The organism is Klebsiella sp. WOUb02 (assembly GCF_050058015.1).
Taxonomy (GTDB): domain Bacteria; phylum Pseudomonadota; class Gammaproteobacteria; order Enterobacterales; family Enterobacteriaceae; genus Klebsiella.
On the sequence record NZ_CP170111.1, the window covers coordinates 115343 to 346028 of the forward strand.

Genomic DNA, 230686 nt, shown 5'->3' on the forward strand with positions numbered 1-230686 from the left:
AGTCAGCCTTTCTTACGCCAGATGGGTGAGATGCTGGCGGATCGCTACCCGCTGCCCGAGTCGGAAACCGTGGGCCAGCTGGAAGCCAATATCAACCAGTGGCTGTGCCGCTTCAAATGGGGTGTGGTCAGCGTTGATGTGGGTGACGACGGGTTACGACTGCGCCATCGCGCGCTGCCGGTGAGTCGCGATGATGCGCACCGAGTGCGCTGGTGCAACTCATTTTGTGCCATACTCGAGGGGCTTTATTCTCGCTGGCTACAGGGGCAGGGAGGGAGTACGCACGTGGTGTTGCAACGTGAACGGCTGTTCTCGGTCTCGGATGTTCAGTTTCTTTACTTCCATCCATAACGGGTGACCTTATGTTTTTGCGTCGCCTCAAAAAGATGTATGCCGAAGAGCGACTCAAAGCCGAAATTATTCAGGAGGCCATGGCAAAAAAGTGGTGAAGCCATCGCAGCGAAAGCAGATGGCACAGGATGCGGTCAGAAGCCGGAGCGTCAGCATACGTTTTGCCTGCCAGTTGTTTGCTGTCAGCGAAAGTTGCTATCGCTATTCATCATCGGGATAGGTATCGGTGAGTCAGAAGCCAAAGCGTTCTGGCTGGCCTTCCTGCTGAGCCTGAAGGAGCGAGGTCTGGAGGGTATCTCCGACTCACACAGCGGCCTGAAGGCGGCGAAACAGCAGATGTTCTGTGCCAGCTGGCAGCGCTGCCGGGTCCACTTTATGCGCAATGTGCTGAGCCGCGTCAGTAGGGCAAACCAGTCGGTGGTCCGCGCCGCCCTGCAACAGGTGTGTAAGCGCCCCACGGGGGACGTAGTGTAAGGGTTATTTTACAGGTGAGAGAATCCAGGGCAGCAGTTCTGTGTATTAGTCGCGACTTGATCTGACACTGAGCCTTGAAAGGTTGAGAGTTACCGGTTTTGATATGGGTGTCGAATCCTTATACAATACACGAGGTAACTCTCATGCTTTATACTAACAATCCCATCATCAAACACAAAGCCGGCCTGCTCAATCTGGCCGAAGAACTCGGTAACGTTTCAAAAGCCTGTAAAATCATGGGCGTGTCACGCGACACCTTTTATCGTTATCAGGAGCTGGCTGAAGAAGGCGGTATTGACGCGCTGATTAATCAAAACCGCAGAGTCCCTAACCTGAAGAACCGCGCCGATGAAGCCACTGAACACGCGGTTGTTGAGTATGCCGTTGAGTTCCCGGCTCATGGTCAGCACCGGACCAGTAATGAACTGCGTAAAAAAGGCGTGTTTATCTCCGGCAGCGGCGTGCGCTCCATCTGGCAACGACACGACCTGGAGAACTTCCGTAAGCGCCTGAAGGCGCTTGAGGCAAAAGTCGCCAGAGAAGGCATCGTGCTGACCGACGCTCAAATCGCAGCGCTGGAGAAGAAGGCGCTCGATGACGAGGCCAGCGGTGAAATCGAGACGGCACATCCGGGGTATCTGGGATCGCAGGATACCTTCTGCGTGGGCAATCTGAAAGGTGTGGGCCGTATCTACCAGCAGACGTTCGTGGATACGTACTCAAAAGTGGCGCACTGCAAGCTGTATACGACTAAAACGCCGATCACTGCCGCTGACCTGCTCAATGATCGCGTCCTGCCGTTCTACGAGTCTCAGGGACTGCCAATGCTGAGAATACAGACCGACAGGGGGACGGAGTACTGTGGCAAAGTGGAGCAGCATGATTATCAGCTTTATCTGGCCATCAACGATATCGACCATACGAAAACGAAGGCGATGTCTCCGCAGACGAACGGTATCTGCGAGCGGTTCCATAAAACTATTTTGCAGGAATTTTATCAGGTTACGTTCCGCAAGAAGCTCTATGCAGACGTGGAAAGCCTGCAAAGGGAGCTGGACAACTGGTTGTGGCATTACAATAATGAGCGAACTCATCAGGGGAAAATGTGCTGCGGGCGTACGCCAGTGGCGACTTTACTTGATGGAAAACGGGTCTGGGCAGAAAAAAATCTGAACCAGATTTAATCTGACAGACACCTGTATAAATAACCGGTAACTGTCAGATCAGGTCTGAGCTAGGGAAGGTGCGATTTAATCGGTGGGGTTCAGCGGGGTTCTTCGCTGAGCTGTATTTTCTCTCTGTAAGACGTCTACGAGCACTTTGTACTGGTGAATATTTGCTCTCCATTATTCAATGAATGGCAAAGAACACCCTCATTTTGCACATTATTTACGCTATTCCCGCCAGTTGCGCTGCGCGAACCAGATTCCCCATCGCAAACAGCATTGACAGCCGGTTGTGATTTTTCCTCAGACCCCGTAATCGGGTCTTTCTGAAACCAAACTGGCATTTCAGTATCCGGAACGGATGTTCAACCTTCGCCCTGATACTGGCTTTCACAAATTCATCATGAAGTGCCTGTTTATTCCGACGTGGATGCTGTTTCATTTCTTTTACAGCAAGCGGGCCTTTCGCAATAAACCAGTATTTTGACAGCCCGCTCAGTGACTCCCGCTTTTCCGCCCCCCTGTATCCGGCATCAGCAAACACCACTTCCACAGGCTCCGTAATCAGATTTTCCGCCTGATTAAGGTCATGCTCATTTGCGGCGGTGGTGACCACTTTTTCAGTCAGGCCTGTCGCGGCATCAACCGCAATATGCGCTTTCATACCGAAGTACCACTGATTTCCCTTACGGGTCTGGTGCATCTCCGGGTCACGTTGCCCGGATTTATTTTTCACAGAGCAGGGAGCGGAGATGATGGTGGCATCGATAATCACGCCCTTACGCATCATCAGTCCTGCCTGCTTCAGTTTAAGGTTAATCAGGGACAGTACCTGTTCACCGGCATTATGTTTCTCCAGAAAATGACGGAAATTCATGATGGTGGTGCGGTCGGGGACGCAGCAGTCGATACCGGCAAACTGACGAAATGGCAGCATGTCATGGAGGGCATCTTCGGCAGCACTGTCACTGAGGTCAAACCAGAGTTGCAGGCAGTGAATGCGCAGCATGAGCAGCAGAGGAAAAGGTCTGCGTCCCCGTCGGGACGAGGGATACCACGGGAGCAGAATATCAGCGATATCGGACCACGGGACGAGAACATCCATACGGTCGAGGAACTGTTTTTTGCGGGAGGAATAGCTGGCAAGAGCGGGCATCGTGAAAAGTCTATGGCAAAGAAAGGGTTATATTCTCATAACTGACGATTAAATCGCACCTTCCCTAGTACACATGACGCAACCGAGTGAAGACAGATTTCTGGCTGAGTTACTGACTGTGCATCATTTCCTGTCAGATCCAACCATTCTGTGGCATATGGAGAAACGGGTATATGCAAGTACCACCATATGGGCCAGTACTTCGCCCTGGTTGCCTGATATTTATCAACGCAAAGCCAGTACGCCCGGTGTGCTCAAGATCATCCGGTTTATGCATGCTCTTTTCCCTAAATAGCTGCGCGGAATAGTGCTACACTTTTTGCCAGCCCTCGCTGGACAAGGGATTGGGGCTGTTCTCCCCGCTAATCAGCACTACGTCGGTCTGGCGATGTTTTGCTCTTGCGTAACTGCCACATGTCAATAAATGGCAAGTGTAGCGGTATTAGACGCAGCTATTTAGACTCAACACATCGGTGGAAACCAGTGAGCAGGGCTACGAGCAGGCTCTGACCAGCATGAATCTTGAAATCCCTTGCTGGCCTGTGATGCCACAGTTTGACTGTGAACTCGGTACAGTTCAGGTCACTATAGGAGGGATGATCCGTTACACAGAAACCATGAGCAATAAAAATTGCAGAACCCCGCTTGCTCTGATGATGAAGAGTTTCAGAAAAGGGATGATCCCCGTAGATAAACTGCCAGAGAGCAAGACATCAAGGCTTACGCAACTTGATATGAATACCGCTGGTGAGGTTTATTCTCATACCACCTGGCCGAGGTATCGCTATGTGTTTGTTCCAGGCGAGGGCGGCATTAAGAAACTGGTGAATGTAGTCAGGTTGAAATCAAAACCCTCGGAGGAATAATGACTTATGCAATTTTCATGGTCGTAACCGCCCTGTGTGCGTTTGGCCTTAATATTCTGACAAGCAAAATCGGGACAGGTGCGAGCCAGAATATTCGGGGTGACGGTACGGAAGGTATGACATTACGGTGTATCATTTCCTTTATTCTACTTCTCGTGGCTTTATTTTTGCCCATTAAACCGGCAGTTATTCATCTGGGGGTGGAATTTGCTGCACTGGTAAATTTCATTGCCTCTGTGGTTCTTTACACCCTTGCGGGTATCAAGGTAAAATGGAGATTAAAAAAACAGCGAAAAGCCGAAAAGGCAGCCCAGAAACGATAACAAATGAAATCACCCAGCATTTTCCTTCGTGAAACGCTCCAGAAACGATTCTGGAACAAGATGCTGTATTTCTCCGTCTTCCAGCTGCACGGCAGCATAATTAAGAAATAAGGTCGATTACCAATGGCAAGGTAAATGAGGCTCAGTCTGTATCAATTCTGAGCGGCGATGTATTGCGTGTTTTTCCTGACCATGTAGTTCTGCCTGAAACTATTGCCCAACAGAAGTCAGTGTTAACACAAGAGTAATAACCATTCCTTCTATACCCAAGTAACTTCAAGATGCAGGATGATAGTACTCCAACAACTTCTCCCTGGCGCGGCCTTGGGTTCAGGCTCCACCAACTTAAAGTATCATTGGTATAACATTCCATCCGGAGGGACAATGAATAATAAACGAACAATGACTACCCGCGAACAGATAAAAGTAAATGGAGAGATTCAAGAGAGAACAGCCACACATATTGTAACGGGCGCACATGGGTACGAAACACTCTGCACAAGTGGTTATAATATCAACAGGGATGAGCAGGGTGAAATAATCCATAATTGCGAGAAGATAGCCGAGAATGAATTACCGGTTACCTGTCCTATGTGTCGTGTCGTCTGGTTTCATACGCATGAATTCAGTGTGACTGACTTTGACACACTATCTGGCAGCGGTAATTTTGTATTAACCGGTCTAAAGGAGATTAATATTTAACGTTTTTTCATTAACCCACACAGAACGTGAACACCTGAGTGCCGGTACATCCGGACTCTGGTTATATATCGTCCAGATGATTGCGCATAAAGCTCACCATGGCTTTTTCACTGGCAAGGTATGCCCTGATATACCGGAAAACCATCTTCGGATCAGACCAGTTTCCCATCTCCGTAATTTTCTCCAGAGTGTATCCATCCTTAAACAGCTCAATAGCCCCCCCTACACGCACACTATGGCCTGTCCACTTAAGGTACCGGCCAGACTGCCGGTTATCACCCACTTTACCTGCCATATCCCACAGGCGTGAAAATGCCTGGTTCAGTGAATTGGAGGACAGAATACCTACATCCTCTCGTGTGACCTGTGAATCATTCTGCAGCTGAGTGAGCAACTCCTGATTGAAGCCAGCCTTCAGGAACATGCTATCTATAGATTTGCCTTTGGATAACTTACTGCTGGTGGCCGGAAAATACCGATTGGTATAGACATTGACGGGTTGAAAGAGGTAACGGTTCCCGAAGGCTTCTGTGTCCGTATACTCCACCGTTTCAATCAGTCGCCTGACGTGTTGGCTGCACTGTGGCGAAAGTTGAAACGTCAGGTTGCTCGACAGGCTTGTTTTGGTTCGCATCACATCCAGAAGGTAACAGGAACTGTCATTTTGCCATTTGAGGTCACCGGCTTTAATCCTCCGGATTTCCACATTACGCAGCAGCGTTTCAAAACCAACCCAGATCATAGCAAGGTCTCGCATATCCCTGACGTCGTCGCTCTTCCGGAGCACCCGACGGAGTATATTGAGATCTGCAACCATAAAAGGAAGCGCCTGGCCGGTAACCACTTTTTTCTCATTTTCACGCGCCCGCCAGACCTGGACAAGCGCCTTAATAAGAACGTTGCGGAAGTCAGGAAATCCGAGACTCCCGTTAACGCTCGCAAGGCATGCAATGAAATGAGAAATGGTCGCCATTTTGACGGAACCATTCAGCCCGTTGATATAACGCTCTACATCCACAGCAGCCACAGGGAAGGGCGTCAGGCCGTTTTTGGCACACCATGATGACCAGACCCGGGTGGTCCTTAGCTGGCTTTTCGCAGTGTTGTAGCGGCGGAAACGTAACAGCTTAAGCGCATCCAGAGCGCTCATGTCATCAGGTCGTGAAAGGGCTATCAGCTTAGTTTTATCTGTCATGGAAGATCTCATGTCATTTAACAGTACTGGTTTTATAACCAGCATGTTAACAGTATTTTTGTTCAAAGCCAGGAACAAACACAAAAAACCAGAATTGCCTGACTTGCCAGTCTGGGGGCATTCATTTATTGTTTCCGAAAATATAGAGATTTTTGAAAATGCACCTGAGCGTCGTTGTTGAAAAGCCCAAATGCTGAAAGCAGCCTCAGAGAAGTTTATCTCCTGAAGTTCAGAAAATGCAGTACAACACAAACCCTTGATAAAGTTTTTGAACGTATCCAGGATAAATTAAGCGAGGAAGGTCGAGCAATAAACGAAATTATCAGTCTGAATGGTGCTTATGACCACCGAAGATCTGAGATTTATATGAAAAAGATATATGACAAAATTCCCACTTCTGTGTGGCGTCTCATGCCTGATGATATTTAAATATTTCTCCAGTGAACCATGTTATTTCCGGTTTGAGTAAGGCGGTTGATGTAGAATATTTTATCTGCATTAAACGAGGAATCAACATGAAACGCAATGCACGAAAGTGGATCCCATTTGGTTTTGATAAAGACACAAATACAATCGTTGATATTGCCAGTGTTGAAAATGGTCTTTCGTGCAACTGTATTTGCCTCATATGTGGCACGTCACTGATAGCCAAACAGGGACAAAGTAAAAAATGGCATTTCACCCACTCCATGGATGTCAAAGGCGTTTGCAGTGAACTGACCTTACAACATCTAAAAAAATACATTCAGATTAAGATACAGGAGAAACAATTTCTGGCCTTTCCACACCTTTTGCACGGTAAGGATAAAGGTGTTGTCACACTGAAAAACATCACGGCTAATGGGATTGTATGCGGGCTGAATGCTGACCGCGAATTCAGATAATAAGAGGCTATCCCAATAGGTGCTTATTCCAGACAATGACACCGCAGACAAAATGCAGCATGGCTTCGTAGTTCCCGACTTTTTTCTCCCACGGCGTCAGTATCCGCCGGAACCGGTTCATCCAGCTATGCGTTCTTTCCACTACCCAACGGTGCGCTTTAAATTCTGTCGTTCTGAGGGCTTCTGACTCCTCTTTCCGTGACTGTATATGAGGTTCATACCGACGAAGCTTCAGATATGCCGCAAGCCATTCGGCTTCATAACCTTTGTCCATACACAGTCTCAACCTTTTACCGGGTCGGCCCGTCTGAAGTGCATCAGGCGTCTCTGCAACTAACCGGATATCGTGAGTATTGGCTCCGCTGACAACGACTGAGAGTGGCAGACCGTTACCATCGGTCATCAGACTGCGTTTTACTCCCTGTTTTCCCCGGTCAGTGGGGTTGCGCCCCGTTTTTTTGAGCCTGAAAGCGGCGATTTTGTCATGCAACCATCCATCGACAACCATGACCAGTCAATGGCATCAGGCTTCTCACAGGCCAGCAATCCGTTCTGCCAGAACCGCTCGAAAACGCCGGCATCCCGCCACTCCTGGAAACGACGATGGGCTGAGCTTGATGAGCAAATACCTGTCACATTCAGCGCATTCCACTGACACCCTGTTCTGAGCACGAAGAAAATGGCGTTCATCGCGGCACGATTATCAACACGCCTGCGATGCGTGCCCAACGGATGGTTGGTCTTGTGTTCCGGGAGCAGTGGAGCCATTTTTTCCCAGAGTTCATCGCTAATCTGCCATTTAATGCCTGCCATGCTTTTCCCTCATCAATTACCGTAACGCAGTATACTGCAATTCCTTTTGGGATGGGCTCTAAGTGCAACGCTCGGTCATGTGGATGGAGGGACGGTTAGCTGCCGATAAGCTATCCTGCTCTTCCGACCAAAGATGAGCGAGTCACTATGAAATATCAGCAGCTAACCGAAGGGTTACGATACCAGATAGCCCTGTTGTGTGAAGACAAATTTAGTCAGGCTGAGATTGGCCGCCGCTTAGGCGTGAGCAAGTCAACGGTCTCGCGGGAACTGCGTCGTAATCGTTCTGTAGATGGCTACCAGCCAGCGGCAGCACAGAAGCTTAGTACCAGTCGTCGTAAAGCGGCCGGCAAACGCAGGATGCGCGAGGATACAGTCTTCTTTGTTGAGGCAGCGCTAAACTGGCTGTGGAGCCCGGAACAGATCAGCGCCGTTGGCCATATCATCGACAGGCCGGTTAGTCACGAGTGGATTTACCAGCACGTGACCTGCGATAAATCAGAGGGCGGTGAGCTGTATAAGCTCCTCCGACAGGGTAAACGCCGCTATCGCAAAGGCTATGGTAAAAAGCGAAGTCCGATTCCTGACGCCGTATCCATCGAGCAGAGACCAGCCGTTGTTAATGCTCGTACCCGACTGGGTGACTGGGAAGCGGATCTTGTACTGGGTAAACAAGGCACCGGAGCCATCGTGACGCTGGTCGAGCGTAAAAGCCGTATTTATCTGACGAAAAAGGTGTTTTCGTCAGATTCAGCCGAAGTGGCCACAGCCATTATCTCGATGTTGAGCGGCTACAAAGATGTCTGCCATACCATCACGTTCGACAATGGCGGGGAGTTTACTCAGCACAAAGAGATCGCAGCGGCCCTGGAAACGGAAACCTGTTTTGCTCACCCCTATGCTTCGTGGGAACGTGGGCTAAATGAGAATACCAATGGGCTGTTGAGGCAGTTTATCCCCAAAGGAACTGACCTGACAGCAGTGACGGATGACGAGCTCCGCAAGTACCAGGGAGCACTGAACAGCAGGCCACGAAAATGCCTCGAATTCCGGCAGCCTTCAGTGGTCTTTGCAGAGTTAAGACAGGCGGCTTAGCGTTGCACTTCGAACTTGAATCCGCCACGCAGTATACTGCAATTCCTTTTGGGATAGACTCTAAGTTTCCCACTGAAATTACCCGCATATTGAATGGTGATTAATTTAATTAAATCCGGTAACCCCCCGGCTTTGCCGGGGGACTCCGAAAGGTTTGACCTTTAAGTCAGTCGCGCGAATCTGAAATCTCCGCCAAGAGATGAGGATTCGTGATGAGAGACTATCAGAGCTTAAGCCATACGAAATGGGACTGTAAATATCACGTGGTTTATATCCCTAAACGCCGGAAGCAGCGGTTATATGGTGCGCTGCGGCATGAGTTGGGAAAAATATTCCACGAGCTTGCGAGCCAGAAGGGCTGTCAGATTCTGGAGGGGCATCTGATGCGCGATCATGTCCACATGTGCATCAGCATACCGCCAAAGTACTCGGTATCGACAGTAGTCGGCTATCTGAAGGGAAAAAGTGCGATAGCGATAGCACGACACTTCGGCAGAGGTAAAAACTTCACCGGTGAAGTTTTCTGGGCTCGAGGTTATTTCGTTTCAACCGTTGGTTTGGATGAAGCCACGGTCAGGGCGTACATACGCAACCAGGAGAGAGAAGACGAACGATACGATCAAATGAAACTGAACGTATAGCAGCCGCCCTGGGCGGCTCATGGTTTGTCGGCGCCTTTGAGGCGCTCACCCTAAAGCCTCCGGCTCTGCCGGAGGATACTTACTGTGACGCCTTGCACACATCACGAATAATAACGCGATAAATCTCACTCGTTAGCGGGGAGGTTATTAAGCTTAAGGGGGTAGAGTATGTATCTATGCTCAACTGCGACATTCGAAACTTAATATCCAGCCAACTATCTGAAAGGTACTCACATGTCTGAAAATCGTGGAGTGGTCTACATAGGTAAAGGTAAAGTTGAAGTCCAGTCGATTGATTATCCAAAAATGCACGATCCACGGGGGAAGAAAATAGAACACGGGGTGATTCTCAAAGTGTTATCCACCAATATCTGCGGTTCCGATCAACATATGGTACGCGGGCGAACTACCGCTCAGGAAGGCCTGGTGCTCGGCCATGAAATCACCGGCGAGGTGATTGAAATCGGGCGTGATGTCGAAAGGTTTACTCTTGGCGATGTGGTGTCGGTGCCGTTCAACGTTGCCTGTGGCCGCTGTCGTTCCTGTAAGGAACAACATACCGGCGTCTGCTTGACGGTCAATCCGGCCCGTGCCGGAGGTGCGTATGGCTACGTAGATATGGGCGATTGGGTCGGCGGCCAGGCGAAGTATGTGCTGGTGCCCTACGCCGATTTCAACTTACTCAAGCTGCCGGACCGTGAGCAGGCTTTGGAGAAAATCAGAGACTTAACCTGTCTTTCCGATATTCTGCCGACCGGCTTTCATGGCGCAGTCACCGCAGGCGTCGGTCCCGGCAGCACCGTCTATGTGGCCGGGGCCGGTCCGGTGGGAATGGCGGCGGCGGCGTCAGCCCGTCTGCTGGGTGCGGCAGTGGTGATTGTCGGTGATATGAATGAGGCGCGCATTAAACATGCGGCGCAACAGGGTTTCGAAGTGGTTGATCTCAGTAAAGATACCCCGTTGCATGAGCAGATTGCCGACATCCTCGGCGAACCCGAAGTGGATTGTGCCATCGATGCTGTCGGTTTTGAGGCGCGTGGGCACGGTCATGAAGGCGCGCAGCATGAAGCTCCGGCCACGGTGCTCAATGCGCTGATGCAGGTGACGCGTGTGGCAGGGAAAATTGGGGTGCCCGGTCTGTACGTCACTGAAGATCCGGGGGCGGTCGATCAGGCGGCGAAAATGGGTAGCCTGAGCATTCGTCTCGGACTGGGCTGGGCCAAATCACACGCCTTCCATACCGGGCAGGCGCCGGTAATGAAATACAATCGTCAACTGATGCAGGCTATTCTGTGGGATCGCATTCCAATTGCCAAAATAGTGGGTGTTGAAGTGATTTCTCTGGAAGATGCACCGTGCGGTTACAGTGAATTTGATTCCGGCGTGCCGAAGAAATTTGTTATTGATCCGCATTTCTCTTTCTCGAAGCCTTAACCAGAGAACCTATTTTTTTGTGATACTGTTATCGGGTCATTGTTAGGGAAGGTGCGATTTAATCATTCATAGTTCTGTTCATGACTACAATGATTGCCGTTCATCCATCGTTTTCACTGATTTTGGTGGTTTTTTGCTCACTTATGATACGATGACAGGGCGAAAAAATGGTTCCCATCGAATTAATCGCACCTTCCCTAACGCGCCGTCCTGAATAGTCGTGGTGACGAGTTTTGCAATTCTGCGAAGTTTCCTATAGCGGACTACTTTTGCATCATGACATGAATATGTTTCCCACACAGGAGAAGGCAGTGACTAAAAAAAGGATCGTCATCGTGGGAGCAGGGATTACTGGTGTATCAATCGCATGGCATCTTGCCCACCTTGAATTTGACGTCACCATTGTTGAGCAAGATATGCCTGCATCAGGTGCGACCGGTAGCGCGTTTGGCTGGCTGACAGGTGTAGTGAATGATGATGCGCCTGATGTGTTTATCCGGCGCGCCGCACTTGCGGATTGGCACAGGCTGGGAGAACACATACCGGAACTTCAAATTAAATGGGGTGGTTCGTTAACATATGGAGCAACATCCGAATCCTGCCTGAAGGACGAACGCCTCCTCCACAAGGCTGAAATTTCCCTTCTTGAGCCTGCGTTGATAAATCCTCCCTCGCAGGCACGCTATGCTGCAAAAGATGGTGCCATTGATGCCACCAACGCGACACGTATATTACTGGACAAAGCCTGTGAGAAGGGCGTCGAACTTAATACCCAAACAACCGTTATAGGTCTTTGCATGACTGAGGGGAAGGTAACAGGCGTGCTGACTTCTCGGGGTAAACTAAATGCAGATTGCGTTGTGCTGGCCTGTGGTACTGGTATTCCCGCCCTGACTGAGCGGATGGTTACTCCTGTGCCGGTTTTGTCATCACCAGCCATATTACTGCGCTTTGCGGTCCACCAGAGCTTGATTAAAACGATCATCTCAGGTGATGACATTGAGGTTCGACATGCCCGCAATGGGGATTTATTAGCCGCAGAGGATTATCCTGCAAATGGCAACGTAAAGGAAACAGCGGTTGCTGCACAAATGGCTCTAAGAAGCAGGTTCACGGGCGCAGAGTCGGCTTCTCTCATCCAGTACTCGGTAGGAGAGCGCCCTGTCATACAGGATGGGTATCCAGTTCTTGGTTTTACTGATGAGAGCAGAACCGTTTACGTCGCCTCTATGCACCCTGCCGTTACTTGCGCAGCGACGATTGGCAGACTGGTTTCTGAAGAATTATGCGACGGTCAGAGCAATACAATCCCGCAATGTTACCGACCATCCCGCTTCATAGATAAACTTATAGTTTAATTAATGGTAAGCGCCCCATAATGAACGTGGCGTAAGGATTATTTTACGGAGGATAGGTTCCAGGGCAGCAGCTCATGTACCCGGTTTGAAGGCCAGTCGTTGATCTTGCTTATCACCTCGCACAACCAACCTTCCGGCTCCACACCGTTCAGTTTGCAGGTGCCAAGCAGGCTGTAGATGATGGCTGCTGCCTCACCCCCGTTGTCAGAGCCGAAGAACAGGTAGTTCTTTCTGCCAACCGCCACCGCGCGCAGCGCGTTTTCTCCGATGTTATTGTCGATTTCCACCTGACCGTTACGGCAGTACTCATTCAGGGCGTGCCACTGTTTCAGTATGTACGCGAACGCCTTCGCCGTCTCCGCGTGAACCGACAGCGTCGTCATTTGCGCCTCTATCCACTCGTGCAGCGATGTCATCAGCGGAACCGACCGTGCTTTTCTTATCTGCAGCCGTTTCCCGGCCGGGCTGCCGCGTATTTCCGCCTCGATGGCATACAACGCACCTATACGGTTCAGCGCTTCATTCGTCATTTCTGTCGGGCGTCGAACATGCTCATCGTGGATTTTCCTTCTGGCATGCGCCATGCACGCTGCTTCTCTGATGTGCCCGGACTCATACAGCGTGTCGTAAGCACCGTACGCATCTGCCTGAAGCACGCCTCTGTACCCTGAGAGATGTCGCTGAGGATGTTCCCCCTGTAAGCGCCCCATAATGAACGTGGCGTAAGGATTATTTTACGGAGGATAGGTTCCAGGGCAGCAGCTCATGTACCCGGTTTGAAGGCCAGTCGTTGATCTTGCTTATCACCTCGCACAACCAACCTTCCGGCTCCACACCGTTCAGTTTGCAGGTGCCAAGCAGGCTGTAGATGATGGCTGCTGCCTCACCCCCGTTGTCAGAGCCGAAGAACAGGTAGTTCTTTCTGCCAACCGCCACCGCGCGCAGCGCGTTTTCTCCGATGTTATTGTCGATTTCCACCTGACCGTTACGGCAGTACTCATTCAGGGCGTGCCACTGTTTCAGTATGTACGCGAACGCCTTCGCCGTCTCCGCGTGAACCGACAGCGTCGTCATTTGCGCCTCTATCCACTCGTGCAGCGATGTCATCAGCGGAACCGACCGTGCTTTTCTTATCTGCAGCCGTTTCCCGGCCGGGCTGCCGCGTATTTCCGCCTCGATGGCATACAACGCACCTATACGGTTCAGCGCTTCATTCGTCATTTCTGTCGGGCGTCGAACATGCTCATCGTGGATTTTCCTTCTGGCATGCGCCATGCACGCTGCTTCTCTGATGTGCCCGGACTCATACAGCGTGTCGTAAGCACCGTACGCATCTGCCTGAAGCACGCCTCTGTACCCTGAGAGATGTCGCTGAGGATGTTCCCCCTTACGGTCCGCTGAGTACGAGAACCAGACTGCCGGCGGTTCTGGCACCCCGGCGTTACGGTCATCCCGGACGTAGACCCACAGCCGACCGGTTCGCGTTTTACCACTCCCGGGCTCCAGCACCCTGACCGGCGTGTCATCAGTGTGCACCTTGCCAGCCTGCATAACGTACTGGTTGAGCGCCTCATGCAGCGGACGAAGCCGGTTGCCCATCATCGCGACCCAGCGGACCATCGTGTTACGGCTCAGCGCCAGTCCATGACGGGCGTAGATTTCTGTCTGCCGGTACAGCGGCGTATGCTCCACATATTTTCCGACCAGGATGCGGGCCAGCAGGCTGCTGCCCACACGACTGCCTTCTACCGGCTTTGCCGGGAGCGGGGCCTGCACGATAACGTCGCACCGGCTGCACGCCAGCTTCGGTCGGACCGTTTCGATGATTTTAAAGGCGGTTTTGATGATCTCCAGTTGCTCAGAGAGAGTTTCTCCCATCACCTTCAGCTCTCCACCACATGACAGGCAGACGCTGGTCGCTGGCAGTAAGGTCTGTGTTTCCCGAGGCAGGTCGGCTGGCAGCGGTTTTCGGGCGGTGTGGCGGGTGGGTTTTTCTGGCGTCGTTTGCGACACGACAACACTATCTGCTGGTATATCCGGTACCGGCTCGTTGCCATTCAGGCAGGTTTTTGCCGCCTCCAGTCGGCTTTCCAGCTCTGACAACCGTTTCTCTGCCTGGCGGATTTTGTTTTCCAGCTTATTACGGCTCTTTTCCGAACTCTGACCGAACAGCATTCGCCGTAGTTTATCCAGCTGTGCTTTCAGGCGGTTGATTTCCTGCTCATAACCCGCCACCTGGCCTGCATACTGGCGCAACCGGGTCTGCTGGTCGTTCAGCATCGCCCGCTGTTTACGCAGCATGGCTTTTAACTGGTCGATATCGTCAGGGAGTTCATTTTTCATACACCCGACATTACAACAGGTTACACCCGCAGGCCAGGACGTTGTGATGACTGTGGATGTTTCCAGTTGAGGCCTTCCAGCAGCATAGCCAGTTGCGCCGGGGTCAGATGGATCTTCCCGTCGCTGACAGCGGGCCAGACGAAGTGTCCACGCTCAAGACGTTTGATGAACAGGCACAGACCATCCTCATCGGACCACAGTAGCTTTACCATATCACCACGGCGCCCCCGGAAGATGAACAGGTGGCCGCTGAATGGGTCCTCGTTGAGGACATTCTGCACGCGGGAGGCCAGGCCGTTGAAGCCGTTTCTCATGTCGGTAACGCCCGTCACCAGCCAGATGCGGGAACCCGCAGGAAGGGATATCATCAGCCACCTCTCTTCAGTTCGCGAACCAGAGCCGACAGCATGGCCGGGGTGAGGTTGCCGGACAGCTTCAGGCGTGCACGGCCGATACTGACCTCACAGCATTGCCCGGCATCCGGTGGCAGGCTTTGCGCTGATGCTGCCGGGAGCTCGGGCAGCGCGGGTCGTGAGTATTCGGTGGTCACAACAGGAACGATATCGTCACTGATAATGGCCGGTGCTGGGGGTGTATCAGATGGCTCATCAACCAGATGACGATAGCGCTGACGCCAGGTGAACAGCAGGTTGTCATTAATCCCGTTCTGGCGGGCAAGCCGTGCCACGCAGGCACCGGGTTGCAGTGATCGCTGAACCAGGTCGAGTTTGAACGGCATGGAGTAGGTAGCCCGCTGGCGTGGGACTGTCGGTTGGGTCATTTGTGATAGAGTCCATTTAAAAATTAAGTGGACTCTATCATCACCGGATTAAAGGTACGTCGACAGACGTCGTTGCCGGGGCGCTTACAATTAATGTGTATTAGTCGCGACTTGATCTGACACTGAGCCTTGAAAGGTTGAGAGTTACCGGTTTTGATATGGGTGTCGAATCCTTATACAAAACGCGAGGTAACTCTCATGCTTTATACTAACAATCCCATCATCAAACACAAAGCCGGCCTGCTCAATCTGGCCGAAGAACTCGGTAACGTTTCAAAAGCCTGTAAAATCATGGGCGTGTCACGCGACACCTTTTATCGTTATCAGGAGCTGGCTGAAGAAGGCGGTATTGACGCGCTGATTAATCAAAACCGCAGAGTCCCTAAGCTGTATACGACTAAAACGCCGATCACTGCCGCTGACCTGCTCAATGATCGCGTCCTGCCGTTCTACGAGTCTCAGGGACTGCCAACGCTGAGAATACAGACCGACAGGGGGACGGAGTACTGTGGCAAAGTGGAGCAGCATGATTATCAGCTTTATCTGGCCATCAACGATATCGACCATACGAAAACGAAGGCGATGTCTCCGCAGACGAACGGTATCTGCGAGCGGTTCCATAAAACCATTTTGCAGGAATTTTATCAGGTTACGTTCCGCAAGAAGCTCTATGCAGACGTGGAAAGCCTGCAAAGGGAGCTGGACAACTGGTTGTGGCATTACAATAATGAGCGAACTCATCAGGGGAAAATGTGCTGCGGGCGTACGCCAGTGGCGACTTTACTTGATGGAAAACGGGTCTGGGCAGAAAAAAATCTGAACCAGATTTAATCTGACAGACACCTGTATAAATAACCGGTAACTGTCAGATCAGGTCTGAGCTAGTACAGCTAAGGTAAGGCTAATACAGCTAAGGGCTCCACTGAACCCCACCGATTAAATCGCACCTTCCTTAGCGGGGGCAACTCCAGTCCGCCCCATTAATTAAATTTTCTTAATTTTTCAACTATATCCTTTTGAGTGAGTATATTTTAAGGAATACTGTAACTATTAATGTCACCATTAGGTCAGTATTGACATGCATTTATTAGTTATGACATTTTTGTTTCTTTTCAGTAACATGCCAATTGCAATTTCCAAAGCAGCAGCATCACCACATCAAGTTGCTATAAGCACTGATTATAGTGTGGACTCACAGAGGTCCAAAATCGAACTACGGCCCTCCAATAATACTATTCATTCGGTAAAACTCCGTATCTTATTAAATCAGTATGATAAGAACCAACAGGAAAAAACGACTAGAACAGCAAGGATTGCTTCCACTCAGGGAGAAACAGTTGTCCATCAGATGCCACATTCTTTTCGTTACATCGGACTGAAAAAAGATCCTACCGCTAAGGCATTAGTTAGAAGAGGGCTTTTGAAAACAACCCTGCGAAGAAATCCAGAATACAGAAACTTTGTTTCAGCTAAGATTTCGTTCTCCCAAGCATCCCGTGTCATTGACGATGTTCCAATAAGACTGGCCTTAAGTGATACCCATAAAAAACGCTACCTACGAGTCAGGCAGTCTGCAATTAATAAGTTGATGGAACAACTAGGTAAACCTTACCGTTGGGGAGGAGCCTCTCCTTACAGTGGCTTCGATTGCAGCGGACTCGTGTACTATGCTTATAAAGATCTGGTTAAAGCCCCTCTTCCCAGAACAGCGAATGAAATGTTTCATCACCGTAATGCGGACTCGATCAAACAGAATGAGCTGGAACAAGGAGACCTAGTATTCTTTCGCATTCACAAAGGTTCAGTCGATCATGTAGGCGTATATATTGGCAACAATCATTTTATCCAGTCACCACGTACAGGTTCTGATATACGAATCAGTAAACTTACCGATGATTACTGGCAAAATCATTATGTCGGAGCCCGACGGGTAGTCACACCACAAACGATTCGCTAAATTGTCCCGCCCCAAAAGCGGTGTTAGCGGATAAGGGCTACTCGAGTCAGTCCCTGCGTGATCATCTTAAAATCAGAGGAATAAAGTCAGTCATTCCGTTGAAATCAAATGAAAAAGCCAGCCGTGATGGTCGCCGAAAGTTGAATGTCAGGTTGTACAAAAAGCGCAATGTTGTCGAACGTTGCTTCGCGAATTCAGATAATAAGTGCAACGCTCGGTCATGTGGATGGAGGGACGGTTAGCTGCCGATAAGCTATCCTGCTCTTCCGACCAAAGATGAGCGAGTCACTATGAAATATCAGCAGCTAACCGAAGGGTTACGATACCAGATAGCCCTGTTGTGTGAAGATAAAGTGAGTCAGGCAGAGATTGCCCGCCGCTTAGACGTCAGCAAATCAACGGTCTCGCGGGAACTGCGTCGTAATCGTTCTGTAGATGGCTACCAGCCAGCGGCAGCACAGAAGCTCAGTACCAGCCGCCGTAAAGGGGCCGGCAAACGCAGGATGCACGAGGATACGGTCTTCTTTGTTGAGGCTGCGCTAAACTGGCTGTGGAGTCCGGAACAGATCAGCGCCGTTGGCCGTATCATCGGCAGGCCGGTTAGTCACGAGTGGATTTACCAGCATGTTCAGGCTGATAAAGCCAGTGGCGGCGAACTATACAAGCTCCTCCGGCAGGGTAAACGCCGCTATCGCAAAGGCTATGGTAAAAAGCGAAGTCCGATACCTGACGCCGTATCCATCGAACAGAGACCGGCCGTTGTTGATGCTCGTACCCGACCGGGTGACCGGGAAGCGGATCTGGTTCCGGGTAAACAAGGCACCGGAGCCATCGTAACGCTGGTCGAGCGTAAAAGCCGTATTTATCTGACGAAAAAGGTGTTTTCGAAAGATTCAGGCGAAGTGGCCACAGCCATTATCTCGATGCTGAGCGGCTACAAAGATGTCTGCCATACCATCACGTTCGACAATGGCAAGGAGTTTACTCAGCACAAAGAGATCGCAGCGGCCCTGGAAACGGAAACCTGCTTCGCTCACCCCTATGCTTCGTGGGAACGTGGGCTAAATGAGAATACCAATGGGCTGTTGAGGCAGTTTATCCCCAAAGGAACTGACCTGACAGCAGTGACGGATGACGAGCTCCGCAAGTACCAGGGAGCACTGAACAGCAGGCCACGAAAATGCCTCGAATTCCGGCAGCCTTCAGTGGTCTTTGCAGAGTTAAGAAAGGCGGCTTAGCGTTGCACTTCGAACTTGAATCCGCCAGGTGCGATTTAATCGGTGGGCCCCGAGATGAGCGGCACTATCCGCCGGGAGAGTGTTTTGTCTGCGAAATCAGGCTGCCAGATCCTTATTTGTATTAGGGAGGTGCGATTTAGAGGCTATCCCAATAGGTGCTTATTCCAGACAATGACACCGCAGACAAAATGCAGCATGGCTTCGTAGTTCCCGACTTTTTTCTCCCACGGCGTCAGTATCCGCCGGAACCGGTTCATCCAGCTATGCGTTCTTTCCACTACCCAACGGTGCGCTTTAAATTCTGTCGTTCTGAGGGCTTCTGACTCCTCTTTCCGTGACTGTATATGAGGTTCATACCGACGAAGCTTCAGATATGCCGCAAGCCATTCGGCTTCATAACCTTTGTCCATACACAGTCTCAACCTTTTACCGGGTCGGCCCGTCTGAAGTGCATCAGGCGTCTCTGCAACTAACCGGATATCGTGAGTATTGGCTCCGCTGACAACGACTGAGAGTGGCAGACCGTTACCATCGGTCATCAGACTGCGTTTTACTCCCTGTTTTCCCCGGTCAGTAGGGTTGCGCCCCGTTTTTTTGAGCCTGAAAGCGGCGATTTTGTCATGCAACCATCCATCGACAACCATGACCAGTCAATGGCATCAGGCTTCTCACAGGCCAGCAATCCGTTCTGCCAGAACCGCTCGAAAACGCCGGCATCCCGCCACTCCTGGAAACGACGATGGGCTGAGCTTGATGAGCAAATACCTGTCACATTCAGCGCATTCCACTGACACCCTGTTCTGAGCACGAAGAAAATGGCGTTCATCGCAGCACGATTATCAACACGCCTGCGATGCGTGCCCAACGGATGGTTGGTCTTGTGTTCCGGCAACAGTGGTGCCATTTTTTCCCAGAGTTCATCGCTAATCTGCCATTTAATGCCTGCCATGCTTTTCCCTCATCAATTACCGTAACGCAGTATACTGCAATTCCTTTTGGGATAGGCTCTTAGCGATTTATTAGGAACCTTGATACAACTTATACAACCAGTTTCTAACTGTTTGATATTCAACATTATACAAACCACTTTTCGCTTGTATGAAGGGCTTGCGGAGCTTTTGTCTGTTGAGAGCAATAAAGTCCTTGCATCCATGCTCAGTAAAACAACAAGTTACGAACACATCAATTTCCTTTAATGCTACACGATGCCACTTATCATTATCTAACTTCCCGGCCTTGTAGTTTTGAGACAATTGAAAAGCTTGTGATTCTTTGGCTTCACGGTGTTGATCGTCAATCCAAGTGATACGGTCATACTCATAATCAGCGTCAACTATTATCTCTAGCTGTTCATAAACGCAATAAAGAGGATCACTAACTTTCTGACTGCTCTGAATTCGCAATCTATGAGAAATATCGAAAAATAAGGGGGGGAATGTTTTGGAGCGCCCCTCCAACTCAGTAACCTCTTGGATTTTCTGCTCTAAGTCCGCCACGAGAGACTGAACAGTAGCCAAGTCAAAGCTACGACTAGGCTGTGTCCCTTAATTACATAACCTCTTGTAAAACAATCGGATGCAACCCAGTTTCACCATCGCCAGATAATTCCTCGCCGTTTTGTCGTAACGTGTGGCAATGCGGCGGTATTCTTTCAGGCGACCAAAGCACCTCTCAACAACATTGCGATTGCGGTAGGCTTCACGATCGAGTGGTGAACGACCATCTGTGGCCATTTTTTCATTGGATTTACGCGGGATGACAACTTTTATCCCTCTTCTTTTCAGTTCGTTACGTAACGCATGTCCGGAGTAGGCTTTATCAGCCAGTACTGCATGACCACGGCGCTTGATACTTCCGTTCTGGCGCTGAACACCGATACCGTCCAGAAGACGTTGTGCAAACTGGCTTTCGTGAGCCTGACCGGGACTCAGTACGATGTTTAACGGCAGACCACTTCCGTCTGTCGCCAGATGAATTTTGGTGCCAAAACCACCGCGAGAGCGACCCAGCCCATTATCTCCGGTGATATCGGGTTGTTTTTTTGCGCACCGGCAGCACATTTCAGCGCCCGGATATTGCTGCCATCCAGTGCAGTGGCCGACCAGTCCACGAGGCCATGTGCATCCAGAGCTGAAAGTAACTTGTTGAAAATAATGTTAATCACACCCGATTTTGACCATCGGTTAAAGCGGTTATAAACGGTCTTCCATGGGCCGTACCGTTCAGGTAAATCACGCCATGGTGCACCTGAACACAGCACCCAGAACATGCCGTTGATGATCATACGATGCTCCGCCCACGGACGCCCGGCCTGTGGAGAGGCAGACGCTGCTGGCAGAAAGGGTTGGATGATAGTCCATGCTTCATCGGGAATGTCGTAGCGAGCCATAGTTTAATATGTTGTGGAAACAGACAGTTACTATAGCTCAGGTGATTACGGGACACAGCCTAGTTTCATGTATTGTTTTGATATTTTCTAGGTAGCTAAGTTTACTTAATCCATCTCCACTCATTCTTTTTCGTCTTGCGATATCGCCTTTAATCTGTAATAACTTACTCTTAGAGATATTCATGATTTTAAGTCTCGCGAATTCAGATAATAAGTGCAACGCTCAGTCATGTGGATGGAGGGACGGTTAGCTGCCGATAAGCTATCCTGCTCTTCCGACCAAAGATGAGCGAGTCACTATGAAATATCAGCAGCTAACCGAAGGGTTACGATACCAGATAGCCCTGTTGTGTGAAGATAAAGTTAGTCAGGCAGAGATTGCCCGCCGCTCAGGCGTGAGCAAATCAACGGTCTCGCGGGAACTGCTTCGTAATCGTTCTGTAGATGGCTACCAGCCAGCGGCAGCACAGAAGCTCAGTACCTGCCGCTGTAAAGAGGCCGGCAAACGCAGGATGCACGAGGATACGGTCTTCTTTGTTGAGGCTGCGCTAAACTGGCTGTGGAGTCCGGAACAGATCAGCGCCGTTGGCCGTATCATCGGCAGACCGGTTAGTCACGAGTGGATTTACCAGCATGTTCAGGCTGATAAAGCCATTGGCGGCGAACTATACAAGCTCCTCCGGCAGGGTAAACGCCGTTATCGCAAAGGCTATGGTAAAAAGCGAAGTCCGATACCTGACGCCGTATCCATCGAGCATAGACCGGCCGTTGTTGATGCTCGTACCCGACCGGGTGACCGGGAAGCGGATCTGGTTCCGGGTAAACAAGGCACCGGAGCCATCGTGACGCTGGTCGAGCGTAAAAGCCGTATTTATCTGACGAAAAAGGTGTTTTCGAAAGATTCAGGCGAAGTGGCCACAGCCATTATCTCGATGCTGAGCGGCTACAAAGATGTCTGCCATACCATCACGTTCGACAATGGCGGGGAGTTTACTCAGCACAAAGAGATCGCAGCGGCCCTGGAAACGGAAACCTGCTTCGCTCACCCCTATGCTTCGTGGGAACGTGGGCTAAATGAGAATACCAATGGGCTGTTGAGGCAGTTTATCCCCAAAGGAACTGACCTGACAGCAGTGACGGATGACGAGCTCCGCAAGTACCAGAGAGCACTGAACAGCAGGCACGAAAATGCCCCGGATTCCGGCAGCCATCAGCGGTCTTTGCAGAGTTAAGACAGGCGGCTTAGCGTTGCACTTCGAACTTGAATCCGCCATGGTGATGGATGAACTGTATTAACTCAGACTTGAGCTGGCAGTTTTCACCGGCAGCACACAATCAAATCTGACAGTCTGCTTTGAGTGAAATGAACACTCGACCCCGTACACAGAATCGTGTACAGGGTCAGTATCAACGATGCTCAGGTGCCCTACGTCTGGCCGCGAGTGAACGCAATAACACGGCCAGCGTGGTGCCATTGTGTAGCAATGCACTGCCCCCTGGCGATAGCCCTCCAAGGGCTGCCGTTAGCATAATGCCGCTGTTTATCCACTCTGTCAGCGCGATGTTGCTATGTACCAGTCGCATCGCCTCTTGCGCCAATTCTCGTGCCAACACGACTCCATGCAAACTATCCTGCAATAACACGGCATCCGCCGACTGTTGTGCCAGACTCTGTGCTCTGATTCATCGCCAACCCGACATCCGCCTGCGTCAGTACAGGCGCGTCGTTCACGCCATCACCGATGAACAGCACCGTACGCCCCTGTTGTTGCAATAAACGGACTTCATCAACCTTGCTTTCCGGTGTCGCTTCCGCCACACACTGGTCAATGCCGAGTCTGTTTGCCAATTGTTGCGTCTTCTCTGCGCGATCACCGCTCATCAGCACAATGTTGCTAATGCCTGCACGACGCAGTTGTGCAATCACCGAGCTTGCTTCCGCACGCACATGATCTTGCAAACCGATCATTCCCACCAAATGATCGTCAAGGCTGATAAACAACAAATGGCAGCCTTTCTGCTCCAGTTGCACAATCTCAGCATCAAACGGTGAAAAATCAATCTGGTAGTGAACCTCGAGGAAGTGACGGCTGCCGATGGTCATACGATACTCATCCAGCTCACACAGTAACCCATGTGCAATCACATAGACGACTTCACCATGATTAATATGCAGTAACGCATGATGGTTTGCCGCCGCCACCACCGCTTTTGCCAGCGGATGATTACTATGCTCTTCCGCCGATGCGGCAATCGCCAATAACCGTTTCGCCCAGGCTCGCTCAGGATCGAAACTGACGACATCCGTCACTTGCATATCACCATGGGTCAGCGTACCCGTCTTATCAAATACCACGGTATCCACGACCGCAAGCTGCTCAATCGCATGTCCGCCTTTAAGTAGTAACCCGCTGCGTGCAGCACGGTACATAATGGATTTGAACGCAATCGGTGTGCTTAGCTTCAGCGCACAGGCGTAGTCAACCAAAAACACCGACGCCAATCGCCGCCAGTCGCGCGTCAGCGCAAACACCGCTATGCCCACCCCAAGCGTGATGGTCACACGGCGCTCAGCCATCGCCTGCGTCACTTTCTGCGTTTCGCTGTGCTGGCTGAGCGATTCGCTGATAAAACGGCGAATATTGGCGATCGAGGAATCGTCACCCACGCGCTCTGCACGCACGGCAATGTTGCCCTCCTGCACCTGGGTCCCCGCACACAGCCACTCACCGCTTTCGCGTCGTACCGGTACGCTCTCACCGGTCATGGAGGCCTGATTGATCAACCCAATGCCGCGCAGCACCTTGCCATCGGCGGGTATTGTATCCCCAGGTCCAAGCAGCATCACATCGCCCTGTTCCAGAGTGGAAGAAAGAAGGGTGACGCGCTCGCCATTACGTTCCACCCAAACCTCATGTTCACGCGGGCGTAACAGACTGGCGAGAAGCGCATCAGAATGACGGCTGGTCTCCTGTTCCATGTATTCGCCCAGCGTAAGCAGCGTTTGCGTCAGCATCGCGGTGCGGTTATCGCCACGCAACAGCGAGAGTCCCACTGCTAGCGCATCCAATACCTCAACGTTCAGCTCACGTCGCCACGCGGCAGCAATGCCTTGCGCCAATGTCTCACTGGTAAGCAGCAGAGTGGGTAGCGTTGCCCAGCGCGTTGATACGCCATGCGCCAGCAGTAACCCGCTAAGGTTAAGCAGGTTATCGCCGCCACAATATTCAGCTTCCACCTCGCGCTCCGTGCGCTGTAGCCAGTCCAATGCCTGTAATTTTGTCAGCAGGCCGGCTTCATCCGTCTGCGTCGGCTGATATTCAACAACAGCCGCTCCGATCGTCGCACGCACACGGACACGGGTTACCCCAACCAAGGCCAGCAGTTGGTGACGCAACCAGCCGGCCGCGTTGGGATAACGCGTCAACAGAGGTAGGCGAACACGCAAGCGTCCAGGAAGGCGGTGTATGACACAGACCGGAGACCGTATCGTGCTGTTATCGCCCATCGTTTGCCCCGCTGCATCATTGGCGGCAAGCATGCATTTCACTGCGAATCCTGTTCCTGCTGACGGTAATAATCCAGTTCTGCTTGCAGATCGGCCAGACGCTCTTTTAACTCTTCCACTTCACCGCGCACCGTACCCCAGGCTTTTTTTGCTGTTGCTGACAGCCCTTGTTGCACCTGACGGTTAGTCAACAGGTAGGTCAGTGCGACGCCCGTGACCACCCCCGTCACAAAGTGGGTAGGCCCGTTTTCCTGACGGTAAGGTGCATTCTGCGCAGTGACGGGATAAGGGGCGTAGGCCACTTGACCATTGGGCAGTCGATAGGCGTAGAAATAGGGGGAAGTTGCTGATGCCATCTCAATTATCCTCTATGACGTTTTGCTGAAACAGGTCACTGGGTTGCGAACGCGGTTGCAGCGAATCCAATACATACAGACTGGCAATGCCAGCGCTGGCCACTGTCAGCCAGGTCAGCAGCGGTCTCCCGGCGCTGGCATTGGCGACGGCCATGACGGCGCCGCTTACCACCCCGGCTCTGGCAGCATCGCGTGCAACGGTGACAGCGCCTTCGTTGAGGGTCAATTCACCGCGGTGATAGCGCCGCCACTGCTCCAGACATGAGGTGGTGGTGCCGACCAGTGCGCCCGCCACCAGCGCACGGCTTATCGGACTCAATGCATCACGGCTGTTGCTCATCCGGCGTCACCTCCGCCGTCGGTTGTGGTGCACGATGGCGTTCAACCGACTCATGGAATCCGGCTTTTCCTGCATTCACCGTGTCACGAAAAATGGTGCTGCTGGTCGCCACCGTCTCTTTCACATTTTCCGCTCCGCTGGTCACTGATTCCTTCACTTTGGCACCACCGGTATTGAGCAAATCGCCTGCGCTGCATAATGTTTGGGTCAGCATTTGGCGTACATTGTCGTTGGTCAGCAACAATGTCACCGCTGCGCCAATCATCGCGCCCTTCCAGAATTCTTTGTCATCGACACCGACCGCGCTAATCAGTTTTTTCAGCATTCCGGCCTGCTCGCCCATGATGTTTTCCACCATCCCTTGCGCCTGGGCGCTCCAGTCCAAGCCATGCGCGGCGTGGTGGTGATGCCCCGTCGGGGGCGGCGTCATGTGCGGTGGAAACCCTGCGGCGGGCGGGAAATACCCAGGAGGAAAATAGCCGGGAGCCGGTTGCGGATACCATATCGGCTGCGGTGGCCAACCCGGTTGGGGGGCAGCCACGTTTTGTCCCTGATCACCCTGCGGTACAAAATAGGGGTAGCAATAAGGCGGGAAGTAAGGCGCCTGATTCACAGGGTTGTTTTCATTACTCATAACGTGCCTCGCTAACATGGTTTACTCAAGAGCATGCTGACTCAATGAGCCAGAGTTAATCAGAGAGCATGGGTTATTCGATAAACAGGGTCTGAAGTTGCATTAATGCTTGATGAGCTGCGTACTCATCGCTGCCGAACAGTGTCGTTAGCAGCGCCGGAGAAAGTCGGCTGGCGCAATATTCCAACACCAGGCTGCCCGTCGCGGCGTTGAAGACGCATTTCTGTAAACAGCTATCGGGATGACACAGCGTCTTCAGCGCAGCCAGCTTGCTCTGACTCAACACGGAAACCCAACGGTGGGTAAAGCTCAGGCGAATACGCCCGGGAATATGGTGCGCCACAGTGACAAAACGACGCAGCGTCATCAAACTTTGCAAATCGTCTACCGGCATGAAAATCTCTTGAACCTCCGATCTATGGGATGCACAATCCAGCCGCATAGCGACCACAACATCAGACTGCGTTTACAGGCAATGCGCAAACAACAGGAAAAATAAATGATAAATAATCAGATTCATTGTAGCGTAGCGGACTATAGATCACTTGGTATTTATAAGGTTATTTGACAGTTATTTGTTTTTTGTCAAGTCACGCCGACAATGGAAATGATAGACATTACCATTTCGATAATATAAATTCGTTTCATTAGCATAAATTGTGTTCATTTTAACCAGTACGAGTAACGCCGACATGTCGCCTTATCTGCATCAGACACCTAATCGCATTCGTATTCGTTCCGAATACATTCAGCGCAACCCAGACGGTGTGGCTGACACCATCGCACAGTTGCGTCAACTCGCAGGGGTTGAGGAGATAACGCATCGGCTTTACGCAGGGTCAGTTACCATTATTTTTGACAGTAAGATCCTGACCGGCAATCAGTTGCTGGCGCACATTGAGCCAGAATGCTGGTTATCCGTCGCCCGCAATAAAACCTATATTGACCAATCCATTCATCGTTATACCCGCTCGCTGGCGAAAGGACTGGCCTTAATGACGCTGAATGTGGCGATTAAAGGGCCGTTGATCAGACAACTGACAACATTCATGCGCTAACACGTCGCCCTACCTATCACACATAATCGGCGGAGAGGTTCGAATCCTGTGACGGGTCCCAAATTTAAAAAGATGTGATTCCATGGCTATGTTTGCAAAGTATGTTGGTCATGCCGTAATGCAATTTGTAGCCATACTTTCACATCAATGACTGTGGTCTCAAACAGCCTCCTCTAAATAGCTGCGCCTAATACCGCTACACTTTTGCCAGCCCATGTTGTCCTCCGGAATGGGCTGATGGTTTCCATAAAATGGCGAACTTCAACAGTTGCCACATTGAACGGCACTGATGATTGCGCGTTATCGTGTCGTGAAGTGCCTGCCATAACCGCTCCACGTGGTTCACCCATGGGGAGTACACTGGCTGGTAAATCACTCTGAACTTTGGATTCGCTTTCAGCCAGCGCTGTTTTTCATGGCTTTTATGGATATTGTAGTTATCCACGATGAGTGTGATGGTTTTTGCCCGTCGATATGTGGCCTTAAGATGTTTCAGCAGGTTTATGAACAGCGCTGAGCTTTTGCTGTTGCCACCAACGTAACTGACCTTTCCCGTGCCGCTGTGTAAGGCTCCGCCAGGATAATATTTCTCATTCCGGCCCGGCGTGACCACACGCTTTTGCTGTCCGCGCAGTTGCCAGTCTGCGCCGATTTTTGGATTAAGATGAATATCCACTTCATCCTCATAAAAGACCGGGTGTGCTCCCCTGCATTCGTCCAGCGCTTTATGGATTGCTGCCATCTTTTCCTCTTTGTGCGGGTCACGGATGCATAGCGTGGGAGCGGCTCTGCGCCACACAAGTCCGGCTGCGGGCAACCAGCGACGGACGGTTCCGGGATGCAGCTGACATCCGGTTATCTCATTGATTTTTATCGCCAGCAACTCTGTACTCCATCGTGAACGCTGGCAGCCAAAATCACCGGGAGAGCGTTTTACCAGCTCTCGTAACAATGCACATATATGCTCAAAGGGCCAGCGGCGGGAACGTCCTGCGGGTAAGGACGTCAGGCCTTCAACACCCGACTGCGTAAACCAGTTAATCCAGCGCCCAACGGATGAGCGGGCACAACAGAGTGTTCTGGCAACGTCGCTGACACGGTCGCCCCGGTGCAGCATTAGCATGGCAGTTAGCCTGCGGGCATAATTTTTGTCGCGCGTTTTATGGATAGTTTTCTGCATCAGACGTCGTTCGCTACGGGGAATGGGGGCTATGATCGGCATCGCTCAGTCCGGTTGGTGATTATGGTTGGTTCGGCGATTGATCAGATCGCACAATCCGGGCTGAGTTCCCTCAAAGTGATCTACTATTCCGCGCAGCTATTTAGCCCAGACTTGATCTGACAGTTTTCTCTGGCAGCACACAATCAAATCTGACAGTCTGCTCTGCGCGATGCGCGGAAGTTCCTTACGATAGTAATTAAACACAGGGATCTTTCAAGCTGGGCGATAAAACGAAGGAGGCTGGCCCGTCACTCGGCGGAACATGGTCGCAAAGGATGAACCGTAGTCATAGCCGAGCAACAGCGCCACTTCATTTATCTGCTTGCCGGTTATTAGCAATGTTATTGCGCTGAAGACACATGCTCTCTGCCGCCATAGGGAAAATGACATGCCAGTTTGCTGCAGGAAATGGCGACGAAATGTGCTGTCGCTCATAAACATCGCCTTGGCCCAACGCTTTGCTGGATCGTGAATATTAGGGGCCAGTAAAAACGTCTGGCACAGCGCCAACAGCGCAGGCTGCTGTGGCAGAGGAATGTTGAACTCGCGCGCGGGCATAGCTGCCAGTTCCAGTAACATTAAGTTAATCAGAGCATGTTCGCGCTCGCTACTATACAGTGGAGGAACATCTACCGCTTCAAGCAGTAACTGACGCAAAAGTGGCGATATGCCAATGACTTCGCAGCGACTTCTGTAACGAACCCGCGCCGCACATTCTGGACTTATATAAAGACTCCTCGTTGTCACGCCAAAATACTTCACCGCGTGCAGGGTTTCTGGAGGGATCCAAACCGCATGTTGTGGCGGCACCACCCATTCTCCGTCACGGGTTGATACATGCATCTGCCCGGTTGCTCCATACAGGAGTTGTGCGCGTCTGTGCTTATGCGGAGCCAGTAAAAAACCACGCGCATAGTCATTGCCAATTGCGACCACGTCACGCCCCATAAAATCGAAATCTTCAATGCTTACGTTGCGCACTTTTTCCTCCATCTGACCGATTGGCAAGGATAATTGAGCGCTGTGCAAATGTGAAGTGGGGTGCAGGCGCGATAAGCTACGGTTTCTATTTCACAGCGGAACATTTTCTTGAACGATATCCTCATTATTACTCTGGCAGGTTTTTTTACTGGTATTAGTACAGTGCTTTTTGGATTTGGCGGCGGTTTTGTTGTTGTGCCCTTTGTCTACCAGATGCTGTTGCGCCAACCGGAACTGGCAGGTGATGCAATGCATATTGCCGTTGCTACCTCGACAGCGGTGATGATATTTAATGCGGGCTGGATCAGCTATCGGAATTGGCAAGCGGACAAGTTTTCACTGCAAACGTTGTTCCCAATGTTGTGGTTTATCGCCATTGGTGCAGTAGCTGGTTCATGCCTTGCTGGAATATTGAGCGAGGCTGTGGTTCGCATTCTGTTTATTCTGTATATGCTAGTGACGATTGGTGACTGCCTGCTGCGTAGAGGTTTCTTCAACAATCGTTCTCTGCGTCCTTTGTCACCTTTAACAGTAACTGGCGGTGGTGTGCTGATCGGCATGGTTGCAGCAATGTTGGGGGTGGGCGGCAGCGTCATGACGGTGCCACTGTTGCGACGACACGGTCACACAATGCGTTATTGCATTAGCGCAGCCAACCCGCTTTCGTTGCCGGTGGCACTGTGTGGTGCCGTGACCTATTCGATTAGTGGCTGGCATAAAATCCCGGAAAGCGGTTTTTTAGGTTTCATTAGTCTCGAAATTTTAAGTTTACTGGTGCTGACTGGTTGGGCCGGGATTGTTTTTAGCCGTAACTATATCCCTGCGGTACCGGATGACTGGCACGCGCGTATATATGTGTTGCTACTGTGTGTGGTACTACTGTCAATGCTGCTTTAAGCAAACCCTGTTTTGCGAATTCTGTTGATATTATAGACCCCATTATCCGCGAATTCAGATAATAAGTGCAACGCTCGGTCATGTGGATGGAGGGACGGTTAGCTGCCGATAAGCTATCCTGCTCTTCCGACCAAAGATGAGCGAGTCACTATGAAATATCAGCAGCTAACCGAAGGGTTACGATACCAGATAGCCCTGTTGTGTGAAGATAAAGTGAGTCAGGCAGAGATTGCCCGCCGCTCAGGCGTGAGCAAATCAACGGTCTCGCGGGAACTGCGTCGTAATCGTTCTGTAGATGGCTACCAGCCAGCCGCGGCACAGAAGCTCAGTACCAGCCGCCGTAAAGCGGCCGGCAAACGCAGGATGCACGAGGATACGGTCTGCTTTGTTGAGGCTGCGCTAAACTGGCTGTGGCGTCCGGAACAGATCAGCGCCGTTGGCCGTATCATCGGCAGGCCGGTTAGCAGGTCATCGGCGCGGTGGCCGAATTCGAGCGCGACCTGCTGATTGAACGTACTCAGGCCGGTCTGATGCGGGCGAGGGCGTCTGGTCGCCATCCCGGCAGACCTTTCTCGCTTTCGCCGGAACAGCGTCAGCAGGTCCTTGACCGTCTCAATGGCGGCGCCACCATTGCTGCCGTGGCCCGTGAATTCAGTACCACACGTCAGACCGTCATGCGTGTCCGCGACAACGGTGCCAGAGGAAAGCATGGAGGATAATTAATCGCATTCCTTTTTTGTACAAAGTGTTACATCATGAGCCACACTTGACAGGTACATTTTTAAAGCGAAAATCGCTGGAGCTGAGTTATGAACAATCTTCTTGCATCGCTGCTGGTTAAGCTGGCACAACGGGATGTCGCGGACAAAGATTTGTACGCAATGGTCGAGTCCCTTGACATTATTGCTGCTGCAATACTTGACTCACTGCCAGAAGAGCAGGGACGGCGGGTTACCGCTCTCATCGATTCTGCGCTACAGAGGCAGGAAGAAAGCAGTCAGCCACACTATAAATCAGACCTTGATTTGCTTGCGGGGCACATTCACCGTGTCACAGATGTTATTGGCAGAAACTAACTGATTTCTCCAGGTCAGACTGGGCTGAAGCAAAGTCCCACGGCAAGGCCGGGGATTTACCGAGCTTAATTACGCTTTTAACTTTGCCTGATTTAAATAACCGCCATCTACTATTTGGAGCTATTTAGCGGTCACGCTCCGGATAGCGTTTACGGTATTCCCCCGGCGGGATGCCATTATGTTTTCGGAAAATCCGCGTGAAGTAGACCGGGTCTTCGTAACCTACCGATAGCGCGATTTTATTTAACGGCAGCGAGGTACTTTGAATTAACCATTTCGCGCGGTTGATACGCTGCGTCTCGCGCCAGGCGTATACCGTTTGCCCCAGTTCATTTTTGAACAGATGCGCCAGCCGCGAAGAGGAGATAAAGACCATCGCCGCCAGGGTTTCAATCTTAATCTCCTGGGCAATGTGTTCATTGAGATAGTCGCATACGGCGTTAATCCGCGGATCGTGAACATGGCGGTTGCTGATGGGCTGCCGCTGGAAACAGGCGAGGATCAGGCGCTCGAGTGCATTCATGGCCAGCGCTTCTGAAAGTGGGGCAGAAGCGGAGTGATGGCGGATGACCTCATAGAAAAGATCGCATAGATGTTGCAACTGATCCGGACCATTAACCGCGGTTTTTCCGATACCTTGGGTGGTTTGATCCCATTTCAGCCAGTCTATCCAGTAAGGTCGTGGTATAAAATAGATCCATAAATGATCCCAGTACTCACTGCGCTCGTCACGCCCGTAGTGGTGAGCAACACCGGGTGGGAACAGCAGCAGATCATTTTCACGAAACAGCAGGGTACCGTTGCCGGCTTTGGCACGCGCCTGACCACGCAGGGTCAGGTTGATGATGTAACCTTTCATCCCCTGAGGGCGATTGATGTAGTAGTCCAGCTTTGAACCGCGAGTAATTGGGGTAAAACCCGCAACGATCCAAGCATTGAAGGTGAAAGTCTTCATCAATGGCGAGAAATTCAGAAGATCATTGATATCCTGTTCCATAGTTCCCCTACCTGAGCGCCGCAGATCATTTAACTTTCGATGATACTAAATTCCCACGCGTTGAGATGCAACGGCTGGCCGCAGCCGACCTGACTGCCGCTGAGCAGCTCTTTGCCTGTCGTTTCGCTGATAAAATCGACCGCCTCGGCGGAGTAGTTGAACAGGAAATTCAAGTAGTTACCATCCCGATTGCGCATCTTTTTGACCACCAGAGGATAGCGGTAGGCCGATGTACGCGAGTTCAGATCAACATCAGCGTTCAGCAAATCAAACAGCTGGCTAATGAGCGTTTTCTGCGGCAGGAAGCCCACGTAAATTGCACGTCCCTGACCGTAATGTGCGTCGGTGGCGGCAGCATAGTCGCCCCATGCCGAATGTTGATAGCGTAGCAGCGTACGCGTGTTGGCGGTTGGGGTCAGTAATTCCATCCACAGCTCAGCCTGATTATCTGTGCTGCAATCAAGGGCCGCGCAGCACGAAGCCACTCTGGTCTCTTCCGGCAGGGTGAACTGGCTGTAGCTGACGCCACAGGCTGAGTGCAAAATCCCCGGCTGCGTGCTGCTGCGCACCTTCACGTTTTCATCGCTAAAGCCTGACTTAAAGCCGATCAAGGCGTTCCCACCTTGTTCAATATAGCGGTTGATCCGCTCCAGTAAGCCATCATCGGCGGCGTAGAGGCCGGGAATAATCAGTGTGCGATAGCGCGAGGTTTCTTCGTTAACATCGTGGATAATGTCGAGGCTGACATTGTGGTCGTACAGCGCATCGTAGAAACGGCGGAAAATATCGTTATAGACATTGCCCTGGGCATCGCCGGGACGGAACTGGTTCAGGCCGTCCATCGCATCATTGCTCACCAGCAGCGCCACATCATTCTCTGCCTGTAGCCCCGCTAACTGTGGCGACAGGCGCACGAAGTCAGCACCAATGGTGGTTGCTTCCTGCAAGGTCGCGTTACGTGAGAAATCGTGGCTTAACAACCCCTTCCAGTAGGTTTCGAACGAATTATGGATCGAGTGCCAGTGCCAGTAGGAAACCATTGCCGCGCCTGATGCTATGTGGCTGAAGGCCTGCAGACGCAACTGGCCAGGGAAAGGGGTCCACTGGGCGAAGCCCTGCGCCTGGGTCTCCAGGACGAAGTAGTTCTGCCCCTGCTTTAGCGAACGGGCGATGGCCCCACCAAATGCGATTTCACGCCCGGTCAGGTGCTTCTGGCTGGGGTGATAGATATCGACACCCGCAATATCCAGCGTTTGTGCCGCAGCAAAGTGATCGACACGCGGCTGCACGCCATAAGAATAGCTGCGCCATTCAAAATCGAAATTATGGGTGACAAACTGCTGCGGCTGCGCATATTCACGTACGATTTTCGCCTGCCAGGCCAGATATTCCGTTACCTGCTGACGCTGATAGCGTGAGAACGCGCAGGCAAGACTGGCATTGATCGTGTTTTCAACCGGCGGAAAATCCTGCCAGCTGTCGATTCGGTTGCTCCAGTAATCCAGCCCAAAATCCTTGTTCAGCTGTGCGAGAGAGGGGTATTTCTCCTGTAGGCTGCGAACGAAGCCCTCCTGCATGTAGCGGCCGATATTGTCATAATGCTTAGTTTCGTTATCCAGCTGCCAGCCGATAATCGCGGGATGATGCTGCACGTGCTTCATCAAGGTACGGATAATTTTTTCGGCATAGCGGCGAAAGGTCGGGTTGACGATATCCATGATCTGCCGCGGGCCATACTTTTGCTGCCCCTCGACGGTGGTGACCAGAATGTCCGGGTGTTTGGTCGCCAGCCAGGCGGGAACGGCGTAGGTTGGCGTGCCGATGATCACCGCGATCCCGGCCTCATGCATCGCATCCAACACCCGGTCGATATGATAGAAGTTATACTCACCTTCTTGCGGTTCAAGGGTGCTCCAGGTGGACTCAGCAATACGTACCACGTTAATGCCCGTTTTGCGCATTAAGGCGATATCTTTCGCCAGCCGGTCTTCCGGCATATATTCATCGTAATAAGCAACGCCATAATAGAGAGCAGACATAAAAATCATCTCCTTAAATTAATGCACGGATACCGGGGGGGGAGTAAAAATACGGTTACTGTCCAGCGTAATAAACGAAATAAGCGTGAAACACAGTGCAATACCGCCGAGAACGATATAGCTGCTGGTAAAACCTATGTTCTGGTACATATGACCAATGCCAGTAGAAAGGAAAATAGAGCTAAAGCTTTTCGAGAACTGGAACCCGATTAAATAAACGGTAGCGGAAAGCAGAGGTGTGAAATTGGCAAAAATATATTTTAATGCCGCAACAAGCAGAACCGAGCTTTCAAAGCCGTGGAGAAGTTTAATCAAGCTAATAGAGACCGGGCCGACAGCCCAGGCGGAGCCAATAATGCGCAGGCTCATGATCAATCCGCAGTAGAGCAGGGCATTTTTCGGACCGATTTTATTGACGAACCACGGGGCGAAGAACATCACCACCGCATCAAGGAAAATCTGACCCGTGGTTAAATAACCGAAAACTTCCGCACCGTGCGCTTTACTCTCAAAGAAGTGGCTGTAATAGATAGCGAATTGCTGATCGTAGGTCTCATAAATCGCACCGACGCCAACCATGTACATGGCGAAGAACCAGAATTTTTTCATTTTCAGCAGCAGGATGGCATCGCTCAAGGTGACTGGCGACGTTTTACCGACCTGCATTTCCCCTTGCTTATCGGTGTTAATCTGCATTTTCCACACAATAATCAGCAAACAAACGCCGGCACAGCTGGCCATCCAGAAAATCATATTCTGGTCGACACCATAGAGCTTACCGGCCGCAAAGGTCCCGATAGCTGCACCAATACCGCCAAACATTCTGGCACGCCCAAACTCAAACCCGGAAGCGCGGCTGACCTTATCAATGTAGGCTTCGCAAATACCGCAGCCTGCACCGTAGGCCATACCAATATATATGCCGCCCGCCAGTGCTCCGACAAAGACGTTAAATTTTAACAGGGGTGCGAAGATGTAAATCCAGTAGGGTGCGAATAAGGTGATAATTATCGCCAACATCCACATCAGATTCTTACGATAAATTAATTTATCGGAAACAAATCCGAATAGTGGCTGAACACAAACGGCAACAATCGCAGTGAATGAATAAACCAGACCCACATCGGTATAGTTAATGCCGATGGTTTCCGTCAGCCACAGTGATAAATAGGGAAAACAACATCCCCAGCCAATAAAGAAGAACAGAAAGAACAGACAGCTTATAGAGTAATTTTTATTTGATTTTATCATGATAACCCTTCCTTCCTTTGTGCAGCAATATTCTCGTTTAGACGCGAGCAAAGTTACCTTCTTGTACAAAGAGACGTCATGAACGTTTCGCTAAGGAATAGTAATAATCTGCTATCGCCTGAGAGGCGTGAGCCGTTTCACATTCTTGATGGTTAGGAATCGGCGATCTGGAAAAACGGTTTAAAAACTCACTGACCATGACTAAATAGCTATATGGACACCTCCCCGATGCAAGCACCGGCAGATCTTTTTCTGACGAAGTAGCCACACACATATATCTGGCTTCGCCTCGCTGTTGAAAGGATCCCTGCGTACGGCCCCGTATAAATGCATCCTCTGTGGCAACCGGCTGCACTTTGTCAGCGCACAGGCCGGCAGGAATGTCACGGAGTTAGTGGCGGAAAGGCTCCACGGGATCGCCAGAAAACAATGGCTTCTGACACAGGCCGCAGGATAGGTGCGCCCGAAAAATGGGTTTCCGATTAAAAACACACCGAAAACAGCATTTTATTGCCATAATTTTCCCGACAACACACCATCACTGCGTTTCTGAATCCAGTGTTCATGGTCAGTGAGTTTTTAAAATTTTTTTCCATTCCTAACCATGAACTTGAATCCGCCAGTTACCGTCTCGTTATTTCCACCACACCTCCGCCTGTACACCGACGGTGAACTGATCGTTCTTCGCGTCGGCAAATTCAAACTGGCTGATGCCGTTATCCTTCACTTTCAGGTAGGTGCCATAGAAACGAATTTCCGGGCGCGATGTCAGTATGCTGGTATCCACCTTGAGGGCATGGTAGAGCGTGGTTTTATAAGCGGACTCATGATATTCCGTGCTGCCGACTTTATTTTTCTGATCGAACCATCCCAATTCCACACCGGTCTGATTGTTGTTATCCCAGATATAAGCCGGACGCACGACGGCGCGGTAGGAATTAAAGTCAGTGTGGGCGCCGGTGTTATAGTCGTAAACATCATTACCGTGCGCATAAACCAGCGCATGGGCCATAATCACATCAGGATGAAGATAGTTTTCACCCTGCGAAATAATACGGTAGGCCTTGCCGTTATTGTGCTCGCCGTAGTATTGGTCGTTATAACTGTAAGTCGGGTTGGAATCGGAAATCAGGCCGTAGCCGCTGGCGATGGAATTATTCGCCCCTTGCAGCGTCAGCTCATTAAATCCGCCGCCGTTGAAGTTCTGGCGCAAAATAAGTCCGGCATGCCAAGCATCTTTCACGCTGTAATAGCTGCCGTCGTCCTCATTTTTATGGTTGCTGTTAGTTTCATTCGGCATGGCATAGCGGCCGAAGACTTCCAGCGTGGCTTTATCCCACAGAGGGATCTCCTTATAACGCGCCTCGACGCTGTTAGTGTTCACCTGCTGGGTATTGCCGGAGGTGGCGTAATCCACCGCGTGGGCATTAATGTCCTCGCGGGTCAGCGATATATTCAGCTTGCCGGGGCCCAGCTGCCAGTTTTCTATCCCAACGCCGGAGCCCGCGTTGGTACGGTGGCTTTTCCAGTCCAGCATCTGGATTTCATACACCGGCAGGTTATGTTTACCCACCCAGAAATTCGCTTCCGGTGCAAACGGCAGGAACCCTTTGGTGGTCAGGTAGATATCGGAGAACTGCAACAGGTTTTCCGAATCTTTGTCAAACCAGCCGCTGGAATACTGCTGGCCGACGTTGCCGTCCAGCATCACCACCGCCTTCGCCACTTTGCCGCCGTAGTCGTACACTTTCTGCGACAGCTGCAAGTCAAACCAAGCGCTGTTTTCCTGCCCGAAGCGGCCCAACGAACCAATGGCGTAGGACTTCGGCGCGCCGCGCGTGCCGGTGGACCAACCGGAGCGGAAGTAACCAGAGTACTCGAAGCCGATGTCATTCTTAACGTATTTGCTGATGTCCGCCAGCGTGACGCCCTGTGCTGGCGTGGTGCCGCTCACGGCAACAGGAACGCTCTCCGCAGCGGCGGCGGTCGGCGCGGCGGCAACGGTTCCGGCCCCGCCAGCAACCGGCTGGAGGTCAAAGACGGCTTTATATTTACGCAATTCCTGTTTCGTCGATTGTAATTCCTGCTGGTTTTCCGCTAACTGCTTCTCCAATAATTCCAGCCGCTGCTCAACAGTGAGTTTCGCCGCCATAGCACTATTGGAAAAAATCGCGGAGGAAATTAGCAATACACTTAATTTGAGTTTGTTATTTTTATTCATCATCATTACCCCTGTAGAGTTGCTCTATTTTGAGATAATAAGAACGCCTGATGCCCTGGGTCGGCACTCTTAGTTCGTTAATCATCAATCAAACCAGCGTTATGCCCGCGCTGGCTATTTTTATAACGCGTATTTGATGTTCCCTTGGTTGTTATATTTTCTGCGCCGTAAAGGGTGGCGAATAAAATAACTTGGCGTACAACTCCAGGCATGGCAAAAAATATTTATTTGCTGATTACCATAGGGTGACGCCAGTGTTTTTTCCGGGTCAAATGCTTCCCAGAACGTATCCGCCCCCGCGTTGATCATTCCTCCTCAATAACTTTTCACCAGTTGCCGCGCCTGCTGCGGCAATCCGCTCTGTACTAGGGCGTCCACCATGTGGTGGTACAGGTAGTGCGTCAGCGGTCGCACCGCGCCCTCATGCGCCATCGTCTGTTGCAACACGGCGGCGCTTTTGAGGCTCAGGCAATACCTGCGCCAGTGCCAGCCACACGTTGGAGGCCCACGACACCTACTGCCGTTCGCCGCTGATAAACAGCCGCTGTCACTCGTCGTAGAAATGTGTCCGGGTGGTGGGACTCATCCGCGTAACCTTATTTCAACGCGTTGCCCCGGCTTTTGATCACTTCCGCATACCAGTGGAAGCTCTTTTTGCGCCGACGTTCCAGCGTGCCGTTTCCCGCGTCGTCACGATCGACGTAAATAAAACCGTAGCGTTTCGACAGTTCAGCCTTCGAGGCGCTGACCAGATCGATCGGTCCCCAACTGGTGTAGCCCAGTACTTCAACGCCGTCTTCCAGCGCTTCCGCCACCTGCACCAGATGGTCGTTCAGGTACTGGATGCGGTAGTCGTCGTTGATGCTGCTGTCGGCTTCCAGTTTGTCCTTCGCCCCCAGCCCGTTTTCCACGATGAACAGTGGCTTCTGGTAGCGGTCGTACAGCACGTTGAGCAGGTAGCGCAGCCCTTCCGGGTCGATCTGCCAGCCCCATTCCGAGCTTTTCAGATGCGGGTTGGGAATGATGTCCAGAATGTTGCCGCGCGCTTTTTCCATCTCCGCTTCATCGGCGCTGGCGCATCCGCTCATGTAGTAGCTGAACGAGACAAAGTCGACGGTTTCTTTCAGCGCCTGACGGTCCTCGTCAGTGATCTCCAGCGTAATACCGCGTTCCTTAAAGAAGCGCGACATGTAGGCCGGGTAGGCGCCGCGCGCCTGCACGTCGCCGAAGAACTGCCATTCGCGGTTCTGCTCCAGACTTTTCATCACGTCGGACGGCTTGCAGGTCAGCGGATAGAGAATGCCGCCCAGCAGCATGTTGCCGATTTTGGCGTCGGGAATGATCTCGTGGCAGGCTTTCACCGCCTTGGCGCTGGCGACCAACTGGTGGTGAATCGCCTGATAGACCTGCTGCCGCGAACTGTCGCGCGACAGTCCCACGCCGGTGAATGGCTCGTGCAGCGACATGTTGATTTCGTTGAAGGTCAGCCAGTATTTCACCTTGCTGCCAAAGCGCTGGAACACCGCACGGGCGTAGCGCTCGAAGAACTCGATGGTTTTGCGGCTGCCCCAGCCGCCGTATTTTTTCACCAGTCCGACCGGCATTTCGTAGTGTGACAATGTCACTAACGGCTGAATGTTGTGCTTTACCAGCTCGTCAAACAGCCGGTCATAGAACGCCAGACCGGCTTCGTTCGGCGTCTCTTCGTCGCCCTGCGGGAAAATGCGCGTCCAGGCGATGGAGGTACGCAGCACCGTGAAGCCCATTTCGGCGAACAGTGCGATATCCTGAGGGTAGCGGTGATAAAAATCGATGGCGACGTCTTTAATATTGCTGTCGCCCGGCGTGCGCTCGACGATCGGCCCGAACACCCCTTGCGGGTTCAGATCCGAGGTGGACAGCCCTTTGCCGTCGGTGGCGTAAGCCCCTTCCACCTGATTGGCGGCAACCGCGCCGCCCCACAAAAAGTCTTTCGGAAATCGATGACTCATTTCTTCTCTTCCTTATCGTCAGTCTCAACGCACCAGCTTCAACAGCGGCGCACTCTCCTGCACCGCACCGTCGGCCACGGGCAGGACGTCAATGTAATCTTCGGTATTGGTAATAATGATCGGCGTCGTAGTCTCATAACCCGCCGCCTCGATTGCCTGTTGGTCGAACTCCACCATCACGTCACCCACTTTGACCTCGTCGCCTACTTTGACGCGCGGCGTGAAGTGCTGGCCGTCCAGCTTGACGGTGTTGATGCCGACGTGGATCAGGATTTCCGCGCCGTCGTCGGCGGCCAGTCCAATGGCGTGGTTAGTCTTGAACAGCGACGCTACGGTGCCGTTGACCGGTGACACCACCCGGCCGGTCAGCGGCTTGATGGCGATACCTTTGCCCATCAGCCCGCTTGCGAAAGTCTCATCGCTTACCTGCTCCAGCGGCAGAATTTCGCCGTGAATAGGAGCGTTAATGGTCTGTTGGCGCAGAATGGCCTGGGCGGGCACGGAAGCAACTTGCGGCGCAGTTTCAGCCGGAGCGGCTTCCTGCTTCACGCCGAACAGCCAGGTCGCCAGCGCGGAGAAGCTGAACGCCACCAAGGTGCCGATAATGCCGCCCCACACCGAGATATCTATGCCGCTGGCGGGAATGATCTGGGTGAAAGTGAAGATGCTGGGCAGTCCGAAGGAGTATTGGGTGGTGCCGAAATAACCGGCGATGCCGCCGCCCAGCGCCCCGCCGACGCAGCCCAGAATAAACGGACGGCGCAGAGGCAAGGTGACACCGTAGATGGCCGGTTCGGTAATGCCGAAGATCCCTGCAGGGAACGCCGAACCGGCGATGCCTTTAAGCTTCATATCCTTAGTTCGCAGGAATACGCCCAGCGCCGCGCCCGCTTGCGCCAGCACCGCCGGGGTCAGGCACGCGATCATACTGTCGTGGCCCAGCGCGCTGAAGTTGTTGATCATCAACGGCACAAAGCCCCAGTGCAGACCGAAAATCACCAGCACCTGCCACACCGCGCCCATAAAGCCGCCGGCGAGGGTCGAACTCGCGCCGTAGATCAGCAGATAGCCATGCGCCAGCTGATGACTCAGCCAGGTAGTGACCGGCCCGATCAGCAGGAACGTCAGAGGCACGGTGATCAGCAGGCAGAAGGCGGGGGTCAGGAAGTTGCGCACATGGGCATGCAGGAACGCCTTCAGCGGTTTTTCCAACCGACAGGAAACCCACGAGGCGAAAATAATCGGAATCACCGAGGATGAGTAATTGATAAAGGTGATCGGAATACCGATAAAGTGCAGCGGCTGATAATTCGCCGCCGACGTGGCGTTAAACGCCTCAATCATCGTCGGATGAACCAGCGCGCCGCCAATCGCCATCGTCACAAAGGCGTTGCCGCCGAATTTTTTCCCGGCGGTATAGCCCAGAATAATCGGGAAGAAATAGAACAGCGAATCGCTGGCGGCAAAAAACAGCTTATAGTTCCCGCTGTCCATCGACATCCAGCCGCAGGCCAGACACAGAGCCAGGAAACCTTTCAGTATCCCGGAGGCGGCCATAATTCCCATCAGCGGCGTGAAGATACCGGAAATAATATCGATGAAGCGCGACAGGATATTTTCCTTGCTCTCGCCTTCCGTCTCTTCCGTATTTCCTGCGGAGCGTTCGCCGATGCCGGAAACATCGAGCAGGTCTTGATACACCTCGCTTACATGGTTCCCAATCACCACCTGAAACTGCCCACCGCTTTCCACTACCATGATCACGCCGGCATTGTTTTTAAGTGCCTCCGCATCTGCTTTTTTATGGTCTTTCAACTTAAAGCGCAGCCGGGTCGCACAGTGGATAACACTGTTCACGTTGCCGCGTCCGCCGACGCCTTCAAGAATTTCATTGGCGAATGTTTTGTATTTCATTGCCTATCCTTCATATTCAGTAACCGCTCAAGCGAATCCATACCATGGATGCCCGACAGTGTTTTAAGTGCAAAAAAAAACCTGAACCCCGCTTTTTTCGCTAAAGAAAATACAGGGTTCAGGTTTTGCCCATATCTGAGAAACTCAAATACGGTAACAATCCGATTGATGGGTGCAGAATGGACGCCTTTGAGCAAGCTGGCAAGCCCCACGTTCATCCTGCATGCCATTTTGTGACGCCACGCAGATTTTTACTTTTAATGCTGAAGCGCGAATTCAGATAATAAGTGCAACGCTCGGTCATGTGGATGGAGGGACGGTTAGCTGCCGATAAGCTATCCTGCTCTTCCGACCAAAGATGGGCGAGTCACGATGAAATATCAGCAGCTAACCGAAGGGTTACGATACCAGATAGCCCTGTTGTGTGAAGATAAAGTGAGTCAGGCAGAGATTGCCCGCCGCTCAGGCGTCAGCAAATCAACGGTCTCGCGGGAACTGCGTCGTAATCGTTCTGTAGATGGCTACCAGCCAGCGGTAGCACAGAAGCTCAGTACCAGCCGCCGTAAAGGGGCCGGCAAACGCAGGATGCACGAGGATACGGTCTTCTTTGTTGAGGCTGCGCTAAACTGGCTGTGGAGTCCGGAACAGATCAGCGCCGTTGGCCGTATCATCGGCATGCCGGTTAGTCACGAGTGGATTTACCAGCATGTTCAGGCTGATAAAGCCAGTGGCGGCGAACTATACAAGCTCCTCCGGCAGGGTAAACGCCGCTATCGCAAAGGCTATGGTAAAAAGCGAAGTCCGATACCTGACGCCGTATCCATCGAGCAGAGACCGGCCGTTGTTGATGCTCGTACCCGACCGGGTGACCGGGAAGCGGATCTGGTTCCGGGTAAACAAGGCACCGGATCCATCGTGACGCTGGTCGAGCGTAAAAGCCGTATTTATCTGACGAAAAAGGTGTTTTCGAAAGATTCAGGCGAAGTGGCCACAGCCATTATCTCGATGCTGAGCGGCTACAAAGATGTCTGCCATACCATCACGTTCGACAATGGCGGGGAGTTTACTCAGCACAAAGAGATCGCAGCGGCCCTGGAAACGGAAACCTGCTTCGCTCACCCCTATGCTTCGTGGGAACGTGGGCTAAATGAGAATACCAATGGGCTGTTGAGGCAGTTTATCCCCAAAGGAACTGACCTGACAGCAGTGACGGATGATGAGCTCCGCAAGTACCAGGGAGCACTGAACAGCAGGCCACGAAAATGCCTCGAATTCCGGCAGCCTTCAGTGGTCTTTGCAGAGTTAAGAAAGGCGGCTTAGCGTTGCACTTCGAACTTGAACCCGCCCTTAAGAAAATATGTATTCAGATCATACATATTTCACACAGAGTATGGCAACTCAGCGTCAGGCAGACGGCGGGGTTTTCAATTTGCAGCCGCCAGGCTGCCCTGTTCATAATAAAGATAGACTGATTTAACCTAACAAAATATTCACGACATCTTTTTATTTCTTCGCGGAGAAAAACGTTAGATAATGCCGTGCAACGTTTAATATATGTTAAATAAGACCTGCGAAATTGGCATAAAGCCGCCACCTTTTATTAGCACTGGCGTCACTGGATACCCGTTTTCACATTTGTTATGCTGAATATAGCATTAGGGAAGGTGCGATTTAATCGGTGGGCCCCGAGATGAGCGGCACTATCCGCCGGGAGAGTGTTATGTCTGCGAACTCAGACTGCCAGATCCTTATTTGTATTAGATTCCCGGGACGCCCTCTACCTTTTAATTGACGAGAACATTATCTGAATTCTCGATGAAGCAGTTTCAATGATTACTGGTATATAACCGATGTCAGCCATCGTCGTATATAACGGAAAGAAATACAATAATGGTTTTAAATTCTAATTAAAGTTTATGTATTGTATTAAATTAATGCACTCAAAAAGACTCCTGCTACTCAGGCTCACGGAGAGTATCATCCATGAAGTTAGCATTACATCATCTTGCCAGGCTGATGGCGCTGGCCGGCATCGTCAGTCCTGACGCATTTGCTACCAATGGCTATCTCTTTCACGGTAACGGCATCAAAATCCAGGGGCAGGCCGGCGTCAGCATTGCCATGCCGCAGGATGCGTTAGCCGCCGCTAACAACCCGGCCGGTACTGTCTGGATCGGCAACCGGTTTGATATCGGCGCAACGTTATTTGCACCTGAACGCGTTGCGGAAATAGAGGGTAATGGCGCGGGTGCTAATGGTCATTATAAAGGCAATGCCAGACGCGTTTTTTTGCTGCCGGAATTCGGGGTAATCAAACAATTAACCGATCGTTTTGGCGTAGGCGTTGCGGTGTATGCTAACGGCGGTATGAACACCGAATACAAAAGTAATCCCTATGCCGCATTTGGCAGTCGTGGCAGCGCCGGTGTTAATTTATCACAGGTGTTTATCACGCCATCGGTGGCCTACAAGTTTACTGAACGAAACGCTTTCGGCATTGCGCTGAACATTGTCTATCAGAGCTTCTCCGCCAAAGGGTTGAGTGCATTCGCCAACCCACAGTTTTCTAGCGACAGTGCCAATATGAGCGAGCGAGGACATGATAATTCGCTAGGCGTTGGCTTACGGCTCGGTTGGCAGGGGCAATTAACCGATGTCCTCACTTTGGGGGCTGTCTGGTCGTCAAAAATAAAGGCTAGAAAGTTTGATCGCTACGCGGGATTATTCGCCAACGGCGGTAGCTTTGATGTTCCGGAGAACTATGGTGTCGGCGTGGCGTATAAGCTGACTCCACGTTTGACCCTGGGTGCTGATATTCAGGAGATCCGGTATGGTCACGTCAGGTCTGTCGGCAACGATTTTGATGCCGCTTCTCTATTTGCCGGAAATCGGTTCGGCTCAGCGAATGGTCCGGGGTTTGGTTGGCGAGATATCACGGTCTATAAATTCGCGGCCAGCTATGCGCTTACGCCAACGCTGACCATTCGTGGCGGTTATAGTCATGCCGATCAACCGATATCGGGCAACCAAACCTTTCTAAACATTCTTGCGCCCGGCGTTATTCAGGATCATGCTAGTATCGGTTTGACTTGGAGTATGCGATCGGATAGCGAACTGAGTATGGCCTATACACATGGCTTCGAAAAAACGGTCAAAGGACGTAACTCAATTTCTCAGACCTTTGGTGGCGGTGAATCCAACATCAAGATGAGTCAGAACATCGTCGGCGTAGCGTACGCTTGGAAGTTTTGATTTTTTGCCCGGGGGTATCCCGCAAGCTGCTCCGGTTATAAAAGGATTCGACACCCATATCAAAACCGGTAACTCTCAACCTTTCAAGGCTCAGTGTCAGATCAAGTCGCGACTAAGAGCCTATCCCAAAAGGAATTGCAGTATACTGCGTTACGGTAATTGATGAGGGAAAAGCATGGCAGGCATTAAATGGCAGATTAGCGATGAACTCTGGGAAAAAATGGCACCACTGCTCCCGTAACACAAGACCAACCATCCGTTGGGCACGCATCGCAGGCGTGTTGATAATCGTGCCGCGATGAACGCCATTTTCTTCGTGCTCAGAACAGGGTGTCAGTGGAATGCGCTGAATGTGACAGGTATTTGCTCATCAAGCTCAGCCCATCGTCGTTTCCAGGAGTGGCGGGATGCCGGCGTTTTCGAGCGGTTCTGGCAGAACGGATTGCTGGCCTGTGAGAAGCCTGATGCCATTGACTGGTCATGGTTGTCGATGGATGGTTGCATGACAAAATCGCCGCTTTCAGGCTCAAAAAAACGGGGCGCAACCCCACTGACCGGGGAAAACAGGGAGTAAAACGCAGTCTGATGACCGATGGTAACGGTCTGCCACTCTCAGTCGTTGTCAGCGGAGCCAATACTCACGATATCCGGTTAGTTGCAGAGACGCCTGATGCACTTCAGACGGGCCGACCCGGTAAAAGGTTGAGACTGTGTATGGACAAAGGTTATGAAGCCGAATGGCTTGCGGCATATCTGAAGCTTCGTCGGTATGAACCTCATATACAGTCACGGAAAGAGGAGTCAGAAGCCCTCAGAACGACAGAATTTAAAGCGCACCGTTGGGTAGTGGAAAGAACGCATAGCTGGATGAACCGGTTCCGGCGGATACTGACGCGGTGGGAGAAAAAAGTCGGGAACTACGAAGCCATGCTGCATTTTGTCTGCGGTGTCATTGTCTGGAATAAGCACCTATTGGGATATCCTCTAAGCCGCCTGTCTTAATTCTGCAAAGACCACTGAAGGCTGCCGGAATCCGAGGCATTTTCGTGGCCTGCTGTTCAGTGCAATAAAGCGGTGGTGGCACTGGCGAACAAAAATGCGCGAATGGCATGGGCGCTGGTGAATCAGGAAACAGCTTATATAGTGAAGTGTTGTGTGAAGATAAAGTGAGTCAGGCAGAGATTGCCCGCCGCTTAGGCGTCAGCAAATCAACGGTCTCGCGGGAACTGCGTCGTAATCGTTCTGTAGATGGCTACCAGCCAGCCGCGGCACAGAAGCTCAGAACCTGCCGCCGTAAAGGGGCCGGCAAACGCAGGATGCACGAGGATACGGTCTTCTTTGTTGAGGCTGCGCTAAACTGGCTGTGGAGTCCCGAACAGATCAGCGCCGTTGGCCGTATCATCGGCAGGCCGGTTAGTCACGTGTTGTGGTCAACTAATATGTATTAGCTCAGACCTGATCTGACAGTTACCGGTTATTTATACAGGTGTCTGTCAGATTAAATCTGGTTCAGATTTTTTTCTGCCCAGACCCGTTTTCCATCAAGTAAAGTCGCCACTGGCGTACGTCCGCAGCACATTTTCCCCTGATGAGTTCGCTCATTATTGTAATGCCACAACCAGTTGTCCAGCTCCCTTTGCAGGCTTTCCACGTCTGCATAGAGCTTCTTGCGGAACGTAACCTGATAAAATTCCTGCAAAATGGTTTTATGGAACCGCTCGCAGATACCGATACCGTTCGTCTGCGGAGACATCGCCTTCGTTTTCGTATGGTCGATATCGTTGATGGCCAGATAAAGCTGATAATCATGCTGCTCCACTTTGCCACAGTACTCCGTCCCCCTGTCGGTCTGTATTCTCAGCATTGGCAGTCCCTGAGACTCGTAGAACGGCAGGACGCGATCATTGAGCAGGTCAGCGGCAGTGATCGGCGTTTTAGTCGTATACAGCTTGCAGTGCGCCACTTTTGAGTACGTATCCACGAACGTCTGCTGGTAGATACGGCCCACACCTTTCAGATTGCCCACGCAGAAGGTATCCTGCGATCCCAGATACCCCGGATGTGCCGTCTCGATTTCACCGCTGGCCTCGTCATCGAGCGCCTTCTTCTCCAGCGCTGCGATTTGAGCGTCGGTCAGCACGATGCCTTCTCTGGCGACTTTTGCCTCAAGCGCCTTCAGGCGCTTACGGAAGTTCTCCAGGTCGTGTCGTTGCCAGATGGAGCGCACGCCGCTGCCGGAGATAAACACGCCTTTTTTACGCAGTTCATTACTGGTCCGGTGCTGACCATGAGCCGGGAACTCAACGGCGTACTCAACAACCGCGTGTTCAGTGGCTTCATCGGCGCGGTTCTTCAGGTTAGGGACTCTGCGGTTTTGATTAATCAGCGCGTCAATACCGCCTTCTTCAGCCAGCTCCTGATAACGATAAAAGGTGTCGCGTGACACACCCATGATTTTACAGGCTTTTGAAACGTTACCGAGTTCTTCGGCCAGATTGAGCAGGCCGGCTTTGTGTTTGATGATGGGATTGTTAGTATAAAGCATGAGAGTTACCTCGCGTTTTGTATAAGGATTCGACACCCATATCAAAACCGGTAACTCTCAGCCTTTCAAGGCTCAGTGTCAGATCAAGTCGCGACTAATACAAATTAGGCTCTGTTCGGTTGTTTTTAAAGCGACTATTGGGTTAAGGGACACAGCCTAGCTGGAAGAACTACGAAAGCGCATCGTTTAAAGCCTATGCCGGGATCGGGGCAGTATTAAGCCTTGGTCTCATTACAGCGACGCTACGTAACTATGAAATCCTGCAGATGACGGTTCCGTATTCCTGGTATCTCTTCTTGACGGCATTCTGGCTACTTTATCCGTCTTTCAGGATCTATTTCAGCGAACACACCGGGCGATTGATAATTTCGTGGGGATTTTACGGGCTGAAGCAGATAACGATTAACCGACCTGTCCCTGCTGGTTACTGGCTCGTGTCGATGGAGAAAACACGATACTGGTTGATTCGTGTGTGTCAGGACGGACGTCGGCTGCCGGTGTGGCTGACGTTTAAGACTTTACCCGAGTTCGTTTAACGACTAACGTCCGACCTCGGGAAACATGATCGGGTGATGATATGAATACTGACTTCGCACATTACAATGAAGAGCAACTACGCAAACTAGATGAGCTGCACAGTTTACTCGGGGACAGCGAGATCGGATCATCTTACCTTGCTTCGCTCCCGGAACCACGAAGCATAGAGGAGTATCATCCCCCACAGGAAATTAAGGTGACTCACTCGGTGCCCGATCTCAACACTCTGGTGGATATCTACCGGCAGCAGCGGGTTGATAAAGGCCAGGCTAAAAATGAACCTTATTCAACCAAAATCACCCGCAAATATCCCGGGTTTATTGTGGTCAACAACAATCATGACCAGGTGACGGCGCTGGTGGGTGAAATCAACCGCCTTCGCGACAACTTTGCTGATGCGGTCAAAGGTATCACTCAATACAAGGACTCCCGGTCAGAAATACTGCATCAGGTTTGCCCGTGGCTGGTGACCCTGCAGGTATCCCGTAACATCCGCATCGTGACTGAGAAAATTCGCACTCTCGGTTTCACCTGGCAAATTCCGGTCGTTCATAAGTTCACCCGCCTGGAAACGGTTATTGATCGCTTACGCAGAGAAATAACGGAATTAAAGCCTGATATCAGGCTGACAATACAGGATGTTAAGCGACTGAAGCAGGAGCGCATTGAGGAAATCATGATGTTGTCATCGCTCAATGAAGAGGTCTGTCATGAAGATGAGCAACTGAGGAAGTTTCGTTTCATCCGGGAAAGTAACTTTCCTGCTGTTAACGTTAATATCCGGTACACCAGTCCTGATGATCCTGATGACGTGTCCGGACCGTACAAACTTAACTTCAGAGCCCCTTTACCTTTAATTTTGTTCAGTGAACCGTGCCGCTTTAACCCGTTAAAAGATTACGAAAAAGGTGAAAGGCAGAAGCGCGGGAATTTTAATGAAAAATATCGTTCGGTGCTGCCCCGCATCGGGCTTGTGGAAGTGATTAAGGAGTCGGCATGAGCCGGATATTAACTGTATTAGTCGCGACTTGATCTGACACTGAGCCTTGAAAGGTTGAGAGTTACCGGTTTTGATATGGGTGTCGAATCCTTATACAAAACGCGAGGTAACTCTCATGCTTTATACTAACAATCCCATCATCAAACACAAAGCCGGCCTGCTCAATCTGGCCGAAGAACTCGGTAACGTTTCAAAAGCCTGTAAAATCATGGGCGTGTCACGCGACACCTTTTATCGCTATCAGGAGCTGGCTGAAGAAGGCGGTATTGACGCGCTGATTAATCAAAACCGCAGAGTCCCTAACCTGAATGAACCGCCCCGGGAATCCTGGAGACTAAACTCTTTGAGAGAGAGGTAAACAGGATGACTAAAAATACGCGCTTTTCCCCTGAGGTCCGTCAGCGGGCCGTTCGTCTGGTTATCGAAGGCCAGAACGACTATGACTCACAATGGGCTGCCATCAGCTCTGTTGCCCCCAAAATCGGCTGTACACCGGAGACGCTTCGCACCTGGCTTCGCCAGCATGAACGTGATGCCGGTGACGGCGGACTCACTGCCACCGAACGCCAGCGTCTTAAGGAGCTGGAACGGGAAAACCGCGAACTTCGCCGCAGTAACGATATCCTGCGACAGGCTTCCGCTTATTTTGCGAAGGCGGAGTTCGACCGCCTCTGGAAAAAATAGCCCCTCTGGTGGATACCCTGCGTAATGAGCATGGGGTCGGACCGGTATGCCAGGAACTGGATATCGCCCCGTCGACGTATTACCGGTATCAGCACCACCGCATGCATCCGGACAGGCGCAGCCCGCGTGAACAGCGTGACCACCTGCTGAAAACGGAGATACAGCGTGTGTATGATGAAAACCGGCTATGTTTGCAAAGTATGTTGGTTATGCCGTAATGCAATTTGTAGCCAGACTTTCACATCAATTACGGTGGTCTCAAACAGCCGCCTCCAGGCCAGATAATTCGGCAGATATGCAGTCCCTACACCATGAAATCGCTTCATCCAGCCTTTTAAACGACTGATATAGCCATTCACATGCTGTATATGGAATAGGCGGATTCAAGTTCGAAGTGCAACGCTAAGCCGCCTTTCTTAACTCTGCAAAGACCACTGAAGGCTGCCGGAATTCGAGGCATTTTCGTGGCCTGCTGTTCAGTGCTCCCTGGTACTTGCGGAGCTCATCATCCGTCACTGCTGTCAGGTCAGTTCCTTTGGGGATAAACTGCCTCAACAGCCCATTGGTATTCTCATTTAGCCGTTGCGGTAGGTCTCACGCTCATCACTGCGTTCATGAGGCTGTGCGTTGATACGCTGAGTAACATCGGCTTCCATGATGCGGTTGAGCATAAATTCGGTGAGTTCACGCAAAAGTCTTCACCACCGGGTTGCATGAATGTCATGCTGTGGTCAGCCATCGGTTTGTTCCTCTTAAGATAATTGTCTTCACAACCATTACTTTACCGGATAAGCCGATGGCTATCACCATCCTGCCGAATTTACACCACGCCTTTGGACTCTACCCGCGTTTTAGTTCATTTCTGCAATAGCCGTTTGGCCTGCAATTCGGCCAAAAGTAAAGATATCAGCCAGTGCATTACCACCGAGACGGTTACCGGCATGGATACCCCCTGCGACTTCCCCGGCAGCATAGAGGTTCTTAATCGGTTGGCCGTGTTCATCCAGAACCCTAGTGGCGGCATCAACCTTCAGACCGCCCATTGTATGGTGAACAGCGGGTTGTCTGGGTGTTGCATAGAAAGGTGCTTTTTCTACTTTCAGGCTAAATGTATCTTTGTGGAATTCAGGATCTTCACCTGCCTCAACATAGCTATTGTATTTGTTGACGGTATCCACCAGTATGTCTGGATCCATGCCTACTTTAATCGCCAGCTCTTCAAGCGTATCAGCTCTAAAGAGAGTACCGGCTTCAACTTGACGGTCAATTTTCTCCTGACTGGTATTCGCAGCAGTTTTCTTGATCTCATCATCAGCAATCAGATAGAAGAGGCCACCTTCAGCAAGCGCAGCTTTGGTTAAAACGTCACGCCCGGCAAATTCATTGATGAAACGTTTGCCCTGTTTATTCACAATGACGAAGTTCTCTGGCGGCACCTGAATACCGCTGAAGAGCTCACCTGTATTCGGGTCGGCAACTGGCATCATCTGGGTGAAGCCCATACCCGTTAAGCTTGCGCCCACTGACTGGCCAAGAAGGATACCGTCACCTGTCATAGCATAGGAATTAGTTGTCTTGATATCGTCAGCAATGTGGCTCCAGTATGTGTTGTACTGTTTTAGCATCCTGGTATTAGCGCCAAAACCACCGCTGGCCAGAACAACCGCTTTAGCATGAACGGTAATTTTTTGTCCGTTCACGCCTGTAGCGATAATCCCTTTAATTTCACCATTTTCGATGAGAAATTCTTTTGCCGGGCTATCGGTAATAATGGTGCCAGACATATCTTCAATATATTTGCTTAAAGCAAGAATAAAGGCGGTACCATATTTTTTGACTGGTTTGTGCCCCCTACGCCATAGCGCGCCAACAGGAGCAAAAACGATGTCTTTGTTAAACTCAACACCGATGTCTTCAAGCCATTTAACGCTCTCTAAGGCTCTATCGGTTAAGATCTTAACCAGGTCGTATTGACCATAGATGCTGTTTCCCTGGAGGTCAGTACGTTTACCACCGAAATAGGTCTGCATTCTGTGTAGCAGTGGAGAGTCAAACAGAAAGCCCTTGTTATCGCCAAAATGTGCATGGTAGATAGCAAATTCGTTTTTCAGCGCTCTGAAGTCAGCCAGGTATTCCTGGTGAATATCACGTTCATCCGTGTTTAATAGCGCTTCGATAGTATGTCTTTCGCCCGGATTTTCCTGAAAAGATCTCTGCCACTCAGGGTCTGCAGCATTAACTGGACCACCGGTGCGAATAGTGTTACCACCAACAGCCGGGTATTTTTCAAGAACGATGGCACTTTTGCCTTGCTGTAAGACGGTTGCCGCCGCACTTAAGCCGGCGCCGCCGCCGCCAATCACAACCACATCACAGGTGTACTCTTCATCGCCGCGATTCAAACTACTGGCTGGTTTTGGACGTTTCTTCAGGATATCAGGGTTCACACCAGCCAGTTTAACCGCCTTAGCAACACCATCGATCACTGCGTTGCTTGTTTCTGATGCGCCGGACAGCGCATCTACATTCAGGGTTTGCCCCTCGATTATCTTGTCAGGAATTCTCACAAATACGACGTCAGCCAGACCTTCTGTTTCGCCGGCGGTGTCAATATAAATGCTTTCGATTTTCTTCTCACTGAAGGAGACCTTCATTGGAAGGGCACCGCCATGACCCAAGGCATGTACTTCATAGGTGCCAGGTACGAAAGAGAAATCCTCTTCTTCATTTAATTGATTCGAAATTTTGGCAAAACGCATGAATCTTAAGACGCAGATTTCCAAAAAGTTGATAGTACTTTCGTCGTTCAGTTGACCATTTTCGTCAAAGGCCTTGTTGGCATTGCCCAGCAAGAATTCGTAACCCGGCATCACATTGGCATTGAGCCCGGGAGCATCCAGTATCTGCCTAAGGTGCAACTGAGCGCGAGAAGAGCCTTGATAATCAATAGATGCGCCCAGAATCATAACAGGCTTGCTATCCAGAGGATGAAGCTCGTAGCTTAGCCATTCAAGAACGCTTTTCAGGCTGGAAGGAATGGAGTGGTTATATTCTGGCGTTGCAATAATGACGCCATCGCTTGCCACTATTTTTTCATTAATCTCCAGCAGCTGTGGATTGTTAGATGGACAGTCCTGGTTAAACATAGGGACTTCGTTGATTTCTAACAGTTCAATTTCAGCTTTGTCATTAAAATGCGTCTTCATAAACTGAAGAAGTGTCCGGTTATAGGACTTCGGAGATGTGGTTCCTACAATTGCAGTAAATTTCATTTCTTTTATGCCCCCTGAGTTTGCCAGGCGAATTTTTTGTCTTTTTTGCTGACCGTCTTGTCTGATAACAATTTTGTAATAAGATCAGTAAACAGAACAAATTCTCTAAAAATCTCATTGAGTTCAGCTAGCTTAGCTTCATTGATTAAGGTGCCTCCCGTGTCAAAGGCGCTTTGCGATTTTCCTAACAGGAATTCGCTGGCAGGCATAAGTCGTGCGGATAATTCAGGGGAATCAAGAACTTGACGAAGATGGGCCTGAGCGCGGGAAGAGCCTAAGGCGCCATGGGAGGCTCCCACAATCAGGACCGGTTTATCAGTGAGAGCCTGACTGGTATAGCTGATCCATTCTAATGCGCTCTTTAAGGCTGCGGTGATGGTGTGGTCATACTCTGGGGTAGCGATGATCACACCATCAGCCTGACGGATTTTAACTGACAGGGCTTCCACTTCCTGAGGGATCTGGTCATCTTCGGCTTCGTAAAAAGCCGGAAGATCTTTTATTTCACAGAGCTCTATCCGGGCCTCTTCCTTAAAGTGCTCTTGCATAAATTGCAGTAACATGCGGTTTGATGACACCTTAGAATTGGTGCCAAGAATTGCTAAGTAGTTCATATTTAATAGTTTCCCGTACTGTAATAGCCATAAGTAATTTCTGGGTATTGTTTTAGCACAGTATGCAAAAGCTATCTAATAGCTATACATTAGCATCTGATAAGTAATTTGTTATATACACATGATACCTCAAGTTGCAGTTTGTTAAGTTCATTCCCTTATATACCCGTGATCATTGAAACTGCTTGATGGCGGATTCAAGTTCGAAGTGCAACGCTAAGAGGTCATCCCAATAGGTATTTATTCCAGACAATCACACCGCAGACAAAATGCAGCATGGCTTCGTAGTTCCCGACTTTTTTCTCCCACCGCGTCAGTATCCGCCGGAACCGGTTCATCCAGCTACTACCCAACGGTGCGCTGTAGTGGCACACTAATACTGGCCACCGCATTAGACTGTAAGTAGTACAGCCGCTCAGATTCGTTGGGCGTCAGACCGCCGTTATACCAGTGAGGCCGGATGGCACTGTAATAGCCCGTGCTGTAGCGGATTATCGCACTTTGGGCATCGCTGAAGCTGTTGTAGCCCTTCGTCGGCACCCATTCGGTCTTCAGGCTTCGGAAGAACCGCTCCATAGGGGCGTTGACGCTCCTATGTCAAGAGTGGGCGATTGGCATATGCGAGGTCTGATAAAATCAATGGATAGAGTTCACGGATAATGTAGCGTTTTAGACATCTCAGGATCTCTTTAGTCGATTACTGTTGGCGCTGCGAGAGACCTGAGATGGGTGATCTGCTCCCCGTTGATTAACACGCCGCAATGTTAGTAACGTGACTGTTTGGCTACGAGATCAACTGCGAACTTCCGCTGTTCGCTCGTTGCTGCCGTTGAGGCAGCAGGGGCAACTTTGTGCCAGGAGCGGACGTTAGGCTAGGCTGTGTCCCGTAACTATTTTTTGTACAATCTGATGAATGTTCTAATCACAAGAAGTTTCTTCACTTGGCACGTTACGATTTCCCTGATGAAGCCTGGGCACTGATTTATCCTGTTTTGCCACCTGAACGAGGTACCGCCAAAGGTGGTCGACCTTACATCGAGCACCGGCAAGTTATGAATGGCATATTTTGGGTATTATGCTCCGGGGCTCCCTGGCGGGATTTGCCAGAACGCTATGGCCACTGGAAGACCATTTACAATCGATTTAATCGATGGTCTCAGGCTGGAATAATAAATTGTATTTTCAATAGTAAGTATCCTCCGGCAGAGCCGGAGGCTTTAGGGTGAGCGCCTCAAAGGCGCCGACAAACCATGAGCCGCCCAGGGCGGCTGCTATACGTTCAGTTTCATTTGATCGTATCGTTCGTCTTCTCTCTCCTGGTTGCGTATGTACGCCCTGACCGTGGCTTCATCCAAACCAACGGTTGAAACGAAATAACCTCGAGCCCAGAAAACTTCACCGGTGAAGTTTTTACCTCTGCCGAAGTGTCGTGCTATCGCTATCGCACTTTTTCCCTTCAGATAGAAGGTCAACTACCACGTTGCTTCTCTAATCGAATAAAAGCGCCATCTAATGTTGTCTTATTACCCCAGCCGAGTTTCATGTAGAATTTGGCCGCACGGCTGTTTTTATCTGTTTCCAGCCAGGCAACTTCGTGATGTTTGAACAACTCTTGTTCCGCAATCTTTGTAAGGCTGCGACCGATGCCTCTGCCTTCATAGGCAGGAAGGACAAAAAGACCATAAAGAGAGCCTTTCTCCCTTAAAATCATAGAAAAACCAACCACTTCATCATCATCTTTCGCAACCCATGCGCAACGACCCTCTTTGATCATATTGCTCACGGTAGTTTCGGTGATGCCCATCTCCCGCATCTCTTCACGGCTCAGATGATTTTCGGCGACTGATGTTCTGACAGTGAAAATACCTTCAACGTCAGACAATTGAGCTGGTCTTATATTGATATTCATTAGTCTTACTCCATGTATGACAAAGATAAATTTTAATCATATTCTTTACAGAATGATTGAGCTTTGAGCGGAATCGCCGCAGCACATCATGTCCGCAGCTCGCTCATAGCGGACGGAACTGCTGTCACTGAATCAGGCCGGCCGGTGTGGTAAGCTGGTCTTTTCTGAACTGACCAGACAGGCGCATGAAAAAATCCACCCCGGTACCGCATGACGCGGCCTTCAGGGCCTTCCTGACAAACCCCGACACCGCCCGGGACTTTATCGCCATTCACCTCCCGGGGGAGCTGCGCGCCGTCTGCGACCTCAGCACCCTGAAACTCTAATCCGGCAGCTTTGTCGAGGAAAGCCTGCGGGCCTATTACAGCGATGTCCTCTGGAGCCTGAAGACCACCGCCGGCGACGGCTACATTCACGTTCTGATTGAGCACCAGAGTTCGCCGGACAAACACATGGCCTTCCGCCTGCTGCGCTATGCCGTGGCCGCGATGCAGCGCCATCTCGATGCGGGGCATAAAAAGCTGCCGCTGGTGATTCCGGTGCTGTTCTACACCGGCAGGCGCAGCCCCTATCCGTACTCCACCCGCTGGCTGGATGAGTTTGACGACCCGGCACTGGCCGGACAGACTGTATGCCGGGCCGTTCCCGCTGGTTGACGTCACCGTCATTCCGGACGACGACATCATGACCCACCGCAGCATGGCCGCCCTGACGCTGCTGCAGAAACACATTCACCGGCGTGACCTGGCCGGCCTGCTCGACCGGCTGGCCACGGTTCTGCTGACCGGACATCTCACGGGACAGCAGACTGATATCGCTGATACACTATCTGGTACAGGCCGGCGAGACCGACGACGCCGAAGCCTTTGTTCGTCAACTGGCACAGCGGGTGCCACAGCACGGGGACACACTGATGACAATTGCACAGCAGCTTGAGCAGAAGGGCATCGAGAAGGGCATTCAACTGGGCGAGCAGCGCGGTATCGAAAAAGGCAAACTTGAAGGCAAACTCGAAGGTAAATTCGAGGGCAAGCTGGAAGTGGCCCGCACGATGCTGGACAACGGTCTGGACCGCAGCACGGTGATGAAAATGACCGGCCTGTCCGAAGACGACCTGTCGCAGCTGCGCCACTGAGTGTTTTAGTCCTGACCTTTTTCCTGCCCGGCGGTCAGCCGGTACTGCCGGGGCAGGGCGTCATTTTCTGCCACCGCCTGCCAGCCGCAGGAACTCAGCAGCGCCACCATACCCTCGACACTGCCGGTGATGCGCGCCATCAGCGGCCCGGTCTGGTTACCGTCCTCGTCAAAGGCCGCGTCCAGATTCGTGCACAACAGATACACCCCGTTCACCGCCTCACTCAGGGGCAGGGCATGACGGCCGGACCACTCGCGGTCACTGAGCACCCGGTACTGCCACTGCATCTCCTTCGCCGTCTCCACCGCATACGTCAGACGGAACAGGTCATTCTGCTCCGTGAGCTCTCCTGTGCAGGAGCGCCACAGATAATCCAGCTTCCCGGGCAGTTTTGCCCGCACGCCATGCAGGTGTCCCTGCTTCAGCAGCCATTCGATATCCGGGGTGACGTCATGGGAAAAGCGCCGCTGCTTCAGGGCGGTGGCCAGCCAGCGGGTGAGAAACAGGTGTTCCTGCGCCGGCGAGGTCAGGGTGCCGTCCTGCCGGGCCATGCCGAGTGCGACGAGGGCGCACCATGCCAGATGCCCGGACTGTTCAGTCTGTGTCACGGCGGGACGGGTCCTTCTCCGGGTCGCGTGGCTTTTTTACAAAGCGGGCGTTGATGGCGCCCTTTTTGCGCAGGGCATGCTGCTCCTCAGACGCGGTGATCGTGCCGGCGGTGACGGTACGCAGGTAGGCGGTGCGGCTGACCACAAAGCGCACCGCCTGCTGCCATTCCTCCTCGCTGAGCCCGGCCTGCGGGTTAGGGAAGGTGCGATTTAATCGTCAGTTATGAGAACATAACCCTCTCTTTGCCATAGACTTTTCACGATGCCAGCGTTTTCCAGTTATTCCTCCCGCAAAAAACAGTTCCTCGACCGTATGGATGTTCTCGTCCCATGGCTCGATATCGCTGATATGCTGCTTCCCTGCTATCCCTCATCCCGACGGGGACGCAGACCTTTTCCCCTGTTGCTCATGCTGCGCATTCACTGCCTGCAACTCTGGTTTGACCTCAGTGACAGTGCTGCCGAAGATGCTCTTCATGACATGCTGCCATTTCGTCAGTTTGCCGGTATCGACTGCTGCGTCCCCGACCGCACCACCATCATGAATTTCCGTCATTTTCTGGAGAAACATAACGCCGGTGAACAGGTGCTGGCCCTGATTAACCTTAAACTGAAGCAGGCAGGACTGATGATGCGTAAGGGCGTGATTATCGATGCCACCATCATCTCCGCTCCCTGCTCTGTGAAGAATAAATCCGGGCAACGTGACCCGGAGATGCACCAGACCCGCAAAGGTAATCAGTGGTACTTTGGCATGAAAGCGCATATTGCCGTTGATGCAACGACAGGCCTGACTGAAAAAGTGGTCACCACCGCCGCAAATGAGCATGACCTTAATCAGGCGGAAAATCTGATTACGGAGCCTGTGGAAGTGGTGTTTGCTGATGCCGGATACAGGGGGGCGGAAAAGCGGGAGTCACTGAGCGGGCTGTCAAAATACTGGTTTATTGCGAAAGGCCCGCTTGCTGTAAAAGAAATGAAACAGCATCCGCGTCGGAATAAACAGGCACTTCATGATGAATTTGTGAAAGCCAGTATCAGGGCGAAGGTTGAACATCCGTTCCGGATACTGAAATGCCAGTTTGGTTTCAGAAAGACCCGATTACGGGGTCTGAGGAAAAATCACAACCGGCTGTCAATGCTGTTTGCGATGGGGAATCTGGTTCGCGCAGCGCAACTGGCGGGAATAGCGTAAATAATGTGCAAAATGAGGGTGTTCTTTGCCATTCATTGAATAATGGAGAGCAAATATTCACCAGTACAAAGTGCTCGTAGACGTCTTACAGAGAGAAAATACAGCTCAGCTAAGGACTCCACTGAACCCCACCGATTAAATCGCACCTTCCCTAAGTGAAGTGAATTTTTATAAATTTTCGCAAAACGCATTTTGGGAAAAGTAAAAGTTACTTTTGAGATCGAGCACTTGCATTAAGACGCATACACGTCAGTATCGTATCCGAGGGTAAGCCAGGATTTCGTGATTGAATGACTGACAGGAGGAAAAGGCCTAACCTCAGGCAAGCCGAAGGTTCGAAACTAATTTTCTGTACAAAATTGATTTCACTATCAGCCTTGTTTATGGCTAGAACACCAACTTCTAGGCTGTGTCCCTTAATTACATAACCTCTTGTAAAACAATCGGATGCAACCCAGTTTCACCATCGCCAGATAATTCCTCGCCGTTTTGTCGTAACGTGTGGCAATGCGGCGGTATTCTTTCAGGCGACCAAAGCACCTCTCAACAACATTGCGATTGCGGTAGGCTTCACGATCGAGTGGTGAACGACCATCTGTGGCCATTTTTTCATTGGATTTACGCGGGATGACAACTTTTATCCCTCTTCTTTTCAGTTCGTTACGTAACGCATGTCCGGAGTAGGCTTTATCAGCCAGTACTGCATGACCACGGCGCTTGATACTTCCGTTCTGGCGCTGAACACCGATACCGTCCAGAAGACGTTGTGCAAACTGGCTTTCGTGAGCCTGACCGGGACTCAGTACGATGTTTAACGGCAGACCACTTCCGTCTGTCGCCAGATGAATTTTGGTGCCAAAACCACCGCGAGAGCGACCCAGCCCATTATCTCCGGTGATATCGGGTTGTTTTTTTGCGCACCGGCAGCACATTTCAGCGCCCGGATATTGCTGCCATCCAGTGCAGTGGCCGACCAGTCCACGAGGCCATGTGCATCCAGAGCTGAAAGTAACTTGTTGAAAATAATGTTAATCACACCCGATTTTGACCATCGGTTAAAGCGGTTATAAACGGTCTTCCATGGGCCGTACCGTTCAGGTAAATCACGCCATGGTGCACCTGAACACAGCACCCAGAACATGCCGTTGATGATCATACGATGCTCCGCCCACGGACGCCCGGCCTGTGGAGAGGCAGACGCTGCTGGCAGAAAGGGTTGGATGATAGTCCATGCTTCATCGGGAATGTCGTAGCGAGCCATAGTTTAATATGTTGTGGAAACAGACAGTTACTATAGCTCAGGTGATTACGGGACACAGCCTAGGGTAGCTGTTGGTTTTCCGTCAAAAGTTACTTTTATGTTTTTGTAGACGCTCTTACCATTATGCTTGGTTTTCTTGTCTTTAAGCACTGTTTCGGGTGTAAGACGAAGGAACACCATACTTAATGTGATGACCTCATCGTCACTAAGCTTTGTTGAAAAGCATTTATTACCTGTCCAGTCAAAAGAACCAGACTTTTGTAGAGAAGGACCGGCAAGTATCAGGTTAACGTCACCATTGGATATTGAAGCATTGAGTTCAAGTGCAGATTTTCCTGAGTTAAATACCTTCACGTTTCTGTATTGCGACTGAGACGATGAATCTTTTGTTAGATTTTCCATCATTTATTTTCTTCACCTTCGTTAAGTAAATTTTTAATAACCCCAATGCGCGAATTCAGATAATAAGTGCAACGCTCGGTCATGTGGATGGAGGGACGGTTAGCTGCCGATAAGCTATCCTGCTCTTCCGACCAAAGATGAGCGAGTCACTATGAAATATCAGCAGCTAACCGAAGGGTTACGATACCAGATAGCCCTGTTGTGTGAAGATAAAGTTAGTCAGGCAGAGATTGCCCGCCGCTCAGGCGTCAGCAAATCAACGGTCTCGCGGGAACTGCTTCGTAATCGTTCTGTAGATGGCTACCAGCCAGCAGCGTAGAAGCTCAGTACCAGCCGCCGTAAAGGGGCCGGCAAACGCAGGATGCACGAGGATACGGTCTTCTTTGTTGAGACTGCGCTAAACTGGCTGTGGCGTCCGTCATACTGTTTTCCATCACCCAGTTGAGTGGAGAGTAGGCTTGCGGTCAAAGGACCGATACAGGGGATCGAAAGCAATCGCTGGCCTGCACTATTTTCGTCCAGTGATGTCTGCAGCTGAGTTTCTAAATATTTAATCTGTTCAACAAGATAATCATAATGATCTCGTAATTTTTGCAGCAAACCGATCATGGAAGGCGGCAGTTCGTTTGTCTCCAGAATCTCAGCGAAGCGTTTTATCAACGTCGGACCTTTTGGGGCGCTGATACCAAACTCCAGTAAAAATGCCTGAATCTGATTTGTGGCTTTAACTCTGTCCCTGACCAGCGATTCTCATACCCTGTGTAAGGCATGTATTTCCTGCTGAGACTCAGTTCTGGGCTTAACAAACCTCATTGACGGCCGTGATGCAGCTTCGCAAATTGCTTCTGCATCAATAAAGTCATTTTTGTTAGTTTTGACAAACGGGCGAACAAACTGGGGCGATATTAGCTTTGGTGCATGCCCCAGCTCGGTCAGCTTGCGCACTCATAACTGACGATTAAATCGCATCTTCCTTAGTCGACTATATCAATCGGATACGTCCGGTCAGTCACTCCATCCTGATGCGAGGTTTTAACGCTGACTTTTCTCGCGCGAAATCTTTTCTAATCTCCGCCGGTGCTTACCTGAGATCTGCCTGTCAAAGGCGTACAATACGACGACTATCACGCCCAGGCCCAAAACTACGACGCCATATTGAATGAACTGCATGCCACTGTCATCCATCAGAAGATGTCATGGGTAACAATAAATACCATAAATGAACACCAACGCAAACGTTTTCGTTACGGTGTGATGACAGCAAATATAGCAGGGATAAGAGGCTATCCCAATAGGTATTTATTCCAGACAATGACACCGCAGACAAAATGCAGCATGGCTTCGTAGTTCCCGACTTTTTTCTCCCACCGCGTCAGTATCCGCCGGAACCGGTTCATCCAGCTATGCGTTCTCTCCACTACCCAACGGTGCGCTTTAAATTCTGTCGTTCTGAGGGCTTCTGACTCCTCTTTCCGTGACTGTATATGAGGTTCATACCGACGAAGCTTCAGATATGCCGCAAGCCATTCGGCTTCATAACCTTTGTCCATACACAGTCTCAACCTTTTACCGGGTCGGCCCGTCTGAAGTGCATCAGGCGTGTCTGCAACTAACCGGATATCATGAGTATTGGCTCCGCTGACAACGACTGAGAGTGGCAGACCGTTACCATCGGTCATCAGACTGCGTTTTACTCCCTGTTTTCCCCGGTCAGTGGGGTTGCGCCCCGTTTTTTTGAGCCTGAAAGCGGCGATTTTGTCATGCAACCATCCATCGACAACCATGACCAGTCAATGGCATCAGGCTTCTCACAGGCCAGCAATCCGTTCTGCCAGAACCGCTCGAAAACGCCGGCATCCCGCCACTCCTGGAAACGACGATGGGCTGAGCTTGATGAGCAAATACCTGTCACATTCAGCGCATTCCACTGACACCCTGTTCTGAGCACGAAGAAAATGGCGTTCATCGCGGCACGATTATCAACACGCCTGCGATGCGTGCTCAACGGATGGTTGGTCTTGTGTTCCGGGAGCAGTGGAGCCATTTTTTCCCAGAGTTCATCGCTAATCTGCCATTTAATGCCTGCCATGCTTTTCCCTCATCAATTACCGTAACCGCGAATTCAGATAATAAGTGCAACGCTCGGTCATGCGGATGGAGGGACGGTTAGCTGCCGATAAGCTATCCTGCTCTCAGAAAAAAATTGCCATTATTCAGCAGACTATGCAGCCCGGCATGACCGTGTCTCACGTTGCTCGCCTTCATGGTATCAATGCTAACCAGATCTTCAAATGGCGCAGGCAGTATCAAGACGGCTCACTGACCGCTGTGACATCAGGCGATTAGCTTGTGTGACATGGTTTACAGCAGTAGTAGTGAGACATTACCCGGCTCTGCCGGAGGATACTTACTCTCCGGCGCACCGTAACGCCCGGCGCAGCGCCGTCTGGCATGCCCAATAATCTCCTCTCTATACCCCTCTGGCAGCATGGCGTCTGTCAGAGGATATTCTCTTCCGAGCAGGCGATATTTATCACGCCCCAGTCGATGGTAGGGCAGAATTTCATAGCTCACTTTGAGGGGAAGGATGAAATCGATGATGGCGTTAATATCTTCACGCGTGCTGTTGAACCCCGGAATCAGCGGCGTGCGCACATGAATGGGCAGGGCGGGAAATTTCTTGCGTAAGCGCAGCAGGTTACTCAGAATTTGCCGGTTGCCCCGCTGCGTAAACCGGCGATGCGACGCGTCGTTGAGGCTTTTAACATCAAAGTAAATGCCATCCGTATACCCGGCAATCTGGCGCAGGGCCGACCAGCTTCCATCGCCGCAGGTTTCCAGTAGCGTATCGATACTCCTTCTTTTCGCCTCCCGTAACAGTGACAGCGTAAACTCGCCTTGCATCAGGGGTTCACCGCCGCTGACCGTTATCCCGCCGCCGGAACGCTGGTAAAAAACAGCCTCGGCTTCTACCCGATCCAGCACCTGCCCGACGCTGATCTGCTCGCCAAAACGGTGCAGCGCGTTGGTCGGGCACGGCGATACACACTGCAAACACTGGGTGCAACGGGTGAGGTCGATTGCTACTTCGCCGGATGAGCGAAAGCCGAGCGCGCCGCTGGCGCACTGGTTTTCACACAGGCCACACTGCGTCTGGCCCAGACATTTGCGGCTATCGATGGCCATCTCAGGCTTTCCCTGCTGGGACTCTGGGTTGCTGCACCAGGTGCAGCGCAGCGGGCAGCCTTTCAAAAACACCACGGTGCGGATCCCCGCGCCGTCATGCAACGAGTAACGCTGAATATTAAAAACCCAGCCGGTCATCTGTTCCATCCTGTCGGAAAGGTGTTGCTAGAACACTTCATGTCCGGTACGGGCTATCAGGTCGTCCTGTAAGTCCGGGGACAAATCGGTGAAGTAAGCGCTGTAGCCCGCGATGCGCACAATCAATCCACGATATCGTTCCGGGTCGGCTTTTGCCGACAGCAGCGTTTCGCGATTAATCACATTAAACTGCACATGCCACAATTTGAGGTCGCACCATGAACGGATTAAATCACACAGTTTGCGCGTACCCGCTTCCCCCGCAACGATCGATGGCGTGAATTTGATGTTCAACAAACGGGCGGCCCGCTCCCGATACTGGTAGTTTTTGGTCTGGTAATTCGACAGCAGCACCGCTGTCGGACCTTCGATATCGCACCCCTGCGAGGCCGACGAACCGTCGGAAAGCGGCATCCACGCCTTGCGTCCATTGGGTGTGGCATGCACCACCTTGCCAAATGGCACATGGGAGGTAAACGGCACTAACCGAAGGTCGAGATGTACGCCAAGGCTTTGCGAGTATTTCCGCGTAAATTCGACGCAGACCTTATCCAGCGCTTTGCCAATACTGTCGGCATAGGGATTGTTGTTGCCGTACTTCGGTGCGCTCATCAGCAGGGCGCGGATCACCGCATGGTGCTCAAAGTTGTCCGCGAGCGCGGCCAGCAATTGCGCCATCGGAATGCGCTTCTCCTCGTAGACCCACTTTTTAATGGCGGCGAGGGAGTCAATAACCGTGCCGTACCCCATAAACTCGAAGTAGCCTAAATCAATACCGCCCGCAATCTTCGGCTGATGAATGTCCTTAAAATCCGACAGCGCTAAATCATGTAATGCGGTGCCGAGCGGCCAGGCAAAATGTCTGGCGCGTAAATCGATGATGATTTTCTGCTGAGTAAAGGCGTGGCGCAGAAAATTAAGATGCTGCTTAAGGTACGCCTGCCAGAAATCATCCCACTGGGCAAAGCTCAGTGGGTCGCCGGTTTCCACCCCCAGCAATTCGCCCTCATGGCGGCGCATCCGCCCGTTATTTAGCGTCATCTCCAGCGCGGCAGGGAAATTAATATAGGCGCAGGGGCTGGTATAGGTATCGCGGTTGGGCATTCGGCATTCGGCGCAACCGGATACCGCATAATCATAGGCCTCGGAAAATTCGGCGCCTTTGGAGAGCAATAAGGGCACAACCTCTTCATCGTTAATCAGCTTCGGAAAGCCGGTGCCCTCTTTAATGGTCAGAGCAATATCCTGTAAAAATCGCGGCGGGGTGCGGTTATGAATGCGGGCGGCTAAATCCGGATAGTGTAGGGGGAATTCGCGCTTGGAGCGTAAAAACAGATGTGACAGAGCGTTGGTGGCATCCATTCCCTCCGGCGTTTGCCCGCCGATGGTCACTGCCTCCCAGTGGGCGTAGCCCTCATTGAATGCGCCTCCAGTCGGCGAAATATATAAATCAACAAACTGTGCCATCGACACCCACACGCAGGAGAGCCACTCCAGCGCCTGTTCATCGGTTAATATGCCGTTTTCGATATCCCGCTGGTAATACGGGAAAAGGTACTGATCCATCCGGCCATTGGAAATAATGGTGCCGGTTTTTTGCTCCATACGGGAGAATAGTTGGGTAAACCACTGCGCCTGTAACGCGTCGCGAAAATCCCGCGCCGGATGCTCAGGAACCCACTCACAGCGTTCGGCAATTTCCAGCAACTCCTGGCGTCGGCGCGGATTGCTCTCTTTCTTTGCCAGCTCTCTGGCAAGCTGGCCATGACGCTGCGCCCACAGCACGATGGCGTCTGCGGCAATAATAATGGCGTTGAGGAATGGTGCTTTCTCCACGTTATCAACAGGATCGAGCGGGTCTAACTGGGTGAGACGCTCTCTGGCATCGTCACGAATCCCCTTGAACCCCCGGCGTAACACCTTTTCATAGTCATGCACCCACTGAATGGATGAACGGAAGGACGATGTTTCATTAACAATAAAACGCGAAGTCTGCCGATCCGGTTCGTAGGTCAAACGCAGCGTTTCTGGCGACAGCGCCTGCGATAGCTGTTCGTGGTAAGTTTTTCCCTGCCAGTAGGGGGTAATCTGGTCGTGGATAATCTGGCTATCCGGCTCCTCAATGGTAAAAGGGGATTCTCGCCTGGCGGGCAACTGGCTGATGGCGGCATCAAGAAAATCACCGTCCAGTTCCGGGTACAAAATGCCATAGCGCCCCGGCTTACCGGCGCGCCCCACGATCAACTGTTCATCGTCGATATAGACCGTGATGTGCTGTGCAATGTGGTACATGGCTTTCGCCCAGCGCAAAATCAGCAACTGACCTTCGGTCTCACGCATCGATTCGGTGAAATAGCGGGCGCGCTCAACATCAATACTGGGTTTGCCTTGCCGGATTTGTGCCAGTATTTTTGCGGTTCGTTGCGATATACCGACCCGGGGAGCCGCGTTTGCGTGCAAGATGCGCGCTTCCTGCGGGCTTAATACCTGTGCTTCCTGACTCATTGTTGCCCCTTGTTGTAGTGAAGACCCGGTTGTTCAGAACCGACCTCGTGCCGGGTAAAAATGTGTTCCAGTACCTCGTTTTCCAGCGCCGCAAGACGAGGCAGACCCCGTTGCCGGGGACGGGACAGATCGACGGTTAAATCGAGGCCAATCGCCCCTTCTTCAATCAGGATCACCCGATCGGCAATGCTGACCGCTTCACTGACATCGTGTGTGACCAACAGAACGGTGAAACCCTGCTCCAGCCACAAGCGCTCGATCAACTGCTGCATCTCAATGCGCGTCAGCGCATCCAGTGCGCCAAGCGGCTCATCGAGCAGTAATAATCGTGGCCGATGAATCAACGCTCTGGCCAGTGCCACGCGCTGTTTTTGTCCTCCGGATAACGCCGACGGCCAGTCATCCTCGCGACCTGCCAGACCCACAGACTCCAGCGCTTCCCGCGCTTTCGGTTTCCAGTCACCCGACAGACCAATCCCTACGTTTTCAATCACTTTTTTCCACGGCAGCAGTCTGTCATCCTGAAACATCAGGCGGATATCCTGATGAAAATGGTGCAATGGCTGGATCCCCGAAAGCAATTTCCCACCACTCGGTTTCTCAAGCCCTGCGAACAGACGCAGCAGGGTGCTTTTACCGCAGCCACTGCGCCCGACCACCGCCACAAATTGCCCGGCGGGAATATGCAGATCCAAGGCATTCAGCACGGCGCGTTGATGAAATTGTTTACCCAGTTGTTCTGTCTCCAGCGCGATACCCTGATTCACGGAATAGATGCGCGCACTCATGATTCACCTCTACCAGCCTGCCAGGCTGGATGCCAGCGCAGCCAACTGCGCTCTAACAGACGCGCGGCGACATCCGCCATTTTGCCCAGCACGGCATATAAAATAATGGCCATCACCACCACATCGGTTTGCAGAAATTCACGGGCGTTCATCGCCAGGTAGCCAATGCCGGAGCTGGCGGAAATGGTCTCCGCCACGATAAGCGTCAGCCACATCAGGCCTAGCGCAAAGCGCACCCCCACCAGAATGAAGGGCAGCGCACCGGGCAGGACCACGTGGCGAAACAGCGTAAAGCCACTCAGCCCATAATTACGCGCCATTTCTGACAGCCCGGCATCCACATGGCGCACGCCGTGGTTGGTGTTTAAATAAACAGGGAAAGAAGTACCCAGAGCGACGAGGAAAATTTTGGCGGACTCATCAATGCCAAACCACAGAATAACCAGCGGGATCAGGGCTAAATGCGGAACGTTACGCACCATCTGTACCGTACTGTCTATCAGTAATGCGCCAAAGCGTGAGATACCGGTAATCAGCCCCAGCAATAAACCAATGCCGCCGCCGATGCCAAAGCCCACGGCGGCTCGCCAGCTACTGATGGCCAGGTGGTGCCATAACTCCCCGCTGTACGCCAGCGACCAGCCCGCCTGTAGCACCGCGCAGGGCGAGGGCAGAATGCGGGTTGATAGCCAGCCGGCCATAACGGCCCCTTGCCAGCAGATAATTAACAGCAGTGGGATAATCCACGGGATCAATCGGTTCACGGCCTGTTTCATTACACTATTCATCGCATTGACTCCCTGATGCCGCCATTAATTACTTCGGCTGTTTCCAGACCACTTGCCCAATATCCAGTTTTTTCGGGATCAGTTTTAACTCCGTAAAGGTGTCGGCAATCCGCTGTTGACCGGCAATCACCTCCGGGGAAATAAACTGGGCGTCATAACCCTGGCGCTCGACGGCAATGCGGGTGATATTCTCCGGCAGGCCTAACAGTGGAGCCACTTCGCGGGTTGCGGACTGCGGGTCCTGAGTGGCTTTGCTGCCAATCAGACGAATCTCTTCGATAAGCGCAGTGATCACGTGCGGATGCTTACTGGCATAATCGCGGGTCGCCAGGTAGAACTGGTAATTATTGACAATGCCTCGTCCGTCGCGCAGTACCCGCGCCTGAATCTGTTTTTCCGCAGCAGCGCTAAACGGGTCCCAGATAACCCAGGCATCGACACTGCCATTTTCAAATGCCGCACGGGCATCGGCTGGCGGTAAATAAACCGGGGTGATGTCACTATATTTCAGTCCGGAATCACTTAATGCCTTAACTAATAAATAATGCACGTTTGAGCCTTTATTTAAGGCGACCTTTTTACCTTTTAACTCGGTGACCGATTTAAGTGTTGAGGTTCTCGGGACCAGAATCGCTTCTGCGGTCGGTGAGGCCGGTTCATTGGCAACATAAACCAAATCCGCGCCTGCTGCCTGAGCAAATACCGGTGGCGTTTCCCCGGTAAAACCAAAATCCACCGAGCCGACGTTCAGCCCTTCAAGCAGTTGCGGGCCGCCGGGGAATTCAGTCCACTTCACCGCAATACCCTGTGATTTCAGTCGATTTTCCAGTGAACCTGCCCCTTTGAGTAACACAAGCGTAGTAGCGGATTTTTGATAGCCGATACGTAAAACGTCTTTTGCGTGAGCTACAGCAGAAAACGCCATTGATGCCATTAAAATAATAGAATACCGAGAGATACCGATCATAAACTCACCCTGAATTAAAGACAAAGTTGGATCCTAGTGGCTAACGGATTGATGGGAAAAAGAACCGTTCATAATAAAGATAGACTGATTTAACCTAACAAAATATTCACGACATCTTTTTATTTCTTCGCGGAGAAAAACGTTAGATAATGCCGTGCAACGTTTAATATATGTTAAATAAGACCTGCAAAATTGGCATAAAGCCGCCACCTTTTATTAGCACTAGCGTCACTGGATACCCATTTTCACATTTGTTATGCTGAATATAGCATTAGGGAAGGCGATGGATGGTTGCATGACAAAATCGCCGCTTTCAGGCTCAAAAAAACGGGGCGCAACCCCACTGACCGGGGAAAACAGGGAGTAAAACGCAGTCTGATGACCGATGGTAACGGTCTGCCACTCTCAGTCGTTGTCAGCGGAGCCAATACTCACGATATCCGGTTAGTTGCAGAGACGCCTGATGCACTTCAGACGGGCCGACCCGGTAAAAGGTTGAGACTGTGTATGGACAAAGGTTATGAAGCCGAATGGCTTGCGGCATATCTGAAGCTTCGTCGGTATGAACCTCATATACAGTCACGGAAAGAGGAGTCAGAAGCCCTCAGAACGACAGAATTTAAAGCGCACCGTTGGGTAGTGGAAAGAACGCATAGCTGGATGAACCGGTTCCGGCGGATACTGGCGCGGTGGGAGAAAAAAGTCGGGAACTACGAAGCCATGCTGCATTTTGTCTGCGGTGTCATTGTCTGGAATAAGCACCTATTGGGATAGCCTCTAAATCGCACCTCCCTAATACAAATAAGGATCTGGCAGCCTGATTTCGCAGACAAAACACTCTCCCGGCGGATAGTGCCGCTCATCTCGGGGCCCACCGATTAAATCGCACCTGGCGGATTCAAGTTCGAAGTGCAACGCTAAGCCGCCTTTCTTAACTCTGCAAAGACCACTGAAGGCTGCCGGAATTCGAGGCATTTTCGTGGCCTGCTGTTCAGTGCTCCCTGGTACTTGCGGAGCTCGTCATCCGTCACTGCTGTCAGGTCAGTTCCTTTGGGGATAAACTGCCTCAACAGCCCATTGGTATTCTCATTTAGCCCACGTTCCCACGAAGCATAGGGGTGAGCGAAGCAGGTTTCCGTTTCCAGGGCCGCTGCGATCTCTTTGTGCTGAGTAAACTCCTTGCCATTGTCGAACGTGATGGTATGGCAGACATCTTTGTAGCCGCTCAGCATCGAGATAATGGCTGTGGCCACTTCGCCTGAATCTTTCGAAAACACCTTTTTCGTCAGATAAATACGGCTTTTACGCTCGACCAGCGTCACGATGGCTCCGGTGCCTTGTTTACCCGGAACCAGATCCGCTTCCCGGTCACCCGGTCGGGTACGAGCATCAACAACGGCCGGTCTCTGTTCGATGGATACGGCGTCAGGTATCGGACTTCGCTTTTTACCATAGCCTTTGCGATAGCGGCGTTTACCCTGCCGGAGGAGCTTGTATAGTTCGCCGCCACTGGCTTTATCAGCCTGAACATGCTGGTAAATCCACTCGTGACTAACCGGCCTGCCGATGATACGGCCAACGGCGCTGATCTGTTCCGGACTCCACAGCCAGTTTAGCGCAGCCTCAACAAAGAAGACCGTATCCTCGTGCATCCTGCGTTTGCCGGCCCCTTTACGGCGGCTGGTACTGAGCTTCTGTGCCGCGGCTGGCTGGTAGCCATCTACAGAACGATTACGACGCAGTTCCCGCGAGACCGTTGATTTGCTGACGCCTGAGCGGCGAGCAATCTCTGCCTGACTCACTTTATCTTCACACAACAGGGCTATCTGGTATCGTAACCCTTCGGTTAGCTGCTGATCTTTCATAGTGACTCGCTCATCTTTGGTCGGAAGAGCAGGATAGCTTATCGGCAGCTAACCGTCCCTCCATCCACATGACCGAGCGTTGCACTTATTATCTGAATTCGCGCTTCACCAGAATCAATAAATCGGAGTTATGAATGATTTTTAATGTTATGTTTTTTATTTTATGATACTCCTTTGATAAATGGATAGTAATTATTCGAAGGTTTGTTTTATGCTTGAGCCATCTATTATATTTTTTATTGCTTTGTTATTTTTATCCTTTCAATCCCAGTAGTTATGTTTATAAAATCAAAAAACAAAAAAGACGAGACTAAAGGTTTGTTGATTTTTGTTTTGCTTGCAATAGCGGCTGGCTATTTGTTTGACTCTAAAGATCCACTTCCATCAATATTTAAAATAATCTCATTTATATTTATAATATTCTTCGCCATTCTCTTGCTTTATTTTTTTAAAGATCAATTATCTATTAAAAAAGCGATATCTACCGCTATGAACAAGATAAAATCAGACATAGATTACAATATCACTGATATATTTACTCTTAAAGGCAGACGTTTTGTTAAAAAACAGTGGTATATTGTCTTATATCCTGAAGAAAACATTGTTCTTATAGGAATAAATGAATATAATCAAAATCCATATTTAAATAAATATTTATGCTTGTACATGCTCAGTGGCGAACGCATGAAATTTTCTCGCTTATTTCCATTGAAATGGTCATCTGATGATGAAAGTTTATTCATTGGACCATTGAAAGAATTTTATTACTCAGATGAATTAAATAAAAAAATAGTAGATGATTACTTACTAAAACTTAAAAACGAAAAATTTTAAACCCTATCTGGCACTGTTGCAAAGTTTCATAATAGATTTTTTCACTACCACATTTGGGTGTGAGTTCTCATGAGACATACCGCAATTTGTGCCGTTAAGAGCCTATCCCAAAAGGAATTGCAGTATACTGCGTTGGCGGATTCAAGTTCGAAGTGCAACGCTAAGCCGCCTTTCTTAACTCTGCAAAGACCACTGAAGGCTGCCGGAATCCGGGGCATTTTCGTGGCCTGCTGTTCAGTGCTCCCTGGTACTTGCGGAGGCTCATCATCCGTCACTGCTGTCAGGTCAGTTCCTTTGGGGATAAACTGCCTCAACAGCCCGTTGGTATTCTCATTTAGCCCACGTTCCCACGAAGCATAGGGGTGAGCAAAACAGGTTTCCGTTTCCAGGGCCGCTGCGATCTCTTTGTGCTGAGTAAACTCCCCGCCATTGTCGAACGTGATGGTATGGCAGACATCTTTGTAGCCGCTCAGCATCGAGATAATGGCTGTGGCCACTTCGCCTGTATCTTTCGAAAACACCTTTTTCGTCAGATAAATACGGCTTTTACGCTCGACCAGCGTCACGATGGCTCCGGTGCCTTGTTTACCCGGAACCAGATCCGCTTCCCGGTCACCCGGTCGGGTACGAGCATCAACAACGGCCGGTCTCTGTTCGATGGATACGGCGTCAGGTATCGGACTTCGCTTTTTACCATAGCCTTTGCGATAGCGGCGTTTACCCTGCCGGAGGAGCCTGTATAGTTCGCCGCCACTGGCTTTATCAGCCTGAACATGCTGGTAAATCCACTCGTGACTAACCGGCATGCCGATGATACGGCCAACGGCGCTGATCTGTTCCGGACTCCACAGCCAGTTTAGCGCAGCCTCAACAAAGAAGACCGTATCCTCGTGCATCCTGCGTTTGCCGGCCGCTTTACGGCGGCTGGTACTGAGCTTCTGTGCCGCGGCTGGCTGGTAGCCATCTACAGAACGATTGCGACGCAGTTCCCGCGAGACCGTTGATTTGCTGACGCCTGAGCGGCGGGCAATCTCTGCCTGACTCACTTTATCTTCACACAACAGGGCTATCTGGTATCGTAACCCTTCGGTTAGCTGCTGATATTTCATAGTGACTCGCTCATCTTTGGTCGGAAGAGCAGGATAGCTTATCGGCAGCTAACCGTCCCTCCATCCACATGACCGAGCGTTGCACTTATTATCTGAATTCGCGCAACCGCTTGCCCGTTTCGTTTGGTTACTTTTACCTTGTGTGACTTTTTTCACTGCCGCCATAATGCATTCATAACAAGATGATAACGTCGTCTCGGGTCACCACCTTTTGCTGGGAGAAGAATGAAGATGTTGCGATCGCTACAGGCGCTCTGCCTGATGAGCTTTTTTCTGGCGGATGTGCGCGATGGGCTCGGCCCCTTTCTCGGCATTTATCTCACTGAACAGCACTGGCGACCAGATGATATTGGGTTTGTGATGACCGCAGGCGGGATCGCGGCGCTGCTGGTGACGGTGCCCGCCGGGATTATGATCGACGCCACGCGCAAGAAGCGCCTGCTGCTGCTCGCCTGCTGCGCGCTGGTCACGCTGGCGACGCTCATGCTCTGGTACAGCACCCGTTACAGCATTGCGATGTTTTCGCAGATTGTGTCCGGGCTGGTCGCCGCGCTGATTGGCCCGCTGGTGGCGGGGATCACGCTGGGCCTGACCGGACAGCGCGGCTTCACGCGGCAAATGGGCCGCAACGAGGCGTTCAACCACGGCGGCAATATGGTGGCGGCCGTGCTGGCCGGCGGCGCGATGTGGCTGTGGGGCATCGGCGCGGTCTTTGTTCTGATGACGGGCATGGCGGTTTTCACCGCGCTTAGCGTACTGGCGATCCGCGAGCAGGATATCGATCATGACGCGGCGCGCGGCCTTGAAACCAGCGATAAGGCGCAGGCGGTGCCGCAGCTGTCAGTGCTGATGCGCCATCCGGTGCTGCTGACGACCGGCATCACGCTGCTGCTGTTTCACCTCGGCAACGCCGCGCTGCTGCCAATGCTCAGCATGCGCGTGGCTGCTACCGGCAGCAGCCTGTGGAGCCCTGGGCTCTACGCGGCGGCGACGGTAGTGATTTCGCAATGCGTGATGATTCCGGTAGCCCTTCTGACCTCCGCGCAAGCGCAGCGCTATGGCTACCGGCGGCTTATCCTGATTGCGCTTATTGTACTGCCGGTCCGCGCCGCGCTGGCCGCCAGTTTTGCCGGGCCGTTATCCGTTATTCCGGTGCAAATTCTGGATGGCGTCGCCGCCGGGATCCTGGGCGTGGCGGTGCCGGGCTATATCGTTAACGCGCTGCGCGGGTCCGGGCATATCAACGCGGGACAGAGCGTGATTATGCTGATGCAGGGCGCGGGCGCCGCGTTCAGCCCGGCGCTGGCGGGCAGCATCGTCGCGCATTCGTCATGGCGCGTGGCGTTTGCGACGCTTGGGGTGGTGGCGCTTGCGGCATTAATTGTCTGGTGGCGCGCGGCCGAACGGGTATCGGCGACGGCATAATGGCAGCCGCAGACCAGCTTCTCAGTATATACTGTTGATATTGCGTTCTTCTTTGTGAGAGTGGCTCATGATCGCTTCCGTTCTTATCGCGCTTGTCGCCGTCATACACGTCTATATTCTCGTGCTTGAGATGTTTTTGTGGGACACGAAAACAGGCCGCAAGGCCTTTAATCTCAGCGCTGATTTCGCCCGCGACAGCCGGGTGCTAGCCGCCAATCAGGGGCTGTATAACGGTTTTTTAGCGGTGGGATTGTTCTGGGGGCTGTGGCTGGGCGACGGTGGTTTCCAGTTTAAACTGTTCTTTCTGGTGTGCGTGCTGATTGCGGGCCTGTTTGGCGCAATCACCACCAGCAGGAAAATTCTTTATGTGCAGGCGCTGCCCGCGCTGCTGGCGTTAATTGCGCTGTGGATGGGGCTGTAACGGCGCAGGTCACGCCTGTGCCTGATTCAATAATACTTAGAGGCCATCCCAATAGGTGCTTATTCCAGACAATGACACCGCAGACAAAATGCAGCATGGCTTCGTAGTTCCCGACTTTTTTCTCCCACCGCGTCAGTATCCGCCGGAACCGGTTCATCCAGCTATGCGTTCTTTCCACTACCCTACGGTGCGCTTTAAATTCTGTCGTTCTGAGGGCTTCTGACTCCTCTTTCCGTGACTGTATATGAGGTTCATGCCGACGAAGCTTCAGATATGCCGCAAGCCATTCGGCTTCATAACCTTTGTCCATACACAGTCTCAACCTTTTACCGGGTCGGCCCGTCTGAAGTGCATCAGGCGTCTCTGCAACTAACCGGATATCGTGAGTATTGGCTCCGCTGACAACGACTGAGAGTGGCAGACCGTTACCATCGGTCATCAGACTGCGTTTTACTCCCTGTTTTCCCCGGTCAGTGGGGTTGCGCCCCGTTTTTTTGAGCCTGAAAGCGGCGATTTTGTCATGCAACCATCCATCGACAACCATGACCAGTCAATGGCATCAGGCTTCTCACAGGCCAGCAATCCGTTCTGCCAGAACCGCTCGAAAACGCCGGCATCCCGCCACTCCTGGAAACGACGATGGGCTGAGCTTGATGAGCAAATACCTGTCACATTCAGCGCATTCCACTGACACCCTGTTCTGAGCACGAAGAAAATGGCGTTCATCGCGGCACGATTATCAACACGCCTGCGATGCGTGCTCAACGGATGGTTGGTCTTGTGTTCCGGGAGCAGTGGAGCCATTTTTTCCCAGAGTTCATCGCAAATCTGCCATTTAATGCCTGCCATGCTTTTCCCTCATCAATTACCGTAACGCAGTATACTGCAATGCCTTTTGGGATAGGCTCTTAGTGTTGTTGTACTCTTTGCCCTTTGGATGATTGATGGCAAAGATTGATGTGGTTTGTCCCCGTTGCTCTGAAACTCAGGGGGTTATCCGGAACGGCCATTCCAGTTCAGGGGCGCAGCTCTATCGTTGTAAGCAGTGCCTGAAGACCTTTCAGCTCGACTACCGCTACAACGGGGCGAAACCCGAAACCCATCAAACTATTGTTGATATGGTGATGAATGGCTCTGGATGCCGCGATACATCCAGAGTGCTGCGGATAAGTCTTAACACCATTCTCCGTCATCTAAAAAACTGGCACCGCATCAGGTAACGCAAAACGTTGAGCCAGGCGCAGAAGTCGTTATCCGCTGTGAAGCCGATGAACAGTGGTCATATGTCCGCTGTAAAGGCAATCAACGCTGGCTGTATTATGCCTGTGACCGCATCCGAAAGCGCGTCATCGCCCATGTATTTGGCCCACGAAATGCGCTGACATTAAAGCGTCTTCTGGTTTTGCTGAGCCAGTTTAGCATTGCCTTCTACATGACCGATGCCTGGCCGGTATACCGAACTTTATTGTCCTCAACCAGTCATGTTATCAGCAAGAAATACACCCAGCGGATAGAGCGACATAATCTGAACCTGCGGACACATCTTAAGCGGCTTACCCGCAAAACCATATGCTTCTCAAAGTCTGAAGAGATGCACGACAAGAACATCGGCTGGTATCTGACAATCAACCTCTACCACTAAATCTGCGTCACGACCCGCGAGAGTTCTGAGCCAGATTGCTGATTTAGCTCAGATGGTAGAGCGCCTGCCTTGTAAGCAGGATGTCGGCGGTTCGATTCGGTCAACCGCACCATATACCAATGTGATGATCCTGCCGGTGCGATTCCGGCGGCGCCGGCTCCACGAAACGGAGCGCACAACAGGTAAGGGCATTGCTGCTAACGTCTGGGTAGTATCAACCTGTAAACGAACGACCCAGCAGTGCTCTTTCCGTTGTGACGTGCTCAAGCGAGCTGCAGCACCGGCCGACGTAAAGACCTGTAAATCGGTTGAGCCGCAGATACTGGCGGCCAATACCAAAACAGAGCGGCAGGAAATAAGCAGGCGTAGCGGCCTGGTGTCACAGCATATTGACGAACTGAATGTTGCCTGGATAATGTACTGGAGTGGTGAATCCCCCTAAGCGGAGGGGCGTGAACAGCATTGCTCTATTTGCTAAACCGTATGCGCGAGTCATGGTGGCTGACCAAAGGCTCACCGGGAGGCACCCGGCACCACACACACTACGGTACGATACCCAAAAGGCTCACTCTGGTGGGCCTTTTTCTTTGGCGAAAAAGAAACCCCTTGCCGGGTCTAAGATGCAAGGGGAATGGGTAGGAGGTACCTGTTATTGTTTTACATGCGATGAAAGTATAGACGAAAAAAAGCCCGCATCAGAGAGCGGGCGGTAAATTATCAACCAGGCAAAAAAATAATGTCTTTTCAGGGAATGTATAAACTTTCAAGCCGAGGTAAAGATTAGCTTAATTTATCCTGCAGGTAAAGCCCTTACCCCCCATGTCAGGGTAGTTGTCGCCTCTGACAGAAAAATTTCCGGGGGCCGGAGAGGACAATAATGAACACTTATTCACCTGAGCGTAAAGCCGCTCTGATCGCCAGAATGATGCCGCCACATAATCAACCGGTCGTTCAGTTAGCCCGTTCTGAGGGGATCCCGGCCAATACGCTTTATGCCTGGCGTACTCAGGCTGGCGTTCGTGTAGCGGAAAGTCAGTCAACGCCAGAATGGTCGCAGGACGCCCGCTTTGCCGTTCTCGTTGAAACCGCACCGCTTTCTGCTCATGCTGTGGCTGAATACTGTCGCCGTAAAGGTCTTTATCCTGAGCAAATTCAGCAGTGGAGGGACGAATTTATGCAGCCCGGTCAGCGTGAAGAAAGAGCCTTGATTAAAAAGCAGAAAAAAGAAATTCAGCAACTTAACCGTGAAATAGCCCGCAAGGACAAGGCGCTGGCTGAAGCCGCGGCGCTGCTCATTCTGGAAAAAAAGCTGAAGGCGTTCTTCGCCGAAGAACGCGAGGACGAATGACACCCGCGGCCGACAGATTACAGCTGATGTCCATGGTGCAGGAAGCCCTTGATGCCGGCGCCCGGCAGCACGCAGCCTGTCAGTGTGTGGGTATCAGCGAACGGACTCGCCAGCGCTGGCAACGCAGCTCTGATGACCGGCGTCCCGCTGCCCCCCGGCCGGTGCCGAAGAACAGGCTCAGCGCTGAAGAGGAGCAGCTGGTGCTGGCTGTCTGTCATGAACCCCGGTTCGCCAGTCTGCCACCGGCACAAATCGTCCCGGTGCTGGCCGATGAAGGTCGTTACATCGCCAGTGAATCGACGTTTTACCGGGTACTGCGGCGTTACGGCGAAGTCAGTCACCGGGGACGTCAGCAGGCTCCACAAAGCAGGCCGCTGTCGACCTGGAAGGCAACAGCGCCGAACCAGGTCTGGTCGTGGGACATCACGTGGCTGAAGTCGCTGACGGCGGGCCACTGGTTCTACCTGTATCTGACAGAAGACGTGTTCAGCCGCAAAATCGTGGGCTATGAAGTGCATCCGGTAGAAAGCGGGGAATATGCGGCAGAGCTGGTAAAGCGGACAGTGCTGAGCGAGCGTTGCTGGCAGGAGCCACTGGTGCTGCATGCGGATAACGGGGCCCCCATGAAGTCACAGGTGCTGCAGGTGAAGCTTGCGGAACTGAAGATAACCGCGTCGCACAGCCGGCCACGGGTAAGCAACGACAACGCCCACGTGGAGTCGCTGTTCAGGACGCTGAAATACGTCCCGGCGTGGCCTGAGAAGGGCTTCGCGTCGCTGGAAGAGGCCCGTGCCTGGGTGGAAGGCTTCGTCGGCTGGTACAACGAAGAGCACCGGCACAGCGGTATCCGCTATGTGACGCCGGGTCAGCGGCACAGAGGCGAAGACCGTCAACTTCTGTCACAGCGAAAATCGGTGTACGAGGCCGCGAAAAAGCAGCATCCGCACCGCTGGTCAGGGGCAACGCGAAACTGGAGCCGGCAGGAAGAAGTGTGGCTAAATCCGGAGCGGGAAACGCGGGCCGCATGAATCAACTGAGGCGACAACTACCTTGACACGCACCGCTTAAACGGCCGGGCGCATGTAAATTTGAATTCTTCTGAAGCGACATGTTTTCGCAGAACTTCCTGGATTCACTCGTAACCGAATCTACCCACTTTCAGCGCCATCCGTAATAAACGGAGGTGAGGCTTATGCCAATGCCCTATAAAAATGATTTTCTCGCCGCTCTGCTTGCCTCGCGTGAGCAGGGCATAGGTGCAATGCTGGCGTTCGTAATGGCGTACCTCCGGGGCCGCTATAACGGCGGCGCGTTCGTCAAAACATTAACCGACGCACTGATGTGCGCAATGATTGCCTGGTTCGTGCGCGACCTGCTTGATTTTATGGGGCTGAGTCCGAATCTGGCTTACATCGCCAGCGTGTTCATTGGCTACCTTGGCACGGATTCCATTAGCAGCCTGATAAAGAAATTCACCGCCAGAAAGGCAGGAGTTGATGATGCAAGTCAGTGAGAACGGTGTTGCGCTGATTAAGCGCTTTGAAGGTTGCCGCCTGACGGCCTATCCGGACCCCTGAAGGGAAGTCTTATGCGAACAGCGATGCACTCATGAACGTACTGGATACGATCAACAATTCAGGCAAAGGCAAAGTATGGTTTGCAGGTCGAGGCATCGCACCGGCGTGGACAATGAAGAGAGACATGCTCTCTCCGGCTTACACGACCCGGTGGGACTCGATACCGATCGCTACACTCTGAGTATCGCAATCAGGAAAAATTCCTTCCGTCTGCTGGTGGTTGATATTTGCTCTATTATTACCATTTGGGTATAATGCAAAGACCAAATGGAGGTTTGCTATGAAAACATTTAGTTTGTCCTCAACTCCAGCCAGACCACAGCGCCTCTGGCAGGTTGCCGGGTTAAATAATGCTGATGGCGTAGCGCTTCTGGGCCAAATCAATGAAGGTCTGGACGGGAAGGTGGCGAACCGGATAACTGACTGGGCCAGAATAACCCAGAATGACCTGAGAAAAATGTCCGGTATCCCGTCAACCACATTTAGCCGCAGTGTGAAGGCACGTTTTAACCCGGAACAAAGTGAACGTCTGGTACGTATTATCCGCGTCATTGATCGGGCGGTAGATTTGTTTGAAGGCGACAAGGCAGCCGCACAGAAGTGGTTGAACGAACCTAACCGGGCATTGAGCTGGAAAGTGCCAGCAGACCTGATGGCATCCGAGACGGGAGCGTATGAGGTCATTAAGCTGATTACGCGTCTGGAGCATGGGGTGTACTCGTGATCCTCTACAGGCTGACGAAAACAAAGTATCTTTCTACGGCCTGGACCGGATATGGTGCGAAAGAGGCTGGTGGGCGCTGGAATAGCGTGGGGGTGTCAATGGTATATGTCTCCGAAACGGCATCACTAACGATGCTGGAGACGCTGGTACACCTGCATTCGGCACAGATAATGGACTCTTTCACGCTACTGAGTATCGATGTGCCTGATGAACTGATCCAAAGCGCAAACATGGATGAATTACCGGGCAACTGGGCTGATGAGGATGCGCCTCAGGAACTGGCTGATTACGGCGATGCCTGGTCATTTACCAGGAGCTCGGTTGCACTGCGTGTTCCCTCAGCCTTATCGCCGGTAGAGTTCAATTATCTGTTAAATCCTGAGCACCCTGAGTTTTACGGGATCGTGCAGAAGGCTCAACAGATACCGTTCCGGTTTGATAGTCGTCTTAAACCTGACAGGAAGTGAAGCAAAGGAGGAGAGGGCGCTGTCATGATGTCTGGCGCTCCTGTCCGGTGTCACATAAAAAAAGCCCGCCAGCGGCGGGCAAAGACTACACACAGCTATTACAGGATGATTCAGGCAGTTTCTTCGTAAACGTTGTAATCCAGCTTTGCTCCACTGTAATTCTGCAGGCTACGGGCTTTATTCATCGCGCAACTGAACGCATTCGAACGATCGCCTGCACTCCCGTTATGCCCATAGCGGGCAATTTCATACGGTTTCTCATAACTGCATTCTTCCAGCACAATAAATGCGCCCGGTTCACTGGTCAGCAATTCGAAACCAAGACCTGCGGCCTTTGTATTCCTTAACTGGTAATATGCAGTGAGTGTCATAATTGATTCCTTAAAATAATACCGATACAAAGATATTTCTACAGGCATTGTTGAGCCTGTAAAATTGCTGATAGTTCTGAGTGCTTGTAAGTAATAATAACTTATTCAAGTGGCGCGTCAATTGGCTAAATAACCTTACCTTCATTAAATTTTGAAAGAAATACAATCAGGATAAGTGACTTTAAAAATCTCTTTCAAACATGACGCTACTGATATTTGATATTGCCTGGATAATTTTGTCATAGGCGTACACCTATATTTTGGCGTAAATCTTCAAACAGGTGGCTGAGTCATTTCGCGAACATCAGATATGGATGCAGCTGGCGAACAAGGGGGTTGTCCTGGCGCTGCATTGCGTCTGCACAGAGCCGTTACACTGGACGGCACAGAAGTGGTAACCGGAGCATACCGACAGAGGGGAAAATTCATGACTGAACTCCAGCAGATGCCAGGATGCAGGGCAGAAACACGGCAGAAACCATCTTAAAAATTATTGGATTACCAGCTTATTAGCCTGGGAGTAAACACGGTATAATGGTGTCGGCGCTTGAGGCTTTTTGCCTCATAACGTTTGAGTGGTTTGGATGTTGTGTGGCAGAAGGCAGAAAGCCCCGTAGGTAATTTTCATTAACCCACGAGGCCCACTGAATGTCTAGTCCACACCAGTATGGCCTCTTACCGTGCAATTTGCAAGGAGAAGAAAGCCATGAAGCTACCGCGAAACGCCCTAGTCTGGTGCGTATTAATCGTGTGTTTAACGCTCTTGATATTCACATGCCTGACCCGGAACCGCTTATGCGAAGTCCGGCTAAAGGACGGGAACAGGGAGGTCGCGGCAAGCCTGGCTTACGAATCCAACGGTAAGTAGCAACCAGGAGGCGGGGGAAACCCCGCCTTTTCAGGATCTGGGTTGATCTGACATGCCTGAAGCGCTTTATGAAGGGGTTACCGGTTCGCGCTGGTAGCCCCTTTTTCCTGCCCGGATACCAATTAAAAAACCGCACGACCGGCGGGGAAAATCAAAAAAAAAGCCCACCAGTGGCGGGCAAAGACTACACACAGCTACTACAGGAAGATTCAGGCGGTTTCTTCGTAAACGTTGTAATCACACATTGCGCCGCTGTAATTCTGAGAGCTTCGCGCTTTATTCATCGCGCAGCTGAAGGCGTTCGAGCGATCGCCAGCTGTACCGTTATGTCCGTAGCGGGCAATTTCATTCGGTTTTTCATAACTGCATTCTTCCAGAACAATAAAGGCAGCAGCTTCACTATCCAGCAATTCGATACCGAGCCCTGCATTTTTTGTATTTTTTAACTGGTAATATGCCGTAAGTGTCATACCGGACCCCTCATAAGTCATATTTCTATGGGTATAGTTGATGTTTATTGAACCGCCCTAAATCCCGATATTAACAATAATATTCAGGGTAATAAATAATTAAATCAATGCATCGATGCGTCAATTTTCGTTATGTTAATTTATTATTTAAATAACTGCAATCAGGGAAAGAAATGTCCGGCCACTGCCACCCGGCGAGACTGGTCATTATTATCCGGGGGGGGATTGCTGGGCATATAGACACTGACAGTTTATTAGTATGGATAACTGTTCAATAAAATAACACAGTCCATAAACAGTGCAAAATTATGGACTGAGATAAACAGGAAAGTAACTTTTTAGGCTGAGGTCATCACACAGGCATAGTTCCTCAATATTAAACCCTTCATCGCACCCCCTTGAACGGCATGATTCGTTAATTAAATCCGGTAAACCCCCGGCTTTGCCGGGGGACTCCGAAAGGTTTGACCTTTAAGTCAGTCGCGCGAATCTGAAATCTCCGCCAAGAGATGAGGATTCGTGATGAGAGACTATCAGAGCTTAAGCCATACGAAATGGGACTGTAAATATCACGTGGTTTATATCCCTAAACGCCGGAAGCAGCGGTTATATGGTGCGCTGCGGCATGAGTTGGGAAAAATATTCCACGAGCTTGCGAGCCAGAAGGGCTGTCAGATTCTGGAGGGGCATCTGATGCGCGATCATGTCCACATGTGCATCAGCATACCGCCAAAGTACTCGGTATCGACAGTAGTCGGCTATCTGAAGGGAAAAAGTGCGATAGCGATAGCACGACACTTCGGCAGAGGTAAAAACTTCACCGGTGAAGTTTTCTGGGCTCGAGGTTATTTCGTTTCAACCGTTGGTTTGGATGAAGCCACGGTCAGGGCGTACATACGCAACCAGGAGAGAGAAGACGAACGATACGATCAAATGAAACTGAACGTATAGCAGCCGCCCTGGGCGGCTCATGGTTTGTCGGCGCCTTTGAGGCGCTCACCCTAAAGCCTCCGGCTCTGCCGGAGGATACTTACTATTTTGGGTCTTGATGCGTTGATTTTAATTGCTATCCTGGTTATCAGCCAGCGGAGTGTTCTTAAGGGAGCGCCGCAACGTTAAAGACAGGGACAATAAAATGACTACAACACAATTAATCACTGCTGCAGAGAATGAAGATGTGTTTGCCAATATTATGACCACGCTGGTGGAGTTGGCAAAACACGAGGGCGATTTCATGTTGCATGACGCCATCTTTCGGGCGGAAATCGATATCGACGAAGATACATTTTACAGCATGATTGGGGGCCACAGGCAATCCGCTGCACAATGTGTCCGCTTACTCAGGCGCTGCGGGGCTATCACAAGTAAAGCAGTGTACGACCTTGCGTCGAACGTCGAGCGTCTGGCTCTACGGCTTGCCCGCGATGAATGGCTAAGGGATATGCCATTTCCGTTAAAATCCCTGGCATTTTATCAGGACGAGGCGACAGCAAAACGCGAAAGCTATCTGGTCAATCAGAAAGAGAAACAGTATCGGTTCAGTGTCTATGTAACAGGGCGTGTGGAATACCCTGAAGATGACCCGATGCAAGGCACCTACATCACTGACGGGACATTCCTGCTGGGTAAAGCCCAGACCGTGGCAGATGCGCTGGAACGGGCAAAGGAAGCCGCTATGCGGGGTGAATGGAACGAACGTGGGGAGGAAGAGGATAGTTATGATCCGTGGATGTGCAGAGACTGCGGACCGGTCAGCTTTTATGAAAGAACGATCGAAATCCGGGATGAAAATGAACGGCTAGTGGTTGCCGGTAATGCCTGCAACCTGGAATGGTACGGGCACGTTGCTAGTCTGGAGGAAATCCGCCGAATTGAAGAGCAACAGAAGGCACTCTACGAGAAAGCCAGCTACGAAAGCGGCTGGGACAACTATGAGACCGCTCGTCAGTTGCGACAGGAAGCAGAACAGTTATCCGTCGGTATTGTGGATGAATACTGGCGCAACCACCCGGACGTTATTAAAGCAGTGGAGGAGTTTAATTATCCGGCGTTCATGGATGAAGAGGCGATCGGCTTTAACGCTGACGAGGACATGGGGATAGAATGACGGTCAGCTGGTGGGTGTAGTGGTCAACTAATACTGGCCACCGCATTAGACTGTATGTAGTACAGTCGCTCCGATTCGTTTGGCGTTAAGCCGCCGTTGTACCAGTGAGGCCGCACGGCGCTGTAATAGCCCGTGATATATCGGATTATCGCGCTCTGGGCCTCGTTGAAGCTGTTGTAGCCCTTCGTCGGCACCCATTCTGTCTTCAGGCTCCGGAAGAACCGCTCCATTGGGGCGTTATCCCAGCAGTTGCCCCGCCGACTCATGCTTTGCTTTATCCGACAGCGCCACAGTGCTTGCCGATATTTGCGGCTGGTATAATGGCTGCCCTGGTCACTGTGGAACATTACGCCTGTTGGGCGACCTCGCATCTCCCAGGCCATCTGCAACGCTTTGACCGTCAGTGTCGAGTCCGGCAACGTCGACATGGCCCAGCCCACCGGTTTACGGGCGAACAGATCCAGCACCACCGCCAGATAAGCCCAGCATTTACCTGTCCAGATGTAGGTCACATCGCCACACCAGACCTGGTCTGGTTCTGTGACCGCGAACTGGCGGTTGAGATGATTCAGTATTTCAACGTGCTCGTTACCGCCACGCCTGTACTTGTGGGTGGGTACCTGACAGCTGGCGATGCCCAGCTCAGTCATCAGCCTACCGGCCAGCCAACGCCCCATTTTGACACCGGAGTCCCGGGTAACGATGCTCGCGATGCTTCGGGCGCCGGCAGAACCGCCACTGGCGTTCCAGGCCTCCATGACCTGGCTGCGTTTATTCACGCGCTCCCCGTCTGGCTCATTGGCCGAAGCCTGCCAGTGCCTGTAGCTGCTGCGATGTACCTTAAAGGTCAGGCACAGGGTCGTAACCGGGTATCGCGCCCTTAGCCTGTCGACTACCGTGAACCGTTGAGTGAGTCCGACATTAAGAGCGCCGTAGCCTTTTTTAATATTTCATTTTCCATTTCAAGGCGTTGTATTTTTTTCTTCATCTCACGCAGCTCAAGCTGCTCAGGGGTGAGAGGAAGCCCGGCAGGGGTTTTACCTTGTCGCTCCAGCCTGAGTTTATTGACCCAGCGAGTCAGAGCGGAATGGCTGACATTAACCGCTTCGGCGGCCTTAACAAATGTGTAGCCGTGGTCGACAACCAGTTTTGCAGCTTCGAGCTTAAATTCAGCCGTGAAATGTTTAGCCATTTGATCACCTGTCGTGTTGTGGAGGTGAGCATATCACCTCCGATCAGGTGGCCAGTATCAGTGTGCCACTACAGGGGCAAGCATGTACAATCCAAACCCGCTAAAGCACCTGGCGGGCCAACTGGCGCACGCCGATCACCCAAGAAACCCGGAACCTTTCTTCTGATTGCGATTTTTCCAAACGACCAAAAGTGTTCGCGGGCACAGAGGGGGGTAAGGGGGAGTGGCTGACCGCACGTATCCGATCCTTTCACTTGTACTGATGCAGGTTGCTCAATCGTCATGTACTGTTTTCTGAAAGAAGTGATGAAGGCAATCAGAGGAAAAGTTACTTTCGCTCACACTGGCAGGCACCCTGCACATTACCGTCAGAACCTGACGCAATGATGACGTGCAGATCGGGCGTGAAACGCCATACCGCTGTCAGGGCTCTGTAAAATATTCCGTGGCGTATTCAACCGCATCCAGCGATGCGCAACCTGTCATACCGAAGTAACGCCGGTCAGTTACGCCGTCAATCCTGAACGGTACCAGCGTGCCGGTCTGTCCTACCTGCACCCCTCGTTCCTCAATGATCACATCCTTTTGAGTTAAATGGGGCTTCGAAAACAGCCGTTCGCCATTTAACAGGACATTCTTCAAAACGGCGGCTGTGGCCTGCTCTGTCGTCACTGAAGGGCAGGCGCGTATATCCGCCTGGAGAGACGCACGGGCGTCCAGCCAGTACCACGCTATAAGCACTGCTATAAACACGGCCAGCGCTAAAACAGATATCCCTGCTACTTTTAAAAACTTCATCATGGGCAGCACCACCTACAGATTATTTTACACCGGGCCGAAATATGACACAGAAACATAATGCCAACCATCCCTGATAATGTCAGTGGCCGGAAAGGATGACTGGGGTAAACAAAACACAATCAGAGAAAAGCTATTTCTGACCGGTAGCATTGGGCCGGTATGAGTTTTCATAATGCCTGGATAAATACGAGAGAGGTAAGGGACATTAGCCTTAAGTGATGGCAGGCTCATAATGCCTGGTAAATTACGGGTTATCGGGTACACAGCAATAATGAATCTTCAGGCGAAGAAAGTAACTTTTGTCGCTGGTGGGTGTAAAGCAGGCAACAAGACGACCAGGACTCAATGACGTCATAACGTCGGGGTACGCTATCTCTACGCCAAAGGGCCAGTCTTTGGTATCAGCTGTAAAAAGCCTTCAGGAAGCGCACAGCACGACAGCTGGCGCTCTTTAGTGGCATTGCCTGTAGTTCAGGTTCAGTTCGGCCCGGTATGCCTCTGAGTCCATATATGAACGATCTGCCGCGTTCCGTCTCAGTGTGTCGGACACAAACACATCATTAGCCAGTGTGTCCTGCATACGTTTTATGGTCATTGTGTCATTGCAATTATGTCTACGCACACTGGCAATATCAGAAATAATCAATCCGATTACCGGAGACAGTTCATATAATGCGATTATATATTTTTTCTCTGGCGGTCTGACATCAGGGTCACTTTCTGCAGCAATGCCTGACGCAAGTGGGGCGCAAAGAAGAAGGGACAGTATTAATTTGTTCATGGCTTCTTCGGCCTTGAACCACGCCAGGCACAATATGAGAGGTAGGATACAAAAGAGAAAAATACAAAAGGGATGTAAAACCAGACCCTCAGGGATTTAATTTCTTCATCTGAGACCAGAAAGGTCAAAGCAGATATTATGGCGAAACAGATGAGTGTCAATGTGAGTGTAAGCATAAATACAAACTTATCATCTGAAGTAGTAGGGATGAGGCATGATTCCTTCCGATCGCTTTTGTGTTCCTTGTAGGCTCGCTATTAATGATGGGTGAATATGCGATGATATTATCACAACAGGTCATGATATTCGGATGGAGAAAATCTGAAATACTTTTCTGGTGGCGATAAATGTAGTTAATCGCAAAACGTAATAATCGGCTTCAGTAATGTTCTTCAGTAACTCAGAAACTTTTCGAATAGTTAGTTAATGCTGACAGTAGCGGCTCATGCGCGCCCATAGAATGCCATTGTGCTGGGACCGAAGGGGGGGATATCATCATCACATCGATGATGTTGGTTTTGCTGGTGGATGTTGGCAGTCACCAGGGGCAGGCATTCAGAGAAAAGTAACCTTTATCTACCGCCGGATACTAACCCTGAAATGCCAGGGTGATTATGAATCGGCGATGATAAAAAAACCTGAAATGAGATGAATGCTCTAACCAGTGGCTACGACAGACAATATGATTATGTATAATGCTGAAAGACAGTCATTCGCGTTTTTCAAGACTACTTATTTTTTTCAGGAGTCAAATATGGGCATTAAATTTCATGATTTCAGAGATGACAGACAAACCTTTGACAGGGGGGAGTGGCAGGCCACCATCGACATGAATAAATGGCTGGAAGATAAAAACATAGACGTTATATCAGTTGAAACTATTTTTAAAGTCTCAGGATCCATGGCGAGCACTTCCAGCAGGTTCGAGGCAGTCCGACTCTGGTACAAAGAAGTCAGCCCGACTATCTGAAGTGTGGGATGGGTTAATCGAGACTGGGTATGTTGGTTAACCTTTTCACCGGAGCATAATAAATCCATCCTCCAACAAAAAGACATTCACATGAATATCAAAATTCAGGAACCACCTTCTCGTACTCAAACCTTTGTCATGAGTACGCTCTACGTAATTCGTGGGCTTGCGGCAATGACAGTATATTTTTTCAGAACGTTTCCTTTAGCATTCTTCTATGTATTGCTGGTGGTCACTCTGTATTGTGATATGAATGATATACCGTTGAAGGGGATTTTTCAGGAGGGGATGCTCATTAAGCTATCCGCCTATGCATTACAAGCAAACGTGCTCTGGCTTGGTGTTAAGGTGTCGATGAATTCAGACGAATTTTTCTAGGGGCATAAGCTTCATGGCACCGGACTCATAAGGCAAAAGTAACTTTCTTAGTCATGGATATAAACCTTTGCCTTGCTGCTGGTGGATGGACTTGATGATCGTCTTATTGAATGGAAATTAACGTAATGAGAAAACACACAATACTCCTGGCTATTAGTTGTATTGCGCTTTTATCACAGGCGAAGGCCACAAGCCCGGACACATCGTGGGTGCATTCTGCTGATAAAAACGGCACATTGCAGGCCAGTGCCCTGGTCGAAGGTTCCGACGTCTCCGAACCCGATGATGATAACTATGTTCGTCTGACAAAAAACGAGTATGACGAGCTGGTCTGGAAGGCTAAAACCTACCCAGTGCTAAACTCGATGGAAACAGGCAGTCCCCGGGATAAAACTGTTTTTTCTTGGGATTTCTTTTGGGCTTGGCTGGGTGGCTCTTTTACGACAGCCCTCATTTATTTTTTCGCTTTTCGGGGGAAAAAAATGGCAGAGTGTAGTAATACTGCTCAAGATATCATCCTTGGGTTATCTGATATAAGGAATAAAGTATGGACATTAAAAAGAAATTAGAAAATTTATTCCCACAGGAATCCAAAGAGAACCAAACCTTAACGGGGCCGACGCAGTCAGGATTGAATGTAAATTTCGACTCGTATTTGCCGGTAATAGAATCTCTGGATGGCATGCGTTTTTCTGAAATTGATGTTGAGTGGGTTAACCTTTTTCCGTTCCTGAAGGCAATTGCATATGCGAAAGGGGTGATGCTGTCAGCAGAGGTTCATTCAGGCCCGGATAACTCTATCGTGCAAACACCAGAAGGGATGGATGAAAAAGAGCTGGTGGACTGGTACATCGAGAATAACGCATTAGTATCTGTATGGCGGTTCAGGAAGCGCTTAGCGTTACCACTATGACAACATCTTAAGCCAAGACCAAAGGTGGGCTATATGAAAAATGAACAGCAATCAGAAAATAATGGATGTTTGGTTTTGCCCTTAAGCCACAGCAATCGGGACCTGAGTTCACTATCACTCGAACAGATAGCTGCATTACCAGATGCCCCAGCGTCTGGAGCAGGACGGAAAAGCAATCTGTCATTCTTACCGTTTATCGCCTCTCTGAACGGCGTACGCTTCGCTGACCTTGACGTGGAGCTGGCACACCGTTTTACCGCTCTCAGGGACATTGCTGGCACGATAGGGTTGGTACTGGTAGCAGAGGTCCATTCAGGCCCGGACAATGCTGTTGTGCAAACCCCTGAGGGGATGAACGACAAACAGCTGGTGGACTGGTATGTAGAGAATAACGCGATGATATCAGTCAGCCGGTTTGTGAAGGACTCGCCGTGGTGAGCAGGCTTCCCTGGCGTCATTAAGCAGGTGGTGCAGAGCTTCAGACGTCGCAGCTACTGTTACCACCTTTGGGGCCTGCGTATCCACGGCACATCCCACGTGTTTTATACCTCGACAAAAGTCACTTTTAATCACCGGGGCTGTCACATCACAGTGCCCATAATTTCTGGTTGTTTATGATTACCCGATCACCTTAATCCTGTCGCTAAACATCCACCCAAAGTACCGGTACCAAAAACTCGCACTAAATATGGAACCAGACCTGATTACGATGTCGATAAAAGTCACTTTTACCGGAGCGGGTGAAAGTCACTTTATTGCCCGGGTGAAAAAGGGGCTTTGAGGAGGCGTTTGAATCTTTATAATAAGAGACTGGTAAAGCTGCTGGTGGACCTGACATGACATTTCTTAAATCTCTGGACTCACCGCCATTCATCGCAACGTATCGTTGGGCGGGCTCATTCGATGGACGATATATGCCTCAGGCGTATTCACTACTGCAGGAGCTGAATCTCCGTCACTACCTGCCGGTGGTCAAGGCCGAGTTTGATATCTGCGTCATTCACTGCGGTAAGGAGTGGTGGCGCTTCAGGCTGGTGGATGTGAAATCTGATGAACATCAGAAAAGGATGGTGGCCCGGACCGCATACCGGCTAAACCAGTCCATGGGGATCGCCGAGCAAATGGTCAACATGATCCACGCGTGGCAGTCCGTGCCGTACCTGAATCCTCCTGCATCTGACTACTTTAACTAAACAGGGCCCGCTGGTGGCCCTGTTTATACCTGATGACGAACGGGAAACGCGCTATTCGCGGTACTGTTTATGTATGACTTCAGACCGCTTACGTGAAAATAACTTTTTCAGCGCACGGAAGAACAGGGTGGTTGTCAGCAACGTAAAATAGGTCACTCTGTGCGGTACTGATATCTTTTGCCGGTGCTTTAATTTCAAAGAATAAACATGGCCCAGGTCAGTTAACAGCGTCTGGGGCAACATCGCCTTACGCAAGTCACTTTCTATCCAGCCAATTTCTTCAACACTTAAAACAGGCTCTGTATCGTACGCGATGAACTTGTTACCAAGTTCAGTACAGTTACGGCACAACCACTCCGGGACGGGGTTCACCATGAACTTACTGCTGCCCGTCAGTAACACGACATTGAAAATATTCTTTTCGTCACGCTTCAGAGCCCGACATACGCCTGATATATGGGTTTTATTCTGAAGGAACGGATTCTGCATCTTGTGTTTTTGTTCACCGTAACGGTACACGACTGTCCACACTCTATCATCGAGAGAACCATGAATGTCTCCGGAGTAGTGTTTCTCTTCGATAATGAAGATCCCTTTCGTGCTGATAAACAGGCCACCGGTGCCAGCATGGTGATGATTTTCAGACGCAGGTAAAAGGTGTATCCAGCGCGTAAATTCCATCAATGGCTTAATAACCAGATTCGTTAAAGTATAGGCATCCTCACTCAGGTCTGAATTAGGCAAACCGATATACATGTTGATTTCCTGTAACCGGTTTGCATGGACGGATAAGATTTCACGCTCTGAAAAGAGTGTTATACCCGTAGGCTTGCTGGGATAGTCAAGATAGCTTTGCACGTCCTTGTTAGGCGTGTGCGGGATATCATACTCATCATCAGTATCATAGATACTGTCGTAGTCATGCCCTCCTGAGAGGGCGACCCTGATTTTATAAAAAAGCCTGGATATAATACTCATATCAACCTGTGAGTTTATTGAACCTGAACGGGAGTGACAGAAGTCTCGGCTTTATCAGCTGTCTTACTCTGGACTACCGGAACGGGAGTGACAGTATTCTCGGCCTTATCAGTCTGTCTTACTCTGGACTACCGTTTCTTCTTTTTTTAACGCCTGCTCCGTCTCAGCATCGGGTTTTGGTTCGAGGCTCGCAATATACAGTTCGACGGATTTAAACCGCTTAATGCTTTGAATGAATGGCAATGCATCATATTTACCATTCACGCGATTTTCTGCGTTCAGTATTTTACTGATGCTATCCATGGCGACACGAAGGGAGCTCAGGAGTTGCAGGATAATACGGTCGTGGATCTGTTGAGATATCTGACCATATAACCACAGCTGGTGCGCCTGGCGAGTCAGTACGTTGATGGTCTGGATAATGTTCAGCAATTTATAGGTTAATGGGTGATTCCAGCGAATCTCAAATTCTTCATAGTCAAATCCCTCGAATGATGAATCTTCGATGGGGAGTTTGGAGATATTTTTGTCAATCTGGTCTTTGTACGTATTGACATTACCAGAAAGTTCGTCATAAACCCCTGAAAGCCATTTCTGAACTTTGGTGCTAGTTGCCTGATCACCTTCGACCAGCCGGAAGATATTATAAATAGCATTAGAAATGGCGTTGAACTGACGCAGGCAGGCTCTGTTTTTTTCATGGAAATGATTATAAAAATCACTGGAAAGTGGCTTTAATTTTGACATGACCATCCCTAAAGGACGGTTGTTACCGGCGTTCCGTTGATTACGCTGTTCATTTTTAGGGGATACGTTATCGACCATTATAATAACCTCTTCAGTTTTTCCAGTCTTTTGATGTCGGCTAGCTTTCGTTGATGACATTCCGTAAGCAGTTCACGGATCGGTTTAATTTTGTTTTCTGTCTCCTGGATCATGTCCAGTTCCCAGTCCAGTGCATATTTAAAACAACTAACGCTGTAGCCTCCCTGCTTCGGTTTAACAACAACCCCATGATGTTCAATTTTGTTTTTGAACCTGGGCGAAAAATCCTTCCAGACAATAGTCAGTTTTTGCGATGAACCGACCTTTTGTAACACTGGCGCGTATCTGCCGGGAATAAATCTCCCGCCATTTGCATACGTGTTTTGTGATATCAACTGGTTTCGCGCCTTCCAGGCGGCCCAATATCCATCCAAAACCTTTGAAGCTTCTAGCTTCAGTAACTCGATGTATCGTACCGAGTTCGCGATAACGGTTTCCTGATGATCGGTAATTATCGGGTTCATATCTACTCCTCCAGACAAACAGGCTACAGGAGTTCAAAAAAATTTTTCAGGACTAACAGGGGTGATTTTAATTTTTTTTAACTTTTTTCTGCGGGCACACTGCCACGGCTAAAAAGTGACTTTTATGTGTTGAGACGAATATCGCCTACAAGCCGAGCACCGTGAGCGCACTGAGTGAACAGAAAACCTGACTCCGGAGGGGGGGGGGTACCAGAAAAGTAACTTTTTTCGAATCTGGAATAGTTACCCTTATACATAAGTGACTATTTTGGGAAAAGTTACCAATGACGAAACCTGGGAAATCACAGCCCATTGGTCACTATTTTGGAAAAATTCACCAATGACGTTTTTTTCCCATTGGTGACTTTTTTTAAAAAAAGCACCAATGAAAGATGATGGTTTGCGCAAGTTTTGGCATAAAAGTGCCTAATGATATAGGTGAAAAAATCGATGATCTAACACTAGGCACTAAAATGCAGATAGTGCTTTATAATATTTGTGAATAATTTTTTCTACACCCGACCGAGATTGCTGTGATATAATAAAAGCCCCATTAACGCGCAGAAGTAGCGCAGTGAGATATCGACTCAAAAGTGTCCTGGAGAACGTATGGGCGTACAACAAAACGTACAGACTGACTCGGTCATTAAAGCGTTTCTCCGTTCGGAGTTACAGTTAATCCGGAGTCAGCAAAAGCTGCTCAGCGTGTTGCCTCGTGAACTCGCGTCGGATTATCGCTATATTCCCGATATCCTCCTGGGCCGTTTTTTCCATCCATCTACAGATTCTCGTCTTAATCGAATTGCACAATCAGAGGCACGCCCCGGGAGTCTGTTAATTCCGCGTGTAAACGGAAAACCTGTTTTATGGAGCGAGTTGATCAAATTGATCCTGGATGACTCGCATTACCTGAAATTTGATGCATACGGGCGACCATTTGACAGTTCAGAGCTGAAACCCAATGCCCCGTGCGAATTAATAAGCGGGAAAAGTTATGTCTACAAACCTGTCGACCTTGAGTTATTCCGGAAAAATATTGTCTCTATACAGATGAACTTCCTCGTTAATCTGTGGAATCTCGCCAGATTTAAACCTGCTTTTGTCCAGTCCTATTTAGCCCTGTCAAATGATGCATTTCAGATGTTGGTTGAAACAGAAATGTCTGCATTCGTTGAGGTCACGAATGTGATCTTCTTTCCCCGGTTTATAACCTATGATACCGGTCGACGTGGTTCCAAAGTTTATGCGTGGGGGTACGAGATACTGGCTGATCTGCTTGAGGGATTTATACCCAGAGAAAATATGGAAAACTTACGGGTAGAGTTCACTCTGAAAGAGTCGTATGAGAAGTTAAAGAAATTTTAGTATCACAGTGGGTTTATATTGACTCACCACTGTCAGTCAGGATTGCGACAGAGTGATTATGGTTCATACAGGATAACGAATACACGACCCCGTACGAATTTAGTTAAAAAGTTACTTTTCAGAACCACACGCAGTCATTTTTTCAGCCGGTCGTCTGACCCGGTACCGGGTCACGTTAAGGAGAATACGGATAATGGTTTTAAAAAAGAGTGAGGTAAGCCAGCTGGATAGCCTGGCAAAAGCCATCAGGTTACTGGAATATGATGCTAACAAATATACGATAACGCATTTGTATGGCCGTAAAGTTGCTGACAGACTGGAGTATCGCAAAGGAGTGAATACCAGATCAGGAGTAGGTCGTGGCTTGGTGAAAAATCTGCGATGCTGCTCTCTAACGTTGTTGTGAACAATGCAATACATATTTTCGGATATGAACCTCAAAACCCTACAGAATCCACAAAAGAAATGGATTTTAATGCACTGGTTGATTTGTTAATACAGACAGGATATTCGCCAGAATACTACCCGCTCCAGGTTAACAGGATAGTTCAGGTTCTCAACGGGATGAGTGAGGCGGATTATAAAGACTACTGTCTGGTCTGCAAAAAACCCTTCATTCATGCGCCGGATAAATATGACTCCTGTCCGACATGCAGCGCAAAAAAATGCAAAGTTTCAATTATGCGTTATTCGCAGCCCGTTGTTCCCTTTGAATAAAAGACATTCATCACTCATGGAAAATCAACTTTTACACACCGCAAGCACTATCTGTCATATCGCGTTTGCATCAACAGGAATAACGACGCCTTCAGATGAACAAGGATTTTTTCATCTTTCAGACTCGATCCATCACCGGTTGCGTACGATTTCGCCCGACCTGAATGTCCGTTGTGCTTCTTATTTATTTTTGCCGGTCATCCATACAGAGTTAAAAACTGATGACCTCAAAAACCATTTTCCTGATTGCATCTTGCAGCTCGTTCAGGAGCTGACGCCGTTAAAAAGGGCCACCTGTCCATCCGGCAAGATCCGGTTTGAAAAAGAACTTGATGCCATGTTTTCGGCCAGTTCGGAAGCGGTCAGTATTCGTCTGGCCGAATATCTTTCGGGACCATCCCGTTTTCTCCGGATGATAAAAAATCCGGACCGTAAGGCCCGTATAGAGAAAATCCTTGCATCCAGAAACTGTAATTTATCTCACCAGTTGATGCTGTTGATACAGGCTGAAGAAACAGTGTCCAGATTTAAATCCCCGGGCAAAGTCAGGAAAGATTAACCGCATTCTTTCTGCATTTAAATTTCATCAACGGCCACATCCTGGGGTAGACCTTTCTGGCAGAAAAAGGTCATCGCTTTCGCGTTCATGGTCGATTTTTGTATACCTGCCTGTTTAATTTTTTTCCCTTGAAAAAGCACTCCTTCATTCACCATACGGTTTTCCCTTTGAAGGTCAGCAGGAATACTCACCTGTCAGGCTAATACGTTACCAGCAGCGTCTGTCTCCGGCTCGCCAGACGCGGATATGTTGCGCCATTGTTCGGCCAGAAACAGCCCGTGAGAAAAATTTCAGATTTCGCACAGAACACCTTCCTTATTGAAGAAATCGAATTTTTTTTTATGGGATGATAATGCTAACCATCGAGGGGTAGCATATGCAGATCATAAAAACTTTCTTCCTTAAAACCGCCATTAGTTCGTTGCTGGTGCTTTCCACTATGAGCATGGCTGAAACACAGTATGTCGGGAATACACCTTTTGTTTCCGGCCAGGCACTGAAAAAAGGTTTCTTCTGGTATAACGATAAAGAGCCGGTTGAGGATGAAGAAGAACAACCGCAACAGCCTTTAACGGGTTCGCCGTCTCAGGACAAGAATGAAGAACTTAAGCTGGATTCCCGGTGGCTGAAAGAAAACCTGCTTAATCTCCGTTATGCAGCAATGGATAACCCGACAGATGAAAACCTGTCCCGTTATTATACTGCGCAACGTTTAATGCTTGATATTGCCACCCGTTTCTCTGACCGTACCCGGGATTATTTCATCAGTAATCCGATGATGTCAGAAAAGAGACGACAGCCGACTGAAACAGTTGCTTTAAATGCACACCGGGCCGGTCTTGAAGATAATCAGCAAAAAGCACTGACCTCCATTTTCCAGAAGGGCGGGTTGTTTTTCTTTTTCCAGAGCACCTGCCAGTACTGTCATGAACAAAGCCAGATTCTTAATTAAATCCGGTAAACCCCCGGCTTTGCCGGGGGACTCCGAAAGGTTTGACCTTTAAGTCAGTCGCGCGAATCTGAAATCTCCGCCAAGAGATGAGGATTTGTGATGAGAGACTATCAGAGCTTAAGCCATACGAAATGGGACTGTAAATATCACGTGGTTTATATCCCTAAACGCCGGAAGCAGCGGTTATATGGTGCGCTGCGGCATGAGTTGGGAAAAATATTCCACGAGCTTGCGAGCCAGAAGGGCTGTCAGATTCTGGAGGGGCATCTGATGCGCGATCATGTCCACATGTGCATCAGCATACCGCCAAAGTACTCGGTATCGACAGTAGTCGGCTATCTGAAGGGAAAAAGTGCGATAGCGATAGCACGACACTTCGGCAGAGGTAAAAACTTCACCGGTGAAGTTTTCTGGGCTCGAGGTTATTTCGTTTCAACCGTTGGTTTGGATGAAGCCACGGTCAGGGCGTACATACGCAACCAGGAGAGAGAAGACGAACGATACGATCAAATGAAACTGAACGTATAGCAGCCGCCCTGGGCGGCTCATGGTTTGTCGGCGCCTTTGAGGCGCTCACCCTAAAGCCTCCGGCTCTGCCGGAGGATACTTACTTTTCCGTAAAAGCCATCACTCATAAAGTTCAATAAATTAAAGTCAAGCTCTGCTGGTGGGCAAAAGGTACCAGAAGCGTATTGATACTCAAGCCCTCGAACATGGAATATCCCGTGAGGGGCATCCTCTGCTAGTTTTTCACCGGAATAAAACCCAACCCACATCCTGAGTCGGTAATCCAGAGTAAATTCGCCTATCTGAATCCAGAGATGTGGATATAACTCAAATTTTTTTTTTGGTTTTTAACTACCCCGCACATTCGTTGATGAGAAATGCCTGCATGATTTAGAGCACTGGTTATCATTAATGTATGACCATCGCACTCAACGGGGGCATTCTCAATAGCCTGTAAGAGATTATTTAACATTACAAGGCAATCGGGAATAAGGATATTGGTCATATAAATGCCTATTCCGTAATTTCTAAAAGGAATTCATTAAAGAGATTATCATCGTACAGTGAGTATAATTGCTTCATCATACCAAAACCGGAGATAGCTGCACTCCGCAAGTCGGGATAAAAAGTAGGCTTGGTGATAAGATCGCTTTCATTCTTCAGCACACCTTCGAAGCAGCCATAATCTTCCCCAAACTCCTGAACTATCATCCACCGACCATCCTTGCATTCAACTACCATAATAGCAGATTTGGGGTAGTCGCCAGTCGGGGTCAACCAATCAAAATGGTAGTGGCTGACAGTTTGATAACTCTTTTGGACATTCATAGCATTAACCCTGAAGCAAGACTTACAAAGTGAGAGGGTAGTGTCTGAAATGGTAACTGTATACTCGATCATCCGTTAAAGCCAGCGCCCGCCCGTCACGATCGGAGATTACCGTTATATAATGATGTCCTTTTTTAAAAGCGACCTCGTCCACATTCATATGCCGGGCTGCTAACGGCTTTTTTATCCGTGCAAGACCTCGTTTAACCGCGCGGGTCATAATGCCGTCAACGGCATTCCAGCTCAGTTTGAGTTGTTTCCTGACTGCATCAACAGTGCTGATTTTCAGCCATGAAAGCACGAATGATTCGAACAGCAGCGTATACCGGCTGCCGGGCCCCGCCCACGGAACAGGCAAAGTCTGACATCCATGCTTCGGACATATAACACGGGGCACACTGGATTCAACTATTGTGGCGAACTGGCAGGCGCCATTTACGATGCCGGTGATCGTGAACGGGGCAGGATTTCCCGCAGGCCGGACAGGTTAACTGAGTATTTTCAGCGATCCCGACAGTAACGGTAACAGAAGCGGCATTTTCATCGAGAGAAAGAGACTTTACCTGCCACGGAGCTGACAAGTTGAGGATATGTGCATAGAGGGACTTTTCGTCCATGGTGGTGACCTCTGGCGATTTAATACGCCATTATCATGCCTTCAGCCACCACAACAAGGGAAGACCCATATATATACAGACTAAATTTAACATAACGTACATTATGCGCATTAAGTCATTGAATATATTGTATTTTATCTGGTGCGTATTTTTTTAACATATCTGGCTAATTAGAAATGTCTGGCTATTCGCAGACCTGGACATGTGGCTAAGGACCATGGGTACAACACTGGGTATCGTTATCAGTAGTGAGCTGGAAAAACGCTTAGCAGATACCGTGCTCATTATTTCGTATCAGCATTTAGCTGCAGCACGGAAAATCCCTGGGTTGCAGGTTGAGACACGTAACTTAGCCTGCACTGCTCTAGCAAGGGAAATATGCCGTCAGTACTTCCGGACAGGCGTATGCTAAGGGGCTGGATGAGCGTTCCAGATTGAGTAAATAAATCTGAAAGCGTGGATTTCTGGGTATAGATAGAAGGTGTTCCGGGGCCAGATGTCCAGCCATTCTGCCAGTCTGTATCCGACAGCAGATAATCCTGCCACCCCATAGTTCGAAGTGTGTCAATCATGCAGGTAAACCGGAATAAGGTACTCTGCTTTGTAAACTCACCTGAGCTTGCCAGCCATATATATTCAACCTTTTGATACAGGCGTGCAGACGGGCCTCTATGCTTACCCTGTTCCTGTAACCAGAGAATATCCTGTGCTAATGACCTGGGAAACAATTTACGTTTCTGGGCAGTAGACAACCATTGCATAATAAACATATGGATTTGTAGCGAAGACTGTATCTTTCCTTCTTTGCGAGCAAACCCAACAGCGGTCAGGATACACCATGAAAAGTGCGCCAGTTCTGTATCTGGCCGTTTGGTAGATAGAACAGTCAAAGATGTCTCCGTCATAGTTCAGCAGCTGGTGAAAGAAGGAGAATACCACAAGAGAGCCCCTAACGTACCTCAGGCGTTAACACCAGCGCCTCCATGACAACGGTGAAGGGTTTGAATCACATCATGGCAGATATACCAGCAAGAAAAAACGTATTGAGCCGTATGATATGACTACCAAAGCAATAAGATGCAACCAGAAGAACGCAAGGCACTTGCATCTAAGCCACTGAGTGATTTCTGGATGGTCATCCACAACGCGGCCATCCCTGTGCGCACTCTGTATCTTACGAGCCACATAATAGGTGGCTAGATGCCTCAGGGTCACCCAGGTTAAACAACCAGGAAAACAACCAAACCGGCTGTTATAAGACCTTTGTACTCTAAGGAAGGTGCGATTTAATCGGTGGGGTTCAGCGGGGTTCTTCGCTGAGCTGTATTTTCTCTCTGTAAGACGTCTACGAGCACTTTGTACTGGTGAATATTTGCTCTCCATTATTCAATGAATGGCAAAGAACACCCTCATTTTGCACATTATTTACGCTATTCCCGCCAGTTGCGCTGCGCGAACCAGATTCCCCATCGCAAACAGCATTGACAGCCGGTTGTGATTTTTCCTCAGACCCCGTAATCGGGTCTTTCTGAAACCAAACTGGCATTTCAGTATCCGGAACGGATGTTCAACCTTCGCCCTGATACTGGCTTTCACAAATTCATCATGAAGTGCCTGTTTATTCCGACGCGGATGCTGTTTCATTTCTTTTACAGCAAGCGGGCCTTTCGCAATAAACCAGTATTTTGACAGCCCGCTCAGTGACTCCCGCTTTTCCGCCCCCCTGTATCCGGCATCAGCAAACACCACTTCCACAGGCTCCGTAATCAGATTTTCCGCCTGATTAAGGTCATGCTCATTTGCGGCGGTGGTGACCACTTTTTCAGTCAGGCCTGTCGCGGCATCAACCGCAATATGCGCTTTCATACCGAAGTACCACTGATTTCCCTTACGGGTCTGGTGCATCTCCGGGTCACGTTGCCCGGATTTATTTTTCACAGAGCAGGGAGCGGAGATGATGGTGGCATCGATAATCACGCCCTTACGCATCATCAGTCCTGCCTGCTTCAGTTTAAGGTTAATCAGGGACAGTACCTGTTCACCGGCATTATGTTTCTCCAGAAAATGACGGAAATTCATGATGGTGGTGCGGTCGGGGACGCAGCAGTCGATACCGGCAAACTGACGAAATGGCAGCATGTCATGGAGGGCATCTTCGGCAGCACTGTCACTGAGGTCAAACCAGAGTTGCAGGCAGTGAATGCGCAGCATGAGCAGCAGAGGAAAAGGTCTGCGTCCCCGTCGGGACGAGGGATACCACGGGAGCAGAATATCAGCGATATCGAGCCATGGGACGAGAACATCCATACGGTCGAGGAACTGTTTTTTGCGGGAGGAATAACTGGAAAACGCTGGCATCGTGAAAAGTCTATGGCAAAGAGAGGGTTATGTTCTCATAACTGACGATTAAATCGCACCTTCCTTAGATTTGGCTCTGTGGCATAGGCGTGTCAGGTCAAATCTGAGCTAATACATTTTACGCCTATGACCGCATCCGAAAGCGCGTCATCGCCCATGTATTTGGCCTACGAAATGCGCTGACATTAAAGCGTCTTCTGGTTTTGCTGAGCCAGTTTAGCATTGCCTTCTACATGACCGATGCCTGGCCGGTATACCGAACTTTATTGTCCTCAACCAGTCATGTTATCAGCAAGAAATACACCCAGCGGATAGAGCGACATAATCTGAACCTGCGGACACACCTTAAGCGGCTTACCCGCAAAACCATATGCTTCTCAAAGTCTGAAGAGATGCACGACAAGATCATCGGCTGGTATCTGACAATCAACCACTACCACTAAATCTGCGTCACGACCCATTCTTACACGGCAGGAATAACATAAAAATAAACGGAATACAGACTATCCTACAAGGTCGGCAGTTATAAAAAAGCCACCTGTATCTTAGGTGGCTTTAGTACAAGTTACCGTCTGTGACAATTAGATCAGGAAGTCTTCGAGCAACTTCCCTTCATCAAGCTGTGCTTTGATTGGTGCCGGTGTGCGCCCCTGACCTGTCCAGGTTTTTTCTTCACCTGTGGAATCTGTATACTTATATTTTGCCGGACGTGGTTCGCGCACTTTGCGAGTTTTTTTAGTGGCTGCAGGAGAGTTAATCAATTCAGCCGGGTCGATACCGTCTTCTATCAGGAGTGCCCGATATTGTTCCAGTTTTTGTAAACGTTCCCGATTGGCAGTGGCGTAAGCCTCTTCTTCCTCACGTCGTTCAGCGACGATAATGGTCAGTTTTTCAACCATTTCTTCTAGCGCATCCAATGACACCTCTCGTGCCTGAGCGCGAAGTGTGCGGATGTTATTCAGGACATTTAGTGTCTCGCTCATTATGACCTCATTTATGTATCTGTTGTGTGGCTAGACGACAACTGTAAATTATCTTCCTATGGTTCAGCAAGGAATCTTATTAAATTTTTTTTAAGGAATTAATTCAAAACGTAACGCCGCCAATGACTGGTGTTTCTTATTTAAATATGCATGCTTTAAATGACAGAAAAAATCAGAGGGCCACAAAAATATGTTTCACCCTTTTATGGCGATTAGGTCTGCATTCAGCTCCAGCAGAAATACCTTCTGGCGTTAATTCATACTTACCCTCAGTTTCTCTGAGAAAGCCGGTACTGACCAACTTTGTATATAACTCAGACAAGGGCATTTTCTGTTTTTCGTCAGATTAGATGACGTCAGTTTATTCCCGGATTCGGCTACTGTTGAATCATCATTACCCAATGCATCAGCGGTTTCTGCAGGCAGAGATTCAGGTGCCTCTGTTGAAGCTTCTGATCCCTTTTTATCGTCTTTCGTTGTATCAATAACTTTTTTGGGTTCCAGGTTTTCGGTTTTCAAAGATGTCGGCAATGGAATGTTTTCAGTACTGATCCTGATCAGCCGCTGCGCTTCGGAAATCGAAGAGTTGTATGCATCCCTGTCTTCTTCTTTAACGATTAAGACACCCAGTTCATGATTATTGATTTGGCTGAAGTCGTAGAGATTAAGGCTGCAAATCAGGCTTTGGCTTTCATTTGCGTAAAATTTTGCATGCAGGTTTTGGCAGAAGCTAAGTCGAACATATGGCAAACTGACAAGCCACTCATGGTCTTTAGGGTTTAATTCCGATTTTCCGTAGATTATCCTGATATCAACCTTCATTCGATTTTTGTCTTCGATAAGCTCTCTGATCCGGGCGCTCAGTTTCAGATAAGGGCTGATTAAAATAATACGTTCTTCAGCATTACAAATGGTTTGTTCAAGGTGATAATTCAAACCAGTAGTGTTAAGGATTTGTACCATATAGAAACCTTAGTTTTAAAAAATGCGGAGTGCCAGACTCAACCTAAAAAGTAACTTTTAAGGTTCCAGAAAAGTAGCGTCCAGCTCTATAAAAAAATGTATCGGTTAATCGTTCGCCTTCCGCCACTGTCGTGGCTCTATGGCGTGTGGATCTGCCCACAAGCCCTTACCGGTGCCCCGGGCATTCTGTTCAAGAGCAGCATATTGCGGGACGGTTACGCGGCCCTGGTAGCGATATGCCCATGCCATGCCTTCGTATATCATCACGGCATTCAGATCCCGATTACTCAGAAAAAGAGTGCCGAGCGTGCGTCCATAAACGTCTTGCCCATAATCCTCAATATCAACAACCTGGTTTGCTGCAAGCTGGATCATCAAATTCTTGGACTTCTGACCAAAAGCCTGATTACTCTCGGGCGCATCAATACCATACAACCTGATTTTTGTTTGTTGAGTACCGTCATAGACCTGGACGGTATCTCCATCAATAACACGGACTACTTTAGCAGAAAAGGTATCGGCATAAGATGTCAGGGGACCCCAAAATATAAGGGTGATAAAGGAGTATAACGTAACCTTCGATAGCGGGAGAATAAGCATCATATTTCTCTGGGTGATAATGTCATCGTTGTGTCGTAAAGAGCAGAATGAAAGTGAAAAGTGACTTTCGACGTATATATACCCGTGATCATTGAAACTGCTTGATTTCATGCAGTCAGGGGATCATGCTTAATTCATGAACATCAGACTCTCACCCGAACAGATTGCAGCCCTTGAGGCTCAGCACCGCCTAAGCCGTGACCGCCGTGTCTGCGACAGAATTCGCTGCGTACTCCTCTCTGCTCAGGGCTGGTCAACGACCATGATTGCGCAGTCCCAGCTTATCCATGAGACCACCGTCCTGCGCCATATCGCGGATTATCTTGATGAGGGTAAGCTGACCTCTGAAAACGGTGGTTCTCAGGAGCATCTCAGTTCTGCGCACTCAGCAGAGTTAATCTGTTTGCTGACCGATGACGTACATGTGAGTACAGCCAGTATTGTTGCCCTCGTCAGCGAGCGTTTCGGTGTGTCTTACTCCATTCCGGGGATGAACAAGTGGCTTCACCGCAATGGTTTTTCATGGAAAAAGCCGACGGGCGTCCCGCATAAGTTCAGCGAAGAAAAACAGCAGCAGTTCATGGCTGAATATGAGGCTCTGAAGCTGACGGCGGGTGACAGCGAACCCATCCTGTTTATGGATGCGGTGCATCCCACGCAGTCAACGAAACTGAGTGGTGGCTGGATACGCCGGGGTGAGCGCAAAGCGGTTAAAACCACCGGCAGCCGTACCCGGATGAATATCATCGGGGCACTCAGCCTGAACGACATCGCCCGGACAGTGACCTGCGATTATGCGCAGATTAATGCCAGAACCATTTGTGAGTTTTTCATCGCTATCCGGCAGACTTACCCGGTCAGGCAGAAAGTGCATCTTATACTGGATGGTGCACCGTATCACCGTGCCTCACTGGTGCAGGACTGGGCGGTGGTGATGAATATTGAACTGCACTACCTGCCTCCTTACAGCCCGAATCTGAATCCGATTGAGCGGTTGTGGAAGGTCATGAATGAGCATGCCCGGAACAACCGGTATTTTGCCACGGCGAAGGCCTTCCGGGCGGCAATAAACGGATTTTTCAGCGATACCCTGCCAGTGATAGCCGGGCAACTGACCTGTCGGATTAACGATAATTTCCAGACACTCAGACCAGCATCTTCGGTATGATTGGGTAAATGAAATTGTATTCACGCTCAGGCGCTGTTTAATTTGTCCTTTCACCAAAACCAGAGGACTGATCAATGATAGAAACCGAAGCCTTTCTGTGGAAAAAACAAGTATCTCCACTCCTGCTTGTTCGCCACGAAAAAGTCTTACAGGAACCTGGCGATCCCCCCATGTCAGGGTAGTTGTCGCCTCTGACAGAAAAATTTCCGGGGGCCGGAGAGGACAATAATGAACACTTATTCACCTGAGCGTAAAGCCGCTCTGATCGCCAGAATGATGCCGCCACATAATCAACCGGTCGTTCAGTTAGCCCGTTCTGAGGGGATCCCGGCCAATACGCTTTATGCCTGGCGTACTCAGGCTGGCGTTCGTGTAGCGGAAAGTCAGTCAACGCCAGAATGGTCGCAGGACGCCCGCTTTGCCGTTCTCGTTGAAACCGCACCGCTTTCTGCTCATGCTGTGGCTGAATACTGTCGCCGTAAAGGTCTTTATCCTGAGCAAATTCAGCAGTGGAGGGACGAATTTATGCAGCCCGGTCAGCGTGAAGAAAGAGCCTTGATTAAAAAGCAGAAAAAAGAAATTCAGCAACTTAACCGTGAAATAGCCCGCAAGGACAAGGCGCTGGCTGAAGCCGCGGCGCTGCTCATTCTGGAAAAAAAGCTGAAGGCGTTCTTCGCCGAAGAACGCGAGGACGAATGACACCCGCGGCCGACAGATTACAGCTGATGTCCATGGTGCAGGAAGCCCTTGATGCCGGCGCCCGGCAGCACGCAGCCTGTCAGTGTGTGGGTATCAGCGAACGGACTCGCCAGCGCTGGCAACGCAGCTCTGATGACCGGCGTCCCGCTGCCCCCCGGCCGGTGCCGAAGAACAGGCTCAGCGCTGAAGAGGAGCAGCTGGTGCTGGCTGTCTGTCATGAACCCCGGTTCGCCAGTCTGCCACCGGCACAAATCGTCCCGGTGCTGGCCGATGAAGGTCGTTACATCGCCAGTGAATCGACGTTTTACCGGGTACTGCGGCGTTACGGCGAAGTCAGTCACCGGGGACGTCAGCAGGCTCCACAAAGCAGGCCGCTGTCGACCTGGAAGGCAACAGCGCCGAACCAGGTCTGGTCGTGGGACATCACGTGGCTGAAGTCGCTGACGGCGGGCCACTGGTTCTACCTGTATCTGACAGAAGACGTGTTCAGCCGCAAAATCGTGGGCTATGAAGTGCATCCGGTAGAAAGCGGGGAATATGCGGCAGAGCTGGTAAAGCGGACAGTGCTGAGCGAGCGTTGCTGGCAGGAGCCACTGGTGCTGCATGCGGATAACGGGGCCCCCATGAAGTCACAGGTGCTGCAGGTGAAGCTTGCGGAACTGAAGATAACCGCGTCGCACAGCCGGCCACGGGTAAGCAACGACAACGCCCACGTGGAGTCGCTGTTCAGGACGCTGAAATACGTCCCGGCGTGGCCTGAGAAGGGCTTCGCGTCGCTGGAAGAGGCCCGTGCCTGGGTGGAAGGCTTCGTCGGCTGGTACAACGAAGAGCACCGGCACAGCGGTATCCGCTATGTGACGCCGGGTCAGCGGCACAGAGGCGAAGACCGTCAACTTCTGTCACAGCGAAAATCGGTGTACGAGGCCGCGAAAAAGCAGCATCCGCACCGCTGGTCAGGGGCAACGCGAAACTGGAGCCGGCAGGAAGAAGTGTGGCTAAATCCGGAGCGGGAAACGCGGGCCGCATGAATCAACTGAGGCGACAACTACCTTGACACGCACCGCGATGATCAGGTGCTGATTGAGAATCGGGCTATTGGCATCAATCCTGTAGACTGGAAGTAAGTATCCTCCGGCAGAGCCGGAGGCTTTAGGGGGAGCGCCTCAAAGGCGCCGACAAACCATGAGCCGCCCAAGGCGGCTGCTATACGTTCAGTTTCATTTGATCGTATCGTTCGTCTCTCTCTCCTGGTTGCGTATGTATGCCCTGACCGTGGCTTCATCCAAACCAACGGTTGAAACGAAATATCCTCGTGCCCAGAAAACTTCTCCGGTGAAGTTTTTACCTCTGCCGAAGTGTCGTGCTATCGCTATCGCGCTTTTTCCCTTCAGATAGCCGACGACTGTCGATACCGAGTACTTTGGCGGTATGCTGATGCACATGTGGACATGATCACGCATCAGATGCCCCTCCAAAATCTGACAGCCCTTCTGGCTCGCAAGCTCGTGGAATATTTTTCCCAACTCATGCCGCAGCGCACCATATAACCGCTGTTTCCGGCGTTTAGGGATATAAACCACGTGATATTTACAGTCCCATTTCGTATGGCTTAAGCTCTGATAGTCTCTCATCACGAATCCTCATCTCTTGGCGGAGATTTCAGATTCGCGCGACTGACTTAAAGGTCAAACCTTTCGGAGTCCCCCGGCAATGCCGGGGGTTTACCGGATTTAATTACTGAATGGTCTATCAGATATCTGGCAAATTGACCAAATCCCAGGTGTAGATGGTATGGGTGTCATAGCCGCCACAGGCCGAAACGCCACGCATCTGCGCCTTGGTTCTCGGGTAATGTACCATACCGATCTTCGATTCGACGGCAGTTTTTCCCGCCATACAATAGTCAACGCTCATGCAGTTATTTCTGTTCCCGAGCATATCAGTGATATCAGCGCGGCAGCGTTACCCTGCCCGGGTCTGACGGCCTGGCAGGCAGTGCAAAAAGTCCCTCATCTCTCTGGTGAGAACGTGCTTGTCAGCGGTGCCGGTGGTAGTGCTGGCAGCCTGTTAACACAGATGCTTATTCAGGCAGGCGCTAATGTTTATGTCACCGCCAGCGGCAGGCATCATCAAAAATTGCTCAACCATGGGGTCATCCAGTGCTTTGACTATGGCCATAGGTCATGGACAGATGAGTTGAATCGCGCACTGGGCGAAAAACCGCTGTACGCTGCTTTCGATACCGTCAATCAGCAAAATGCACTATCTCTGGCGGGATTACTGGGTTATTACGGCCATCTTGTATGTATTCAGGACAGATTGGAAAAAGCGCCATTACCACCGTTCACGACCAGTATCTCGCTTCATGAAATTGCTCTGGCAGCCATTCATGCATACGGTAGCAATGTACAGTGGAGTCGGTTACGTCAAGCCGGCGAAAACATGCTGCAACAGATCGGTCGCTGCGAGTTGATTATGCCGTTTATTCAAACCGTTGCGTTTGATGACATTCCACAGACGCTTGAAACGTTAAAAGAGAATAACAATGGCATAAAATATGTTGCGGTAGTGTAGCGGGTTGAGGTGGATTTGGTTTTATTGAATAAAGAAATCCAAAAATCTGCTTTGCTAAAAGGCGGCCATGCACCAAATCCTTAATCAGTTACAGAGTGAATGATTAATATAAGGGAATGAACTTAACAAACTGCAACTTGAAGTATCATGTGTATAGCACTTTATAAATGTCGTGCTTTTGTGTCAATCTGTATGATATTAAGTTTCAGATGCTGAAAATTCACATGGGCGCTGAATTAAAAGGAGGGGTTATGTCTGCCATACATGACGTGCTTATATCATATGGGCCTGAGAGAAAAAGGTATACACGCGATTTTCAGACAAAAGAGGAATTTAAAAAAAGCTGGTATGCCGTTTTGTCGAGAGCACATGCATCTGTTGAAGCAAAGGTATCCTGTACATGTAAAGGCAAAGGGACTAAGTTCCTTGCCGTAAAATATCATACCGGTGGAGACACCTATTTCCTTGCCCGGTATCCGAATACGGGTGGACAGCATTCTCCTGACTGTGTCTTCTTTACCCTGGGTAAAGATAATTCAGGATTAAAATGCTATACACACGGGGTGATAAAAGATCTTAAGGATGGCGGATTTGGCATCAGACTGGATGTTGCTTTATCCTCTTCTGATTCGGTCCCCTCTTCTATCGTCCCGTCAGATAACCGGAATACACCAGGGGGCGTGTCGCAGAATAGCATGTCATTGCTGGGCCTTCTGCAGTTCCTTTGGGATGACAGCGGGCTGAATCGCTGGTACCCGAAAATGGCCGGAAAACGTAATCCCCTCAAAATTTTCAGCCTTATCCGGGAATCAGCCAATAAAATTAAAATTTCTTCTCATCCGCTAAGCGAACATTTATTGACGGGTGCCTACTCTTCATCTGCGCAATGTGCTGTTAATGAAAAATTGGCGGCTCAGGTTCTTAATAATAAAGAGCGTCTGATTTGTGTGAATGCGCTGTCAAATTACAACCCGGAAAAGCATTCAAACGAATCTAAAAGATTACCTCTGAAATATTTTGGTGGCGTTCCGGTTGTTCTGATGGAGAGTTCCGACTGGTCATTACTGGAGAAACGTTTCACATCAGAAATAGCAAACTGGCGGGCAGGTGGCAACGTTATCTGCATTTCAGTCGGTGATTTAGGGCAGTTCAAGGGAAAAGATACTTTGTATCTTAAACCATTGCAAATAGCGCTGATGAACGTTGATGATGAATGGATCCCCGCAGATTCGGCCTATGAACTGACCATGCTGAAATATCTGCATAATCAGAACAGAGCATTTATCAAGCCATTACGTTATGATGCGTCCAATAACGATGTTTTCCCGGATTTTTGCCTGACGGATATAAACAGCCCTGAACTGTTCCCCATCGAAGTATTTGGCATGGATACCGCATCCTATCTCGCACGAAAGGCGATCAAAGAGAGTTACTATAATGAACGCTATGGTAAGCACGGTTGGGCATCATGGGTTGCCCCTGCAGGCCCCCTCCCGCCGCTGCCAGCAAAAGCCGGAAGTTAACGCCGACATGCAATAAGGGCTTCGGCCCTTTCCTTTTTTCGCCCCGTTTCGCTTATTCGCCTGCAATTGGCGATGTCATGCTCAGAAAACAGACCGTTTTCGATGCGTACGCTACGTAAAATCTGACGTACTCACCCCTTCATTTTTTCTCAGATTTCACGTAGCGCTACCTGGCTGAAATTCCCCTGAAAAGTAGCTTTCTTGTCCTGTGTGTTGGCTGCATCTAACCGCCCTCTTCATCTGCACCGGCACTTAACACATGGAATAATGGTAATTATTCGAAGTGTTAAATAACGGGCGAATTTCAGTCAAACCGCTGTCCGATCGCCAAAATCCTGCCAGTCTGAATTTAGCTTTCCGCTCGGAGGTTGATGCTTTTTATGGAATACCTTTTCATTTTTCTTGAGAGTGAAACCAAAAAGTTACTGTTTGCCTGCTATCAGTTTCTGTGTGTCACCATTCCGGGTTGTAACTACCCAGTCTCTCCGCGCAAGTGACACTGTCACATAGAAAACCGGGAAAATATCGGAAATTCGGCAGATTTGTCGTGCTAAACGAAATGAGCAGGTCTTGATATGAAGTCTTCCAGCGTCAGAGGTGTCGGGTTCAGCCGGGAAGAGTCACACCGGCAAAGGGGCGAGTGCTCCACATTCAACAAACCACCCCTGGTGAGTAGAATCCTTTGCCGGTTTTTGGAAGATTAACAGAGAAATTAACAATTACCAGTCGCTTGCAGGTATTGTGTATTCGATCGCCAGCGTAAAATATGATCATGTAGTTACAATCAAAGATGAATGATTTTTTTGTTATTTTCCGTCACCGCTGTATCGCATCCACACAGGGTTATACATCCAGGTAAATATATTTAGCAAAATGCTATGTTTCGGCCCGTAGCCAAAGGTATTGCGTGTGTTAATTGCAAACATACTCGTATCTTTTACAGATGGTAGTTTCTGTGTGAATTATGCCGCCACCGATGGAGTGTCAATCAGTGGTTTGTATCTGCGTGAGACCTCTACGAGATGCAGTTCATAAACATTGAATAATCATGAACTGTATTTGTAATGCGTATGCGTGCATCTGAAAATAAACTCTCACATAGCCCTTTGAACCTGGTATGATGTACGTATACCCGTTTTTAATTATGAGAATTATAATTCATGGGATGTACGGCACTGGTTGCGGTTGGAATTAATCAACAATGTACAATGGCTTCAATCGCTTCTGTAGAAAATCGTCGAGCGGCCGGAAAAAGTAAGTATCCTCCGGCAGAGCCGGAGGCTTTAGGGTGAGCGCCTCAAAGGCGCCGACAAACCATGAGCCGCCCAGGGCGGCTGCTATACGTTCAGTTTCATTTGATCGTATCGTTCGTCTTCTCTCTCCTGGTTGCGTATGTACGCCCTGACCGTGGCTTCATCCAAACCAACGGTTGAAACGAAATAACCTCGAGCCCAGAAAACTTCACCGGTGAAGTTTTTACCTCTGCCGAAGTGTCGTGCTATCGCTATCGCACTTTTTCCCTTCAGATAGCCGACTACTGTCGATACCGAGTACTTTGGCGGTATGCTGATGCACATGTGGACATGATCGCGCATCAGATGCCCCTCCAGAATCTGACTGCCCTTCTGGCTCGCAAGCTCGTGGAATATTTTTCCCAACTCATGCCGCAGCGCACCATATAACCGCTGCTTCCGGCGTTTAGGGATATAAACCACGTGATATTTACAGTCCCATTTCGTATGGCTTAAGCTCTGATAGTCTCTCATCACAAATCCTCATCTCTTGGCGGAGATTTCAGATTCGCGCGACTGACTTAAAGGTCAAACCTTTCGGAGTCCCCCGGCAAAGCCGGGGGTTTACCGGATTTAATTAGGTGACTTCGCATATGCAAAAGCATTTTTTACCACGCGAACCGGGAAGCCCAGATTTCATCCACAGACCTTCGCCTGTTCGATGCTTCTTATGATCCATCCTGTCGCGGCGGCTCAACTAAAACGGAATATATCCGGGCGTTAGATATTCTGATTGAATCACGGGCAAAAATTAGCTTTTCCCCTGTCATGGAATCTGGCTGTTACCCTGTTCCCTGGCTTGCAGAACAGGATTTTACAACGCCGCGAACACCGTGACAGAATCCATGACCAGAGGGTTGAGCACCAGACCGATAAGGAGTCTAAATCACTGAATTTAAAGGCATTATTAATCAATGAAAAATGCAGGAACTGCCTTTCCTTCTGTCGTCGAGGACAACATAAACTCTGATTAGAGGACTGGCGCAATGATATACATGGACGAGGACTTTCAACGCACGATCTTTACCAGATGGTCAGGGTCTGGTGGTCGTCATTCTGGATCACCACATACGGAAAGGATTATATCTGCTGTACCTCACGGGCATAGTTACTGAATGAAATTGATTATGTCATCAGGACACTCACCAGTATGGAATTTAACGTCTGTTTATCTGCACTGCCATTAAAAAATCACTTTCAAAGCAGGTTAAAATACAAACAATTAATCAAGGGGATGACTTTATTTTAATTTCAGCTTCACTTGCTTAATTTATTGGTTTTTTTCTGACTGCATAAGTTTCTTATATAAACACCCAGAAATTACAGAATTAATTTTAAATAGTATTGCTTTCAGGGCAAATACCCTCTTGATGAGGTGATTTTATTTAGTATGATGAAGTCACTACCTGATTAACTTCTTTCCACCATATATATACGAGGTTTCAAATGGCTGACTATTATTCTGAATCCGCTTTTATCATTGAAACAAAACCTGAACAAAGCGCTATTTTATCAGAAGCAATGTATGCATTATTCGTACCTGATGATGACTTTATTCAAAAGCTCATTTCCTGTGAGAACACGGACGGACTTTCTGAAGTGGAACGTATTGTACGTCACTGTGTCGCGAATTCAGATAATAAGTGCAACGCTCGGTCATGTGGATGGAGGGACGGTTAGCTGCCGATAAGCTATCCTGCTCTTCCGACCAAAGATGAGCGAGTCACTATGAAATATCAGCAGCTAACCGAAGGGTTACGATACCAGATAGCCCTGTTGTGTGAAGATTAAGTGAGTCAGGCAGAGATTGCCCGCCGCTTAGACGTCAGCAAATCAACGGTCTCGCGGGAACTGCGTCGTAATCGTTCTGTAGATGGCTACCAGCCAGCCGCGGCACAGAAGCTCAGTACCAGCCGCCGTAAAGCGGCCGGCAAACGCAGGATGCACGAGGATACGGTCTTCTTTGTCGAGGCTGCGCTAAACTGGCTGTGGAGTCCGGAACAGATCAGCGCCGTTGGCCGTATCATCGGCAGGCCGGTTAGTCACGCGTGGATTTACCAGCATGTTCAGGCTGATAAAGCCAGTGGCGGCGAACTATACAGGCTCCTCCGGCAGGGTAAACGCCGCTATCGCAAAGGCTATGGTAAAAAGCGAAGTCCGATACCTGACGCCGTATCCATCGAACAGAGACCGGCCGTTGTTGATGCTCGTACCCGACTGGGTGACCGGGAAGCGGATCTGGTTCTGGGTAAACAAGGCACCGGAGCCATCGTGACGCTGGTCGAGCGTAAAAGCCGTATTTATCTGACGAAAAAGGTGTTTTCGAAAGATTCAGCCGAAGTGGCCACAGCCATTATCTCGATGCTGAGCGGCTACAAAGATGTCTGCCATACCATCACGTTCGACAATGGCGGGGAGTTTACTCAGCACAAAGAGATCGCAGCGGCCCTGGAAACGGAAACCTACTTCGCTCACCCCTATGCTTCGTGGGAACGTGGGCTAAATGAGAATACCAATGGGCTGTTGAGGCAGTTTATCCCCAAAGGAACTGACCTGACAGCAGTGACGGATGATGAGCTCCCGCAAGTACCAGGGAGCCCTGAACAGCAGGCCACGAAAATGCCTCAAATTCCGGCAGCCTTCAGTGGTCTTTGCAGAGTTAAGAAAGGCGGCTTAGCGTTGCACTTCGAACTTGAATCCGCCTGTCCTGAATCATCCTGACAGAACCGTTAATGAAATTTCAGAAGACTGCGACTGGGACTTTGACGGTGATGAATGCCCGGAAGGTTTCCTTGTTCACAGTGATGCCGGAAATTTTAATTCTGAAATGCTGCGCTGTTTGCTCAGGCTGCTCTTAGAGCCTATCCCAAAAGGAATTGCAGTATACTGCGTTACGGTAATTGATGAGGGAAAAGCATGGCAGGCATTAAATGGCAGATTAGCGATGAACTCTGGGAAAAAATGGCTCCACTGCTCCCGGAACACAAGACCAACCATCCGTTGGGCACGCATCGCAGGCGTGTTGATAATCGTGCCGCGATGAACGCCATTTTCTTCGTGCTCAGAACAGGGTGTCAGTGGAATGCGCTGAATGTGACAGGTATTTGCTCATCAAGCTCAGCCCATCGTCGTTTCCAGGAGTGGCGGGATGCCGGCGTTTTCGAGCGGTTCTGGCAGAACGGATTGCTGGCCTGTGAGAAGCCTGATGCCATTGACTGGTCATGGTTGTCGATGGATGGTTGCATGACAAAATCGCCGCTTTCAGGCTCAAAAAAAACGGGGCGCAACCCCACTGACCGGGGAAAACAGGGAGTAAAACGCAGTCTGATGACCGATGGTAACGGTCTGCCACTCTCAGTCGTTGTCAGCGGAGCCAATACTCACGATATCCGGTTAGTTGCAGACACGCCTGATGCACTTCAGACGGGCCGACCCGGTAAAAGGTTCAGACTGTGTATGGACAAAGGTTATGAAGCCGAATGGCTTGCGGCATATCTGAAGCTTCGTCGGTATGAACCTCATATACAGTCACGGAAAGAGGAGTCAGAAGCCCTCAGAACGACAGAATTTAAAGCGCACCGTTGGGTAGTGGAGAGAACGCATAGCTGGATGAACCGGTTCCGGCGGATACTGACGCGGTGGGAGAAAAAAGTCGGGAACTACGAAGCCATGCTGCATTTTGTCTGCGTTGTCATTGTCTGGAATAAGCACCTATTGGGATAGCCTCTTATTGCCTTCGACCGGAACGAATTGATAGAGTTCAAGATTGCTTTTACTTGCAGTAACTCAAAACGGCCTGACGGGTTTGGGGGCGCTGCTTGTGTCGTAAACAAGGATTCTATCAGATGGGCCGGTATACAGGATTTTCTGGAGGCTGAACGAACAGCTTTCGCTGAGAACATGGATTACTTCTTTTGTGAATTTGCAGAGGTCGTCGGTGAACTGGAATATCCGGTATCGTTTATTTTGCGTTGCCCGGCCAATGTCAATGCAGCACAACGCTTTGATGAGATTCAGCTTAAGGAAGGTGCGATTAATTTGATGACGGATCATCATGGAGAAAGGTCCTTAGGCCCTATCCCAGTAGGCGTTATTGGCGCAGACAGTTTGAGCACTGCCCTGGTTCAAAATGGCAAGCGAGATAGCCCTAATGGGATAGGCTCTTAAGAAAATATGTATTCAGAGCATACATATTTCACACAGAGTATGGCAACTCAGCGTCAGGCAGACGGCGGGGTTTTCAATTTGCAGCCGCTAGGCTGCCCAGTTCACTGTAGTACGTGACCTGCATCGGCAATATCTGCTCACTCTGAATAATGGAATGCCCTACCCAAGTCAATATATTGCATACCACAGTGAATATTCACAACAGGAAAGTTTTGGTGAGCGTAATTGGAGCAGTGCGTCAGTGCTTTCAGTAAGATCTCAGCTCTTTTCCGCTTCCAGAACGCTTTCTCACGGAGCGAGAAAGCGTTCTGCGGCGAGCGGCAGTAACTATTATTGACTGCGGTACGCAGTATCCGTGAAATCTCATCTAACCTATACTTACAATTGCCTGTCTTGTGAGCAACTTTGCATGTTTTAGTTTGCTTTGCGTTTTTATTGTTGCTTTGCATTAAATTCCAAGATTTAATAAAACGATGCAAAGTGATGATTGAAGGATGCTCAATATGGGACTAATGGATACGCTTAACCAGTGCATAACAGCTGGCCATGGAATGACAAAGGCAATTGCGATTGCCCAGTTCAAGGACGACAGCCCTGAGGCACGCAAAATTACCCGCCGTTGGAGAATAGGTGAAGCCGCTGATTTGGTTGGGGTATCATCTCAGGCTATCAGGGATGCTGAGAAAGCTGGCCGTCTGCCACACCCCGATCTTGAAACGCGCGGTAGAGTTGAACAACGTGTCGGCTATACCATCGAACAAATCAATCATATGCGGGATGTTTTTGGTACCCGTCTGCGGCGTTCCGAAGATGCCTTCCCACCGGTTATCGGTGTAGCCGCTCACAAAGGTGGCGTTTATAAAACTTCGGTTTCTGTTCACCTTGCTCAAGATCTTGCTCTGAAAGGGTTACGTGTTTTGCTTGTTGAAGGCAACGACCCACAGGGAACAGCATCGATGTATCACGGATGGGTACCCGATCTCCATATTCATGCTGAGGACACATTACTCCCCTTCTATCTTGGCGAAAAAGATGATGCCAGCTATGCGGTAAAATCAACCTGCTGGCCGGGTCTCGATATCATTCCGTCCTGCCTGGCATTACACCGGATTGAAACCGAATTAATGGGAAAGTTTGATGAAGGAAAACTGCCAACCGATCCGCATTTGATGCTACGTTTGGCTATTGAAACAGTGGCTCACGACTATGATGTCATCGTCATCGACAGTGCACCCAACCTGGGTATAGGTACTATCAATGTGGTTTGTGCGGCCGACGTGTTGATTGTACCAACGCCTGCTGAATTGTTCGATTACACCTCCGCTCTGCAGTTTTTTGACATGCTGCGTGACTTATTGAAGAACGTTGATTTGAAGGGATTTGAGCCGGATGTCCGCATCCTGTTAACTAAGTACTCTAACAACAATGGTTCGCAGTCTCCCTGGATGGAAGAGCAGATCCGAGATGCGTGGGGGAGTATGGTTTTGAAAAATGTTGTCCGCGAAACGGATGAAGTCGGTAAAGGTCAGATCCGTATGAGAACGGTTTTCGAACAGGCTATCGATCAGCGTTCTTCCACTGGCGCCTGGCGTAATGCACTGTCTATCTGGGAGCCAGTTTGCAATGAAATTTTTGATCGCCTGATTAAACCGCGCTGGGAGATTAGATAATGAAACGTGCACCCGTCATTCCAAAACATACTGCCAGTCTCGCATCTGCGGAAGTGCTAACGTCCCCTGCTCCGGCCGCGCCAATGGTTGATTCGTTGATTGCACGTGTTGGGGCAATGGCCCGTGGAAATGCAATCACTCTGCCTGTATGTGGGCTAGAAGTCAAATTTACGCTGGAAGTCATCCCAGGTAGCTCGGTTGAAGGTAGCTCCAGAGTCTGGTCAGGTAATGAACGTGATCAGGAGCTTCTTACAGAAGACGCTCTGGACGACCTGATCCCTTCTTTTTTACTGGCAGGCCAGCAAACACCTGCTTTCGGACGCCGGGTTTCAGGTGTTATTGAGATTGCGGATGGCAGTCGTCGCCGCAAAGCTGCCATCCTGACATCCAGTGACTATCGGATCCTTGTCGGCGACCTTGATGATGAGCAAATGACGGCGCTGTCACGGCTAGGTAATGACTATCGTCCAACCAGCGCCTATGAACGTGGCCATCGCTATGCAAATCGCTTGCAGAATGAATTTTCCGGCAATATCTCTGCACTTGCCGAAGCAGAAAATATCTCGCGCAAGATTATCAGTCGCTGTATCAACACATCCCGACTGCCAAAATCGGTTGTCGCCCTCTTCTCTCATCCTGGCGAACTTTCAGCCCGTGCAGGTGAAGCCCTCTTTAAAGCTTTTACCGATAAAGAGGAATTACTAATAGAGCAGGCTGCTGACCTGCATGGGAAAAAGAAAGCGGGGGTGATTTTTGAAACCGATGAGGTTATTTCTCTGCTGACAGCTGTTCTGAAAAATACACCAGCGGTCAGATCTAATCTGAGCTCGCGGTATCAATACGCACCAGGTGCATCAGCGCTTTATAAGGGAGATAAAGTTATACTGAACCTCGACAGAACGCGCTTGCCTGCAGAATGTATTGAAAGAATTGAAGCCATTTTGAAAGATCTGGGATCTACAGCCCCATAACATCCAGAACGGTGGAGAATTTTAATAAAATTAGTTAGCAATGGGCATGTTAGCGAGGAGTTTAACAAGACGTTTTCTCACTTCCTTATAACCTGTACTAGGCTGTGTCCCGTAATCACCTGAGCTATAGTAACTGTCTGTTTCCACAACATATTAAACTATGGCTCGCTACGACATTCCCGATGAAGCATGGACTATCATCCAACCCTTTCTGCCAGCAGCGTCTGCCTCTCCACAGGCCGGGCGTCCGTGGGCGGAGCATCGTATGATCATCAACGGCATGTTCTGGGTGCTGTGTTCAGGTGCACCATGGCGTGATTTACCTGAACGGTACGGCCCATGGAAGACCGTTTATAACCGCTTTAACCGATGGTCAAAATCGGGTGTGATTAACATTATTTTCAACAAGTTACTTTCAGCTCTGGATGCACATGGCCTCGTGGACTGGTCGGCCACTGCACTGGATGGCAGCAATATCCGGGCGCTGAAATGTGCTGCCGGTGCGCAAAAAAACAACCCGATATCACCGGAGATAATGGGCTGGGTCGCTCTCGCGGTGGTTTTGGCACCAAAATTCATCTGGCGACAGACGGAAGTGGTCTGCCGTTAAACATCGTACTGAGTCCCGGTCAGGCTCACGAAAGCCAGTTTGCACAACGTCTTCTGGACGGTATCGGTGTTCAGCGCCAGAACGGAAGTATCAAGCGCCGTGGTCATGCAGTACTGGCTGATAAAGCCTACTCCGGACATGCGTTACGTAACGAACTGAAAAGAAGAGGGATAAAAGTTGTCATCCCGCGTAAATCCAATGAAAAAATGGCCACAGATGGTCGTTCACCACTCGATCGTGAAGCCTACCGCAATCGCAATGTTGTTGAGAGGTGCTTTGGTCGCCTGAAAGAATACCGCCGCATTGCCACACGTTACGACAAAACGGCGAGGAATTATCTGGCGATGGTGAAACTGGGTTGCATCCGATTGTTTTACAAGAGGTTATGTAATTAAGGGACACAGCCTAGCTCAGAGGCCCCTTTGGCATCATTGGTCACCGACGGTGTCGAAATACCTGCCCGAGACCGCCAGTCATAGAGCGTATTGACGGGGATGCTTTCCTGTCGAGAAATCGGGTAAACCGACTGGCTATGTGGTGACAGCATTCTGGCGATCACCGCCGCTTTACGTTCTGGCGAATAACTTCCCATAACAGCTTCTCCGGCCCCCTGGTTTTTTTAGTCAGAGGCGACAACTATCCTGACATGGGGGGTTGGCATGGGGGGTTGGCATGGCTGTCCAAAAAATGCTCTTAAGCTATAAAGAACGTCCGAAAACGCTCAATACTCAACCAGAAATCACATTTCGGAAAAGATTCCTACGGAATCTTTTGGTATGAAGGGAGGTTAAGGGACACAGCCTAATGTCAGCGCATTTCGTGGGCCAAATACATGGGCGATGACGCGCTTTCGGATGCGGTCACAGGCATAAAACAGCCAGCGTTGATTGCCTTTACAGCGGACATATGACCACTGTTCATCGGCTTCACAGCAGATAACGACTTCTGCGCCTGGCTCAACGTTTTGCGCTACCTGATGCGGTGCCAGTTTTTTAGATGACGGAGAACGGTGTTAAGACTTTTCCGCAGCACTCTGGATGTATCGCGGCATCCAGAGCCATTCATCGCCATATCAACAATAGTTTAATGGGTTTCGGGTTTCGCCCCGTTGTAGCGGTAGTCGGGCTGAAAGGTCTTCAGGCACTGCTTACAGCGATAGAGTTGCGCGCCTGAACTGGAATGGCCGTTCCGGATAACCCCTGAGTTTCAGAGCAACGGGGACAAACCACATCAATCTTTGCCATCAATCATCCAAAGGGCAAAGAGTACAACAACACTAAGTCTGCATCACGACTCATCTTCCGCACAATCTGGAATTTGAGGGCGTCAGCGAGCTGGAGATGGTGCGGAAAGGAAACAGCGTTATCGACTGGGTGTATTCGCCAGCATTCGGTGCTGAAGCCCTGCAATGGCAAGGCTGGTGGTAGTTCATGATTATCATCACAGTTCCTTCACTCGGAGCTTGAACCTGCAGTTGCGGTTGGTTATAACATCAACCTGGACGTTATCAGATAACCCTGAGCGAAACCTGATTGCGTTGAAGCTACAGCAGCTTCAACGCAATCAGGTTTTTTTTGTCCTGTCATGATGCCGTGGGCCGGAATATCGGGACTGGCGCTGTCCTCTAATTGCAGATTACGGGCAACGGGGAGGTGCTCTGAATGTTATGGATGCGTGGTCCATGTGATAAATTTGTAAAAAAGGTCACGTAGAAAGATGGCTGCAATGATAGTAGGTAAAATACTCAGCAATAATGCGGTCCTGCTCACCAACGCAAAGCACGAAGAGGTGGTGGCGATCGGGCGCGGTATTGGTTTTGGCAAAAAACCGGGCGATAGCGTAGACGCCAGCGATATTGAGAACCAGTTCGTGAAAAAATCCGAGGGGCTGGCGGATGTCTTTTCGCAACTACTGGCTGAGATCCCGCCGGCGCACCTGGCCATCACGCAGCGCATCATCAATCTGGCGCAGCAACGGCTGGCGATTACCGTACAGGACACGCTGTTTCTGGCGCTCAGCGATCATATTAATTTCGCCATTCAGCGCCAGACTAACGGGCTGGTGATCAAGAACTTTTTGCTGTGGGATATTAAACGCTTTTATGCCGAAGAGTTTGCCGTCGGACTGGAAGCGCTGGGGCTAATCGAACAGGCACTGAGTATCTCTTTGCCGCAGGATGAAGCCGGATTTATTGCTTTGCATCTAGCTAATGCAAAAAATAACAGCGATATGCAAAGCACCATGCACAGCGCGACCATCATTAAGGATGTACTGAGTATCCTGCAGTACGATCTGAAGCTGATCTATGATGAAGAGTCGCTAGATTACCAGCGTTTTGTCACGCATCTAAAATTTTTCGCCCTGAGACTGCTGAACCGAAAAAACGTGACGCACGGCGACGACAGCATCTACCAGGGCATCACTGAAATGATGCCGACGGCCTGGGCCTGTGCGAAGAAAATTTGTCACTACGTGGATAAAAACTATGGCTGCCAGCTCACCACCGATGAGGTGATGTTTCTGACCATCCATATTAATCGCCTTCGCGGCGGTTAATGCGACTAACAGGTCGCTCTCCAGGGCGTAACTGAATCCATCAGGCGAAACCTGCTTCAGCACCGACATGCGCCGATGCCGTTGTTAAGCAGGTTTTTTTGTTTTCATGCCTCCGCTGAGAGCGCAGGTGAATTGACGATAGAAGGAGAGAGTAAGGATGAACAGGGTATTCCCGGAAGGATTTTTGTGGGGCGGTTCGGTGGCGGCTAACCAGGTAGAGGGGGCGTGGAACGAAGCGGGTAAAGGGGTTTCCACCTCCGATCTGCAGCCGCAGGGCATCCACGGTGAGGTGGTGGAGCGTGATGGCGCCAGTAGTGGCGTGAAGGATGTGGCTATCGATTTTTATCACCGCTATCCGGAAGATGTGAAGCTGTTCGCTGAAATGGGGTTCAAAGTACTGCGCACTTCCATCGCCTGGACGCGAATCTATCCCGAGGGCGATGAAACTCAGCCGAATGAAGCGGGGCTGGCGTTTTACGACCGTTTGTTCGATGAAATGGCGTGCTACGGTATTCAGCCGTTGATCACCTTGTCTCACTATGAAATGCCGTACGGCCTGGTGAAGAAATACGACGGCTGGGGCGGTCGAGAAGTGATTGCGCTGTTTGAGCGCTATGCGCGTACGGTGTTTACCCGCTATCGCAATAAAGTGAAGTACTGGCTGACCTTCAATGAGATCAATATGGCGCTACATGCCCCGTTTACCGGCGTCGGGCTGACGGGGGACAGAAGCAAGCAGGAGATCTACCAGGCGATTCATCATCAGCTGGTTGCCAGCGCCCGCGCGGTGAAGGCCTGCCATGAGATTATCCCGGATGCTAAAATCGGCAACATGCTGCTGGGAGGCGTTCGCTATCCGATTACCTGCAAACCGGAGGACGTGCTGAAGGCGCAAAGCGCGAATCGGGAGTGGTTGTTCTTTGGCGACGTTCAGGCTCGGGGAGCCTACCCTGCGTGGATCCAGCGTTTCTTCCGCGAAAACGATATCGCGCTGAATGTCACCACGCAGGATGCGGCCGATCTGAAAGAGACGGTGGATTTCATCTCTTTCAGCTACTACATGAGCGGCTGTGCGGCGGCGCAACCGGCGCTGTATCAAAGTTCGCGTGCCAACATCATGCGTATGATCCCCAATCCCCATTTACAAAGTTCCGAGTGGGGCTGGCAGATTGACCCGCAGGGGTTGCGCTTCCTGCTTAATGAACTGCACGATCGCTACCAGAAACCGCTGTTTATCGTTGAAAACGGCCTCGGTGCGCAAGACGTTCCGGCGGAAGACGGCTCGATTCCGGACGATTACCGCATCCAGTATCTACAGGCGCATCTGGTGCAGGTCAGAGAGGCCATCGAAGACGGCGTTGAGCTGTTAGGGTACACCAGCTGGGGACCGATCGACCTGGTCAGTGCCGGTACCGCGCAGATGTCCAAACGGTATGGTTTTATCTACGTTGATCGTGATGATCAAGGTAACGGTACGCTGGAGCGCCGCCGTAAAAAAAGCTTTTTCTGGTATCGCGATGTGATCGGCAGCAACGGCGCCAGCCTGCACGATCCAGTTTGATAGCCGCATGGCAGTACGCCCGGGCACACCCTGTGCGCCGGGCGTACTGCGGTTATGGCGTTACCGTAACGATTGCGCGGCGATAAGCGAACAGCGATGGCTTGCCGTCATCCTGCACCTGCAGGATGATATGGAACGGCGTTGGTGTTTTCACCGCAGGGGCGGTAAAGCTCAGTTCCTCGCGTTGGTCATTTTCCAGCTTTAGATCCGGGCCGAAGTGGATGTTCATGGAGGTAGCCGTTGGCTCTTTATACTGCCACCAGTGGTAGCTGAGGTGGTTGTTATCGACATCGCGCGACCCCCGTGCTGACAGCTTCACCTCCTCGCCCGCTTTCACCTGTAGCTCCACGATCCCCTGACCGGGCTCTCCGTTAAGGACCAGTTGCGGATTATGGTTGGCCATTTCCACGTCGGGAGTCACACCCCACTGCATGCGTGCGGCAAAATCATTCTGGTACGCTTCGCGCCAGCGCCAGATGGTTGCGCTGGCGGTGCGGCGACTTTTTCCGTCAATGCCCGTTACCGTATCGGAGGTGCTCGTACGCAGCCCGCTGCGGCTGTCGGGCGTTACCGCAGCATAACGCCCGCCCCAGCCACCATATTCCGGGTGCTCCGGGGTGTTAAGTCCGTTCTGCAACAGGTAGAGGAACGAAGGGGTATCGCCTTCCATCGTGTATTCAATAGCCGGATAGGCCGCACCCAGCGGGCCCTGATTACGGATATGCTGATCGAGCCAGCTATTGTTTACCTGGCTCATATCTCCGCCCTCGGCAAAGCGCGATGACATACCGCTCCAGGTGGCGATGAAGTAGTCATTCCAGGCGTGAATGCTGGTGATATAGCGCAGCTCGGGAAACTGCGCGCGGATCCACTCGCCGGTATTATCCTGATCGGAAATCGCATAAACGCGGATTTTGCTGACGAACGCCTCAACCTCTTGCGTACTGCGCGTGGCACGCACATCGTATAGCGCCTGCGCGAGGTCCACCGCGCCGCCCCAGACATTGATCCACAGCGGGCGTGTATCCTGTTTATCTACAGACTGAATAATCAGCGCCGAGGCGGCGGTGGATTTTCCCGCGCCGACATAATCCATACCGTAGCCCGCGCGCCCGGCACGCACCACCGACCGCAGCGCGGCCGCACTCGGGTAGCCCTCCGCATGCCGGCGCAGATTGGGAAGAGCGAGTTCATACGCGTCAATGCGTTTGAGCATCATGTCAGGGTTAACCCGATCCCGCAGCCAAGTGGAGGTCGTGGCAATCAGCCCCTCAACGTTAAATTCATTGCTGTAAAGCAGGAAGCGTACCAGCGACTGCGAGTCGTCAGGCTCATTGCCAATGTCGGATAAAATCAGAATACGCGTTTTCTCCTGCTCCGCCTGTGCCGGTATGGCGAAAGCGGAGATGCTGGTCAGGGTGCAGGCGAGTAGCGCACTGAGTTTTCGGTTTAATGAGGGCATTGTATTTTCTCTGATGGGGATCGCCAAAAACAAAAAAACCTGCTTTCCGTTGCCGGGTGGGTAGCAACGGAAAGCAGGTTTCGCCGATAAATCATGTAACGTCCTGAGGGCGTAGTTATAAGAACTGGGGGGAAGCATGTGCAATCACTATTGTTAATTTATGTGATGCAGACACTGTATTTAAATTCGGAACCCGCTTTCCGGCTCGGTAATGGGCGTTATGTGTACTAGCTCAGACCTGATCTGACAGTTACCGGTTATTTATGGCTATGTTTGCAAAGTATGTTGGTTATGCCGTAATGCAATTTGTAGCCAGACTTTCACATCAATTACGGTGGTCTCAAACAGCCGCCTCCAGGCCAGATAATTCGGCAGATATGCAGTCCCTACACCATGAAATCGCTTCATCCAGCCTTTTAAACGACTGATATAGCCATTCACATGCTGTATATGGAATACACTGTCGATAACACGCTGATTATCCAGTGCTATAAGACGGTAGTGGTTCATCCCGTGTTCACTGACAAACGTCCTGTACCAGCTGGCACCGTCCGTACACAGAATTGAATCCTTGTCTGCTATCGGCTCCAGGAATCGATGAATATTTTCAGTATCAAATTCCGGGGGGATGCAGTCACTCACACGCCCCTGCCGGTCACAGGCTATGACGACTGGCACCTGTTCCTGTTTTTTCGCTTATCCACCTCCCCGCCGCGTTTTCTGGCTTTTCGGTGAATGATGTTGCGTTTGCCTTTGCTGGATTCAGGGAAAAAAGTCTCATCGGCCTCAATGATCCCGGACAGGGGATTTATATTATTTGCTGCGGCTGAAGCCAGAAAGCGATGACGCCATCTGAATGCTGTTGTCAGATCAATCCCTGTACGCCCTGCGGACTCACGTAATGTCAGCCCCTCCTGCATACAGCGCAGATAATCGAATCATTTTTGATGGTAATGGAGCCGGGCCAGCGGGCTTCCGGTCAGGCTGTTAAAGGTTTTTCCGCAATCCTTGCAACGATATCGTTGTATGTCTGAATCGCGTCCCCAGCGGATTGCTTTTTCACTGTGGCAGTGAGGGCAACATAACTCAGGCGGGCTGGTGTCAATAACGGAAGCGGTATCCGTCTGAAGGTTGTCATTCAGCCAGGTAATGAGATGAAGTCGGGTATTAGCAGGCAGGGATGAAAGAAGACTTTTGATCTGTATAACGTCTTGCTTTTTCATGGGAACCTCCGAGAGGGGACGTCTTTATACAGTATTATGTACAGTATAGTGAAGTTTTCCAACGGAGACTGCAAACATAGCCTTATTTATACAGGTGTCTGTCAGATTAAATCTGGTTCAGATTTTTTTTCTGCCCAGACCCGTTTTCCATCAAGTAAAGTCGCCAGTGGCGTACGCCCGCAGCACATTTTCCCCTGATGAGTTCGCTCATTATTGTAATGCCACAACCAGTTGTCCAGCTCCCTTTGCAGGCTTTCCACGACTGCATAGAGCTTCTTGCGGAACGTAACCTGATAAAATTCCTGCAAAATGGTTTTATGGAACCGCTCGCAGATACCGTTCGTCTGCGGAGACATCGCCTTCGTTTTCGTATGGTCGATATCGTTGATGGCCAGATAAAGCCGATAATCATGCTGCTCCACTTTGCCACAGTACTCCGTCCCCCTGTCGGTCTGTATTCTCAGCATTGGCAGTCCCTGAGACTCGTAGAACGGCAGGACGCGATCATTGAGCAGGTCAGCGGCAGTGATCGGCGTTTTAGTCGTATACAGCTTGCAGTGCGCCACTTTTGAGTACGTATCCACGAACGTCTGCTGGTAGATACGGCCCACACCTTTCAGATTGCCCACGCAGAAGGTATCCTGCGATCCCAGATACCCCGGATGTGCCGTCTCGATTTCACCGCTGGCCTCGTCATCGAGCGCCTTCTTCTCCAGCGCTGCGATTTGAGCCTCGGTCAGCACGATGCCTTCTCTGGCGACTTTTGCCTCAAGCGCCTTCAGGCGCTTACGGAAGTTCTCCAGGTCGTGTCGTTGCCAGATGGAGCGCACGCCGCTGCCGGAGATAAACACGCCTTTTTTACGCAGTTCATTACTGGTCCGGTGCTGACCATGAGCCGGGAACTCAACGGCGTACTCAACAACCGCGTGTTCAGTGGCTTCATCGGCGCGGTTCTTCAGGTTAGGGACTCTGCGGTTTTGATTAATCAGCGCGTCAATACCGCCTTCTTCAGCCAGCTCCTGATAACGATAAAAGGTGTCGCGTGACACACCCATGATTTTACAGGCTTTTGAAACGTTACCGAGTTCTTCGGCCAGATTGAGCAGGCCGGCTTTGTGTTTGATGATGGGATTGTTAGTATAAAGCATGAGAGTTACCTCGCGTTTTGTATAAGGATTCGACACCCATATCAAAACCGGTAACTCTCAACCTTTCAAGGCTCAGTGTCAGATCAAGTCGCGACTAATACACGTTATGCGCTGATCGGCAGCGCGTCTATTACATCGTTATCATCAGCATTCTGGTCTATCTCCAGCATGCTTTGCTGTGGCATGTACCTGTTCTGCAACAGCCAGTCCTCATTCTGTTCGGCCAGTACCGCGCCCAGCAGCCGCGTGATGCCGGCTTCATTCGGGAAGATGCCCACGACGTCGGCACGACGCTTCACTTCCTTGTTGAGCCGCTCAAGCGTGTTGGTCGAGTGCAGCTTTACCCGATGTGCTTTCGGGAAGTCGAAGTACGCCAGTACATCGGCTTCAGCATCGTCCATCAGCGCCGCCACCGACGGGAAGCTTTCCTCCAGCCTGCCCGGCAACAGTTTTCCAGGTCTCATGCGCCGCTTTGGCGTCAGCCTGTACGAACACCTGCTGCAGTACAGCTCGCACCACCGACTGATTGGCCTTGTTGACCCGGCAATGCCCATCCCGATGATTTCCCGGCGTCCGTCCGGGTTAACCGCGCAAGCGATTATTACTGCCACCGAGACCACACGCCCGCCCTTGCGCACCTTGACGTAGGTTGCATCCAGCCAGAGACAGGGCCAGTCGCCTTCGACAGGGCGTTCCAGGAAGTCTTTAACCCAACCATCGATATCGCGGCAGACACTGGAGACCTGGCTGCGCGAGATACCCGTCATGCCCATGGACTGGACCAGGGCATCGACCTTGCTGGTTGAGACTCCGTTAATCCAGGCTTCCTGTATGACGGCGTTGAGCGCTTTCTCAGAGAGCTTGCGCGCTTCCAGGAACGACGGGAAACAGGTTCCTTCGCGTAGCTTCGGGATGCGCAGGTCGAGCGTGCCAACCCGGGTGTTGTAGGCGCGGTCACGATAGCCGTTGCGGTAGGTCTCACGGTCCTCGGTGCGCTCATGACGGTCGGCATTGATGCCCGCAGTGACATCAGCATCCATGATGCGGTTTAGCATAAACTCGGTGAGGTCACGCAGGAAGTCTTCGCCGCCCAGTTGCATCAGGGTGTCGTTGAGTGCCATGCTGTTGTCAGCCATCGGTTTACTCCTTTTAAGATAATTGTGTTTACAAACCATTACCTTACCGGATAAGCCGATGGTGCTCTCCATCTCCTGCCGAATTTACACCACTCCAGTGGACTCTACCCGATTAAATCGCACCTTCCTTAACGCTTTGCTTCCGGCACCAGAATGAAAATTTAGTGATAATTTTCACAAAATTGAAAATGTCAGTGGCGTTTCCTCGCCAGTATTGTTAAAAGGAAAGCGTTCTTCAGGACGTGACCAGAATTCTCTGGGCGAGACCTGGATAAAACTGTGTGTTTCTCACACTATTTTATCCAGGTTTTTTTTTGCTTTTTTTCCTGCTGGCCAGCGGATACAGGCAACAATCACATAATGCACTGGCAATTACTGTCGTATGTAAAACGGGAATTATCATTATGAATACAGAAGTGCTGGCAGGAAATATTCTTAAGCTGGTGGGGGGAGAGGGCAACGTTGCCACGCTGGTGCATTGCGCCACGCGGCTGCGCTTTAAAATTATCGACAACAGTAAGGTTAACCAGTCGGAGCTGGAAGCGCTGGACGGAGTCATCACCGTGGTTAAAGGCTCCGGCCAACTGCAGGTTGTTATCGGTAACCGTGTGCCGGACGTGTTTCGCGCCATTGGCGCGATCTCCGGGCTGCTGGACGATAATAAAAGCAAAACGGCTGCGCCGGAGCAGAAAAACAGCGCTTCGCTGCTGGGGAGACTGATCGATCTAGTCTCGGGGATTTTTACTCCACTGCTGGGAGCAATGGCTGCCGCCGGGGTATTAAAAGGCGCGCTGGCGATTGTACTGGCGGCAGGCTGGATGACCAGCGCAGAAACCACCTATATTATTTTGCATGCGGCATCCGACAGCCTGTTTTATTTCCTGCCGATGCTGCTGGCGATTACTTCAGCACGTAAATTTGAAACCAATATTTTTGTCGGGGTCTCGATTGCCGGGGCGTTGATTTATCCCAGCATTCAACAGTTATTCACAGCGGGCAATCCAGTGACCTTCTTCGGCCTGCCGGTAATGATGATGAAATATACCGGCACGGTAATCCCGATTATTTTCAGCGTCTGGCTAATGTCGATCTTTGAGCGTTTCCTTAACCGTCATATTCACGAAAGCGTGCGTAATATTCTGACGCCGTTCTTCCTGCTCACACTGATGGTGCCGCTGACGTTAATGACCATCGGGCCTGTTGGCGTCTCGGTGAGTGAGGCTGTTGCTTCGCTGTTTGTCACCATTTATAGCGTAAACCCAATTATTGCCAGTGCGCTGATGGCTGCGGCCTGGCAGGTGTTGGTGATTTTCGGTGTGCACTGGGGCTTCGTGACGGTATTTATCAATGACATCTCGGTGATGGGCCACAGCTACCTGAAGGCGGCGTCCAGTCCGTCGGTATTTGCTCAGTCCGGCGCGTTGCTGGCCGTGATGCTGCGCACCAAAGATAAAAAGCTGAAAGCGCTGGCGGGAAGTAGCTTTATCGCCTCATTATTCGGCATCACCGAACCGGGCGTTTATGGCGTAACCCTGAAGCTGAAAAAGCCATTTATATGTGCGGTAATCGCCGCGGGATTAGGCGGCGCCATCGTGGGTTATGCCAAAAGCTCGGCGATTTCCATGGGGATGCCGGGTCTGCTGACCCTGCCTATCTTCTACGGCGAAGGCTTTATCGGCTTTATTATCGGCTGCATCGTGGCATTTGCCAGCAGTCTGGTATTGACGCTGCTGGTTGGATTTGATGACCCTGCGTTGCAATCCGTACCGCAACCCGCACCAGGGAAAAAACGTACCGTGATCGCTAAAGCAACGGCGGCGGCAAACGTAACGCAGGTGGTGGATGAGCAGATTGGTGCGCCGATTTCTGGCAAGGTGATCCCGTTGACGGCGGTAGATGACAAAGTCTTCTCATCCGGCACTGTCGGGCAGGGTTTCGCCATTGTGCCGGATGAAGGTCGAGTTTATTCACCGGTAGATGGCCATATCGCCAGTACCTTCGACAGCGGTCACGCCATTGGTATTAGCTCCAACCGTGGTGCGGAGATATTGATCCACGTGGGCATTAATACTGTTCAACTGGAGGGCCAGTATTTTCAGATGCAGGTGAAAGAGGGGGATGTGGTGCAAAAAGGCCAACTCCTACTGACGTTCGATCTCGACGAAATTAAGAAGGCGGGCTATGACACGGTGACGCCTGTGATCGTGACCAATAGCGAAGCATGGCGTGAACTGCATATCAGTGATAAACCGTATTCTCGCTCTGGCGATCCGGTGATGGCGCTGTCGCTGTAAATAAATATCGATAAGGCAGTGTAAATAACGTCATTTGCGGCGAGCTTGGTTGTCGCCACAGTAAATATAACGATGTTGGCGGTTAAATTTATCTATTCCTTCAGGGCGTAACTGATTTAATTCAGGCGAGACCTGCAATCAGCGGAAATTAAGAGCCTATCCGATTAGGGCTATCTCGCTTGCCATTTTGAACCAGGGCAGTGCTCAAACTGTCTGCGCCAATAACGCCTACTGGGATAGGGTCTAACTCTGCTGGCTGCGGGTCTTGTTTTGTGTGGGATACAATATCTAAGGGTAATGATGAAAGCGAACAAACAGAATTATAAAAAATCCATTATCGCGGCGGCTTTATTATCTTGTTATGCCGTTAGTGGCACAGCTGCAGCGCAAAAGCTCACGCTGGAGCAGCGCATGGAAATGCTGGAAGCGCAGCTTCATGCAACTCAGCAGAAATTGCAGGCTTATGAAGATAAAGAACAGGCGCAACAGCAAGCTCTCGCCGCTGCCGCTCCGGCTAAGGTGCTGACTGCTTCTGCTGCATCTTCTGCATCTGCCTCGACTGCGGTGCTGACGGCACCTGCAGCTCCCGCTGAACCGCTGGAACTGTCGCCCGACACGCTAAAAAAGATCAGCAAATATGTCCAGGATGATACCGGGTTTAAATACTCTGGCTATTTCCGTTCCGGATGGGCAAGCACGACCAACGGCGGGCCGAAATCCTGGGCGGTTGGTTCCCTGGGCCGCTTCGGTAATGAATATGACGGCTGGTACAATTTGTCGCTAAAAAAACGTGCATGGAGAGAAGGTGACAAATCCATCTGGGCTAATGTGCAGTTTGAGGGGGATTTAGGCTTAAGCCAGAGCAATGAATCCTTTGAGAAGGGTATATCCGGTGGTGGGTTGGGTAAATTCAGCAAGCTGTATGTGGAAGGTAACGGCCTGCTGCCATTCGCGCCGGAGGCCTCGGTATGGATCGGTAAACACACGCTGCCGCAGTATGAAATCCAGTCTGCTGGACTGGAAAAGCAACCGTACGCTGTCCGGCGCTGGCATCGGGATAGAAAACTGGACGCTGCCATTGGGGTCGCTGAGTATGGCCCTGACGCGGAACGATATTGATAACTACAGCACGGTGTGTAAGGCGGGTTCTTCAACCTGTAGCGATACCACTCAGGTTAACGTGAATATCGCCGAGGTTCGCTACAAAAATCTGCCGTTAACCGACAACGTTACGCTGGAGCTGGGCGCAAAATATGCCTTCGCTAATCAGACTGACGAACAGAAAGAGGCGCAGGCGGATAACGATTACTACCAGGTAAAATCCTCCTGGCTGGGTCAGGCGATTTTGCGTAATCCGATTCTCAACGGCACCAATGAACTGACGCTTCAGGTGGCCGATAATTCGCTGGCTAGTCAGTTTATGAATATATCCAGCGCCAATCCGGATTTCGATTACAACAGTTCGTATTATGGCATTCACAGCGGCGGCATCGGCTGGCGGCTGGTGAGCCAGGGGGAATTTTACCTGAGCGATAAGATTATTATGGCGCACGCCCTGGTGTACGGTCGTGGCCACGACCTCTATTCCACCTATACCGGCGCGCACACCGATTTTGAAACCGTACGTGCGGTGATCCGCCCGTCATGGATTTGGAGCCGAAATATGCAGACCGCGCTGGAGCTGGGCTATTTTAACCAGCAGAACCGCGCAAATAATCTCATTTTTGATGAGTCAGGTTATAAAGTGACGCTGGCGCAGGTATTTAAAGTGGATACCAGCATTCTCAATTCACGCCCGGAAATCCGTTTATATTCTACTTATCTGAAAGCGCTTGAAAATGAGATCGACAGCACTACTTTCAACGATGGTAAAGATTATCAGATAAGCTTCGGTGTACAGGCGGAAGTGGTGTTCTGATTTTCCGCAGTGCCGGAAAACGCTGTGCTCTCCGCCGTACCGGCGGAGAGCACATAATCCTTTCTTTGCCATAGACTTTTCACGATGCCCGCTCTTGCCAGCTATTTCTCCCGCAAAAAACAGTTCCTCGACCGTATGGATGTTCTCGTCCCGTGGTCCGATATCGCTGATATTCTGCTCCCGTGGTATCCCTCGTCCCGACGGGGACGCAGACCTTTTCCTCTGCTGCTCATGCTGCGCATTCACTGCCTGCAACTCTGGTTTGACCTCAGTGACAGTGCTGCCGAAGATGCCCTCCATGACATGCTGCCATTTCGTCAGTTTGCCGGTATCGACTGCTGCGTCCCCGACCGCACCACCATCATGAATTTCCGTCATTTTCTGGAGAAACATAATGCCGGTGAACAGGTACTGTCCCTGATTAACCTTAAACTGAAGCAGGCAGGACTGATGATGCGTAAGGGCGTGATTATCGATGCCACCATCATCTCCGCTCCCTGCTCTGTGAAAAATAAATCCGGGCAACGTGACCCGGAGATGCACCAGACCCGTAAGGGAAATCAGTGGTACTTCGGTATGAAAGCGCATATTGCGGTTGATGCCGCGACAGGCCTGACTGAAAAAGTGGTCACCACCGCCGCAAATGAGCATGACCTTAATCAGGCGGAAAATCTGATTACGGAGCCTGTGGAAGTGGTGTGTTCTTAACTCTGCAAAGACCACTGAAGGCTGCCGGAATATGAGGCTCTGAAGCTGACGGCGGGTGACAGCGAACCCATCCTGTTTATGGATGCGGTGCATCCCACGCAGTCAACGAAACTGAGTGGTGGCTGGATACGCCGGGGTGAGCGCAAACCGGTTAAAACCACCGGCAGCCGTACCCGGATGAATATCATCGGGGCACTCAGCCTGAACGATATCGCCCGGACAGTGACCAGCGATTATGCGCAGACTAATGCCAGAACCATTTGTGAGTTTTTCATCGCCATCCGGCAGACTTATCCGGTCAGGCAGAAAGTACACCTCATACTGGATGGTGCGCCGTATCACCGGGCTTCACTGGTGCAGGACTGGGCGGTGGTGATGAATATTGAACTGCACTACCTGCCCCCCCTACAGCCCGAATCTGAATCCGATTGAGCGGTTGTGGAAGGTGATGAATGAGCATGCCCGGAACAACCGGTATTTCGCCACAGCGAAGGACTTCCGGCAGGCGATAAACGGATTTTTCAGTGATACCTTGCCAGAGATAGCGGGGAAACTTGCCTGTCGTATTAACGATAATTTTCAGAAACTCAAACCAGCATCTTGAAGTTACTTGGGTATAGTACACCTGAAACATGAGTGGCTGCTGCTTGTGCCCCAGCCAACCCGGGCCGATATGAAGGAGGATGTGGCAACGTATATGCGCCACTACAATCTTGACAGAAATCATGCAGCCAACGGGGGACTTCCTCCCGTCCTCTGTGAACGACTGGCTGAGAAAAAAGTGTCCGGTTTTTATTGACCAGAACATGTACCAGCGGCTGCTGAAGGTGGACCCGCTGGCATGCATTCTGTGCGGAAAAATGATGTGCTTCAGCGGCCTGAAACGGGGGATGCGTCTGGCAGAGTCTGCTGGCCTGCCACGTGCAGCTGGCGCAGATGAAAATTTGCGGGTAAGACCGTGCGCAGGACAGATCCGCCCTGCGCACGAAAAGCGATGACAAAACAGACTAAAAAATCAAAGTACCAATGAATGCTGAATAATTGATTGGTCATTCAGAACACCAACACCGCGCCAGTTCAGCATGACGGCGGGATTTGGTGGTTAAGCTTTGTTCGTTTTTGGGGTTTAAATCCTATCAATCAAGTAAAATTTTAGTGAAAATAACAAATGTCGGCGAGGTTTCCGCATAATAGTGCGAAGAATGTTAGATTCATCACTCTTTTGCGCGGTGGAAACGCTGCGGCGGGGATGAATAATACGGCGGAAATATACTGAAAAGAGATGCAGCTGCCCGCGCTTGCTTTACAATGGTTTGCGTCGATGGGGCAACGTCAGATAAGGAAAACAATGGCCACACTAAAAGATATCGCGACCGAAGCAGGCGTTTCACTGGCGACGGTTTCTCGCGTTTTAAACGACGACGCCACTCTGAACGTGAAAGAAGAGACAAAGCATCGCATTCTTGAGGTGGCGGAAAAGCTGGAATATAAAAGTACCAGCTCGCGTAAGGCTCAGGTTCACACCGTCGGCCACCACCATATTCTGGCCATCTACAGCTACCAGCAGGATCTTGAAATCAACGATCCTTACTATCTGGCGATCCGCCACGGCATCGAAACGCAATGCGAAAAGCTCGGTATCGAGTTGACCAACTGCTACTTTAACAACGCGCTACCTGAGCTGAAAAAAGTGACTGGCGTTCTGATTGTCGGCCAGCCTTCGCGGGCGATTCGCGACGCCGCCACGGCGTTAACCGACAACGTCTGCTTTATTGATTTCCATGAACCCGGCAGCAGCTATGACGCCGTCGACATCGATCTGGTGCGCATTGCCAAAGACGTTATCGACTTTTTTATCGCCCAGGGTGCGCGACGCATCGGCTTTATTGGTGGCCAGGATGAGCCGGGTAAAGCCGACATCCGCGAAGTGGCCTTCGTCGAATATGGCCGCCTGAAGGGAGTGGTTTCGGAACAAGATATCTGGCGCGGCGGGTTTTCCAGCTCCTCCGGCTATGAGCTGGCAAAAACGATGCTGGCAAAAGCGGGTTTTCCCACCGCGCTGTTCGTCGCGTCAGACTCTATCGCCATCGGCGTGCTGCGCGCCATTCATGAACGCGGTCTCTCGATCCCGGAAGATATTTCGCTCATTAGCGTTAACGATATCCCCACCGCGCGTTTTACCTTTCCGCCGCTCTCAACGGTGCGCATTCATTCAGAAATGATGGGCAGCCAGGGCGTCAACCTGCTGGTTGAGAAAGCCCGCGATGGCCGCGCGCTGCCGCTAAACGTCTTTGTCCCCAGCGTGCTGAAGCTGCGCGGCACCACCCGCTAATCCCGTTTCTGACGCTAAATCCTCTGCGCTCTGCTCCCGGGGGCGGCGCTTAACGCGCCTTGCCCGGGCTACGGGTTTACCGCCGTCTGCGGGCCGGTAGCCCGGACAGATGCGCAGCATCGCCTCCAGGAATGCCCCCTTCCTGACGCCAACCTCAGACGCCCGGTAACGCTCATTTTGTGATCGAGTTAAAGTAAATCGCTTCCGGCGGTTTTATTTAGTAAAACCTTTACTAAAATAATCTCCATCCGTTTAGTCCGTTCAGGGAGGCGATATGAATCGCTGGGAAAATCTTCAACTCACTCATGAAAACCGGCTGCTTCCGCGCGCCTATTTCTTCTCTTACGATTCGCAGGCCCAGGCGCGAACCTTCGCCCGTGAAACCAGCAGCCGCTTTTTGTCCCTTAGCGGACAGTGGAACTTCTGCTTCTTTAACAACCCGCTGCAGGTGCCGGAAGCGTTCACCTCGCAATACATGAGCGACTGGGGGCCGATTACCGTACCGGGAATGTGGCAGATGGAAGGCCACGGCCAGCTACAGTACACCGACGAAGGCTTTCCTTTCCCGATTGACGTTCCCTACGTGCCGACCGACAACCCAACCGGCGCCTATCAGCGCATCTTTACCCTCAGCGAGGGCTGGCAGGGCCAGCAGGCCCTGATTAAATTTGATGGCGTCGAAACCTATTTTGAAGTGTACGTTAACGGTCAGTACATCGGTTTCAGCAAAGGCAGCCGCCTGACGGCGGAGTTTGATATTAGTCACGCGGTAAAAACCGGCGACAACCTGCTTTGCGTGCGCGTCATGCAGTGGGCGGACTCCACCTATATAGAAGATCAGGATATGTGGTGGTCGGCGGGTATCTTCCGCGACGTGTATCTGGTGGGCAAAAAACCGCTTCACGTCCAGGACTTCACTCTGCGCACCGATTTTAACGATGACTACGTCGACGCCACGCTCTCCTGCCAGCTGGTGCTGGAAAATCTCGCCGCGCAGCCGGACGCAGCGACGCTGGAATACGCGCTGTTCGACGGCGAAAAGGTGCTGTATGAAGGCGCAACGCCGCGCCTGAGCGTCAGCCATCTGCTGAACGTCGACTTTGCGATCGACGTGAAGGCGCCGCAGCAGTGGTCGGCGGAAAATCCCTGGCTCTATCACCTGGTGATGACGCTGAAAAACGCCGCCGGGGAGATTCTCGAAGTTATCCCGCAGCGCGTCGGTTTTCGCGATATCAAAGTGCGCAACGGCCTGTTCTATATCAATAACCGCTACGTGATGCTGCACGGCGTTAACCGTCACGACAACGACCATCTGAAGGGCCGCGCCGTAGGAATGGATCGCGTTGAGAAAGATCTGCTGCTGATGAAGCAGCACAATATCAACTCGGTACGTACCGCCCACTACCCCAATGACCCGCGTTTCTATGAGATGTGCGACATTTACGGCCTGTTCGTGATGGCGGAAACCGATGTCGAATCCCACGGCTTCGCCAACATCGGCAACCTTAGCGCCATCACCGATGACCCGGCATGGGAGCATATTTACGTTGAGCGGATCGTGCGCCACGTCCACGCGCAGAAAAACCATCCGTCGATCATTATCTGGTCGCTGGGTAACGAGTCCGGCTACGGCTGCAACATTCGCGCGATGTATCACGCCGCTAAGGCGATCGATGATACCCGGCTGGTGCATTACGAAGAGGATCGCGACGCGGAGGTGGTGGATATCATCTCCACCATGTATACCCGCGTGCCGCTGATGAACGAATTCGGGGAATATCCGCATGCCAAACCGCGAATTATCTGCGAATACGCCCATGCCATGGGCAACGGTCCCGGCGGGCTGAGCGAATACCAGAACGTGTTCTATCAGCACGACAGTATTCAGGGCCACTACGTCTGGGAGTGGTGCGATCACGGAATCCAGGCCACCGACGACAGCGGCGCGGTTTGGTACAAATTCGGCGGCGACTACGGGGACTATCCTAATAACTACAACTTCTGCCTCGACGGGCTGATTTTCTCCGACCAGACGCCTGGACCCGGGCTCAGAGAGTACAAGCAGGTTATCGCCCCGGTAAAAGTTCAGGCGACGGACATCGCCCGCGGCGAGCTGCACATCGACAATAAGCTCTGGTTCTCGACCCTCGATGACTACACCCTGCGCGTGGAAGTGCGCGCCGAAGGGGCTACGCTTGCCAGCCAGCAGCTTAAGGTACGCGATCTTGCGCCAAAAAGCGGCCGCGATATCACTATCGACCTGCCGGAGCTGGACGATCGCGAAACCTTCGTCAACATCATGGTAATCAAAGATTCCCGTACGCCGTACAGCGAGGCCAACCATCCGATCGCCGTTTACCAGTTCCGGCTAAAAGAACAGACGGTAACGAAATCGCCGCTGATAAATGCCAGCGCAACCCCGCTACGGATAGTTGATGAACGACTGAGCTACAGCATTACCGGGCATAACTTCCGCGTGGTCTTCTCAAAAGTCAGCGGCAAACTGAGCGAATGGCAGGTGAACGGCTTAGACCAGGTGACCCGTGAGCCGAAGATTAACTTCTTCAAGCCAATGATTGATAACCACAAGCAGGAATACGAAGGGCTGTGGCAGCCCAATCATCTGCAAATCATGCAGGAGCATCTGCGCGAATTCAGCGCCGAGCAGCGCGGCGATACGGTGATTATCACCGCCCGCAGCATCATCGCCCCGCCAGTTTTCGATTTCGGCATGCGCTGCACCTATCGCTGGCAGATTACCCCGCAGGGCCATATTAACGTTGAGCTTGCGGGCGAACGTTACGGCGACTATCCGCACATCGTGCCGTGCATAGGTTTTATGCTGGGCATTAACGGCCAGTTTGAACAGGTGGATTACTACGGTCGCGGTCCCGGCGAAAACTACGCCGACAGCCAGCAGAGCAATATCATTGACCTCTGGCGCACCACCGTGGACGACATGTTCGTGAACTATCCGTTCCCGCAGAACAACGGCAATCGCCAGCACGTCCGCTGGGCCGCGTTTACCGACCGTCACGGCAGCGGTCTGATGGTGGTCCCGCGCGATCCGCTCAACATCAGCGCCTGGCACTATACGGCGGAGAATCTGCACGCCGCGCAGCACTGTAACGAACTGCGTCGCAGCGATGACATAACCCTGAATATCGACGCCCAACTGCTCGGCCTGGGCTCTAACTCCTGGGGGAGCGAGGTGCTGGATAGCTGGCGGGTGTGGCTCAAACCGTTCAACTATGGCTTTACGCTGCTGCCGCTGGAAGGCGGGAGCGCTTCCTCGCAGACGCTGGCGAATCATAGCTTTGACGCCGGTTTCTTTTCCTCCGATTCACACAGCGAGGCTGAAAAATGAGAATTCTCGATAACTTAGAACAGTTTAAGCAAATTTATCACAGTGGGCGTAAATGGCAGCGCTGCGTAGAAGCAATTAATAACATCGACAATATTCGACCCGGGGTGGCCCACTCTATCGGCGATTCGCTCTCCTATCGCGTGGCAAGCGACAGCACCACGGATGCGCTGTTCGTTGGCAACCGCCGCTATTTCGAGGTGCATTACTACCTTCAGGGTCAGCAAAAAATTGAGTTTGCCGCCAAAGAGCAGCTGCAGACCGTGGCCTGCTATCGCGATGAAACCGACCGAGAATATTTGAAAGGCATTGGTGAAACCGTGCAGGTTCACGAAGGACAAATGGTGATTTGCGACACCCATGAAGCCTATCGCTTTATCTGCGACTCGCCGGTCAAAAAGGTGGTGCTCAGAGTAACTATCGAAGACGGCTACTTCCTGAATAAGTAAGTCCGCGTGAAGCAAGATGAGGCCAGCGGATCGACTCGCTGGCCTTCCCGGCCCTAACCCTCAATGTGGGCCAGATAATTTTTCGGAGGACTTATGTCCGAATCAGTTCGTGCCAAAATAGGTAAATTCGCCCTGCTGTCGATGGCGTTTGCCGCCGTATTTAACGTACGAAATATTGTTAATAACAACATCGAGTTAGGGCTCAGCTCCGCCCCTATCTTTCTGTTTGCGACGGTGGTCTATTTTATTCCGTTTGTGTTTATCATCGCCGAATTCGTGTCAGCGAATAAGAATTCCGAATCAGGTATGTACGCCTGGCTGAAGCAGCCTTTAGGCACCCGCGCGGCCTATCTCGGCTCGTTCCTGTACTGGTTTGTGAACCTGTTCTTTTTCCTGTCGCTGCTGCCGAACGTGGTGGCCTACGCCTCGTACGCCATTATGGGTTACGCCATTCCTTTCTCGCCGATGGTCACGTCGCTGATCTCTATCGTCCTGTTCGCCATGGCCACCCACATTTCCACTAAAGGTGCGACCTGGCTGGGGAAAATCTCCGAATGCGTGGCGTATGGCGTCTTCGCGCTATTTGCGATTTACGTGGTCGGCGCTTTTACCGCGCTGGGCGCGGGCCATGTCCCCGCGCAGCCGATTACGCTGCACGCCATGGCGCCCACTATCAACTGGGCGACGCTGGGGATCATGTGCTGGATTTTCCAGGCGGCAGGCGGGGCTGAAACCGTCGCCGCGTACCTGAACGACACCAAAGGTGGGCAGAAATCGTTTATTAAAGTCATCATCACCGCCGGGATCCTGATTGGTGGCATGTACGCGCTGGGCTCTTTGCTGGTCAACGTCTTTGTGGCGCGTGAAGATCTGACCTATGCGGCCGGCATGGTGGAAATCTTCACCGGCCTCGGCGCCTATTTCCATATTTCAGAAGCGCTGATGGGCCGCTTCGTCGGCATCATTCTGTTTATCGCCATTTTCGGCAGCATGATGATGTGGACCGCCGCACCGGTAAAAATTCACTTCTCTGAAATTCCTGCCGGCATCTATGGCAAAAAAACCACCGAGCTGAACGTCCACGGCGTGCCGGTGCGCGCCGCCTGGTGGCAATTTATCTTCGTATTTCTGATGCTCATCGTGAACGGTTTCGGCTCCGCCAGCGTTCAGCAAATGATGAACACCGCTATCAACCTGACCGCGGGTACCGCGATGCTACCGCCGCTGTTTATCATGGCCGCCTACTTTGTTTTCCGCTGGAAACACGACGACACGCCGCGCGACTTCCGCATGGGGTCACGAAAGGTTGGGATGGCCGTGGTGTCGATGCTGATGGTGATTTTCCTGGTCAGCATGACCGCCTCGGCTTTCCCGCCGGGGGTCGATCTGGTGAATGCCTTCTTCATTAACGTCTTTATGACCGCAGTCTTCTCCGGACTCGCGTGGTGGTGGATAACCCGCTTTGAGAAAAAACAGCGCAAGAGCCAGCCATCGGTGCTGAAATCAGTGGTAAATCCGGTGAAATAAGCGACCGTTCCTCCCGCCAGCGTTAAATCGCCTGGCGGGATTTTTTTACCCGCCAGCCAGGATCTCGCGCTCAACCATTTTCGTGATCGAGTTAAAGCAATTCATTTTTACCGCTTTTATTTACTGAAATCTTTACTAAAATTAACCACGATACTTAACTACCTCTACCCTACAAACAACACAATCCCCTTCGGCCATTCTCTGAAGGACAATGTGTGGAGATGTGTTATGTCTGATATCAAACGTAATACCATCGGCAAGTTCGGCCTGCTGTCGCTGACCTTCGCCGCCGTCTTCAGTTTTAACAACGTGATCAATAACAATATTGAGCTGGGGCTGGCGTCGGCACCTATGTTCTTCCTCGCAACCCTGCTCTACTTCGTTCCTTTCTGCCTGATCATCGCGGAATTCGTTTCGCTGAATAAAAACTCCGAAGCGGGGGTTTATGCGTGGGTAAAGAGCTCTCTCGGCGGGCGCTGGGCCTTTATTACCGCCTACACCTACTGGTTCGTGAATCTGTTCTTTTTCACCTCGCTGCTGCCGAGGGTCATCGCGTATGCCTCCTACGCCTTCCTCGGCTACGAGTACATTCTGACGCCCGTGGCCACCACGATGTTGAGCATGGCGCTGTTCGCCCTGTCGACCTGGGTTTCCACCAACGGCGCAAAAATGCTGGGTCCTATTACCTCGGTGACCTCGTCGTTAATGCTGCTGCTGACGCTCTCCTACATTCTGCTTTCCGGCAGCGCGCTGGTGGGCGGTATTCAGCCAGCGGATCCGATTACCGTGGATGCAATGATCCCGAACTTTAACTGGGCGTTCCTCGGCATCACCACCTGGATCTTTATGGCGGCCGGCGGGGCGGAGTCCGTCGCGGTGTACGTCAATGACGTGAAAGGCGGATCGAAATCATTCGTTAAGGTCATTATCCTCGCCGGGATCGTGATTGGCGTGCTGTACTCCATTTCCTCGGTGCTGATTAACGTGTTCATCAGCAGTAAAGAGTCGAAATATACCGGCGGATCGGTACAGGTCTTCCACGGCATGGCGGTCTGGTTTGGCCTGCCGGAAATCGTGGTCAACCGTTTTGTCGGCCTGGTCTCCTTTACCGCCATGTTTGGTTCGTTATTAATGTGGACCGCGACGCCGGTCAAAATCTTTTTCTCCGAAATCCCGGCCGGCATATTTGGTAAAAAAACCGTCGAGCTCAATCAAAACGGCGTACCGGCGCGCGCAGCGTGGATCCAGTTCCTGATTGTGATTCCGCTGATGATTATCCCGATGATGGGCTCCAGCACCGTGCAGGATTTAATGAACACCATCATCAACATGACCGCCGCCGCCTCGATGCTGCCGCCGCTGTTTATCATGCTGGCGTATCTCAACCTGCGCCACAGGCTCGATCATCTGCCGCGCGATTTTAAAATGGGCTCACGCACCACCGGCATTACGGTGGTCTCGATGCTGATTGTTATTTTCGCTATCGGCTTCGTCGCCTCAACCTTTCCCACCGGCGGCAATATTCTGACCATTATTTTCTATAACGTCGGCGGCATTGTTATCTTCCTCGGATTTGCGTGGTGGAAATACAGCAAATACGTGAAGGGATTAACGGTAGAACAAAAAAGAATTGAAGCGGCGCCGGCTTCCGACGCGTCATAAGCCATTTTCCCTAAAATAATAAATTACAATATCTCTTAATAATGCGATGAAAAAGAATAACTTGATTTACGGGGCGCTTGCCGCCCTGGCCTTGTGCACACCTGCCGTAGCGGCTGATGTTGCTCACCCGGCGGAACATGATGATATGAAAACGCCTCAACTGAGCGCCACTTCCTATCGTTTTTACGGTGAACTGGGGGGCGGCGGATATATGGATTTAGAAGGCGAGGATAAACATAAATATAGCGATGGCACCTATATTGAAGGCGGGCTGGAAATAAAGCACGGCAGCTGGTTTGGCTTAATTTATGGCGAAGGCTGGACGGTCCAGGCCGATCGTCAGGGGAATGCCTGGGTACCGGACCACGGCTGGGGCGGATTTGAAGGTGGAATAAACCGCCTCTACGGCGGATATAAAACCGATAGCAGCACCGAGATTATGCTCAGCCTGCGCCAGGATTCATCGCTCGACGATCTGCAGTGGTGGGGCGATTTCACACCCGACCTCGGCTACGTGATCCCCAATACGCGCGATATTATGTACGCGCTCAAGGTGCAGAACCTGGCGGGAGATTTTCGCTACAGCGTGACCGCCACGCCCGCCGGGCACCACGATGAAAGCAAAGCGTGGCTCCATTTCGGCAAATACGACCGCTACGACGATAAATATACCTACCCGGCGATGGTCAACGGCTACGTCCAGTACGATATTGCCGAAAAGGTCACCTGGATGAACGGTCTTGAGCTAACCGACGGTACCGGTCAGCTCTTGTTAACCGGTATTCTCACCCCCAACCTCGCCGCCCGCGCCTGGCACCATACCGGGCGCGCCAGGGGGCAAAACGTGCCGGGAACGGAGACCGGCTTTATGGCCAGCGCCATGTATGAAGCGCTCAAGGGCGTGTATCTCTCCACCGCCTATATCTACGCCAAACACCGCCCGGATCGCGCCGCCGAGGAAACCACCTCGTTTATGCAGTTCGGCATCTGGTACGAATACGGCGACGGACGGTTCGCGACCGCCGCGGACAGCCGCTTCTACATGAAAAACGCCTCCGGAGACCCGAGCGACCAGGTTTTCCTGATGCAATATTTCTATTGGTAAAAAGGGATATCAATACGGTGAAAATCATCACCACTCTGACGCCGCTGGCCTGCGCCCTGCTGCTAAGCTTTTCCGCCCACGCGCTGACCGCGGATGACTTTAAAAATGTTATCAACCGCAGCGGCGCGCCGCAGGCGATGCAGGATTTCGATGGCGACGACCACCAGCGTTTCAACCCGTTTTTCGATTTGGGCGCATGGCATGGGCATCTGCTGCCGGACGGTCCAGCCACCATGGGCGGCTTTACGGGGCCCGCGCTGCTCACCGAGGAGTACATCAACTTTATGGCGACCCATTTCGATCGCATGACGGTGTACCAGAACGGCAAAAATGTGGCCTTCACCATGCAGGCCTGGAGCCTGCCCGGGGCGCTGGTGCAAACGCTCTCCGCGCCCGGCGTACAAATCGAGATGACCCTGCGCTTTGCCAGCGCGCACACGTCTTTACTGGAGACTAAAATCACCAGCAGCGGTCCGCTTAAGCTGGTCTGGGACGGCGAGCTGCTGGAGACGCTCTCCGCCAAAGAGGGGAAACCGCAGTCAACGCAAACCATCGACCAGGCCTTCCCGGACTATCAGCGCCGCCTGAGCGCGACCCACGACGGACTGACGGTCAGCTTCGGTAAAGTCCGTTCCGCATCGGATTTAATGACCTCCGGCGAATCGCAGTATCAGATCCATCGCTCCCTGCCGACGGTCACCCAAATCGATGGCCATCGATTCACCAGCAGCGCGCAAATCAACGGCTCGACCACGCTCTATACCACCTATTCGCACCTGCTGAACGCCGAGCAGGTGCGCCTTGAGAAAGCGCAAATCCGCGATATTCTGGCGCGACCGGCGCACTATCTGCGCGCTTCCGAGGCGCGCTGGAACGGCTATCTGCAAAAGGGGCTGACCAATCCTGATGCCACGGCGCAGCAAACCCGGGTGGCGGTGAAAGCGATCGAAACCCTTAACGGCAACTGGCGCGCGCCGGGCGGCGCCGTTAAGCACAACACCGTCACGCCGTCGGTAACCGGGCGCTGGTTCTCCGGCAACCAGACCTGGCCGTGGGATACCTGGAAGCAGGCCTACGCCATGGCCCACTTCAACCCGGAGATCGCGAAAGAGAACATCCGCGCCGTCTTCTCCTGGCAGATTGCCGCCGACGATAAAGTGCGACCGCAGGATGCCGGGTTCATTCCGGATCTGATCGCCTGGAACCTGAGCCCGGAGCGCGGCGGCGACGGCAGCAACTGGAACGAGCGGAATACCAAACCGAGCCTGGCGGCCTGGTCGGTGATGGAAGTCTATAACGTCACGAAAGATAAAGCCTGGCTGGCGGAAATGTACCCGAAGCTGGTGGCCTACCATGACTGGTGGCTGCGCAACCGCGACCACAACGGCAACGGCGTGCCGGAGTACGGCGCGACCCGCGATAAAGCGCACAACACCGCCGATGGCGCGATGCTGTTTACCGTGAAAAAGGGCGATAAAGAACGGACGCTTTCCGGCCTGAAAACCTACGAGCAGGTGACGGCGAAGGGCGATTACGACAGCCTGGAGATCCCGGCACAGGTGGCCGCCTCCTGGGAATCGGGGCGCGACGACGCGGCGGTCTTCGGCTTTATCGATAAAGATCAGCTGGATAAATACATCGCCGACGGCGGCAAACGCAGCGACTGGACGGTGAAATTTGCTGAAAACCGGGATAAAAGCGGCAATCTGCTCGGTTATTCGCTGCTGCAGGAGTCGGTCGATCAGGCCAGCTACATGTACAGCGACAACCACTATCTGGCGGATATGGCGACCCTTCTCGGCAAGCCAGAGGAGGCAAAACGCTACCGGGCGCTGGCGCAAAAGCTCGCCGACTATATCAACACCTGCATGTTCGACCCGCAGAGCAAATTCTATTACGACATTCGCATTGAAGCGCAGCCGCTGGCAAACGGCTGTGCCGGTAAGCCGATCGTCGAGCGCGGCAAAGGGCCGGAGGGCTGGTCGCCGCTGTTCAACGGCGCGGCCACTCAGGCGCATGCCGATGACGTCATTTCGGTGATGCTGGACAACAAAGAGTTCAATACTTCTGTACCGCTGGGTACCGCCGCATTAACGAATCCGGCGTTTGGCGCGGATATTTACTGGCGCGGCCGTGTGTGGGTGGACCAGTTCTGGTTCGGCCTGAAAGGGATGGAGCGCTACGGCCACCGCGAAGAGGCGCTGCACTGGCGGACGCCTTCTTCAGGCACGCCTGGGGGTTAACCTCCGATGGCCCGATTCAGGAGAATTACAATCCGCTCACCGGCGCTCCGCAGGGCGCGCCAAACTTCTCCTGGAGCGCGGCACATCTGTACATGCTGTATAACGAGTTTTTCCGTAAGCCATAGAATATTGCCCTCTCCCTACCCCTCTCCCCCAGGGCTGTCTCTTGATCAGATCTCGTGATCAAGAGACTTCGCCAGTTGGTTGCCTTCAACGATATTCTGTAGCCTGCACCAGCCATCCCACATTACCACCCACCCCGCACGACCCGTGCGTTTGCTGTCGTGCCATCGTCCCATTTTCGCCAACGCAAGGTAGGCCCATCTCAGATTCGGCGCCTTTTCAGGCAGTGCTTTGCCTTCCTGTTTTACCCACAGTAGCTTCCATTCCACCCGGTTCAGAACCTGCTCACACGACTCATTCAGCGTTTCCTCACTCAGCCCGCCCTGACACAGCGCCATCACTCGTACCGCGATGAACGCCAGCACCACCACCATTCGCTCCAGGTTATCATGCGTCTGCATACGCGATTCTTCCACCCGTGCGCCCCCCGCTTTTCCATGCCGTGTGATATTCCTCTATCAGCCAGCGACGCTCGTAATAGCTGATTATCCGACGTGCCTGCGCCGTATTTTCAACCTTCTCTGACGTCAGAAGGTGCCAGCATGCACCATTTTCCGCCTCTTCCCGACTGCAGATATAGTTAATCTGTACCGGGCTGTAGCTGACGAACATCTGCACCTGCCGCGCGGCGCGACCGTCTTTCTGAACCACATTAAGCACGTGGCTTCCCGCCTGCGTCAGCGTTTCGGGGAGTTCGAACAGCCGGTCGGTGCTGCCTTCAATACGGCGATTTTGTGCCGCCCGGACCACAAAGCGCTGTTCGTGGCTGATTTTGTAATCCAGGTACTGCCCGATGTCGGCTTCCCGGTCGCAGACCGAGATAACGCGTGACTGAACGTCCCCCAGGCGCTGCGCCATCAGCTGCGAGGCCTGCTGCCATTTGAAGCTCTCTTTTTCTTCATACGGCCGCTGCCTGCGCTGATGCTTTTTTCCGTAACTGGATGCGTCACGGCTCCAGCGCTGCTGAGCAATCAGGCCGACGATGCGGGCGGTATCGGGTGCAAAAAGCAGCACCGAATGGGCCAGCAAGCCGCGGGAATGCGGGCTGGTCGTGGTATTGCCGAGCACCTCACGCGCGGTGGAATGGGTAAAGGTAATGGTCGTCGTGTCTTCAAGCGCGAGAAGCAGCGGGCAGGCCTGAGCGGCTTTAGTCGTGGCAATAAATTCGGCTTGTGCAATGGCATCGGGCAGGACTTCAGGGTTACGCATCAGGCGATAAGCCCCCTCGACTTCGGCTGCAGAATGGGAAGATTTCACAATAGAAAGTCCGGCATGTTGAGCCAGCGAAGTGGCCAGAGTGACGAGACGGCGGGTACGGCGGATATCGCCCAGTTCGGCACGGCCGAAAACGCCGTCAGCCCATGAATAACAATCGGAAAGCACCATACTAAAACCCGAAAAGTAATAGCAAGGAAGATCGTCAGAGACCTAAAAAGTTCAAAAAAATCCCCGGCACGTATGCCGTAAGCGCCCCATAATGAACGTGGCGTAAGGATTATTTTACGGAGGATAGGTTCCAGGGCAGCAGCTCATGTACCCGGTTTGAAGTGTATTAGTCGCGACTTGATCTGACACTGAGCCTTGAAAGGTTGAGAGTTACCGGTTTTGATATGGGTGTCGAATCCTTATACAAAACGCGAGGTAACTCTCATGCTTTATACTAACAATCCCATCATCAAACACAAAGCCGGCCTGCTCAATCTGGCCGAAGAACTCGGTAACGTTTCAAAAGCCTGTAAAATCATGGGCGTGTCACGCGACACCTTTTATCGTTATCAGGAGCTGGCTGAAGAAGGCGGTATTGACGCGCTGATTAATCAAAACCGCAGAGTCCCTAACCTGAAGAACCGCGCCGATGAAGCCACTGAACACGCGGTTGTTGAGTACGCCGTTGAGTTCCCGGCTCATGGTCAGCACCGGACCAGTAATGAACTGCGTAAAAAAGGCGTGTTTATCTCCGGCAGCGGCGTGCGCTCCATCTGGCAACGACACGACCTGGAGAACTTCCGTAAGCGCCTGAAGGCGCTTGAGGCAAAAGTCGCCAGAGAAGGCATCGTGCTGACCGACGCTCAAATCGCAGCGCTGGAGAAGAAGGCGCTCGATGGCGAGGCCAGCGGTGAAATCGAGACGGCACATCCGGGGTATCTGGGATCGCAGGATACCTTCTGCGTGGGCAATCTGAAAGGTGTGGGCCGTATCTACCAGCAGACGTTCGTGGATACGTACTCGAAAGTGGCGCACTGCAAGCTGTATACGACTAAAACGCCGATCACTGCCGCTGACCTGCTCAATGATCGCGTCCTGCCGTTCTACGAGTCTCAGGGGCTGCCAATGCTGAGAATACTGACCGACAGGGGGACGGAGTACTGTGGCAAAGTGGAGCAGCATGATTATCAGCTTTATCTGGCCATCAACGATATCGACCATACGAAAACGAAGGCGATGTCTCCGCAGACGAACGGTATCTGCGAGCGGTTCCATAAAACCATTTTGCAGGAATTTTATCAGGTTACGTTCCGCAAGAAGCTCTATGCAGACGTGGAAAGCCTGCAAAGGAAGCTGGACAACTGGTTGTGGCATTACAATAATGAACCGCCCCGGGAATCCTGGAGACTAAACTCTTTGAGAGAGAGGTAAACAGGATGACTAAAAATACACGCTTTTCCCCTGAGGTCCGTCAGCGGGCCGTTCGTCTGGTTATCGAAGGCCAGAACGACTATGACTCACAATGGGCTGCCATCAGACTCTGTTGCCCCCAAAATCGGCTGTACACCGGAGACGCTTCGCACCTGGCTTCGCCAGCATGAACGTGATGCCGGTGACGGCGGACTCACTGCCACCGAACGCCAGCGTCTTAAGGAGCTGGAACGGGAAAACCGCGAACTTCGCCGCAGTAACGATATCCTGCGACAGGCTTCCGCTTATTTTGCGAAGGCGGAGTTCGACCGCCTCTGGAAAAATAGACCCTCTGGTGGATACCCTGCGTAATGAGTATGGGGTCGGACCGGTATGCCAGGAACTGGATATCGCCCCGTCGACGTATTACCGGTATCAGCACCACCGCATGCATCCGGACAGGCGCAGTCCGCGTGAACAGCGGTGCGTGTCAAGATAGTTGTCGCCTCAGTCGATTCATGCGGCCCGTGTTTCCCGCTCCGGATTCAGCCACACTTCTTCCTGCCGGCTCCAGTTTCGCGTTGCCCCTGACCAGCGGTGCGGAGCCTCCATTTTGGCTGCCTCATACACTGATTTCCGTTTTGCCAGTAGCTGGCTGTCTTCGCCCCTGTGCCGCTGACCCGGCGTCACATAGCGGATACCGCTGTGCCGGTGCTCTTCGTTGTACCAGCAGACGAAGCTTTCCACCCAGGCCCGCGCCTCTTCCAGCGATGCGAAGCCCTTCTCTGGCCACGCCGGGACGTACTTCAGCGTCCTGAACAGCGACTCCACGTGGGCGTTGTTGTTGCTTACCCGTGGCCGGCTGTGCGACGGTGTTATCTTCAGCTCCGCAAGCTTCACCTTCAGGACCTGTGACTTCATGGGGGCGCCGTTATCCGCATGCAGCACCAGCGGCTCCTGCCAGCAACGCTCGCTCAGCACCGTCCGCTTTACCAGCCCGGCCGCATACTCACCGCTTTCGACCGGATGCACCTCGTGGCCCACGATTTTGCGGCTGAACACGTCTTCTGTCAGATACAGGTAAAACCAGTGGCCCGCCGTCAGCGACTTCAGCCACGTGATGTCCCACGACCACACCTGATTCGGCGCTGTTGCCTTCCAGGTCGACAGCGGCCTGCTTTGTGGAGCCTGCTGACGCCCCCGGTGACTGACTTCGCCGTAACGCCGCAGTACCCGGTAAAACGTCGATTCACTGGCGATGTAACGACCTTCATCGGCCAGCACCGGGACGATTTGTGCCGGCGGCAGGCTGGCGAACCTGGGCTCATGGCAGATGGCCAGCACCTGCTGCTCCTCTTCAGCGCTGAGCCTGTTTTTTGGCACAGGTCTGGCCGCCGTGGGGCGACGGTCTTCAGGGCTGTATTGCCAGCGCAGGAACGTCCGTTCGCTGATGCCCGCCCCCTGGCAGGCTGCGTGCTGCCGGGCGCCGGCATCGACAGCGTCCTGTACCAGTGTCATCAGCCATAACCTGTCGGCTGTGCGCGTCATTCGCCCTCGCGTTCTTCGGCGAAGAACGCCTTCAGCTTTTTTTCCAGAATAAGCAGCGCCGCGGCTTCCGCCAGCGCCTTGTTCTTGCGGGCTATTTCACGGTTAAGCTGTTGGTTCTCTTTCTTTAATCGTTTTATCTCTGCACGTTCGTCTCGCGGATTGGGCTGCATAAATTCGTCCCTCCACTGCTGAATTTGCTCTGGATAAAGGCCTTTACGGCGACAGTATTCAGCGACAGCATGAACAGAAAGCGTGGCGGTTTCAACGGTAAATGCCCGCGTTGTTGTCGAACGCGGCTGCGGGATCATCCCCGACGGTGGCGGCCTGTCGAGCAACATGATCAATGCTTTCCTCAACAATCGCGCGCTTCGCGACGCCTCTGAAGAGGTAGCGGCGGAAATGGCGGCGCAACCCTGCCCGAGCGAGGTGGCGAAAAGCCTGATCGCGATGGTACAGAAAGGGTAGCCACCACACCGTCATGACGATCATGCGCCAGCACACATCCTGGATTCATGCTCCCGTAACAATGCGGGACCGGATCGCGCTGGCGCTTTTTTTTTTGCGGATCGATCCGGCTCGGATCGTATTTTTTACAGACGGAGGAGGCTTAATGCCTGCGACTCACTCTCCCACACCTGCGCGGTCCTGGATAGTTCGCCTGGCGCATGTGTGCTGGGAACGTAAGAAACTTAGCATCATCGTGGTGGTAGCGTCGGTATCGACCATTCTGCTGGCAGCGCTGACGCCGTTGCTGACAAGGCAAGCAGTGAACGACGCGCTGGCGGGCAATCCGACTCGCCTGCCGTGGCTGGCCTGCGGGCTACTCCTGATCGCCTTATTTGATTTCATCAGTAACTACGTGCGCCGCGGTTATGCCGGGGAGCTCTCGCTCTGGGTACAGCACACCCTGCGAGGACGGGCATTCGACAGCATTCAAAAACTTGACGGCGCAGGCCAGGATGCGCTGCGCACCGGGCAGGTGATTTCACGGACCAACAGCGATCTGCAGCAGGTGCATACACTGCTGCAGATGTGTCCGGTGCCGCTGGCGGTATTCACTTATTACATCGCCGGCATTGCCGTGATGCTGTGGATGTCACCCGCCATGACGCTCATCGTCGTGTGCGTACTGGTGAGCCTGGCGATCACTGCGCTGCGCGCGCGTCGTCGGGTCTTCGCGCAGACCGGGCAGGCCTCGGACCGACTGGCGAATCTCACCGAACATATGCGCGAGTTGCTGGCGCAGATCTCAGTGGTGAAATCCTGTGTGGCGGAGCTGCGTGAAACGCGCTGGCTGGATCGCCAGTCGCGGCAAATGGTGCGTGTACGCATCTGCGCGGCCATCTCGCAGGCGATGCCAGGCGCCACCATGCTGGCGCTACCGGTGCTCGGGCAAATCGCCTGCTGTGCTACGGCGGCTGGTCGGTCATGCACGGGCGGATCGATCTCGGAACCTTTGTGGCGTTTGCCAGCTTCCTCGCGATGCTGACCGGGCCAACCCGTGTACTGGCGTCTTTTCTGGTCATCGCCCAGCGCACCCAGGCGTCCGTGGAGCGAGTGTTTGCTCTGATCGACACCCGTTCGCAGATGGAGGACGGGACAGAGGCGGTTAACGGTCAGGTTGTCGGACTGGAACTGGAGAATATGAGCTTCGACTACCGTGGCGGCAGACGCATCCTCAGCGATGTCTCCTTTTCCCTGCGCGCCGGTGAAACCGTGGCGGTGGTGGGCGCATCGGGTTCCGGGAAATCGACGCTGCTGATGCTGCTGGCGCGTTTTTACGATCCCAGCACCGGAGAGATATGGCTGAACACCAGCGCAGGCCGACAGAACCTTCGCGATCTCAGGCTGGAGGCGCTTCGTCGTCGGGTAGGCGTTGTGTTTGAAGATGCTTTTCTTTTTGCCGGTACGGTGGCGGAAAATATCGCCTACGGCCACCCTCAGGCAACGGCGGACGACATTCGCCGCGCGGCGACGGCAGCAGGAGCCAGCGATTTTATCAACGCCCTGCCGAAAGGCTTCGATACCCGGTTAACCGAACGCGGGACGAATCTTTCCGGCGGGCAGAGGCAGCGAATCACGCTGGCACGAGCGCTCATTACCGCGCCGGAAGTGTTGATCCTCGATGACACCACCTCGGCGGTCGATGCCGGTACTGAAGCGGAGATCAACACCGAGCTGAGTCGCTATGCTGACGGAGAGCATATGCTGCTGGTGATTGCCCGACGCCGTTCAACGCTTCAGTTAGCCAGCCGAATTGTGGTGCTGGATAAGGGCCGGGTGGTGGATACCGGAACCCAGGCGGAACTTGAAGCGCGCTGTCCGGCGTTCCGCGCGCTGATGACCGGCGACGGCGATTTCCTCGCGCCTTCCCACAGTGGGCATAACGAATTGTGGCCGGCCGTACCAGCGGCACAAGACGATGCGCCGGAGACGGGGGATAAAGGCTTTGTCGCCCGTATGACCCGCGTGCCGGAAAATGCAGTACAGCAGGCGCTTGCCCGTAAAGGCCGCAAAGTCACGTCTCTGCTGAAGCCTGTGGCGTGGATGTTCGTCATCGCCGCCCAGCTGATCGCACTCGATTCTGCGGCAGGCGTCGGGGTACTGATACTGCTGCAGCGCGGCATTGACTCCGGCGTCGCCGCAGGCGATATGTCGACTATCGGCCTCTGTGCCTGGTGGCCGTGAGCTGGTGCTGTTATTCGCTGCAGACGGTCTTCGCCGCCAGAGCGGCGGAGTCAGTCCAGCATACGGTGCGCTTGCGCAGCTTCGGCCATATGCTGCGTCTTGGCCTCCCCTTGCATGAAAAGCATGTCGATTCGCGTCTGACCCGCATGACCGTTGATGTGGACTCTCTCGCCCGCTTTCTACAAAACGGCCTTGCCGGTGCGGCCACCAGCCTGGTGACGATGTTCGCTATCGCCGCCGCCATGTTCTGGCTCGACCCGCTCCTGGCGTTGACGGCATTAAGCGCGGTGCCAGTGGTCGCACTGGCAACCTGGATTTATCGCCGCCTCAGCTCCCCTGCTTATGCGCAGGCACGGCTGGAAATAGGCAAAGTCAACAGCACCCTGCAGGAGAAAGTCTCCGGCTTGCGCGTCGTGCAATCGCACGGCCAGCAGGAACAGGAGGCAGCCCGGCTGCGCGCGTTATCGGATCGCTTCCGCGCAACCCGTGTGCGTGCGCAAAAATACCTTGCCGTCTATTTCCCGTTCCTGACCTTCTGCACCGAGGCCTCCTATGCCGCCGTTCTGCTGGTGGGTGCATCGCGGGTCGCCGAAGGCGAAATGACCGCCGGGGTGCTGGCGGCTTTCTTCCTGCTGCTGGGGCAATTCTATGGGCCAGTGCAGCAGTTATCAGGGATTGTCGACGCCTGGCAGCAGGCGACGGCCAGCGGCAAACATATTGATGAACTGCTGGAGACCGAAGGCACAGAGAACGTCGAGCCCTCTTCCGCACTGCCCGCCACCGGCGCGCTGCATCTTGATGAGGTCACGTTCAGTTATCCCGACAGTCCCGAACCGGCGCTGAACAAACTTACCCTGACGATCCCTGAGGGAACGGTCGTCGCGGTCGTCGGCCGCAGCGGTGCGGGTAAGTCAACGCTGATTAAGCTGATCGCCGGGTTGTATTCCCCCACCCACGGCAGGATCAGCATCGGCGATCGGATGATTGATGATGCCTCGCTTGCCGATTACCGTCGCCAGATTGGACTGGTCGATCAGGATGTGGCGCTGTTTAGTGGTGATATTGCGGAAAACATTCGTTATTCACGGCCATCCAGCACCAATGCCGACGTTGAGATTGCCTCACAGCGGGCAGGGCTGTATGAGACGGTGCGTAATCTGCCGCAGGGATTCCGGACACCGGTAAATAACGGCGGTGCTGATCTGTCCGCAGGCCAGCGCCAGCTGATTGCGCTGGCCCGCGCGCAACTGGCGAATGCTCACATCCTGGTGCTCGACGAAGCCACGTCGCGTCTGGATCGCGCATCCGAAGAGCGATTGATGTCATCGTTAACAGACGTCGCGCACGCCGGGATGCACTCGGCGCTGATTGTGGCGCATCGTCTGACCACCGCGCAGCGTTGCGATCTGATTGCCGTTATCGATAAGGGGCAGCTTGCGGAATACGGTACCCACGAACAGCTGTTAGCTGCGGGTGGCCTCTATACCCGCTTATGGCATGACAGCGTCGGCAGTGCGCTCCATCGCCAGCAAGACATCACGGGGGAAATCGTGGGATAGTTATTGCGCACGTAAAACATTAAAAAAAACGCTCTGAAGCGGCTGTTCCGGGAATAGCCGTTTTAGCTATTTATACTGACACAATTAATTTTCAAAGAGAGTGAATGCTGAACATGCAACAACATCCCTCTGCTATCGCCAGGCTGCGCAGCCAGTTGGCAGCAGGCCACATTGCTAACCTTTCTGACTTCTGGCGCGACGCTGAGTCGCTGAATATACCGCTTGTTACGCTGGTCGAAGGGGCAGAAGACGAGCGTAAAGTGACCTTTCTGTGGCGCGCCCGGCATCCTCTGCAGGGCGTTTATCTGCGTCTGAATCGAGTGACGGATAAAGAGCACGTGGCAAAAGGGATGATGACCGCCCTTCCCGCGACGGATATCTGGACTCTGACGCTGCGTTTACCCGCAAGCTACTGCGGCTCCTATTCGCTGGTAGAAATCCCCCCCGGTACCTCGGCTGAGACGATTGCACAGTCCGGAGGCCGCTTTGCCACCCTCGCAGGGCAGGCCGATCCGCTAAACAATACGCCGGGGATCAACGTTCGGGGAAGCGCACAGGAATCGGTGCTGGCGCTCGATAAATCCCCCGCCCAGTCCGAATGGAGCGGCGGTTCCTCCACCGGGCAATTGCTTACCTCAGTGCGGATTATCGCCGGGCAATCACGCCGGGTTCGGCTCTATCTGCCGGACGTTGATGTTTCGCAGCCCCTCGGTCTGGTGGTGTTGCCTGATGGTGAAACATGGTTCGATCACCTTGGCGTATGCGCGGCAATTGACGCCGCCATAAATAACGGACGCATCGTGCCCGTGGCTGTACTGGGCATCGACAACATCGATGAACACGAGCGCACTGCGATACTCGGCGGGCGCAGCGAGCTGATAAAGGATATCGCCGGGCATCTGCTGCCGACGATTCGCGCTGAACAACCGCAGACTGCTGTGGGATGATCGTTCGCGCACCGTGCTGGCAGGGCAGAGTCTCGGCGGGGTCAGCGCACTAATGGCCGCTCATCACGCGCCGGAAACGTTCGGCCTGGCGCTCAGCCACTCCCCTTCAATGTGGTGGACGCCAGAGGGTGCCAGCCGGCCAAACTTATTCAGCGAAACAGATACGTCATGGGTGAGCGAGTATCTGCTTTCTGCACCGCCACAGGGCGTGCGCATCCGCCTGTGCGTAGGATCGCTGGAAGGTTCGACTGTGCCGCACGTTCAGCAGGTTCATCAGCGGTTGCTTACCGCCGGCGTCGATAGCCATTGCGCAATTTATACCGGTGGTCACGATTATGCATGGTGGCGCGGCGCACTGATTGACGGGCTTGGTTTACTGCAGGGTTGACTTGACCCGCGAACACTTTCAGGCAACTGTATATGCTTCCTGAATAAATAAAATGTCACCTGCAGAAAAGGAATAATCATCAGATGTATGCCCGTGAGTATCGCACGACACGCCCGCGCAAGGCTCTTTTTTCTCTTCTTTCTGGTCTCACCCTCATCTGTAGCACGCAAGGTTTTGCGAAGCCGGATATGCAACCGCTCGGGCCGAATATCGCCGATAAAGGCTCCTCGTTTTACCATTTCAGCGTCAACCAGTTCGACTCTGCCGACGGCACCCGCCATTATCGGGTATGGACGGCCGTACCGAATAAAGCCGCACCGGCGTCGGGCTACCCGGTTTTATATATGCTCGACGGCAACGCGGTTATGGACCGTCTGAATGACGAACTGCTCAAACAGCTGACAGAAAAATCACCGCCGGTGATCGTGGCAGTCGGGTATCAGACCAACCTCCCCTTCGATCTCAACGGCAGGGCCTATGACTATACGCCAGCAGCAGAAAGCGACAAAACCGATACCCGCAACGGGCGCTTTAGCCGTAAGAGCGGTGGCAGCAGCGACTTCCGCCAGTTATTGGAAACGCGTATTGCGCCAAAAGCGGAAGAGGGGTTGAATATCGATCGGCAGCGACGCGGCTTGTGGGGGCACTCATACGGCGGCCTGTTCGTGCTGGATTCCTGGCTGTCCTCCTCTTACTTCCGGACATACTACAGCGCCAGCCCGTCGTTGGGCAGAGGCAATGATGCTCTGCTGAGCCGTATCACGGCGGTCAGGCCGTCACGATACTGCGCTAAGCGCCTGGAGATAATGGAAGGATCGGCGACACCGGGCGATAACCGGGAAACGCATGCTACCGGAGTGCAGACGAAAATTCATGCAACCCTCGCCACACTAAAAGGTAAAGGCGTCAATGCCGCCTTTTGGGATTTCCCGAACCTGGGACACGGGCCGATGTTCAACGCATCTTTCCGCGGAGTGCTGTTATATATCAGCGGTGAAAAGGTGGGTAACACATCAGGCTGCCATTGAGATACCTAAGGGCTCATAGTAAGTATCCTCCGGCAGAGCCGGAGGCTTTAGGGGGAGCGCCTCAAAGGCGCCGACAAACCATGAGCCGCCCAAGGCGGCTGCTATACGTTCAGTTTCATTTGATCGTATCGTTCGTCTCTCTCTCCTGGTTGCGTATGTATGCCCTGACCGTGGCTTCATCCAAACCAACGGTTGAAACGAAATATCCTCGTGCCCAGAAAACTTCTCCGGTGAAGTTTTTACCTCTGCCGAAGTGTCGTGCTATCGCTATCGCGCTTTTTCCCTTCAGATAGCCGACGACTGTCGATACCGAGTACTTTGGCGGTATGCTGATGCACATGTGGACATGATCACGCATCAGATGCCCCTCCAAAATCTGACAGCCCTTCTGGCTCGCAAGCTCGTGGAATATTTTTCCCAACTCATGCCGCAGCGCACCATATAACCGCTGTTTCCGGCGTTTAGGGATATAAACCACGTGATATTTACAGTCCCATTTCGTATGGCTTAAGCTCTGATAGTCTCTCATCACGAATCCTCATCTCTTGGCGGAGATTTCAGATTCGCGCGACTGACTTAAAGGTCAAACCTTTCGGAGTCCCCCGGCAATGCCGGGGGTTTACCGGATTTAATTAATTTTATGACATTAATCTTCATAATTCATCCATCATTGCAAATGATAATCATTCACACTATTTAAACCTAGATTACATAATGGCAAGAGTTAATCAAAACCATGATAAAAAACAAATATAAAATATCACTCCTGAGTTCACTAATCGCGGGCTGTCTCGCTATACCTTCAGCCATGGCAGATGAAGTCACGCCAGTTCGGAACCTCAAGTTGTCCCAAGGAGCTGATGGCAGTCAGAACAAAAAAACAGTTCTCAACGATGATAAAGAAGCCGCTCAGGAGACCATGGTTGTCACCGCCAGAGAGCAGACCCTGCAGGCACCAGGTGTATCAATCATTGACAGCGAAGCGATTAAAAAACACCCTATCCAGCGTGATGTATCCGAAATCATTCGTACCATGCCAGGTGTGAATCTTACCGGTAACTCCAGCAGCGGTCAGCGCGGCAATAACCGCCAGATCGATATTCGCGGAATGGGGCCAGAAAACACCCTGATTCTCGTGGATGGTATGCCAGTCAGCAGCAGAAATTCGGTGCGTTATGGCTGGCGAGGTGAGCGTGACACACGAGGTGACAGTAACTGGGTTCCCGCGGAAATGATCGACCGCATCGAAGTCATCCGTGGGCCGGCCGCCGCTCTGTATGGTAACGGAGCTATGGGTGGCGTGGTAAATATTATTACCAAACCCTCAAGTAATGAGTGGCATGGCAGCTTTAACACCTATTACAACGTTCCACAACACAAATCCGAAGGTGCAACCAGGCGTTACAATGCCAATCTCAGCGGTGCGTTAACAGACAACCTCACCATGAGACTCTACGGCAACTGGAGCAAAACGCAGGCCGATGCCCAGGACATCAACAGTGGCCACCAAGCAGAACGCACAGGGAAATATGCCGGACAATACCCGGCTGGCCGTGAAGGCGTTATCAATAAAAATATTAACACCGCGCTGCGCTGGGAATTTATGCCCATGCAGGCTCTGGAGCTGGATGCCAGCTACAGTCGTCAGGGCAACCTCTATGCTGGCGACACACAAAACACGAACAGCAGCACTTTAACAAAATCATATTACGGTAAAGAAACCAACGTTATCTACCGTCAGACACTGGCACTGAAATATACCGGGGCCTGGGACAATGGTGTGACCACCAACAACTATATTCAGTTTGAAAAAACGCGTAATAAACGACTGAAAGAGGGATTGTCTGGTGGTGTTGAAGGTATGTTCAGTAGTAATACCGGTTTCTCAACCATCACCCTGAATGACACAAATCTGCATTCTGATGTCAATATTCCATTCGATTTGTGGGTAAATCAGACCCTCACCCTCGGTGCGGAAATGAATCATCAGACGATGAAAGATCCCACCTCGAATACACTTACGACCAGCTCCGAAATCAGTGGTGTATCAAGCTCAGGACGAAGCCAGAGCAGTTCAGCTGATGTATACGGTGTTTATACCGAAGACAATATCGACCTGACTGATTCCACCCGCCTCACTCCCGGACTGCGTTTTAATTACCAGACGATCACCGGAAGTAATATCAGTCCGGCCCTGAATCTCTCACAGGAGCTGGGTGATGATTTCACACTAAAACTGGGCATTGCCCGTGCCTGGAAAGCCCCCAATCTTTATCAGACCAACCCTAACTACCTGTTGTACAGCAGCGGTAATGGCTGTTACGCCAGCTCCGGGAGTTGTTACCTGCAGGGGAACAAGGACCTGAAGGCAGAAACCAGCGTCAATAAAGAAATTGGCATTGAGTTCCATCATGATGATATTCAGGCCGGGCTTACATGGTACCGGAATGATTACCGCAATAAAATTGAAGCCGGATACTCTGCGGATTATTCCAACGGGACCTCAGATATCTATAAATGGGAAAATGTTCCTAAAGCAGTGGTTCAGGGACTGGAAGGAACACTTAATTTCCCAATCAGTGAAACGGTGATGATGAAAAATAACTTCACCTATATCATCGAAAATAAAAATAAAACTACCGGCGATTACCTGACTGTCATACCAAAATATACCATCAACTCCTCACTGGACTGGCAGGCAACCAACGACCTGTCAGTACACGGAACGATGACATGGTATGGAAAGCAAAAGCCGAAGAAATATAATGATAAGGGAGAAACCACTACGGGTAGCGAAACTTGGCAGGTTTCTCCTTATGCTCTGTTTGGTACAAGCGCCACCTATAGCGTTAACAAGAACATAGACGTAACAGCGGGTATTGATAACCTGTTCGACAAACGTCATTTCCGTGAGGGTAACTCAACGACTTCCGGCAGTTCTCCTACATACGCGTACGGCGCAGGAGCCCGGACGTATAACGAGTCTGGCCGTACCTTCTACATGGAGTTAGGAATGCACTTCTGATAAGAGGCTTTCTTTTCCACACCAGGCTGTGGCTTTATTTTTCAGTTGTTGGTGCCGCAGTGGAAATTAAACCGGGAACGAAAAAAAGATGCCTGGGAAACAGCAGAAGACTGGTTTTTGCATCGTTCAACCTATACAACCATTCGCAGTGTCCATTCTGCCCGAATGATACCAGTCCCGCCTGGCAGTTCTTGCATACGGCTGTCGGGTGGGCTATTTAGTAAGAATGGAAATCTGTTGAGTAGCGGGCTGAATCTTTCGAAAACACCTTTTTCGTCAGATAAATACGGCTTTTACGCTCGACCAGCGTCACGATGGCTCCGGTGCCTTGTTTACCCGGAACCAGATCCGCTTCCCGGTCACCCGGTCGGGTACGAGCATCAACAACGGCCGGTCTCTGTTCGATGGATACGGCGTCAGGTATCGGACTTCGCTTTTTACCATAGCCTTTGCGATAGCGGCGTTTACCCTGCCGGAGGAGCCTGTATAGTTCGCCGCCACTGGCTTTATCAGCCTGAACATGCTGGTAAATCCACTCGTGACTAACCGGCATGCCGATGATACGGCCAACGGCGCTGATCTGTTCCGGACTCCACAGCCAGTTTAGCGCAGCCTCAACAAAGAAGACCGTATCCTCGTGCATCCTGCGTTTGCCGGCCCCTTTACGGCGGCAGGTACTGAGCTTCTGGGCTGCCGCTGGCTGGTAGCCATCTACAGAACGATTACGACGCAGTTCCCGCGAGACCGTTGATTTGCTGACGCCTGAGCGGCGGGCAATCTCTGCCTGACTCACTTTATCTTCACACAACAGGGCTATCTGGTATCGTAACCCTTCGGTTAGCTGCTGATATTTCATAGTGACTCGCTCATCTTTGGTCGGAAGAGCAGGATAGCTTATCGGCAGCTAACCGTCCCTCCATCCACATGACCGAGCGTTGCACTTATTATCTGAATTCGCGGAGAACATGTAGGACTGGTGCTGGCTGGATGGAGGAATACAACAGGGTTTAACGCGAATGATTTCATTCAAAGTTAAAACATAGAAGCTACGCGCAACTCTTGCATACAATGAGGTGGTGTCGCCTTCATGGCACAATATTACCCCGAGAGTTATGGGGAGTGATGGTTATGATAATCGGAATTGTTTGTCCGACCACACACCCTGGGGCCAGAGGATTAAAGGCCTATGACTCTGGTGAAAACGGCGTGGTTTCGCTTATCTTGTTCTCCGGCACTCACAGCGCAGGACCTGTGGGTCTGGCGAACAAGGGGGTTGTTTTGGTGGCTGACTCTCCGGCGCTCACAGAGCAGGACCTGTGGGTCTGGCGAACAAGGGGGTTGTTTTGGCGGTCTGACTCTCCGGCGCTCACAGAGCAGAGCCTGTGGGTCTGGCGAAGAACAGTAGCGCCCTTACAGGGCGAGCGTCACCGCTTCGCGGTTCCGATGGTATTCATGATCGGCAGACCGTTTTATACTCCGCAGCATGTATATTCCACGTCCCGCAAAGTTGCTCTTCACCGTCGATGACGGCTGGAACAGGTACCTTGATTCGAATGGCCACAGCGTCAGTCCCTGGGCCCGCCTCTGCGTCGGGCGCATGCTCGCCTGCGGCACCACGACCATGGGCGTTCGCCGCTTCTGCTGCGCATCGCCGGACTGCACCCATTCCCGCTTTTTCTGCCAGAGCCTGCAAATCAAAGGCCTGCAGCTCCTGCGGCTTCAAAGCCACTGAGCAGTGGGTATCGCAGCAGAGTCATATCCTTCCCGACTGCGACTGGCAGCATATCACCTTTACCATGCCCCACCTGCTCTGGCCCTTTTTCAACAATAACTGGCCATTACTGAATGCGCTCTTTCGCACCGCCACCCGCGCCATGCTTCGCCGGGCCCGCAGACAGGGCGTGGAGGTCGGTATCTTCTGCGCCCTGCATACGTACGGCCGTCAGCTCAATCAGCACCCACACATTCACCTCTCTCTCCGTCACCCGCGGCGGGCTGGATATCAGGCATGCCCTCTGGCGCGACCTCTTCTTTAAGAAGCATGCCGTCGAGGAAATCTGGCGCGGAGCCGTCATCCGCCTCCTGCGCCACAGCCATGACCTGATAAATCCCGGCAGGCTGCCGGGGCCGGGGCATATACGCGACGAAAAGCAGTGGCAGCGCTATCTGCAGGCGCAGTACGGGCGCCGCTGGAAGGTGCACTTCGCGAAGAAGACCCGGGGCGCCTGGCGAAGCGTCAAATACCCGGGCCGCTACCTGAAGCGACCGCCGGTGTCGGCGGCGAAGCTCAGGCACTACAGCGGCGGTGCCGTGGTACATCACTATTACGACCACCGCACTCAGCAGTACCGCCAGCAGTCGCTGACCCAGGAAGAGATGCTCAGGCGCGATATCAGCCACGTGCCGGCAAAGCATTTTAAGATGGTGCGTGACTATGGTTTTTTGTCCAACCGCAAACGGGGTTCGCTGCTGCCAAAAGTCTATGAAGCCCTGCAGACGGAAGCGCGGAAAAAACCGGAACAGCCCGGCTTCGCCTCGCTGTTGAAAGGGTTCCTGCGCACGGACCCGTATCAATGCATCCTCTGTGGCAACCGGCTGCGCTTTGTGGGGTTTGAGGGCCAACGGAACGAAAACGTACGCTAAGAAGATAACTTATTGTTTATGAATACTAATAATTATTATGGAGGTGTCTAGTAGATTAGAAAAGGAAAGACGACAATATGAAGGCTTTCCTTATATGGGTGCATCTCCTCCTTTGTTATAACTGTTGTTTAACTGAACCGCATCCAGACCTGAACTCGACTTTTGCCAGTGCGCCATTAACCAATGATATTTGAGGCGGGATATGACCAATATCTACGTCATAAAGGACAGGAACTTTAAGGTCACCTAGTACCGTGCGCAAAGCATCAATGTAGGTATGCTTTGAAGCATCACTGGTATTAGGTCCTGCACTTCTACCAATCAAACCCCCCTGTAAATCAGTAAACCAGCCCTGTAAGCGCAGACTAAGTAATGCTCTAGTTAATTAAATCCGGTAAACCCCCGGCTTTGCCGGGGGACTCCGAAAGGTTTGACCTTTAAGTCAGTCGCGCGAATCTGAAATCTCCGCCAAGAGATGAGGATTCGTGATGAGAGACTATCAGAGCTTAAGCCATACGAAATGGGACTGTAAATATCACGTGGTTTATATCCCTAAACGCCGGAAGCAGCGGTTATATGGTGCGCTGCGGCATGAGTTGGGAAAAATATTCCACGAGCTTGCGAGCCAGAAGGGCTGTCAGATTCTGGAGGGGCATCTGATGCGCGATCATGTCCACATGTGCATCAGCATACCGCCAAAGTACTCGGTATCGACAGTAGTCGGCTATCTGAAGGGAAAAAGTGCGATAGCGATAGCACGACACTTCGGCAGAGGTAAAAACTTCACCGGTGAAGTTTTCTGGGCTCGAGGTTATTTCGTTTCAACCGTTGGTTTGGATGAAGCCACGGTCAGGGCGTACATACGCAACCAGGAGAGAGAAGACGAACGATACGATCAAATGAAACTGAACGTATAGCAGCCGCCCTGGGCGGCTCATGGTTTGTCGGCGCCTTTGAGGCGCTCACCCTAAAGCCTCCGGCTCTGCCGGAGGATACTTACTCACATGGACCCATTTCAACATTTTCAAAATAGAGGATGATCCCTTCATCACAATGATTGGCACGGAAAAGTGGAAGGTTTCCAAACCGGGTTCCAGCTAAGCGGGAAATAATATCGAGGCATCCACCCAGCAGACGCCCCTGAAAAAAGACATCAGAATTGGCTATATTTAACGCCTTCCATTCGGTTTTTTGTGTCAGGTTAAATCCTGCGCAGGTATTAGTTCCCCACTGATTTTCTTCGATTTGAAATGCAACGGAGGCATGTTGATGAACCGTACTCCCCCGTTCACTTTCAAGAATGCACCATATAGCCTGGGTCGTTGCATCTAGATTTTCGGCACCCAAGTCCATCAGGTTTGGGCCGTGCAATGTTGCCCACCCAGTAAGCGTGGTCAGAGGAAATTGAAATGTCGTCAGATCAGAGAAACCGACAAACCACTTGGGTTCACACTCACGTAATTGTTCGAAGTTCATCAATTCCAGCAATTCCATCCCAAGATCACCTCCCCAGGGAGGCATAATGGCTTTTATTTCTGGATTAGTCAGAAACGTCATCAACTCAGTTGCCCTGGCTGTTTTGTCTGCACTTCTGTTTTTATGCTGAGACCGTAAGCAATTCCCTTCCAGAATCCGATATCCTCTTCTCTCGAGATTTCTGATAGCCATGTCCAGTCGTGCATGCAAATGTGAAGGAACACCTGAGGATGGTGCTGTTATAGCAATAACGTCACCGGGGATTAGTTTGTTCGGATAAATAATTTCACTCTTTAAATCCATCGACTATTAACCCTGTTTAAAGTTTCATTTTTTGATAACGCAATAATGTAAATACGATATTGATGTCTGAAAAAATTATTGATAATAATATGCAGATAGCATTATACACGATTTTGCTCTTCGAGAATTTTATAGACGGTGGAACGTGCAATGCTGAGTTGATGAGAAATATTAGTTGCACCAATACCTTTCTGATGAAGTTCCAGAACGGCATCCCTGTCTACACTTCGCTTGCGTCCGAATTTGATGCCTTTAAGCTTCGCCTCCTGCCTGCCTTCATTAGTGCGCTCAAGAATTCTCTGGCGTTCGGCCTGTGCTACAGCTGAAAGAATAGTGATCACCATTTGCCCCATTGGTCCGTCGGTGCTAATCCCGTCATCAATGAACCGGACGGCAACGCCTTGAGTATCGAATGCTTTTATCAGGTGAATCATATCAGCAGTGTCGCGGCCAAGACGGTCAAGTTTCTTGACCAGAATGACATCACCTTCCTCCACCTTCATACGCAGCAGATCCAGCCCCTCCCTGTCGGCAGAACTGCCGGATGCCTTGTCGGTAAAGATACGGTTCGCTTTCACCCCCGCGTCTTTGAGCGCCTTGACCTGAATATCGAGTGACTGCTGGCTGGTAGAGACCCGCGCATAACCAAAAAGTCGCATATAATGTACCTTAAATCGAATATCAGACACCTTATGTCTATTATGGCAAAAATACGATTTAATAGACAGCCCATACCTTCCGTTTTATTTTGTCTGATAATTTATAATATTTCGGACGGTTGCAAAAATGTTACTAAATGCCCGTCAGGCAGGGAGGCCGATATGCCAGTTGATTTTCTGACCACGGAACAGGAACTGAATTATGGTCGCTATGTTGCAGAACCCAATGACGTGCAGCTGGCGCGCTATTTTCATCTTGATGAGCGGGATCTTGCCTTCATTAACCAGCGACGGGGAAGGCATAACCGGCTGGGAATTGCGCTTCAGCTCACTACCGCCCGCTTTCTGGGCACCTTTCTGACAGATTTAACCCGGGTTCTGCCGGATGTTCAGCATTTTGTCGCGGTGCAGCTTAACATCCGCCGTCCGGAAGTCCTTTCCCGCTACGCAGAACGGGATACCACCCTCAGAGAGCATACTGCGCTGATTAAGGAATATTACGGTTACCATACCAGCGACATTATTTTTGGCCTCTTCTGGCTGCTGGGATACCAGTTTTCCCCCCGGCTTGCCGATGCCGGTGAAGCGGTATTCTGGCGGGTGGATAAATCGGCAAATTACGGTGCACTGGACGAACTGGCACGTGGTTATGCCGATCTGTCGAAAGCCGAGGATCAGTGGGATGAGATGTTGCGAACCGCCGGTTCGCTGAAACTGGGCACCATTCATGCTTCAGAACTCATTCGCTCTTTGCTGAAAAGCTCGCGTCCATCAGGGCTGGCACAGGCGATCATGGAAGTGGGGCGCGTCAACAAGACGCTGTACCTTCTAAATTATATTGATGATGAAGATTATCGTCGGCGGATCCTGACGCAGCTAAACCGGGGAGAAGGCCGCCATGCTGTGGCGAGGGCGATCTGCTACGGGCAGCGGGGTGAGATCAGAAAGCGCTATCGTGAAGGTCAGGAAGATCAACTGGGTGCTCTGGGCCTAGTCACTAATACAGTGGTACTGTGGAACACACTTTATATGCAGGAAGCCCTCAGCCTGGATGCGCAGTAATGGAGAAGAAACCGGTGGTGAAGATATCCCCCCATGTCAGGGTAGTTGTCGCCTCTGACAGAAAAATTTCCGGGGGCCGGAGAGGACAATAATGAACACTTATTCACCTGAGCGTAAAGCCGCTCTGATCGCCAGAATGATGCCGCCACATAATCAACCGGTCGTTCAGTTAGCCCGTTCTGAGGGGATCCCGGCCAATACGCTTTATGCCTGGCGTACTCAGGCTGGCGTTCGTGTAGCGGAAAGTCAGTCAACGCCAGAATGGTCGCAGGACGCCCGCTTTGCCGTTCTCGTTGAAACCGCACCGCTTTCTGCTCATGCTGTGGCTGAATACTGTCGCCGTAAAGGTCTTTATCCTGAGCAAATTCAGCAGTGGAGGGACGAATTTATGCAGCCCGGTCAGCGTGAAGAAAGAGCCTTGATTAAAAAGCAGAAAAAAGAAATTCAGCAACTTAACCGTGAAATAGCCCGCAAGGACAAGGCGCTGGCTGAAGCCGCGGCGCTGCTCATTCTGGAAAAAAAGCTGAAGGCGTTCTTCGCCGAAGAACGCGAGGACGAATGACACCCGCGGCCGACAGATTACAGACTGATGTCCATGGTGCAGGAAGCCCTTGATGCCGGCGCCCGGCAGCACGCAGCCTGTCAGTGTGTGGGTATCAGCGAACGGACTCGCCAGCGCTGGCAACGCAGACTCTGATGACCGGCGTCCCGCTGCCCCCCGGCCGGTGCCGAAGAACAGGCTCAGCGCTGAAGAGGAGCAGCTGGTGCTGGCTGTCTGTCATGAACCCCGGTTCGCCAGTCTGCCACCGGCACAAATCGTCCCGGTGCTGGCCGATGAAGGTCGTTACATCGCCAGTGAATCGACGTTTTACCGGGTACTGCGGCGTTACGGCGAAGTCAGTCACCGGGGACGTCAGCAGGCTCCACAAAGCAGGCCGCTGTCGACCTGGAAGGCAACAGCGCCGAACCAGGTCTGGTCGTGGGACATCACGTGGCTGAAGTCGCTGACGGCGGGCCACTGGTTCTACCTGTATCTGACAGAAGACGTGTTCAGCCGCAAAATCGTGGGCTATGAAGTGCATCCGGTAGAAAGCGGGGAATATGCGGCAGAGCTGGTAAAGCGGACAGTGCTGAGCGAGCGTTGCTGGCAGGAGCCGCTGGTGCTGCATGCGGATAACGGGGCCCCCATGAAGTCACAGGTGCTGCAGGTGAAGCTTGCGGAACTGAAGATAACCGCGTCGCACAGCCGGCCACGGGTAAGCAACGACAACGCCCACGTGGAGTCGCTGTTCAGGACGCTGAAATACGTCCCGGCGTGGCCTGAGAAGGGCTTCGCGTCGCTGGAAGAGGCCCGTGCCTGGGTGGAAGGCTTCGTCGGCTGGTACAACGAAGAGCACCGGCACAGCGGTATCCGCTATGTGACGCCGGGTCAGCGGCACAGAGGCGAAGACCGTCAACTTCTGTCACAGCGAAAATCGGTGTACGAGGCCGCGAAAAAGCAGCATCCGCACCGCTGGTCAGGGGCAACGCGAAACTGGAGCCGGCAGGAAGAAGTGTGGCTAAATCCGGAGCGGGAAACGCGGGCCGCATGAATCAACTGAGGCGACAACTACCTTGACACGCACCGATATCGCCCGGTTATCCCCACTGATGCACGGGCATATCAATATGCTGGGGCATTATACGTTCACGCTACCGGAGGATATTTTGAAGGGGGAACTGAGGGTATTAAATTTCAATTTAAACAATGAATTACTTTCTTAGCGTACGTTTTCGTTCCATTGGCCCTCAAACCCCTTTGTCAGCGCACAGGGCGGCAGGCATGCCACGGAATTAGTGGAGGAAAGGCTCCACGGGATCGCCAGAAAACGATGGCTTCTGACACAGGCCGCAGGATAAGTGCGCCCGAAAAATGGGTTTCCGGTTAAAAAACCGCCGAAAACAGTATTTTATTGCCATGATTTCCCCGACAACACACCATCACTGCGTTTCGGGAGCCTGTGTTCATGGTCAGTGAGTTTTTAAAACGTTTTTCCAAATTCCTAACCATCAAGCCCTATCATTAGGGCGAACTGCAGTCTACACCGGTTATCGCCGAACCGGATGGGGTCAGCCGAAGATGTTGCAGTGGTTGCGTTGTACTTTTATCAGGTGAAGCTTCTTTTTTACCGGTAGCCAGTATGTTGTGGGTGGTCGACTAACAAAACGATGAATGAACAATGCAGCACTTTATAAATCCTGAAATGAATTACTGATTGCCGCGATGACTGCTTGAATGCGCTCCGCTGACCAGATATCCGGACTGACGACCAGCCAGATATCGACAGGCTCGCTGCGTGCAGGCATAACATTTACCAGTTCAGGGCAGCATCGCTGCACTATTTCTCCGGCCATCATCCCCACACCCAGCCCCTGGCGCAGCGCTTCGATAAACAGCCACTGAGACGTTGCCTCCAGTACAATATGTCCGTTTGTCAGCGACTCTCCGCACAGCCGCTGCCAGTACTGCGGAACAGACGTCTCGGGAAACATCACCAGGTTATGACCTGAAAACGCACTGCCGGGCGCTGGCAGACCTCGGCGGACAACATATTCATGAGAAGCATATAACCCCGTATGGAAGGTTGCCAGACGGCGAATAATTAAATTGCCGTCTGACGGACGGGCGCTGCGTACTGCCAGGTCAGCGGCCCCCCTCCGGATATCCACAATCTCAGGAGAGGTGGAAAGCGTTACCTGAATGTCAGGGTGGCGTTGCCTCAGGGCTGACAGAGCGGGTAGGAGAAAACATCTGCCCAACGAATCAGTGGAGGCAATATGTACTTTTCCTGCCAGGGAGGCGTTCATTCCTGCGCTTTTACGTTCAATTGTCGTCGCCGTGGCTTCCATCTGTTCAATATCAGGCAACAGTCGCTCCCCGTATTCCGTCAGACGGTAGCCTTCCGGATACCGGTTGAATAACGTGGTGTTGAGTTCTTCTTCCATATGGCGCAGGCGGCGTGCCACCGTGGCCTGGTCCACATTCAGGCTGGCAGCAGCAGCCCGTAAACTTCCTGTCCGGGCGACCGCCAGCAGGTAACGGATATTATCCCAGTTCATAATGCTCCGGCATTTTTGCAACGGGGGTGCCTGTTTCCGCTGCGTTTTCAGGTCTCCCTTTCTTTTTTACACTTCATACCCTGGCTCGCCAACAGGAAAGAAGAATGAAAGGTCCGCTCACCGTCCCGCATGAACGACATCAGTTCATTGTCCTAGTCACGCTCTGTGTCGGGATGTTTATGGCAATACTGGATGTGAATGTAATTAATATCGCCACCATCAGCATCCGTTCTGAATTCCTTGTCCCGGTTTCTGCCATCACCTGGGCGGTGGATGCGTATAATCTGTCCCTTTGCGGCCTCATGTTGTCGTGAGGCACGCTGGCTGATCGCTATGGTTCCCGCCACATCTGGTTATCCGGTCTTGTCCTGTTTACGTGCGCTTCACTCGGGTGCGGTATGAGTGTGGCGATGTGGCAGTTAATTTCCTTCCGCATTCTCCAGGGCGCTGGTGCGGCGTTGTTTATTCCGGCCTCATTCTCTCTTTTATCAGCGGGCTGGCCGGACAGGCACGCACGACAACAGGCTATCGGCATATTTGGCGGTCTGGTGTCCGTTGCGGCGGCGGCAGGCCCGGTACTTGGTGGTGTTCTGGTGGGGAATTTTGGCTGGCGCAGCATCTTTCTCATCAATCTGCCTGTGGGGCTGTACGGTATCAGCTCCGGTTACAGGCTGTTGCCCGCTGCCCTGCCATCCCGTTTACGGGCACTGGATTTCACCGGCCAGGTGCTAGCGATGACCACGCTGGGTTGTCTGAGCCTGGGTCCTGATACAGCTCCCAGAACAGGAATGGGGCCAGAGTGCGCTGCCTTTAATGACACTGGTATCACTGTTGTGCGCCGGAGGTTTTGTCATCGTGGAGCGCAGGAGTGCGTCGCCCATGCTGCCGTTAGTGTTTTTTCGCAGTCCGGCATTCAATCTCGCCAATCTCAGCGGCTTTTTTATCAACGTCTGTTTTTTCGGCAGCCTGTATGCGCTCAGCTTTATTCTGCAACAGTGCTGGCATTACACGCCTTTTCAGTCTGGTATGGCGATCCTGCCGCTGGCATTTTTTCTCTTTGTCGGCAATCTGTCCGCAGGGCGACTAATGCGGCGCTGGGGAATAAAAAAACAGATGGTCACCGGGCTTCTCGCGGGCAGTGTGGGTTATGCAGGTATGATATCGTTACACGGGCAGATAACACTGCTGGTCTTTCTTTCAATGGCCCTGCTTGCAGGTGGTGTTGCGTTTGCTGTACCGCCAATGACAGCAGCCGTACTGGCAGGCAGAACGCAGGACACAGCCGGTACTGCCTCCGCTATACATACTACTTTCCGGCAGACAGGCTCTCTGGTGGGCATTGCGCTGGCTGGGCTGATCTTCTCATGCACACAACACCCCGTCACCGTACTAATGGGCTTATCAGCGCTGATCCACCTGCTGCTGGCACTGATGAATGCTGTGATGCATCCTGAGATTAATTAATCTGTATTTGTCTGATTAATATTTATACCCATGATACGTCAAGTTGCAGGAGCAGGAGATCAAGGCAACAGTAAGGGTAACTTGTTTAAGTACTACCATCCTGCATATTGAAGTTACTTGGGTGTAATTTTTTAACGTATGCTCCTGGCACAGGAGCTGCCTGTCAGCTCAGGTTTGGCTCTGTTTTATAGCTGTGTCAGGTCTAATCTACGCTAATACATTTTATCGGTACGAGCCTTTCGCCAGCCTGAAAGTCCGGACGTATCTCCGTCATTCTGAGGGCATCAACAGAGAAAACCTTATATATGCCCTGATGCCGGGGCACACCAGGCCAGCGACGTATGCCGGTCTCAGTCCACAGGCGGGCTAACCCTGTAGACGGTGCTTCACTTTTCTGACCATGCATCAAATATCTATCGATGCTGCTGATACCGCCGCTCTTCGTCTCGTGTTTTCCAGTCGCTGTACCCCGGACAGATGTCTACTGTATGCGACAAGGTGGCAAACCCGGAAATGGCCATCTCCATAATTTCTGAATGCCGACATGACCATGAGGCGATAAAAGCGCAAACGTAAGACAACATACCTCCAAGTCTTTGGAACTTAACCGTGCCAGGCCCACCCCTCGCCGCGCGGACGAAAAAAAGAGAAAAATGAAAAAAAGAAAAAAAGAATATGCCGAAAATGTGCACAGCCGTGACTCACGCAGAGCGTGACGCTCCGGGGCAAAGGCCTAGCAGGGCTAAGGGGCATGTTGTCTTACGTTTGGTGTAGTTGTCCCTTCCTCCCGTCTCGTCGAAATTTCTTACTGAGTTAGGTTTTAGTTTGTTTGGTACATCAGCTACAACCGGTTAAGTGTTCAGTAAAACGTTCAGAACTTACGATGACCTTGAAGTGTGGGCTGATGATGCATTAAGACGATTACTCGTCATCAGGGGATGGCCATCTGAAGATATTTCGCCGGTGTGATCCACGTTTTTGCTGTCGACTACAGTAGATAAATTCCCTGCTGTGGCTCGCTACCGACTCCCTACCGCATCGACCACAGTAGACATTTCACCGACTGCGGCCCGCTACCAGCTGCCCGTCACCGGCGTCGACTACAGTAGACAACTCTCCTGTTGCGGCCAGCTGCCGGTTCACCTCCACCGGCGTCGCCTACAGTAGACATTTACCCTGCTGCGGCCCACTACCAGCTCCCCACCACCGGTGTCGCCTACAGTAGACATTTACCTAGCCGTGGTCCGCTCCCCGGGACGCCGCCACCGGCGTCGACCACAGTAGACATTTTCCCTGCTACGACCCGCTACCAGCTCACCACCACCGGTGTCGCCTACAGTAGACATTTACCTAGGCTGTGTCCCTTAATTACATAACCTCTTGTAAAACAATCGGATGCAACCCAGTTTCACCATCGCCAGATAATTCCTCGCCGTTTTGTCGTAACGTGTGGCAATGCGGCGGTATTCTTTCAGGCGACCAAAGCACCTCTCAACAACATTGCGATTGCGGTAGGCTTCACGATCGAGTGGTGAACGACCATCTGTGGCCATTTTTTCATTGGATTTACGCGGGATGACAACTTTTATCCCTCTTCTTTTCAGTTCGTTACGTAACGCATGTCCGGAGTAGGCTTTATCAGCCAGTACTGCATGACCACGGCGCTTGATACTTCCGTTCTGGCGCTGAACACCGATACCGTCCAGAAGACGTTGTGCAAACTGGCTTTCGTGAGCCTGACCGGGACTCAGTACGATGTTTAACGGCAGACCACTTCCGTCTGTCGCCAGATGAATTTTGGTGCCAAAACCACCGCGAGAGCGACCCAGCCCATTATCTCCGGTGATATCGGGTTGTTTTTTTGCGCACCGGCAGCACATTTCAGCGCCCGGATATTGCTGCCATCCAGTGCAGTGGCCGACCAGTCCACGAGGCCATGTGCATCCAGAGCTGAAAGTAACTTGTTGAAAATAATGTTAATCACACCCGATTTTGACCATCGGTTAAAGCGGTTATAAACGGTCTTCCATGGGCCGTACCGTTCAGGTAAATCACGCCATGGTGCACCTGAACACAGCACCCAGAACATGCCGTTGATGATCATACGATGCTCCGCCCACGGACGCCCGGCCTGTGGAGAGGCAGACGCTGCTGGCAGAAAGGGTTGGATGATAGTCCATGCTTCATCGGGAATGTCGTAGCGAGCCATAGTTTAATATGTTGTGGAAACAGACAGTTACTATAGCTCAGGTGATTACGGGACACAGCCTAGCCGTGGTCCGCTCCCCGGGACGCCGCCACCGGCATCGACCACAGTAGACATTTACCCTGCTGCGGCCCACTACCAGCTCCCCGCCGCCAGCGTCGACTACAGTAGACAACTCTCCTGTTGCGGCCAGCTGCCGGTTCACCTCCACCGGCATCGACCACAGTAGACATTTACCCTGCTGTGGCCGCTCACGGTTCCACGTCACCGTCGTCGACTACAGTAGACATTCACCCTGCTGCGGCCCGCTACCAGCTCACCACCGGCGTCGGTTACAGTAGACATTTTCCCTGCTGTGGCCGCTCACGGTTCCACGTCACCGTCGTCGACTACAGTAGACATTCACCCTGCTGCGGCCCGCTACCAGCTCACCACCGGCGTCGGTTACAGTAGACATTTTCCCTGCTGTGGCCGCTCACGGTTCCACGTCACCGTCGTCGACTACAGTAGACATTCACCCTGCTGCGGCCCGCGACCAACTCCCCGCCACCGGCATCGACTACAGTAGAAAATTACCCGACTGCGACCCGCTACCAGCTGCCCGTCACCGGCGTCGACCACAGTAGACATTTTCCCTGCTGTGGCCGCTCACGGTTCCACGTCACCGTCGTCGACTACAGTAGACATTCACCCTGCTGCGGCCCGCGACCAACTCCCCGCCACCGGCATCGACTACAGTAGAAAATTACCCGACTGCGACCCGCTACCAGCTGCCCGCCGCCAGCGTCGACTACAGTAGAAAATTACCCGACTGCGACCCGCTACCAGCTCACCACCGGCGTCGGTTACAGTAGACATTTTCCCTGCTGTGGCCGCTCACGGTTCCACGTCACCGTCGTCGACTACAGTAGACATTCACCCTGCTGCGGCCCGCGACCAACTCCCCGCCACCGGCATCGACTACAGTAGAAAATTACCCGACTGCGACCCGCTACCAGCTGCCCGTCACCGGCGTCGACCACAGTAGACATTTTCCCTGCTACGACCCGCTACCAGCTCACCACCGGCGTCGGTTACAGTAGACATTTTCCCTGCTGTGGCCGCTCACGGTTCCACGTCACCGTCGTCGACTACAGTAGACATTCACCCTGCTGCGGCCCGCGACCAACTCCCCGCCACCGGCATCGACTACAGTAGAAAATTACCCGACTGCGACCCGCTACCAGCTGCCCGTCACCGGCGTCGACTACAGTAGAAAGTAAGTATCCTCCGGCAGAGCCGGAGGCTTTAGGGTGAGCGCCTCAAAGGCGCCGACAAACCATGAGCCGCCCAGGGCGGCTGCTATACGTTCAGTTTCATTTGATCGTATCGTTCGTCTTCTCTCTCCTGGTTGCGTATGTACGCCCTGACCGTGGCTTCATCCAAACCAACGGTTGAAACGAAATAACCTCGAGCCCAGAAAACTTCACCGGTGAAGTTTTTACCTCTGCCGAAGTGTCGTGCTATCGCTATCGCACTTTTTCCCTTCAGATAGCCGACTACTGTCGATACCGAGTACTTTGGCGGTATGCTGATGCACATGTGGACATGATCGCGCATCAGATGCCCCTCCAGAATCTGACTGCCCTTCTGGCTCGCAAGCTCGTGGAATATTTTTCCCAACTCATGCCGCAGCGCACCATATAACCGCTGCTTCCGGCGTTTAGGGATATAAACCACGTGATATTTACAGTCCCATTTCGTATGGCTTAAGCTCTGATAGTCTCTCATCACGAATCCTCATCTCTTGGCGGAGATTTCAGATTCGCGCGACTGACTTAAAGGTCAAACCTTTCGGAGTCCCCCGGCAAAGCCGGGGGTTTACCGGATTTAATTACCCGACTGCGACCCGCTACCAGCTCACCACCGGCGTCGGTTACAGTAGACATTTTCCCTGCTGTGGCCGCTCACGGTTCCACGTCACCGTCGTCGACTACAGTAGACATTCACCCTGCTGCGGCCCGCGACCAACTCCCCGCCACCGGCATCGACTACAGTAGAAAATTACCCGACTGCGACCCGCTACCAGCTGCCCGTCACCGGCGTCGACCACAGTAGACATTTTCCCTGCTACGACCCGCTACCAGCTCACCACCACCGGTGTCGCCTACAGTAGACATTTACCTAGCCGTGGTCCGCTCCCCGGGACGCCGCCACCGGCATCGACCACAGTAGACATTCACCCTGCTGCGGCCCACTACCAACTCCCCACCGCCAGCGTCGACTACAGTAGACAACTCTCCTGTTGCGGCAAGCTTTCGTATAACCAACTGGTCTATACTTCTCAGTGTGCGCTTTGTTATTTTTCCGTTTTTGTCACTAAACCACACAGGTGGTTGCTTCGAGATCATCTTCAACAGCTGAAAGTCCCAAAGAGTCCTAAGTCTAGCGGTTAACTATCTGACTACATTCCAGTGTGGGAGCTTAAATGGACCTAAAAACTTGGATTAAACGATGCGAGAGTGAAATCGGTAAGCCCTATATCTGGGGGGCAAACGGACCGGATGCTTATGATTGTTCAGGTTTTGTTCAGTTTGCCCTGTCACTCATAAACCTGGACCCTCCCCGTGATAATACGGCCGCAGGTCTGTATCAACACTTCAGCAATAATGGGTACAGTTCTCCGGTGCCAATGGCTGATGATGCTGAAGTTGGCGACCTGCTTTTTTTTGGTACTGATAAAGGAGTATTTCATGTCGCGTTGGCGTGGGGAGGCGGTCGAATGCTTGAAGCTGGCGGGGGAGGAAGCAAAACCGTAACTGTCGATATTGCTCGTAAAGAGAATGCTGAAGCGCGAATTCAGATAATAAGTGCAACGCTCGGTCATGTGGATGGAGGGACGGTTAGCTGCCGATAAGCTATCCTGCTCTTCCGACCAAAGATGAGCGAGTCACTATGAAATATCAGCAGCTAACCGAAGGGTTACGATACCAGATAGCCCTGTTGTGTGAAGATAAAGTGAGTCAGGCAGAGATTGCCCGCCGCTCAGACGTCAGCAAATCAACGGTCTCGCGGGAACTGCGTCGTAATCGTTCTGTAGATGGCTACCAGCCAGCGGCAGCACAGAAGCTCAGTACCAGCCGCCGTAAAGCGGCCGGCAAACGCAGGATGCACGAGGATACGGTCTTCTTTGTTGAGGCTGCGCTAAACTGGCTGTGGAGTCCGGAACAGATCAGCGCCGTTGGCCGTATCATCGGCAGACCGGTTAGTCACGAGTGGATTTACCAGCATGTTCAGGCTGATAAAGCCATTGGCGGCGAACTATACAGGCTCCTCCGGCAGGGTAAACGCCGCTATCGCAAAGGCTATGGTAAAAAGCGAAGTCCGATACCTGACGCCGTATCCATCGAACAGAGACCGGCCGTTGTTGATGCTCGTACCCGACCGGGTGACCGGGAAGCGGATCTGGTTCCGGGTAAACAAGGCACCGGAGCCATCGTGACGCTGGTCGAGCGTAAAAGCCGTATTTATCTGACGAAAAAGGTGTTTTCGAAAGATTCAGCCGAAGTGGCCACAGCCATTATCTCGATGCTGAGCGGCTACAAAGATGTCTGCCATACCATCACGTTCGACAATGGCGGGGAGTTTACTCAGCACAAAGAGATCGCAGCGGCCCTGGAAACGGAAACCTGCTTCGCTCACCCCTATGCTTCGTGGGAACGTGGGCTAAATGAGAATACCAATGGGCTGTTGAGGCAGTTTATCCCCAAAGGAACTGACCTGACAGCAGTGACGGATGATGAGCTCCGCAAGTACCAGGGAGCACTGAACAGCAGGCCACGAAAATGCCTCAAATTCCGGCAGCCTTCAGAGGTCTTTGCAGAGTTAAGAAAGGCGGCTTAGCGTTGCACTTCGAACTTGAATCCGCCCTTCTCCAACCTGCCACCACTAACCGAATGGCTGGATGATAGCCGTCGTATACAACTGAAGCGACCATTTGGGTATGTTCTGGTCAGTAAGTATCCTCCGGCAGAGCCGGAGGCTTTAGGGTGAGCGCCTCAAAGGCGCCGACAAACCATGAGCCGCCCAGGGCGGCTGCTATACGTTCAGTTTCATTTGATCGTATCGTTCGTCTTCTCTCTCCTGGTTGCGTATGTACGCCCTGACCGTGGCTTCATCCAAACCAACGGTTGAAACGAAATAACCTCGAGCCCAGAAAACTTCACCGGTGAAGTTTTTACCTCTGCCGAAGTGTCGTGCTATCGCTATCGCACTTTTTCCCTTCAGATAGCCGACTACTGTCGATACCGAGTACTTTGGCGGTATGCTGATGCACATGTGGACATGATCGCGCATCAGATGCCCCTCCAGAATCTGACAGCCCTTCTGGCTCGCAAGCTCGTGGAATATTTTTCCCAACTCATGCCGCAGCGCACCATATAACCGCTGCTTCCGGCGTTTAGGGATATAAACCACGTGATATTTACAGTCCCATTTCGTATGGCTTAAGCTCTGATAGTCTCTCATCACGAATCCTCATCTCTTGGCGGAGATTTCAGATTCGCGCGACTGACTTAAAGGTCAAACCTTTCGGAGTCCCCCGGCAAAGCCGGGGGTTTACCGGATTTAATTATTAATGGTATCAAGCAAAGTCAACCACCCAAAGCTCCCATATACCCATCACCAGCATCGAGTATAGTAGACATTCTCCTTGCAGCTGCCGACTCTCTGTTCTCCTCCACCGGCATCGACTACAGTAGGCAATCTCCCTTCTGAGGTCATTTGCCGGAACACAAACCGTTTACTTTAAAGACGGATTTCTCTTGATGATCTGAAATGCGATCTTATTACCTTCTTTAAGCTCTTGGTATTCAAGATATCCGATATCTTCCAACTGCTTAAGCGCCTTTCTTACTGTAGAGTTTTGAAGAGCCGGTCTCGAAGTCAGTGACAATCGTTTTCTAAAACGTTCAATACTAACGGGGATGGGATTAGGAGGAAGAGCCTCAATGAACGTGTATAAAGCTTGTGCCGATTCCTTACGAGCGAGGGCTTTAAGGGCCCTTAACTTCAAGAGTATCTTGTATTCCCCTACATACAGATCCTTCAGAGTTTTTGATGGGGTCAGGATGACTTTGTCATTGCCAATATCAACAGTGGACTCACCAATGAGTTGAACAAATTTTGTCACTTCAATGTTGGTTCCCCTATCCTTAGAGAACTCGACTACATTTGACATGAGCTTACGTAGCGAATCCTTGATTTTCTCCCGAAACTCAGCCTTAAGACGTCCACGTGAGAAACCACATCGCATAGCAAATTCAGTGAATCGAATCGATATCGTGCCATCATCATTCGATTCAAGCTCATTATCAGTCAGAACCGAGATGATCCCGGTCCAGACTTTGAAATCAGTATCCATATCTAGCCTTGGTCCGGAAATGGTTATCCTCTCAAAGCCTTCAGATTTCGCTATCTCTAAATGCCTAAGGTCGTCTGAAGCATTGATGTTGGATCCTACATTAGGTTTTTTAGCGATAGCTTTATTCGTGGATTTTAATGTCGGGACAAAGACACCTAGACGCATAAGCGGAACCGTCTGAACACTAGTCTCTGATGTGGAAGAAAGGATAATAACTTCGCCAGTACTCTGGTTTGTCTCTTCAACATGCAAGAATGACTCATTGATTTTGCTAGACATTTTCCTTAAGTCCTAAGTATGAATAAATCAGTTAAAAGATAGCATACAGTAGACATTTTTATAGCATACAATAGACAATATATAGCATTTAGTAGACATATTGTAGATTACAGTAGACATTATTTAGCATACAGTAGACAGCGATCCCCTTTTAAGCCAAGCTGCACAAGGCTTCTGACGATCCGGGATCTTTTTGGTACTCTCTTGATCCTCTATGGATCAGTTATTGGATCTATCTTGTGGAAAACTACTGATGTAGCCCCCTGAAACACCAGACAGTAGCTGTATCTCCAGATAAGAGATAGGCTTGAATATATGTCTAACACTAACGCCAATTTTGAGATGACAGGGATCCTGTTAGGGCAAGAAGTCCGCAAACGTAAAACTCCGCAGGAGAAAATCGCCATTATCCAGCAGACGATGAAGCCAGGCATGAATGTCTCCCATGTTGCACGCCTGCACGGTATTCAGCCCAGCCTGCTGTTTAAGTGGAAGAAGCAATATCAGGAAGGCAGTCTCACCGCCGTTGCGGCCGGAGAAGAAGTCGTTCCAGCTTCTGAGCTTACTGCGGCACTGAAGCAGGTCCGGGAGCTTCAGCGCCTGCTGGGCAAGAAGACAATGGAAGTTGAGATCCTGAAAGAAGCCGTGGAGTACGGTCAGTCGCGAAAATGGATAGCGCACGCGCCCTTGTTGCCAAAGGACGGGGAATAGCCCTGGTCAGCCGTACCCTAGGTGTGTCGCGTGCGCAGTCTGTCACTGCGAGTTAGCCGTTCTGCCGACTGGCAGGACAGGCGCTGTAACCGGCGTAATGACGAAGCAGACGCTGAAATACTGTCGGATATCCTCGATATCATCAGCGATATGCCGAGTTATGGTTATCGACGTGTGTGGGGCATCCTGCGCAAGCAACGTCGCACAGAGGGACAGCCACCAGTGAACGCCAAACGGCTTTACAGGATAATGAGTGAGCATAAGCTGTTGTTGTTGCATGACAAACCAGAGCGACCGAAGCGTGAACATAAGGGAAAAATCGCGGTGGCAGAAAGCGATATGCACTGGTGTTCAGATGGCTTCGAGTTCGGCTGCGACAACGGTGAAAAACTGCGGGTGACGTTCGCGCTGGACTGCTGCGACAGAGAAGCCATAGACTGGGCGGCGAGCACGGGAGGCTACGTCAGTTCGACGGTGCAGGATGTGATGCTGAGGTCGGTGGAAAAGCGCTTCGGCGACAGGTTGCCGGACACACCGGTGCAGTGGCTGACGGATAACGGTTCAGCATATACCGCGCATGAAACGCGGAGGTTCGCGAGAGAGCTGAATCTGGAGCCCTGCACAACAGCGGTGAGCAGCCCGCAAAGTAATGGCATGGCCGAACGGTTCGTGAAGACGATGAAGGAAGATTATATTGCGTTCATGGTTAGGAATCTGGAAAAACGTTTTAAAAACTCACTGACCATGAACACAGGCTCCCGAAACGCAGTGATGGTATGTTGTCGGGGAAATCATGACAATAAAATACGGTTTTCGGTGTGTTTTTAACCGGAAACCCATTTTTCGGGCGCACTTATCGTGCGGCCTGTGTCAGAAGCCATCGTTTCCGGGCGATGTTATGCAGCCTTTCCGCCACTAATTCCGTGGCATGCCTGCCGGCCTGTGCGCTGACAAAGCGCAGCCGGTTGCCACAGAGGATGCATTGATACGGGTCCGTGCGCAGGAACCCTTTCAACAGCGAGGCGAAGCCGGGCTGTTCCGGTTTTTTCCGCGCTTCCGTCTGCAGGGCTTCATAGACTTTTGGCAGCAGCGAACCCCGTTTGCGGTTGGACAAAAAACCGTAGTAACGCACCATCTTAAAATGCTTTGCCGGCACGTGGCTGATATCGCGCCTGAGCATCTCTTCCTGGGTCAGCGACTGCTGGCGGTACTGCTGCGTGCGGTGGTCGTAGTAATGGTGTATCACTGCGCCGCCGCTGTAGTGCCTGAGCTTTGCCGCCGACACCGGCGGTCGCTTCAGGTAGCGGCCCAGGTATTTGACGCTCCGCCAGGCGCCCCGGGTCTTCTTCGCAAAATGCACCTTCCAGCGGCGCCCGTACTGCGCCTGCAGATAGCGCTGCCACTGCTTTTTGTCGCGGATATGCCCCAGCCCCGGCAGGCTGCCGGGATTTATCAGGTCATGGCTGTGGCGCAGCAGGCGGATGACGGCTCCGCGCCAGATTTCCTCGACGGCATGTTTCTTAAAGAAGAGGTCGCGCCAGACGCCATGCCTGATATCCAGCCCGCCGCGGGTGACGGAGAGGTGAATGTGCGGGTGCTGATTGAGCTGGCGGCCGTATGTATGCAGGGCGCAGAAGATCCCGACCTCCACGCCCTGTCTGCGGGCCCAGCGAAGCATGGCGCGGGTGGCGGCGCGGAAGAGTGCATTCAGTAATGGCCAGTTGTTGTTGAAAAAGGGCCAGAGGAGGTGGGGCATGGTAAAGGTAATGTGCTGCCAGTCGCAGTCGGGAAGGATATGACTCTGCCGGGCTACCCACTGCTCAGTGGCTTTGAAGCCGCAGGAGCTGCAGGCCTTTGATTTGCAGGCTCTGGCAGAAAAAGCGGGAGTGGGTGCAGTCCGGTGATGCACAGCAGAAGCGGCGTACGCCCATGGTCGTGGTGCCGCAGGCGAGCATGCGTTCTACGCAGAGGCGGGTCCAGGGAGTGACGCGGTCACTGAATTTTCCGAGAAACGAATTCCAGCCGTCATCGACGGTGAAGAGCAATTTTGCGGGGCGTGGAATATACATGCTGTAGAGTATAAAACGGGGTTCAGGGCATGCAAAGCCCCGGAACCGCGAAGCGGTGACGCTCGCCCTGTAAGGGCGCTACTGTTCACAGCGTAACGATGCGGCCTTGTGCGTTGCAAAAATATATTGCAATAGTAAAACAAATGGCAACAGGATATCGCAATCATGCTCATCGGTTATGCCCGGGTTTCTACAAAGGGACAGGATACTCAGGCCCCGCCCCTTATGAAGGGCTCTTCAGCACCACCATTCGTAAGGGGCGTTGAATTTCCGACAATTCAGGACTGCAGTGTTACATTTTTATCTTAGCCAGATGTTTGGTCTCCTGGATTCTCGTAACGGACTCCGCCCTACAGGTTTTCATGGCGCTGAGCTGGGGTGTGGCGGATAGTATACGTGTGCTCATCACCCTTTCGATGGCGTGATAGCGCTGATTATCATGTCCATCGAAAAACCGTGGTTCTGAAGAAATTGCATCTGACGGGCTTTTTCTTTTGGCACGGACGGCGGGGTTTCGCCAAAGTTTATGATCCGGCACTGCGCTGCTATCTCTAACCAGTCCACATCGCAGTCGTTGAGCGCCTGTTCAATGACGTCCTGTGGGATACCTTTTTGCCTGAGCTCCTGCCTTATGAGCGAAGGGCCATACAGTCTTTTCAGATATCGGGATACGTTTTTTTCAGCGATACGGCGATCATTCAGGTAGTCGCGTTCAAGAAGATGGGCAATCACGCCCTCTATGGTTGTTGCGTCATCAGAACAGCGGCGTAAAACCCTGCGCATCTCGCGAAGACTGTAATCCTTATGGGATAGGAGAGATACTGCGTGTAGATAAAGTTCATCCGGTTGCATTCATTCCCCCTCGTTTTGTTAGCTAAACAATGGCGTTGAAGATTAGCCCCTTAATTGCGTAAACGTAGAAAAAAAGAGCCGGATACAGTCTAGCTGTCGCAGACGGCGCGCAGTTCCGCCGGGAGATGAATGGCAATGAAGTTCCGGGCGATGTCGGGATTGGTCAGGAAGGCCTGGAAAGCCGCGTCATGCTGCACCGGAGTGGGTGCCTGTTCCGAAAGCGCTATCTTATCACACGCCACCGAAGAATGGGGACGGTGGCGTGTAAGCTGGGTTTAAGCCACATCCGTGGACTCAGATTTCTGAAACACTATTATAACTCCAGTTTTCGCGCGTTCAAAGCCTGAGCAAGATAACGTCGGTACGCCTTCCGGAACCATTCATTTTGTTCCTCCGACATATTTCCGGTTATCGAGTCAAGGCTTACCGGGTGTCCTGAAGCCTGCATTCTGGCAAAACTACGGGCCAGAAAATGATAATTTTTCTCCAAATCAGTATTAATTTTATTCATCAGCATATACCTCCTTTTAACTCGTCAGAGAGCAGGGTCATATGCTTTCTTTTTATTATCCTTATATAAGAAGGGGATTTTTCACGATTAATGCTACGTGAATCTGATGTGCAGTAATTTCGGTTGTAACGCAGAAGTGGTTTCCGGGTCAGTAAGTGTTCCCCGGCAGCGACGAAAGATACGGTGCTTGCAGCGGAGCGGTGTCCATATAAGCTATTTAGGGCAGCAGCAACGCGCCAATGCTACCCACCAATCAACCCACTGGCGGGCAGCAACCGACACTAAGTTGGGAATAAGCCTCAGGCAGGCTCATTGCCGTTTTCACGGATCAGGGCCTGATACCAGTAGAAGCTATCTTTCTTGATTCGTGTCAGCGGGGTGGGATCGAACTCACCCCGATCAATATAAACAAAGCCGTAACGCTTCTTGAAGCCATCGCTTGAACTGAGCACATCAATAAAAGTCCAGGGATTGTAGGAAATTACCTCGGATCCGTCTTGAATTGCGAGGCGCATCTGCTCGATATGATCGCGAATATACGCGATACGGTACTCATCGTGCACCTGACCCTCCGCCGTTAGCTCATCACGGGTGCCTAACCCATTCTCTGTCACCATCAGCGGTAAGCGATAACGTTCATGCAGTTCGCGAAATGCCAGACGAAAACCGATGGGATCGATCTGCCAGCCATATTCGGTGGCTTTCAGGTAGGGGTTCTTTTCTCGTTGGTAGTAGCCGGGGAGTACGGAAGCCAAACGATCACCGGTTTCCTCTTTTATGCGCTCAATCTCCTGCGGCGTAATATCCACCGGGCAAGCGCTGGCGACGTTAGTACGGTAATAGTTGAAGGCGAGAAAGTCTGGTTTATGCTGGCGCATATAGTCGAAATCGCCGGCTTCCACCTGTGGATACCAGCCATGTTGTTGCAAAAATGCGCTGTAGTAACCGGGATAATCGCCGTAGCAATGCACATGCAACATGGCATGATTGCGCAGATCGTGGTTCTGTCGCGCAGCGAGAATATCTTCCGGACGCGGCGATGCCGGATATATGGGCACATAGGAAACCGCTGGGCCGATTTTTGCCTGTGGCAGCAGTTCATGACAGGCCTCGATCGCCTTGGCGGTTGCCAGGAACATATGGTGATTCATCTGGTAACGGCGACGATCCGCTTCTTGGGCATCCAGCCCCTGTAACCCCATCAGCACATCAACGGACAGCATCAGGTTCTGTTCATTGATGGTCAGCCAGTATTTCACCCGTTCACCGAAGGCACAGAACAGTGTTCGGGCATACTTTTCGAAATCGGCGATCGATTCGCGCGCCAGCCAACCGCCGTATTTCTTGTTCAGCCCTTCTGGGTAGTCAAAGTGATACAGGGTGACGATTGGCTCTATGTCATGACGGCGCAACTCATCAATCAACGCAAGGTAGAAATCAATGCCTGCTTGATTCGGTTCGGCTTCATCGCCGTTAGGGTAGATGCGTGTCCAGGCGATGGAGAAACGGTAGGAACGTAGACCCAGCTCCGACATCAACGCAATATCGTCTTTCCAGTGGGTGTAGTGACCGCTGGCGACTTTGGTATCCGCCTGCAAATGTGATTTCAGCAACGCGCGCGTGTCCGCAGTGGAAAGTCCCTTACTGTCGGACAGATAGCCCCCCTCGACCTGGAACGCAGAGGTTGCGGCCCCCCAGAGGAAGTCGGCCGGGAAGTCCGTTTTGATGTTATTCAGCATGCAATCACCTTGGAGTTTGAGTGGAAAACGTTCATGAATAGATATGTTCCTGTAGCGTTCGGCTTTTGGACGCCAGTGCTTCATAGAGCCGAACATTGTCTGGCTGTGGCATAAAACGCTGTATCGGCTGATGGCGTGCGATCTGGCGTTGAGCCTGGGCATAATCGCGATAATGTTGCAGCGTCACCGCCGCCGAAACCCAAGCGCCAGCCGCCGTGGCGTTACTGCTCATTGCGATGACCGGGAGGTTGTAAATATCCGCCTGAATCTGATTGAAGGTATCGAACTGCGTCACGCCGCCTGCGGTATAAATAGTGGTGATATTGCCGATACGCGGCGTCATACCAAGCAGGTGTTGATGCAGTTCGTGCGTAATTCCTTCCAGAATAGCGCGGGAAAAATCGCCCCGGGTGTGATGCAGAGTTATGTCATAGAAGAAGGCTTTCACGTTGCCTGCACTGGCGACTTTACCTTTGAAAAAGGGAGACAGCACCAGCTCGCTGCCGCCGGGTTCGGCGGCGTTTACTTCCTGATTGATGGCGCGATAATCGTTCTCTGACTTATAAAAGGTTCGGTTAAACCAGTCGTAGGCACAGATGGAGGAGAGAAGCGCTCCCTCGATGACAAATTTACCCGGTAGCGCCGCACGGTTGTAGATAAAACGGCTGTCGAGCGACGACGATCCCTGCTCATCGGTCATTCCCATCACATAGGCGCCGGTGCCTACGTTAACGATTACGCGTTCAGGAGTTAATTGCCCCATGCCGAGTGCGCAACATTGCTGGTCGCCGCCTGCGCTGATCACCGGAATGCCCGTGGGCAATCCTACTTGAACGGCAATCTCCGCCCGTAACGCGCCGACGACGCTACCCGGCAGCACCAACGCACATAGCTTGTCCTCCGTGACCTGAAACAGCGCCAGCAGTTCCGGATCCCAACGCTGGGTGCGCAAGTTGAACAGGTTGGTGCGCGACGCCAGGGAATAATCGGTACAGAATCTCCCAGTCAGACTGTGCAGCAGAAAATCATGGATGCCGATAAACTTGGCCGCTTGTTGATACCGCGTGGCATCTTGTTGCTTCAGCCAGAGGATTTTTGCGGCAGAAAACACCGGGGAAATTGGCAACCCGGCGATCTGATGCACTTGTTCCGAAACATCTGCTAACGTATCGCACAGTGCCTGAGTGCGGGTGTCTTGCCACATGATGGTGGGTGTCAGCGCATAGCCTTTGGCATCCACGGCGATAATCGAGGAACGCTGAGACGTTAACGACAATGCTTCCAGCGTCAGACTGTGCGCCGTGAGAAACTGTATTGCCGCACGCAGTAGCGCCATCAGGGCATCGTGCCAATGCTGCGCATCTTGTTCCACCCGTCCATCATCAAAGTAGCGTGGCGCCGTGCTGGCCGCGTGCTGGAACAACTGAGCGCCGCCTACATCGAACAGCACCAGCTTCATTTGCGTGGTGCCGGTGTCAATCACCGCGATCGTCATGGTTGCTATCTCCCTTTGCGGTTACGCCTGCGTGGCCTGAGCGCTCATGGTGCTGTCCAGGCGTTTAAAGAACGGGTAGTAGATCAGCGTATTGAGTACGATCAGAAACATCTGCAACAGCACGAACAACCAACTGCCTTGAATAAAGGCATTGGCAAATACCGGCATGCCGATCACGTTGAAGACGCCGATCATGCGCGGCAGTACGTCTGTGGCGATCAGAAAATAGGCGACGGTAACGTTCAGCGCGGGCGCCAACACGAACGGAATGGCCAACATCGGGTTAAGGACGATGGGAATACCGAAAATAATCGGCTCGTTGATACACAGGAAAGAGGTGGGCAACGCCATGCGTCCCAGCTTTTTCAGTCCTTCGCTTTTCGCTTTAAAGGCCATCAGCAGGTTGAGACCGAGGGTAGAGCCGCTACCGCCTAAACTGGCCCAGATCCCCCAGAAAGCATAACCGACGATGTGCGGCAACGGGTCGCCATTCTGGAATGCGGTCAGGTTTTCCAAATCCATAGCCAGATAGAGAGGCTTCCAGATGGTGCCAGTGACCATCGGGCCGTGGATGCCAAATACCCACAGTATGTGCGCTACCACGACAAAGGTGAGCATCCCGCTATAGGAGCCGGTGATGCCAAACAGTGGCTGCTGGATCAGAAAGTAGATATAGGCATGCAGGCTGCCTGCAGCGGTGAGTTTGAACAGCGCCGCGACAGTGGCGAAGACTGCCACGTTGATGGCGGCGGGGATCAAGCCATTAAAGGTTTCTGCTACCACCGGCGGAACGTTGTCGCCCATATGGATTGTGAGATTGCGCTCAACGACGAATGAGTAGATCTTGTTGACCAATAGCGCCACCATGATCGCAACAAAAAGTCCGCCAGCGCCTAGGTATTTGAACGGCATCACTTCTGCGCCATCCACCACCGACACCGGGCTAGTGATCATAAAGCACATGATGGCAATCGAGTCTGACCACCATTTCGTTGTGGCCGAGGGTTCCTGCCAATTTATAGGCGATAAAGAAACAGACATAGATCGACATTATTTTAAGCGTCACGCTGGCGGGCAAGGTAATTGCCTGCTGCAAACCGTAAGCCTTAATAAATGCCAGATAGCTATCAATCGGGAGATTAGCCAATAGTGTGGAAAACGCGCCAATAATAAATACCGGCAGCGCTGCCGTAAAACCATTGGATATCGACATCAGGTATTTGTTACTTTGCATGTGCGAAGCGGCAAATTGCAACCCCGACATGGTGTTTTGTAGGTTGGCCATCTATCTTTCCTTTATAATTATATCTACCGGATAGAAAATGCAGAGTGTAGGGCACACGGCAAGTTAAGGAAGGTGCGATTTAATCATTCATAGTTCTGTTCATGACTACAATGATTGCCGTTCATCCATCGTCTTCACTGATTTTGGTGGTTTTTTGCTCATTTGTGATACGATGACAGGGCGAAAAAATGGTTCCCATCGAATTAATCGCACCTTCCTTAACTCGCCTAGTCATCTGTATTTATTCACTACATTTCAATTATGAATAAGCGTTAATAACATCTTCAGTAGCTTGACTGATTTCCTTTGAAATAAAAAAACGGCAAAGGGTACATATTTCATCATCGCTGATGGATAACGAAAATAGCTGCTCAACTGGTATTAACTCATGACGAATCAGGAGGAACATCTCGTGATGCTGTTGGATATAACAGGCTTTATCGGGAAACAGGGTCTCGGTTGGCCCTTGCAGCAGTCTGTCGAGCAGGCAGGCCAGATGCATGGTCAGCCCGATTAACATATTGGTGGAGAGTGTCATGTGAAGAGCAGATGACATGCGCGTGTTAAACCCTTTGATGGCGTGCAAAGCATGCTCTGGTTTCAACTGTTGCAGGATTTGCGTCAGCGTTTCCGCCACCAACAGATAGGTCGATTCACGCTCAATCAGCAGGTTCACTGTCTCGACGCCGTCATAGTACAGCACGTCCGCCAGATCGAATTGCGTCAGCGTGGTGGAGACCGGGAATGGGCTGACCAGCGCCGCCAGCGTGTAACGTTGACTGAGGGTGTTGAGCTCCTGATTCAGACTGGCTGTCGCTTTCAAACCGCAGCGACACAATCTCGACCATGTGCATGCGGGCGGAAAGATGCTGCGATAGCTGCTGTTCCAGCACCTTGGCGGTGCCTTCCCCATTGGCACAGACCATCACGATCGCGATCTTTTTCTCTGATACCGGTCTGTGACGCGCGGGTGCCTGTTGGCGATCGCATGGCACTTCCTGCTCGATCAACTGGTTCACCATCAGAACGTTCTGGTAAACCTCCTGCAACGGCAGCCCGTTCATGGCGCTCTGGATCGCTTCGACAATATGCATGGTGCTGATCAACTGCAACGTGCGCGTTGTAACATCGCAATGTTCGGCGATGGTGTCGCCAAAGGTGGTGAGTGAACCCATGTCCACCAATAACAGCACTTCGGAGACGCTTTCACTGGTCTGAATGTGACGAATAACCCGCTCCAGCACCATTTGCGCTTTCTCATACAGCGGCACATTGAAACCGACTGCGTAGTTGACGCCCAGCAGTTCGTTGGCCGTTGCAACCATCGCACTGGCGGTCTCTACACCGTGCGCCACCACAATCACCTTCACATCGGTACGCCGTTGTTCCAGATCGCGTTCGCTGTAGACAAAAAACATCGCCAAAAAACCTGCTTCATCGATGGGCAGCGTAATCTCCATTACCCGTTCGATCATACGCAGGCAGTCCAGCGCGGCGTTAAACGCCTCGGGATAACCGGTACGAATGCGGTTGAGTTGAGGATTGATGATGCTCTTGTTGCGCCGCATCCTATCAAGCGCATTTTCGATGTGGGTCGCCAGACCGTAATAGACTTTGTTGTCCAGCGTGCGCTGTAGCTTACCTTCCGCATAGCGGATGAGCTCTTCCGTCAGACGCAGGACATCAGGAGTCACCAGATTTTCCAATCGGCGAGTATCGTATTTGCCCTGATAACGGCTAATGCGCGTCTGGAAGTAGTCGGCGATATCTTTTTCGATTTCTTCTTCCAGCGTGCTGCCTTCGATCCCCTGACTACGCAACTCCGACATGCGCAGATTGAGAATGTCGTAAATATCGTTAACGGCATCGTCTTCAAACAGCGGTGTTTTGCTGTCGCCGGAGAATATCACGCTCTTTTTGTTGATGCCGATAATGGTATTCCAGATCTGGCGATGCTCTAGGTGGGTATAGAGCGCTTGGCTGACGTGGCTGGGCAGGGTGCGACTGTTGATGGAAAAACTGGCTTTTTTCCCTGTCATATACTCGGCGTAAGCCCCGGCGCAGGCAAAGCGGATATCCGCCTTGAGTTGACCAACATTGTTCGGGCAGTCATAGCTTAACAACGCACGCAGTGCATTGACGGAAATGCCGATGCTCTCCTGCAAGTGTGCCGCTTCCTGATTGAAGAAAAACTGGATCAGCTCGAAACGTTCCTGAAAGGTGCGCTTTTTCAGGGCAGGTAAATGGATCACCATAGGGAAACGCCGGGTGAAGGCGCGTAACAAGCTGGAATCAGGCTCTTCTGTGGTCGCCGAGAAAATGCGCACACTGGCGGTACGCTCGACGTTGGTTTCCCCCAAACGACGGAAAATACCTTTGTCGATAAAGGTGAAGAAGATCTCCTGGCCTTCCGGCGGCAGGCGATGCACTTCATCGAGAAACAGTACGCCCTGATGGGCTTTCTCTAGCAAACCAATCTTGTTTTCATCCGCCCCGGTGTAGGCGCCTTTCTTGCATCCGAACAACTGTGCCAACAGCAATTGCGGGTTATTCGCGTAGTCGGCGCAGTTAAAAATGACGAACGGCGCTTGCGGCGTGAGTTTACCAATCGATTTGGCGTATTGATACATCAGTTCCGCGAACAGCGATTTACCGACACCGGTTTCCCCCAGAATCAGCATATTCATGCCGCTTGGCGGATAGAACACCGCCGCTTTGGCTTGTTCAATCGCCGGGAACAGACTGGCGTTACTGCCGATAAAGAGCGCGAATTCGCTTTGGTCTTGTTGTGCCCGCATCTCGGAGTTCACCGCCTGATACAGCACCGGTTTTCCTCTGTTTTTTATCGCTTTACCTTCCGATACCAGAATATTCAGATCATTGCTGACATTGGCTCTGGCGTACCCGAGTGCATCCGCCAATTGAGTGGCGGAAATACCTGACTCGGTGCTCAGCGCGGTTAATTTGTCATACACAATGTCGATCCGCATGCTCGGCTGCTCCTGCTATCATTAGATCGCCCAATATACCGGGTGGGATGTAACACGGCTAAAGTAAGCGTCAGTAATAATTACGGGCTCACAAATTACGGGCGAAATCCAGCACCTTGCCGCCATTCATCGAGCCATAGTCAACCGCATTGATCACCGCAATTTTTAAATCGGGATAGCGGCTTTTCATCGTCGCTTCGATAAAGCTGACTTGCGGGCCAATCAGTAATACATCTGTTTTATCTGCCACGATTTTAAAATTACTTTCCGAGGTGGCATTAATTTCAACATCGATCGCTTTTTTGACGGCTTCTTCACGCATTCTTTTCACCAGCATGCCGGTAGAAAAACCGCCCATACAAACCAGAGTGATATGCAACATGGAATTGTCCTCGCTGTCTTTTCGCTATGTCGGTAATGACGTTATCTATACCCGGTTCTCAACAATGTGCTTGTGCGGTAGAAAAGACCTGCACCTGTTTTTTCAGTTCAGCCATATGGTAGTAGCAATCCACTTGCTGACGGGCCAGATCTTTCACCGTAATGGCATTCATCAGGTGATCCTGCGCATGCACCATCAGTAACGTCACAGGATGGCGTGTACCGCGCGCTTCATCTTCAATCAGGTTGGTCTGTGCCTGATGTGCAATGCGCAGCGCTTCAGTGGCATCTTCCAGCAATCCCTGCGCTATGGAAAACTCCTGGTGTGCTGCGCACTCTATCGCTTTGATCGCATGACTTCTTGCCTGACCTGCGTTGACGATAATATTGATGACCAACTCCTCAAATTCGTTATCCGTCTGCTCGCTCATCACTACCTACTCCTTAAATGATGACAATCACTGCATTGATTTTCACTGATATGAGATAAGCAATAATGATGCCAATAAATAAAATGTGATTTTTTCAATTGTTTAGTTTTTTTTGTGGCGTCTGTATCGATCTGTTTTGCATCAGGTAAAACAGATGAGAAATAACCTCTGACGCTATAATGGGTCGTGACGCAGACTTAGGGAAGGTGCGATTAATTCGATGGGAACCATTTTTTCGCCCTGCCATCGTATCATAAATGAGCAAAAAACCACCAAAATCAGTGAAAACGATGGATGAGCGGCAATCATTGTAGTCATGAACAGAACTATGAATGATTAAATCGCACCTTCCTTAGTGTTGTTGTACTCTTTGCCCTTTGGATGATTGATGGCAAAGATTGATGTGGTTTGTCCCCGTTGCTCTGAAACTCAGGGGGGTATCCGGAACGGCCATTCCAGTTCAGGCGCGCAGCTCTATCGCTGTAAGCAGTGCCTGAAGACCTTTCAGCTCGACTACCGCTACAACGGGGCGAAACCCGAAACCCATCAAACTATTGTTGATATGGCGAGGAATGGCTCTGGATGCCGCGATACATCCAGAGTGCTGCGGATAAGTCTTAACACCGTTCTCCGTCATCTAAAAACTGGCACCGCATCAGGTAGCGTAAAACGTTGAGCCAGGCGCAGAAGTCATTATCTGCTGTGAAGCCGATGAACAGTGGTCATATGTCCGCTGTAAAGGCAATCAACGCTGGCTGTTTTCTGCCTGTGACCGCATCCGAAAGCGCGTCATCGCCCATGTATTTGGCCCACGAAATGCGCTGACATTAAAGCGTCTTCTGGTTTTGCTGAGCCAGTTTAGCATTGCCTTCTACATGACCGATGCCTGGCCGGTATACCGAACTTTATTGTCCTCAACAAGTCATGTTATCAGCAAGAAATACACCCAGCGGATAGAGCGACATAATCTGAACCTGCGGACACATCTTAAGCGGCTTACCCGCAAAACCATATGCTTCTCAAAGTCTGAAGAGATGCGCGACAAGATCATCGGCTGGTATCTGACAATCACCCACTACCACTCAATCTGCGTCACGGCCCAGAAATGCCTACATTGAGCGTCCCAATTAGGGAAGGTGCGATTAATTCGATGGGAACCATTTTTTCGCCCTGTCATCGTATCATAAATGAAAAAAAAAACGCCAAAATCAGTGAAAACGATGGATGAACGGCAATCATTGTAGTCATGAACAGAACTATGAATGATTAAATAGCACCTTCCCTAAGTGCCACGCTAAGTCGCCTGACGTATGTCAGGAAGAGGAGGCATGAGATGGGGTCAGACTGCCACCCTCTCCTGTGCCGGAATGCTTACATACCCGGATAACCGTCATTTTAGAGACCCCGGCAAGCCGGGCAGTTTCACGCAGGGATTTGCCATGCGTAATCCGCAGTGTACGGATGAGTTCGTGTTTCTGCATGTCGGCCACCCTGCCCCGGTACTTCCCCTCATCTTTTGCCTTGCTGATACCCTCGGCCTGACGGCGACGCCGGTCTTCATAATCCTTTCTGGCAATGGCGGCCAGCATATCAAGCATCATGCCGTTGACGGCTTTCAGCATGCTGCGGGTGAAATCATCGCTTACGGTGGTGGTCAGCGCCAGATGGCTGGTTGGCAGGTCCAGGCTGACAATGGCCAGCTGTTTGTCGGTAATCTGTTTGCGGAGTGTGTTCCAGCCAGCGTCATCAAGTCGGGAGAGCCGGTCGACCTGTTCGGTCAGAATGACATCACCGGGTTCGGCGTCTTCCAGAAGTCGCAACAGTTCAGGGCGGTTCATGGTGGTGCCTGAAATATTATCCACATACCAACCTGCGATACGGTGACCGTGCAGGTTAGCAAATGTCTTGAGCGCATTTTTTGCCCGCCATGAATCCTGTTCCGAAGTTGATGCGCGAAGGTAGCCAAAAATGAGCATTTTTCACCCTGATGGTCACGTATAGATGGTCATATGATTAATGGTATCACTAATGTGGTCACATTGGTATTTTTATGCATCGAAATGAGTGGTAACGCAGGGGTATACATAAATGTCATTTTTAAACAATGCTTTATTGGATGAGAAGGGCATTACAGTACAAGCATTCCCATAGTGTGCTGGGATACCTTTCACCACGTGAGTATTCTTCAGTATTCTTCAATAACTTAAGCCTTAGCTTGCGTCAGGATATATAAGGCTATATCTATATAAATTAAATCTTGACACTGTATGTATATACAGTATAACTAAATGGCTGCGCGAAATAGTGCTTCACTTTTTGGCAGCCCATGCAGTGCAAGCCATTAGGGCTGTTTCCTTTGCCTGACCATGCTACATCAGGCTTGAGATGTGTTGAGCATACGCAACATGCCACCCATCAGTAAATGGCAGGTGTAGTGGTATTAGGTGCAGCTATTTAGTGTTGAATCTTATATGAGAGAGGTGTGAAATGAGTGATATTTCTGATGACGAAAGTTTGCGTAATGACCTAGCCTCAAGCGAAGAGGGTCTTGGAGCATCCCTGGTGGCGTATCGAGCTATAACCTCCTATCTTGCCTTGTCACGTCTAAGAACATTGAGCGACAAAGGAGTCTCAACTGACTATCTCGGCAGAAACGTAGATGCAGACGCTGCTGTATGGAATGAGCGACTGGACGATAACGGTTTGCTGTTACCTGGCTCGCTATGTATAGGAAACAATTCAAGGGGAATACGCCGAAACGCCGTAGGTTTATCTGTGATGATGAACAAAGGAACTGGCGGATTTTCTCCGGAGGTATCTGGAGTTTCTAATTCACGTGGATTGCGTGGATATACTAATAGTGGGATAGATACCGTTGGTACATATATGGATGTTAGTTCATCGTCATATGAATCATGGGAAGATGTAGACTCTGCCACCTATACTAAAAACTCATGTGTTCCTGGTGCTATAGATACATGGAACAACATTATGGTTGGGGATGTTATTTTCACAAAGCACGATACAGTATGTATCGGTATAGTTACTGGTAAAAATACTGATGGTTCTATCTCTGTAGATGAGTGGGCTGATAGTTCTACTACTACGGTAGAACCAACTGATAGTGTTGGGTTTATTGTTAATAAAAAATCGAAACTATGGACGCAAAATAACAACTTATTCTTTCCTGTCGATGGACCTGCATCTAAAGGTGTTATTCAGGAGAATGGTGTAAGGAATAATAAAGTCGAAGACTCTGATGAAATTAATGGTGTTGATAATGTGGTTTTAGGTGGTAACTATGACTGCACTGCTGCATTTCTGTCACGAGGATCAAATAGCAAAGGCTGGAAAATAGGATTTATGGCACAGGGTAGCAAAAATGTTAACTTCTACTCGTATGCCGGGGTTTATGCGCCAAAAGCAGATTTCTATGCAGCTTCTGCTGCTGCTACAGGTCTAAGATTTCGAGGAAATAATACTTTCGCATCTATTGAATGGATGGGCGTAGGTGATCTTACAGATCATCAAGAATCTAACACAATTGCTCGAATTGGTCCCTCTGGTTACATAGAGAAGTGGCCGTTGAGATTATTGGTGTTAAGTGCAAGTGCAACAATTTCGGCCTCCAGGCCTAATTTGATTATCAACGCGGAAGAAATAACCATAACGCTACCAACGGTGAACAATATTAAAACTGGACATCACATAAAACTATTTATTGCATCAACAGGTAATATTTACTTGACCAGCCAGGATGGAGTTAAAGTTAACGGGTATAATACTTATACAATAACCTCTGATGCTAGAAATGTGCGAGAGATTGTTTTTGATGGGACATCCTGGCAGGTATTCTGATATACCCATGATACTTGGTATTATAGCGGCATGAACTTAGTGCCATATTAGGGGGTTGTTTGAGTACTACGATTCTTATACCTAACATTAGAGGTAGTTTATGAATGAGTATAGCACTAATGACAACGTTTTGACTGTCGTTTATGGAAACGAATTTGGGCCTTTTTTCACAGCCCAAGTAAGTATTTTAGATTATGCTGATGAGTCTGCTGCTAAAGAGGCTGCGCTTGTATTGGCCAAACAATATGAACTGGATTACAAAAATAAAACCATAAAGGACAGTTAAAACGTTAAAAGTGAACTCGGATTAGTGATTTAACTTCTCATGAAATTAGAGCAACTGTTTAACGTGCATTTTGAAGTATTAAAAATGCGATCTTTAATCAAGGAGGAATAAGATGCGTATAACTTAAGGAAGGTGCGATTAATTCGATGGGAACCATTTTTTCGCCCTGTCATCGTATCATAAGTGAGCAAAAAACCACCAAAATCAGTGAAAACGATGGATGAACGGCAATCATTGTAGTCATGAACAGAACTATGAATGATTAAATCGCACCTTCCCTAAGCAGATTTGTAATCTTTTAAGAGTTAATAGTCATTTCAGTCAAGTCCAGCAAACTAAGGTTTGCTGGACTTTTTCACTTTTCATAGTGGATCGATATTCGTACGGTGATCGATGGGCCATCACCATCGACCCGATATAAGGTCTTAATGTCAAAATCTGTAGTAAGCAAAAAACCGTGACATGCGTTATTTTCCATCCGTAAAGGATGTACAGTATTTCACGCGTGTACAAAAAACAAAACCCTTACATACGGTCATGTCTGACGACAGGTGTCCGTATACGATCGTATGCGGACATGATGGATTTGATTGTCATTGGTGATAATTAAAATTTAAGATTATTGTAATTGAGTGGCTTTTGTTGTGTGGCTGTAGGTCCGGGTCATGCCCCCTCACCTTCACGGATCATAAAAGCCGCGAATTCAGATAATAAGTGCAACGCTCGGTCATGTGGATGGAGGGACGGTTAGCTGCCGATAAGCTATCCTGCTCTTCCGACCAAAGATGAGCGAGTCACTATGAAATATCAGCAGCTAACCGAAGGGTTACGATACCAGATAGCCCTGTTGTGTGAAGATAAAGTGAGTCAGGCAGAGATTGCCCGCCGCTCAGGCGTCAGCAAATCAACGGTCTCGCGGGAACTGCTTCGCAATCCTTCTGTAGATGGCTACCAGCCAGCCGCGGCACAGAAGCTCAGTACCAGCCGCCGTAAAGCGGCCGGCAAACGCAGGATGCACGAGGATACGGTCTTCTTTGTTGAGGCTGCGCTAAACTGGCTGTGGAGTCCGGAACAGATCAGCGCCGTTGGCCGTATCATCGGCAGGCCGGTTAGTCACGAGTGGATTTACCAGCATGTTCAGGCTGATAAAGCCAGTGGCGGCGACCTATACAAGCTCCTCCGGCAGGGTAAACGCCGCTATCGCAAAGGCTATGGTAAAAAGCGAAGTCCGATACCTGACGCCGTATCCATCGAGCAGAGACCGGCCGTTGTTGATGCTCGTACCCGACTGGGGGACTGGGAAGCGGATCTGGTTCTGGGTAAACAAGGCACCGGAGCCATCGTGACGCTGGTCGAGCGTAAAAGCCGTATTTATCTGACGAAAAAGGTGTTTTCGAAAGATTCAGGCGAAGTGGCCACAGCCATTATCTCGATGCTGAGCGGCTACAAAGATGTCTGCCATACCATCACGTTCGACAATGGCGGGGAGTTTACTCAGCACAAAGAGATCGCAGCGGCCCTGGAAACGGAAACCTGCTTCGCTCACCCCTATGCTTCGTGGGAACGTGGGCTAAATGAGAATACCAATGGGCTGTTGAGGCAGTTTATCCCCAAAGGAACTGACCTGACAGCAGTGACGGATGATGAGCCTCCGCAAGTACCAGGGAGCACTGAACAGCAGGCCACGAAAATGCCTCGAATTCCGGCAGCCTTCAGTGGTCTTTGCAGAGTTAAGAAAGGCGGCTTAGCGTTGCACTTCGAACTTGAATCCGCCAGCAATCCCCCCCACTTTTAGATAAGCCAGGTATACGTAAATTCATTATGTCAGGCTGGAACATACCCAGTTCCGGGGAGTAACGGTTTGCTGATTTTGAAGTGATTTTGGGTCCTCTTTCACTAAGAGCCTTGTTTCCCCGAAACTTGCTGCGATTCACCCTGAACAGAAAGGCATCGGGATGGACAGAGTCAGTGGGCATGATGTAAGTTCAGTCGACTGGACGAAACTGAACAGCAGCAGACCATGGCCCACATCGTGCGCGTTTGAAACTGTGCTGGACGGTCCCCGGCACGTGTGTGTAACGCTGAACATAACCATTGTGCACGATGCCACAAACTGAGCTGTTATCGACACGACGGAGGACTCAATGGACATCCGGACCTACGACCATTTCATCTTCGAACTGCTCCATCCTCCCGGTGAGCTCGAGCTGTGCAGCCTGCGTGTGGGCGGGCACGACCTCGGTCCGTGGTTGCGCTTCACGCCGCCACAACCGGTGAGAGGGTTCGACGGGTATTATCGGACTGTTCAGGTTCGCAATTTCCCGCTGCGCCTGCAGTCGTCTCTTCTGGGCTGGCATGCCCGGCAGGTCTGGATTAACCCTCAGGATGCCTCCTGCCGACCGGGGAAATGGAAGCCAGTGAGGCCGGATGAAGGTTTCGACTTTTCTCGCCTGCCCCGTCCGGGCCTGTTCGCCGGTGGTCGTCCGCTGGCGGTGCTGGGGAACCCTCCTGACCCCGTCCGCGACGGCTGGTATGATATTGATTTCGACGCCGACGTACTGCACTGGAACGACTACGACGAAACGGATGTCCTGTTATGGGCTGAAACCGGCTACATCGAAATGGGCAAACACGGGAAGCAGAACAACACATCAGAGCGTCCTTCCCTGTATCTGAACTTCGGCGAGCGCAGCGGGCGACAAGAACGCATTGCGGCCCCGTTGTCGGCCGAGGCGCCGTTGTACATCTTCCTGTCGCAACATTTTGATATCACTCTGGCAGCCATAGAAGAAGTGCTTTCGTCCCGACGAAATTGCGCACGCACACTATGGACCTGCCTGCCAATGCTGGAGCTGGGACAACCTGCGCAACTGGACTCACGTGTCATGGCACGCGACCTTCAGACGTGGTTATTGTCCACCCGGGGCGAACCGCTCCGGATGGGGGCGTTTCAGATAACCGGGGCAATGGTGTATTGTAATGAGGAGCCGTTCGGGAGGTTCCCATCGCGCTCCATTGGATTCAGGTTTTCAGGCATCAACGGGAAGCCGGACAAGCCGGACGTTGTTGCCGCATTCGAACATGCCCGGCTGGCTTCGGGTGAACCCGAATTTGAGCTTCGGCCGGACTGGTCCACGTTCTTTGAGTGGCATGGCCATGACCTCGATATACACCTGAATTTTGAAACCGGCGGACATGGCCATGGAAGCATCGGCCTGTCGACCCTGGCCTACCAGAACTGGCTGCATGCCTGTTTCCCTGACCCCGGGGCTTCGCGACCCACGCAGTTACTGACCCCGGACTTCATAGTCAGCTATATGAATTACTCGCCTAATGATGCACAGCGTGTTTTCCCGCGCCCGGATTCACACAACGACGACCGTCGCGTCACTTTCTGGCGTGATGGTACCTGGCAGGGATTTAGCGAAGGCCCCTGGAGTGTGCGCTGGCAGGCGGGAGAAATTGCCGAGTTCAAAGTCCTGGTGGAAGATGAGATGAGGGATCGCGGCGGCCCCTATGATTATCTGGCCATCGTCCTTACCGACGGCAGCCGATTTGGGATCCGCTCAGGAAGCGGTACCATTGATGCCGGGTGCATCAGCAACTTCCTGAGCCAGTGATACGTCGTCCCATATTGTGGAATAATTTTAGCAACATTAACGGACTCTACCCTGTTCAAGTATCGCCGCGATGACAGTCCGGGATAAGGGATAAAAAAGGTGTAAGCGCCCCATAATGAACGTGGCGTAAGGATTATTTTACGGAGGATAGGTTCCAGGGCAGCAGCTCATGTACCCGGTTTGAAGGCCAGTCGTTGATCTTGCTTATCACCTCGCACAACCAACCTTCCGGCTCCACACCGTTCAGTTTGCAGGTGCCAAGCAGGCTGTAGATGATGGCTGCTGCCTCACCCCCGTTGTCAGAGCCGAAGAACAGGTAGTTCTTTCTGCCAACCGCCACCGCGCGCAGCGCGTTTTCTCCGATGTTATTGTCGATTTCCACCTGACCGTTACGGCAGTACTCATTCAGGGCGTGCCACTGTTTCAGTATGTACGCGAACGCCTTCGCCGTCTCCGCGTGAACCGACAGCGTCGTCATTTGCGCCTCTATCCACTCGTGCAGCGATGTCATCAGCGGAACCGACCGTGCTTTTCTTATCTGCAGCCGTTTCCCGGCCGGGCTGCCGCGTATTTCCGCCTCGATGGCATACAACGCACCTATACGGTTCAGCGCTTCATTCGTCATTTCTGTCGGGCGTCGAACATGCTCATCGTGGATTTTCCTTCTGGCATGCGCCATGCACGCTGCTTCTCTGATGTGGCCGGGCAGTGTGGTAAGCTGGTCTTTTCTGAACTGACTGAAATGGCGCATGAAAAAATCCACTCCGATGCCGCATGACGCGGCCTTCAGGGCCTTCCTGACAAACCCCGACACCGCCCGGGACTTTATCGCCATTCACCTCCCGGCAGAGCTGCGCGCCGTCTGCGACCTCAGCACCCTGAAACTCGAATCCGGCAGCTTTGTCGAGGAGAGCCTGCGGGCCTATTACAGCGATGTCCTCTGGAGCCTGAAGACCACCGCCGGCGACGGCTACATTCATGTGCTGATTGAGCACCAGAGTTCGCCGGACAAACACATGGCCTTCCGCCTGCTGCGCTATGCCGTGGCCGCCATGCAGCGCCATCTGGATGCGGGGCATAAAAAGCTGCCGCTGGTCATTCCGGTGCTGTTCTACACCGGGAAGCGCAGCCCGTACCCGTACTCCACCCGCTGGCTGGATGAGTTTGACGACCCGGCACTGGCCGGACAAGCTGTATGCCGGCCCCTTTCCGCTGGTTGACGTCACCGTCATTCCGGACGACGACATCATGACCCACCGCAGCATGGCGGCCCTGACGCTGCTGCAGAAGCATATCCATCAGCGCGACCTTGCCGGCCTGCTCGACCGGCTGGCCACCGTTCTGCTGACCGGACATCTCACGGGACAGCAGCTGATATCGCTGATAAACTATCTGGTACAGGCCGGCGAGACCGACGACGCCGAAGCCTTTGTACGTCAACTGGCACAGCGGGTGCCGCAGCACGGGGACACACTGATGACAATTGCACAGCAGCTTGAGCAGAAGGGCATCGAGAAGGGCCTTGAACGCGGCCGTCAGGAAGGCATTCAGCTGGGCGAGCAGCGCGGTATCGAAAAAGGCAAACGCGAGGGTGAGCGCGAGGCAGCGTTGAAAATCGCCCGCACGATGCTGGATAACGGTCTGGACCGCAGCACGGTGATGAAAATGACCGGCCTGTCGGAAGACGACCTGTCGCAGCTGCGCCACTGAGTGTTTTAGTCCTGACCTTTTTCCTGCCCGGCGGTCAGCCGGTACTGCCGGGGCAGGGCGTCATTTTCTGCCACCGCCTGCCAGCCGCAGGAACTCAGCAGCGCCACCATACCCTCGACACTGCCGGTGATGCGCGCCATCAGCGGCCCGGTCTGGTTACCGTCCTCGTCAAAGGCCGCGTCCAGATTCGTGCACAACAGATACACCCCGTTCACCGCCTCACTCAGGGGCAGGGCATGACGGCCGGACCACTCGCGGTCACTGAGCACCCGGTACTGCCACTGCATCTCCTTCGCCGTCTCCACCGCATACGTCAGACGGAACAGGTCATTCTGCTCCGTGAGTTCGCTGCTACAGGCGCGCCAGAAATAATCCAGCTTCCCGGGCAGGTTCGCCCGCACGCCGTACAGCCGTCCCTGCTTCAGCAGCCATTCGATATCCGGGGTGACGTCGCGGGAAAAGCGCCGCTGCTTCAGGGCGGTGGCCAGCCAGCGGGTGAGAAACAGGTTTTCCTGCGCCGGCGAGGTCAGGGTGCCGTCCCGCCGGGCGAAACCCAGCGCGACGAGGGCGCACCATGCCAGATGGCCGGTTTTTTCAGTCTGAGTCACGGTGAAACGCATTCTCCAGTATATTTACCGGGTATTACCCGACAACTACAACGCCGCCAGAATGTCCCCGGCCTGTATCCAGAGGACGGAGTTGCCGGCATACGGAAGGAAATTGCGGGTTGCGTGCGGAAAGCGTCTTTCCAGACTGGCGCCCGCATCCGGTGAATGGACATCACTGTGGTCAAAAGCCCCGTACCACAGCGATACCGGACAGTCCACCTCTTCCGGCCGCACGGGCCACTCCCCCCAGGCGTTGACTAAATCCCGCGCATAGCTTTCAGCACCCTGCATAAAACCTTCCTGCAGACATTGTCGGTAAGCCGCACTGAACACCGCTTCGGTGTAAAATGACGCATCCTGCTCAGAACTGGTGTTAATAATGAAGCCCCACAGCCAGTCCGCCGTGGCCTGAGCCGCAATCATTCGCTCAAATTCAGCGGCGTCATGATGAAGTTTATCCAGAACACACTTCACATCAGCGGACAGAAGCTGATACGTTTCAGGATAGCTGAACTGGTCCTGCCCGGCCACAAGCGCCAGCGATTTCACCTCACAGACCCCGGTAAGGGCAAGAGCGAAAGGTGTGCCCATCGAAAAACCAACAACATGGCATGCCTGAATTCTTTCATGCGCTAACAGCTCAGCCACATCCCCTGCCCAGCTGGTCAGGGTCTTGTCCCTGTGAATGCTGGAGCTACCGGAGCCGGGCCGGTGGGGAGCTATCAGGCGAATTCCCAGACGCTCCAGATGGTCATATCCGAACCCCAGCGAACCGCTCATCCCGGCCCCGGTACAAAAAATCACAGGCACTCCGTCATCCGGACCCCATTCGCACCAGCCCAGAGTTCTGCCGTCCTTCAGCGTAATTTCTTTCATTATCCTTTTGACCTGTATCATGATTTATGCCGGAGATGATAAAAGGGCATGTCACGTTTTATTATTCACTGAAAAACAGCCCTTCCTTTCAGGATTGCGGGGATTTCGGCGTAAACCGGGCGCGGATGGCGGCCATTTTGCGCCGGGAATGCTGCTCCTCGGAGGCGGTGACCGTCCCGGCGGGCTCGCCGCTGAGGTCCACGCGGGCTGTCCCTTCGGTGACCGTGCGCAGGTACGCCAGCCGGCTGACCACAAAGCGCACCGCCTGCTGCCATTCCTCCTCGCTGAGCCCGACCTGCGGGTTAGCGGCAATCCATGCGCGGACGTCCGCGCTGATACCGGTTTTCAGGGGGCGGAACTGCCCGTTTCTGAATTCCGGCCACAGCAGCGGAAACAGGGCGGCGACCTGACGGACCAGCCCCCACCGGCGGTAAGTCCGGCGCTGCTTTTTGCTGAGCCCGGGTTTTGCGGTGTCAGGCGCGGTGACCACCGGGTCAGCGGATGATGTTTTTTCCGGCATACAGCCCTCATGCTGGACAGGGGTAAACAGCCTTAATTATACCTTATCCTGATGATATACAACAGGAAATATCCCTGTTTTTCATGCGCAACCGCGCATAAAAGGCGGCACTGCTCAGTTAAGGACAGCTCTGGTGTCAGTCCGCCGCAGCCCGGCGTCAGCCGGCCCGGGATGAAAGGTTTCCCCGATACTTCCCTTCGCCCTGACCAGCCAGACCCGCCTAAAACCGCACAGAAGCCACTGTGCGCCACCGGAGTGGCTCCGGCAAGGCAACGCCGCCGCCGGGGCGTATCTCCGCGTTAGCGGGCCGTGAGGGCCGCTTACGGGCGTGTACCCCGGAACTCACCGCAGACCTCCCACAGCCACCCCAAAACCACTAGTTACAACATCCGTCATTGAAAGCGATGCTTTTCCCGGCCCAAAGGGCCGGGGGAGGCGGCGCTGTTCAGTGGCGGGGAGGGGCACCGGGGTGCCGGTCTGCGCCGGCTTTGTGCCTGTTTCATTTGAATGCTGTAACTAAGTTCGGTGGCGGTCAGGTGCCCGTCGCAGGGCGACGGGAGGAACTTCTGTATTTCTGACCGCGCGGACGGGAGTCCGCTGCACCGGTCAGGCCTTTCTGTCGTCTGTCCACCGGGCAGGCGATGAACAGGTTTTATTTTTATATGAAGTTATTAAAGGTTTTTTACAGGAGGTTCTGAGCAGGGGTTTAAAAGAAACCACGCACCTTAAAACCTGAACGGCCGGCGCTTAATCACCGGGTCGCGTTGAACCTTACGGAAAGTTCCCTTGCACTTATCCGTGGATAACCGTCCGCGACGGGAAAATGATGCCGGAAAGGGACCGTTCAGGGGTGATGGTGAGCGCGGAAAGGGGGAAAACAGGATGGTTTTGGCTGTGATACGGGTGAAAAATGCGCACCGGCAGGGTGCGGACGTGCGAACGCCTCCGGCGTCAGCCGGATGATGTCAGGGTTCGGGTTATATCGGGACGGTCGCCAGCCGGGTGTAATTGTTCCCGCGCGACAGCAGCATGCGCTCCTTCACCCGCCGCGCCTGCTCGCGCTTCACGGCGTCCAGCGTGCCGGTGAACCGCCCTTCGGCGATGTCCCGCGTCAGCTGGCGTTTCACGAGGGTGTCGATATCCCGGCGGCTGCGCTCTGCGTCCCGGCGGGCGGTGGCCCGCCGCTGGCCGTGGGCTTTGCGCTCCCGCTGGTAGGCCCGGAAACGCTCGCGCACAAAGCGCCACGCCTTCGCTATCAGCTCATCCGTTTCGAGCCGGGGCAGCTGCTGCTTCTCCCGCAGCCGGTTCTCCCACTCCACCCGGCTGCGTCTTGCCGCCGCCACCGCCACGTCAGACACGTCCAGCGCCGAAAACAGCGCCGGGTTGAAGGTGATGTCGGTCGGGATATTGCAGCCGGTCTGCGGATCATACTCGGTGTCATAGGTGATGAGCCCCAGCTCCGCCATAAACTTCAGCGCCCGGGTCGCCCGGGTCACCGACAGGTTGCCGCGCTGCGACTCCGTGGCCAGCCCGCACTCAATGGCGAGGTTGGTCACCGAACGCTGCACGCGGTTGGCCAGCGGATCGTAATGGAAGCACATCCCCTGCAGCAGCGCGTCAATCGCCCGGCGGCGCAGCACCGGCGGCAGCCGGTGGCGTTTACCCAGCGAGCGCATGAACGCCACGTGCATCGGGAACGCGAAACGGGAGGTGAAGCCGGCGGCTTTTTCCATCAGCTTGCGACAGAACGGCAGGGTCTTTTTGTCCTCGCCCGGCGCGAACGCCGGATGCGGGTTACGCACCTGCCGGTAGTGAGTGAACGGGGTCTGCGGGTCAGTCACACCATCCTGCGCTTATGTTGCGCAGAAGGAGCGAGCACAGAAGGTATTGCAGTTTTCTGGGCATGTCACTATACTCCCCGTACAGAGCAACAGCTTCTGTACAGTTTAAGTAGGCCCCGTTAATCTTCGTATCCGCCAAGAAATGAAAGATTATCGGGGTTTTTGCTTTTCTGAGTCCGGGTTATGCTCTCCGTCTCAGTTCCCTGCCACTTCTGGCGTGGCCAGCCTACATGTCTAGTTTTCCGTAATCTATCACTTGATATTGGAAAACCCAAGAAATTTGTTTTATATCTACTTTTTGTCAATCAAAGTTGCTCTATGAGCTCCTCAATCAACTCTCTTTGTGTCATCCCTTTCTCTTCACAGATCCGAAGCAATTTTTCTTTGAGATCTTTTCTTACACTGGCGCTCACCAGAGCATGAGTATCTCTCTTTCGCTCATTATAGGCCTGCTGGCGCTCAGCAAGACTTAAAGGATTACCTTTCCGATAAGGGCGCTTTGCTTTCGATGAGGAAGTTCCTGCATTTTGTGCCTGCGACATCTCTGCCTCCTCATGGTTCAGACAAGGATCGTTTCGCAGAGAATACTACAGATTCCGCAAATCAGCGACTTAACTTTAACCGGAAGTGTGAACCCTGTTGGCGCAGGGCTCATCCTGAAAAGGAAAGAGGGGATAACTGAACAGCGTCACCTCAGTACGCGGATGACCACGCGGTGCCGCTGTCCCACCGCGACTGCCAGTGCGCCAGATACTGCTGCGCCAGCGCCGGCATGTCGCGGATGACCAGCACGTTCTCTGAGTTGCGCGTCGCCCCGGAGCGGGTGAAATTCATGCTGCCGGTCTCCACCGTCCGACCGTCCACAATCATCACCTTGTCGTGCAGGATGGCGTAACGGCTGTTGGTTCTCACCGGGATACCGGCATTCACCAGCGTGTTCATCGCCGCCTGACCGCTTCTGTTGCGGTTGCCCTTGTCATCCAGCACCACTTTCACGTCGACGCCGCGCCGGTGCGCCTGTACCAGCGCCCGGACCACCTCCGGGGAGGTGAAGGAGTACCCCATCAGGCGGATACTGTGCTGCGCGCTGCCGACAGTGCCGAGGACCAGCGTCAGGCCGCTGCCCTCCGGTGAAAAACCGGCTTCAGCGGAAGGGGCCGCCACAGCCGGCGCAGGACCACACAGGGCCACGACCGTCAGGGCAGACAGCAGCAGCCTGCCGGCCGCCACCGGTTGATGCGGCGGTAACGCCCGCCGCAGAAAGGTATCAGGCATAATGAAATCCTTTTTTATACAAAACAGGAATGAAGCGGGCTGATGCGGGGGTTACGGCTGACGGGCCTTATCAATGGCCGCCTGCAGAGGCCCGGCCTCAGCCATGCCGGCAAACACCGTGGTGTTCTCTGTGCTGGCTCCTCTGACCGGCATAATGATGATGCCCGGGGTGCCGGTGAAGCCCGTTGCGGTGGCCATGTCGTTAATGTCCGTGAGCGTGGCGTTGATATCTCCGATGCCCGCTGGCGTGAACTGAAGTTTCCCGGAGGCTTTTTCCACCGCTGCGTCCGTCAGCCGGCCTTCCGTTAACCCGCCGGCAAACAGGGCATGATGATAGCGGAGGTACGCCTCCGCCCCCTGCGTTTTCCGGACCTGCTGCCCGGTTTTCGCCGCCAGCAGCGAGGCCGCCCAGCGGCTGCCGAAGACCGGCCGCTCCATAAAGGGGTTCTACGCCGGAACCCCAGATTTTTCCGTCACCTCAGTTTCAGCACGGCAACCAGCGCATCCAGGTCAATAATCTCATTTCTGCTCTGGAAGGTATAATTTTCATTCAGTACAATATGGAGATAAAATTAATACCATCAATCACTTGCAACATAACCTTGCCGAATATCTGTTTACATTCTCAGCAGTCAGCTCAAATAGATGCACTGGATCCTACGTCCTGAGGAAGACCTGAGCGAATCTTAAGTAAGCTGTCAAATAGCGGAACTGATATTTCAGACTGCTCCCTGAATGATTTAACGGCCGGGCTGAGCTGAATTGGCCTGACTCTGGGATCATCACTTAATCGCTCTGATACAGGTTGATGTACTTCCGCATATTTTTTCCCGTCTGGTTCGACGGCCACTTTGACTGGTTCATTGATAATGCGAACCCGGGTTCCTACCGGAACATCTTTGAATAATTCTTTTATATCCGGATTACGTAACCTGATGCACCCTGAACTGACTCGCATACCTATTCCAAAATCAGCATTAGTTCCATGAATGAGATAGACTCCACCGTGGGCCCCGAGACGCAGTGCGTGGTGCCCCATTGGATTATCATTGCCGGCAGGCATAACTGCCGGAAGTACTATCCCTTTTTCAAGATAACGTTTACGGATGGTAGTAGTTGGTGTCCATGTCGGGTTTTCACGCTTCTGCACGACAGAAGTGCTCATAAGTGGGGTAATTGTTTCATCGTCAATCTGACCGATGCCTACAGGATAGACTCTGACCTCCCGGCTGTTTTTGGGAAAGTAGTAAAGCCTCATCTCGGCCAGATTCACAGTAATCCCGTCTCGAGGGACATCAGGCAGCAGCATCCGGGAGGGAATCGTTAGTTTTGTGCCTGCCCGAGGCAAAAAAGGGTCAACATCCGGATTTGCCTGCATAACAGCCAACAGGCCAACATCGTAACGGGCCGCTATAGCTTCAAGAGAGCCTCCATCATTATCAACGATATGTTCAATATTTGTCCCAATCAAACGACTTCCAGGCTCAGGAAGTGGGTAGTTTGCGGCCAGTAATGTGGCTGGCATGACCCCCGCCAGACAAAATGCAACAGAAGTTAACCTCCGACCCCAGTCAGCAACCGGGGCTTTTACGGTTTTATCCATAGTGATGTCCTCCAGATCATGAGGTGATTTTAATTAAGATGAAAAGACTTGAACTATAAAAATCAATATTATTTGTAAATTCTCTTCAATGGGTTTATTTTCAGATCATTGAATTAAAACAGAATTTATATCATCTGTACCTGACACATCTGAAGCTGCAAGAGCGTTGACATCGTTCACTCCCCCGGTCACTTACCGGGGGAGCTCCAGGAAATTCACTCGTCTGTCGCCTTCGCACAATCTGATCTGTTAATGGTATGGAGGTCCGGTAACAAAAACTTCAGAGGAGTGGTGCGTCCTGTTTTTCCGGCTTCATAAGGGCCAGCCGAAGATGATGCTCAATAAAATCCTTCTTGAAGGCGCTGTAGCCACCGGTATCGCTTTCATTTACCAGCGCAGCAGCACGCTTTATCCGGGCATACAGTTCCGCTGCCTTTCCGTTGCGAATAAGGTAATCACGAAATGCCAGATGCTTTTCAATTTGCGGATCGCCCGCAGCAAAGGCGTGAACATGGTGGCTGCGCTGCTCTTCACCTTTGGTGAAGTATCTGCGGTCAGGAATACCATTTTCACCTCGTGCAGTATATCCGGCCCGCGCCATTGCAGCGTTTAAGCTGTCAAGCTCAACCAGCCCCGTCACTTCCAGCAGGATGTCTATCACCGGTTTGGCTGCCAGTCCCGGAACCGACGTGCTGCCAATGTGGTGAATACCCGAAACAACATGACCAAGCGAGGCCTGCAGCAGCACGCCCTCAGCCTCAAATGCCTCCGGCCAGTGCTCATCATACGTAACAACAGTGACCTTTCGCATAATCCCCATCCTCACAGACCTGATATGACAGCAACTCCAGCCCTCACCGGGCAGACTCAGGCTGGTATCCGTAAACCATCCACACTCAGCGCGGGCAGGTTCATCACTGTTTTAATGCTTGTTTCGATGCACTCAATGATGGACTCACGCGGGCCGCTGCGCCAGTCTTCACTGGCGTAGAAAGATTCAAGAGCCATTGTCATGTTTTGCTCACTGTCAAATGCCCGGATGAGGTAGTAGCAGTCCGGATCGTGCAGCGAATGACCGGATGACACAACATCAATTCCGTGGCGCTGATGCAGAGGAACGCTGATTTCCTGCATGACAGTGTGAAAAGCAGCCCCTGAGCCTTTACGCAGTGTGTACTGCAGTATTTCGACGGTTTTATTCATAAATACGCTTCCTGTACGGGCCTTCCCAGCCGTTGTGTCATTTATCTTGGTTCGCTGGTTCCTGCCCGGCGGGCCTGCTGCTGCGCCTGCTTCGCCATCCGCCCCCGGGCATAGGCTTCTTCCTCCGCCGTGACCGTGGCGACCACCTTGCCGTGGATATCCACCCGCACCGCCCCGGTCCGCATCCGCGACAGATACACATCCGCGCGGGTGAGACTCTTCAGGCAGATAAGGACCAGCTTGTGCGACAGCGGCAGAGCCTGATGTTCGATAGAGCCTATCCCAGTAGGCGTAGATTGATGCAGCCAGTTTGGCCACGGACAGTGCGGAAAAACCGGAGCGTACACGCAGTACATGAGGATTGTGAGCAACTGCCTGCGGCCAAAATGGCAAATATAATAGCCTACTGGGATAGATTCTTATTATCAGAATTCGCGTCTCACACCAACTATTGCACAGCCAGGTAATAATACATTACACTCATAACATCACTTAGTATAAACACCAAAAGCCAATTTGATAGAATCGGTTTGATAGAGTTCAGTGCGAGGCTATAGTATGAGTAATAATAAAACGCCGCCCAACATTAATTGGGATGAGAAAACACTTCAAGAATTGCTTGGTCTCATAAGTGATGGCGTCTGGGATTGGGATGCCAATACAGGTTATGTATACCGCAATCCAGGGTGGTATAGAATGCTGGGATATGAATGCAACTCACTTCCAAATACAGTAAAAACCTGGGAGGATATTATTCATCCTGAGGACTATCCAAATGTTATGAAGAGTTTTGAAAACAGCATATTCAAAAACATTCCATATCATGTTGAATATAGATGTCGATGTAATGATGGAGAATACATTTGGATTGAAGATTGTGCTGTTATCACCTTGCGAAACAATGATAATTCAGTGGCAAAAATGTTAGGGGCACACAGAAACATTAACTCATCAAAACGATTGATGATTGAGTTGCAGAAAAAGAACAAATCACTTGAAACACTTATTGCGGAGAGAACGAATGAATTATCTATAATTAATAAAAAGTTACAACATCAACTTGATTGTAATCGTGAGCTGGCAGAGTCTGATTATTTAACAAAATCCGCTAATAGATATCGTCTTGAAAGAGTACTGAAACAAGAATATGACAGATCAAAGCGCTTTAGTCACCCTCTCTCGATTATGGCTATCGATATTGATAATTTTAAATATATTAATGATAAGCATGGTCATTTTTTTGGTGACAGAACCCTTATTACTGTAGCTGACAAAATTCGAAACTCCCTTCGTAACCAGGATACTCTGGCAAGGTGGGGAGGTGATGAGTTCATTGTCATTATGCCTGTAACTAAATTAGAAGAAGCTTATTTAGTTGCCGATAAAATTATTCAGTCCATGGATAAAATTGTCATGATAGATAACTATAAAATCACTGTAAGTATTGGCGTTACTCAATTCAATGGAGATGAAAGTTTAAACGATTTTTTACACCGAGGAGACCGACTCTTATATGAGTCAAAAATTTCTGGTAAAAATAAAATGTCAAAAGAGTAATAGCCTAATTATCTTTAGGGATATGGGCTTTGTTGAATAAATGGAACTGTTGCTGAGTTGAAGGGGTAGAGTCTTGAGGCGTGGTGTGTAGTGATGTGATGAACGCCATCTCCTAAAGCAGCCAATGCCGTACTTTTACTGTCTGCGCAAATCTTTTCAGCGACTTCATCACTGACACATGCCTGAACCTTTGCCATTTCGCATCCTTATTTAAAACGAAATTTCACTCTATTACTAACCGAGAAGAATACACGATTCACCGGCGATTCAATTCGCGATTCGAATCTAGATTCACATCCACAAAAATACGATTCATCATGCGAATCACACCACGAATCGAATCTAGAGTCAATTCGCCTTCCAGACCGCATTACGCCTGATTTGATTCATTACCGATTCGTCAACGATTCATTAATGAATCGCTGGCGAATCGCATATATATTTCATAATGATAGATAGTGCAATTTCAGGTTAGCTAACCTCATGAATTACACGAACAATCTGCAAAATTTTAATTTTGCGTGGGGTGTGGTGATTTTCGATGTGAGGAGTGCATATTTGTTGAGTTCTCATTCTTGACGGGTTAAAATATTCTGGGCAAAGAACCCTGAAGGGTGGTATATGAATAAAATTGTGTTAGTGTTCACACTTTTTATATTTCCCGTTATTTCATACGCTGAAGACTGCTTTGATATGGCAGGACGGGATTATAAAATCGACCCGGATTTACTTCGGGCTATTTCGTGGCAGGAGTCAAAGTTTGTGGTGAATGCCATTGGTCGCAATCCGGTATCGGGATATGGTTCCGGCCTGATGCAGATCGACTCGCAACATTTTGGCGAATTATCACGCTACGGAATTAAATCACAGCATATTTTGACCGATGCCTGCCTGAATATTTACACCGGGGCTTATTTTCTCGCTCGCGCGTTTAATAAATGGGGGGTGTCATGGGATGCGGTAGGTGCCTACAATGCCGGTTTCAAAAAAACACCGCGACAGGCAGCCCGCCGTTACAGCTATGCCAGTAAAATTCATCGCTACTATACCGCCATCAAGGCCAGTAAAAATCAGGTCGCAGGAGAGCCACAGACTGCAATGAGAAAATAAGCGAGTTTCTGCCAGGCGAATAATTTATCAGGCTACTGAATACAGCGCCTTTACCAGATATCAGTCTGAACCTTTTTTAACTGGTACTTTCCTTCTTCTGCGTGGGGATACTTTCAGACCTGAATTTACAGACCGCTCATTCTCAAACGGTATTAAAAAACACAGTCAACAGACACGGCTTTCAGGTTTTATTTGTGATGGTTATATGGCTCAACGTTGCACTGTTGGGAAATTCGTTTAACTGATATGCAGGGAGTTGTGAATGTCCGGACTGGTTTATTATGTTGCTGCGTCGCTGGATGGTTTTATCGCCACTCACCAGCACGCACTTGACTGGCTGAATAATTTTACTCTGGGTGATGACGCCACACCTTATGACGATTTTTATCAGACGGTCGGCGCGGTCATTATGGGCGGCACGACTTATTGCTGGATTATTGAAAACTTTCAGGGAGAGTGGCCCTATAAAAACGTACCCGTTTTTGTTCTGACACGTCAGTTTTTACCCACACCGCAGGAACTGAATATTGCAACGGTCAGCGGCAGTGCCACAGACATTGCCACACTGGCGAAATCCGTCGCCGCTGATAAAAAAGTCTGGGTAGTCGGCGGAGGGAAAACAGCGGCGTTTTTCGCTGACGCCGGCGAATTAAGTCAGTTACAGATAACCACCATTCCTGTGTTTCTCGGCTCGGGCATTCCTGTTTTGCCGGCAGACCGCCTGATTTATGTGAAACCCGTCAGTCACAGAATATTAAAAAGCGGTGCAACAGAAATCGTACTGCAAATAACCGGGGAGTGATATTTCTCTTTCTCCATTGCAGCAGCCGATTCAGGCTGGACTGCTGGCATAAGACCGGTAAATTTCTGCGCCTGTCTTATGCCTTACCCTGTGATATTCAGCACATGGATTTATCCACTTCAACGGGGCAGTTTCGTTTCCCGATATCCACCACTCAGAAATAATACCCACGAAATTAATAGTGATTAACTGAGCGGTGTTCTGCATTTTATCCGGAAATATTCGCTCTCAGCCTTTCATATACTCATGACGTGCTATATTTACTCATGAAGTGTTCCGCGAATTCAGATAATAAGTGCAACGCTCGGTCATGTGGATGGAGGGACGGTTAGCTGCCGATAAGCTATCCTGCTCTTCCGACCAAAGATGAGCGAGTCACTATGAAATATCAGCAGCTAACCGAAGGGTTACGATACCAGATAGCCCTGTTGTGTGAAGATAAAGTGAGTCAGGCAGAGATTGCCCGCCGCTCAGGCGTCAGCAAATCAACGGTCTCGCGGGAACTGCTTCGCAATCGTTCTGTAGATGGCTACCAGCCAGCGGCAGCACAGAAGCTCAGTACCAGCCGCCGTAAAGGGGCCGGCAAACGCAGGATGCACGAGGATACGGTCTTCTTTGTTGAGGCTGCGCTAAACTGGCTGTGGAGTCCGGAACAGATCAGCGCCGTTGGCCGTATCATCGGCAGACCGGTTAGTCACGAGTGGATTTACCAGCATGTTCAGGCTGATAAAGCCATTGGCGGCGAACTATACAAGCTCCTCCGGCAGGGTAAACGCCGCTATCGCAAAGGCTATGGTAAAAAGCGAAGTCCGATACCTGACGCCGTATCCATCGAGCATAGACCGGCCGTTGTTGATGCTCGTACCCGACTGGGTGACTGGGAAGCGGATCTGGTTCCGGGTAAACAAGGCACCGGAGCCATCGTGACGCTGGTCGAGCGTAAAAGCCGTATTTATCTGACGAAAAAGGTGTTTTCGAAAGATTCAGCCGAAGTGGCCACAGCCATTATCTCGATGCTGAGCGGCTACAAAGATGTCTGCCATACCATCACGTTCGACAATGGCGGGGAGTTTACTCAGCACAAAGAGATCGCAGCGGCCCTGGAAACGGAAACCTGCTTCGCTCACCCCTATGCTTCGTGGGAACGTGGGCTAAATGAGAATACCAATGGGCTGTTGAGGCAGTTTATCCCCAAAGGAACTGACCTGACAGCAGTGACGGATGATGAGCTCCGCAAGTACCAGGGAGCACTGAACAGCAGGCCACGAAAATGCCTCAAATTCCGGCAGCCTTCAGTGGTCTTTGCAGAGTTAAGAAAGGCGGCTTAGCGTTGCACTTCGAACTTGAATCCGCCTGTTTATATTCAGGTTTAATGGGCGAAGATCCCCTTTTAAAATGTCATCCGGTAGCGTGAATGTGTAATGCCCCAGCATATTGATATGCCCGTGCATCAGTGGCGACAGCCGGGCAATATGCTCATCATCAGGCGTCACTCCCGTGGCTGTCCTGAGATGTGTAAGCGCCTCCTGCATATAGAGTGAGTTCCACAGCACTACAGCGTTAGTGACCAGACCCAGCGCACCCAGTTGATCTTCCTGACCTTCACGATAGCGTTTTCTGATCTCTCCGCGTTGACCATAACAGATGGCTCTGGCAACAGCATGACGCCCCTCTCCCCGGTTCAGTTGCGTCAGTATACGGCGACGGTAATCCTCATCATCGATATAATTAAGCAGATACAGCGTCTTATTAACCCGTCCCACCTCCATGATCGCCTGTGCCAGCCCTGACGGGCGGGTACTCCGGAGAAGAGAGCGGACAAGCTCCGATGCGTGGATTGTGCCCAGTTTCAGGGACCCGGAAGCCCGCATCATTTCATCCCAGTGGCTTTCAATCCTGGGTAGCTCCACACATCCTCTCGCCAGCTCATCCAGTGCGCCATAATGGGCGTTTTTATCTATGCGCCAGAATACGGCCTCACCAGCATCTGCCAGCCGGGGCGAAAACTGATATCCCAGCAGCCAGAACAGGCCAAATATAATGTCGCTGGCACCGGCAGTATCCGTCATGATCTCTACCGGATTCAGGCCGGTCTGTTGCTCCAGAAGCCCCTCCAGTACGAAAATGGAGTCACGTAGCGTGCCTGGAATGACAATACCGTGGAATCCGGAATACTGATCGGAAATAAAGTTGTACCAGGTGATGCCCCGTCCTGACCCAAAATATTTTCTGTTAGGCCCGGCGTTGAGCGTTTTCACCGGCGTGACAAACCGCATGCCATCGGCAGAGGCCACTTCGCCGCCGCCCCACCGACCGGCAAGCTCCAGTGTTGACTGAAAATCAACCAGCCTGGCATTGGCACTGATCAGCGTTTCGGCCCTCAGGTAATTCTGTTTCACCCAACTGAGCCGGTGGCGGGTCAGCGCCGGTATATTGTGTTTTATCAGGGGTTCATGCCCGATATTACAGGCCTCTGCAAGCAGAACGGCGCACAGACTGACGTGGAGATCTTTTGCTCTGGCCTCTGATTCACTGACGTGTATAAACTCACGGGTGAAGCCGGTTCTGGCGTCAATTTCGAGCAACAGTTCTGTTAAATCCACGGGGGGGAGAAGCTGCCTGACCTGACTGCTCAGTTGGGTCAGAGATGGCGGTTCATCGAGTTTTTCCAGGCTGCTGATGGTCAGGGAAGGGTATTTGCCTTCATGGCAAATACTCACGGCATCGTTGCTGTGAAAGCGCCCGGACACGGCTTTCCAGGTTTCATCCAACTGATTTGCCAGCTGCTCCACGGCTTTTTTGCCGTCGGTGGGGTGACCCAGCGCCCGACAGACTGCGACACGCTGAGCCATCCATTCTTTACCCTGAAGCAGCTTTTGACGCGGATCGCCCCAGCGATCGCTGTTTTCCAGCCAGATATCACGACGCCGCAGTGCATCCTGAAGACGCTCCAGCAGGCACAGCGAGTAACCGGCGCGTTGAATCCGGCCCTCCGCATCGTACACCAGACGTTTCCAGGGGCCGGTGATAATGTGCCCGGGGGCATCGTCCAGTATGCGTTTTTTCGAACCGTTCAGTTCTGCCAGGTAATGAATTGCGGCCAGAGTATGCTCACCGTCTGGCGCTGCATGAAAATGCAGGTCCTGCAGAAGGGTCGGAAGGAAACGTTTTACGCGTCCATACTGCTCCACCATTTCATCCTGAAAATTAGTATTATACGGGCGGGCCAGCTCATTAACTTTATCAACAGACTCCGTCATCTTTGCCGGCGGCACGATTTTGAATATGGTCTTGCGCAACACCGCTTCATCCGTATTTTCGTCAAGCAAAAGTGCACAGGCCCGCGCCAGCAGCAGCGCTGCCCGGTCAAGGTCCTTCAGTGTTCTGAGGCGCTTTTTCTGCCCCGTTTTCTTTGCCTCACGGGTAATGTCCAGAATCAGCATATCAAGTACATCGACGGCTTCGTCCAGCGCAGAGATTTCCTGCGCTTTAACAAACGCGGTCAGAACCGCCAGCCGTCGAACCTCAGGCATTCTGGCGATATACCGGGTTGATGTCATTCCCGCTTAGCGGGCCAGATTACGCAGTTGTGCAGCGGGCAGCCCGCTAAAATTCAGTCGGGAAAATTCCAGATTTCTCAGTCGGGTATAACGCTCCAGCGCTTCCGTAAAAGACGGACCACTGACCGTGACCGGGCCTTTGCGCAGTTGCTCCATAACCGACACCCGCAGCCCTTCAGGGATCTCAAGTAAGCCCGCCAGTTGTGCGATCTGCCAGTCGTCAGGCAGCGATGCCAGTTTTCGCCAGAGGCGACGATTTGCCCGTTCGCGGATCTCGCCAATGAGCCTGGTCAGCGTGGACGCGGCGGGCAGCAGCACTTTATGCTGAAGCAACCATGCCGTGGCAAAATCAAACATCAGACCGGGCCGCTCATTGCTGAGCCAGGCGCGAACATACAGAAGACGCTTCAGCCTGAATGACCAGGGGAAATCGCCAAAATCATGATATCCGGAGTACTGCCTGATCAATGCATGATGTTCCCAGAGCGTGTTCTCTCTTTGTGCGTAACGGGAGAGGATTTCCGGGCGGGAAATGCCTAATTGTGCTGCCACATAGAACCGTACCCCGGCAGGGATCTGCATGAGATCGCTGAGGAACGTCCCCAGAAAACGGGCTGTGGTAAGCTGAACGGCAATTCCAAGCCGGTTATGTCTGCCCCGGCGTTGATTAACAAAATCCAGATCGCGCTCATCAAGATGAAAGTACCTCGCCAGCTGGACTTCATTTGGCTCGGCGGCATAACGGCCATAATTCTGAACCTGGTTGTCGGTCAGAAAATCAGCGCTCATAAGTGCATCCCTTCACAATCGATTGTTCCTCAGAATTCTGTCGGTATCAGATATTATGATATTTGATACCCGTCAAAACTACAGAGGAAACAGGTATCATAAATCGCTATTTATATATTATGATACCCTCGCGTATCAAAAACGATTTGTGAGACTGAAATGGCGTTACTGGGCTATGCCAGGGTATCAACCAGTCACCAGAAGCTGACGCTTCAGGTGACTGAGCTGAAAAATTCCGGTGTGAGGGAGGATCGAATTTTTTCCGACATGATGACCGGGGCTACAGACAAACGGGAAGGGTTACAGCGACTGCTTGGCCGGGCTGAAAAAGATGACATAATTATCTGTACCAAAATGGACCGCCTCGGGCGCAATACAGCCGATATGATCCATATTGTTGACGCCTGCTTTAAGAAGGGAATCGCTATTCGTTTTCTGGAGAATGGTCTGAGCACGGAAGGCTCTATGGGAAAAATGGTGATCCAGATCCTGGCCGCAGTCGCGGAAGCAGAGAGGGAACGTATCCTTGAACGAACGAATGACGGGCGGGTAGCTGCTATGGCCTCTGGCGTGCGGTTCGGTAGGAAGCCTCATCCGGCAACAGCTTTGGCTCTGACTCTGATTCGGCAGGGACTTCCATTTAAGACCGTATCGGAGAAGACAGGTATATCGAGACCGACATATTTCAGGCTCAAAAAGAGCGTCAGAGACTCAGAACTACAGACTGGATAAAATAAATTCTGCGCGTTCTTCTACCCCGCAGAATGGTAATCTGATGAGTTTGTACCCGTGCCTGCTGTAGGACTCAACCATTGCATTAAACGTCTGAACCGCTTCCGGATATGACTGCTTACGTTCCGTATCCTGTACAAAAATTTCTTCCCAGGGCGGAGCGATAAATACTGTTCGTGCATAACGAAACAATTCAATCGCTCTTTCCATGTGTACTGGCACAGGTAAATTGCATAGAGCCAGATAACCGGCAACGTCAGGAAGCCCTCTGTCAAAGAAAAATGGAACTTTGCTTTCTTCTGCCGCATGCCAGGAACGTAGCTCCCAGTTCAGCATCAACTCTGCAAAAGCTTCCCGGTCTTCCCATGGCAGAGAATTTCCGCCAATTACTACCTGATCCCGGATTATTGCGCGACCGGCTTCAGTTGCAGTCGGGAAACCTTTTGCGCGCAGAGAGTCCAGCAACTTACTCTTCCCTGAACCCGGACCGCCAGTAATAACAATTCTTTTGTTTTCAGAAGACATAAAGATGATCCTGTTTACCGTCGATATATCATGTAGAGAGCAGATGATTTTATCATAGGCTGATAAAGATATTGATAATTTTAATTATTAATATCAGAAAGTTATTCTCTTAACGTGGTTTTTTACACGATTGACCTTCAAACCCCGCACCCTTGCCTGTAGCGATGCGCTCTTCTGCTCTTACGGCGGGCCGGTCATGGCACTGCTGACCGGCATTCTGGCTGCCATTATTTGTGCCGCCGCACTACTGAAAATTACGGGTAAAAATCACTGACACCTTTGTGCCATCCCCGGTCAGAGTTCTGCTGGCCTGTCGCCTGCCCGGCGGGCCTGCTGCTGCGCCTGCTTCGCCATCCGCCCCCGTGCATAGGCTTCTTCCTCCGCCGTGACCGTGGCGACCACCTTGCCGTGGATATCCACCCGCACCGCCCCGGTCCGCATCCGCGACAGATACACATCCGCGCGGGTGAGACTCTTCAGGCAGATAAGGACCAGCTTGTGCGACAGCGGCAGAGCCTGATGTTCGATATCCGCAAACAGCGCCTCCCGCGTTCCCGTCGCCAGCAGATGCGGCCTGTCGCCCTCAAACAGACTGCGGCCAGAACGCTTTCAGGGTGGTGATGGCCTGCTCTGCGGGTAACAGTGTCAGGTAGCGCACCGGGGGCGGCGCTTTCACCGTCTCTGCGGCGACCGGTGCCGGTGTGACCGGCAGGGCAGCGGCCTTAGCCTTCGCCAGCTGCGCTTTTTTCACCTTCCATGCCGGCGGCGTGGTCACCGTGATGACCTTTTTGCGGTGCACCACGCGCGCGACGTCAGACTCCGGCGATACTGCGGGGGTCTCCGCTGCCGGTTTGCGTTTCAGGCTCAGAACAGGGCGTTTTTCTTCACTCATATAGATTCAGGTCATTTTTTGTTCAGTTCCGGTGAGCATATAATACGCGAGCGGCTTCATTATTTCATTTTTCTGACCTCCCCGATGATGATGGAGCCGCACTCCACAACAATTTTAAAAGTCACTGCTTCCAGACGGTTTGTTGTCGCCCCGGTCTCTGACCGGGCTTTTTTTATCCCAGCGTCGCCAGCCCCCCCCCCAGCAGCACCAGATGTACGGCATAGAACGCCGCAAAGAAGTGACGCGGCCAGAAACGCTTGAGCGTCTTTCCGGTGTCCGTACACACCGCCAGCGCCAGCACCGCGATGGCCAGTCCGCCCACGGACTGCAGCGCATCCCCGGGATTCATCAGCAGCACCATCACCGCCCACAGAACGGCGTAGCCCACCCGCTCCGTGATGTTCTCCGCCCGGCACACCCGCCAGCTGTTTATCAGCATAAACACCCCGGCAATGCCGTAGCTGGCTGCTGACAGGGGCAGCCATGCCACCACCAGTGCCACCGCCAGCAGCATGTCGTTGCGCGTGCGCAGGCTGAACCAGCGTATCGCGGGTCCTGCGCATCACCGGCCTCACCGTGGGCGTCGGCATGGGACCGACCAAAACGCTCGCCAAATCCGCGCAGTGGGCATCAAAGGAATGGCCGCAGTTCCGGGGCGTGCTGGCGCTGACACCGGGCAACCCGACACGCACGGAAGCCCTGCTCGCCCGGCAGCCGGTGGAGGAAATCTGGGGTGTGGGCCGGAAAATCGGCAAAAAGCTGAACATGATGGGGATTGAGACCGCCCTGCAGCTGGCGCGCACCCATCCGGCGTTTATCCGCAAAAACTTCACCGTGGTGCTGGAGCGGACCGTGCGGGAACTCAACGGCGAGTCCTGTATTCCGCTGGAAGCGCTGCCGCCGTCAAAACAGCAGATAGTCTGCTCCCGCAGCTTTGGCGAACGCATCACCACGAAGAGCCTCCATGCAGCAGGCCATGTGCCAGTATGCCGCCCGGGCAGCGGAGAAACTTCGGGGCGAACGGCAGTTCTGCCGCCATGTAAGCGTGTTCATCCGCACCTCCCCTCACGCGGTGAATGAGACTTTCTACGGTAACAGCACCGGCGAAAAGCTGACGCTGCCCACGCAGGACACCCGGGACATCATCCCCCCATGTCAGGGTAGTTGTCGCCTCTGACAGAAAAATTTCCGGGGGCCGGAGAGGACAATAATGAACACTTATTCACCTGAGCGTAAAGCCGCTCTGATCGCCAGAATGATGCCGCCACATAATCAACCGGTCGTTCAGTTAGCCCGTTCTGAGGGGATCCCGGCCAATACGCTTTATGCCTGGCGTACTACCTGTATCTGACAGAAGACGTGTTCAGCCGCAAAATCGTGGGCTATGAAGTGCATCCGGTAGAAAGCGGGGAATATGCGGCAGAGCTGGTAAAGCGGACAGTGCTGAGCGAGCGTTGCTGGCAGGAGCCACTGGTGCTGCATGCGGATAACGGGGCCCCCATGAAGTCACAGGTGCTGCAGGTGAAGCTTGCGGAACTGAAGATAACCGCGTCGCACAGCCGGCCACGGGTAAGCAACGACAACGCCCACGTGGAGTCGCTGTTCAGGACGCTGAAATACGTCCCGGCGTGGCCTGAGAAGGGCTTCGCGTCGCTGGAAGAGGCCCGTGCCTGGGTGGAAGGCTTCGTCGGCTGGTACAACGAAGAGCACCGGCACAGCGGTATCCGCTATGTGACGCCGGGTCAGCGGCACAGAGGCGAAGACCGTCAACTTCTGTCACAGCGAAAATCGGTGTACGAGGCCGCGAAAAAGCAGCATCCGCACCGCTGGTCAGGGGCAACGCGAAACTGGAGCCGGCAGGAAGAAGTGTGGCTAAATCCGGAGCGGGAAACGCGGGCCGCATGAATCAACTGAGGCGACAACTACCTTGACACGCACCGTCATTGCCGTGGCCATGCGTTCACTGGACCGTATCTGGCAGGAGGGACACCGCTACATGAAGGCCGGCATCATGCTGGGTGACTTCACCCCGGACGGCGTCAGCCAGCTGAACCTGTTCAGTGAGGACCGCCCGCGACCGGACAGCGCCCGGCTGATGAAGGTGCTGGACGGCATCAACCAGTCCGGGCTGGGGAAAGTGTGGTTTGCGGGGCAGGGTATGAACACGGGGTGGCAGATGAAGCGGGAAATGCTTTCCCCTGCGTACACCACCAGATGGACAGATTTGCCAGTAGCTCGGTTATGAATCTCTAACTCACCTGACACTCTTGTTATCTTGTTATCTTGTTATCTTGTTATCTTGTTATCTTAATTTATTTGTAAATCATATAGTTAACAACTTACTAATCTATTAACATAATAAAAAAATTGCGTAATCCGCGTTTGGGTGGCAGTATTAAGTTGTTATCTTAATAACTTAATATGAGGCTATAATGATAATTGTATTAGGTAGTCAAAAAGGTGGTGTTGGTAAAAGTACACTTGCGGTATCAATAGCCGCATATCTGATGTCATTAGGTAATCGCGTGATTATTGTCGACGCAGATGACCAGAAATCAGTATTAACCTGGTACAACAACCGCCCTGAAGATCTCCCCCATATTCCGGTTACAGGCGCAACAGGCAACATTAAAGCAATGTTAAAGGAACACGAAAAATCCTATGATTTTGTCATTGCAGACTGTGCTGGCCGTGATAGTGCTGAAATGCGTAGTGGATTGATGGCCGCAGATGTATTTATTTCTCCTTTGCGTCCTTCTCAGATGGACCTAGATGTTGTGCCTCATACATGCTCCGTTTTTACAGCAGCAAAAGATTTTAATGAAGATGTTCGGGGATATCTCGTTTTAAATATGACTCCCACAAACATGTTTGTTAATGAAGCCAATCAGGCAGCTGAAGTACTTAAAGATTACCCTGAAATGCATCTGGCGAATTCCCGAGTATGTGATCGTAAAGCACATAGAGATGCCTGGGCCGAGTCAATGACAATTTTCGAAACGCAAAATGATAAAGCACAGCAAGAAATCGAAGCGTTAGTTAAAGAGGTTATTCTGTGAGAAATAGAGCAAACACTCCACCTCGTGACGAGGCAGCATTTATTAACGGTGGCACGGCTGGTCTTGATAATGCCAAAAAGTCATCAGATAAATCATCGGTTGTAAGCAAAGCAAAACCAGTGAGTATTTCCTTTTTTGAAGAAAACTTAAAAGACATTGATGACCTTATAACGGCAGAGATGGTTTCAGGTAAAGGCAGAGTGAATCGTTCCGATGTTATCAGGGCGGCGGTAGAAGCACTAAAAACACTATCAAAAACAGAGATATCACGATTGATCGCAGAAGCAAAACAAAGATAACATCTTGTTATCTTGTTATCTTGTTATCTTGTTATCTTGTTATCTTATTGTCTATTAGCTCAGACTCAATCTGACAGTTTCCGCAGATAGAATGTAATCAAATCTGACAGTCCGCAATGAGCGAAAAGCGGACCTATCATTATGGTGTGTTTATCAAAGAGGACCCAAAATCTCTGCAGTGCATCTTTCAGTTCGCTGAACAACTCTTGTTGATGAATACAATTTGTATTTAGCAACTTCCGCTGATGGCACAGTGCGGACCACAGGACTGAGTGAAGGTCCGCTGTGAGCGAGAAGCCAACGCCTGAAGTACACTGAGACATTGTTTGGAAAGAAAATGAGAGCAGAACTATACTGAGTGGTTTATAACAAATATCTTATTACTTCGAAGAACGAAATATTTATTATGCTATCCTACATGCTGCATCAATATGCGAAGTTACCTGTACCTGAAGTAACCCTTCGTACATGGCTTGAACTATGGCTCTCAGAGCAGGAAGCAAGGTGTACAGATAAAGGCTTCTCTGCGCATTTTCCCTGGAGAGAGACAGGATTATGTCAGGAATACTTTTTACAACGAAAACTCAGCGTTGATGGAAAACAATTTCTTACTGGCCCTCGTTACCAAGGGGGAGATATTAATAAACCTTTCATTGATATTGTAGGTATGGATTCTGACGTAAATCATGCCGCATTAAAATTCATAAGTAATGAATGGTCGCAGCTCAGACCTCAGTACATCCGCATTCTTGTGCCGGGCCAACACTTCCAGCAGGGCATTGCCGACCAGTATATCTATGCCTCCTATTTGTCTGATGATATTGAATTTCATGATAAATCTCTCACTGTGCAACCGGCAATATACGAAGATTTTGACTGGTGTCGTCAGACCCTGAGCGAAGCCTATAAGCATACATGGCTTACAGTTCCTGGCCTGACAACAAGCAATTTGACAGCTGCAGGCGACGAAGAGTTGCGCGACCATATTTCTGAGAGAGAGGTATATATTGTTTATGAACAGGGTATTCGTGGCGGGTTGCTAATATGCCAGAAAGGTGAAATTGCTTTTCTGAGAGGCTATCGTATTACTGAAAAAGTCATTCTTCCTGCTTTTCGTGGGCGGTCCTTATCCGCCCGGGCGCAACACATACTTTTCAGGTTGTTATCTCATTCCTGTCCGGATCTATCTTTGTATATGGGAACAATCATTCCGGAAAACATTCCGTCGATAAAATCTGCAGAAAGAGCGGGGCGTACTTGTATTCTAAGCTATCAATTTCTACCCGTCTGCGGCGTCAACGACTAACAATAAGGCTAATCTCACTTCAGCCAACATCCGCTACTGGCACTGAGCAGACGTTAGACCGGCCACTTGAATTTTGGGAAAGTGACCGGGCTGCTGCGGTAAATGTCAGCTTTTCCTAAATTCACACGGTGCATAAACGTTCGTTTATGCGTGAAGGTGGAATGGATAAAAGTTGGCAGTTATCGCAGCTACCCGGTCACTGCCCCTACCGACAGGGAGATAAAGGTTTATGAATAAATACAAGTTCGCGCCCTGGCTGAGTCGCTGGAAACTCATCCCAGACGGCTCACCATTCGTAACGCATACATCACAACTCCTCCCGGTTAAAACATCAACCGATGGCGTAAAAGCAATGCTGAAAATTACCGATGACCTGGAAGAACAAAGAGGTAATGCACTTATGGCATGGTGGGGAGGAAGTGGAGCTGCCCCGGTAATTTCCCATGAAAATGAGGCGATTCTTCTGGAGCGTGCCACGGGGCCCGCATCTCTGTCCACGATGTCCAGAGAAGGCCAGGACACAGAGGCTTGCCGTATTCTGTGCCTTACAGCAAACCAGTTGCACGTAGGTCAGAAACAGCCAATACCACAACTTACTTCTCTTCATGACTGGTTCCACGCCCTTAAACCAGCCGCCCGGATATATGGGGGGATTCTGAAGCAGTGCGCAGAAATATCTGAAGATCTGCTATCTTCGCCGCGTGATGTGACCACGCTACATGGCGATTTGCATCACGCTAACGTCCTTGATTTTAGGTCATCCGGTTGGCTGGCAATTGACCCGAAAGGATTAAAAGGTGAGCGAGGGTTCGATTATGCCAATATTTTCACCAATCCGGACCTTGGTAATCCAGCTTCTGGAATAGCCGTTGTTCCGGAAATATTTAAACAACGACTTAATATCGTGGCCGAAACAGCCGGTCTGGAAAGAGAGAGGCTTCTGATGTGGATCTGTGCATGGTGTGGATTATCCGCAGCATGGACGCTGGAAAGTAACGGCACGATTTCTGTTACAACGAGAATAGCAGAGGCTGGCAATATCTGAACTAAACAACTGTATGGGAAGTTAAGGTTAACTTTTTCGATTAAAAACTAGGCTGTGTCCCTTAATTACATAACCTCTTGTAAAACAATCGGATGCAACCCAGTTTCACCATCGCCAGATAATTCCTCGCCGTTTTGTCGTAACGTGTGGCAATGCGGCGGTATTCTTTCAGGCGACCAAAGCACCTCTCAACAACATTGCGATTGCGGTAGGCTTCACGATCGAGTGGTGAACGACCATCTGTGGCCATTTTTTCATTGGATTTACGCGGGATGACAACTTTTATCCCTCTTCTTTTCAGTTCGTTACGTAACGCATGTCCGGAGTAGGCTTTATCAGCCAGTACTGCATGACCACGGCGCTTGATACTTCCGTTCTGGCGCTGAACACCGATACCGTCCAGAAGACGTTGTGCAAACTGGCTTTCGTGAGCCTGACCGGGACTCAGTACGATGTTTAACGGCAGACCACTTCCGTCTGTCGCCAGATGAATTTTGGTGCCAAAACCACCGCGAGAGCGACCCAGCCCATTATCTCCGGTGATATCGGGTTGTTTTTTTGCGCACCGGCAGCACATTTCAGCGCCCGGATATTGCTGCCATCCAGTGCAGTGGCCGACCAGTCCACGAGGCCATGTGCATCCAGAGCTGAAAGTAACTTGTTGAAAATAATGTTAATCACACCCGATTTTGACCATCGGTTAAAGCGGTTATAAACGGTCTTCCATGGGCCGTACCGTTCAGGTAAATCACGCCATGGTGCACCTGAACACAGCACCCAGAACATGCCGTTGATGATCATACGATGCTCCGCCCACGGACGCCCGGCCTGTGGAGAGGCAGACGCTGCTGGCAGAAAGGGTTGGATGATAGTCCATGCTTCATCGGGAATGTCGTAGCGAGCCATAGTTTAATATGTTGTGGAAACAGACAGTTACTATAGCTCAGGTGATTACGGGACACAGCCTAGCCTTAACGTACAATAATTTTCGATATCCAAACTGACCCCCAATGGGCTGTTGAGGCAGTTTATCCCCAAAGGAACTGACCTGACAGCAGTGACGGATGACGAGCTCCGCAAGTACCAGGGAGCACTGAACAGCAGGCCACGAAAATGCCTCGAATTCCGGCAGCCTTCAGTGGTCTTTGCAGAGTTAAGAAAGGCGGCTTAGGCTGTGTCCCTTAATTACATAACCTCTTGTAAAACAATCGGATGCAACCCAGTTTCACCATCGCCAGATAATTCCTCGCCGTTTTGTCGTAACGTGTGGCAATGCGGCGGTATTCTTTCAGGCGACCAAAGCACCTCTCAACAACATTGCGATTGCGGTAGGCTTCACGATCGAGTGGTGAACGACCATCTGTGGCCATTTTTTCATTGGATTTACGCGGGATGACAACTTTTATCCCTCTTCTTTTCAGTTCGTTACGTAACGCATGTCCGGAGTAGGCTTTATCAGCCAGTACTGCATGACCACGGCGCTTGATACTTCCGTTCTGGCGCTGAACACCGATACCGTCCAGAAGACGTTGTGCAAACTGGCTTTCGTGAGCCTGACCGGGACTCAGTACGATGTTTAACGGCAGACCACTTCCGTCTGTCGCCAGATGAATTTTGGTGCCAAAACCACCGCGAGAGCGACCCAGCCCATTATCTCCGGTGATATCGGGTTGTTTTTTTGCGCACCGGCAGCACATTTCAGCGCCCGGATATTGCTGCCATCCAGTGCAGTGGCCGACCAGTCCACGAGGCCATGTGCATCCAGAGCTGAAAGTAACTTGTTGAAAATAATGTTAATCACACCCGATTTTGACCATCGGTTAAAGCGGTTATAAACGGTCTTCCATGGGCCGTACCGTTCAGGTAAATCACGCCATGGTGCACCTGAACACAGCACCCAGAACATGCCGTTGATGATCATACGATGCTCCGCCCACGGACGCCCGGCCTGTGGAGAGGCAGACGCTGCTGGCAGAAAGGGTTGGATGATAGTCCATGCTTCATCGGGAATGTCGTAGCGAGCCATAGTTTAATATGTTGTGGAAACAGACAGTTACTATAGCTCAGGTGATTACGGGACACAGCCTAGCGTTGCACTTCGAACTTGAATCCGCCCAAAACCATATGCTTCTCAAAGTCTGAAGAGATGCACGACAAGATCATCGGCTGGTATCTGACAATCAACCACTACCACTAAATCTGCGTCACGACCCAATGATTACCGTTCATCCATCGCTTTCACTGTTTTGCGTGATTTTTTGTTCATTTATGATACAATAATAAGGCGAAAAAATGGTTATTAACGAATTAATCGCACCGCCCCTATCCTATATCAGAAAGATAATGTTTTCGGCTCTATACTTTGATAAAAGTAATTATACTTATCTTCCGAATCAAAAAGTATCTGAATGAACTCATCTTCGATCAGTCTGGTCAGAGAATCGATTACGGTATCCTGACCAAAGCCTGTTATGTTCGAAATATCCTGCACAGTAACAAAGCCATTAATCTGTTTCAGTACAGAAACCAATTCCATGTTTAAAACTGGTATGATCTTTCTTGTTTTTCTGTTCAATATATAATATTTAGGCTGGTAGGTGGTGTCATTTAAGAAAGTATTATTCGATACGAATGAAGAGAACCAGGGAAAAAATGGAACGGCATTCTCTGAAATATTTTCAATCTGAAATTGTATCCTTTTTTTATGGACAAGTTTTGGATACCAGAAACGCCTTGCTTTATTGATAGCCTGCAGAGGAGAAAAACGGAAAGCGGAACGTGACCTGGGATAATGTGAAGTTAACGAAATATTAAGCCCGGATTCCTGACTTTCTATTTCATGAAAACACCATGAAGGCATGAACACGGCCATACCGGGGGAGACAGTGAACTCTTCATTTTTAATCCCAAGAGTTTTTAGTTTATCAAAATTAATTTTAAGTTTATGAGGTTGTTTTAAATCAACATATTTGCACAAAAATAAAGACTCCTCAATTAATCTGAATCTTTTCCTTCCCTGAACCTGGAGAAAGAAAGTATCTACCGGATCTGCATGAAGTGAACTCAGTGTGTTACCGTTTGAAATCCAGTGGTTATGAAAGACGCTTTCTTTCATATAATCTTTAAAGATGGTTCTGCTTGCCAGATAATCATCGAAATCATTATTACCACAAGTACGGATGGTTTTCCATCCAGCCTGGATGCAGTGAACTCTGAACAAAATAGGTAACATAGTAGTCACCGCTTTCCTTTAAAAACATTCGCTCCAGGTCCAGTGTTTTCTTTCTCCCCTGAACTTCAGCGTAGAGCGGCTTATCAGCCCAGTACGACCCGTTATGATTACTGGACAAAAATTGTGTTTGTTGAAGAGACAAAATCTCATCCACACTGCAACATTCAATTCCTTGATTTACAGACATATTAATAAACACGCATGGGTTGCGCATTTTATTTGTATGAAGCATAAGGAGCTCTTTTGTGAGCTCCTTAAATTGCATATCAATGGTCTTCATTGTGTAACCTCAGTTCCATTACTGAATTTAAATTGTGTTTTAATCCTGAAACTCAGCACTACAAAAATTATCATTGTAAATGCAGCCTGTATATATATGATTTTATACAATGCATCGCCTTTAAAAGAATGTAACCAGATCACGGGGATAAACCCCACCAACAGAATTAAGACAGCAATTGACTGTGGGTAAAGTGTATCATGTAACGCTCTCAGATGACTCATGGACAAAAGCATAAGTGAAGACGTAACAAACAAAGCTGAAATGCTGATAAAGTAATTTAAGTTATATAAAGCAGGTTCAGCGTTATATAATTTCAGTAAAAAATAATATCCACCTGCACCAATGATCAGTATGCTGAAGATAGCAATACAACCACAAACGATCCCTTTTTTGAAAATCTGGTAATGAAACTTAAAATCACTTCCGCTAACAAACAGGCTATGTATTTGTGCAAAAGCAGCAAATGGCAATGACAGAATTCCCGATATACTCATCATTACAGACAAATCTGCAACAAGGCTGCTGTTTATATCGTTTATGCGCTGAGTGATAAGAAAGTATACCGCTTTTTGTCCGGTCAGGCCCAGAGCTACAGGTAATCCGATAACGATTATTTTTTTTGAGGCCTCTGTGACTTTTAAACCAATCCCCTGCCTTAAATTACCATCAGAATGTGAGGCTATTACCCATGCATATAAGAAAAAAAGAATAATCTCGATTAGCAAAAATACGGAAAAAACATGCCAAGTAACAACTTTATCGACAAATACCGAAAGAGATACGATAGCAACCGCACTGATGAAAGTACTGGCAATCTTTACTTTAGCCATTATCTTGTTGCTGATATAGCTTTCTATGTAATAAAATAAATATGTGTTAATTATTAAGAAAGGAACGCAAAAACAATATATTCTCCCAGCCAAATCTACATATTTATCGACCAAACTGACGAAGTAAAACAGCATAATCGTTGCAATGAGCCCACCTGAAACCGACAAGATAACAGCCAACGGCAGACCGCTCAAAAATATCTCGCCCCCGCTTTCGCCTGTTTTTTTTGATTCTGCCGAGAAATTCCCGACCATTGCTAATGGCATAGACATCAAGACTACAGGAAGAGAAAACATCGCAGTAAGATAAGTAAAAGTTCCCAGTTCCGGATAGTTGAGGCGGGCGATCATGACGGTGATCAGGGTAAAACCAGCAAAGGGAACCACCCTGCTGGTAATGAATGGTATGATCTTGGACCTGATATTATTAAAGTAATCTGGCTCACCAAATATCAATGATTTTCTCACCAAACTCTACCTCGTATATTTGTTGTGTAACATCAAATGCAGTTCTTAAGTTATGATAATCTGTCTCACCTCTCATGCCAAAATATGGGTAGTGGTGAAAATAGTATCCAAAAATATTGTTGCAGTCTCTGATGTACGACCTTGTGTCTAAAATATGATGGTGCCAGAATTCATCTATGGCGAGGCTTGGGACAATGACTTTAACAACATCATTGTATTTTTTATTCAGATACAGAAAGTTTTTATAATATTGCTCCGTCATCTGTAATTCTTTTTCAGACCAGACTCTGAAAATTAATTCATCTGACTTTGATAACTTATTTTTTAACTCGGTAAAGTCAAGTTTATCAATGTACTCTACAGCTTCTTCAAGAGTAGGTTCTCGCCCGGTAAGTGCAATTTCCATACTATGTGGTAAAGTTTTTGCAATATCGTCCATCATCATACTTCTTCCTTTTTGAGGGGGAACGATGGGGGAGTGGATCACTCCCCCGACATTTCTTACCAGCCACCACCCCCCTGGCAGTGGGCATTAGAGTTACCTGGGCCAGCGGCTCCGGAATAGAGATCCTTACCCTTAACCTTTTGTACCGGCTTCTTAGAAGAAGCGGCTGCTTTCAGCATTTCAGAAAGTTTTTTCATTTCCATTTCCTTTTTAGGTTATGCGCATCTGCGCCATGAAAATTAACTACATGTTTACATAAATTTTAATTCCATGTAACAAAAAGTGCGATGCGCATCACAATAAAAAATTATAAATATTGTTCATTTGGCACAAAAACTTGACTTGGTGTACGTAGTGTTATTATCTTCCATGGTGATGATATTAAGATTATTACACTTTGTAAGAGAGTATTTTTTTTTGTTTTCTTTCATAAATATCTAATTAATAGATTTTCAGGGTGATACTTTCCGTACGGTATTATTAACAGGCTTATTTCAGTGTTTTTTAATTATACCTAACTGATTCACCCACAATATTTGGTAGTCATCATCAGGTTTGTCACGCATATTTATTTTTGATTGCGCACCCAACTTGCTATGAAATTTTACGTAAGGTGGTGATTACACTTTCATACAGAACTACCATTTTTGGTTATACAGTGCGCGAATTCAGATAATAAGTGCAACGTCCGGTTATGTGGGTGGACAGGTAATGCCTCCAGTGGGATAAAGTCCGCGGGCGAGGTGTGAATTTCGCAGGCAGAACGCGAAGCACTGTCGCTGAATCAGGCCGGGCAGTGTGGTAAGCTGGTTTTTTCTGAACTGACTGAAATGGCGCATGAAAAAATCCACCCCGGTGCCGCATGACGCGGCCTTCAAGGCCTTCCTGACAGCTAAGGGGAGAGTCACCATTTTCACTGAACGTGCTGCATGTGACAGACTGCTTGGGTGTCGTGGATCAATTTCAGAAAAAATACCCTGGAATAAAAGTAGAGGTTCTCGACAACAACGACGTAATGCTGATCCCCAGGAGATTGAAATGATGGATGAAGAACGCATGACTTATGAAGAATTGCGAACTGAGTATTTAGATTGCTTTTATAGCTGTTGTAGAAGTCACATTAATGCCTTTAATAAAAATGGGACGACTTGGGAATACGGCATTGAAGAAATAGGGTATGCATCTTACCAATACGAAAATGCACCGTTATCGCCTGTAGAAATGCTAATGCTGAAAGTGTTTACACTCATCCTTATAGCCGGTAGAGGGCCTAAAGATGTTGAGAATAATTACCGGAACTCAATTTCTGCCATTTTGAAAAAAACGAATCTTGAATCTCTAATTAAATCCGGTAAACCCCCGGCTTTGCCGGGGGACTCCGAAAGGTTTGACCTTTAAGTCAGTCGCGCGAATCTGAAATCTCCGCCAAGAGATGAGGATTCGTGATGAGAGACTATCAGAGCTTAAGCCATACGAAATGGGACTGTAAATATCACGTGGTTTATATCCCTAAACGCCGGAAGCAGCGGTTATATGGTGCGCTGCGGCATGAGTTGGGAAAAATATTCCACGAGCTTGCGAGCCAGAAGGGCTGTCAGATTCTGGAGGGGCATCTGATGCGCGATCATGTCCACATGTGCATCAGCATACCGCCAAAGTACTCGGTATCGACAGTAGTCGAGTTATGTTCATTTGTGGTGTATGGGGATCCGAAGAGGGTGGCGTATCCTGCTGATTGATTTCTTCCCGGATTTCAACAACAGAGAGATGATACGCCATGACCAAGTCTACCCTACAGGTGTTGCCTGAGCTACTTGAGGCCACCGACCCACTCCATGATTTACTTCGAACCGGCGCACAGCAGTTGATCGCCAGTGCCGTTGAAGCAGAACTGGCAGTTATGCTCGCCCGGTTTGCCGGGCGCCGACTCGATGATGGCCGCCAGGCGGTGGTGCGTAACGGTTTTCTACCTGAGCGACGCATTCAGACCAGTATCGGCGATGTCAGCGTCAAAGTCCCGAAGGTCAGGGATCGCAGTGGCAACGGCATACGCTTCAACAGTGCCTTGTTACCGCCCTACCTGAAGCGGGCTAAATCCGTAGACGAGTTGCTACCCTGGCTGTACCTTCGTGGGATTTCTACCGGCGATTTCCACGAAGCCCTGTCGGCTCTGCTCGGCGAAGGGGCTTCCGGCCTCTCGGCCAGCACCATCAGTCGTCTTAAGGCTCAGTGGCTGGATGAGCACCATATCTGGGCACAACGCGACCTGAGCGATACGCGGTATGCCTATCTTTGGGCTGATGGTATTTACAGCAACGTACGGCAGGACGATCGGCTGTGCCTGCTGGTTGTCATCGGGGTCACGGAACACGGTCGTAAGGAGCTGATTGCTGTTGAAGATGGTTACAGGGAGTCGGAGGCGAGTTGGTACGAGCTCCTGAGCGGGCTGCGCACACGTGGCCTGACGATATCACCGAAGCTGGCAACCGGTGATGGCGCAATGGGCTTCTGGAATGCACTGTCGAAAGTGTTTCCTGACACCCGGCACCAACGCTGTCTGGTACATAAAACCGCTAACATACTGACCTCGTTGCCGAAGTCGGTGCAGCCGAAGATAAAAAGTGAATTGAGGGATATTTGGCTGGCAGAGAACCGTGTGTCAGCAGACACGGCGCTGGATGCGATGCTGGTGAAGTATGGCGACAAATATCCGGCAGCGATGAAGAAGCTGACGAAGGATCGAGAAGAGTCTGCTCGCCTTCTACGATTTCCCGGCGGCACACTGGGCGTCAATAAGGACGACTAACCCCATCGAATCGGCATTTGCGACAGTTCGGTTACGCAGCAAACGAGCTAAGAACTGTGGCTCGAGAGCGACGACGTTGGCGATGGTATTCAAGTTGCTCCAGTCAGCGCAGAAAAACTGGAATCGACTTAAGGGATTCGAGCTGTTGACTTTGGTGGTCAACAACGTGCCGTTTAAAGACGGCGAACAGGTGGAAGATGAAGCATCAGATCGGAGCGTCGCCTGATGTCTTCGTACACCAGATTTGACAATAACTCACAGTAGTCGGCTATCTGAAGGGAAAAAGTGCGATAGCGATAGCACGACACTTCGGCAGAGGTAAAAACTTCACCGGTGAAGTTTTCTGGGCTCGAGGTTATTTCGTTTCAACCGTTGGTTTGGATGAAGCCACGGTCAGGGCGTACATACGCAACCAGGAGAGAGAAGACGAACGATACGATCAAATGAAACTGAACGTATAGCAGCCGCCCTGGGCGGCTCATGGTTTGTCGGCGCCTTTGAGGCGCTCACCCTAAAGCCTCCGGCTCTGCCGGAGGATACTTACTCGATGGGAACCATTTTTCGCCCTGTTATCGTATCATAAGTGAGCAAAAAACC

178 protein-coding genes, 70 pseudogenes and 2 other annotated features (1 of these 250 only partly in view) are annotated in these 230686 nt (G+C 51.3%); of the genes and pseudogenes, 128 read left to right on the forward strand and 120 right to left on the reverse strand.

The features are described 5' to 3' along the window. The 4 genes and pseudogenes from bcsD to ABOC21_RS28530 all read left to right on the forward strand — a co-directional run. A protein-coding gene (bcsD, locus tag ABOC21_RS28515; protein WP_426815859.1) for a cellulose biosynthesis protein BcsD crosses the window boundary here: on the forward strand, positions 1-351 show its 3' portion. The gene continues 126 nt to the left of window position 1, outside the view; only the last 351 of its 477 coding nucleotides appear in the window; the start codon falls outside the window, past its left edge; it ends in the stop codon at positions 349-351. 20 nt (positions 352-371) lie between these two features. Continuing rightward, a pseudogene (locus tag ABOC21_RS28520) lies at positions 372-556 on the forward strand (IS3 family transposase); the annotation flags it as partial. Between the two features lie 2 nt (positions 557-558). Then, positions 559-795, forward strand: a pseudogene (locus ABOC21_RS28525) (transposase); the annotation flags it as partial. A gap of 173 nt (positions 796-968) precedes the next feature. Further along, entirely contained in the window at positions 969-2009 is a 1041-nt protein-coding gene (locus tag ABOC21_RS28530) for an IS481 family transposase (protein WP_426815789.1), read from the forward strand. 205 nt (positions 2010-2214) lie between these two features. Here the strand turns inward: ABOC21_RS28530 and ABOC21_RS28535 are convergent, their stop codons facing one another. Further along, positions 2215-3147 carry an IS5 family transposase gene (locus tag ABOC21_RS28535; protein ID WP_426814827.1) on the reverse strand — a complete coding sequence of 311 codons (933 nt, stop codon included), beginning with the start codon at positions 3145-3147 and terminating at the stop codon, positions 2215-2217. 515 nt (positions 3148-3662) lie between these two features. Here ABOC21_RS28535 and ABOC21_RS28540 point away from each other — a divergent pair. The 3 genes from ABOC21_RS28540 (at position 3663) to ABOC21_RS28550 (ending at position 5038) form a co-directional block, all read left to right on the forward strand. Beyond that, on the forward strand, positions 3663-4013 hold the full coding sequence (locus ABOC21_RS28540) for a hypothetical protein (protein WP_426815790.1): 351 nt from the start codon (positions 3663-3665) through the stop codon (positions 4011-4013). Then, on the forward strand, positions 4013-4336 hold the full coding sequence (locus tag ABOC21_RS28545; protein ID WP_426815791.1) for a hypothetical protein: 324 nt from the start codon (positions 4013-4015) through the stop codon (positions 4334-4336). Before ABOC21_RS28540 ends, ABOC21_RS28545 begins: the two co-directional genes overlap by 1 nt. 384 nt (positions 4337-4720) lie before the next feature. Then, positions 4721-5038, forward strand: coding sequence for a hypothetical protein (locus ABOC21_RS28550; RefSeq protein ID WP_426815792.1), 318 nt, complete (start codon positions 4721-4723; stop codon positions 5036-5038). A gap of 61 nt (positions 5039-5099) precedes the next feature. Here the strand turns inward: ABOC21_RS28550 and ABOC21_RS28555 are convergent, their stop codons facing one another. Then, the gene (locus ABOC21_RS28555; protein WP_426815793.1) at positions 5100-6233 is read right to left on the reverse strand and encodes a tyrosine-type recombinase/integrase; all 1134 of its coding nucleotides are present in this window, start codon (positions 6231-6233) and stop codon (positions 5100-5102) included. 10 nt (positions 6234-6243) lie between these two features. On the opposite strand from ABOC21_RS28555, the gene ABOC21_RS28560 reads away from it, so the two are divergent. The 3 genes from ABOC21_RS28560 (at position 6244) to ABOC21_RS28570 (ending at position 7117) form a co-directional block, all read left to right on the forward strand. Continuing rightward, entirely contained in the window at positions 6244-6414 is a 171-nt protein-coding gene (locus ABOC21_RS28560) for a hypothetical protein (RefSeq protein ID WP_426815794.1), read from the forward strand. Next, entirely contained in the window at positions 6408-6662 is a 255-nt protein-coding gene (locus ABOC21_RS28565; RefSeq protein ID WP_426815795.1) for an Hha/YmoA family nucleoid-associated regulatory protein, read from the forward strand. The genes ABOC21_RS28560 and ABOC21_RS28565 overlap by 7 nt, the downstream gene beginning before the upstream one ends. 86 nt (positions 6663-6748) lie before the next feature. Beyond that, complete coding sequence (locus tag ABOC21_RS28570; RefSeq protein WP_426815796.1) at positions 6749-7117, forward strand: hypothetical protein; 369 nt, start codon at positions 6749-6751, stop codon at positions 7115-7117. A gap of 7 nt (positions 7118-7124) precedes the next feature. Here ABOC21_RS28570 and ABOC21_RS28575 read toward each other — a convergent pair. After that, positions 7125-7930: pseudogene (locus ABOC21_RS28575) on the reverse strand (IS5 family transposase). Positions 7931-8077: 147 nt separating this feature from the next. Between ABOC21_RS28575 and ABOC21_RS28580 the strand changes: the two are divergent. The 4 genes from ABOC21_RS28580 (at position 8078) to ABOC21_RS28595 (ending at position 12458) form a co-directional block, all read left to right on the forward strand. Next, entirely contained in the window at positions 8078-9025 is a 948-nt protein-coding gene (locus tag ABOC21_RS28580; protein WP_426815797.1) for an IS30 family transposase, read from the forward strand. Positions 9026-9237: 212 nt separating this feature from the next. Further along, the gene (gene tnpA, locus ABOC21_RS28585) at positions 9238-9666 is read left to right on the forward strand and encodes an IS200/IS605 family transposase (protein WP_426812394.1); all 429 of its coding nucleotides are present in this window, start codon (positions 9238-9240) and stop codon (positions 9664-9666) included. 234 nt (positions 9667-9900) lie between these two features. Then, the gene (fdhA, locus tag ABOC21_RS28590; protein ID WP_426815798.1) at positions 9901-11100 is read left to right on the forward strand and encodes a formaldehyde dehydrogenase, glutathione-independent; all 1200 of its coding nucleotides are present in this window, start codon (positions 9901-9903) and stop codon (positions 11098-11100) included. A gap of 311 nt (positions 11101-11411) precedes the next feature. Beyond that, complete coding sequence (locus ABOC21_RS28595) at positions 11412-12458, forward strand: NAD(P)/FAD-dependent oxidoreductase (protein WP_426815799.1); 1047 nt, start codon at positions 11412-11414, stop codon at positions 12456-12458. A 38-nt stretch (positions 12459-12496) separates the two neighbouring features. Here ABOC21_RS28595 and tnpC (ABOC21_RS28600) read toward each other — a convergent pair. The 4 genes and pseudogenes from tnpC (ABOC21_RS28600) to ABOC21_RS28615 form a co-directional block, all read right to left on the reverse strand. Next, positions 12497-13156, reverse strand: a pseudogene (gene tnpC / locus ABOC21_RS28600) (IS66 family transposase); the annotation flags it as partial. A gap of 31 nt (positions 13157-13187) precedes the next feature. Next, positions 13188-14801: an IS66 family transposase gene (gene tnpC, locus ABOC21_RS28605; RefSeq protein WP_426811793.1), complete on the reverse strand. Its 1614-nt coding sequence runs from the start codon at positions 14799-14801 to the stop codon at positions 13188-13190. Positions 14802-14821: 20 nt separating this feature from the next. Beyond that, complete coding sequence (gene tnpB / locus ABOC21_RS28610) at positions 14822-15169, reverse strand: IS66 family insertion sequence element accessory protein TnpB (protein WP_426811792.1); 348 nt, start codon at positions 15167-15169, stop codon at positions 14822-14824. Continuing rightward, positions 15169-15582 carry a transposase gene (locus ABOC21_RS28615; RefSeq protein ID WP_426811791.1) on the reverse strand — a complete coding sequence of 138 codons (414 nt, stop codon included), beginning with the start codon at positions 15580-15582 and terminating at the stop codon, positions 15169-15171. Before ABOC21_RS28615 ends, tnpB begins: the two co-directional genes overlap by 1 nt. Positions 15583-15780: 198 nt before the next feature. On the opposite strand from ABOC21_RS28615, the gene ABOC21_RS28620 reads away from it, so the two are divergent. The 4 genes and pseudogenes from ABOC21_RS28620 (at position 15781) to ABOC21_RS28635 (ending at position 18777) form a co-directional block, all read left to right on the forward strand. Continuing rightward, positions 15781-16413, forward strand: coding sequence for a helix-turn-helix domain-containing protein (locus ABOC21_RS28620; RefSeq protein WP_426815800.1), 633 nt, complete (start codon positions 15781-15783; stop codon positions 16411-16413). Between the two features lie 289 nt (positions 16414-16702). After that, on the forward strand, positions 16703-17539 hold the full coding sequence (locus ABOC21_RS28625) for a C40 family peptidase (protein ID WP_426815801.1): 837 nt from the start codon (positions 16703-16705) through the stop codon (positions 17537-17539). Between the two features lie 11 nt (positions 17540-17550). Further along, positions 17551-17781 (forward strand): annotated as a pseudogene (locus tag ABOC21_RS28630) (transposase); the annotation flags it as partial. Between the two features lie 48 nt (positions 17782-17829). Next, entirely contained in the window at positions 17830-18777 is a 948-nt protein-coding gene (locus ABOC21_RS28635; protein WP_426815802.1) for an IS30 family transposase, read from the forward strand. Between the two features lie 143 nt (positions 18778-18920). Here ABOC21_RS28635 and ABOC21_RS28640 read toward each other — a convergent pair. The 3 genes and pseudogenes from ABOC21_RS28640 to ABOC21_RS28650 all read right to left on the reverse strand — a co-directional run bounded on the left by ABOC21_RS28640 (position 18921) and on the right by ABOC21_RS28650 (position 21166). Beyond that, a pseudogene (locus tag ABOC21_RS28640) lies at positions 18921-19726 on the reverse strand (IS5 family transposase). A 70-nt stretch (positions 19727-19796) separates the two neighbouring features. Next, positions 19797-20273: a hypothetical protein gene (locus ABOC21_RS28645; RefSeq protein ID WP_426815803.1), complete on the reverse strand. Its 477-nt coding sequence runs from the start codon at positions 20271-20273 to the stop codon at positions 19797-19799. A 48-nt stretch (positions 20274-20321) separates the two neighbouring features. After that, a protein-coding gene (locus ABOC21_RS28650; RefSeq protein ID WP_426812222.1) for an IS5 family transposase occupies positions 20322-21166 on the reverse strand; the annotation gives its coding sequence in 2 pieces (ribosomal slippage) (positions 20322-20821 and positions 20821-21166; 846 coding nt in all). A 299-nt stretch (positions 21167-21465) separates the two neighbouring features. On the opposite strand from ABOC21_RS28650, the pseudogene ABOC21_RS28655 reads away from it, so the two are divergent. Then, positions 21466-22412: pseudogene (locus ABOC21_RS28655) on the forward strand (IS30 family transposase). Between the two features lie 381 nt (positions 22413-22793). Here ABOC21_RS28655 and ABOC21_RS28660 read toward each other — a convergent pair. From ABOC21_RS28660 to ABOC21_RS28680, 5 genes are all read right to left on the reverse strand, one after another. Next, positions 22794-24707 carry a heavy metal translocating P-type ATPase gene (locus ABOC21_RS28660; RefSeq protein ID WP_426815860.1) on the reverse strand — a complete coding sequence of 638 codons (1914 nt, stop codon included), beginning with the start codon at positions 24705-24707 and terminating at the stop codon, positions 22794-22796. A gap of 5 nt (positions 24708-24712) precedes the next feature. Further along, positions 24713-25030, reverse strand: coding sequence for a YtxH domain-containing protein (locus ABOC21_RS28665; protein ID WP_426815804.1), 318 nt, complete (start codon positions 25028-25030; stop codon positions 24713-24715). A 1-nt stretch (position 25031) separates the two neighbouring features. Further along, positions 25032-25370: a hypothetical protein gene (locus ABOC21_RS28670; protein WP_426815805.1), complete on the reverse strand. Its 339-nt coding sequence runs from the start codon at positions 25368-25370 to the stop codon at positions 25032-25034. Beyond that, entirely contained in the window at positions 25354-26004 is a 651-nt protein-coding gene (locus tag ABOC21_RS28675; protein WP_426815806.1) for a hypothetical protein, read from the reverse strand. The genes ABOC21_RS28670 and ABOC21_RS28675 overlap by 17 nt, the downstream gene beginning before the upstream one ends. 73 nt (positions 26005-26077) lie before the next feature. Continuing rightward, positions 26078-26398 (reverse strand): hypothetical protein, encoded by a 321-nt coding sequence (locus tag ABOC21_RS28680; RefSeq protein WP_426815807.1) that lies wholly within the window; start codon positions 26396-26398, stop codon positions 26078-26080. Between the two features lie 298 nt (positions 26399-26696). Between ABOC21_RS28680 and ABOC21_RS28685 the strand changes: the two genes are divergently transcribed. After that, a complete protein-coding gene (locus ABOC21_RS28685) occupies positions 26697-27062 on the forward strand; it encodes a hypothetical protein (RefSeq protein ID WP_426815808.1) in 366 nt (121 codons plus the stop codon). Between the two features lie 196 nt (positions 27063-27258). Here ABOC21_RS28685 and ABOC21_RS28690 read toward each other — a convergent pair. Next, a pseudogene (locus tag ABOC21_RS28690) lies at positions 27259-28284 on the reverse strand (IS630 family transposase). A 213-nt stretch (positions 28285-28497) separates the two neighbouring features. Beyond that, positions 28498-29265: an AraC family transcriptional regulator gene (locus ABOC21_RS28695; protein ID WP_426815809.1), complete on the reverse strand. Its 768-nt coding sequence runs from the start codon at positions 29263-29265 to the stop codon at positions 28498-28500. Positions 29266-29373: 108 nt separating this feature from the next. Here ABOC21_RS28695 and ABOC21_RS28700 point away from each other — a divergent pair, with 108 nt between their 5' ends. From ABOC21_RS28700 to ABOC21_RS28715, 4 genes and pseudogenes are all read left to right on the forward strand, one after another. Then, positions 29374-30162: a sulfite exporter TauE/SafE family protein gene (locus tag ABOC21_RS28700; protein ID WP_426815810.1), complete on the forward strand. Its 789-nt coding sequence runs from the start codon at positions 29374-29376 to the stop codon at positions 30160-30162. Between the two features lie 150 nt (positions 30163-30312). Further along, positions 30313-30627 (forward strand): annotated as a pseudogene (locus ABOC21_RS28705) (transposase); the annotation flags it as partial. Beyond that, positions 30627-30881, forward strand: a pseudogene (locus tag ABOC21_RS28710) (helix-turn-helix domain-containing protein); the annotation flags it as partial. The pseudogenes ABOC21_RS28705 and ABOC21_RS28710, both read left to right, overlap by 1 nt. Before the next feature lie 90 nt (positions 30882-30971). Next, positions 30972-31238, forward strand: a complete 267-nt coding sequence (locus ABOC21_RS28715; RefSeq protein WP_426815811.1) for a sigma-S stabilization anti-adapter protein IraP — start codon at positions 30972-30974, stop codon at positions 31236-31238. A 124-nt stretch (positions 31239-31362) separates the two neighbouring features. On the opposite strand, the gene araC is transcribed toward ABOC21_RS28715, so the two are convergent. From araC to ABOC21_RS28750, 7 genes are all read right to left on the reverse strand, one after another. Continuing rightward, on the reverse strand, positions 31363-32235 hold the full coding sequence (araC, locus tag ABOC21_RS28720) for an arabinose operon transcriptional regulator AraC (RefSeq protein ID WP_426815812.1): 873 nt from the start codon (positions 32233-32235) through the stop codon (positions 31363-31365). A gap of 29 nt (positions 32236-32264) precedes the next feature. Beyond that, positions 32265-34274: a beta-galactosidase gene (locus tag ABOC21_RS28725; RefSeq protein ID WP_426815813.1), complete on the reverse strand. Its 2010-nt coding sequence runs from the start codon at positions 34272-34274 to the stop codon at positions 32265-32267. A gap of 18 nt (positions 34275-34292) precedes the next feature. After that, positions 34293-35525 carry an oligosaccharide MFS transporter gene (locus tag ABOC21_RS28730; RefSeq protein ID WP_426815814.1) on the reverse strand — a complete coding sequence of 411 codons (1233 nt, stop codon included), beginning with the start codon at positions 35523-35525 and terminating at the stop codon, positions 34293-34295. Between the two features lie 634 nt (positions 35526-36159). Further along, positions 36160-37746, reverse strand: coding sequence for a carbohydrate porin (locus ABOC21_RS28735; RefSeq protein ID WP_426815861.1), 1587 nt, complete (start codon positions 37744-37746; stop codon positions 36160-36162). 596 nt (positions 37747-38342) lie between these two features. Then, the gene (locus ABOC21_RS28740; protein WP_426815815.1) at positions 38343-39737 is read right to left on the reverse strand and encodes a glycoside hydrolase family 1 protein; all 1395 of its coding nucleotides are present in this window, start codon (positions 39735-39737) and stop codon (positions 38343-38345) included. A gap of 24 nt (positions 39738-39761) precedes the next feature. After that, positions 39762-41651: a PTS beta-glucoside transporter subunit IIABC gene (gene bglF, locus ABOC21_RS28745; RefSeq protein ID WP_426815816.1), complete on the reverse strand. Its 1890-nt coding sequence runs from the start codon at positions 41649-41651 to the stop codon at positions 39762-39764. Next, complete coding sequence (locus tag ABOC21_RS28750; RefSeq protein WP_426815817.1) at positions 41648-41863, reverse strand: hypothetical protein; 216 nt, start codon at positions 41861-41863, stop codon at positions 41648-41650. Before ABOC21_RS28750 ends, bglF begins: the two co-directional genes overlap by 4 nt. A 160-nt stretch (positions 41864-42023) precedes the next feature. Between ABOC21_RS28750 and ABOC21_RS28755 the strand changes: the two genes are divergently transcribed. The 4 genes from ABOC21_RS28755 (at position 42024) to ABOC21_RS28770 (ending at position 46351) form a co-directional block, all read left to right on the forward strand. Next, a complete protein-coding gene (locus tag ABOC21_RS28755) occupies positions 42024-42971 on the forward strand; it encodes an IS30 family transposase (protein WP_426815818.1) in 948 nt (315 codons plus the stop codon). A gap of 663 nt (positions 42972-43634) precedes the next feature. Next, complete coding sequence (locus tag ABOC21_RS28760) at positions 43635-44903, forward strand: OmpP1/FadL family transporter (protein ID WP_426815819.1); 1269 nt, start codon at positions 43635-43637, stop codon at positions 44901-44903. 259 nt (positions 44904-45162) lie between these two features. Further along, positions 45163-45905, forward strand: a protein-coding gene (locus ABOC21_RS28765; protein ID WP_426815820.1) for an IS5 family transposase whose coding sequence is annotated in 2 segments (ribosomal slippage) — positions 45163-45429 and positions 45432-45905 — 741 coding nt in all. Because the reading frame shifts where the segments join, the coding sequence is not laid out codon by codon here. Positions 45906-46012: 107 nt separating this feature from the next. After that, positions 46013-46351, forward strand: a complete 339-nt coding sequence (locus ABOC21_RS28770) for a transposase (RefSeq protein WP_426815821.1) — start codon at positions 46013-46015, stop codon at positions 46349-46351. A 50-nt stretch (positions 46352-46401) separates the two neighbouring features. Here ABOC21_RS28770 and ABOC21_RS28775 read toward each other — a convergent pair whose 3' ends face one another. Next, positions 46402-47448 carry an IS481 family transposase gene (locus ABOC21_RS28775; protein WP_426815822.1) on the reverse strand — a complete coding sequence of 349 codons (1047 nt, stop codon included), beginning with the start codon at positions 47446-47448 and terminating at the stop codon, positions 46402-46404. Positions 47449-48025: 577 nt separating this feature from the next. On the opposite strand from ABOC21_RS28775, the gene ABOC21_RS28780 reads away from it, so the two are divergent. From ABOC21_RS28780 to ABOC21_RS28790, 3 genes and pseudogenes are all read left to right on the forward strand, one after another. After that, positions 48026-48985 (forward strand): DNA replication terminus site-binding protein, encoded by a 960-nt coding sequence (locus ABOC21_RS28780; RefSeq protein WP_426815823.1) that lies wholly within the window; start codon positions 48026-48028, stop codon positions 48983-48985. A gap of 115 nt (positions 48986-49100) precedes the next feature. Beyond that, positions 49101-49292: pseudogene (locus ABOC21_RS28785) on the forward strand (helix-turn-helix domain-containing protein); the annotation flags it as partial. Between the two features lie 56 nt (positions 49293-49348). Then, positions 49349-49851: pseudogene (locus ABOC21_RS28790) on the forward strand (transposase); the annotation flags it as partial. Further along, positions 49624-49740, forward strand: a sequence feature (AL1L pseudoknot). It overlaps the preceding pseudogene by 117 nt. Positions 49852-49854: 3 nt before the next feature. On the opposite strand, the pseudogene ABOC21_RS28795 reads toward ABOC21_RS28790, so the two are convergent. From ABOC21_RS28795 to ABOC21_RS28825, 7 genes and pseudogenes are all read right to left on the reverse strand, one after another. Beyond that, positions 49855-50043: pseudogene (locus ABOC21_RS28795) on the reverse strand (IS1595 family transposase); the annotation flags it as partial. 28 nt (positions 50044-50071) lie between these two features. Further along, a pseudogene (locus ABOC21_RS28800) lies at positions 50072-50248 on the reverse strand (IS30 family transposase); the annotation flags it as partial. Next, positions 50248-50408 (reverse strand): annotated as a pseudogene (locus tag ABOC21_RS28805) (transposase); the annotation flags it as partial. The pseudogenes ABOC21_RS28800 and ABOC21_RS28805, both read right to left, overlap by 1 nt. A 112-nt stretch (positions 50409-50520) precedes the next feature. Further along, positions 50521-52941 (reverse strand): flavocytochrome c, encoded by a 2421-nt coding sequence (locus ABOC21_RS28810; protein WP_426815824.1) that lies wholly within the window; start codon positions 52939-52941, stop codon positions 50521-50523. A 5-nt stretch (positions 52942-52946) separates the two neighbouring features. Beyond that, entirely contained in the window at positions 52947-53555 is a 609-nt protein-coding gene (locus ABOC21_RS28815; protein ID WP_426815825.1) for an NADPH-dependent FMN reductase, read from the reverse strand. 224 nt (positions 53556-53779) lie between these two features. Beyond that, a pseudogene (locus ABOC21_RS28820) lies at positions 53780-53899 on the reverse strand (IS5/IS1182 family transposase); the annotation flags it as partial. 1 nt (position 53900) lies between these two features. Then, positions 53901-54140: pseudogene (locus ABOC21_RS28825) on the reverse strand (integrase core domain-containing protein); the annotation flags it as partial. Between the two features lie 356 nt (positions 54141-54496). Here ABOC21_RS28825 and ABOC21_RS28830 point away from each other — a divergent pair. Further along, a pseudogene (locus ABOC21_RS28830) lies at positions 54497-54742 on the forward strand (transposase); the annotation flags it as partial. 84 nt (positions 54743-54826) lie between these two features. Here the strand turns inward: ABOC21_RS28830 and ABOC21_RS28835 are convergent. Together ABOC21_RS28835 and ABOC21_RS28840 are read right to left on the reverse strand one after the other, a co-directional pair. Then, a pseudogene (locus tag ABOC21_RS28835) lies at positions 54827-55018 on the reverse strand (transposase); the annotation flags it as partial. Between the two features lie 5 nt (positions 55019-55023). Beyond that, positions 55024-55464, reverse strand: coding sequence for a GNAT family N-acetyltransferase (locus ABOC21_RS28840; protein ID WP_426815826.1), 441 nt, complete (start codon positions 55462-55464; stop codon positions 55024-55026). A 185-nt stretch (positions 55465-55649) separates the two neighbouring features. Here ABOC21_RS28840 and ABOC21_RS28845 point away from each other — a divergent pair. Continuing rightward, a pseudogene (locus ABOC21_RS28845) lies at positions 55650-56599 on the forward strand (Rpn family recombination-promoting nuclease/putative transposase). Positions 56600-56604: 5 nt separating this feature from the next. Here ABOC21_RS28845 and ABOC21_RS28850 read toward each other — a convergent pair. Next, complete coding sequence (locus ABOC21_RS28850) at positions 56605-57207, reverse strand: DUF2913 family protein (protein WP_426815827.1); 603 nt, start codon at positions 57205-57207, stop codon at positions 56605-56607. Then, complete coding sequence (locus tag ABOC21_RS28855) at positions 57194-57352, reverse strand: hypothetical protein (RefSeq protein ID WP_426815828.1); 159 nt, start codon at positions 57350-57352, stop codon at positions 57194-57196. The genes ABOC21_RS28850 and ABOC21_RS28855 overlap by 14 nt, the downstream gene beginning before the upstream one ends. A 117-nt stretch (positions 57353-57469) precedes the next feature. On the opposite strand from ABOC21_RS28855, the gene ABOC21_RS28860 reads away from it, so the two are divergent. Then, positions 57470-58402: an IS5 family transposase gene (locus ABOC21_RS28860; protein WP_426815829.1), complete on the forward strand. Its 933-nt coding sequence runs from the start codon at positions 57470-57472 to the stop codon at positions 58400-58402. Between the two features lie 416 nt (positions 58403-58818). Here ABOC21_RS28860 and ABOC21_RS28865 read toward each other — a convergent pair. Continuing rightward, positions 58819-59663 (reverse strand): IS5 family transposase gene (locus ABOC21_RS28865; RefSeq protein WP_426812222.1). Its coding sequence is split into 2 segments (ribosomal slippage): positions 58819-59318 and positions 59318-59663, totalling 846 coding nucleotides; the frame shifts between segments, so codons are not numbered across the junction. A gap of 45 nt (positions 59664-59708) precedes the next feature. Next, positions 59709-60068 (reverse strand): hypothetical protein, encoded by a 360-nt coding sequence (locus ABOC21_RS28870; RefSeq protein WP_426815830.1) that lies wholly within the window; start codon positions 60066-60068, stop codon positions 59709-59711. A 148-nt stretch (positions 60069-60216) separates the two neighbouring features. Here ABOC21_RS28870 and ABOC21_RS28875 point away from each other — a divergent pair. Then, positions 60217-60483, forward strand: a pseudogene (locus tag ABOC21_RS28875) (helix-turn-helix domain-containing protein); the annotation flags it as partial. A gap of 2 nt (positions 60484-60485) precedes the next feature. Here the strand turns inward: ABOC21_RS28875 and ABOC21_RS28880 are convergent. Together ABOC21_RS28880 and ABOC21_RS28885 are read right to left on the reverse strand one after the other, a co-directional pair. After that, a pseudogene (locus tag ABOC21_RS28880) lies at positions 60486-61007 on the reverse strand (IS110 family transposase); the annotation flags it as partial. A gap of 341 nt (positions 61008-61348) precedes the next feature. Next, a pseudogene (locus ABOC21_RS28885) lies at positions 61349-62154 on the reverse strand (IS5 family transposase). 59 nt (positions 62155-62213) lie between these two features. On the opposite strand from ABOC21_RS28885, the pseudogene ABOC21_RS28890 reads away from it, so the two are divergent. Continuing rightward, positions 62214-62408: pseudogene (locus ABOC21_RS28890) on the forward strand (transposase); the annotation flags it as partial. An 18-nt stretch (positions 62409-62426) separates the two neighbouring features. On the opposite strand, the gene ABOC21_RS28895 reads toward ABOC21_RS28890, so the two are convergent. From ABOC21_RS28895 to ABOC21_RS28915, 5 genes are read right to left on the reverse strand one after another with little or no spacing between them, the layout of a single operon-like run. Further along, complete coding sequence (locus tag ABOC21_RS28895) at positions 62427-63389, reverse strand: glycyl-radical enzyme activating protein (RefSeq protein ID WP_426815831.1); 963 nt, start codon at positions 63387-63389, stop codon at positions 62427-62429. A 27-nt stretch (positions 63390-63416) separates the two neighbouring features. Then, a complete protein-coding gene (hpsG, locus tag ABOC21_RS28900) occupies positions 63417-65894 on the reverse strand; it encodes a (2S)-3-sulfopropanediol dehydratase (RefSeq protein WP_426815832.1) in 2478 nt (825 codons plus the stop codon). Continuing rightward, on the reverse strand, positions 65891-66682 hold the full coding sequence (gene ssuB, locus ABOC21_RS28905) for an aliphatic sulfonates ABC transporter ATP-binding protein (RefSeq protein ID WP_426815833.1): 792 nt from the start codon (positions 66680-66682) through the stop codon (positions 65891-65893). The genes hpsG and ssuB overlap by 4 nt, the downstream gene beginning before the upstream one ends. Then, complete coding sequence (ssuC, locus tag ABOC21_RS28910; protein ID WP_426815862.1) at positions 66679-67458, reverse strand: aliphatic sulfonate ABC transporter permease SsuC; 780 nt, start codon at positions 67456-67458, stop codon at positions 66679-66681. The genes ssuB and ssuC overlap by 4 nt, the downstream gene beginning before the upstream one ends. A 40-nt stretch (positions 67459-67498) precedes the next feature. Next, positions 67499-68437 carry a sulfonate ABC transporter substrate-binding protein gene (locus tag ABOC21_RS28915; protein WP_426815834.1) on the reverse strand — a complete coding sequence of 313 codons (939 nt, stop codon included), beginning with the start codon at positions 68435-68437 and terminating at the stop codon, positions 67499-67501. 280 nt (positions 68438-68717) lie between these two features. On the opposite strand from ABOC21_RS28915, the pseudogene ABOC21_RS28920 reads away from it, so the two are divergent. Next, a pseudogene (locus tag ABOC21_RS28920) lies at positions 68718-69211 on the forward strand (IS5 family transposase); the annotation flags it as partial. A gap of 143 nt (positions 69212-69354) precedes the next feature. Here ABOC21_RS28920 and ABOC21_RS28925 read toward each other — a convergent pair. Next, positions 69355-70302 (reverse strand): IS30 family transposase, encoded by a 948-nt coding sequence (locus ABOC21_RS28925; protein WP_426815835.1) that lies wholly within the window; start codon positions 70300-70302, stop codon positions 69355-69357. A 276-nt stretch (positions 70303-70578) separates the two neighbouring features. Between ABOC21_RS28925 and ABOC21_RS28930 the strand changes: the two genes are divergently transcribed. Further along, positions 70579-71136, forward strand: a complete 558-nt coding sequence (locus ABOC21_RS28930; RefSeq protein WP_426815836.1) for a hypothetical protein — start codon at positions 70579-70581, stop codon at positions 71134-71136. 160 nt (positions 71137-71296) lie between these two features. Here ABOC21_RS28930 and ABOC21_RS28935 read toward each other — a convergent pair. Next, a pseudogene (locus ABOC21_RS28935) lies at positions 71297-72245 on the reverse strand (IS30 family transposase). Between the two features lie 231 nt (positions 72246-72476). On the opposite strand from ABOC21_RS28935, the gene ABOC21_RS28940 reads away from it, so the two are divergent. Beyond that, entirely contained in the window at positions 72477-73670 is a 1194-nt protein-coding gene (locus ABOC21_RS28940) for an MFS transporter (protein WP_426815863.1), read from the forward strand. 67 nt (positions 73671-73737) lie between these two features. Beyond that, positions 73738-74091, forward strand: a complete 354-nt coding sequence (locus ABOC21_RS28945) for a DUF1304 domain-containing protein (RefSeq protein WP_426815837.1) — start codon at positions 73738-73740, stop codon at positions 74089-74091. Between the two features lie 46 nt (positions 74092-74137). Here the strand turns inward: ABOC21_RS28945 and ABOC21_RS28950 are convergent. After that, a pseudogene (locus ABOC21_RS28950) lies at positions 74138-74940 on the reverse strand (IS5 family transposase); the annotation flags it as partial. A gap of 95 nt (positions 74941-75035) precedes the next feature. On the opposite strand from ABOC21_RS28950, the gene ABOC21_RS28955 reads away from it, so the two are divergent. From ABOC21_RS28955 to ABOC21_RS28980, 6 genes and pseudogenes are all read left to right on the forward strand, one after another. Continuing rightward, positions 75036-75733, forward strand: a protein-coding gene (locus ABOC21_RS28955) for an IS1 family transposase (RefSeq protein WP_426815838.1) whose coding sequence is annotated in 2 segments (ribosomal slippage) — positions 75036-75294 and positions 75294-75733 — 699 coding nt in all. Because the reading frame shifts where the segments join, the coding sequence is not laid out codon by codon here. Positions 75734-76610: 877 nt separating this feature from the next. Further along, positions 76611-78109, forward strand: a protein-coding gene (locus tag ABOC21_RS28960) for an IS3 family transposase (RefSeq protein ID WP_426815606.1) whose coding sequence is annotated in 2 segments (ribosomal slippage) — positions 76611-77034 and positions 77034-78109 — 1500 coding nt in all. Because the reading frame shifts where the segments join, the coding sequence is not laid out codon by codon here. Positions 78110-78273: 164 nt separating this feature from the next. Continuing rightward, positions 78274-78594: a phage holin, lambda family gene (locus ABOC21_RS28965; RefSeq protein ID WP_426815252.1), complete on the forward strand. Its 321-nt coding sequence runs from the start codon at positions 78274-78276 to the stop codon at positions 78592-78594. A gap of 80 nt (positions 78595-78674) precedes the next feature. Next, positions 78675-78839 (forward strand): annotated as a pseudogene (locus ABOC21_RS28970) (DUF4113 domain-containing protein); the annotation flags it as partial. A 99-nt stretch (positions 78840-78938) separates the two neighbouring features. Then, positions 78939-79382, forward strand: a complete 444-nt coding sequence (gene parS, locus ABOC21_RS28975) for a type II RES/Xre toxin-antitoxin system antitoxin (protein WP_426815839.1) — start codon at positions 78939-78941, stop codon at positions 79380-79382. Continuing rightward, the gene (locus tag ABOC21_RS28980; protein ID WP_426815840.1) at positions 79379-79849 is read left to right on the forward strand and encodes an RES family NAD+ phosphorylase; all 471 of its coding nucleotides are present in this window, start codon (positions 79379-79381) and stop codon (positions 79847-79849) included. The genes parS and ABOC21_RS28980 overlap by 4 nt, the downstream gene beginning before the upstream one ends. Positions 79850-79959: 110 nt before the next feature. On the opposite strand, the gene ABOC21_RS28985 is transcribed toward ABOC21_RS28980, so the two are convergent. Beyond that, the gene (locus tag ABOC21_RS28985; RefSeq protein ID WP_004026352.1) at positions 79960-80220 is read right to left on the reverse strand and encodes a hypothetical protein; all 261 of its coding nucleotides are present in this window, start codon (positions 80218-80220) and stop codon (positions 79960-79962) included. A gap of 648 nt (positions 80221-80868) precedes the next feature. On the opposite strand from ABOC21_RS28985, the pseudogene ABOC21_RS28990 reads away from it, so the two are divergent. Beyond that, positions 80869-81021, forward strand: a pseudogene (locus ABOC21_RS28990) (DUF5431 family protein); the annotation flags it as partial. Further along, entirely contained in the window at positions 80966-81088 is a 123-nt protein-coding gene (locus ABOC21_RS28995) for a Hok/Gef family protein (protein WP_085842394.1), read from the forward strand. The pseudogene ABOC21_RS28990 and the gene ABOC21_RS28995, both read left to right, overlap by 56 nt. Positions 81089-81297: 209 nt before the next feature. Here the strand turns inward: ABOC21_RS28995 and ABOC21_RS29000 are convergent, their stop codons facing one another. After that, entirely contained in the window at positions 81298-81558 is a 261-nt protein-coding gene (locus ABOC21_RS29000) for a hypothetical protein (RefSeq protein WP_085551625.1), read from the reverse strand. 522 nt (positions 81559-82080) lie between these two features. Here ABOC21_RS29000 and tnpA (ABOC21_RS29005) point away from each other — a divergent pair. Continuing rightward, positions 82081-82509, forward strand: coding sequence for an IS200/IS605 family transposase (tnpA, locus tag ABOC21_RS29005; protein ID WP_426812394.1), 429 nt, complete (start codon positions 82081-82083; stop codon positions 82507-82509). Positions 82510-82693: 184 nt separating this feature from the next. Further along, positions 82694-83665 carry a Hok/Gef family protein gene (locus ABOC21_RS29010; RefSeq protein ID WP_426815841.1) on the forward strand — a complete coding sequence of 324 codons (972 nt, stop codon included), beginning with the start codon at positions 82694-82696 and terminating at the stop codon, positions 83663-83665. 23 nt (positions 83666-83688) lie between these two features. Here the strand turns inward: ABOC21_RS29010 and ABOC21_RS29015 are convergent. Next, a protein-coding gene (locus ABOC21_RS29015) for an IS3 family transposase (protein ID WP_426811963.1) occupies positions 83689-84857 on the reverse strand; the annotation gives its coding sequence in 2 pieces (ribosomal slippage) (positions 83689-84602 and positions 84602-84857; 1170 coding nt in all). 423 nt (positions 84858-85280) lie between these two features. Next, positions 85281-85658, reverse strand: a complete 378-nt coding sequence (locus tag ABOC21_RS29020) for a hypothetical protein (protein ID WP_042927811.1) — start codon at positions 85656-85658, stop codon at positions 85281-85283. 1535 nt (positions 85659-87193) lie between these two features. On the opposite strand from ABOC21_RS29020, the gene ABOC21_RS29025 reads away from it, so the two are divergent. The 6 genes from ABOC21_RS29025 to ABOC21_RS29050 all read left to right on the forward strand — a co-directional run bounded on the left by ABOC21_RS29025 (position 87194) and on the right by ABOC21_RS29050 (position 89893). Beyond that, on the forward strand, positions 87194-87409 hold the full coding sequence (locus ABOC21_RS29025) for a hypothetical protein (protein WP_426815842.1): 216 nt from the start codon (positions 87194-87196) through the stop codon (positions 87407-87409). A gap of 90 nt (positions 87410-87499) precedes the next feature. Then, positions 87500-87787 carry a hypothetical protein gene (locus tag ABOC21_RS29030; protein ID WP_426815843.1) on the forward strand — a complete coding sequence of 96 codons (288 nt, stop codon included), beginning with the start codon at positions 87500-87502 and terminating at the stop codon, positions 87785-87787. 125 nt (positions 87788-87912) lie between these two features. Further along, a complete protein-coding gene (locus ABOC21_RS29035) occupies positions 87913-88356 on the forward strand; it encodes a hypothetical protein (RefSeq protein ID WP_426815844.1) in 444 nt (147 codons plus the stop codon). Further along, entirely contained in the window at positions 88335-88700 is a 366-nt protein-coding gene (locus ABOC21_RS29040) for a hypothetical protein (RefSeq protein WP_426815845.1), read from the forward strand. Before ABOC21_RS29035 ends, ABOC21_RS29040 begins: the two co-directional genes overlap by 22 nt. A gap of 33 nt (positions 88701-88733) precedes the next feature. Further along, positions 88734-89138 (forward strand): hypothetical protein, encoded by a 405-nt coding sequence (locus ABOC21_RS29045; RefSeq protein ID WP_426815846.1) that lies wholly within the window; start codon positions 88734-88736, stop codon positions 89136-89138. A gap of 476 nt (positions 89139-89614) precedes the next feature. Continuing rightward, complete coding sequence (locus ABOC21_RS29050) at positions 89615-89893, forward strand: hypothetical protein (protein WP_426815847.1); 279 nt, start codon at positions 89615-89617, stop codon at positions 89891-89893. 51 nt (positions 89894-89944) lie between these two features. Here ABOC21_RS29050 and ABOC21_RS29055 read toward each other — a convergent pair whose 3' ends face one another. The 3 genes from ABOC21_RS29055 to mobI all read right to left on the reverse strand — a co-directional run bounded on the left by ABOC21_RS29055 (position 89945) and on the right by mobI (position 92160). Continuing rightward, a complete protein-coding gene (locus ABOC21_RS29055; protein ID WP_426815848.1) occupies positions 89945-90871 on the reverse strand; it encodes an NERD domain-containing protein in 927 nt (308 codons plus the stop codon). Between the two features lie 108 nt (positions 90872-90979). After that, complete coding sequence (locus ABOC21_RS29060) at positions 90980-91696, reverse strand: hypothetical protein (RefSeq protein ID WP_426815849.1); 717 nt, start codon at positions 91694-91696, stop codon at positions 90980-90982. Next, positions 91696-92160 carry a conjugative transfer protein MobI(A/C) gene (gene mobI, locus ABOC21_RS29065; protein ID WP_426815850.1) on the reverse strand — a complete coding sequence of 155 codons (465 nt, stop codon included), beginning with the start codon at positions 92158-92160 and terminating at the stop codon, positions 91696-91698. The genes ABOC21_RS29060 and mobI overlap by 1 nt, the downstream gene beginning before the upstream one ends. A 609-nt stretch (positions 92161-92769) precedes the next feature. Here mobI and ABOC21_RS29070 point away from each other — a divergent pair. The 3 genes from ABOC21_RS29070 to ABOC21_RS29080 all read left to right on the forward strand — a co-directional run bounded on the left by ABOC21_RS29070 (position 92770) and on the right by ABOC21_RS29080 (position 94801). Next, positions 92770-93525: a hypothetical protein gene (locus ABOC21_RS29070; RefSeq protein ID WP_426815851.1), complete on the forward strand. Its 756-nt coding sequence runs from the start codon at positions 92770-92772 to the stop codon at positions 93523-93525. A 381-nt stretch (positions 93526-93906) separates the two neighbouring features. Continuing rightward, on the forward strand, positions 93907-94242 hold the full coding sequence (locus ABOC21_RS29075; RefSeq protein WP_426815852.1) for a hypothetical protein: 336 nt from the start codon (positions 93907-93909) through the stop codon (positions 94240-94242). A 16-nt stretch (positions 94243-94258) separates the two neighbouring features. Further along, positions 94259-94801 carry a hypothetical protein gene (locus ABOC21_RS29080; protein ID WP_024266295.1) on the forward strand — a complete coding sequence of 181 codons (543 nt, stop codon included), beginning with the start codon at positions 94259-94261 and terminating at the stop codon, positions 94799-94801. A 17-nt stretch (positions 94802-94818) separates the two neighbouring features. Here ABOC21_RS29080 and ABOC21_RS29085 read toward each other — a convergent pair whose 3' ends face one another. Further along, a complete protein-coding gene (locus tag ABOC21_RS29085) occupies positions 94819-94956 on the reverse strand; it encodes a hypothetical protein (RefSeq protein ID WP_426815853.1) in 138 nt (45 codons plus the stop codon). Positions 94957-95177: 221 nt separating this feature from the next. On the opposite strand from ABOC21_RS29085, the pseudogene traF reads away from it, so the two are divergent. Both traF and tnpA (ABOC21_RS29095) read left to right on the forward strand, forming a co-directional pair. Next, positions 95178-95750 (forward strand): annotated as a pseudogene (traF, locus tag ABOC21_RS29090) (conjugal transfer protein TraF); the annotation flags it as partial. Between the two features lie 102 nt (positions 95751-95852). Further along, on the forward strand, positions 95853-96281 hold the full coding sequence (tnpA, locus tag ABOC21_RS29095) for an IS200/IS605 family transposase (RefSeq protein ID WP_426812394.1): 429 nt from the start codon (positions 95853-95855) through the stop codon (positions 96279-96281). Between the two features lie 492 nt (positions 96282-96773). Here the strand turns inward: tnpA (ABOC21_RS29095) and ABOC21_RS29100 are convergent, their stop codons facing one another. From ABOC21_RS29100 to ABOC21_RS29115, 4 genes and pseudogenes are all read right to left on the reverse strand, one after another. Continuing rightward, positions 96774-97088, reverse strand: a complete 315-nt coding sequence (locus ABOC21_RS29100) for a hypothetical protein (RefSeq protein ID WP_426815854.1) — start codon at positions 97086-97088, stop codon at positions 96774-96776. A gap of 64 nt (positions 97089-97152) precedes the next feature. Continuing rightward, positions 97153-97705: pseudogene (locus tag ABOC21_RS29105) on the reverse strand (helix-turn-helix domain-containing protein); the annotation flags it as partial. Positions 97706-97989: 284 nt separating this feature from the next. Beyond that, positions 97990-98610 (reverse strand): DUF2913 family protein, encoded by a 621-nt coding sequence (locus tag ABOC21_RS29110; protein ID WP_426815855.1) that lies wholly within the window; start codon positions 98608-98610, stop codon positions 97990-97992. Between the two features lie 520 nt (positions 98611-99130). After that, positions 99131-100063 (reverse strand): IS5 family transposase, encoded by a 933-nt coding sequence (locus ABOC21_RS29115; RefSeq protein WP_426815856.1) that lies wholly within the window; start codon positions 100061-100063, stop codon positions 99131-99133. A 116-nt stretch (positions 100064-100179) separates the two neighbouring features. Between ABOC21_RS29115 and ABOC21_RS29120 the strand changes: the two are divergent. Further along, positions 100180-100506, forward strand: a pseudogene (locus ABOC21_RS29120) (IS1 family transposase); the annotation flags it as partial. A gap of 138 nt (positions 100507-100644) precedes the next feature. On the opposite strand, the gene ABOC21_RS29125 reads toward ABOC21_RS29120, so the two are convergent. The 3 genes from ABOC21_RS29125 to ABOC21_RS29135 all read right to left on the reverse strand — a co-directional run bounded on the left by ABOC21_RS29125 (position 100645) and on the right by ABOC21_RS29135 (position 102609). Next, positions 100645-101046, reverse strand: a complete 402-nt coding sequence (locus ABOC21_RS29125) for an H-NS family histone-like protein (RefSeq protein WP_426815857.1) — start codon at positions 101044-101046, stop codon at positions 100645-100647. A gap of 252 nt (positions 101047-101298) precedes the next feature. Next, positions 101299-102009, reverse strand: coding sequence for a phospholipase D family protein (locus ABOC21_RS29130; protein WP_426815858.1), 711 nt, complete (start codon positions 102007-102009; stop codon positions 101299-101301). A gap of 105 nt (positions 102010-102114) precedes the next feature. Further along, positions 102115-102609 (reverse strand): thermonuclease family protein, encoded by a 495-nt coding sequence (locus tag ABOC21_RS29135; RefSeq protein WP_426815864.1) that lies wholly within the window; start codon positions 102607-102609, stop codon positions 102115-102117. A gap of 136 nt (positions 102610-102745) precedes the next feature. Between ABOC21_RS29135 and ABOC21_RS29140 the strand changes: the two genes are divergently transcribed. Then, entirely contained in the window at positions 102746-103777 is a 1032-nt protein-coding gene (locus ABOC21_RS29140; protein WP_426812791.1) for an IS630 family transposase, read from the forward strand. A 228-nt stretch (positions 103778-104005) separates the two neighbouring features. Beyond that, a protein-coding gene (locus ABOC21_RS29145; RefSeq protein ID WP_426815606.1) for an IS3 family transposase occupies positions 104006-105504 on the forward strand; the annotation gives its coding sequence in 2 pieces (ribosomal slippage) (positions 104006-104429 and positions 104429-105504; 1500 coding nt in all). A gap of 175 nt (positions 105505-105679) precedes the next feature. Here ABOC21_RS29145 and tnpA (ABOC21_RS29150) read toward each other — a convergent pair. Further along, positions 105680-106107 (reverse strand): annotated as a pseudogene (gene tnpA / locus ABOC21_RS29150) (IS200/IS605 family transposase). Between the two features lie 160 nt (positions 106108-106267). Here tnpA (ABOC21_RS29150) and ABOC21_RS29155 point away from each other — a divergent pair. Both ABOC21_RS29155 and ABOC21_RS29160 read left to right on the forward strand, forming a co-directional pair. Continuing rightward, positions 106268-107050, forward strand: a complete 783-nt coding sequence (locus ABOC21_RS29155; protein WP_426812794.1) for an alcohol dehydrogenase — start codon at positions 106268-106270, stop codon at positions 107048-107050. A gap of 251 nt (positions 107051-107301) precedes the next feature. Beyond that, positions 107302-108573, forward strand: a complete 1272-nt coding sequence (locus ABOC21_RS29160; protein WP_426815607.1) for a DUF1173 family protein — start codon at positions 107302-107304, stop codon at positions 108571-108573. A gap of 1337 nt (positions 108574-109910) precedes the next feature. On the opposite strand, the gene tnpA (ABOC21_RS29165) is transcribed toward ABOC21_RS29160, so the two are convergent. After that, entirely contained in the window at positions 109911-110339 is a 429-nt protein-coding gene (gene tnpA, locus ABOC21_RS29165) for an IS200/IS605 family transposase (protein ID WP_426815608.1), read from the reverse strand. A 972-nt stretch (positions 110340-111311) separates the two neighbouring features. Between tnpA (ABOC21_RS29165) and ABOC21_RS29170 the strand changes: the two genes are divergently transcribed. From ABOC21_RS29170 to ABOC21_RS29200, 7 genes and pseudogenes are all read left to right on the forward strand, one after another. Continuing rightward, the gene (locus ABOC21_RS29170; RefSeq protein WP_426815609.1) at positions 111312-111545 is read left to right on the forward strand and encodes a hypothetical protein; all 234 of its coding nucleotides are present in this window, start codon (positions 111312-111314) and stop codon (positions 111543-111545) included. A 48-nt stretch (positions 111546-111593) separates the two neighbouring features. Beyond that, positions 111594-112542 (forward strand): annotated as a pseudogene (locus ABOC21_RS29175) (IS30 family transposase). Positions 112543-112781: 239 nt separating this feature from the next. Next, positions 112782-113588 carry an IS5 family transposase gene (locus ABOC21_RS29180; protein WP_426815610.1) on the forward strand — a complete coding sequence of 269 codons (807 nt, stop codon included), beginning with the start codon at positions 112782-112784 and terminating at the stop codon, positions 113586-113588. 27 nt (positions 113589-113615) lie between these two features. Then, complete coding sequence (locus tag ABOC21_RS29185) at positions 113616-114032, forward strand: hypothetical protein (RefSeq protein WP_426815611.1); 417 nt, start codon at positions 113616-113618, stop codon at positions 114030-114032. A 503-nt stretch (positions 114033-114535) separates the two neighbouring features. Further along, on the forward strand, positions 114536-115702 hold the full coding sequence (gene sopA / locus ABOC21_RS29190; protein ID WP_426815612.1) for a plasmid-partitioning protein SopA: 1167 nt from the start codon (positions 114536-114538) through the stop codon (positions 115700-115702). After that, positions 115702-116673, forward strand: coding sequence for a ParB/RepB/Spo0J family plasmid partition protein (locus ABOC21_RS29195; RefSeq protein WP_426815613.1), 972 nt, complete (start codon positions 115702-115704; stop codon positions 116671-116673). The genes sopA and ABOC21_RS29195 overlap by 1 nt, the downstream gene beginning before the upstream one ends. Before the next feature lie 160 nt (positions 116674-116833). Beyond that, a protein-coding gene (locus ABOC21_RS29200) for an IS5 family transposase (RefSeq protein ID WP_426812222.1) occupies positions 116834-117678 on the forward strand; the annotation gives its coding sequence in 2 pieces (ribosomal slippage) (positions 116834-117179 and positions 117179-117678; 846 coding nt in all). A gap of 407 nt (positions 117679-118085) precedes the next feature. Here ABOC21_RS29200 and ABOC21_RS29205 read toward each other — a convergent pair. After that, a pseudogene (locus tag ABOC21_RS29205) lies at positions 118086-118527 on the reverse strand (IS1 family transposase); the annotation flags it as partial. 481 nt (positions 118528-119008) lie between these two features. On the opposite strand from ABOC21_RS29205, the gene licT reads away from it, so the two are divergent. Together licT and ABOC21_RS29215 are read left to right on the forward strand one after the other, a co-directional pair. Then, on the forward strand, positions 119009-119839 hold the full coding sequence (licT, locus tag ABOC21_RS29210; RefSeq protein ID WP_426815614.1) for a BglG family transcription antiterminator LicT: 831 nt from the start codon (positions 119009-119011) through the stop codon (positions 119837-119839). A gap of 157 nt (positions 119840-119996) precedes the next feature. After that, positions 119997-121400, forward strand: a complete 1404-nt coding sequence (locus ABOC21_RS29215) for a glycoside hydrolase family 1 protein (RefSeq protein ID WP_426815615.1) — start codon at positions 119997-119999, stop codon at positions 121398-121400. A gap of 52 nt (positions 121401-121452) precedes the next feature. Here ABOC21_RS29215 and ABOC21_RS29220 read toward each other — a convergent pair whose 3' ends face one another. The 4 genes and pseudogenes from ABOC21_RS29220 to ABOC21_RS29235 all read right to left on the reverse strand — a co-directional run bounded on the left by ABOC21_RS29220 (position 121453) and on the right by ABOC21_RS29235 (position 126369). Then, a complete protein-coding gene (locus tag ABOC21_RS29220) occupies positions 121453-122862 on the reverse strand; it encodes a nucleoside hydrolase-like domain-containing protein (RefSeq protein ID WP_426815616.1) in 1410 nt (469 codons plus the stop codon). Between the two features lie 267 nt (positions 122863-123129). After that, positions 123130-124085 (reverse strand): annotated as a pseudogene (locus tag ABOC21_RS29225) (IS1595 family transposase). Positions 124086-124186: 101 nt separating this feature from the next. Further along, positions 124187-125233 carry an IS481 family transposase gene (locus ABOC21_RS29230; RefSeq protein ID WP_426815617.1) on the reverse strand — a complete coding sequence of 349 codons (1047 nt, stop codon included), beginning with the start codon at positions 125231-125233 and terminating at the stop codon, positions 124187-124189. 104 nt (positions 125234-125337) lie between these two features. Next, on the reverse strand, positions 125338-126369 hold the full coding sequence (locus tag ABOC21_RS29235) for an IS256 family transposase (RefSeq protein ID WP_426815618.1): 1032 nt from the start codon (positions 126367-126369) through the stop codon (positions 125338-125340). A gap of 404 nt (positions 126370-126773) precedes the next feature. Here ABOC21_RS29235 and ABOC21_RS29240 point away from each other — a divergent pair, with 404 nt between their 5' ends. The 11 genes and pseudogenes from ABOC21_RS29240 to ygjK all read left to right on the forward strand — a co-directional run bounded on the left by ABOC21_RS29240 (position 126774) and on the right by ygjK (position 144096). Further along, positions 126774-128663 carry a beta-glucoside-specific PTS transporter subunit IIABC gene (locus ABOC21_RS29240; protein ID WP_426815619.1) on the forward strand — a complete coding sequence of 630 codons (1890 nt, stop codon included), beginning with the start codon at positions 126774-126776 and terminating at the stop codon, positions 128661-128663. 300 nt (positions 128664-128963) lie between these two features. Further along, positions 128964-130581: pseudogene (locus ABOC21_RS29245) on the forward strand (carbohydrate porin). 84 nt (positions 130582-130665) lie between these two features. Continuing rightward, positions 130666-131280: pseudogene (locus tag ABOC21_RS29250) on the forward strand (IS5 family transposase); the annotation flags it as partial. Positions 131281-131319: 39 nt separating this feature from the next. Continuing rightward, positions 131320-131893: pseudogene (locus tag ABOC21_RS29255) on the forward strand (IS630 family transposase); the annotation flags it as partial. A gap of 744 nt (positions 131894-132637) precedes the next feature. After that, entirely contained in the window at positions 132638-133621 is a 984-nt protein-coding gene (ebgR, locus tag ABOC21_RS29260) for a transcriptional regulator EbgR (protein WP_426815620.1), read from the forward strand. Between the two features lie 274 nt (positions 133622-133895). After that, positions 133896-136988 (forward strand): beta-galactosidase subunit alpha, encoded by a 3093-nt coding sequence (ebgA, locus tag ABOC21_RS29265; protein WP_426815621.1) that lies wholly within the window; start codon positions 133896-133898, stop codon positions 136986-136988. Continuing rightward, the gene (locus ABOC21_RS29270) at positions 136985-137434 is read left to right on the forward strand and encodes a beta-galactosidase subunit beta (protein ID WP_014226912.1); all 450 of its coding nucleotides are present in this window, start codon (positions 136985-136987) and stop codon (positions 137432-137434) included. The genes ebgA and ABOC21_RS29270 overlap by 4 nt, the downstream gene beginning before the upstream one ends. A gap of 93 nt (positions 137435-137527) precedes the next feature. Further along, positions 137528-138961, forward strand: a complete 1434-nt coding sequence (locus ABOC21_RS29275) for an amino acid permease (RefSeq protein WP_426815622.1) — start codon at positions 137528-137530, stop codon at positions 138959-138961. 228 nt (positions 138962-139189) lie between these two features. Next, positions 139190-140623 carry an amino acid permease gene (locus ABOC21_RS29280; protein ID WP_426815623.1) on the forward strand — a complete coding sequence of 478 codons (1434 nt, stop codon included), beginning with the start codon at positions 139190-139192 and terminating at the stop codon, positions 140621-140623. Positions 140624-140669: 46 nt separating this feature from the next. Beyond that, positions 140670-141728 carry a protein YgjJ gene (ygjJ, locus tag ABOC21_RS29285; protein WP_426815624.1) on the forward strand — a complete coding sequence of 353 codons (1059 nt, stop codon included), beginning with the start codon at positions 140670-140672 and terminating at the stop codon, positions 141726-141728. Between the two features lie 17 nt (positions 141729-141745). Beyond that, positions 141746-144096: pseudogene (ygjK, locus tag ABOC21_RS29290) on the forward strand (alpha-glucosidase). Between the two features lie 45 nt (positions 144097-144141). On the opposite strand, the pseudogene ABOC21_RS29295 reads toward ygjK, so the two are convergent. Continuing rightward, positions 144142-145480: pseudogene (locus ABOC21_RS29295) on the reverse strand (IS4 family transposase). A 264-nt stretch (positions 145481-145744) separates the two neighbouring features. On the opposite strand from ABOC21_RS29295, the pseudogene ABOC21_RS29300 reads away from it, so the two are divergent. Together ABOC21_RS29300 and ABOC21_RS29305 are read left to right on the forward strand one after the other, a co-directional pair. Continuing rightward, positions 145745-146686, forward strand: a pseudogene (locus ABOC21_RS29300) (IS481 family transposase); the annotation flags it as partial. 50 nt (positions 146687-146736) lie between these two features. Next, positions 146737-147194, forward strand: a pseudogene (locus ABOC21_RS29305) (transposase); the annotation flags it as partial. Continuing rightward, positions 147013-147128: a sequence feature (AL1L pseudoknot), on the forward strand. It overlaps the preceding pseudogene by 116 nt. 32 nt (positions 147195-147226) lie before the next feature. Here the strand turns inward: ABOC21_RS29305 and ABOC21_RS29310 are convergent. Beyond that, on the reverse strand, positions 147227-148228 hold the full coding sequence (locus tag ABOC21_RS29310; RefSeq protein WP_426815625.1) for an IS3 family transposase: 1002 nt from the start codon (positions 148226-148228) through the stop codon (positions 147227-147229). 26 nt (positions 148229-148254) lie between these two features. Next, positions 148255-148596 (reverse strand): transposase, encoded by a 342-nt coding sequence (locus tag ABOC21_RS29315; protein ID WP_426815626.1) that lies wholly within the window; start codon positions 148594-148596, stop codon positions 148255-148257. Between ABOC21_RS29315 and ABOC21_RS29320 the strand changes: the two are divergent. The 4 genes and pseudogenes from ABOC21_RS29320 to ABOC21_RS29335 all read left to right on the forward strand — a co-directional run. Continuing rightward, a pseudogene (locus tag ABOC21_RS29320) lies at positions 148526-148723 on the forward strand (nucleotide disphospho-sugar-binding domain-containing protein); the annotation flags it as partial. The gene ABOC21_RS29315 and the pseudogene ABOC21_RS29320 sit on opposite strands and share 71 nt — an antisense overlap. A gap of 145 nt (positions 148724-148868) precedes the next feature. Further along, positions 148869-152505 (forward strand): annotated as a pseudogene (gene iroC, locus ABOC21_RS29325) (salmochelin/enterobactin export ABC transporter IroC). A 104-nt stretch (positions 152506-152609) separates the two neighbouring features. After that, positions 152610-153840: pseudogene (locus tag ABOC21_RS29330) on the forward strand (alpha/beta hydrolase-fold protein). 83 nt (positions 153841-153923) lie between these two features. Then, positions 153924-154868 (forward strand): alpha/beta hydrolase, encoded by a 945-nt coding sequence (locus ABOC21_RS29335; protein WP_426815627.1) that lies wholly within the window; start codon positions 153924-153926, stop codon positions 154866-154868. A 101-nt stretch (positions 154869-154969) separates the two neighbouring features. Here the strand turns inward: ABOC21_RS29335 and tnpA (ABOC21_RS29340) are convergent. Continuing rightward, positions 154970-155397 (reverse strand): annotated as a pseudogene (gene tnpA / locus ABOC21_RS29340) (IS200/IS605 family transposase). Positions 155398-155604: 207 nt separating this feature from the next. Here tnpA (ABOC21_RS29340) and ABOC21_RS29345 point away from each other — a divergent pair. Further along, positions 155605-157893: a TonB-dependent siderophore receptor gene (locus ABOC21_RS29345; protein WP_426815628.1), complete on the forward strand. Its 2289-nt coding sequence runs from the start codon at positions 155605-155607 to the stop codon at positions 157891-157893. 238 nt (positions 157894-158131) lie between these two features. Here ABOC21_RS29345 and ABOC21_RS29350 read toward each other — a convergent pair. Next, positions 158132-158749 (reverse strand): annotated as a pseudogene (locus tag ABOC21_RS29350) (IS30 family transposase); the annotation flags it as partial. Positions 158750-159376: 627 nt separating this feature from the next. Here ABOC21_RS29350 and ABOC21_RS29355 point away from each other — a divergent pair. Beyond that, positions 159377-160536, forward strand: a pseudogene (locus tag ABOC21_RS29355) (IS91 family transposase). A gap of 115 nt (positions 160537-160651) precedes the next feature. Here ABOC21_RS29355 and ABOC21_RS29360 read toward each other — a convergent pair. Next, positions 160652-160918: pseudogene (locus tag ABOC21_RS29360) on the reverse strand (S66 family peptidase); the annotation flags it as partial. A gap of 106 nt (positions 160919-161024) precedes the next feature. Here ABOC21_RS29360 and tnpA (ABOC21_RS29365) point away from each other — a divergent pair. Further along, positions 161025-161453 carry an IS200/IS605 family transposase gene (gene tnpA, locus ABOC21_RS29365; protein WP_426812394.1) on the forward strand — a complete coding sequence of 143 codons (429 nt, stop codon included), beginning with the start codon at positions 161025-161027 and terminating at the stop codon, positions 161451-161453. A gap of 82 nt (positions 161454-161535) precedes the next feature. Here the strand turns inward: tnpA (ABOC21_RS29365) and ABOC21_RS29370 are convergent. Both ABOC21_RS29370 and ABOC21_RS29375 read right to left on the reverse strand, forming a co-directional pair. After that, positions 161536-162315 (reverse strand): annotated as a pseudogene (locus ABOC21_RS29370) (S66 family peptidase); the annotation flags it as partial. 101 nt (positions 162316-162416) lie between these two features. Next, positions 162417-162974, reverse strand: coding sequence for a recombinase family protein (locus ABOC21_RS29375; protein WP_426815629.1), 558 nt, complete (start codon positions 162972-162974; stop codon positions 162417-162419). A 162-nt stretch (positions 162975-163136) separates the two neighbouring features. Between ABOC21_RS29375 and ABOC21_RS29380 the strand changes: the two are divergent. Further along, positions 163137-164064: pseudogene (locus tag ABOC21_RS29380) on the forward strand (Tn3 family transposase); the annotation flags it as partial. A gap of 63 nt (positions 164065-164127) precedes the next feature. Next, positions 164128-165628, forward strand: a pseudogene (locus ABOC21_RS29385) (IS3 family transposase). A 637-nt stretch (positions 165629-166265) separates the two neighbouring features. Here ABOC21_RS29385 and ABOC21_RS29390 read toward each other — a convergent pair. After that, a complete protein-coding gene (locus tag ABOC21_RS29390) occupies positions 166266-167135 on the reverse strand; it encodes a LysR family transcriptional regulator (RefSeq protein ID WP_426815630.1) in 870 nt (289 codons plus the stop codon). A gap of 104 nt (positions 167136-167239) precedes the next feature. Between ABOC21_RS29390 and ABOC21_RS29395 the strand changes: the two genes are divergently transcribed. From ABOC21_RS29395 to ABOC21_RS29405, 3 genes and pseudogenes are all read left to right on the forward strand, one after another. Beyond that, the gene (locus ABOC21_RS29395; RefSeq protein WP_426815631.1) at positions 167240-167449 is read left to right on the forward strand and encodes a hypothetical protein; all 210 of its coding nucleotides are present in this window, start codon (positions 167240-167242) and stop codon (positions 167447-167449) included. 6 nt (positions 167450-167455) lie between these two features. Then, a pseudogene (locus tag ABOC21_RS29400) lies at positions 167456-167836 on the forward strand (MFS transporter); the annotation flags it as partial. A gap of 178 nt (positions 167837-168014) precedes the next feature. Then, entirely contained in the window at positions 168015-168599 is a 585-nt protein-coding gene (locus ABOC21_RS29405) for an MFS transporter (RefSeq protein WP_426815632.1), read from the forward strand. 1364 nt (positions 168600-169963) lie between these two features. Here the strand turns inward: ABOC21_RS29405 and ABOC21_RS29410 are convergent. Beyond that, positions 169964-170808, reverse strand: a protein-coding gene (locus ABOC21_RS29410) for an IS5 family transposase (protein WP_426812222.1) whose coding sequence is annotated in 2 segments (ribosomal slippage) — positions 169964-170463 and positions 170463-170808 — 846 coding nt in all. Because the reading frame shifts where the segments join, the coding sequence is not laid out codon by codon here. 1338 nt (positions 170809-172146) lie between these two features. Further along, positions 172147-172575, reverse strand: a complete 429-nt coding sequence (tnpA, locus tag ABOC21_RS29415) for an IS200/IS605 family transposase (RefSeq protein WP_426815608.1) — start codon at positions 172573-172575, stop codon at positions 172147-172149. A gap of 697 nt (positions 172576-173272) precedes the next feature. Here tnpA (ABOC21_RS29415) and ABOC21_RS29420 point away from each other — a divergent pair. Both ABOC21_RS29420 and ABOC21_RS29425 read left to right on the forward strand, forming a co-directional pair. Then, a complete protein-coding gene (locus ABOC21_RS29420; RefSeq protein WP_426815633.1) occupies positions 173273-173701 on the forward strand; it encodes a C40 family peptidase in 429 nt (142 codons plus the stop codon). Positions 173702-173739: 38 nt separating this feature from the next. Next, the gene (locus ABOC21_RS29425) at positions 173740-174687 is read left to right on the forward strand and encodes an IS30 family transposase (protein ID WP_426815634.1); all 948 of its coding nucleotides are present in this window, start codon (positions 173740-173742) and stop codon (positions 174685-174687) included. A 195-nt stretch (positions 174688-174882) separates the two neighbouring features. On the opposite strand, the gene tnpA (ABOC21_RS29430) is transcribed toward ABOC21_RS29425, so the two are convergent. Further along, positions 174883-175311 carry an IS200/IS605 family transposase gene (gene tnpA, locus ABOC21_RS29430; RefSeq protein WP_426812394.1) on the reverse strand — a complete coding sequence of 143 codons (429 nt, stop codon included), beginning with the start codon at positions 175309-175311 and terminating at the stop codon, positions 174883-174885. A gap of 274 nt (positions 175312-175585) precedes the next feature. Continuing rightward, positions 175586-176485, reverse strand: coding sequence for a RepB family plasmid replication initiator protein (locus tag ABOC21_RS29435; protein WP_069476592.1), 900 nt, complete (start codon positions 176483-176485; stop codon positions 175586-175588). A 342-nt stretch (positions 176486-176827) separates the two neighbouring features. Here ABOC21_RS29435 and ABOC21_RS29440 point away from each other — a divergent pair. Continuing rightward, a pseudogene (locus ABOC21_RS29440) lies at positions 176828-177901 on the forward strand (IS3 family transposase); the annotation flags it as partial. A 148-nt stretch (positions 177902-178049) separates the two neighbouring features. On the opposite strand, the pseudogene ABOC21_RS29445 reads toward ABOC21_RS29440, so the two are convergent. The 12 genes and pseudogenes from ABOC21_RS29445 to ABOC21_RS29500 form a co-directional block, all read right to left on the reverse strand. Further along, a pseudogene (locus tag ABOC21_RS29445) lies at positions 178050-179265 on the reverse strand (IS91 family transposase). Between the two features lie 405 nt (positions 179266-179670). After that, positions 179671-180117 carry a regulatory protein RecX gene (locus tag ABOC21_RS29450; protein WP_426815635.1) on the reverse strand — a complete coding sequence of 149 codons (447 nt, stop codon included), beginning with the start codon at positions 180115-180117 and terminating at the stop codon, positions 179671-179673. 95 nt (positions 180118-180212) lie between these two features. Next, positions 180213-180344: pseudogene (locus tag ABOC21_RS29455) on the reverse strand (Rpn family recombination-promoting nuclease/putative transposase); the annotation flags it as partial. Between the two features lie 86 nt (positions 180345-180430). Further along, positions 180431-180634: a cell surface composition regulator GlgS gene (locus tag ABOC21_RS29460; RefSeq protein WP_426815636.1), complete on the reverse strand. Its 204-nt coding sequence runs from the start codon at positions 180632-180634 to the stop codon at positions 180431-180433. A 293-nt stretch (positions 180635-180927) separates the two neighbouring features. Then, a complete protein-coding gene (locus ABOC21_RS29465; RefSeq protein ID WP_426815865.1) occupies positions 180928-182355 on the reverse strand; it encodes a glycoside hydrolase family 1 protein in 1428 nt (475 codons plus the stop codon). 43 nt (positions 182356-182398) lie between these two features. Further along, positions 182399-183862, reverse strand: a complete 1464-nt coding sequence (locus ABOC21_RS29470) for an FGGY-family carbohydrate kinase (protein WP_426815637.1) — start codon at positions 183860-183862, stop codon at positions 182399-182401. A 21-nt stretch (positions 183863-183883) separates the two neighbouring features. Then, positions 183884-184816: a PTS sugar transporter subunit IIC gene (locus tag ABOC21_RS29475; RefSeq protein ID WP_426815638.1), complete on the reverse strand. Its 933-nt coding sequence runs from the start codon at positions 184814-184816 to the stop codon at positions 183884-183886. After that, the gene (locus ABOC21_RS29480) at positions 184806-185147 is read right to left on the reverse strand and encodes a hypothetical protein (protein WP_426815639.1); all 342 of its coding nucleotides are present in this window, start codon (positions 185145-185147) and stop codon (positions 184806-184808) included. The genes ABOC21_RS29475 and ABOC21_RS29480 overlap by 11 nt, the downstream gene beginning before the upstream one ends. A 259-nt stretch (positions 185148-185406) precedes the next feature. Continuing rightward, complete coding sequence (locus tag ABOC21_RS29485) at positions 185407-185823, reverse strand: PRD domain-containing protein (RefSeq protein WP_426815640.1); 417 nt, start codon at positions 185821-185823, stop codon at positions 185407-185409. 13 nt (positions 185824-185836) lie between these two features. After that, entirely contained in the window at positions 185837-188137 is a 2301-nt protein-coding gene (locus tag ABOC21_RS29490; protein WP_426815641.1) for a sigma-54-dependent transcriptional regulator, read from the reverse strand. Between the two features lie 88 nt (positions 188138-188225). Then, positions 188226-188519, reverse strand: coding sequence for a PTS sugar transporter subunit IIB (locus tag ABOC21_RS29495; RefSeq protein ID WP_426815642.1), 294 nt, complete (start codon positions 188517-188519; stop codon positions 188226-188228). Between the two features lie 58 nt (positions 188520-188577). Further along, a complete protein-coding gene (locus tag ABOC21_RS29500; protein WP_426815643.1) occupies positions 188578-188949 on the reverse strand; it encodes a PTS lactose/cellobiose transporter subunit IIA in 372 nt (123 codons plus the stop codon). A gap of 388 nt (positions 188950-189337) precedes the next feature. Between ABOC21_RS29500 and ABOC21_RS29505 the strand changes: the two genes are divergently transcribed. Further along, positions 189338-190067 (forward strand): IS1 family transposase gene (locus tag ABOC21_RS29505; protein WP_426815644.1). Its coding sequence is split into 2 segments (ribosomal slippage): positions 189338-189618 and positions 189617-190067, totalling 732 coding nucleotides; the frame shifts between segments, so codons are not numbered across the junction. Between the two features lie 195 nt (positions 190068-190262). Here ABOC21_RS29505 and ABOC21_RS29510 read toward each other — a convergent pair. Continuing rightward, positions 190263-190925 carry a recombinase family protein gene (locus ABOC21_RS29510; protein ID WP_426815645.1) on the reverse strand — a complete coding sequence of 221 codons (663 nt, stop codon included), beginning with the start codon at positions 190923-190925 and terminating at the stop codon, positions 190263-190265. 511 nt (positions 190926-191436) lie between these two features. On the opposite strand from ABOC21_RS29510, the gene ABOC21_RS29515 reads away from it, so the two are divergent. From ABOC21_RS29515 to ABOC21_RS29530, 4 genes and pseudogenes are all read left to right on the forward strand, one after another. Continuing rightward, positions 191437-192807, forward strand: coding sequence for a hypothetical protein (locus ABOC21_RS29515; RefSeq protein WP_426815646.1), 1371 nt, complete (start codon positions 191437-191439; stop codon positions 192805-192807). Between the two features lie 100 nt (positions 192808-192907). Next, positions 192908-193093, forward strand: coding sequence for a hypothetical protein (locus tag ABOC21_RS29520; RefSeq protein WP_426815647.1), 186 nt, complete (start codon positions 192908-192910; stop codon positions 193091-193093). A gap of 799 nt (positions 193094-193892) precedes the next feature. Next, positions 193893-194841, forward strand: a pseudogene (locus ABOC21_RS29525) (IS30 family transposase). 396 nt (positions 194842-195237) lie between these two features. Continuing rightward, the gene (locus ABOC21_RS29530; protein ID WP_426815648.1) at positions 195238-196713 is read left to right on the forward strand and encodes a hypothetical protein; all 1476 of its coding nucleotides are present in this window, start codon (positions 195238-195240) and stop codon (positions 196711-196713) included. 133 nt (positions 196714-196846) lie between these two features. Here ABOC21_RS29530 and tnpC (ABOC21_RS29535) read toward each other — a convergent pair. After that, a pseudogene (gene tnpC, locus ABOC21_RS29535) lies at positions 196847-197416 on the reverse strand (IS66 family transposase); the annotation flags it as partial. Between the two features lie 46 nt (positions 197417-197462). On the opposite strand from tnpC (ABOC21_RS29535), the pseudogene ABOC21_RS29540 reads away from it, so the two are divergent. Then, a pseudogene (locus ABOC21_RS29540) lies at positions 197463-198423 on the forward strand (Rpn family recombination-promoting nuclease/putative transposase). A 5-nt stretch (positions 198424-198428) separates the two neighbouring features. Here the strand turns inward: ABOC21_RS29540 and ABOC21_RS29545 are convergent. The 12 genes from ABOC21_RS29545 to ABOC21_RS29600 form a co-directional block, all read right to left on the reverse strand. Continuing rightward, complete coding sequence (locus ABOC21_RS29545) at positions 198429-199031, reverse strand: DUF2913 family protein (RefSeq protein WP_426815649.1); 603 nt, start codon at positions 199029-199031, stop codon at positions 198429-198431. 45 nt (positions 199032-199076) lie between these two features. Beyond that, positions 199077-199907 (reverse strand): alpha/beta fold hydrolase, encoded by an 831-nt coding sequence (locus ABOC21_RS29550; RefSeq protein ID WP_426815650.1) that lies wholly within the window; start codon positions 199905-199907, stop codon positions 199077-199079. An 88-nt stretch (positions 199908-199995) separates the two neighbouring features. Then, on the reverse strand, positions 199996-200427 hold the full coding sequence (locus tag ABOC21_RS29555) for a ProQ/FINO family protein (protein ID WP_426815651.1): 432 nt from the start codon (positions 200425-200427) through the stop codon (positions 199996-199998). Positions 200428-201404: 977 nt separating this feature from the next. Further along, positions 201405-202268: an incFII family plasmid replication initiator RepA gene (gene repA, locus ABOC21_RS29560; RefSeq protein WP_426815652.1), complete on the reverse strand. Its 864-nt coding sequence runs from the start codon at positions 202266-202268 to the stop codon at positions 201405-201407. Then, the gene (tap, locus tag ABOC21_RS29565) at positions 202261-202332 is read right to left on the reverse strand and encodes a RepA leader peptide Tap (RefSeq protein ID WP_426815866.1); all 72 of its coding nucleotides are present in this window, start codon (positions 202330-202332) and stop codon (positions 202261-202263) included. Before tap ends, repA (ABOC21_RS29560) begins: the two co-directional genes overlap by 8 nt. Positions 202333-202573: 241 nt before the next feature. Beyond that, entirely contained in the window at positions 202574-202810 is a 237-nt protein-coding gene (gene repA, locus ABOC21_RS29570) for a replication regulatory protein RepA (protein WP_426815653.1), read from the reverse strand. Positions 202811-202961: 151 nt separating this feature from the next. Further along, positions 202962-203543 carry a phospholipase D family protein gene (locus ABOC21_RS29575; RefSeq protein ID WP_426815654.1) on the reverse strand — a complete coding sequence of 194 codons (582 nt, stop codon included), beginning with the start codon at positions 203541-203543 and terminating at the stop codon, positions 202962-202964. A gap of 51 nt (positions 203544-203594) precedes the next feature. Then, the gene (locus ABOC21_RS29580; protein ID WP_426815655.1) at positions 203595-203981 is read right to left on the reverse strand and encodes a hypothetical protein; all 387 of its coding nucleotides are present in this window, start codon (positions 203979-203981) and stop codon (positions 203595-203597) included. A gap of 199 nt (positions 203982-204180) precedes the next feature. After that, positions 204181-205146, reverse strand: coding sequence for a L,D-transpeptidase family protein (locus tag ABOC21_RS29585; RefSeq protein ID WP_426815656.1), 966 nt, complete (start codon positions 205144-205146; stop codon positions 204181-204183). 280 nt (positions 205147-205426) lie between these two features. Continuing rightward, on the reverse strand, positions 205427-205957 hold the full coding sequence (locus tag ABOC21_RS29590) for a GrpB family protein (protein ID WP_426815657.1): 531 nt from the start codon (positions 205955-205957) through the stop codon (positions 205427-205429). A 56-nt stretch (positions 205958-206013) separates the two neighbouring features. Further along, positions 206014-206349, reverse strand: coding sequence for an NIPSNAP family protein (locus tag ABOC21_RS29595; protein WP_426815658.1), 336 nt, complete (start codon positions 206347-206349; stop codon positions 206014-206016). 41 nt (positions 206350-206390) lie between these two features. Continuing rightward, positions 206391-206720, reverse strand: coding sequence for a ProQ/FINO family protein (locus ABOC21_RS29600; RefSeq protein WP_426815659.1), 330 nt, complete (start codon positions 206718-206720; stop codon positions 206391-206393). A 187-nt stretch (positions 206721-206907) separates the two neighbouring features. On the opposite strand from ABOC21_RS29600, the gene ABOC21_RS29605 reads away from it, so the two are divergent. Then, on the forward strand, positions 206908-207906 hold the full coding sequence (locus ABOC21_RS29605) for a sensor domain-containing diguanylate cyclase (protein ID WP_426815660.1): 999 nt from the start codon (positions 206908-206910) through the stop codon (positions 207904-207906). Positions 207907-207920: 14 nt separating this feature from the next. Here the strand turns inward: ABOC21_RS29605 and ABOC21_RS29610 are convergent, their stop codons facing one another. Beyond that, positions 207921-208103, reverse strand: coding sequence for a hypothetical protein (locus ABOC21_RS29610; RefSeq protein WP_426815661.1), 183 nt, complete (start codon positions 208101-208103; stop codon positions 207921-207923). A gap of 424 nt (positions 208104-208527) precedes the next feature. Between ABOC21_RS29610 and ABOC21_RS29615 the strand changes: the two genes are divergently transcribed. The 3 genes from ABOC21_RS29615 to ABOC21_RS29625 all read left to right on the forward strand — a co-directional run bounded on the left by ABOC21_RS29615 (position 208528) and on the right by ABOC21_RS29625 (position 211146). Beyond that, the gene (locus tag ABOC21_RS29615) at positions 208528-209016 is read left to right on the forward strand and encodes a transglycosylase SLT domain-containing protein (RefSeq protein ID WP_426815662.1); all 489 of its coding nucleotides are present in this window, start codon (positions 208528-208530) and stop codon (positions 209014-209016) included. Between the two features lie 262 nt (positions 209017-209278). Then, positions 209279-209818 (forward strand): dihydrofolate reductase family protein, encoded by a 540-nt coding sequence (locus ABOC21_RS29620; protein ID WP_426815663.1) that lies wholly within the window; start codon positions 209279-209281, stop codon positions 209816-209818. A gap of 380 nt (positions 209819-210198) precedes the next feature. After that, on the forward strand, positions 210199-211146 hold the full coding sequence (locus ABOC21_RS29625; RefSeq protein ID WP_426815664.1) for an IS30 family transposase: 948 nt from the start codon (positions 210199-210201) through the stop codon (positions 211144-211146). Here ABOC21_RS29625 and ABOC21_RS29630 read toward each other — a convergent pair. Beyond that, positions 211129-214167: pseudogene (locus ABOC21_RS29630) on the reverse strand (Tn3 family transposase). The gene ABOC21_RS29625 and the pseudogene ABOC21_RS29630 overlap by 18 nt on opposite strands. 159 nt (positions 214168-214326) lie before the next feature. Here ABOC21_RS29630 and ABOC21_RS29635 point away from each other — a divergent pair. Beyond that, entirely contained in the window at positions 214327-214899 is a 573-nt protein-coding gene (locus tag ABOC21_RS29635; RefSeq protein WP_426815665.1) for a recombinase family protein, read from the forward strand. On the opposite strand, the gene ABOC21_RS29640 is transcribed toward ABOC21_RS29635, so the two are convergent. From ABOC21_RS29640 to ABOC21_RS29650, 3 genes and pseudogenes are all read right to left on the reverse strand, one after another. Continuing rightward, positions 214885-215424: an AAA family ATPase gene (locus tag ABOC21_RS29640; RefSeq protein ID WP_426815666.1), complete on the reverse strand. Its 540-nt coding sequence runs from the start codon at positions 215422-215424 to the stop codon at positions 214885-214887. The genes ABOC21_RS29635 and ABOC21_RS29640 overlap by 15 nt on opposite strands. Positions 215425-215718: 294 nt before the next feature. Further along, positions 215719-216316, reverse strand: a pseudogene (locus ABOC21_RS29645) (fertility inhibition protein FinO). A gap of 172 nt (positions 216317-216488) precedes the next feature. Further along, on the reverse strand, positions 216489-216863 hold the full coding sequence (locus tag ABOC21_RS29650; RefSeq protein WP_426815867.1) for a TraX family protein: 375 nt from the start codon (positions 216861-216863) through the stop codon (positions 216489-216491). A 17-nt stretch (positions 216864-216880) separates the two neighbouring features. On the opposite strand from ABOC21_RS29650, the pseudogene ABOC21_RS29655 reads away from it, so the two are divergent. From ABOC21_RS29655 to ABOC21_RS29690, 8 genes and pseudogenes are all read left to right on the forward strand, one after another. Next, positions 216881-217463 (forward strand): annotated as a pseudogene (locus ABOC21_RS29655) (DNA polymerase V subunit UmuC); the annotation flags it as partial. Between the two features lie 111 nt (positions 217464-217574). After that, positions 217575-217667: a hypothetical protein gene (locus ABOC21_RS29660; protein WP_426815868.1), complete on the forward strand. Its 93-nt coding sequence runs from the start codon at positions 217575-217577 to the stop codon at positions 217665-217667. Then, positions 217652-218221: pseudogene (locus ABOC21_RS29665) on the forward strand (transposase); the annotation flags it as partial. The gene ABOC21_RS29660 and the pseudogene ABOC21_RS29665, both read left to right, overlap by 16 nt. Before the next feature lie 16 nt (positions 218222-218237). Beyond that, positions 218238-218561 (forward strand): annotated as a pseudogene (locus ABOC21_RS29670) (DUF4113 domain-containing protein); the annotation flags it as partial. Between the two features lie 187 nt (positions 218562-218748). Then, positions 218749-219375 (forward strand): ParA family plasmid-partitioning AAA ATPase, encoded by a 627-nt coding sequence (locus tag ABOC21_RS29675; protein WP_000587691.1) that lies wholly within the window; start codon positions 218749-218751, stop codon positions 219373-219375. Next, positions 219372-219674: a hypothetical protein gene (locus ABOC21_RS29680; protein ID WP_426815667.1), complete on the forward strand. Its 303-nt coding sequence runs from the start codon at positions 219372-219374 to the stop codon at positions 219672-219674. The genes ABOC21_RS29675 and ABOC21_RS29680 overlap by 4 nt, the downstream gene beginning before the upstream one ends. A gap of 406 nt (positions 219675-220080) precedes the next feature. After that, the gene (locus ABOC21_RS29685; RefSeq protein WP_426815668.1) at positions 220081-220980 is read left to right on the forward strand and encodes a hypothetical protein; all 900 of its coding nucleotides are present in this window, start codon (positions 220081-220083) and stop codon (positions 220978-220980) included. A gap of 229 nt (positions 220981-221209) precedes the next feature. Then, entirely contained in the window at positions 221210-222025 is an 816-nt protein-coding gene (locus tag ABOC21_RS29690; protein ID WP_426815669.1) for an aminoglycoside phosphotransferase family protein, read from the forward strand. 61 nt (positions 222026-222086) lie between these two features. On the opposite strand, the gene ABOC21_RS29695 is transcribed toward ABOC21_RS29690, so the two are convergent. Next, a protein-coding gene (locus ABOC21_RS29695; RefSeq protein ID WP_426812222.1) for an IS5 family transposase occupies positions 222087-222931 on the reverse strand; the annotation gives its coding sequence in 2 pieces (ribosomal slippage) (positions 222087-222586 and positions 222586-222931; 846 coding nt in all). A gap of 103 nt (positions 222932-223034) precedes the next feature. On the opposite strand from ABOC21_RS29695, the pseudogene ABOC21_RS29700 reads away from it, so the two are divergent. Beyond that, positions 223035-223196 (forward strand): annotated as a pseudogene (locus tag ABOC21_RS29700) (IS30 family transposase); the annotation flags it as partial. 10 nt (positions 223197-223206) lie between these two features. Here ABOC21_RS29700 and ABOC21_RS29705 read toward each other — a convergent pair. Further along, a protein-coding gene (locus tag ABOC21_RS29705) for an IS5 family transposase (protein WP_426812222.1) occupies positions 223207-224051 on the reverse strand; the annotation gives its coding sequence in 2 pieces (ribosomal slippage) (positions 223207-223706 and positions 223706-224051; 846 coding nt in all). A gap of 90 nt (positions 224052-224141) precedes the next feature. Here ABOC21_RS29705 and ABOC21_RS29710 point away from each other — a divergent pair. Further along, positions 224142-224222: pseudogene (locus tag ABOC21_RS29710) on the forward strand (IS1 family transposase); the annotation flags it as partial. Between the two features lie 135 nt (positions 224223-224357). Here the strand turns inward: ABOC21_RS29710 and ABOC21_RS29715 are convergent. The 4 genes from ABOC21_RS29715 to ABOC21_RS29730 form a co-directional block, all read right to left on the reverse strand. Continuing rightward, positions 224358-225257 (reverse strand): cupin-like domain-containing protein, encoded by a 900-nt coding sequence (locus tag ABOC21_RS29715; protein WP_426815869.1) that lies wholly within the window; start codon positions 225255-225257, stop codon positions 224358-224360. A gap of 276 nt (positions 225258-225533) precedes the next feature. Continuing rightward, positions 225534-226838, reverse strand: coding sequence for a hypothetical protein (locus ABOC21_RS29720; RefSeq protein WP_426815670.1), 1305 nt, complete (start codon positions 226836-226838; stop codon positions 225534-225536). After that, positions 226813-227283, reverse strand: a complete 471-nt coding sequence (locus ABOC21_RS29725; RefSeq protein WP_426815671.1) for a glycine-rich domain-containing protein — start codon at positions 227281-227283, stop codon at positions 226813-226815. Before ABOC21_RS29725 ends, ABOC21_RS29720 begins: the two co-directional genes overlap by 26 nt. A 56-nt stretch (positions 227284-227339) precedes the next feature. Further along, a complete protein-coding gene (locus ABOC21_RS29730; protein ID WP_426815672.1) occupies positions 227340-227480 on the reverse strand; it encodes a hypothetical protein in 141 nt (46 codons plus the stop codon). Positions 227481-228120: 640 nt separating this feature from the next. On the opposite strand from ABOC21_RS29730, the gene ABOC21_RS29735 reads away from it, so the two are divergent. The 4 genes and pseudogenes from ABOC21_RS29735 to ABOC21_RS29750 form a co-directional block, all read left to right on the forward strand. After that, positions 228121-228681: a hypothetical protein gene (locus ABOC21_RS29735; protein ID WP_426815673.1), complete on the forward strand. Its 561-nt coding sequence runs from the start codon at positions 228121-228123 to the stop codon at positions 228679-228681. Between the two features lie 47 nt (positions 228682-228728). After that, positions 228729-228962 (forward strand): annotated as a pseudogene (gene tnpA / locus ABOC21_RS29740) (IS200/IS605 family transposase); the annotation flags it as partial. A gap of 98 nt (positions 228963-229060) precedes the next feature. Beyond that, positions 229061-230315, forward strand: a pseudogene (locus ABOC21_RS29745) (IS256 family transposase). Between the two features lie 34 nt (positions 230316-230349). Next, positions 230350-230550, forward strand: a pseudogene (locus tag ABOC21_RS29750) (transposase); the annotation flags it as partial. Positions 230551-230686: the final 136 nt, after the last annotated feature.

Bases quoted from the DNA above. Each gene is read 5' to 3' on its own strand.
- ABOC21_RS29480 (WP_426815639.1), bottom strand. From the start codon at position 185,147: ATGGCCAACCTACAAAACACCATGTCGGGGTTGCAATTTGCCGCTTCG.
- ABOC21_RS28635 (WP_426815802.1), top strand. From the start codon at position 17,830: ATGAAATATCAGCAGCTAACCGAAGGGTTACGATACCAGATAGCCCTG.
- ABOC21_RS28580 (WP_426815797.1), top strand. From the start codon at position 8,078: ATGAAATATCAGCAGCTAACCGAAGGGTTACGATACCAGATAGCCCTG.
- ABOC21_RS29000 (WP_085551625.1), bottom strand. From the start codon at position 81,558: ATGACACTTACGGCATATTACCAGTTAAAAAATACAAAAAATGCAGGG.
- ABOC21_RS29040 (WP_426815845.1), top strand. From the start codon at position 88,335: ATGGACATTAAAAAGAAATTAGAAAATTTATTCCCACAGGAATCCAAA.
- ABOC21_RS29425 (WP_426815634.1), top strand. From the start codon at position 173,740: ATGAAATATCAGCAGCTAACCGAAGGGTTACGATACCAGATAGCCCTG.
- ABOC21_RS29615 (WP_426815662.1), top strand. From the start codon at position 208,528: ATGAATAAAATTGTGTTAGTGTTCACACTTTTTATATTTCCCGTTATT.
- ABOC21_RS29030 (WP_426815843.1), top strand. From the start codon at position 87,500: ATGAATATCAAAATTCAGGAACCACCTTCTCGTACTCAAACCTTTGTC.
- ABOC21_RS29475 (WP_426815638.1), bottom strand. From the start codon at position 184,816: ATGATCACTAGCCCGGTGTCGGTGGTGGATGGCGCAGAAGTGATGCCG.
- ABOC21_RS29730 (WP_426815672.1), bottom strand. From the start codon at position 227,480: ATGAAAAAACTTTCTGAAATGCTGAAAGCAGCCGCTTCTTCTAAGAAG.
- ABOC21_RS28725 (WP_426815813.1), bottom strand. From the start codon at position 34,274: ATGTCTGCTCTCTATTATGGCGTTGCTTATTACGATGAATATATGCCG.
- tnpB (WP_426811792.1), bottom strand. From the start codon at position 15,169: ATGATATCCCTTCCTGCGGGTTCCCGCATCTGGCTGGTGACGGGCGTT.
- ABOC21_RS29420 (WP_426815633.1), top strand. From the start codon at position 173,273: ATGGACCTAAAAACTTGGATTAAACGATGCGAGAGTGAAATCGGTAAG.
- ABOC21_RS28620 (WP_426815800.1), top strand. From the start codon at position 15,781: ATGCTTTATACTAACAATCCCATCATCAAACACAAAGCCGGCCTGCTC.
- ABOC21_RS28810 (WP_426815824.1), bottom strand. From the start codon at position 52,941: ATGAAATTTACTGCAATTGTAGGAACCACATCTCCGAAGTCCTATAAC.
- ABOC21_RS29135 (WP_426815864.1), bottom strand. From the start codon at position 102,609: ATGCTTATTCTCCCGCTATCGAAGGTTACGTTATACTCCTTTATCACC.
- ABOC21_RS29435 (WP_069476592.1), bottom strand. From the start codon at position 176,485: ATGTCTAGCAAAATCAATGAGTCATTCTTGCATGTTGAAGAGACAAAC.
- fdhA (WP_426815798.1), top strand. From the start codon at position 9,901: ATGTCTGAAAATCGTGGAGTGGTCTACATAGGTAAAGGTAAAGTTGAA.
- ABOC21_RS29470 (WP_426815637.1), bottom strand. From the start codon at position 183,862: ATGACGATCGCGGTGATTGACACCGGCACCACGCAAATGAAGCTGGTG.
- ABOC21_RS29160 (WP_426815607.1), top strand. From the start codon at position 107,302: ATGTCTGCCATACATGACGTGCTTATATCATATGGGCCTGAGAGAAAA.
- ABOC21_RS28555 (WP_426815793.1), bottom strand. From the start codon at position 6,233: ATGACAGATAAAACTAAGCTGATAGCCCTTTCACGACCTGATGACATG.
- mobI (WP_426815850.1), bottom strand. From the start codon at position 92,160: ATGAACCCGATAATTACCGATCATCAGGAAACCGTTATCGCGAACTCG.
- licT (WP_426815614.1), top strand. From the start codon at position 119,009: ATGATAGTAGGTAAAATACTCAGCAATAATGCGGTCCTGCTCACCAAC.
- ABOC21_RS29170 (WP_426815609.1), top strand. From the start codon at position 111,312: ATGGCTGACTATTATTCTGAATCCGCTTTTATCATTGAAACAAAACCT.
- ebgA (WP_426815621.1), top strand. From the start codon at position 133,896: ATGAATCGCTGGGAAAATCTTCAACTCACTCATGAAAACCGGCTGCTT.
- ABOC21_RS29140 (WP_426812791.1), top strand. From the start codon at position 102,746: ATGAACATCAGACTCTCACCCGAACAGATTGCAGCCCTTGAGGCTCAG.
- ABOC21_RS29100 (WP_426815854.1), bottom strand. From the start codon at position 97,088: ATGAATGTCCAAAAGAGTTATCAAACTGTCAGCCACTACCATTTTGAT.
- ABOC21_RS29220 (WP_426815616.1), bottom strand. From the start codon at position 122,862: ATGCCCTCATTAAACCGAAAACTCAGTGCGCTACTCGCCTGCACCCTG.
- ABOC21_RS29085 (WP_426815853.1), bottom strand. From the start codon at position 94,956: ATGGTGAATGAAGGAGTGCTTTTTCAAGGGAAAAAAATTAAACAGGCA.
- ABOC21_RS29500 (WP_426815643.1), bottom strand. From the start codon at position 188,949: ATGAGCGAGCAGACGGATAACGAATTTGAGGAGTTGGTCATCAATATT.
- ABOC21_RS28530 (WP_426815789.1), top strand. From the start codon at position 969: ATGCTTTATACTAACAATCCCATCATCAAACACAAAGCCGGCCTGCTC.
- ABOC21_RS28625 (WP_426815801.1), top strand. From the start codon at position 16,703: ATGCCAATTGCAATTTCCAAAGCAGCAGCATCACCACATCAAGTTGCT.
- hpsG (WP_426815832.1), bottom strand. From the start codon at position 65,894: ATGAGTCAGGAAGCACAGGTATTAAGCCCGCAGGAAGCGCGCATCTTG.
- ABOC21_RS28915 (WP_426815834.1), bottom strand. From the start codon at position 68,437: ATGATCGGTATCTCTCGGTATTCTATTATTTTAATGGCATCAATGGCG.
- ABOC21_RS28735 (WP_426815861.1), bottom strand. From the start codon at position 37,746: ATGAATAAAAATAACAAACTCAAATTAAGTGTATTGCTAATTTCCTCC.
- ABOC21_RS29460 (WP_426815636.1), bottom strand. From the start codon at position 180,634: ATGCTGATGAATAAAATTAATACTGATTTGGAGAAAAATTATCATTTT.
- ABOC21_RS29725 (WP_426815671.1), bottom strand. From the start codon at position 227,283: ATGATGATGGACGATATTGCAAAAACTTTACCACATAGTATGGAAATT.
- ABOC21_RS28540 (WP_426815790.1), top strand. From the start codon at position 3,663: ATGAATCTTGAAATCCCTTGCTGGCCTGTGATGCCACAGTTTGACTGT.
- ABOC21_RS29130 (WP_426815858.1), bottom strand. From the start codon at position 102,009: ATGGTACAAATCCTTAACACTACTGGTTTGAATTATCACCTTGAACAA.
- ABOC21_RS29125 (WP_426815857.1), bottom strand. From the start codon at position 101,046: ATGAGCGAGACACTAAATGTCCTGAATAACATCCGCACACTTCGCGCT.
- ABOC21_RS29405 (WP_426815632.1), top strand. From the start codon at position 168,015: ATGCTGCCGTTAGTGTTTTTTCGCAGTCCGGCATTCAATCTCGCCAAT.
- ABOC21_RS29180 (WP_426815610.1), top strand. From the start codon at position 112,782: ATGGCAGGCATTAAATGGCAGATTAGCGATGAACTCTGGGAAAAAATG.
- ABOC21_RS29240 (WP_426815619.1), top strand. From the start codon at position 126,774: ATGAATACAGAAGTGCTGGCAGGAAATATTCTTAAGCTGGTGGGGGGA.
- ABOC21_RS29025 (WP_426815842.1), top strand. From the start codon at position 87,194: ATGGGCATTAAATTTCATGATTTCAGAGATGACAGACAAACCTTTGAC.
- ssuC (WP_426815862.1), bottom strand. From the start codon at position 67,458: ATGAAACAGGCCGTGAACCGATTGATCCCGTGGATTATCCCACTGCTG.
- ABOC21_RS29610 (WP_426815661.1), bottom strand. From the start codon at position 208,103: ATGGCAAAGGTTCAGGCATGTGTCAGTGATGAAGTCGCTGAAAAGATT.
- ABOC21_RS29510 (WP_426815645.1), bottom strand. From the start codon at position 190,925: ATGCTCATTTTTGGCTACCTTCGCGCATCAACTTCGGAACAGGATTCA.
- araC (WP_426815812.1), bottom strand. From the start codon at position 32,235: ATGGAACAGGATATCAATGATCTTCTGAATTTCTCGCCATTGATGAAG.
- ABOC21_RS28925 (WP_426815835.1), bottom strand. From the start codon at position 70,302: ATGAAAGATCAGCAGCTAACCGAAGGGTTACGATACCAGATAGCCCTG.
- ABOC21_RS29315 (WP_426815626.1), bottom strand. From the start codon at position 148,596: ATGTTGCTCGACAGGCCGCCACCGTCGGGGATGATCCCGCAGCCGCGT.
- ABOC21_RS29390 (WP_426815630.1), bottom strand. From the start codon at position 167,135: ATGAACTGGGATAATATCCGTTACCTGCTGGCGGTCGCCCGGACAGGA.
- parS (WP_426815839.1), top strand. From the start codon at position 78,939: ATGAAAACATTTAGTTTGTCCTCAACTCCAGCCAGACCACAGCGCCTC.
- tnpC (WP_426811793.1), bottom strand. From the start codon at position 14,801: ATGAAAAATGAACTCCCTGACGATATCGACCAGTTAAAAGCCATGCTG.
- tnpA (WP_426812394.1), top strand. From the start codon at position 9,238: ATGAGAGACTATCAGAGCTTAAGCCATACGAAATGGGACTGTAAATAT.
- ABOC21_RS29640 (WP_426815666.1), bottom strand. From the start codon at position 215,424: ATGTCTTCTGAAAACAAAAGAATTGTTATTACTGGCGGTCCGGGTTCA.
- ABOC21_RS29080 (WP_024266295.1), top strand. From the start codon at position 94,259: ATGGAAAATCAACTTTTACACACCGCAAGCACTATCTGTCATATCGCG.
- ABOC21_RS28945 (WP_426815837.1), top strand. From the start codon at position 73,738: ATGATCGCTTCCGTTCTTATCGCGCTTGTCGCCGTCATACACGTCTAT.
- ABOC21_RS29555 (WP_426815651.1), bottom strand. From the start codon at position 200,427: ATGCCGGAAAAAACATCATCCGCTGACCCGGTGGTCACCGCGCCTGAC.
- ABOC21_RS29395 (WP_426815631.1), top strand. From the start codon at position 167,240: ATGAAAGGTCCGCTCACCGTCCCGCATGAACGACATCAGTTCATTGTC.
- ABOC21_RS29575 (WP_426815654.1), bottom strand. From the start codon at position 203,543: ATGCCTGATACCTTTCTGCGGCGGGCGTTACCGCCGCATCAACCGGTG.
- ABOC21_RS29235 (WP_426815618.1), bottom strand. From the start codon at position 126,369: ATGGCTGACAACAGCATGGCACTCAACGACACCCTGATGCAACTGGGC.
- ABOC21_RS29115 (WP_426815856.1), bottom strand. From the start codon at position 100,063: ATGCCAGCGTTTTCCAGTTATTCCTCCCGCAAAAAACAGTTCCTCGAC.
- ABOC21_RS28560 (WP_426815794.1), top strand. From the start codon at position 6,244: ATGTCATTTAACAGTACTGGTTTTATAACCAGCATGTTAACAGTATTT.
- ABOC21_RS28860 (WP_426815829.1), top strand. From the start codon at position 57,470: ATGCCAGCGTTTTCCAGTTATTCCTCCCGCAAAAAACAGTTCCTCGAC.
- ABOC21_RS29580 (WP_426815655.1), bottom strand. From the start codon at position 203,981: ATGGAGCGGCCGGTCTTCGGCAGCCGCTGGGCGGCCTCGCTGCTGGCG.
- ABOC21_RS29605 (WP_426815660.1), top strand. From the start codon at position 206,908: ATGAGTAATAATAAAACGCCGCCCAACATTAATTGGGATGAGAAAACA.
- ABOC21_RS29620 (WP_426815663.1), top strand. From the start codon at position 209,279: ATGTCCGGACTGGTTTATTATGTTGCTGCGTCGCTGGATGGTTTTATC.
- ABOC21_RS29550 (WP_426815650.1), bottom strand. From the start codon at position 199,907: ATGAAAGAAATTACGCTGAAGGACGGCAGAACTCTGGGCTGGTGCGAA.
- ABOC21_RS29625 (WP_426815664.1), top strand. From the start codon at position 210,199: ATGAAATATCAGCAGCTAACCGAAGGGTTACGATACCAGATAGCCCTG.
- ABOC21_RS29215 (WP_426815615.1), top strand. From the start codon at position 119,997: ATGAACAGGGTATTCCCGGAAGGATTTTTGTGGGGCGGTTCGGTGGCG.
- bglF (WP_426815816.1), bottom strand. From the start codon at position 41,651: ATGAAATACAAAACATTCGCCAATGAAATTCTTGAAGGCGTCGGCGGA.
- ABOC21_RS28940 (WP_426815863.1), top strand. From the start codon at position 72,477: ATGTTGCGATCGCTACAGGCGCTCTGCCTGATGAGCTTTTTTCTGGCG.
- ABOC21_RS29110 (WP_426815855.1), bottom strand. From the start codon at position 98,610: ATGACGGAGACATCTTTGACTGTTCTATCTACCAAACGGCCAGATACA.
- tnpA (WP_426815608.1), bottom strand. From the start codon at position 110,339: ATGAGAGACTATCAGAGCTTAAGCCATACGAAATGGGACTGTAAATAT.
- ABOC21_RS29275 (WP_426815622.1), top strand. From the start codon at position 137,528: ATGTCCGAATCAGTTCGTGCCAAAATAGGTAAATTCGCCCTGCTGTCG.
- ABOC21_RS29060 (WP_426815849.1), bottom strand. From the start codon at position 91,696: ATGGTCGATAACGTATCCCCTAAAAATGAACAGCGTAATCAACGGAAC.
- tnpA (WP_426812394.1), top strand. From the start codon at position 161,025: ATGAGAGACTATCAGAGCTTAAGCCATACGAAATGGGACTGTAAATAT.
- ABOC21_RS29635 (WP_426815665.1), top strand. From the start codon at position 214,327: ATGGCGTTACTGGGCTATGCCAGGGTATCAACCAGTCACCAGAAGCTG.
- ABOC21_RS28660 (WP_426815860.1), bottom strand. From the start codon at position 24,707: ATGCTTGCCGCCAATGATGCAGCGGGGCAAACGATGGGCGATAACAGC.
- ABOC21_RS28675 (WP_426815806.1), bottom strand. From the start codon at position 26,004: ATGAGTAATGAAAACAACCCTGTGAATCAGGCGCCTTACTTCCCGCCT.
- ABOC21_RS29335 (WP_426815627.1), top strand. From the start codon at position 153,924: ATGTATGCCCGTGAGTATCGCACGACACGCCCGCGCAAGGCTCTTTTT.
- ebgR (WP_426815620.1), top strand. From the start codon at position 132,638: ATGGCCACACTAAAAGATATCGCGACCGAAGCAGGCGTTTCACTGGCG.
- ABOC21_RS29075 (WP_426815852.1), top strand. From the start codon at position 93,907: ATGCTGCTCTCTAACGTTGTTGTGAACAATGCAATACATATTTTCGGA.
- ABOC21_RS29055 (WP_426815848.1), bottom strand. From the start codon at position 90,871: ATGAGTATTATATCCAGGCTTTTTTATAAAATCAGGGTCGCCCTCTCA.
- tnpA (WP_426812394.1), top strand. From the start codon at position 82,081: ATGAGAGACTATCAGAGCTTAAGCCATACGAAATGGGACTGTAAATAT.
- ABOC21_RS29010 (WP_426815841.1), top strand. From the start codon at position 82,694: ATGACTACAACACAATTAATCACTGCTGCAGAGAATGAAGATGTGTTT.
- ygjJ (WP_426815624.1), top strand. From the start codon at position 140,670: ATGAAAAAGAATAACTTGATTTACGGGGCGCTTGCCGCCCTGGCCTTG.
- ABOC21_RS28815 (WP_426815825.1), bottom strand. From the start codon at position 53,555: ATGAACTACTTAGCAATTCTTGGCACCAATTCTAAGGTGTCATCAAAC.
- repA (WP_426815653.1), bottom strand. From the start codon at position 202,810: ATGTCGCAGGCACAAAATGCAGGAACTTCCTCATCGAAAGCAAAGCGC.
- tnpA (WP_426812394.1), bottom strand. From the start codon at position 175,311: ATGAGAGACTATCAGAGCTTAAGCCATACGAAATGGGACTGTAAATAT.
- tnpA (WP_426812394.1), top strand. From the start codon at position 95,853: ATGAGAGACTATCAGAGCTTAAGCCATACGAAATGGGACTGTAAATAT.
- ABOC21_RS29195 (WP_426815613.1), top strand. From the start codon at position 115,702: ATGAAACGTGCACCCGTCATTCCAAAACATACTGCCAGTCTCGCATCT.
- ABOC21_RS28760 (WP_426815819.1), top strand. From the start codon at position 43,635: ATGAAGTTAGCATTACATCATCTTGCCAGGCTGATGGCGCTGGCCGGC.
- ABOC21_RS29660 (WP_426815868.1), top strand. From the start codon at position 217,575: ATGCCGCCACATAATCAACCGGTCGTTCAGTTAGCCCGTTCTGAGGGG.
- ABOC21_RS28740 (WP_426815815.1), bottom strand. From the start codon at position 39,737: ATGAGTCATCGATTTCCGAAAGACTTTTTGTGGGGCGGCGCGGTTGCC.
- ABOC21_RS29690 (WP_426815669.1), top strand. From the start codon at position 221,210: ATGAATAAATACAAGTTCGCGCCCTGGCTGAGTCGCTGGAAACTCATC.
- ABOC21_RS28535 (WP_426814827.1), bottom strand. From the start codon at position 3,147: ATGCCCGCTCTTGCCAGCTATTCCTCCCGCAAAAAACAGTTCCTCGAC.
- ABOC21_RS28985 (WP_004026352.1), bottom strand. From the start codon at position 80,220: ATGACACTCACTGCATATTACCAGTTAAGGAATACAAAGGCCGCAGGT.
- ABOC21_RS28615 (WP_426811791.1), bottom strand. From the start codon at position 15,582: ATGACCCAACCGACAGTCCCACGCCAGCGGGCTACCTACTCCATGCCG.
- sopA (WP_426815612.1), top strand. From the start codon at position 114,536: ATGGGACTAATGGATACGCTTAACCAGTGCATAACAGCTGGCCATGGA.
- ABOC21_RS29685 (WP_426815668.1), top strand. From the start codon at position 220,081: ATGCTATCCTACATGCTGCATCAATATGCGAAGTTACCTGTACCTGAA.
- ABOC21_RS29590 (WP_426815657.1), bottom strand. From the start codon at position 205,957: ATGCGAAAGGTCACTGTTGTTACGTATGATGAGCACTGGCCGGAGGCA.
- ABOC21_RS29375 (WP_426815629.1), bottom strand. From the start codon at position 162,974: ATGCGACTTTTTGGTTATGCGCGGGTCTCTACCAGCCAGCAGTCACTC.
- ABOC21_RS29020 (WP_042927811.1), bottom strand. From the start codon at position 85,658: ATGATGAAGTTTTTAAAAGTAGCAGGGATATCTGTTTTAGCGCTGGCC.
- ABOC21_RS29035 (WP_426815844.1), top strand. From the start codon at position 87,913: ATGAGAAAACACACAATACTCCTGGCTATTAGTTGTATTGCGCTTTTA.
- ABOC21_RS28715 (WP_426815811.1), top strand. From the start codon at position 30,972: ATGAACAATCTTCTTGCATCGCTGCTGGTTAAGCTGGCACAACGGGAT.
- ABOC21_RS29270 (WP_014226912.1), top strand. From the start codon at position 136,985: ATGAGAATTCTCGATAACTTAGAACAGTTTAAGCAAATTTATCACAGT.
- ABOC21_RS29450 (WP_426815635.1), bottom strand. From the start codon at position 180,117: ATGCAACCGGATGAACTTTATCTACACGCAGTATCTCTCCTATCCCAT.
- ABOC21_RS28570 (WP_426815796.1), top strand. From the start codon at position 6,749: ATGAAACGCAATGCACGAAAGTGGATCCCATTTGGTTTTGATAAAGAC.
- ABOC21_RS28680 (WP_426815807.1), bottom strand. From the start codon at position 26,398: ATGCCGGTAGACGATTTGCAAAGTTTGATGACGCTGCGTCGTTTTGTC.
- ABOC21_RS28965 (WP_426815252.1), top strand. From the start codon at position 78,274: ATGCCAATGCCCTATAAAAATGATTTTCTCGCCGCTCTGCTTGCCTCG.
- ssuB (WP_426815833.1), bottom strand. From the start codon at position 66,682: ATGAGTGCGCGCATCTATTCCGTGAATCAGGGTATCGCGCTGGAGACA.
- ABOC21_RS28670 (WP_426815805.1), bottom strand. From the start codon at position 25,370: ATGAGCAACAGCCGTGATGCATTGAGTCCGATAAGCCGTGCGCTGGTG.
- ABOC21_RS28545 (WP_426815791.1), top strand. From the start codon at position 4,013: ATGACTTATGCAATTTTCATGGTCGTAACCGCCCTGTGTGCGTTTGGC.
- ABOC21_RS28870 (WP_426815830.1), bottom strand. From the start codon at position 60,068: ATGATGGAAAATCTAACAAAAGATTCATCGTCTCAGTCGCAATACAGA.
- ABOC21_RS29735 (WP_426815673.1), top strand. From the start codon at position 228,121: ATGAAAAAATCCACCCCGGTGCCGCATGACGCGGCCTTCAAGGCCTTC.
- ABOC21_RS28685 (WP_426815808.1), top strand. From the start codon at position 26,697: ATGTCGCCTTATCTGCATCAGACACCTAATCGCATTCGTATTCGTTCC.
- ABOC21_RS29585 (WP_426815656.1), bottom strand. From the start codon at position 205,146: ATGGATAAAACCGTAAAAGCCCCGGTTGCTGACTGGGGTCGGAGGTTA.
- ABOC21_RS28840 (WP_426815826.1), bottom strand. From the start codon at position 55,464: ATGAATATCAATATAAGACCAGCTCAATTGTCTGACGTTGAAGGTATT.
- ABOC21_RS29050 (WP_426815847.1), top strand. From the start codon at position 89,615: ATGCCTCAGGCGTATTCACTACTGCAGGAGCTGAATCTCCGTCACTAC.
- ABOC21_RS28775 (WP_426815822.1), bottom strand. From the start codon at position 47,448: ATGCTTTATACTAACAATCCCATCATCAAACACAAAGCCGGCCTGCTC.
- ABOC21_RS29345 (WP_426815628.1), top strand. From the start codon at position 155,605: ATGATAAAAAACAAATATAAAATATCACTCCTGAGTTCACTAATCGCG.
- ABOC21_RS29675 (WP_000587691.1), top strand. From the start codon at position 218,749: ATGATAATTGTATTAGGTAGTCAAAAAGGTGGTGTTGGTAAAAGTACA.
- ABOC21_RS28780 (WP_426815823.1), top strand. From the start codon at position 48,026: ATGAATACTGACTTCGCACATTACAATGAAGAGCAACTACGCAAACTA.
- ABOC21_RS29520 (WP_426815647.1), top strand. From the start codon at position 192,908: ATGAATGAGTATAGCACTAATGACAACGTTTTGACTGTCGTTTATGGA.
- ABOC21_RS29230 (WP_426815617.1), bottom strand. From the start codon at position 125,233: ATGCTTTATACTAACAATCCCATCATCAAACACAAAGCCGGCCTGCTC.
- ABOC21_RS29490 (WP_426815641.1), bottom strand. From the start codon at position 188,137: ATGCGGATCGACATTGTGTATGACAAATTAACCGCGCTGAGCACCGAG.
- ABOC21_RS29530 (WP_426815648.1), top strand. From the start codon at position 195,238: ATGGACATCCGGACCTACGACCATTTCATCTTCGAACTGCTCCATCCT.
- ABOC21_RS28770 (WP_426815821.1), top strand. From the start codon at position 46,013: ATGGGCGCTGGTGAATCAGGAAACAGCTTATATAGTGAAGTGTTGTGT.
- ABOC21_RS28665 (WP_426815804.1), bottom strand. From the start codon at position 25,030: ATGGCATCAGCAACTTCCCCCTATTTCTACGCCTATCGACTGCCCAAT.
- ABOC21_RS29595 (WP_426815658.1), bottom strand. From the start codon at position 206,349: ATGAATAAAACCGTCGAAATACTGCAGTACACACTGCGTAAAGGCTCA.
- ABOC21_RS29155 (WP_426812794.1), top strand. From the start codon at position 106,268: ATGGGTGTCATAGCCGCCACAGGCCGAAACGCCACGCATCTGCGCCTT.
- ABOC21_RS29515 (WP_426815646.1), top strand. From the start codon at position 191,437: ATGAGTGATATTTCTGATGACGAAAGTTTGCGTAATGACCTAGCCTCA.
- ABOC21_RS28895 (WP_426815831.1), bottom strand. From the start codon at position 63,389: ATGACCGGCTGGGTTTTTAATATTCAGCGTTACTCGTTGCATGACGGC.
- ABOC21_RS28550 (WP_426815792.1), top strand. From the start codon at position 4,721: ATGAATAATAAACGAACAATGACTACCCGCGAACAGATAAAAGTAAAT.
- ABOC21_RS28755 (WP_426815818.1), top strand. From the start codon at position 42,024: ATGAAATATCAGCAGCTAACCGAAGGGTTACGATACCAGATAGCCCTG.
- ABOC21_RS29310 (WP_426815625.1), bottom strand. From the start codon at position 148,228: ATGACACTGGTACAGGACGCTGTCGATGCCGGCGCCCGGCAGCACGCA.
- ABOC21_RS29280 (WP_426815623.1), top strand. From the start codon at position 139,190: ATGTCTGATATCAAACGTAATACCATCGGCAAGTTCGGCCTGCTGTCG.
- tnpA (WP_426815608.1), bottom strand. From the start codon at position 172,575: ATGAGAGACTATCAGAGCTTAAGCCATACGAAATGGGACTGTAAATAT.
- ABOC21_RS29045 (WP_426815846.1), top strand. From the start codon at position 88,734: ATGAAAAATGAACAGCAATCAGAAAATAATGGATGTTTGGTTTTGCCC.
- ABOC21_RS28730 (WP_426815814.1), bottom strand. From the start codon at position 35,525: ATGATAAAATCAAATAAAAATTACTCTATAAGCTGTCTGTTCTTTCTG.
- ABOC21_RS29495 (WP_426815642.1), bottom strand. From the start codon at position 188,519: ATGTTGCATATCACTCTGGTTTGTATGGGCGGTTTTTCTACCGGCATG.
- ABOC21_RS28930 (WP_426815836.1), top strand. From the start codon at position 70,579: ATGTTTATAAAATCAAAAAACAAAAAAGACGAGACTAAAGGTTTGTTG.
- ABOC21_RS29070 (WP_426815851.1), top strand. From the start codon at position 92,770: ATGGGCGTACAACAAAACGTACAGACTGACTCGGTCATTAAAGCGTTT.
- ABOC21_RS29715 (WP_426815869.1), bottom strand. From the start codon at position 225,257: ATGTTACCTATTTTGTTCAGAGTTCACTGCATCCAGGCTGGATGGAAA.